The following is a 223034-nucleotide window of genomic DNA, read 5'->3' on the forward strand; positions in this document are numbered from 1 at the left end:
CCGATTTCGACCTGGACTGGTTCGACTGGCTGTTTCCCATGCCCGGTCACGTCCCCAACCCTCGCGGCGTAGACCCGGACGAGGCGTTCCGGGACGAGAACGAGAACAGGAACAAGAACGAAACAGAACAGGTCGAGGTGGGGAATCGGAACGACGCTAAAACCAAACCCTCGCCCCCACCCCTCAAAGAGCGCGTCGTTATCAAACGCATCCCCGCCCGGGTGGACGCACCCTGGGATGACGACGCCTTCCTCGACGCTATAGCAGACGCGGTCGCTTCCGCCGTCCTGGACGAGGCCGTCCGGCTGCGAGAAGAAGCGGAAACGAGGAAGGGAATGGCAAGGGTGGGGAAAGAGAAATAAACCCAGGGCGGGGGTTCCCTTCACTCAGAATTATTCCTGACGAGTGGGTGGGAATAATTCTATGCGCGGGAATTTGTTTGGGTGGGAATACGGGCTCTTTATTTCTCTTTATTTTTGGGTGGGGTTGGGGTCGAGGTGGAAGTCAAGGTCGAGGTCGGGTTGGGTCGGGTCCGGGCGGTCCGGGAAGAACTCGCCTCGCCTAACTTGTCCTAACTTGTATGACTTCATACAGGTTCATACAAGTTTACGCCTGAGACTGAGACCCGCCCGCCCGAGACCGAGACCGGACCGCCGGGACCTAGAAACCCTCACCCGCCCGCCTGAAACCGAGACCGGGACAGCCTGCTCTCTGCTGGGATTTTACTTCCTTCGTAATCATGCGCCTTTTTCTTTTCGTTAGAAAATCTAGGCGCAGGATTTTCCTCGCTTCTTTTTTCTTTCAAAGAGGCTAAGCGTAATAATTCTAACAAAGGGAAAATCTTACAGAGGGAATTATTCACGAGAGGTGAGAAACGATGCCGCTGAGTGACGAAACCCTCGCTGAGATTTTGATGGACTTGAATAAAAAGAAATGCTCAGGGTGCTGGCACCGGTTCTGGCTAGACCTCGCCGCCCTCGCCGTCGTCGCGGGGTTGGCGGTGATGGTGATACTGCTACTCAAATCCTAAGTAGGGGGTGATGCAAATGCCTAAGAGTATCATACGAACCGGGAATGCTTTTATCCTGCAATTCAAGAGCTACCATCTCACCGATTCGGTTAAGGTCTTCCAGCACAATGTGAGGACCAGGGACTCGAAATGGGTCGACCCCACCCGCAGCGACCTCAACCTCTACTGGCAGGTCGAACCGAACCGGAAAGATATCGTCACTCATTTACAAGAGAGCTATCTTGGAAGAGTCGCGGCTTGGATAGGCGGGGGCGAACTCGCCGCTAGCCTGTTCGTCTTCGCTCTTCTCGAAGCCACCATCCGCCATTTGCGCGACCACCTCGTCCCCGCGGACGTTCGCACCTTCGAGGAACGAAAACAGGAACTGGAACGCCTCGCCGACAGCGGGGCTACGGAACTTCCCCCGGACTTCTCTTTCGCACCCTTCGCAAGGAAAGACCGCACGGTGTTTGTCCACGAGTGGGTGGTGAGCGCATCCAGTCCGTTCTTCCACAGCTTGATAGGTCGAGAACTGGTGAAAAGAGAGGATTATGAGGAAATAAGCCGGAACCCTAAACTTTTAGAGTGGGTAGCGGATAACATCCGCTTTTTCGGAAAAATCTACCGTTATTCCACCATAATCGCTACTCTTCACTTGGACGAGAAGGTCCCGCACCTTCACATCATGACCGCCCCGCTTTGGTTCGATAGCGACCGCAGCCGCTTGTATTGGTCCGGTAAAAAGTTTTTGGGGGACAGGTATTCCGCCCGGTACCGGTTCTACGAGATTTTGACGAGTTACGAGGAAGCCGTGGGACAGAAGTACGGTTTAGGCAGAGGTCTTCGACAGGAACTCACCGGGCGAGACAAATACAACGTCCCCATCCAGGTCGTTCGCAAACTCACCTCGGCCATCCTCGCAGAAATCCGCCAGAGACTCGAACAGGGGGAAAAAATCGAAGACATCCTGGGGGATGAGAGGTTGTACGCCGGAATAAACAAGCACATGAACTACACCGCCGAGATTACCGCCCAGAAAAACGAGGAACTGCTCAGAGAGGTTAGGGCTTTGCGGGACGAGAACCGGCGTCTCAAGGAAGCCCTCGAAGAGTTCCTGAACGCCCGGTCCGCAGAGGAACTCGTCACCGTCCAGACCAAGTTCGCTACCGCCCGCGCTAAACAGTCCGAGACGGTCGAGGCTGTCGAGGACGAAAGAGTCGAGGAAACGGAAGCGCAGACCGCGTAAAGGGGGTGATAGGATGACGAGGGAAAAAGAAAAGATGATTTCCGAGAATGACCGCATCCTCTCTTGCGCACAGAATATACAGCTCGCCTGGATGTTCGCAGGACACCTACAGCAATACGGTCACACTATGAGCGATGACGACGCTCAGGTGTGGTTCCAGCGTCTCTTCGACCTCATCCAGGCCGCTAGCGTGGGCGCGGCCTCGCTGAGAGGATACCGCTTGTCCGGGGTCCGGGACTTCTTCGCTGCGCAATTGCGTCAAATCTTCGAGGAAGCGCGGAATCTTTACACCCGCCGGTTCCCTGATTTGCAAGCGCCGACCTTCCGCGAGGTTTGCCCATACCTCGCCTGTCCGTCCTGCTCTTTCCAGGACGACGAAACGGACGCTCAAGGGATGTCTTAGAAAGAGGTGCGGCGCAGTACCGCGCCGCACCCCTTCCATTCCTCACCTCGTATTTGTGCGCCTTTTTCTACCGCCAGGATTTTCTTTCGCGAAGAGTTATTCCTCAAAAGGCGCGGTATTTTACCTCGACAGGATTTTCTCTCGTTAAGAGTTATTCCTGAACCCGACAGTAAAATCCTAGGGTCGGATTTTCCTACCCACTTAAGAATTCCTAATCGAAATCCAGTGACCATTCTGCGGATTTCGTCCGCCGTTCTTTTTTCGAAACGCCCCCGAAACCGAAATCGGGGGTGAGGGATGAGAGACGCGCTTGACGACCTGTTCTCGGTCGTGATAGTACCGGTACCCGGAAGGGGGAAGAAGACCGTGCGTGTCTATCCCAGACCGGCGAGGTGTCCTAAATGTAAGAAGCCATATAAAGAGGACCCTCGCGTCGGGTTCCGGTGTCCTCGCTGTCGTTCGAAGCCTGAACGTCTCTTCGTAAGCCTTAGCTGGCAGGGGAAGCTCGTCCGAGTCTATAGCGACAAGCAGGGGAATCCTCTCACCGACTTCCGCCAGGCGCAGAGGGTGCTGCAGCTGATAGCTCACGAACTTGAGACCGGCGAGTTTGACCCGACCCGGTGGGTGAAGAAGGAAGCGGAAAAGTTCCTCTTCAAAAACCTCGCTCAGGAATACCTTGAAGAGCGAAAGAAAGCCATGACCCCTGCCGGGTTCGCCTCAAAAGAGTCCTGGTTCCGCAAGTGGCTCATCCCCACTCTAGGCGAACTCGATGTCCGAGACCTGAAAGCCTACCACCTCAACGACCTCAAAAAGGCCATGCTCGACGCCGGGCTTTCAAAGAGTTCGGTCAAAAAGGCTTTCGTGGAACTGAGAGCCTTCCTCAACTGGCTCAAGAGGCTTGAGAGAATAGAAAGACTTCCCTATTTCCCGGACAGAGACATTCGCCCGGAAGAACCGCCTATCCGCTGGCTTTCGCCGGAACAGCAAGCGTTGATTTTGTCTTACATCCCGCCGGAACACCGGAACATAATCGAGTTTGGCTTTCTCACCGGGCTTCGGATAGGGGAACTTCGCGCCCTCATGTGGGACGCCGTGGACCTGCGGGAAGGCTACATCCTCGTCTTTCGGACCTTCTCAAACGACCGCTTGCTCGAAACCCCGAAAGAGAAAGCCGCGAAAGTTATCCCTCTCGTGGGACGCATCCGGGAAATCATCCAGGAACAAGCCAGACAAAAACGGTCCATGTTCGTCTTCTCTTACCGGGACCCTCACTATAAAGAGAGATGGACCGCCTACCCCTACAAAAGGTTGCTCGACATCTTCAAACAAGCCGCAAAGAAAGCCGGAATAAACATTTCTCTCTACGCTGCTATTCGGCACAGTTTCGCCATGCAGAGATTGAAAGGTGGGTATTCTTACGAAGAGGTTGGCGCCGCCCTGGGACACAAGTCCCCGCAGACCACGAGAAGGTATGCCAGACTCAGGGCTGAGATGGTGGAATCCATCTTCGCCTCGCCGGTGAAGGTGGTGTCCATCGAGGAAGCCCGGAAGAAACGAAGGAAAAACGGGGGCAAAGATGGATAAGAAAACAGAAGTCGAAAGGATAATCGAGTTCCTCGAAAAAGAAGGGTTCCAACCCGTCACCGAGGAACACAAAAACGAACACTGGTACAAAACCGCCATGGCCCCGGTGGACTGCTTCGAGGAAGAAGAACAACCTGCCCTCACCAAGAAGTCCGGCGCTAACTAACCGGTCGCTTCACCTTAAACCCTCTTCCTTACCGCTTCCTAACCGGGCTTCATTCCGTCGTTTTTAGCCCAAAACAAAATCACCCGTAATCGCCGAAAACCGAGAACAGACCCCCTGATTTAACAGAGATTTAACGCATCGTGCTACCGGAACCGTGTCGAAAAACAAACGAGAAGTCGGGGGGTTATGCGAAACTTTCCCTGGGTTTTCTCTCGCAACTCGTTCTCAATAAGAGGCGTCAAGGGGTGTTTCGTAAGTGGGGAACTTATCGAGAAATTTGGCGCGCCCGGGAGGACTCGAACCTCCAACCTTTGGATTCGTAGTCCAATGCTCTATCCGATTGAGCTACGGGCGCACCACTCCCAATTCTAATCTCCCCGGTTCGCCTTGGCAAGGGGGCCAGTTTCCTGTAATTATGAAGGCAAGATCCGCGGAGGGAGGCCGTCTCTATGCCCATCATGGAAAACTCGCTACCCACCGAAGGCCGTGGCGCTAAAATCATCCTGGGAGAACCCGTGCAGCGGGGCTACTTCTACGGATACGAGGGAATCGTCCTCCACGAGGAAGGAGGCGAGCAGGCCATCCTGGTTATGGAAAACGCCTTCTGGGGGAGGATTCTCTTTATCAACGGCACCGCTCAGTTCACCTCCCGGGACGAGTTCATCTATCACGAAGCCCTGGTCCACATTCCCTTCCAGGCCTTCCCCGAAGGACGGGTCAAAAAGGTCCTTATCTGCGGGGGCGGGGATTACGGAGCGGCCCGGGAGGTCCTCAAGTATCCGGAGGTGGAAAAGGTCCTCATCGCCGATATCGATCCCCGGGTCCCCCGGGTGGTGCGAGAATTCTTTCCGGAACTCCTGCCCTCCAATCCCTCGGATCCCCGCCTAGAGCTCCTCACCGTGGATGCCTTCAAGCTGGTGGAGGATCTGGTAAAGCGCGGGGAGAAGTTCGATCTCGTCATCGTGGATTCCACTGACCCCGATGTGTCGGTGGCAGACTATACCATAGAACTCTCCCATTCCCTTTTCAGCGAGGATTTCCACCGGATGCTCCTTAAGCTGGCTCCTGAAGGAGCTATCGTGCAGCAGGCCGCCACCCCCTTCACCATGAAGGACATCCTGGAAGGCTCCTACACGGTCTTCAGGAAGGTTTACGGGAAGGAGACCCATTGTTACCGGGCCTGCATTCCCTCCTTTGGGGGGGATAATGCCTATCTACTGAGGTTTCCGGGGGATCCCCGGGAGCCCCGGCGCAAGTCCGTTCCCGAGACCCACTACTATACCCACGAGGTCCACCGGGCCTCTTTTGCGCTTCCGAAGTTCTGGCTAACGGAGGTGCTGGAAAAAGATGAGTAAGATCCTGGGAATTCTCGGTTCCCCTCATTCCTACGGAGGGTCGGGGTCTCTTTTGCGATGCGCGTTGCTTGCCGCCCAGGAGCTGGGTTTCGAGACCGAACTGGTGGAACTTTACCGGGAAAGAATCGAACCCTGCCGCGGCTGCGTTCAGGACGAGGAACCCACCTGTAAGTACCCCTGCATTTTCGAGGACTACGGCCGAGAGATCCTGTTCAAACTCAGGGAAGCGGACGGATACATCGTGGCCTCACCGGTTTACTGGTATGCCCCATCGGGGCCTCTCAAGATCCTCATCGACCGCATGACCGCTCTCGAAAACATGGTGGCCTTCGGAGAGCCCAGCTATGTGGAGGGGAAGGCGGTGGGGGTCATCACCGTTGGGGCCGACGCCGGAGCCACCCTGGCCGGGGCTTACCTCCTCACCGTGCTCAACGCCATGGGGGCCATAATCCCCCCCTGGGCTCACGCCTATTCCCACCGGGGAAAGGAGGCCCTTTTCGACGACCGGGCCGTGATGGATGCCATCAATGTGGGACGTCTGGTGGCCGGGCTCCTCCTGCGAGTAAGGGGACAGAACGGACCCCTCACCTACCTCGACGATCCGGATCTGCGGGATCGGATCCGGACCGCCGTGCTCGAGGAAAAAAGACGCTGGGAGGCGCAGTATGGTTCAGAACGGCTCTCCCTTTGCGGAAAATCCGGTGCTTAAGGCCATTTACGGCCGGCGCAGCATTCGCGAATACACCGACGAGATCCCGCCCCGGGAGCTCGTCCTGGAGATCGTCCGGGCCGGAATATGGGCCCCCTCGGGGCTTAACAACCAGCCCTGGCGATTTGCCATTGTGTGGAACCAGGAAGTGCGGGAGAGGCTGGCGGAGCTCACCCGTTACGGAGAGATCATTCGGCGGGCTCCGGTGGTGATCGCCGTCTTTCTGGATCAGAAGGTCATGTATCACCAAATCAAGGACCATCAGTCCGCCGGGGCCTGTCTGGAAAACATGCTCCTTGCGGCACACGCCCTGGGACTGGGCGGAGTGTGGCTGGGTGAAATCCTGAAAAATGGCGATCGGGTGAGGGAGGTGCTGGGGCTCCCTGAGGGGCTGGAACTGGCCGCGGTGGTGGCTCTGGGATACCCCAACGACCGGCGCAAGCGCACCGGTCGCAAACCGCTCGAGAGTTTCATCCTCAAGGAGATCCATTGAGGGGGCTGGCTGCATTTTTTCTGGCGCTCTTTTTCCTCGGGGCCTCGCAGGCCCTGGCCCTCAGGATACGAGACCTTAATGTGGCCCCCTATCGTGATTATCTACTGATATACGCCTATCTGGAGGATCTCCCCTGGGAAGACCTCAAGGAGGCCCTCCGACACGGTCTCGGCCTGACCTTTAACTTCAAAATAGAGGTCTATAGAGTTAGGCGTCTTCTCCGGGACGAAAAGTTCTTTGAGGAGAACATTGCCCGTACGGTTTACTACGATCCGGTCAAAAACATCTACTATGTACAGACCGTAGGCGCGCTGGAGTCCCCTCGCCGGGCCACCTCCCCGCGTCAGGCCCTGATGCTTGCGGCAAACCTCGAGGGAGTTCCCCTTTTCCCTCTCGTGCGACTCAAGCCGGGAGTGCGGTATCGATTGAAAGTCCGGGCCGAGGTCCGGAAAATAACCCGGGTGGGCTGGCCCAAAAAGATAATCCGTTTCCTGCTATTCAAAGGGGATACCCTGGAATCTTCGTGGGCCACTCTTAGTTTTTCGCTATGAGCCTTTCTCGAGAAGAAATACTGAAAATTCGCCGGGAAGTTCTCTTCATTCTTCTGGGGCTGGGTCTTTTCGCCCTGCTCGTTTTCGTGGAATTCCGGGTCTTTCAGATCCTGCCCTGGAGCTTTTCCGGCCAGAATCTGGTCATCTTTGCCCTGATCCAGATCAATCTCATCCTGCTCCTTCTGGTGATCTATCTGGTGTTGCGCAACATTCTCAAGACCATTTTCGAGGCCCGCGCCACTCGCATATCAAGTAGCCTGCGCATAAAACTGGTGCTTTCCTTTCTGCTCCTTACCTTCGTTCCTGCTCTTCTCCTTTTCATGGTCTCCCACCGGTTCATCGAGACCAGCCTGGAATACTGGTTCGGGAGCAATCTCGATCAGCAACTGGAAAAGGCCCTCCTCGAGGCCCGGGCCTACTATCAGGATCGGGAGCGGGAGATCCTCCTTAAGCTACAGGAGTTCGAGAAAGGGTATCTGCGGCGGACGAAACACCTTTCTTCCCGCTCTCTTCGTCACTGGAGACGCCGTCTAGGGCTGGACACCCTGGAGGTTTACGATACCCGGGGAGGGATCCTCAAGCGCTCCTACGCTCGGGGGGTCAAACAGAAGGCTTTGGGTATTCCACCCTCCGTATTGCGCCAGCTAATTTCCTCGAAGGCCCCCGTTTCGGAAAACAGTGAACTAGGAACCAGGGTTCTCCTGCGGGTCTTCCTGTATGCTTCCTATCGCGGTCAACCGGTGGTGGTGGCCGGAGGGAAGTTCCTGGATCCCGGGCTGGAAAAATTGATCAAGGACATCAGTTCCGGTGTGGGGCTTTATCAGCAGCTCAAGTTCCTGCGGGCCCCGCTCAAGACCTCGCTTCTTCTCCTCCTGCTGCTGGTCACCCTTCTTACCATATTCGTGGGGGTCTGGTTCGGGATGCGGTTTGCCCGACGGCTTACCGATCCTCTCCAGGAACTGGCCGAGGCGGCGGATCGAATCGCCGCCCGGGACTTCGAAGTGAGTCTCCCGGAAGAGACCCCGGACGAGGTGGGAGTCCTAGTCAAGGCCTTCCGCCGGATGACCGGCGAGTTGCGGCATTATCGGGAAAGGGTGGAGGAGACCACCCGGGCGCTGGCCGAAGCCAACGAGGAACTCAAGAGACGCACCGCCTATCTCGAGACCGTGCTCTACAACATTACCGCCGGGGTGCTGGCGGTGGATCGGAAGGAGCGCCTCACCCTCACCAACCACCGCGCCCGGGAGCTTCTGGAGATCCCCCGATCGCCGGAGGGACGGCCTCTGGCCGAGGTGGTCTCCGAGGAGCTTCTAGGGGCCTTTCGTGAGCTCATGGAAAGGGCCAGCCGTGATCGGCCGGCCTTCCTCCCGGTAAGGTTGATGCAGGAAAAGGGCCCCCGGGTGCTGGGACTCACCGCCGTGCGCCTACCGGAAGAGGCCTTCCCGGGCTATCTTTTCCTGGTGGAGGATCTAACGGAGAAGGAGCGCATGGAGAGACTCGCCGCCTGGCGGGAGGTGGCCCGCAGAATCGCCCACGAGGTCAAAAATCCCCTGACTCCCATCCAGCTTTCCGCTCAACGCCTGCGGCGCAAACTCTCCGAAAAACTCTCCCCGGAGGACCGGGAGGTTCTGGCCCGCTGCACCACCACCATCGAAAAACAGGTGGAGGAGTTGAAGCGCCTGGTAAACGAGTTTTCGGCCTTTGCCCGTCTGCCCGGACTCCGTCTGGAGGAGAACGACCTGGGGGAGGTCCTGCGCGAGGTGGTGGCCCTCTACCAAGAGGCTCACCGGGAGGTGCGGTTCCGGGTGGAGGCCGAACCCCTCCCCCCCTTCCTTTTCGATCGGGATCAGATAAAAAGAGTTTTCCTGAACCTCTTCGACAACGCCATAGCCGCCATGGAGGAGAGGGGCGAGGTGCGGGTGCGCGTGGTAAGAGAGGCCGACTGGGTAAGGATAGAGGTGGAGGATACCGGTCCGGGGATTCCTCCGGAGATCCTCCCCCGGCTCTTCGAACCGTACGCCTCGGGAAAGGGAGGCACGGGCCTGGGACTGGCCATAGTCAACTCCATCGTTCAGGGGCACGGGGGAGAGATCCGGGCGGAGGAAAACCGGCCTCACGGGGCCCGGTTTGTAATCCGCCTTCCCTTCCGCAGGAGGCCTCATGCCTGAGATCCTGGTGGTGGACGACGAAAGGAGCATCCTCGAGAGTCTGCGGGACATCCTGGAGGACGAGGGCTACAGCGTGAGGTGCGTGGAAAGCGGCGAGGAGGCCCTCCGCCTCGTCGAGGAATCTCCCCCGGATCTGGTACTGCTGGACATATGGTTGCCCGGGCTCGACGGCATGAAGGTGCTCGAGCGGCTTCGCCAGGAGCATCCCACCCTCCCGGTGGTCATGATTTCCGGGCACGGCACCATAGAACTGGCCGTCCGGGCCGTGAAACTGGGGGCCTTCGATTTTCTGGAAAAACCCCTTTCCTACGACCGGGTAATCGTTACCGTGGAGAAGGCCCTAAGGATGCGGGCCCTTTCCGAGGAGAACCTGAGGCTGCGTTCCCGTCTGCGGGAGCCCGGTCTCACCGGGGAGTCCCCGGCCATTCGGGAGGTGCGCGAACTCATCGCCCGGGTGGCTCCCACCGAGGCCACCGTGCTCATCCAGGGAGAGTCCGGTGTGGGCAAGGAGGTGGCCGCCCGGATGATCCACAATCTTTCCCGGCGGGCTCAGGGGCCCTTCGTGGAGGTTAACTGCGCCGCCATTCCCGAAAACCTCATCGAAAGCGAACTTTTCGGACACGAAAAGGGGGCCTTTACCGGGGCCACCCGATCCCGCCGGGGTAAGTTCGATCAGGCCCACCGGGGGACGCTCTTTCTGGACGAGGTGGGGGACATGAGCCTTTCGGCCCAGGCCAAGGTCCTGCGGGTAATCCAGGAAAAGAGGTTTGAACGGGTGGGCGGGGATCGGACCATTGAGGTGGATGTGCGCATCATCGCCGCCACCAACAAGGACCTCCGGGCCGAAATGGAGGCCGGTCGTTTCCGGGAAGACCTCTACTTCCGGCTCAATGTGGTTCCCATCGTGATCCCCCCCCTGCGCGAACGACCGGAGGACATCCCCCTCCTGGTGGAGGAGTTTCTGGACGAACTTTCCCGGCACAGCGGGCTGGGGAGGAAGGTGATCTCTCCGGAGGTCCTGGAGGTGTTGAAGCGCTATCCCTGGCCGGGAAATGTGCGGGAACTGAAGAACCTCATCGAGCGTCTGGTGATCATCTCTCCGGGGGAGGAGATCACCCTGAACGATCTGCCCCGGGAGTTTCTGGATTATGCCGAGCGCGCCCGGGGTGGAGGGGAGATCCCCGAGTGGCTGCGGGTGGCCGACTTCAAGACCGCCCGGGAGATGTTCGAAAGAGAATTTCTGCGTCGGAAACTCGAGGAATACGGTGGGAACATCTCCCGGATGGCGCAGGCCATCGGTCTCAGGCGCAGTTACCTCCATCGCAAACTCAAGGCCCTGGGGCTCTCGAGGGAGTAAGGGTGCCCGCTTTCAGCCGGACTCTTTCCGAAAAGGAATTCGTGATCACCTTTGAGCTGGTGCCCGGACGCAGCACCCGCACCCGGCATTACCGACAGATTATTCGTTTCGCCGAGGCTCTCGCCGGGGAGGGGCTTTTCGACGCCCTTTCCATCACCGATAACGCCGGGGGACATCCGGCTCTGGCCCCGGAGGCTCTGGGACGGGAGCTCCGCCTCATGGGGCACGAACCCATCATTCACTTTTCCTGCAAGGACAAAAATCGCAATCAAATAGAGAGCGATCTCCTGGCCCTGGATCGAGAAAGGTTGCACACCCTTCTGATTCTCACGGGGGACTATCCCCGCTACGGATACCGGGGCCGGGCCAAGCCGGTCTTTGACCTGGATTCGGTATCCCTCCTGCGCCTGGTTTCGGAGATGCGGGAGGGGTTTCACCTCCCTCCCGAGGTGCCCGGCGGGGGGCTTCGTCTTCCCCCCATTCCCTTCTTTCCGGGCTGTGTGGTGAATCCCTTCAAGTGGACCGAGGCCGAGACCGTTCTTCAGTACTTCAAGCTCCTTCGTAAGATACGGGCCGGGGCCTCTTTCGTAATTACGCAGGTGGGGTTTTCGGCCCGCAAGTTCCAGGAGTTGCTGTATTTCCTGGATGAGGAAGGGATCAGGGATCTACCGGTGCTTGCCGGAGTCCTGGTCATGGATCTGCGTCTGGCTCGCCTTCTCCATCGGGGGGTGGTGCCGGGGATAACCGTTTCGGAAAGACTTCTGCGCCGGGTGGAACGGGAATCCCGCGCCCCGGACGGGGGAAAGGAGGCGGCGCTTTCCCGGGCCGCCCGTCTCATAGCCGTCTGCCGGGGGCTGGGTTTCCGGGGAGTGCACATCTGCGGGGCCCCGCTCGATCCCGTGGCGGCGCGAGAACTCCTTCACATGGCCGGGGAGTTTTACCCCCGCTGGCGGGAATTCCTGCCGGAATTCTCCGAACACCCGGAAGGGGCCTTCTTCCTCTACCGGGAGGATCCGGAAACCGGACTCAATGTCCCGCAAAGAGTGCCCCCGGGTCCTCCCCGGTCCGGAGGGATCCTCTACCGGTTTTCCCGCCTGGTTCACCGGATCTTTTTTTCCCCTCGCGGACGCCTCTTACCCGTGTGGAAAAAACTGGCCGAGCGCGTGGCCGGAAGTTCCCTCGAAAAACACTTCACCCGGATGGAATACTGGTTCAAGAAAGCCCTCTTCGACTGTCAGGAGTGCGGGGATTGTGTACTGGCGGAAATGGCCTTCCTCTGCCCCCAGAGTCAGTGCGCGAAGTACCTCCTCAACGGTCCCTGCGGAGGAAGCCAGGAAGGATGGTGCGAGGTGTATCCCGGGAAACGCCGTTGCGTGTATGTACGGATCTACGAACGTCTCCGTCCGGAGGAGCGCCGGAGCAAGCTCCTTTCCGGAGAACTTTCCCCGCGCGACTGGGCCCTCTTCCGGACCTCTTCCTGGCTGAACTTCTATCTGGGACGCTCTAACTCCCCACCGGAAGAGTGAGAAGAGGCGAAAGCCCCTTTCCCTTGGAAGCCTCCAGGGCAAAGAGCTGCTGAAGCAGAACGAAGGTGGCCTTGGTGCTGGGATCGGTATCGGAAAGGTAAAACCATCGTCCCCGGTAATGCACGGCGAGCAGAGCCCCGGAGGGGAAGGTGGAACTTTCGCGAACCCGAAAGAGGTCTCCCAGGACCCGTTTCCAGTCAAAGGGCCGTCCATCCGGAAGCCTGGTGAGGACGACCCGCCCCTCTGCCACATCCCTTTCCGGGACCTCCACTCCCTGGGAGAGGTAGAAAAGCACCCCGATGAGGGAACGGGTCTCCACCCGAATACGATCCGGCCCGGGTTCGGCCTCCGGCCCTACCAGGGGGTAATAGGAGGCCCGGGTCAGGCGGAGGAGACGAAGGACCTCCCGCGTTTCCGCAAGATCCCGGGCCTCGGGAGAGATGAGGAGGGCCGGAAAAGCCCGCCCTTCCCTTTCCAGGAACACGAACCGAAGATAACCGTGTCGGCGCAGGTTTTCCAGGGCACGACTGACCCGCAGAAAGGTCTCAAACCTCGGCGGTTTCGAAGGCGTAGGCCCGGAGGCGGTGGGAGCGTTGGGGACCCCGTTTAACCCCTGCACGCAGAGACGCAGAACCCGATCCACGCGCCATCCGGAGTTGAGCAATAAGACCAGGTGTTCCACCGGTATGGGGGAAAGAAGTCTCCTGGCGAACTCCTCCCCCTGAAGCGGTACGAAGGTAAAGGTGGGTTTTACCGCATAGGAAAACCCCAGGCCGAAGCTATAGGAATCGGGATAGGCCTCGTTCACCCTGGCTCCGGCGGAAAGATCGCCGGAAAATCCGTACTGGGTGGAGATGCTGGTGACCTCCAGGAAGACCGGGGGTTCCCCGTAGCGCAAACGGACCAGGTTGAGGATCATCTGTTCGGCCAGCGAGTGCTGCAGGGCCCGATTGAAGCCCAGGGAGGATTGCTTAAGTTCCGCGCCCGGGTGGAGGGCGCAAGAGGTCAGAAGGAGTGCACCCGCCAGGAAAAACCCTTTAACCCACGAACCGACGGACCAGGTCCTCGAGTTTCCGGCAGACCTCCTGCCAGTCATCCTGCCCCTCCTCGATGCGATCCATAAGGGTTTCCAGTTCCCGGGTAAACTCTTCGGAGACGAGGTGGGGAAAATCCCTCCGTAGCACCTCGTAAACCTCTTTCCCCAGGTGGGTGGGCACCAGGCGGCCTCCCTTTATGGCCTTGACATAGCCCCGGGAAAGCAGGGTGCTAACGATTTCGGCGTAGGTGGAAGGGCGTCCCAGGCCGCGTTTTTTCATTTCCTGAACCAGGGTGCCCTCGGTGAAAAGCGGTTTGGCCGAGACGCTGCGAAGCCGTATCTCTTCCGGCCCCCCCCGGGGCTGAAAGAGGGTAAGGGGTTCCCACAGCCGGTCGTGTCCGGGGCGAAGCATCTCCACCGGAGCCCGATCCTCCCAGGAAAAGTCCGATACGGTAAAACGCAGGCGAGCCACCTTAACCCGGGGATTGCGGCACTGGCTGGCCATGAAACGCCTGAAGATGAGGTCGTAGAGACGCAGGGCATCCCTTTCGTTTTCCAGGGAGAGAAGACCGTGAGCCACCCGCGAGCGCAATTCCCGGAGATCCCAGGGCCGGGTGGGACGGATGGCCTCGTGGGCCCCGCCTTCCCCCCAGGCCCGGGGGAAAAAGAAGTCCGCCCCGAGCGTCTTTTCCAGATAGGGGCGGGCCACCTGAAAGCGTCCGGCCTCGGAGACCCGGGTGGAATCGGTGCGGTGGTAGGTGATGAGCCCGCTTTCGAAGAGGTGCTGAAGCAGGGTCATGGTGTATCGGCTGGTGAAACCCAGGCGGGTGTGGGCTTCCTCAAGCACGGTGTCCGTAGTGAAGGGAGACGGGGCGGGGATCTCCTCCTCCGACTCCTCCAGGACTTCCCACCGCAGGGTACCGAACTCCTCCTTCAGGGATCGGGCCCTGCGACCGTCCTCGAGTTCCAGGGTGAAACGGCGACCTCCCAGGCGGAAACTCAGGAGATAGCGTTTGCGACCGGCCTCCCTGGCCCGCTCGATGACCCAGCCCAGCACCGGGGTCTGAACCCGTCCGGCCGAAAGGCCTCGCCGGGAAAAGACCCGCCAGAGATAACGGGAAAGGGCAAACCCCACCCACCGATCCGCCACCCGGCGGGCCAGCTGGGCTTTTACCCGGGCCGTGTTGAAATCCTGCGGCCGGGCCAGGGCCTCCCGCAGGGCCCGGGGGGTAACCTCGTGAAACTCGAGCCGCCGGATGTTGGCCTGATACGGGCGCAGGGAGATCATGAGATCGTAGGCGATCTTCTCGCCCTCGGCATCGGGGTCCGAACCGATGAGGACCTCGTCGGCGGAAAAGGCCACCCGCGCCAGCGCCGCAAGGATCTCCCCCTTGTCCCAAACCCTCCCCCCAGGACACCTTTCCTTTACTTCCTCCGGATCCACCAGTTCCTCTCCGGTATCCTGACAACGCTTGATGGTATCGAAGAGGGGCCGATAACGGCCGTCTTCGGAAAACACTCCGAACAACCCCCGCCGGCGGGAGAGGTTGAAGACATGGCCCAGGGAGGCCGTAACCATGAGAAGCCGGTCCTCGGTGGGAATCTCGTAAACGACGACCCGTCCCAGGCGTCTATGGGATGGTCTTCCCCAGAAGGAGGCAATGGTTCGGGCCTTGTGGGGGCTTTCCACCACCAGGAGGGTGCTTCGGACCTTCGGAGTGCGTCCTTCGCGGAGCCCCCGACGGGCCTCGGTGAGCCGGCGGGAAACCTCCTCGAGATTTAACTCCGGGAGGGGACGGAAGTCCGGTGGCTCCCCGAGGAAAAAACGAAGTCGATGTTTAAGGCTCGCGAGAGCCCGGCGACTTTCCGCAAGCACCACGGATAGCCCCGGGAGCACCCCCCGGGCCGAAAGTCGGGACACCCTGCCCGAGGCCTGAAGATAGGCCGCGGCGTCTCCTACCACCACGAAAAGCTCCCCCTCCCTCTCCTCCAGAAAGACCTCCTCGGAGGAACGCAGCCTTTCCCGAAAGGCGCTCTCCGAAAGACGCGTCTCAAGGAAGTGCCGGATTTCCCTGAGACGGGCCTCAATCCTGGGATACCGGGGAAGGTCCTCCGCTCTGAGGGTAAGATAGTTGCGGAGATAGCGCAGGTGAGCCGTCGCCTCGGTCTCCTCCTCGCCTTCGAAAACCGGAAGCAGGGCCGAAAGGAGGGCGTAAAGGTTCTGGGGAGAAAGCTCCAGCCGCAGGGAGAACACATGCTTGGGCACCCCCACGAACACGGCGTAGCGCAGAACCTCCGGAAGATCGAGCCCCCTGACCAGAGGATTCCCCAGGTGAGCCAGCCCCACCGCCACCTCGAAGTCCCCTCTTTGCAACCCTTCCACGAGTTTTTCCGGAGAGGCCTCCAGATAGGAGACCGCTCTGATTCCGTTTCGGCGCAAAAATTCGGTAAACCGCGGCACCTCGGCTTTACCCAGATCCTCGGAGAGGAAGATAAGCCCTCCGGCTCCCAGGCGCCGACAGACCTCCACGGCCTCGGAAAAGAGTTTGTCCCGGGGCACCTCAAGATAGGCATCCAGGACATTTCGAAGGGTGGAGGTGGCCCGCTGAATGTCGAAACCGAGGAGCTGCTGGAAAAGGACCACCCGCGAGGTTCGGGGTTTGAGGGTAGCCGAGGAGATAATCAGGCGGGCCCGCCCTCCCCTCTCCCGGATGCCGTTTAGGAGTTCGAAGTCGTGGTCCGTTTTGCGGGGTTTTAGGGCCAGAAGAATCTCCTCTTCGGTGAATCCCAGTACGCGAAAGAGGGTCTCCAGGTGCCTGGAGCGCTTGAGAAAGGCGTCCACATCGTCCACGAAGACCAGCGAAAAGGCGATCCGGGCAAGCTCCGGGCCGTGTTGATACATGAAGGCCGAGGTGGCTACCAGGATCTCGTAGTCGCCCGCGGCGAAGGCCTCCTTGTCCCGCCTGCGCCCCCGATAGGCCAGAATTTTCCGCGAGATCGATAGCCTTTCGGCCAGAGCCTCGAGCCTTCCGTGCAACTGATCACAGAGGAGACGGGTGGGGACCACGATGAGGCTTTTTCCCGGATTTAAGAGGGTGAGAAGTAGCCCGAAGGTGGTCTTTCCCGATCCGGTGGGGGCCACGATGGCGAAGGACTCCCCTAGGAAAAAACGCTTGGCCCAGGTCTCCTGAAGGCTCGAGGGAGCGTGCCCCACGGCCCGTATAAACATCTCCCGGAAGTGGGCCAGTTTTTCTCGGGCCTCACAGAAGGGACGAAGCCCGAGGAGTCTTTCTTCAGGAAGGGCGCAGGGCTCCTCCGGCTCGGGAAGACACCTCTCGCAGGGCCATCCCGCAAGGAGCCGGTCGTCTCCGATCTCGCCGCCGCAGTTCGGACATCCGTGGGCCAGGGAAAAAAGCATTACCGGATCCCTGCCACCTCAAGCCATCTTTCGGTAAATCGTTCCGCACAGAAGACCAGGGACTCCAGATCCAGATATTCCAGGGCCAGACGGTCGTAAAGGACCTTGGCCTCCGGGGGAAGCCCCTCCTCGGGCTCGGGACGCCAGAAGTGGATCCGGAGGGGAACCCGGGGAAGCACATAGACCTCAAAGGATAGATCCGCTTCGGCGGGAATTTCCCGCGTGCGGAACGACGAAAGGGCCTTCCGCAGGGTCGCGAATCGTTCCGAAAGGGCCCGGGCCAGCCTTTCCTCGGCATATCGCCTGAGGGTGGCCACCTTGGAGACCGAATTGGGAAAGGTCTCCAGCCCCACGAATTCTCCGGAAAGAGGGGCCTTTCCCCCGAAACGAACATAGTTGTAAAGAAGGATCTGATCCCGGGGATCCAGTTCCAGGCCGTCGATACGACGGGCGGACCGCGGGGTGAGTTCCACCAGGCCGTCGAGGTAGGGAATGAGGAGCCTCCCCTCCCGCCATTCCACTCCGAGCCCCCCGGCCCGGGCGCGAAGATCCAAGCCGGCCACCTCGGTCTTTACCTCCTCGAGGATGCGCCAGGCCTGATCCAGTTCGGAGGAGGGATTCGGACCTCCGGAAAGGGAAAGCCCTTCGAGATTCGCGTGGGGACAGTCCCGAGGGGTGCGTTTTCCGGAAAGGAGAGCCACCGCAAAGGCCAGACAGGAGAGCTCTCCGCACTCCCCGCAGTTGGTTTTGGGGAGATGCCTGACGATCTCAAGCGGGGTCAAACCCATCGCGGGTATCATAGCATCCTCGCCCCGTTTTTGAAAGAGGCCCGAAACAGGGGTATAATTGTTAAAAATTCACCCTTTAAATCCGGGAAGGGGGTAGGGGAGATGTTCAATATAGGAGATATGGCGGTTTATCCTGCGCACGGCGTGGGGGTCATTGAGGCCGTGGAAAATAAGGTCATAGGGGGGGAGGAAAAAACCTTTTATGTGATGCGTATTCTCGAGACTAACATGACCGTTCTGGTCCCCAAGGACAACGCCCAGAGGGTCGGACTTCGCAGTCTTATTTCCAAGGAGGAAGCGGCCCGGGTTTACGAAATCCTCGGCACCAAAGAGCTTTCCTTTAATCATCAGACCTGGAATCGGCGCTATCGGGAATACATGGAAAAACTCAAAAGCGGTTCCATCTTCGAGGTGGCGGAGGTGTACCGGGATCTTCATCTGGTAAGCCGACAGAAACCCCTTTCCTACGGAGAGCGCAAACTCTTCGATACGGCCCGATGTCTTCTGGTAAAGGAGCTGGCCCTGGCCGAAAATCTCGAAGAGGACGAGGTGGAGAGGAAGATTCGGGAGGCGCTGGCTCAGGCACCCTAAGGAGAGAGACTTTTGAGACGCTACCTGATTCCTTTTCTTCTAGTAGGTACGGCGGCCCTTCTCGGTTTCGGGGTGGTTCGTTACTTTCCCCCCCGTGGTGGTCACCCTCTTTCCCCCTGGGCGGGGCTTGCCGGAGGGGCGGGGGTGGGGCTTCTCGTGCTTTTTGCGGAAAGACTCATCCGCCGTCTGCCCCTGCTTCAGATCGTGGGAGGAGCGGTGGGACTCCTTCTGGGACTGGCCCTGGCCCGATTACTCTCCTCCCTCTTTGCTCCTCTGGGGCAGGGGGTCTGGGCGGCTTTCGTGTATTCCATGCTGGCCCTGGCTCTGGGATACCTGGGGCTGGTGGTGGGAGGGCGCCGTTTTTCGGAAATCCGTCTCCCCGAGGGACTATTTCATCCCCTCTCCTATGTTTCCAAAAAATTTCCCCGTAAAGAATGTCCCAAGGTGGTGGACACCAGCGCCATCATCGACGGACGCCTGGCCGACATCTGTGAGACCGGCTGGCTTGAGGGGCCACTCATCATTCCCAACTTCGTGCTCCGCGAGCTTCAGCATGTGGCCGACAGCCGCGATCACTCCCGTCGGGAGAGGGGCCGCCGGGGGCTCGATGCTCTGAACCGGATTCGGGAGTCCGGTCGGGTAGAGGTGCGCTTCGTGGATCAGGACTATCCCCGTATTCGGGACATCGACGCCAAGCTGGTGAGGCTCTCCCGCGACCTCGGAGCCAAGCTCATCACCACCGACTACAACCTCAACAAGGTAGCCAGGCTCAAGGGAGTAGAGGTGCTCAATGTCAACGAGCTGGCCCTGGCCCTGCGTCCGGTGGTTACCCCGGGGGAGGAACTCAAGATCGAGGTCATAAAGGAGGGCAAGGAGCGGGATCAGGGCGTGGGGTATCTACCCGACGGAACCATGGTGGTGGTGGAGGGAGGACGCCGGCTCATCGGAAAGGAGGTCGAAGTGGTGGTGACCAGTGTGCTCCAGACCCCGGCCGGACGCATCGTGTTCGGTAAACCCCGGAGCGTGGCTCAGGCGGCCTGAAGGTGCCCCGCATCCGGCTGCTTCCCGAGGAAGTCCATTCCAAGATCGCCGCCGGGGAGGTGGTGGAACGCCCGGCCTCGGTGGTTAAGGAACTGGTGGAAAACGCCCTGGACGCCGGGGCCTCGCGGGTGGAGGTGGAGCTTGAGGAGGGAGGGCTCCGTCTCATACGGGTATCCGACGACGGCGAGGGGATGGAACCGGAGGATCTCAGACTTTGCTGGCGCTCGCACGCCACCAGCAAGATCGCCGGTCCCGAGGATCTCCTCCGGGTGGTGACCTACGGGTTCCGGGGGGAGGCCCTTTACAGCATTGCCCGGGTCTCCAGGTTGACCATCCTTTCCCGTCCCCGTCAGGCCGGCGAGGGCTACCTCCTGCGGGTGGCCTTCGGTCGGGAGGAAGCCTTCCGCCCCGCCGCTTCCTCCCCGGGAACCACCGTGACCGTGGAGGCCCTCTTTCGGGATTATCCCGCCCGGAAGGCCTTTCTCAAGAGCCCCAGGGCCGAAGCCGGCCGGGCCCTGGAGAGTTTCCGGTTGCTCGCCCTGGGGCGTCCGGAGGTGCGCTATCGGTTCCGACACGATGGCCGCGAGACCTTCAGGTGGCCCGGAGGGACCCGCCGGGGCCTCCTTTCGCGCCTTCTCCGGGTCCCCGAGGAGGACCTCCTCGAGCGCGTTTACGAAAGGGGAGCCTATCGTCTGGAGCTGATCCTTACCCCGCCGGAGAGGGCCTTCTCCACCTCCCGATATCTCTTCGTGCTGGTTAACGATCGAGTGGTGAGGGACCGATCTCTGATCGCGGCCCTGCTCGAAGGGGTGCGGGCCGCCTTTCCCGGGGGGCGTTTTCCCGCAGGGGCGCTGGCCCTTTATGTGCCCCCCCACCTGGTAGATGTTAATGTGCATCCCGCCAAGGCCGAGGTTCGCTTCCGGGATGAGGGGGAGGTGTTTTCCTTCGTGCGCAGCGCCGCGGAAAGGTTCCTTTCCCGCACCGTAAGGACCCCTTCTCCCCCCTCCTCCGGAGACGACCTCCCCCTCAGCCCCTCTCCTAAAATCTTCTCCGCCCGGGCCGGTGAAGAAAAGCGCTCTCTCAAGGTGGGGGAGGATACCCTTCCCTTCCGGGAACCCGTTTCCCGTAAGGAAGGATTCCGCTTTCTGGGACTCCTTAGGGACACTTACGCCCTCTTCGAGGTGGAAGAGGGGGTGCTTTTTCTGGACTTTCACGCCGCCCACGAGCGTCTCCTTTTCGAGGAATGGCGTGATCGGGGGGGAGAGGCCGAGGAACTTCTCTTCCCGGCGGTGTTCGAGCTTTCCGAGGAAGCCCGCGAGAGGCTCGCCCTTCTCGGGGAGGCCCTGGAGAAGGCGGGCTTTCGGGTGCGCGAGGCGGGTCCCCGGGAGATTGTGGTGGAGGCGGTTCCCCGGGGGGGCGGTTTTCCCGCGGCCGAGGAATTGCGGGGCCTGCTCGAGGAGGGGATCTCCCCCGAGAGTTTCCGGGATAAGTTCGCGGCCCGGCTGGCCTGTCGGCTGGCCCGGAAGGCCGGAGAACGCCCGGAGCCCCGGGAAGCCGAGGAGCTTCTCCGGAAGGTCCGGGAAAAAGGCCTCGAACGCTGCCCCCACGGCCGTCCCCTTTTCTGGCTGGTGAGCTGGCATGAGCTGGAAAGACGCCTCGGACGCAAGGTCTAAAAAGATCCTGGCGGTGGTGGGGCCCACCGGGGTGGGCAAAACCGCTCTGGGAATAGAACTGGCCGAGCGCTTCGGCGGAGAGATCGTAAACTTCGATTCCGTCCAGGTTTACCGGTACCTCGATATCGGAACGGCCAAGCCCACCCCAGAGGAACGGGCCCGGGTGCCGCATCATCTAATCGACATCCTGGAGCCGGACGAACCCTTCAACGCCGCGGCCTTCGTGGAAAGAGCCGATTGCGTCATCGCCGAAATAGTCGCCCGGGGAAAAGTCCCCATCCTGGTGGGGGGGACGGGTCTTTACCTGCGGGCCCTGTTGCACGGGCTTTTCCCGGTGGAGGTTCCGGAGGAGCTCCGGCGGACCCTGAGGGAAAGGCTAAAACGGGAAGGGCTTTCCGTTCTTTATCAGGAACTCAGACGGCGGGACCCCGAGGCCGCCCGGCGTATCCATCCCCACGATCGGGTGCGGGTGCTGAGGGCCCTTGAGGTGTGTCTGGCCACCGGAAAGACCTTTTCCGAAATGGTGCGGACCCACGCCTTCCGCGAGCGTCGCTATAAGGCCCTCAAGATCGGGCTTCACCTTCCCCGGGACGAGCTCTATCGCCGGCTGAACGAACGGGTGGATCGCATGCTCGAGGCCGGCCTCCTCGAGGAGGTGAAAGCCCTTCTTGAAAGGGGATTCTCCCCGGAGCTCAAGCCCCTCCAATCCATAGGCTACCGCCACATGATCGCCTACCTTAAAGGGGAGGTCTCCCTGGAGGAGGCCGTGCGGCTCATGAAAAGGGACACCCGTCGCTACGCTAAACGCCAGCTCACCTGGTTTAGGGCCGATCCCGAGGTAAAATGGTTCCTCCCCACCGAACGGGAAGGGATTTTCGCGGAGGTGGAGAGATTTCTATTGGAGGTTTGAATTTCCAGATAATTGTAATTTTTAGACGCAAGGTTGAAAAAATAGAAAATCCATTGTATTTACCACTCTAAATTTCCCCATAGAGGTGATGAGGATGGAAGAAAGGAAGTTATTCGCTCCCTCTCCCAAGAAGGTGGCGGACAAAACGAAGACTCCCGAGGAGACCATCGTCGAGGTGGAGGAGGCCTTTCGCCGCAGCGGGCTACGGGTCTTCCGGGAACTGCGTCGCATTGACAAGGGGCGATTGGGGATTCCCGTGTACATAAGCATTTACGACCTGGATGGACAGAAGACCACCGGAAATTACAAGCAGATGGGCAAGGGGGCCACGGACGAGCTTTCCCGGGCTAGTGCCCTCATGGAACTGGTGGAGCGTTTCTCTCTTTTTTCCTTCGTAAAGGGACGGGCTCGTGAGCGGCTTTCCACTCTGGCGGAACTCGGGGAAGGAACTCTTTCGGTGGAGGAACTCCTCGAGTCCGTGGACGATCCGGAAAAGGACAGCCGGGTGCACGATCTCCTGAGGAGGGTCCTTCCGGAGGTGCCTTTCCACATGGTTCCGGCCCTGGATGTGGCTGAACGCCGTCCGGTGCAGATTCCCTTTTACTGGTTCTGGATCCTTTACGAATACAACGGTTCAGCCGCCGGAAACACCTACGCCGAAGCCGCGGTTCAGGCCACCTGTGAGCTTATTGAGAGGCATGTCTCCGCTCTTTCCCATCGTCTGCGGGCCCCCATGCCGGAAATCCGCCGGGAATCCATCTCCGGGGAGGGGGATCGCCTGTGCCGGTGTTTCGAGCGACTGGGGATTCGGCTCTGGATTCGGGACATGACCTACGGTATGCCGGTGCCCACCGTAGCCGCCATGGCCATGGATCCCTCCACCTTCCCCGAGCGGAGCGAGATCGTTTACGCCTCGGGGACGGGAACCAGTCCCGAAAGGGCTCTCATTCGGACCCTTACGGAGATAGCCCAGCTGGCCGGTGACTTTGACACCGACGGACGATACCTGGAAAGTGCCCTCCCCAAATTTGCGGACCTGGAGGAAGCCTCCTATGTGACCGATAAGTCCGGGGAGCTGGATCTTTCGGATCTTCCCAACATCTTCGCCTCGGATCACACCGTGGAGTTGGAAACCCTGGCCCGGGAGCTTCGCGAGAGGGGATATCGGCTCTTCATGGTGGATATCGGTCATCCCGACCTGAATCTTCCCGCGGTTTACGCGATAATCCCCGGGGCCCTTTTCCGGGAACGGACCCGCATTTCACCTCTTTATCATCTGGTTCGTACCGTGGCCCTGTATCTTCCGGGGAACAAGGCCCTTCCCATCATCCGGACTCTGCTGGAGGAGGTAAGGGATCGATACTATCTCTGGGGATACTACGGGAAGCTTCTTGCCGAGGAGGGGAACGCGCAGGAGGCCCTTCGGGCCCTGGAGAAGGCTCTTTCCTGCGGGCCGGATCCCGCGGATCGGCCGGCCCTGATGGCTCATCTCGCTGAGGTGAACCTGCGCCTTGAGCGCTACGCCGAGGCTCGAAAGGCCGCGGAGGAGGGACTGGCGATTACGGACATCCCCGAACTCTGGAATCTCCTGGGACGGGCCTGTTTCAAACTCAGGGATTATACGGATGCTCTGGCCGCTTTTCTGCGGGCGGTGGAACTGGAACCCTCTTCCGCGGTGGATTACGCCAACGCGGGTTATTGCCTGCGGGAGCTGGGGGCTCCCTCCGAGGCCCGACGGTTTTTCGAAATGGCCCTTTCTCTGGATCCCACTTTGAAAATGGCCCGGGAGGGGTTAGAGTGGTGTGAGAGCCGTACGAGAGAGGAGGGCTCCCATGTATAAAAGAGGTCTGGTTTTACGGTTTCCGGCCGAGGTGGTGGATCAGCCCATCGTCTGGCGTCTGGTCAAGGATTTCGACCTCTCCTTCAACATTCTGAAGGCCACCATCCTCCCCGGAAAGGAAGGCATCATGGTGATGGAGCTTTCCGGGCACCCCAAAAAGGTGTCGCAGGGGCTCGAGTACCTGCGCGGGCTGGGGGTGGAGGTCAGGCCCATCGGGCAGGAGATCCGGCGCCGGGAGGACCTCTGTATCCACTGCGGCTCCTGTACGGCGGTCTGTCCCACGGGAGCCCTTTCGGTCAACCGTGAAACTATGGAGGTGGTCTTCGATCCCGACCGTTGCAGCGCGTGCGGCATGTGCGTCACCGCCTGCGTGGTGCGGGCCATGGAGGTGCGACTTGAACGCGAAGCCCTATGATCGCGGTGGCCATCTCCGGGGGGGTGGACAGTGCCTTTGCGGCCTGGGCCCTCTCCCGGACCCAAAAGGTCTTCCTCCTTCACGGCCTCTTCGTGCCGGAAGCCTCTGATCCGGAAAGACCCCTCCGCATAGCCGAGTTCCTGGGGCTCCCCCTTCGGGTGGTGGATCTGCGCCGGGAGTTCCGGGAAAGGGTTATCCGTTACTTCCGGGAGGCCTACGCCCGGGGGCTAACCCCCAATCCCTGCGTGATCTGCAATAGAGAAATCAAGTTCGGGCTGCTGCTGGCGAAGGCCCGGGAACTGGGTGCCGAAAGACTGGCCACCGGTCATTACGCCCGGGTGGTCTACGACGCGAACCTTAAGCGCTATCTTCTTCTAAAGGGGCGGGATCCCCGCAAGGACCAGAGCTATTTTTTACATCAGCTCTCCCAGGAGGCCCTCTCCAGGGTGGTCTTTCCCCTGGGGAAGCTCCTCAAGGAGGAGGTCGTCCGCGAGGCCGTCCGCATCGGTCTTTTCAACCTCACGGCTCCGGAGAGCCAGGAGGTCTGTTTCATTCGGGGGGATTACAGGGAACTTTTCGCGGACCTGGACTTCCCCCCCGGGGACATAGTGACCGTGGACGGTAGGGTAGTGGGGCGCCATCGGGGGCTTTATGCCTACACCGTGGGACAGAGACGGGGGCTCGGGCTGAGGCTGGGGCGTCCCTACTATGTGGTGAGGCTGGATGCCCGGAGAAACCGGGTCGTCGTGGGGGAAAAGAAGGATCTTTTCTGCCGGAGTTTTCTCGTGGGCGGGGTGAACTTCATCTATCCCCTGGATCCGGGAAGGCCCTTTCGGGCGGAGGTGCGGATCCGCTACCGTCACCGGGAGGCCCCGGCGGAAGTGCAACCCTTGGCGGACGGCCTTTACCGGGTAATATGGGAAAGACCCCAGAAGGCCGTGACGCCCGGGCAGTTTGCGGTCTTTTACCGGGGGGATCTGGTGCTTGGTGGGGGAGAGATCCTTCCGGAGGAGGACGATGGCCAGGATCAGGTTTCTTCCGTTTGAGGTGGAGGTAGAGGCCGAGGAGGGGGAAAATGTCCTTCATGCGGCCATGCGGGTCGGGGTGCACATCAACGCCTCGTGCGGAGGGGCGGGGGTGTGCAATAAGTGCCGGGTGTTTTTGGAGGAAGGACGCGCACGCGGAGAGGAACTTCCGGACGGGGGCTACAAGGCCTGCACCCTCGTCCCGGATACCGATCTCGTGGTGCGGGTGCCGGTGGAGAGCCATCTGGATCGGCGCGCCCTCCTGCGGGCTCCCAAGCGCCGGGCCACCGCCTGGCTGGCCGCCGCCGAACTGCGAGCCGTCTCCCCGGAGCCGGCCTTCCGGCGCGTCTTCCTCGAGCTTCCGCCCCCGGACCTCTCCGACAACCTCCCCGACCTCCGCCGGCTGAAAAGGGCCCTCCGGGAAAGGACGGGGACGGAGCCGGAGGCGGAATGGAATCTTCTCCGCTCCCTTCCCCATGTGCTGCGGGAGGAGAACTTCCGGGTCACGGTGGGTCTCTACGACCACCCTGAAAGAAACCTCCCGGTGATAAGGCAGGTCTGGCCGGGAGATCGATCCGGCCGGGGACTTGCCGCCGCTGTGGACATAGGCACCACCACCCTGTGCGCGGAACTGGTGGACCTTCGCGAGGGACGGGTGCTGGCGGAGACCTCGGATTACAATCCGCAGATCAGTTACGGCGAGGATGTAATAAGCCGCATCGAATTCGCCCGGCGGGAAAAGGGTCTGGCTCTTCTTTCCGAAAAGGTGCGAGATCGGGTGGGCGGACTCATCAGGGAACTGTGCGAGAAGGCCGGAGTGGCTCCGGAAGACCTCGACCTCGTTTCGCTGGCCGGCAACACGGTGATGACCCATCTCTTTCTGGGACTTGAACCGCGTTTCCTCCGGGAGAGTCCTTATGTGCCGGTGGCGGCCTTTTATCCTCCGGTTCCGGCGCGGGAGCTCGGTCTTCCCGTCGCCGAGGGGGCCATGGCGGAATTCGCCCCCTCGGTGGCCAGTTATGTAGGGGGCGACATCGTGGCCGGGGTGGTGGCCACCGGATTTTTCGAGGAGGAACCCCTCACGCTTTTCATCGACATCGGGACCAACGGGGAGATCGTGGTGGGTAATCGAGACTTTCTGGCCTGCGCGGCCTGTTCGGCGGGGCCGGCGTTCGAGGGTGGAGGGATCCGCCACGGAATGCGGGCCACCTCCGGGGCCATCGAGGCCGTGCACATAAATCCTCATACCCTTGAGCCCATGATCCTCACCATAGGAGGTAAGCGAGCCAAGGGAATCTGCGGTTCGGGGATCATCGCCCTTCTCGCCAACCTCTTTCTCACCGGTCTCGTGGATCGATCCGGAAAGTATCGCCGGGATCTGGATCATCCCCGACTCCGGGAGGGCCGGGACGGGTGGGAGTATGTGGTGGTGTGGGCGGAGGAGTCCGCCACCGGGGAGGACATCGTTTTCACGGAGGCCGACATCGACAATCTGATCCGGGCCAAGGGAGCCATGTTTGCGGGCTATCAGACCCTGCTTGAGTCGGTGGGACTTTCGGTGGAAGCGGTGGAGCGGGTCATTCTGGCGGGAAACTTCGGAAGTTATCTCGACCTGGAACAGGCCATCACCATCGGCTTGCTTCCGGATCTTCCTCGGGATAGATTTTTCTTTGCGGGTAACAGCAGTTTACTGGGGGCGCGGCTCATGGCCCTTTCCCGAAAGTATCGGGAAAAGGCGGTGGAGGTGGCGCGGATGATGACCCACTTCGAGCTCTCCGCTCATCCCGGATACATGGATTACTACATGTCGGCGCTGTTTCTGCCGCACACGAACATAGAATTCTTTCCTTCGGTCAAGGAGAAGCTGGAGGAGTAGGGTGCGGGTGGGCCCGGCCGAGGTTCGGGTGGTCGGAAATTTTTACCCGTCTTCCGGCGGTAGGGGCACCCGACCGGACGAGCCGGCGGAGGTTTCTCGCGGGACGGAGGGGGGAACCTTCCGGCAGAAGAATCCCGCGGTTTCCGACCGGGAGGAAGACTGGCGCGTTCTCATGGAGATAGCCCGTCTGCGGCGCATCGATCAGATGGTTCGGGCCCACGAGCGGGCTCACCTCGTGGCCGGAGGGGACATCGTCAGAAGCGGCCCCCATTATGTTTACCGACGGGGGCCGGACGGAAAACTCTACGCGGTGGGAGGAGATGTGACCATAGACACCTCCCCGGTGCCGGGGGACCCGGAGGCCACCCTGCGCAAGGCGGAAAAGATCGTGCGGGCCGCCCTCGCTCCCCTGGATCCCTCGCCTCAGGACATAAGGGTGGCCATGAGGGCACAGATGATGGCCATGCAGGCCCGTCTCGAACTGGCCCGCGAAAGGATGGAGGTTAAGGGTGAGGAAAATCGCTCCTGAGGCTTTTCCCTTTCTTCTTCCCCTGGCGGGGCTTGCGGGACTTTCGGTCCTGCTGCGGCGCCCCCGGATGGCCCTCGTCGCCGGAGGGCTTTCCGGGGCGGTGAGCTGGTTCTTCCGCGATCCTCACCGGGAACCGGTGCTGGATCGCGAGGCCCTCGTCTCTCCCGCCGACGGGGTGGTGGTTACGGTCCGCTATTTAACGGAACACGAGGATTTCGAGGGGCCGGTTTTTCGGGTGGGAATCTTCATGCGGATCTTTGATGTGCATGTCAACCGGGCCCCGGTTTCCGGACGGGTGCTCAAGGTGGCCGAGGCCCGAGGGGAGAAGCTCCCCGCTCAGCGGGAGGAGGCCTTTCGTCGCAACGAGAAACGCTTTTACTGGTTTGAGCGGGACGACGGGGTGCCGGTGCTCATGGTGCAGGTGGCCGGGCTGCTGGCCCGACGCACGGTGAGCTATGTGCGCCCCGGGGACGAGGTGCTGGTGGGGGATCGGGTGGGGATCATCAAGTTCGGGTCCCGGGTGGAGGTCTTTTTCCCGGCCGAAGGGGCCCGAATCCTGGTGAGGGAGGGACACCGGGTGCGGGCCGGGGAAACCCCCCTGGCCCTGATCCCCTGGAGGAACCCTTGAGGAAGATCGCGCTTCTTCCGCACATCTTCACCACCGGGAACCTCTTTGCCGGGTTTTTCGCCCTGGTCTCGGCCCTTTCGGGAAAGATCACCGTGGCCTCGTGGGCCATCTTCGTGGCCATGATCTGCGATGTTCTGGACGGACGCCTGGCCCGGCTCACCTCCTCGGCCACCCGCTTCGGCATGGAATACGACTCCCTCTGCGACATGGTCTCCTTCGGGGTGGCCCCGGGGCTTCTGGCCTACGAGTTCGCCCTGAAACCTTACGGGAGATACGGATGGCTTGCCGCCTTCATCTATGTGGCCTGTACGGCCCTGCGGCTGGCCCGCTTCAATGTGGAAGAGCCCGGAGTCAAGGCCTACTTCAAGGGTCTTCCCAGTCCGGCCGCGGCGGGATTGGTGGCCGCCACGGTCATCTTTCTCAACCAGGTGGGAGCGGTCTTCCCGGTCAAGCATGTGGCCCTGGTCCTCATGATCTATCTGGTCTCCTTTCTCATGATTTCTCCGTTGCCCTACCCCAGTTTCAAGGTCCTTCGCTTCAGGGAGAGTCAGCTCACCTACTTACTTCCGGCCCTCATCCTGGCCTTTGCGGTGGTGGCCGCGGAACCCCGTATCACCCTTTTTATAGTCTTTGCCCTGTACGCCTCCTGGCCTCCCCTGAAAATCCTGGCTCTGCGCCTTGTCCGCCTTCTTTCCCCGGGATGGAGAAGGTCTTCGGAGGCCGAGCCCCGGTTTGACATCCGTAAAAATGAGGATTAAAAAGAAAGCGCAAACTTGACCAAGGGAGGAAGAGGAAATGAGTTGTAAGTGCCGTTTGCTCAACATCGGTTTTGGTAACTCGGTGGTGGCCGAAAGGGTGATTGCCATCGTGAATCCCAATTCGGCGCCCATGAAGAGGCTTCGGGAGGAGGCCAAGGAATCCAAGCGACTCATCGACGCCACGCAGGGGCGGAGGACCCGTTCCATCATCATTACGGATTCCAATCATGTGATCCTTTCGGCCATTCAGGCGGAGACCATTGCCCAGAGGCTCACCTCGGACCTCCTCAAGATGCACGAGGAGTGCGCCGAGGCCCAGACCGTTTCCGAGGAGGAAAAGGCTTCATCAAGGCGGCGCAAGAAATCCGGCTAAGTCATGGGAAAGAGGGGGCTTTTGCTGGTGGTCTCCGCCCCTTCGGGAGCGGGTAAGACGACTTTATGTCGTCTTCTTCTGGAGAGGTTCCCCTTCCGGTTTTCGGTTTCTCACACCACCCGTCCCCCGCGGCCGGGTGAGGTGCACGGGAGGGACTATTACTTCGTCTCCCGGGAGGAATTCCGGGAAATGATCCGGGAGGGGGCCTTTCTGGAGTGGGCGGAGGTGCACGGGAACCTTTACGGGACCAGTTTTTCCGAGGTGGAGAGGGCCCTTTCCGGGGAGGAGGATCTGCTTCTCGACATAGATGTGCAGGGGGCCTCGCAGGTGCGTGGACGCCTGGGGGCCCGGGCCGTTTTCGTGTTCATCCTGCCGCCCAGTCTTGAGGAACTGGAAAGACGCCTCAGGCGGCGCGGCACGGAGGACGAGGAGACCCTAAGGCGGCGCCTGGCCCGGGCCCGGGAGGAGATTCGATTTGCCCCCTGGTTCGACTATGTGGTGATTAACGACGAGGTGGAACGGGCCTTCGAGGATCTCGCGGCCATCATCCGGGCCGAAAGGTGTCGGCCCGCACGGGCCCTCTCATGAGCCGGGTGGTCTGGGGCCTTAACCCGGTCCTTGAACTCCTCAAAAGTCAGCCCGACAAGGTGGAAGAGATATGGCTGGCCGCGGCGGGGCTGAGAGGGCGTCGCTTTCGCGTTCTGGAACTGGCCCGGTCCCTGGAGATCCCGGTGAGGGTGGTCCGTGATTTCCATCCTCCCAAGGTTCCGGCAGAGGCCCGCACTCAGGGAGTAGTGGCCTATCTCAGGGAATTCGCCTACGCCTCCCTGGACGAGCTCGAGGAGAGGTTGACCCGTTCCCCGGCCCCGCTGGTGGTCTTCCTGGACGAGCTGACCGATCCGCAGAATGTGGGCTCCCTCATCCGCAGCGCGGAGGTGTTCGGGGCTCACGGGGTGGTTATTCCCAAACACCGGGCCGCGGGGGTAACCCCCACCGTGATCAAGGCCTCCGCCGGAGCGGTGTTTCACCTTCCGGTGGTGCGGGTGGTGAACCTCCGGCAGGCCATCCGGCGTCTCCGGGAGGCGGGGCTTGCGGTGTACGGTCTTTCCGCGGACGCCGAACGGGAGATACCGGAGGTGGACCTCACCGGACCGGTGGGGCTGGTGGTGGGAAGCGAGGGTCGGGGATTACGCGAGGGGGTGCGCCGGGAGTGTGACGAACTTATCCGCATACCCATGCGGGGGAAAATCGGGTCCCTTAACGCTGCGGTGGCCGGGGCCGTGGCCCTTTACGAGGTACTGAGACAGCGAGTTCTTAAAGATACTCGTTAAAGCAGGCGCGTCGTGTACGGAATCTACCGACTCCTCAGCGGGCTGGCGGAAAAGACGCTGGCGCGACGCTATCCGGAGAGGTTTTCGGCCGTGGCGGTGGATGCTCCGGCGGAGGTGTGGATGCACGCCGCCTCGGTGGGGGAGTCCCGTGTGGCTGCGGCTATAGTGCGCCGGCTACTGGAATTGAGGTCCCGAACCCGGGTCTTCCTCACCCTCCAGACCGAAACCGGTCTTTCCGAGGCCCGAAAGCTGCTGGCCCATCTCCAGGGGGTCCGGGTAGAATTGGCCCCGTGGGACGGGCCGTGCGTGGTGAGGGACTTCCTCGAGCGCCTGCGCCCCCGGGTGCTCGCCCTCGTCGAGACCGAACTATGGCCCAACCTTATGCGTGAGGCGGTGGGGCGAGGTGTCTCGCTGTTAATCCTGAACGGACGCCTCTCTCCGCGAAGTTTCACCCGGTACCGCTGGCTGATTCCGCTTTTCCGCCCGGTTGTGCGCGGAGTGGCTCTGGCCGGGGTGATTTCCGAGGAGGACGGGGAACGCTTTCGGATCCTCGGGGTCCCGGCGGAAAGAATAGTGGTCGGCGGAAACGCTAAACACGACCTCACCTTTGAGAGAATCGGGGAACTGGACCCCGCTCCTCTCGTAAGGAGGCTGGGCCTCGGCCCGGGCGAGAGGGTGGTGATCTTCGGGAGCATGCGAGTCGGTGAGGAGGATCTGGTACGGGAGACGGTGGCGGCGTTGCTCGGGGAAGAAGGGGTTCGGTTCGTGGTGGTTCCCCGCCATCCGCAACGAGCGCCGGACTTTTATCAAGGCCTTTCGGGGCTGGGGGCCACCGTGGCCTTTTTCCGGAGGGGGGATCCCTCACGGGCCAGGATCGTGGTGGTGGACGAGGTAGGGTCTCTTTTCGGCCTTTACGCCCTGGCGGAGGCGGCGGTGGTGGGGGGAGGCTTCGTGCCCAAAGGGGGACAGAATCCCGTGGAACCCGCCATGCTGGGCAAACCCGTGATCTTCGGACCGCACATGGAAAACTTCCTCCCGGAGGTGCGGACCCTTCTTGCCGGAAAGGGAGCCGTTCAGGTCGGTACCGCCGGGGAACTCTCCTCCGTGCTCCGCCGGTGGCTCAGGGACCCGGCGGGGGCCCGGGAGGTCGGACGCCGGGCCTTTTCCGCGGCCCGGAGACTCCGGGGGGCCTCCCGGCGCTACGCCGAAATGCTCCTCCGCTTCCTCAATGGGCCTCCTCCAGCTTGACCACCGGACAGGTCATGGTGTGCTGGATGGAGGGGATGGCCTGAAGTTTCTTCAGCACCACCTCGGAAAGCGTGTCGTGGTTCTCGGTCTCCACCTCGGCGATGATGTCGTAAGGCCCCATGATTATGTCCAGTTTTTTGACCTCCGGCATTGCCAGTAAACTTCTAGCCACCTCGGCGGTTTTACCTATCTGAGTATTTATGAGAATGTAAGCTCGAAGGGACATAAAGAACCTCCTTTGCGAGGAATTGTTTTGAATTCTACCAGAAAAAATTACCCAACAGAAGGAGAATGGCTAGACCAAGAAGAGGCGAGGCTTTCAGGAGCTGGCGAGGGGTTAAGGGTTCGAGAGGAGGAACTTTCGGGGAAGAAAAACCCCGGGCGTACATAGCCAGGAGTACCTTTTCGGTATCCTCGTAGGCGCGAAGGAAAAGAAGGGCGTAGAGACGGGCCTTAATCTCGTAGGTGCGTCGATTGGTTCCCTCTCGGAACCCTCTGGCCTGCAAGGCCAGAGAGAGGTTGCGGGCCTGGTCAAGCAGAGTGAAAAGATAACGATAGGTAAAGAGAAATAGAATCAAGAGCTTTTCCGGGACTCCCAGGGCCCTTGCAGCCCTTACCGTTTCGAAGAGCGGGGCGGTGGCAACCAAGGCCAGAAAAAAGATGAAACAGGCCAGAATCTTGCATAACACCGTTATCGCTAATGTCAAACCGGGGAGAGCGAGTGGGGCCGAGGTTGGCGTTCTGTTCCCGAAGAGGGCCAGGAAGATGGCCAGGATCAGGGCCAGTCCGGCCGGGGCCCGCAGATGCCACAATACGAAACCAAGAGGGAGCCGGGATAGGAGAAGCAAGGCCACGCTTACCCCCAGGAAAAGAAGCGCCCGGGAGAGATCCCAGGTGAGGTTTACGGCGAGGAGAAAGAGCGCCAGAGCCAGGAGTTTCAGTCGCTCGTCAAGGTTGTGGAGGGGGCTTTCTCCCCGGCCGTAGCGATCAATCTCGGGAAGATGCAAGGCGGTTGAGCCTCCTTCGGGTGTCCCAGGAGAGGATGAAACCGGCCAGTCCAAAAATGAATCCCAGTCCGGCGAGCACTCCGTTTATGGGGAAGGGCTCCCGATGAGATCTGGCGGGTGAAACAGGTGAAGGAGAGGGAGTGGTGGCTGGCGCCTGGGGTCTTGCGGAGGAGAGCCTCACTGTGCGTTCCGCTCGATGGCCTAGTTTACCCATGACCACCACATGAGCCTCCGCACACCGTGGTCGGGGCAAGAGAGCTATTCCTTTCTTATCGGTTACCGTGCTGGCCACCTTCCGGTTTCCGCAGAAAAGGAGAACCTGATCGCCCCGTGCCGGGGTGCCGTCGGGGAAATAGGCTTCCACCCTGAGGCCTGAGGGAATAATGTAGACATCCATGTCAAGGCGATGAGCCTGAGCCGGAGCAACCCAGAGAAGGGCGAGTGTCAGGGCCACCGGAAGGAGTCCGGGACTTATCCGACGAAGGGCAGCCACGGTGAGCGCGGTCACCATCCCTTCCACGGCAGCCACAGGTAGATGGGCCACCAGGGCCAGCCGGGCCACCTGATAAAAGGCTTCTCCGGAGAGGGAGAGTACAAGGGCCAGTAAAATTCCGGAAAAGAGGACAGCTCCTCCTCCCAGAATTCCGGAGAAAAAGGGGCGTATTATTCCGGGATATCTGCGCGAAAGCCAACCTACGAGAAAGGCCGGCCCGCCCATGACCAGGGTGTTCACCCCTAGTGAAAAGAGCCCCCCGAACTGAAAGAGAAGGGCCTGAAGCAGGAGGGCCACAAAGAAGGCCAGGAAGGCCAGAGGTCCAAGAAGGATCCCGGTCAGTCCGTTCAGAACGAGATGCACGCTGGTGGGACCCAGGGGAACATGAATCAAAGAGGCCATAAATACTGCGGCGGTCAGCAGCCCCAGACGGGGGATATCCTCCGGAGGGAGCCTTCTCAAACTAAGACCCAGCCCCGGGATGGTAATTGCCCATCCTCCCGCCGATACCCAGGCCGGAAGCACACCATCGGCAATATGCATGGAATTTCCTCCTTTAATTACCTAAAAGTTCGAGACCGGTGGGGGCCACTGCCTTAGCGGGAAATACATATAGCCACATCCCTGAACGGATTATCAGGGGAAAAGTACGATTGGCATAAGAGGTCCGGCCAGAGGGGAGAGAGGCATTTATGACCCACCATCCCGCCTCAGGAAAACCCACTGCAAAGAAACCGTTTTCGTCCGTAACCACCGTTTGGGTTATGAGGGGATCGTTAATGCGTCCGTAAGCGTCCACCGGAAGCTTTTCCTCCGGTACATAGAACCCGTTGAACTTTTCCACCTCAAGGACGAGTCCGGCCGCCGGTTTTCCGTTGAGAAGTACTTTTCCCCGGAAGACCTGCCCCACCCTGAGTCCGTAGGGCCGGGTAAGGGGGATGATTTCCAGCTTAAAGCCACAGCGGTTGCGCCATCCCCGTTCCACCTGAACATGGAAGGGGGTTTTCATGAAGTCCTTCCAGACCTCTCCCTCCTCCTGGTTGAGATAGGGACGGGCCTCGAGACAGAGGAGATGATCGCCCCTTTCCGTGGGAAGATAATCCACCCGGTACCCGAAACGCTTTTTACCGGAGGCGTAGTCCTTTATCTCAATGCGGGTAAAGGAAACAGTGGCCTTTTCCCCGGAAGGGGTAATTACATATCCTTTCGGAACTTTTAGATCAAACAGAATTCCTTCAAAGGGATGCCCGAAAAGCACCCGGAAGGAAATCTCCTGTCCCCTCAGCCCATAGCCCTGTCCTTTAATAGGCACGGCTATGATAAAGTGCGCCCATGCCAGAGCCGGGAACAAAATCCCTATCAAAACACAACCCAAGATCCCCTTTCGCATCATCCGACCTCCTTCTTTTCTTGTGTGCTACTAAACTACTAAAAATAGCACCAAAAGTCAAGCAAGAGATTTTCGGAATAGTCTGAGTAGTAGGGGAGTTTCAAAATACAGAATCTATTGATCATCTTTCAATCTATGGTTAATAAAAAAACATGCCGCTCGTGGCGCTGGATTGTGAGGGGCCCATCACCCTCAACGACAACGCCTTTGAGTTTGCCGAGGCCCTTATTCCCCGCGGGGGGGACTTCTTCGCCCGGGTTTCCCGTTACGACGACTATCTGGCGGATGTGGAGAGGCGCCCTGGTTATAAGGCCGGAGACACGCTGAGGCTGATCCTGCCTTTCCTCAAGGCCTTCGGGGCCACCAACCGGGGCCTCCGGGAGTTCTCCCGTCGGACCTTAAAGGTCCTCCCCCGGGCGGTGGAGACCCTGCGGGCCCTGAACCGCATGGTTCCCACCTTTATCATAAGCACCAGTTATCGTCCCTATCTCGAGGCCCTGTGCGCGGTTTCGGATTTTCCCCTGGAACGGGTCTTCTGTACGGAGGTGGACTTCCATCTGGTGAAACTCTCCCCGGCCGAGGAGAGGGAGCTCCGGAGGATGGTGGAGGAGATCCTGGCCCTTCCCCTGATAGAGATCCCCTCCGGAGCCCGGACCCTTTCCGACCTTCCTCCGGAGAGCCGGCGCGCCGTGGAGGTCATGGAAAGGATCTTCTGGGAGAGGCTTCCGGAGATGGAGTCCGGTCGGTTTTTGAGGGAGGTCAATCCCGTAGGGGGCCGGGAGAAGGCCCGGGCCCTGGAGGCGGCGCTTACCGAGGCCGGAGGGCCGCCCCTCTATGTGGGGGACAGCATTACCGATGTGGAGGCCCTGGAGCTGGCCCGCGAGAGAGGGGGCGGGGCAGTGGCCTTTAACGCCAACCGCTACGCCCTTAGAGTCGCGGAGTTCTATGTGCTTTCCGAAACCGCCGAGCCGGAAAGGTTGCTCGCCGAGGTCTTTCTCTCCGAGGGGCGGGAAGGGCTCCGTGAGTTCGTTCGCCGCGCAGGGGAGGGTTTTGAGGCGGGTGTGGTGGAGGAGGCCGGGCCGGATCTGATCCCCCGGAGCGAGGCCTTCCGCAAAGGGGTGCGCGGAGAGTCCATAGGGGCGCTGGGATGATCCCGCTCCAGGACATTCTGCCCCGCCGCCGGGTGCCCATAGTTACCTGGGGAATCATCGCCGCCAACACCCTCGTCTTCGTCCTGGAGATCCTCCTTCCGGAGGGAACCAGGGATCTCCTCCTTCACTATCTCGGTCTCGTTCCCGCCCGGATAACCGATCCGACATGGGCCCGCCTGCACGGGTTTCCCCCGGGAGCCTACCTCACCTTCCTGACCCACCTGTTTCTCCACGGGGGCTGGGTGCACTTCCTAGGCAACATGTGGACCCTCTGGATCTTCGGCGACAATGTGGAGGATCGTCTGGGACACTTTCGCTTCCTGATGTTCTACCTCCTGTGCGGAATAGCCGCGGCCCTGGTTCAGGTTTACATGCACCCCCATTCCCCCATCCCCACCATAGGGGCCTCCGGGGCCATTTCCGGGGTGCTGGGGGCCTATCTCGTCATGTTCCCCCTGGCCAGAGTGGTGGTGCTGGTGCCCGTCTTCTTCATTCCTCTTTTTTTCGAGATCCCTGCGGTGCTTTATCTGGGCTACTGGTACCTCCTTCAGGTCTTCTCCGGAACGCTTTCCCTGGCCCTTCCCGAACCGGTGGGAGGGGTGGCCTGGTGGGCGCATGTGGGAGGCTTCCTCGCCGGCGTGATTACCCACCGGCTGTTTCTCCCACGCGAGCGTTACCTGTGGCGCGACGAAGAGTTGCCCTGGGGCAATGTGGTCTCCTATCTGGATCGAATAAATCGCTGAAGAGGGGGTAAACATGAGCGGTTTTGACTTCTTCTGGTTCTTTTTCATGCTGGCGGCCCTGCAGCCCATTATCCGCCAGCGACTGCTCGAGGCCGCCCGCCAGCGCATGATCGCGAGAATTGAAAAGATGCGCGGCTCGAGGGTCATCCTCCTGGTGCATCGACAGGAAACCATGAGTCTTCTGGGGTTTCCGGTCATGCGTTTCATCGACATAAACGACTCGGAACAGGTGATACGGGCCATTCACATGACCGATCCGGAGGTCCCCATCGATCTCATTCTCCACACCCCCGGAGGGCTGGTGCTGGCGGCTCTTCAGATCGCCCGGGCGGTGAAGAAGCACCCGGCGAAGGTCACCGCCTTCGTTCCCCATTACGCCATGAGCGGGGGGACGCTTATTGCGCTTGCCGCCGACGAGATCGTCATGGACGAGCACGCGGTACTGGGGCCGGTGGACCCCCAGCTGGGGCAGTTCCCGGCGGCTTCCATCGTGCGAGCCGCCCGGGAAAAACCTCTGGAACATGTGGAGGATCAGACCCTGATCCTGGCGGACATGGCCGAAAAGGCCCTGCGGCAGATGAGGGAGAACCTGCGGGACCTCCTGTCCGGAAAGTACCCGCCGGAGAAGGTGGACGAGCTCTCGGAGCTCCTCACCCAGGGGCACTGGACCCACGACTACCCCATCACCTTTGAAGAGGCCCGCAAGATGGGGCTTCCGGTGCGCAAGGACATGCCCCACGAGATATATCAACTCATGAGTCTCTTCCCGCAACCGGTGCGTCAGGCCCCTTCCGTGGAGTTTACCCCGGTGCCGCGTCGGGCGCCCGCGGGCTCCCAGAATCAGCACTCCATTTTTTCCCTGCTGCGCCGGTGCCTTTAGATTCGGTTGACCCCGCCGGGCTTCCCGGCTAATTTGGGCGATAAGATCCCTGCCAGGAGGTGCCCATGGCCCGCAAGAAGAAAGACGAGGTCAAGGAACTGAAGGAGAAGCTGGCGCTTTCGCCTAGACCGGTCTGGGATCAGCTTTCCGAAAAGGAGAAAAAGGCCGTCGAGCGGCTTGCGGAAGACTATCGCCGGTTTCTTTCCCTGGCCAAGACCGAGCGGGAATGCGTGGAGGCTATGGTGGCCCTCCTCAGAAAACAGGGATTTACCTCCGAGCCCTCGGCCCGGTGTTATACCGTGTTCCGGGACAAGATGCTGGCGGTGATGGTGGCCGGTCAGAAACCTCCTTACTACGGTCTGCGTCTCATCGCCACCCACATCGACAGCCCCCGTCTGGACCTTAAGCTCCATCCCCTCTACGAGGATCTGGATCTCGCCTTCTTCAAGACCCATTACTACGGGGGAATAAAGAAGTACCACTGGGTGGCCCGGCCGCTGGCCCTCCACGGAGTGGTGGTCAAGCCCGACAGAAGCCGCGTCCGGGTGGTGGTGGGAGAGGACCCCGGGGATCCCGTGCTCACGGTCTGCGACCTCCTTCCTCACCTTTCCCGAAAGATTCAGGGGGACAAGAAGCTCGCCGAGGCCATTCCCGGGGAGAAGCTCAATGTGCTCGTGGGAGGGCTTCCCCTGGTGGGCGGCCCGGAGGACAAGGAGCGGATCAAGCTTTCCATCCTTAAGATCCTGCACGAGAAGTACGGTCTCACGGAGGAGGATTTCGTGAGTGCGGAACTGGAGGTGGTGCCCGCGGGACCGGCGGTGGAGGTGGGGCTCGATCGGGCCTTCATCGGGGGCTACGGTCAGGACGACCGCATCTGCGCCTTCGCGGCGCTGGCCGCGGTCCTGGAGGTAACGGATCCCCCCTATTCCACCCTGGTGGTGTTCATGGACAAGGAGGAAATAGGTTCCGACGGAAACACCGGGGCCAAGAGTCGATTCCTGGAAAAACTGATCTACGAATTCCTGAAGCTCTACGGCGTGACCCCCCAGGGGGACACCGTGCTCGAGACCTTTCTGCGCACCAGGGCCGTCTCCGGGGATGTCACCGCCGGTATGGATCCCCACTACATGGAGGTTCACGAGAAGTTGAACGACGCCCGGATGGGCTACGGGGTGGTGCTGACCAAGTACACCGGACACGGCGGGAAATACATGGCCAACGACGCCCACGCGGAATACATGGCCTGGCTGAGACGAATCTTTGCCGAGGCGAAGGTGGTGTACCAGGCCGCCTCCATGGGGAAGGTGGACGAGGGCGGCGGTGGCACCGTGGCCAAGTACCTTGCGGCCTACGGCATGGACATCGTGGACCTGGGGCCGCCGCTTCTTTCCATGCACTCCCCCTTTGAGGTGGCTCACAAGGGCGACCTTTACATGACTTACCGGGCCTACAAGGCCTTCCTTTCCGCCGGTGACTGATGAGCGAGACCATCCGGGAGGGGGATCCCATCCTGCTGTGTCTTCCCGAGGGGGGGTCCTACCTCCTTCGGGCCGAGGAACGGGTGTTTCACACCCATCGAGATCGCGTTCCCCTTTCCGGGTTCATTGGAAAACCTTACGGTAGCAGGGTGATAGGCCCCAACGGCACCCCTTTTTACGCGCTTCGGCCCACCATCCACGACTACCTCATGAAGGTGCGCCGGGCCACTCAGATCATTTACCCGAAGGACATAGGCCTGATCCTCCTCAAGCTCGATGTGGGGCCGGGGAAGGTCGTACTCGAGTGCGGCACCGGTTCCGGCGCCCTCACCACCGCTCTGGCCCACGCGGTGGGGCCGGAGGGCCGGGTGATCTCCTACGAGCGGGAGGAGCGTTTCCGGGAACTGGCCCGGGAAAACCTGCGTCGGGCCGGGCTGGCCGAAAGGGTGCTCCTCAAGGGCGAGGCCACGGAGGGATTCGAGGAGAAAGAGGCCGTGGATGCGGTCTTTCTGGATGTGCGCGAGCCCTGGGAGTTGCTCCCTGCGGCCTGGCGAGCCCTCAAGGGTGGAGCTCCTCTGGGTGTGCTGGTCCCTACGGTGAATCAGGTCTCGCGCCTGCTTGCGGCCCTTGAGGATCACCCCTTTGTGGGGCTCGAGGTCCAGGAGATCCTTCAGCGTTTCTACAAGGTTAATCCCGAACGACTGCGCCCGGAAGACCGTATGGTGGCCCACACCGGCTACCTCATCTTCGCCCGGAAGGTGCTGGAAAGGTGAGACGCGAAACTTTCCTTTATCGGAAACTCGAGGAGGCCCTAGAGCTTCTGGGGGTCCCGGACAAGACCTTTGATCTGCATCTGGTAAACGACCGAAGGATAGCCGAAATAAACTCTCGATACCTGGGGAGGTCCGGCCCCACCAATGTGATTTCCTTTTCCCTCTGGGAGAGACGGCGTCCCGCCGGGCATCCTCATCTGGGGGAGATCTTCATCTCCGTGGAGACCGCCCGGCGCGAGGCCCGGGAATACGGACTCCCGGTGAGGGACTACCTTCTGGCCCTTGCCCTTCACGGGCTGCTTCACCTCCTAGGCTACGATCACGAACGGGGACTCTACGCCCCGGCCCTTATGGCCCGAAAAGAGGCCTGGCTTCTTGAAAAATTATTGGGGGCGGGGCATAAAGCTATAGTGAACTTCGTGAAAAGGAGGGAATACATGCCGGCCAAACTTGCGGTGAATGTGGATCATGTGGCCACGGTGCGGGAGGCCCGCAAGGTCCACTATCCGGATCCGGTTCACGCGGCGGTGCTTGCCGAACTGGGAGGGGCCCACGGGATCGTGGTGCATCTGAGGGGCGATCGTCGCCACATCCAGGAGCGGGATGTGCGCCTTCTGCGGGAGATAGTCAAGACCAGGCTGATCCTGGAAATGGCCCCCACGGAGGAGATGATGGAGTTTGCCCTTTCGGTCAGGCCTGATCAGGTGACCCTGGTTCCGGAGCGCCGGATGGAGATCACCACCGAGGGGGGTATGGCGGTGAAGGGTCGGGTGAAGAGGGTGCGCACCGCGGTGGAACGGCTAAAGGAGGGGGGGATCCCCAGGGTGAGCATATTCATCAATCCGGATCCGGCGGAACTCAAGTCCGCGGCCAGGACCGGAGCAGATGTGGTAGAGCTCCACACCGGCCACTACGCGGAAGCTACCACTTACGAGGAACGGGAACGGGAGCTTGCCCGCCTTGAGGAGGCCGCCCGGGTGGCCCGGGATCTCGGCTTTGAGGTCCACGCCGGCCACGGACTTTCTTACGAGAATGTGGGGCCGGTGGCCGCTATTCCGGACATAGAGGAATTCAGTATCGGTCACGCCATTGTCGCCCGGGCCATCATGGTGGGGATGAAGGAGGCGGTACGGGAGATGCTCTCCCTTATCGAGAAGGCCCGGGGTTAGGTCTTATTGAGGGCGTTCGGCCTCCGGGAGCTTCGCCGCTTCCAGGCGTTTGAGGGCCTCCTCGAGGCTCATGATACCCTTGGCCACGGCGTAGGCCACATAGGGATAAACCCGGGGATCGTAACCCTCGGGACGGGGGAAAAGCCCCTTGGCCCGAAGCTTGGCCAGTTTCGCTCGCCTCCGGCGCCGTCTCTCGATCTCCCTCTTCCGCTCGATCTTTTTGTGTCTGGCCATGAGTTCGCCTCACCCCTTGATTTTCGTTTTCGGCCCTTTTATATAAAGGCTACCCCTGCTTCCGTCAAGAACTTATATTTAGGGTGAGCGGAGATGCGGTGTGCAAGGTTGAGGACTCTGGCTCGAGATTGGTTTTTGAAGGTGCGGGAGGATGCCCTGGCACCGGCCAGGATGATGGAGTTCATCCATCGTCACATTCGGCAGTGTGCGGTGTGTCAGGATGACCCGGATCTCCCTCAGGAAGTGGAGAAGATCCGGGAGTTCATCCGGGCTCCGGAGGTCGTTCCCACGGTTCGGGAGATCTCCGAAGAGGTCGACGAAGACAACCCTCTTGTCTAAACGGGAAATCGGTTAAAAAATATGAGTTGGATTTAGGCCCCCGTAGCTCAATCGGATAGAGCAGCGGCCTTCTAAGCCGTTGGTTGGGGGTTCGAGTCCTCCCGGGGGCACCAGGTTCTTAACAAGTTAATCCTGCGGGAGTGGCGGAATTGGTAGACGCTGCGGACTTAGGATCCGCTGGGGTTGTACCCCGTGGGGGTTCAAGTCCCCCCTCCCGCACTTTAATCTCCCATCCTGGGTAGTTTGAAAAATAGGGAGTCAAAAGTTGTTTTCGGCGAGGTAGGCCAGAAACTTGTAAACGGTTCGGGCGGCCAGGTATTCGGTGCGGGGGTCGCCGGGAAGGGGTAAAAGCTCCACCAGGTCGAATCCCAGAACCCTGGCGCGGGAGACGCGACGGAGGATTTCCATCAATTCCTCCCAGCGCAGGCCTCCGGGCTCGGGAGTGCCCACGCCGGGGGCCTCGGAGGGATCCAGGCCGTCGAGATCGATGGTCACATAGAGAGGGACCTCGTGGAGACATTCCTCGAGCCGGGAAAGAAAGGACGCAAAGTCTTTCCGGACCTCCCGGGCCCAAAAGACCCGATATCCGCGCCCCCGGCGGATGAATTCGTATTCCTCGCGACTGGCCGTACGCACCCCAACGGCCACGACCTCAAGCCCCAGTTCAAGGGCCCTCCGCATGACGCAGGCATGGCTGAAGGGGCTTCCCTGATATGTGTCCCGCAGATCGGGATGAGCGTCGATCTGAAGGATCCGGAAGGGGAAGTGTCGCTTTCTCAGGGCTCGAAGAGCGGCCAGGGTGACGGTGTGCTCTCCGCCCAGAAGGACCGGAAATTTGCCCTCAGCCAGGGCCTCCTCCACCAGTCCCTCCAGGGCTTCCAGAGCCTTGCCGGGGTCTACCGGAAGCTCCGGCTGAGGGTAAGTGTAAAACCCAAGGGTGCGGTGAGGTTCCCGTTCGGTTTCCTCGTCGAAAAACTCCAGCTGAGGACTGGCCGCAAGGATAGCCGCCGGGCCGAAACGCGTTCCCGGACGCCAGGAGGTGGTCCCATCGTAAGGGGCGGGAATAAGGGCTACCCGGGCCCGGGAACGGTCCTCGGGTAGCCCCAGAAAGGTTGCCCTCATTTAAACGGCCAGCTGATTCCTCTCCGCCCGAATGAAGCGTTCCACCGCCCGGATGGAACGCGGAAACTCGTGCCCCCGATCCAGAAGCCTTATCTCGCTCTTCTTGACCTCAAAGAGGCGGGTGATGTCCTCGATGGCCTTGTCCACATCAAAGGGCTTGCACGAGAAGATGTCCACGCTCAGGTAAAGTTTCTCCGGAAAGGTGTGGATGCTGATATGACTTTCGGCAATGATCACGAACCCGGAGATCCCCCAGTCCTCCGGCACCGGGGCATAGTACTTGAACACATAAGGCGGCATAATCTTGGTCATGTTGATCTGATCCGGATATTCGCTCAGGAAGTTGTAGATAAAGTCGAGATCCATCAACTTGTCGCGATTACAACCGTAGCCGTCCAGGATGAGGTGCTGGCCGAAGCCGTACTCAACCTTTTCCGATTCCGTGAACTTCTTTTCCATGGCCGCCCTCCTTGGTGAAATTCCTCTGCATGGGCGCCACCCCGGCGCCTGAAGCTCGTGAGGCCCCCGGCCTAAAAAATTAAGGGTAGCCACCGGACATGGCCACCCTTGGCGGCCAAAAAGATACTCGTCTTTCAGCTTTTGTCAAGGTGGGTTATACTGGTGAAACAATGAACATCCACCAGGTGCCCTTTGAGGAAATTCTCGCCGAATCCGTAAGGGTACACGGGCACCTGTGCGCCGGACAGGTGCTGGGCGTGCGCCTGGCCCTCCTGGGACTGAGACTCATCGGGATAAAAGATCCCCGGGGGGCGGATCGAAAGAAGTTTCTGGTTTTCGTGGAGATAGATCGCTGCGCCACCGACGCCATCCAGTCGGTAACCGGGGCCAGTCTGGGCAAACGCTCACTCAAGTTCTACGACTACGGCATCATGGCCGCCACCTTCCTGAATCTCGAGACCGGACGGGCCTTCCGGGTAATCGCCAGAGAAGAGGCCCGAGAACTGGCGGATCGCTACTTCCCAGAGATTGAGGATCGCTACCGGAGACAGCTCGAGGCCTACCGGGTCATGCCGGAAGAGGAACTCTTCACCGTGCAGGAGGTGGAGGTGGACCTTTCGGAGTTTGATCTTCCCGGAAGACCACGACGCCGGGTGCGGTGTGAGGTTTGCGGAATACATGTTCAGGACGGACGCGAGGTGGAACTTGAGGGACGCATCCTGTGTCGTCCCTGTGCCGGTGGAGGATATTTCCGGCTCAGGAAGCCGGGGAAGAGTTCTCCGAAAGCTTCAGAATAAGGGTAAGAAGGGTTAATTCGGCGTTGAGGTGTCGTTCCAGGCCCCGGCGCAGGTCTTCTACCACATCCATGAGGGAAAGGGACTTTTCCGCCGGAGCAGGCTCCGGAAAGAGGCGGGGGAACTCCGCGAGTCTGCGCGCCGTAAGATAGGAATACCACAGCCACAGCCGAACCAGGTAAAGGAGGTCGGGGAGATCCTCTTTCCTGGCGGATAGGGTCTCCGCCGCCCGCAGTTTTAGAGCCGGGTCCGGGTGCCTGGCCACCGTCACCAGGCGGTTCAACTCCTCGAGCAATCCTTTCTCGGAGAAGGCCAGTGCCCGCCCCAGGCTGCCCTCGGCAAGGAGGGCGAGAGCCCGGGCTTCCTCCGGCTCCTTTCCGAATCTGTCGCGGAGGATCTCCTCGATGAGTTCGGGGGGCAGCGGCCTGAAGCGCACCACCTGGGAACGGGAGACGATGGTGGGAAGCAGGCTCTCGGCGGAGACCGCGGTGAGGAGGAAGTGGGCGTAGGGAGGAGGTTCCTCCAGGGACTTGAGGAGGGCGTTGGCGGCCTCGGGGGTGAGGCGTTCCGCCTCGGGAATGAGCACCACCCGTACCGGGGCCTCCAGAGGACGAAACCGCAGAAATTCCTCGGCCTCCCGCACCTGGGCAATGCGGATGCTTTCTCCCCGGGGGCGCAACACCAGGAGATCGGGGTGAACTCCCCGTTCCAGTTTTCCGCAGGCCCGACATCCTCCACAGGCCTCCCGGAACTCGCAGAAAAGCTCCCGCACCACCGCCAGGGCGCAGGTTTCCTTGCCCGTGCCCTCGGGGCCCACCAGGAGATAGGTCTGGGCCAGGCGCCCCGTGGCCAACGCTCGCCGGAAGAGCCTAACCGCCGGAGCCTGGCCCGCAAGGTCCGAAAGACGCCGGGCCTTCATAGCGTTTCCTCTCAATCCGGGCTCCCAGGGCCCGGAGCTTCTTCTCCATCCCTTCGTAGCCCCGATCCAGGTGCTCAAGGCCGTAGATGCGGGTTATTCCCTCGGCCGAAAGGGCCGCAAGCACCAGACAGGCACTGGCCCGTAGATCCGTGGCCTCCACCTCGGCCCCCTGAAGCATCACCGGCCCCCGGATCACGGCGGTGCGCTCGTCCACCTCTATATCCGCACCCATCCGGCGCAGCTCAAAGACATGCTGGAACCTCTTTTCGAAGAGGTTTTCGGTAATGAAAGAAAGACCCTGGGCGCGGGTGAGAAGGGCCATGATCTGGGCCTGAAGATCCGTAGGAAATCCGGGGTAAGGAGCGGTGGCCAGGCGCAGGGGACGAAGTCTCCCCCCGGCCCGGGCGTGAATGCGATTCCCCTCCACCTCGATCTCGAGACCGGCCTCCCGGAGCCGGGCGATGGGAGTCTCGAGGTGGGCGGCCTCGGCCCCCACCAGGGTGATCTCCGCGGGAATCAGTCCGGGAAGCATGAGATAGGTGCCGGCCTCGATGCGATCCGGGATAATGGAAAGAGGGGCAGGGGGCGGGGAAAGCTCATTCCTTCCGTGAATGATCAGGTGATCGGTTCCCAGGCCCTCGATCCGGGCCCCCATGGCCCGAAGCATCTCTCCCAGGAAGACCACCTCCGGTTCCCGGGCCGCGTTGTGGATCTCGGTGCGTCCCCGGGCCAGCACCGCGGCCATCATGAGGTTCTCCGTGGCGGTGACCGAAGGAAAGTCGAAGACTATCTCCGCTCCGCGGAGACCTTCGTCGGCCCGGGTCAATATGTAGCCGTGCTCAAGGGTTATCCGGGCGCCCAGTCGTTCCAGACCGCGGAGGTGAAAGTCCACCGGCCGTTTGCCTATGGGGCAGCCTCCGGGCATGGCCACCCGGGCCCTTCCGAAACGGGCCACGAGCGGCCCCAGAACGAGGATGGAGGCCCGCATCCGTCGCACCAGCTCGTAGGGAGCCTCCATCCCCTCCACCGTGGAGGTGTCCACCTCGAGAACTTCCCCGCGCACCTCCACCCTGGCCCCTAGGTGGCCGAGGAGTTCCAGCATGGTGCAGAGGTCCCGGAGACGAGGCCAGTTGGTGAAACGATACCGGCCCGGGGCCAGGAGCGTGGCCGCAAGGGCCGGAAGCACCGCGTTCTTGGCCCCGCTCACCACGATCTCCCCGGAAAGCGAATAGCCTCCCTCGATTTCGAGATACTCCCTCACGGCGTCACCACCGCCACCCGGAATGTTCCGGAAAGATCCGGCACGAAACGCACCGCAAACCCTCTCTCCTCACAGAGTTCCCGTACCCTGTCCTTCTGATTATATCCGATTTCGAGGAAAATCTTTCCCCCCGGCTGAAGGAAAGGCGGTCCCTCGACGAGGGTGCGCCGGATGAAGACGAGCCCCTCCGGCCCTCCCCACAGGGCCTCCCGGGGTTCGTGATCCCGCACCTCGGCGGGGAGCTCCGCCCATTCCTCTTCGGCCACATAGGGAGGGTTCGTCACCAGGGCGGCGAATCGCCGTCGCGGGGCCAGGGGAGAGAGCCAGTCCCCCCGCACGAGGAAGGTCCTTTCCGCAAGGCCCAGGTCCTCGGCGTTCCTGCGGGTCAGCCTAAGGGCAAGCGGGCTAACATCCACCCCCACCCCCCACCGGGAGGAGTCTTCGGCCAGAAGGGTGAGGAGCACCACTCCGGATCCCACCCCTAGCTCCAGGAGCGGCCCCGGGGGGAGGTCCTCGGCGAGTACGGTCTCCACCAGGACCTCCGTCTCCGGACGGGGGATGAGCACTCCGGGCTCCACCCGGAAGACCCTTCCGTAAAACTCCACCTGCCCCAGGATGTAGGCCAGGGGCACGCCCCGCATCCTCTTCGCCAGGGCCTTTCGGAACCTCTCCTCCGGGATCTCTCTCTCAAGAGAAAGATACACATCGAGGGGCCGCACCCCGAGGATGTGCCCCAGGATCATGCGGACCTCCCGGAGGGCCTCCTCGGCAGACCAGCCCGCCGCCTCAAGTAAGGCCCTGCCCTCCCTCAGGGCCTCGGTCACCCGCATTAAAAACCTTTGGGACGCAGACGGTTCAGAACGATCTCAAAGGTCTCGTTTTCCGTGCGAAGACGACGCAGGCTGGTGGCCACCTCGTACTCGTGTTCGGCCCGTTTGAGGAAGGGGACCAGCACCCGGGCCCGTTCCCGGTCGTGGGCCAGGTAGATCTCCCCCCCGGGGAGCAGATACCGCCGGAAGATGTCCAGCAGGGGCTGAAAGAGACGGCCGGCGTAAACCACCTCCGCCCCGACAATGACCTCGAACTCTCCCAGGTCGTGGGGATTGAGCCAGTCCAGGCGGGCCACCCGGACGGAAAGACCGTTGGCCTCGGCGGAACGGCGGGCCAGTTCAAGGGGGGTGTCCTCGTAGTCGGTGAGGGTGACCTCGTGGCCGAAGGCCGCGGCGGTTAGGCCCGGCACCCCCAGACCGGCCCCGATCTCTAGGATCTTCCTGGGAGGCTCGAGGGTGGCCACGAAATCGGCGAGCACTATGGCCGCCTCCCAGAGCTTGGCCCAGAAGGGGAATCGGGATACCTGGGAGGCCTCCCCCTCCAAAAAGGGCTCCAGGCTGGCCGGACGAAAAACCGTAAGTTCCTTCCCCCTGATCTTTAAGGTTTCTTTTTCCAAGGGACAATTCTTCATCCTTCCGGTCTCCTGGTTAATTTCACCTTAATATACCGAATCCGCCCCGATCTCCAAACCTTGAGCCGGAGGACCTCTCCCGGTTCCTTCGAAAGGATCAGGGAAAATAGATCCTCAGGGCTCGAGAGAGAAAGATCGTCTGCGGCAAGGATCAAGTCCCCATCCAGGGGATAGAGAACATTTCCTATAGCTTTTAGTCTTTTCCCGGCTCGCAGTTTCACCGCATCCGCCGGACTTCCGGGATATACCCGAATTACCAGAAGTCCCTTTTCCACCGGGAACCCCGCGGCCCGGGCTACCACCGGGGAAAGGGGAACGGTTTCCACCCCCAGCCAGGGCCATTCCACCCTTCCCTTTTTGAGGAATTGCCGGAAGGCTCGTTCAATTATCCAGGAGGCCTCGGCCAGCTGAAACTCTGTTCCTCCCGCCCCCTTCACATGAAATCCGCACAAACGGCCATCCGGAAGGAAAAGAGGGCCGGAGCGATCCCCGGTAAGGACGGTCTCCAGGAGATCCGCCCGAAGGTATCCCCGCACCCGCCGCAGGGCCGGGGCCCTGATCACCCAGCCCGGATACACGGCCGGTTTAAAGGTCCTCGTGATCAGGAGGACCTGCGTGCCCGGCGAGGGCCAGTCCCTGAGGATGCGCAGGCGCTCCCGTTCTCGAACCTGGGCGGAAAGCTCCAGGAAGGCGAGATCCGTAAAACGATCGTAGGCCTTCAGTCGGGCGGCGAGAGTGGTTCCATCGGGAAGGAGGGCTTCAATAAAAACGGCCTGCTTGACCTCGGGATAGGCCGCCAGCACATAGCGTCCCCCGGGAAGGAGAAGCCCCGTGGTAATTCCCCGTGGTCTTTCCTGGAAGAGCCGCTCCGGGGGGCCCTGCGCGGTGATGAGGGTCACCACCCGGGAGAAGGGAGGAGCCGCAAGGGAAGGGGTGGGCCAGAGAAGAAGGATGAGGGCACCCAGGGCCACCCGGTACACCACGAAGGGGTAAAGGGAACGGGTCCTGAGGAACCGGAGCAGAAAGGAGATGGCCAGCCATCCGGAGAGGAAGGCCGAAAAGGCCCCCAGGAACATAATTTTCGGTGGCAGTCCCTCGGCCAGCGCCTTCACCCCTTCCAGAATCCCGGCCCCGGCGATGATGGGAGCGGAAAGGAGGAAGGAAAACCGGGCTGCTTCGGCGCGGGTGAGTCCCAGGAGAAGCCCGGCGGCGATGGTGATCCCGCTTCGGGAGGTCCCCGGGATGAGGGCCAGGGCCTGGGCGAGACCTACCATAAGCGCTCCGCCGAAGCCCAGAGAACGCCAGTCCTTCTCCCGGCGCCCCAGTATCTCCCCCAGCACCAGAGGTAAACTCATCATCACCAGCACCAGGGCCACCACCCCGGGGCGACGAAAGTAATTCTCTACGGACCCTTCCAGCACCACTCCGGCCACCGCCCCGGGAAGGGTAGCCAGGACGAGCATGAGAAGTAGTCGCCGCCCCTCCCCGGGACGAAAAATTCCCGAAAGGATCTCCCTCCATTCCTTTCGAAAGTAAAGAAGAACGGCCATCAGGGTACCCAGGTGGATAAAGGCGTCAAAGGAAAGCTTTCCTTGAATCTTCAGAAATTTTTCCACCAGAATCAGATGTCCGGAACTGGAAACCGGCAAAAACTCGGTAAGTCCCTGTACCACGCCGAGAAGTACGGCCGACCAGTCCTCCACTTTAAAACAACCTCTTCTTTATGAAGTAAAGGGTAAGCAGGATGGAGACGGCAAAGGAGATGCTCATGATGATCCAGAAGGCGTGGGGATTGTCCTGGAGCGGAAGCCGGATGTTCATCCCGTAGATACTGGAGATCATGGTGGGAAGGGCCAGGACGATGGCCAGGGCGGTGAGGAACTTCATCACGATGTTCAGGTTGTTTCCGATAATGGAGGCGTAGGCGTCCATGGTGCCGCTCAGGATGTCGGAGTAAATTTTGGCCATCTCGATGGCCTGACGGTTTTCGATCTGTATGTCCTCCAGCACCTCCAGATCCTCGTCGGAGAGCCTGACATACCGACCGGACTGGATGCGGGTGAGCACCACATCGTTTCCGCGAAGGGCGGTGTTGAAGTAGACCAGGCTTTTTTCCAGACTCAGGATCTTGAGGAGTTCCCGGTTGCGGAAGGAACGGTGCAGCTCCCTCTCGTAGTCCTCGATGAGGCGATCTATGAGCCGGAGGTAGCGCAGGTAGAGATTGGCCACGCAGTAAAAGACCAGGAAGAGAAAAGAAACGGGATGTTCCAGGTCCACCTTTATGAAACGACCGGATTGGGCCAGGACCTCCTCGAAAAGCAGATTTTCCTTGAGACAGACGGTGACCACCACCTCCTCGGTGATGACGATCCCCAGGGGGACGGTTTCGTATCGAATGATGTCTCCCTCGTGGCGGGGATCGGGTATGTGGAAGATGATGAGGAGCTGTTTGCCCTCCACCTCGATGCGGGGGCGCTCCTCCTCGTCCAGAGGGTACTTCAGGAAATCCGGAAGGATCCCGAACCGGGTTTCCACGAAACGGAGTTCCTCCTCCGAGGGCGCGGTGAGGGAGACCCAGGTTCCGGGCCCGGGACGCTCCGCCGGTACCAAAAATCCGTTTTCCGAGGCATAAAGCTTGAGCATGGCTCCTTTACTTTAGCACTTTTTGCCGGAGAAACCAGCCTATTCCAGGTTCTGCACCTGTTCCCGTAGCTTTTCGATGAGGGCCTTAACCTCAACGGCCAGTCTGGAGATCTCCGCGGAGGCCGCCTTGTTGGAAAGGGTGTTGATCTCCCTGAACATCTCCTGGCAGAGAAAGTCCAGTTTGCGGCCGTGGGGTCCGGGAGACTCCATGACCTCCTCGAAGTGTCTTCGATGGCTGCGCAGGCGATCCAGCTCTTCGGTAAAGTCCAGCCGGTCGGCCAGGATGGCGGCCTCCTGGTGAAGACGCACGGGATCGAGTCCTCTTTCGGCAAGAAGCTTCGAAAGTCTATCCTCCAGGCGGCGCAGGGCCTCGGACAGGTGTCCCTCCTTGAGCGAGGCGATCCGATCCAGAAGCACATCCAGTTCCCTCAGGTGAGCGTAAAGGACCTCCCGGAGGTATTCCCCCTCGCGCCGTCTCATCCGGGAGAGTTGCTCCAGGGCCTCGAAAAACGGCGGTGAAAGTTCGGTCCACAGGGCCTCCACCTCCGGAGTTTCCTCGGCCAGAACGAAGATCTCCTTGAGACGGAGAAGATCCGAAACGGAGAGTTCCCCCGAAAGCCCCCACTCCGCGGAAAGGGAGCGCAGGTGGGCCAGATACTGGGAAAGCAGGCTCCGGTCCACGAAGACCCGGGCCGTGGCCGGCGGCGTGCCCACCAGGCGCACCTGAACCTCGAAACGCCCCCGGTGAAAACGGGCCTGGATCTCCCGCCTCAGGCGTTCCTCCAGCACCTGATAGCGCCGGGGAAGCCGGCATACGATCTCCATGAAACGGTGATTAAGGGACTTGACCTCCACCTGGAGCCCGAAACCCTCCCCCTGAAACTCTCCCCTTCCGAAACCGGTCATGCTCTCCATGGTCCACCTCCGGGCCTTCTATTTACTCCCTAATCGTGTTAAATAAAAGGTCATGCCGTATCTTTCCGGTCTTCGACACCTGCGGGAAACACGTCCGGATCCCACCAGACTCATCGAGGAAAAGATGGTTCTTGCCGAGGACCTTTACCGACTGTGGGGGGAAAGCCTCCTGCGGGATCCGGAGGTTTCCCCTCTTCTCGAGGCTTACCGGGGGGCGGTGGCCCGTTCCAATCGGGCCATGGAGGAGGCCGGTACCTTCCGGGAATGTTATGTCTGCACCGTGGAGGACGGTCAGGGGTGCTGCAAGATCGGCCTTGAGAACGAATGCACGGTGCTCATCCTGCTCCTGAACCGTTTGCTGGGGGTAACCTTTCCCGAGGCGAGGGAGGTGCCCGGGCGCTGCTTTTTCGTGGGACCTCTGGGGTGCAAGATCCTGGCCCGGCCCATGCTGTGCCGGGATTACTTTTGTCGCCGCCATTATTCCAGGATTCCCGAAAAGATCATGGCCGGGGTGACCGCGGTGCTGAACGAGGAGCTGACCCTGCTTTACCGGATTACCTCTCTCCTCCGGGCCCGGCTGGAATTCTGGACCGGAGACTTTCTGCAGGAACTCGACCTTACCGGTTACACTTAAGTTTCGGGAGGGCGATCATGAAGAAGATACTCTTTTTGGGAGTTTTTTTATGGCTTGCGGTTTCCTGTGCCCCCAAGCCCAAGGAGGTGCCGGTGGGGCCGCTTCCCTCTCCGCAGGTCTCGGGGGAGGAAGTCCAGCCTCCGGCCTCCCCTCCCCCGGCAAAGGGAGATGAAAAGCGGACCCGGGCCGTGGCTCCGCCCCCGTCCTTTAAGGAGGAGACTCTGGCCGCCGCGGAGGCCCGGGCCGCCTCCATGCCCCTGGAGGAACGCTGGAAGCTCTACGGACGCAGCACCCCTCCCCTCAAGGCCATCTTCTTCGACTTCGACGACTATCGCATTCGCCGGGACATGCTCCCCCGTCTCCGGGAAGACGCCCGCTTTCTCCTGGAACATCCGGAATACCGGGTGGAACTTCAGGGGAACTGTGACGAACGCGGGGACAGGGACTACAACCTGGCCCTGGGGGAAAAGAGGGCCCTCGAGGTGCGCCGTTTCCTGATCAACCTGGGGGTTTCGCCGGAGCGTCTTTCCACGGTAAGCTTCGGGGAGGAACGCCCCCTGGCCCCGGGGCACGACGAGGCCTCCTGGGCCATCAATCGGCGGGTGGATCTGGTCATCGTAAACAAGAATCCCTGAAAAAAGGAGGTAAGAGGACATGAAAAGGTTTCTAATCGTTGTTTTGGCCTGGACGGTGCTTCTGGCGGGCGCGGCTTTCGCTGAGGCCCCCAGAATCGCGGTGCTGGATCTCCAAAAGGTGGTCCGTTCCTCCAAGGCCGGTCAGGAGGCCATGCAGCAGCTCCAGGCCAAGTTTAAGAAGCTTCAGGCAAAACTCGAGGCCAAGAAGAAGGAGATCGAGGCCTTCCAGCAGGAGCTCCAGAAGAAGGCCCCGCTCCTTTCCGAGGAGGCCCGGGCGGAAAAACAGCGGGAGTATCAGAAAATGGTCCGGGAATTTCGGGCCATGCAGGAAGACGCGCAGTTCGAGATGAAGGAAGCGGAGAAAAAGGCCCTGAAACCCATCTTTCAGGATCTGGAAAAGGTCATCAGGGATATGGCCCGGAAGGAGGGCTACGACCTTATTCTGGAAAAGAACATGCCCGGAGTCTATTGGGCCTCGCCCCGGGTGGACATCACCCAGCATGTGATCCAGCTCTACGACCAGTATCGGGCCAGCGGTAAAGGCCAGGCCAAATGATTCTTGCGGCGGACATAGGGGGGACCCGCTCCCGTCTGGCCCTTTTCAGGGAGGAGGGCCCCCTGCGTCCCCTGAAGCCCCGGATCTTTCCCAGCAGGGACTTCCGGGGGCTCTCCGAGCTACTGCGGAGCTATCTTGAGGAAGTCCGGGAAAGACCTCGCCGGGTGGTGCTGGCCCTGGCCGGGCCGATCCTGGGCTCCCGCGTTCATCTTACCAACCTGGGCTGGACGGTCTCGGTGGCGGGCCTGAAAAGGAACCTGGGTTTTGAGGAGGTCTTCCTCCTGAACGATCTCGAGGCGGCGGCCTACGGGATTCCCGTCCTCTCGGGGGCACGGGTGAGGACCGTCAAGGCCGGAGGGGGACGGGGGCGCGTGGCGGTGGTGGTGGCCCCGGGCACGGGCCTGGGTGAAGCCATTCTGGTGCGAAGCGGGCCCCGCCCTCTGGTCCTCCCCACCGAGGGAGGGCACGCGGAGTATCCTCCGGCAAGCGACGAGGAATGGGCCCTTTATCGGGAGCTGCGCCGCCGATACGGGCATGTGAGCCTCGAAAGGGTGATCTCCGGTCCGGGGCTTACCGAGGTTTACGCCTTTTTTTCCGGAGAGACGGTCTCTCCGGAGGAGATTATCGAGCGGGCCCGGGGCGGGGATCCACCGGCGGACAGGGCCGTTCGCCTGGTGACCAGGGCGCTGGGCCGAGAGGCCGGCACCCTGGCCCTGAAGACTCTGGCCCTCGGGGGAGTGTATCTTTCCGGAGGGCTGGCTCCGGCGCTTTCCCCGTGGTTCGAAAGCGAGTTCCTCCCGGCCTTTCTCGACAAGGGGCGACTCCGGGAGATTCTTCTAAAGATCCCCGTGCGGTTGATCACCCACCCCGCACCGGCCCTACTGGGTGCGGCCTTTTACGCCCGTTCAATGCGGATCTCCCGTTCTTCTTCGGAGAGGTAGGTAAAGTGGATCCTGTAGCGGGGGGACCAGCCCTCCCCGAGCCTTTCCGCCCATTCCACCACCATGACCCCTCTGGAGAGCATTTCGTAAAGTCCCAGCTCCTCCACCTCCTCCGGGCCGAGACGGTAAAGATCCACATGAAAGAGGGGAATCCGGCCCGGATATTCGTTTACCAGGGAGAAGGAGGGACTCACCACATAGACCTCTTCGGGCACCCCCAGTCCCCGGGCCAGCCCCTGAACGAAGGTGGTTTTTCCGCTTCCCAGATCTCCGTAAAGGAGGAGGAGATCGCCGGGGACGAGCTTACGGGCCAGGGCTTCGCCCAGGGCCCGGGTCTCCTCGGGGGAGCGGGTTCTATACACCTCCGGCATAAAACTCGAGTTCCCTGAGAACGCGGGGCAGGTTTTCCGCCACCTCCGAGGCCGTGTATCCGAAGGGTCCGTGCCTCCGGGCGAGGAGGTCGCCGGAGGCGCCGTGGAGGAACACCCCCAGGCAGGCGGCCTCGAAGGGGTCGTAGCCCTGGGCCAGAAAGGCGGCGATGATCCCGGCCAGCACATCACCCATTCCCCCCTGAGCCATCCCGGGATTGCCCGAGGAGTTCACCGCTTCGCGGCCGTCGGGGCCGGCCACCACCGTGGCCGCTCCCTTGAGGACCACCACCTGTCCGCTCCGGCGGGCGGCTTCCCGGGCCGCTTCCAGACGATCGGCCTGGATCTCCGCCTTGGAACGGGAAAGGAGCCGGGCCATTTCCCCAGGATGTGGGGTGAGCACCCGGGGCGCCCGGGCCTCGCGAAGTTGCTCCGGCCTTCCGGAAAGAGCCGTGAGGGCGTCGGCGTCGAGCACCGCCGGCACGGGAAGCTCCAGGGAAAGCCTCACGGAAAGCTCCCGGGCCTCCGGGGAAAGTCCGAACCCCGGTCCCAGCACCGCCGCATGCATCCGTTCACAGGCCGAAAGGATCGCCTCCGCGGAGGCCGGAGTCAGCTCCTGATCCGGCGTTTCCGGAGAGAGCCCCAGGGTAAGGGCTTCGGGAAGGTATCCGGCCATCAGGGGTTGAAGACTGCGGGCGCAGGCCAGGGTCACCAGACCGGCTCCGGCGCGGAGGGATCCCTTTGCGGCGAGCACCGCCGCTCCCGTCTTACCCCTCGAACCCGCAAGCACCAGCACATGGCCGTAGGTGCCCTTGTGGGTGTCCGCCGCCCGGGGCCGGAGGACGCCTGCGGCCCATTCCCGATCCAGGTACTCACGGGGTGGGGCTTTTTCCCGGACGACCCTTTCGGGCATCCCGATGTCCACCACCCGAAGCTCCCCCACATATTCCCTTCCCGGATAGACGACCTGCCCCACCTTGGGAAGGGCCATGGTGGCGGTGAGGGTGGCCCGCACCGCCACCCCCAGCGGACGCCCGGTATCCGCCGAAAGCCCGGAGGGCATGTCCACCGCCACCACCGGGACCCCGGCCTGATTCACGAGCTCCACCGCCAGGGCGAAGCGGCCGGTGAGCTCCCGGGAAAGCCCGGTCCCGAAAAGGGCGTCCACCAGGACTCCGGCGGCCCGCATCTCCCCGGCCAGAGTTCGCACCGCCTCCTCGTCCAGGGCCGGAATCAGGGGGATCTCCGCGTAGCGGGCGATCCTCAGGTTCGTTCCCGCTTCGCCCCGGTACTTCTCCTCCGGGGCCAGCAGGATCACCCGGACCGGAACGCCTCTCCGGTGAAGGTGTCGGGCCACCACCAGGCCGTCTCCGCCGTTGTTCCCCGGCCCGCAGAGGACGATCACTCCCCGGTACACCTCCCGGGGAAAACGCTCGAGAAGGAGGTCCACCACCCCCCGACCGGCGTTCTCCATGAGGACCTCCGCCGGAACTCCCACCTCCTCGATGGTGAACCGATCCAGGGCCTGCATTTCGGCGGCGTAGACCAGACGCATGTTCACTCACCCCTTTCGAGAATCACTACGGCCATAGCCAGGCCGCCCTCGTGAGTGACCGAGACCCACACCCGGTCGGCCCGGGCCTCCACCAGGGCCCGGGCCCGCCCGTAAAGCCGCACGGAAGGCCTCCCCGAGGAGGGATCCCGAACCAGGGCCACCTCCCGGAGAGAGAACCCCGAAAGACCGGTCCCCAGGGCCTTGCCCAGGGCCTCTTTTACCGCAAAGGAGGCCGCCAGGGACTCCGTCATGCGCTCCTTCCCCCGGGCGTAGGACAACTCTTCCGGCGCGAAAACTCGCCTGAGGAACCTCTCCCCGTAACGGGAAAGGAGCCCCTCGATCCTCGCCACCCGCACCAGATCCACTCCCACACCGCAAATCATACCACTCAGAAACCTTCATCAGTGAGGTTCGGCCCAAACGATGCTTCCACATTAAAATATTTCGTGATACTTTTTCAAGTCATCGCTATCTTTGAAAGGCCTTAAGGTTTTCTTGATGGCCTGCTCCTCATTTTTTTGAACCACCCCGGGATGTTAGGATCAATTAGGAACGGTGCCTCGCGAAACCTTCTACCGCCGGCGAAAAAATACCGGAGGAGGTATGACGGGAACGGGGACTCCCAGAGGGCTTATCGGAAATAGAGGATCTTGCGGAGGGCGGTTCCGGATTCCAGCCCGGGATATCGCTCCCCCGGAGAAATCCGGGAGGAGAGGCATACTCACATGTGCACGGCCCGGAAAAACGGCGACGATAAAAATCAGGTTGTTAATTTTTCACCTTGCCGTACGGTCCAATTTTATGAATTTAATAACTTCTCCTGAGCGATTTTAATTACGATTTTTTCTGCAAGTCTTTCCGGTGGCTCAGTGGTCTCAAGGCGAATGAGACTCCCGATGGGGATTTCCTCGGGAGCCTCAAAATGTTTTTTCTGGTGCAGATAGATTTCCCATCGACCGTCCGAGGGCTCACCTTCTTTCCGGGCCCGCATATTCAGCCTTTGCTTTATAATCGTGTCGGGGGTTTCACATAGTACAAAAAGGACGGGTATATCCAATTTTTTGGCAAATTTAAGAACGCCCTCACGATATTTCCGGGAGCGGTAGGTGGCATCCAGGATCACATCCCGGCCGGCCAGGAGTTCGGCCTCGGCCCGGCGGAGAAGCTCCGCATAGGTACGCTCGGTCATCTCCGGAGCGTAAAGTCCCCTCTCGTAGGGCTCGAACCGGTGCTCGGTGGGGGAGAGTCCGGCAAGCTCCTTGCGTACTACATCGGAGTTGTAATGCACGGCAAGGAGTTCGGTGGAGAGGACCCGGGCGAGAGTGCTTTTTCCCGTTCCCGAAAGTCCGAAAATTACGATGAGAAAGGGTTTGCCTCCCGCATAACGGTAGGCCAAATCAAAGTAACGGCGGGCCTTCATCAGGGATTTCTCCCGTTCCATCTCGGGCACTCGGTGATCGGCCCAGGTAAAACATCCGATCTTGCCCCGCACATACGCCCGATAGCACTTATAAAAGTCGAGAATCTCATAAAGGCCACGATCGCTGGAGAGTTCCACATAACGATCGATGAAGAAACGCGAGAGATCGTTGAGTCCGTGGAAGTCGAGATCCATAGCCATAAAGGCCAGATCCTGGGCCACATCTCCGCACCGGAACCGTTCGTTAAATTCGATGCAGTCGAACACATAAACCGCTCGCAGGTCATCGTAACAGACATTGGCGGAGTAGAGATCGCCGTGTCCGTCCCGTACGAACCCCTGCCGGATTCGTTCTTCGAAAAGCCCGCGATTTTCCTCCATGAAGCGTCTTGACCATGAGACGATGTGTTCGTAGCGCAGGCGGTTAAGGGCCTTTCCCACGAACTCCCGGGTCTGCTCGAAGTTTTCCTCCACATTGAAGCGCACGATCTCCGGGGTTCCGTAACGGTTGACCTCCGGACCGGTGGCCGCTTCCCTGAAGAAAGGCACCAGTTTCTGTACCAGAAGCTCCAGATGGGCCTCCTCAAGGCGCCTCTGAGTGATGAGGCGCCCCATCATCCCCTCTTCGGGAAGACGCCGCATTTTAACCGCCCACTCCACCACCTCGCCCTCCTCCTCAAACCGAAGCCCCTCGGGAGTCCTCACCAGCGGTGCCAACCCCAGGTAAATCTCCGGACAGAGACGGCGGTTGAGCTCCACCTCCCTCCGGCAGAAGTGTTCGCGCTTTTCCAGGGTGGTGAAGTCCAGAAAACCGAAGTTGACCGGTTTTTTGATCTTGTAAACCAGGTCCCCGGCTAGAAAGACCCAGGAGATGTGGGTCTGGCGCAATTCTACCCTTTGCGGTCGATGGGGATAGGCCTCGGGACGAAGCAATTCCTCAACTGGAAAGCCCATTTTAAATCCACTCGAAACTCTGGATCACCATAAAAACGGCCTTTCGGGCCTTTTTCGGACTGGTAGGATGAGCCATATGGGTGACGATGACAACCACCATTCCTCGCCGTTTCTTCTAATCCGGTCGAAGTCTCCTCCCGCTAGGGTGCGGACGAGCTTCTCCTGCACAGCAATGCCGTGACGGTTCTTGAGGAAGGGTGCCAGCCACCCGAGCTCACTTCCTCTCCTTTGCTGTTCCCGGGCGAATCTTCCCTGGTCCTCGGAGAGTTTTTTGATCTCCTCCGTTTTCTCCCTGGCCTCCGCCAGTTCGTGAACAACCTGCCATACCCGCCTTAAGTTCTCCTCGGTCTGTTTCCCGAATGGGTTAAGGCATTCCTTCGTCCGCCTCTGCGCCTCGGCCGGGGCCTTTACCTTCCGGCTCGGCCCGGACAGGTTTTCGCTCAGCACATTCAGATTCCGGGAAAGGTTTTCCACCGTCTTGTTCAGGACCTGAAGGTCCTCCCGGATGCCCTGATTCTCCAGACGCTCGGCGTGCCTTTCCACCTTTTCGAGCGCGGCCAGAAGAATCTCCCGGAACCGGAGATCCGCCTCGGTTATCTTACATATCAGGGCCGCGAAAAAGGGCATCCCTTCCCCTCCTTTTACGAAGATATTATAATACCCGAAGAGTACTGCCAAGGGAGGCCTTTATGTACCTGTCTTTTTATTTTCTCGTTCTGCTGGTGATACTTTTTCTTTCCTCGGCCATCCGGATCCTTCGGGAATACGAGCGGGCGGTGGTCTTTCGTCTGGGGCGGTTTCTGGCGGTGAAGGGGCCGGGGCTCATCATCCTCGTCCCGGTCATCGACAAGATGCGCAAGGTGGATCTCCGGGTGGTTACCCTGGATGTGCCTCCGCAGGAGATCATCACCCGGGACAATGTATCCATCAAGGTGAGTGCGGTGGTTTACTTCCGCGTGGTGGAGGCGGACAAGGCGGTCATCCAGGTGGAGGACTACTACTACGCCACCAGCCAGCTGGCCCAGACCACTCTGCGGAGCATATGCGGGCAGGCCGAACTCGACGAGATCCTTTCCGAGCGGGAGAAACTGAACGCCCGGATCCAGAAGATCCTGGACGCCGACACCGAGCCCTGGGGGGTGAAGGTCTCCAAGGTGGAGATCAAGGAGATCGATCTTCCCGAGGAGATGAAGCGGGCCATGGCCAAGCAGGCCGAGGCCGAACGGGAACGCCGGGCCAAGATCATCAACGCCGAAGGTGAACTCCAGGCCTCGAAGACCCTGGCCGAGGCCGCCCGGATCATGACTCAGGAGCCGGCCTCCCTCCAGCTCCGCTTCCTCCAGACCCTGCGGGAGGTGGCCGCGGAGAACAACTCCACCATCGTGTTTCCCCTCCCCATAGACCTCGTCAAACCCTTCCTGGAGAAGCCTGCTGCCCCGGGGGAGCCGGAAAGCCGAAAAGTCTAGGGCAAGAACTCCACCGTTTCCACCGGAACCAGACCCCGCACGGAGTTTCCCAGAAAGAGCCTTCCGGAAAGGAGATCCGCCACCCGGATCTCCCTCTCCGCGCAGCGTCCGCTCTCCAGAAGCTCCTCCCGCAGCACCCCGGGCAAAAGCCCCAGTTCAAGCGGAGGGGTGTAGAGCCGGCCCTCGATCTCCAGGAAGACATTACTGATGGTCCCCTCGAGGAGGCGTCCCTTCTCGTCGAAAAAGACGATCTCGGCCAGGCCCAGTCTCTCCGCCTCCCGCCGGGCCTCATCGTAGTAAGGTCGGTGGGTGGTCTTGTGGAAGAGAAAGGCCTCCGCGGAAAAGTCCCGTCGTTTCAATCCCACCCTTACCGGCCGGGGGAACTCCTGCAGGGGGTGCACCTCCACCCGCACCTCCCCCCATTCCGAAAGGAGAATTCGCACCCGGGCCCCCTGTCGCAAATCAGCCGTCCGTCTTTTAATCTCCTCCCTTATCCTTTCCTCCGGAAAGGGCAGGGTGAAGAACTCCGCCGAACGCCTGAGGCGGGCCAGGTGCCTCTCGAGGCGCACCAGGCCCCTTTCCGGCTCAAAACGCAGGGTCTCCACCAGGTCGAATTCCGGCGGCTCCTCGGTGAGAAAGCGGGCCTTGAGCAGACACTCCCGCCACTCCTCCTCAGGGTCGCTGTCCCACACCACCCCGGAGCCGATGCCGAACTCCCCACGGTTGCCTTCCAGGACCACCGTGCGGATGGCCACATTGAAGACGAAGTCACCGTTGGGCCGGATGAATCCCACGGCTCCGGTGTATATCCCCCGGGGTTCGGCCTCGAGCTCCGCGATGATCTCCATGGTCCTTATCTTCGGGGCCCCGGTCACCGAACCGCAGGGGAAAAGGGCCCTCACGATCTCGCCGAAGGAGGCTCTCTCACGCAGCCTCCCCTCCACGGTTGAGATCATCTGGTGCACCGTGCGGTAGCGTTCAACTTTGAAAAGCTCCGGCACCCACACCGACCCGGGCTCGCACACCCGCCCCAGGTCGTTCCGGATGAGGTCCACGATCATCACATTCTCGGCCCGGTTCTTGGGGTCCGAGGCCAGGCCGCGGGCGACCTCCTCGTCCTCGGCGGGGAAGCGCCCCCGGGGGGCGGTGCCCTTCATGGGTGAGCTGCAGAGCCTGCGCCCCTCCCGCCGCAGGAAGAGCTCGGGCGAGAGACTCACCACCGAAAACTCCGGGGTCTCCAGAAGGGCCGCGTACCGCACCCTCTGTTTTCGCAGCAGGCGGAAAAAGAGGGCCTCCGGCTCTCCCTCGAACTCAAAGTGATACTTCAGGGTGTAGTTCACCTGATAGGTGTCGCCGGAGGCGATGTAGGCCTTGATCCGGGAGATGGCCCGGTAGTAGTCCTCCTCGGTGAGGTTGAGGCGGAGGTTCTTCACTTCGGCCGGAGAGGTCCGCGGACGCGCCTCAAGCCGCACGGCCTCCGGGGCCTCGAAGACCCCGAACCAGGCCAGCGGCACCCCTTCCGGCCTTCGTCCCCTCAAAGGGGCCAGCTTTCCCTCAAGCCAGTATCCGAATTCGTAAGCCAGGAACCCCGCCGCGTAAAATCCCTCCCTTACCGCCTCCTCCAGCTCCAGCAGGAAATGCTCCGGGTCTCCCCCCTGAAAGACCAGCACCCTGCGTGGGGAGGAAAAAAGCCAGCCCTTCCCCTTTATCCCTTCGAGCCAGAGAAACCGCATTCCTTTCTAAGTAAACCCCTTCCTCCCTTCTTACAAGACTTCCCCGTTGGGGGCTTCGCCCCCAAACCCCCGTGGTGCCTGTGGGTGCGGGTTTTCGGTTAACGAAAGCCAGGGTTAATGGCCCGTATCACCGAATTTGCCGTTCTGGAGGCGGAGGTCCGCCGGATATTCGGGTAAAATTAAGGTGTGGGGGTCTGCAGGGTCTGCGGGAAGGAGGCCAGAACCATATCCTCGAGGATCGGGTTCTGCGTCCGCTGCATCAGGGAATACTGGCCGGAGATTGAACCGGAAATAAGAGAACTTCACGCCCGCACCCGCCGGGCTTTCGGTCTTCCCGAAGCTCCTCCCCGGGCCGAGGAAGGCCTTCCCTGCAACCTCTGTTTTCACCGTTGCCGCATCCCGGAGGGGGCCTTCGGTTACTGCGGGGTGTGGCAAAATCGGGAGGGAAGACTCGTCGGGGCAGGTCCAAACGAAGCCCATGTGTCCTGGTATCTCGACCCCCTGCCCACAAATTGCGTGGCCGACTTCGTCTGTGCCGGAGGCACCGGAGCCGGTCATCCCCGCTTCGCCCATCGCCCCGGGCCTGAGTACGGCTACTTCAACCTGGCCGTCTTTTACGAGGCCTGCAACTTCAACTGCCTCTACTGCCAGAACTGGCACTTCCGGCGAAGATCCCTGCGGGACCGGGGACGATCCCCGGAAAGGATGCTTGCGGACCTGCGGCCCGAGGTCTCCTGCATCTGTTACTTCGGCGGAGATCCGGGCCCTCAGGCTCCCCACGCCTTGGCCCTGTCACGCAGGGCCCTGGAGAGGACTCCGGGCCGCATCCTTCGGATCTGCTGGGAGACCAACGGGGCCGAAAACCCCCGGATTCTGCGCCGGATGATGGAACTCTCCCTGGAGACCGGCGGCACCCTCAAGGTGGACCTCAAGGCCTTCAGTCCCCCGGTGCACCGGGCCCTCTGCGGAGTGTCCAACACGGCCACCCTGGAGAACTTCCGGGCCATGGCGGAGCTGGTTTCCGCCAGGGCCGACCCCCCTCCTCTCGTGGCCTCCACCCTGCTCGTGCCGGGCTATGTGGACGAGGAGGAACTGGAAGCCCTGGCCCGCTTTCTGGCCGAACTCAACCCCGAGATTCCTTGGGCCCTCCTTGCCTTTCATCCCGACTTCTACCTGAACGACCTCCCCACCACCTCCCGCCGGCACGCAGAGGCAGCCCTGGCCCTCGCCCGCTCCGCCGGCCTCAAAAGGGTCAGCCTGGGTAATGTGCACCTGCTGGACCCATTTTCTTATTGATCTCGGCGTCTATCTAGGATAAAATTTCTAAAAATTAAAAGGAAAAAAACGACTTAAATATGCAAATAGGGATTTATTTCAAACAAAAACTGTTAGCCGAAGCTCTTGACCATTATTTAAAAACAAATGGGCTTGAATCTCATGTTATTTCTGACGATAATAACCTCAAATGTGATATACTTTTAGTGGATTATACGACCCTTCTTTCCAGTTCTGCAGTGATTCGAAATTCCTCGTCCAGGATTGTATTATTTGATACCGGACTTAGTAATCTTCACAAAAAAATAGCCTTTTTCTTGTTTGGAATTCAAGGAATTATTTGTCCGGATACATCCTGGCCTTTGTTTGTAAAAGCCCTGCAAGAAATCCATAAAGGAGAAATTTGGTTTAAGCGCTCTTTTATGGAAGAAATGCTTAATTTTTATAAGACTACCAATAATATAAGACCTTTCTCTCAAAGAGAAAAAGAAATTCTTTTTTGGATTTGTGTGGGACTCAAGAATGAAGAAATTGCTAAATGCTTAAATATAAGTCTATCTACAGTAAAGATTACTGTTTCAAAATTGCTTAAAAAATTAAATGTAAAAAATAGAACTCAATTGCAAACAACTCTGCTAAGTAGTGCTTTATGGAATCAAATGAGTGAAATAAACTTTTTTGAAAGTCTCAAGTCCTTGTTATGTTTGACAGAAATTTAGAATCCGTGTGAACTCTGAGGCGGACTTTATTCGGGATCCTAGGGGCCGGTGGTGCCCTTATAACCGAATTGAGGGGGCTTTACTTTTATTCGGTCCGGAGCTTAAATCTTTTTGATGCGAGAGAAGGTACTTGTATTTTCTTCTCTCCTGGTTCTATTCTGTGCCGCTGTTTCTTTATGGGCGCTTGATATCAATACCGCCACGGAGAAAGAGCTTGCCGGGCTTCCGGGGATCGGGCCGGTGCTGGCCCGTCGAATAGTGGAGTATCGCCGGAGGCACGGTCCTTTTCGCAGCCCCGAGGATCTCCTGGCTATTAAGGGTATCGGTCCCCACCGATTGGAACGGCTGCGGCCCTACCTAAATTTCGGTCCTGGCGGGGGCGAGGGACCCTCCTCCGCTCCGGTTTCGGAGGGTTCCATCTACCGCTGGGTGGACGAAAAGGGAGTGGTTCACTTCACTCAGTTTCCGGAGGAAATCCCCCGGCGTTATCGTTCCCGGGCCAAAAGGATTCCCTTTCCCGCCGGGAAAGCCCTCGGTGAGGCAAGCCCTTCGGAAAATTCCTCGGGAGGGTTAGGGCAGAGGTTAACCCCCGGTCCGGCGAAACCTGCTACGGACATTCTGGGGCGAGACATCGAATGGTACCGTCGGGAGAAGACCCGGCTTAAAAACGAGATTGCTCGCCTTAAAAAACAGACTCGTGAAAATCGCGAGGTGATGCACCTCCTTCTCAGAAATTCTCCCCGGGCTCGACGGGGAATTCGTACCGAATATGGTCTCCGGATCGGCGAAGGGCGATTTCTTCAACGCTGGGCGGAATACAGGCGCCTGCGGCGCATCAATCAGGAGCTGGAAAAGAAACTCGCCGAACTCGAGTATCGTCTTGAGAAGGGTCTTTACCGGGAGGCCTTGAGAACCCACGCTCCGGAGGAGGTGCTCCGGTTCCTCAGTAACGATCCCTGAAGGCCGGAAGTTCCCGCGCCAGGCCATGAAGAAGCCTTTCGTTTTCCTCCGGGGTTCGCAGGGCGATTCGGAGGTATTCTTCGGAAAGCCCCCGGAAGTTGTGACAGGAACGCACCAGGAGGTGATGTTGCCGGAGGAGGCGGTCGCGGAGAAGGGGGGCGGAAGTCCCCGGGGGAAGCTTGACCAGGAGGAAGTTGGCCCGGGAGGGAAAAGTCCGGAGTCCCAGGCCGGAAAGCCTTTCGGCGAGATGCCTTCTTTCCTCGGAGACGAATCGGCGCACCCGTTCCTCGTGGAATTTCTGCCGGAGCAGATATTCCCCGGCCACCTGGGCCAGACGATTTACCGCCCAGGGAAGCTCCCTTGAAGCCAGTTTTTTCCGTAAAGCGGCCCCGGCCGCGGCAAAGCCCAGCCTGAGTCCGGGCACGCGATAGATCTTGGAGAAGGAAAAGAGAACCACCAGGTTTTCGGGAAAGGGACTCGCGGTAAGGAGGCTTTCCCGGTCTTCGGCGGCGAAGGGGAGGTAGGACTCGTCCACCACGAAGAAGGTCTCCCCGTGTTTCCGGATCAGGGTGAGAAGTGATTCCCTTTCTAGGAAGGCCCCGGTGGGATTATTGGGATTGCAGAGAAAGACCAGATCTCCGGGGGATGCGGCGGCCTCGAGCTCCTGGAGGGGGGGACGGAAGTCTTCCTCCTCACGGGCCGGGAAGAAGAGCGGGACTTTTCCGGCGCGTCGGGCCGCGTCCTCGTAATCCGCGTAGGTGGGCGTAAGGATCAGAATTCGTCGGGCCCCGAGGGCCTCCGGCAGGGCGAAGATCCATTCCGTGGTCCCGGAGGAGGGGAAGAAGGCCTCCGGCGGAGGGCCGAAACGCTCGGAAAGGGCCCTTCGCAGAGCGAAACTGTCCACTTCGGGCAGGTGCTCGATCTCCCGGAGGTGCTCCGACAGGACCCGGTAAAGTCCCTCCGGCGGGGGGAGGGGACTCACATTGCTGCTGAAGTCGAGGATGTCTTCCGGGGCGAGACCCAGTTCCCGGGCCAGGTGATAAATCTCGCCCCCGTGGCCCCGGATCACCTCCACTCTCCGGTTCGGAGGTGTCGTTCGATCCGTCCGGACAGATCCAGGGGACGCCCGGGATTTCTCGGATCGACCTCTCCCTCGGCAAGGGCCTTAAGGGTGTAAACGATGAGGGGAAGCTCGCGCCGCACCCCTTCCTCCCTGATCCGGCGAAAGAGGGGTTCCGCTTCGCCTTCCTCGGAGATGAGGGCAGAGAGTCCCTTCGAAAGAAGTTTCTCCTCGCAGGCTTCCCAGAGAGGGCGAAAGGATTCGTCCCGTACGGAGAAGCGACAGAAGGTTATAGCCGGCCCCTCGTCAAGCACCGGGGTGACCCGATGCATCATGACCCCGGTTTCCGCGGCCCGGGCCGAGATGAGCTGCCAGATGACCTCCTGCCAGGTCCCCTTGGGCCCCCCGGGAAGGGCCGGATGGAGATTGATCATGGGGAGCCTTTCGCACATCTCCTCCGAGACCACCCACATGTACCCGGCCAGCACCACCAGGTCCACCTCTTCGGGGAGCTTCTCCAGCACCGCGCGGTGATAAAGGGTGCGCCAGAGTTCCCGATCCCTCCGGCGGAGTTCGGGCTCGAATTCCCTGGCCGAGAGGTGGATCACGGGCAGGTTCAATTCCCGGCAGAGATCGAGGAAGATATCCGATTCCCGACTCTCCCCGGGCCTGCGGCTGAGAAACACATAGGTGATCTCCGCGGGTAGAAATCCCTCGCGAATGCGGTCGTGGACCGTCTTGAGCAACCATCGCGCCGCTTCGTCTCTTCCGGTGGAAAACCAGCCCAGACGGTACATGCTCCTCCCTCAAATTTCATACCTTCTTTTCCCCGCCGGGGCAAGTTTTAGTGGAGGGTGTTCGGAAAATGGGAAGAGTTTTCCCGTTTGACTTTATTTGCACCCTCCCCCTGACCCCCTCCCGGAGGGAGGGGGGTCAGGTTCCCTCCCCCTCTGGGGGAGGGTAAGGGAGGGGGATAAGGGTTTTCGAACACCCTCAGTTTTAGTGGCGTTCAATGAAGAGGGGGTGAGGTCTGGGGAGGAAGAGCTTTTCGTAGAGATAGAGGGCGTAGCGGTCGGTCATGCCGGCGATGAAGTCGCAGACCATTCTTTCCTTGGGCACTCCCCGGGAATAGCAGGGCATCTCCCTTTCCCACACGGTATCCCTGTGAAGGTAGTATTCGTAAAGTTCGATCAGGATTCTGCGGGCCTTTTCGAACTCCCGGCGCACCTCCGGGGCCCGGTAGACCCGCTCGAAGAGGAAGGAGCGCAGATCGGTAAGGGCCTTCAGGATCCGATCCGAAAGGTGAAGGCGGCCGTCGGCGGCAGCCAGCGTCTCCCGGATCAGGTCGGTCACCATGGTGTTGATGCGGGCCGCGTGTCTCCGCCCCAGGATGCGCAGGAGATCCGGTGGGATGTCCCGTTCCCGGATGACTCCGGCCCGCAGGGCGTCGTCCAGATCGTGATTCACATAAGCGATAAGGTCGGCCAGCCTCACCACTTCGGCCTCAAGAGTCATGGGACGGTCTTTTTCTCCGGTATTCAGTATGGGGCCCAGGCCCTTGGAGTGTTTCAGGATTCCGTCCCTCACCTCGTGGGTAAGGTTGAGGCCGCGGCCTTCCTTTTCCAGGCAATCCACCACCCGCAGGCTCTGCTCGTAGTGCCGGAACCCTCCGGGGACGAGTTCGTTGAGAACTTCCTCTCCGGCGTGTCCGAAGGGGGTGTGCCCCAGGTCGTGTCCCAGGGCGATGGCTTCGGTGAGGTCCTCGTTGAGACGGAGGGCCCGGGAAATGGTGCGGGCGATCTGGGCCACCTCCAGGGTGTGGGTGAGCCGGGTGCGGTAGTGGTCTCCGGTGGGAGCCAGGAAGACCTGAGTCTTGTGTTTGAGGCGCCGGAAGGCCTTGCTGTGGATGATTCTATCCCGATCCCGCTGAAAGCAGGTACGCAGGGGACACTCCGGCTCCCGCACCGGGCGCCCCCGCGAACGACGGGCCCTGGCCGCCCAGGGCGAAAGCCGCTCTTCCTCCTCTCGCTCCAGCCTCTCCCGAATACTACTGCCTTTCTCTAAAATAGGATCGGATCCCATTTTTCGGTCACCCGTACTTTTGGTACTTCTGTTCCTATTCTTAGATGAGAGCGATGCGTTTTCAATGTGTTGCCTCCAAAATAGGATCGGATCCTATTTTTACAGGATGAGCATGGCATCACCGTAAGAAAAGAAACGGTAGCGTAGTTTGACCGCTTCCCGATAGGCTTTGAGAACCGGTTCGCGCCCGGCAAAAGCGGAGACCAGGATTAAGAGACTGGAACCCGGAAGATGAAAATTGGTGATCATGGCCTGAACCACCCGGAAGCGGAACCCGGGATAGATGTAAAGGTCACACCAGCCCTTACGGGGCTCCAGCCTTCCGGAAAGTGCTCCCCACTCCAGGGCCCGGACGGTGGTGGTGCCCACGGCGACGACGCGTCCCCCCCTCCGGTGGGTCTCCTCCACGGCCCTCACGGTCTCCCCGGGAATCTCCACATATTCCCTGTGGAGACGGTGCCTGCGGATGTCCCGGGTCTTCACCGGGGCAAAGGTCCCGTAACCCACATGAAGCGTGAGGAAGGCCAGTTGCACGCCCTTTTCCCGTAGCCGTTCGAGCAGACCCTCCGAAAAGTGAAAGCCCGCGGTGGGGGCGGCTACGGAGCCGTCGCGACGGGCGTAAACGGTCTGGTAACGGGAGAGGTCGCTTTCCCGGGGCTCCCGTTTTATGTAAGGGGGAAGCGGTGCCTTCCCCACCCGTTTTATGGCCGAAAGGAGATCCTCCGGGCCCTCTAGAAGGAGCTCCAGTTTCCCCTCCGGGGTTTTGGCGAGAACCCGGGCCGAGAGTTCCTCGGAGAAGATTACCCGGTAACCCGGAAGGAGTTTTTTCCCCCGGTAAAGGGCCGGAACGGGTTTTCCGGATTCCGGAAGCTCAAGGAGCAGGATCTCCACCCTCCCTCCGGTCTCCTTGCGTCCCGTAAGCCGGGCCGGAAACACCCGGGTGTCGTTTAAGACCAGAAGGTCCCCGGCGCGGAGATATTCCTCTATTTCGGAAAAACGCTTCCGGTGCTCCATCCGACCGCTATCCCGATGTAACACCAGAAGCCGGGATTCCTCCCGCCGCTCCGGGGGATGATAGGCGATGAGTTCCTCCGGAAGTTCGTAGTGGTAGGCCTCCAGTCGAAAGTCCTCAGGAAGATCCTCCGAGAAAGTGGCGTTCGAGGGCTCTGCGATTGTATTCGGTGACGGTTTCATAGCGTTCCCGCAACCCCGGACCCAGCCAGACCTCAAGGGCCGAAAGGTCCTTCAGGGAATAGACGGGATCCTCCTCCTTCGGATCGTAAAGAAGGATAAGCCGTTCTCCCACTTCCCGCAAGAAGTAGTAATTTTGGCGAAGAATTTTTCCCTCCGGGAGGAGTTCCAGCAGTTCGGGCGTGTGCGTTTCGGCGAAGGAGGAATCTCCGGCGAGGGTCTCCAGACGGGCCAGAGCGGCCAGGAACTCGAGATCCGCAAGTGCCCCCCGGCCCACTTTGGGGTTTATGCGTTCTTCGTCCTCCCGGGCCCGTTCCCTTTCCATGTAAAGACGCATTTCAAGGAGTTTCTTCCGGTCTTTCTCCGAAAGACGACGCCCCGAGAGGATTTTCCGGAGCCCTTCCTCCACCCGATGCCCCAGTTCCCGGTCTCCGGCCACGAACCGGAGCCGGGTGGCCGCCACGAGTTCCCAGAGGTCGGCCTCCTCCCGCCAGTAGCGCAAAAGCCCTTCGGCGGTGGTGGTAAGGGGACCCTTGCGTCCCTCGGGACGCAGTCTCGCATCCACGGGATACCCCTCTCCGGCGGGAAGCCCGAGGGATAGGTAGGAAAGGAATCGCTGGGCCAGGCGGGCCGAAAGGAAGGCCATCTCCCCCGGGCCCTCGTAAACGAAGATCAGGTCCAGATCGGAACGATACCCCATCTCCCGGGCCCCCAGTTTGCCCAGGGCCAGCACGGCAAAGGTCCCGGGAAGCCTCCGGGAAAGTTCCTCCTCGAGCTTCCTGCGGGTTATCTCGTAGGTGAGGAGGGTGAAGCCTTCGGCCACCCGGGTAAGCCGCCGGAGAACCACGGAGAGAGCCGTTTTCCCCTGGAGGTGTTCCACCGCGGTCCGCACCAGGGTTTCCTCCTTAACCGTCCGTATCTCCGTCAGGGCCTCGTCGTAGGGGCGGGATAGCAGTCTCCGCAGGTCTTCCCGGGAAGGGAAGGTCCCGGGCTCAAAGAACACCTCGGCCAGCGCGGGATGAGTTTCCAGTTTGCTCCAGAGGTAATCCGAAATGGTGAGCAACTGGAGGAGGTCCTTGAGACGATCCGGTCTCTCCCGGAAGGCGGCGAAGAGGGCGAAGCGGCCTCCCAGCCGTTCGAAGAAGGTGAGCCCCCGGGAGAGGGCCCTGGGAGGGGAGGAGCTTTCCAGCACCGCCTCGAGAAAAGGCGCGAGCAACTCCCGGAGAAAGGCCGCTCTTCTTGCCGCAACCGGGCCTCCGGAGGCCCTTAGCTGGCGATGGAGGTCGCGCAGGAGGTGTTCCGGAAGGGAGGCGCAGGAGGAGAGCCGGGGGAGGTCCTCTCCGGAAAGGAGGGCTTTTTGCAGTTCTTCCACCAGCTCGGAGCGTTCCCGGGGACAGGTGGGGGCCAGGAACTCCGCGAAGGCCCGGGAGACCCGGCGGCGGATTTCGTTAAGGCGCGCCAGAAATTCCTCCGTTTCGGTAAAACCCAGCGCCGCGGCGAGTTCCTCAAGGGCCGCCGGTTCCCTGGGAAGACGGAAGGTCTGCTGAAAGTACCTGGTTTGAAGGCGATGTTCTACGGTTCTAAGAAAGGTGTAAGCCTCGGCGAGGAAGCGACTTTCCTCCTCCGAAAGGATACCCGCCCCGGAAAGACGCTTAAGCGCCAGGGTGATCCGGCGCACCCGGAGTTCCGGGTGTTTCCCCCCGTAGATGCTCTGGAGACCCTGTACCAGAAATTCCACCTCCCGGATACCCCCTTCCCCGATCTTGATGTCGTCTTCCGCGCCTCGACGGAGGGCCTCGCGACGAATGCGCTCCTTCAGCTCCCGTATGTGTTCGAGATAAGCAAAGTCCAGGTAACGGGGATATATTACCGGGCGAAGATCCGCGAGAAACCGATAACCCAGAGCCAGATTTCCGGCCACGGGTCGAGCCCGGATCAGGGCCAGTCTTTCGAAGGGGTGAAGCCGATAAAGATAGTATTCCCGGGCATAGGGGAGCGAAAGGCTGAGTTCGCTCTCCTTTCCTCCGGGCCGCAGACGCAGATCCACCCGCCAGAGGCGGTCTCCCTCCACCAGGGCGTCGAAAAGGCGGGTGAGTTCCTCGAAGAGTTTTATAACTGCGGTTTTGGGAAGCCCGGGGGTGTGGAAGTAGGCGAGATCTATGTCCGAGGCGTAGTTTAGCTCCCGGCCTCCGAACTTTCCGAAGGCCAGCACCAGGAGTTTTTCCTCCGGGATTCCGTGACGCGCACAGAGGTACTCCAGGGCCGCCCGGAGGAGTCCCTCCGCCAGGCGGCTGATCCTCTTCACCGTGCGCTCGAAGGGGGCGCCGCGCAGATCCAGGGCCAGGATCTTCAGGACTTCCCTCTGCTTTTCCAGACGAAGGATCCGGGCCGCTTCCCGGAAGTCCGGTCGGGGGGTCAGCTTTTCGGAAAGACGCCGCCTGAGCCCCGGCCCGGAAAGGGGGCGAAGTCCGTCTTTCTCAAGAAAGGGCCTCAGGACCTCCTCCCGGGTGGAAAGGAGATTCGCGGCGTAGGGAGAAAACCGAACCACTTTCAGAAGAAGGGAGAAATGGGGGGAGGAGAGGACGCGCTCGCGAAGTTCCTCCCCCAGATTTTCCCGCAGGCGTTCTAGATACCTTTCGCCGACCTCGGGGAATCGCAACTTAGGAAGCGCTGGCGTAGCTGTGCAGCCCGGAAAGCCAGAAGTTCACCCCGAAGTAGGTGAAAAGCACGGCGAAGAACCCCACCACCGCCAGCATGGCCATGCGTTTCCCGGTCCAGCCCCGGGTAAGCCGGGCGTGAATGGCCGCAGCGTAAATGAACCAGGTAATGAGCGACCAGGTCTCCTTGGGATCCCAGCTCCAGTAAGAGCCCCAGGCCTGATCCGCCCAGACCGCCCCGGTGATGATCCCCACGGTGAGCCAGAAGAACCCGAAGAGGATGAGTTTGTACATGAGGGTGTCCAGGACTTCCTTTCCGGGCACATGCCGCCAGAGGGACCCGGGGCCCGGAGTTTGGGGACGAAACAGGTAAACCAGACCCAGACCGAAGGCCACGGCAAAGGCTCCGTAGCCCAGGAAGCAGGTGATCACATGCGCGGTGAGCCAGTTGCTCTGAAGGGCCGGGACCAGGGGTTCGATGTCGGTATTGGTTCCGAAGGAGGCGTAGGCCATGATGAGGGAGGCTACCGGGGCCACGAACGCTCCCAGAATCTTGCCCCGGAACTTGAGCTCCAGAAAAAGGTACACGGCCATGGTGGCCCAGGCGAAGAAGATCAGGGATTCGTAGAGGTTGGAGAGCGGGATGTGCCCGTAGCCCAGCTGATGAGACTCCCACCAGCGGAGGACCCAGCCCACCGTGTTGAGAACGAGTCCGGACCAGGCCACCGAGGAGGCCACGCGCCCCATTCCCTCCCAGGAAAAGATCCAGTGGAGGAGGTAGGCCGCCCCCGCGGCCAGATAGATAAAGGTGACCAGGCTCAGGAGATAGGCGTTGGGTACCCAGGGCGTGCCGCGTTTTGCGGCGACAAGGACATAAATGACGACGGAAAGAAGGATTCCTCCCAGGACTTCTCTGATACGCATGTGAAAGACCTCCGCCTCGGTTTAGAAGCATTCTAACAGAGGGTCCCGGATCGCGCAATTTGCACCCGGTTAACCCTGTGTTAAATTAGCGCTACATGGAGGAGAGACGGGTCCTCTGGGCCCCCTGGCGGGCCGAATATGTGGGCGGGAAAAAGGAGCCGGGTTGCATCTTCTGCCCTCCGGAGGGAGACCTTCCCGACGAGGAGAGACTTATCCTTTACCGGGACGAACGGGTCCTGGTGTTGATGAACAAGTTTCCTTACAATACGGGCCACCTCCTGGTTTCCCCCGGACGACATGTGGCCGAGCTTGAGGACCTTACCCGGGAGGAGATAGCCGACCTGATGGAGATGGCCCAGCATTGTCTGCGTATTTTGAGGAAGGTGCTTAAGCCCGACGGCTTCAATGTGGGGTTCAACCTGGGAAAGGTGGCCGGGGCCGGATATCCGGATCACCTTCATCTTCAGATCGTTCCGCGCTGGGAGGGGGACGCCAACTTTATGGCCGTGCTGGCGGACCTTCGGGTGATCCCGGAACATCTTCTGGCCACCTATCGCAAGCTTTTTCCCCACTTCGAGGCCCTGCGTCAGCGATAGACCGGAATTCCTCCCCGGGAATGCGCCCGGGGATGGAGACGGTGTTCCCTGACCGCTCCCTCCGGCAGGATGTGGAGGACCCGGAAACCTTTCAGAAGCAGGGCATCGGCAAGGAACCAGCGATGACAGCGCCAGGGAAACCCCTCGGCGCACATCACCGTGGTGCTTTCCCGGTGGGCGATTTCAAGCAACCTTTCGAGATCCGCCCGGAATTCTACGGTGTGCATGTGATCCGCATAGCCCCGGAACCCCGGGTTTTCGAGACCGGTATTGGGAGAGTCCGATCGAGGGCGTCGCCAGCCTCCCAGACCGGGAAGGTGTAGATAGGTGATTCCGGAGCGGGAAAGCCATTCCCGCAGGGCCTCTTTCTGGAAATGAGGAAACTTGCGGGACCCCGGCCAGCGCCTTACATCCGCCAGCACCCGTATTCCGAACCGTTCTAGGAGTTTGAGGAAGGTTTCCGGATCGTGCCGGGAATGTCCTATGGTGTAGAGGACCTTTTCCATTTGAGGGCTCCGGTATTTTCTGTTTTAATCATAGCCCATCTATGGCGATCGCGGTGCGTGTGGAAGGTCTGATCAAGGACTACGGGAGACTTCGGGCCCTTCACGGGATCTCCTTTGAGATCAGGGAGGGGGAGCTCTTTGCTCTCCTCGGCCCGAACGGGGCCGGAAAGACCACCACCATAAGGATCCTCACGGGTCTCACCCGGCCCACCGCCGGCCGGGCCTATTTTTTTGACCGGGATATCTTTGCGGAGCCGCTTTCGGCCAAGAAAATGGCCGGTCTCGTGCCCCAGGCCACCAACCTGGATCTGGAACTTACCGTGTGGGAGAATCTTCTCATCCACGGTTTCCTTTTCGGACTTAGCCGGGGGACCATCCGGAGCCGGGGACGGGAACTTCTGGAATTTTCCGGGCTCTGGGAGCGGCGTCACGACAAAGTGAAGACCCTTTCCGGGGGGATGCGCCGGCGTCTTCTCATCATCCGGGCGCTCCTTCACGAACCGCGCATTCTCTTCCTGGACGAGCCCACCGTCGGGCTCGATCCGCACATCCGTCGCCGCCTCTGGGGGCTCATCAAACAGATCCAGACCCGGGGCACCACAGTGCTCCTTACCACCCATTACATCGAGGAGGCCGAGTTCCTGGCCGACCGGGTGGCCTTTCTCGATCAGGGACGCATCGTGGCCCTGGATAGCCCCCGGAACCTCATGGCTCACCTGGGAGAGGTGGCCGTGGATGTGGTAACCCCCGAGGGGCTCAAGACCCGCTTTTTCGCGAACCGGGAGGCCGCGGAAAGAGAGGCGGTGAAGCTCTCCCGTTCGGGGGAGACGGTGACCATACGGCGCGTAAATCTGGAGGACGCCTTTCTGCACTTCACCGGGAAAAAGGTATGAAGGGCTTCCTTGCCGTCTACCTTAGGGAACTTCTCATCATCTGGCACCGACTTCCCCGGATGCTTCTTTCCTTTTCCGTATCACCGACCCTTTATCTGGTGGCCTTCGGTTTCGGGCTGGGCAAAAATCTAACCGTGGGGGGAAGGCCCTATCTGGAATTTCTGGTTCCCGGGGTGGTGGCGGCCTCCTCCATGATGCAGGGCTTTGGCATCAATGTGGAGATCAATGTGGCCCGTTTCTATCTACGGATCTTCGAGGAATTTCAGGCCGCACCCATTTCCAACTGGTCCTATGTGCTGGGAGAGATCCTGGGGGGGGTGACCCGGGCCTTCCTTTCCACCTTTGTCATCCTGGCCATCACGGCGCTGGCCGGGATACACCTTCACTTCGGCCCCTGGTTCTTCCTGGGGGTGTTCCTCAACGCCTTCGTGTTCGCCTCTCTGGGGGTGACCTCCGCCATGCTCATCCGCTCTCACGCCGATCAGGCCCTGGTCACCAATTTCATCATCACCCCCATGGTCTTCCTGGGAGGGACCTTTTTCCCGGTGGAGGGACTTCCGGCCTGGGCCCGGTGGCCGCTCAAGGCCCTTCCCCTCACTCATGCCTCGCGGGTGATCCGCTCCGCGGCTTACGGCGAGACCGTTCCCTGGTCTTCCCTGGCTCTTCTGGCGATTCTGGCTCTTCTGGGAGTGATTCTGGCCTACCGCTCCGTGGACCGGGCCCGGGATTAGCGGTTCGAAGTCAACCTCCGTGTGATCCACGGAGGAACGATCGTCTTACGGGAAAAGAAAAAGCGGAACTTCCGAAAAGGCTTGTTAGCCTTTTCGGGCTGAGAGGACAAAAAAGCCGGCCCCCGGGTAAAATCCGGTTTTTACTTCCTGATTTGATACAGGCCTTTCCGTTTGGGGAGGTTCAAAAAGGGTGCTTAATATCTTTCCAATAACGAAACCGGTCTCGGATAGCATTTTCGAAAGCTCTACAAAGGAGTAAAAACGAGCCCTTCTGTAAATGGGATGTCCATTTCTACCTTTTTCTTCATAAAACCTGGCCCAGGGGCTTTCTTTAAGGATGAGGCCGAGGACGAGGCGTCCCCCCGGACGCAAAACTCTTGCCACCTCTCGAAGCACATCCTCCGGACGATCCACAAAACATAGAGTGACCATTAGAAGAACCAGGTCAAAGGTGTGAGTTGAAAAGGGAAGGTCTTCCCCTCTGGCCTGGACGGCGGTTATGCCTCTTTTTAGGGCAATCTTCAGCATACTGTAAGAGGGATCAATGCCGCAGGATATTCCAAGGGGGGCGGCAAAACGTCCTGTTCCTACCCCTATCTCCAACCCCCGGTGAAAGTTTTTCACAAGCTTTTTTAACACATCAAGTTCCAGTGCATACGCTGAGGCCCCAAAGGGTTCTTCATACCACCGGTCATATCTTTCGGCCAGCTGATCAAAAATTTCCCAGGAGGGATTCATTTTTCCTCCGTGCTTCCCGGGTTTCAATTCGGACAGGCATTTTAACATTGAAATAAAAACAGGGCGATAAATGGCCTCTGTGGTAAAATAGAGGGGAGGCTTGTGGTGTCTTCTGTCTCATGACGCTCTGGGAAAAACTCGAGATCCTGGGTGCGGCGGCCAGTTACGATCATTCCTGCACCGGAACCGGACTTGCCCCGGATCTTCCCTTTACCCTGGAGGGCCGCAGGCATCTTCCGGGTATTTATCTGGCGCATACCTCCCTTGGGCGCCGCATTCCGCTCCTCAAGGTGCTTCTCACCAACCGCTGCCGTCTCGACTGCGCCTATTGTGTGAACAGGGCCTCCAACCGGGTACCCCGAACGGCCTTTGAGCCCCGGGAGCTGGCCGAGGTGGCCCGGGAGCTCTTCCGCCGGGGGCTCGTTCAGGGAATTTTCCTGAGTGCCGCCATTCAGGGCTGTCCGGACGATACCATGGAACGCCTGGTGGAGACGGCCCGCATCCTTCGGAGGGACCTTTCCTTTCGGCATTATCTTCACCTGAAGATTCTTCCCGGGGTTTCTCCGGAGCTGGTTAGGGAGGCGGTGCGACTGGCCACCAGGGTAAGCGTGAACCTGGAGTTCGTGAAGCGCCGTTCTCTTCACCGACTAGCCCCGGGCAAGGAAAAAGGGGGATTGATCCGGGCTCTCGCCCAGGCCCGGGAATTCGCCCTGGAGGAGGGACGAATTCCCTCCCTCACCACTCAGGTCATCGTGGGTGCCACCCCGGAGACGGATTACGATCTCCTGCGTACCGCTCAGAATCTTTACCGACAGGGGCTCCTGAAACGAATGTACTTTTCGGCTTACATCCCGGCCAACCGGGACCCTCGCCTTCCCCCTCCAGGGGCTCCCCCTCCCCTTCTCCGGGAACGCCGTCTTTATCAGGCGGATTACCTCCTCCGTCTCTACGGCTTTGATTATCGAGAATTGCTTGAACCGGGGAAGAATTTACCTCTGGATAGGGATCCCAAACTGGTCTGGGCCGAACGGCATCCGGAATTCTTTCCGGTGGACCTCCTGCGTGCCTCCTACGAGGAAATTCTCCGCGTGCCCGGTATAGGTCCCCGGACCGCTCGTCGCATTCTGGAGGCCCGTCGGCGGACCGTCCTTACCCCTGAAGGGCTGCGTCGGGCCGGGGTGCAGCTATCCCGGGCGCTTCCCTTCATCGCTCTGGGAGGCCGCTATCTCCCTCGCCAGCTTTCCCTTTTCTGAGCCCTTTCCCCGGGTAATCTTTTTACCCGGGCATTCCGGATGGAAAGGTCTCCAGTAATTTAGACGGGGAAGAGACCTCAAAGCGAATTTTTACCCTGCGAAAAGGATGTTCTATGGATCAGGGAGAGGTTGTTGTGGCAGGCCCTTAGAGGGAATAAAAGATCCTCCCGTGCTTGAAACTCTCTCAGGGGTGATGATATTTAAGATAGGTGTTAATTTGCCTAAAGGGGGAAGCACATGGAAACGCTCGTGGTGGTCCTGCTGGCAGTGGGGATTCTGGTTCTTCTGGCCCTGGTGATGGTGCTCTGGAAGCTGAAGGAAGTACTCGAGCGGGCCCAGGGTCTGGTTTCCCGTTCGGAGGAGACCGTAGCCACGGCTCGGGAAACTCTTTCCCGGGTGAATCGTTTGAGCGAGGAGTTGATGATTCTTCCCGGGGCAGTAAAGGAGCTCATGGATTCCTTCGGGGAGATCGCCCGGGATCTCTCCGAGGAAATAAAGGGACGACTGGAGCGGCTGGACAGTTTGGTGGAGGCGTTGGAGGCGCGGGTGTCCGGAGAGGTTCCACGGGTGCTCTACCGGGCGGAGCAAACGCTTTCTCAGGCCGAGCGGTTGCTTGCCGGAGCCAACGAGAAACTCTCGGCCCTGGACGATCTGGTGGAGGCCGTTCGGGGACTTTCCCGTTCGGTTAAGGAGGTAAGCACCACCGCCACTCTTGCGGTGGAGACCATCAATCGCGAGGTGCGCAATCTGGTGGTGGAGCTTTCAGCGGCCGTGGCCGGGGTTCGAGAAGGGGTGAAGGTAATCTCGAAGGTCTGGCCTTTTCGTCGCAAACAAATCTAATAGGGGGTGATGGAGATGGCGGAGAAGGGTTTTTCGGTGGGTGGTGTGCTTACGGCCTTTTTTCTCGGTGGGCTAGTGGGAGCGGGGCTGGCGCTTCTTTTTGCACCGGCCAGTGGTGAGGAGATTCGAGAGAGGCTCAGGGCTACCGGTGAGGAGGCCCGGGGGCGGGTGCGGGAAAAGACCCAGGAACTGAAGATCCGGGCTGAGGAGCTCAAGGAGCGGGCCGAGGAGCTCAGGGCCAGGTTGCTTACCGAGGCTGAGGAGCTCAAGAGCAAGAGTCTTGAAACTCTGGAAGAGGCCAAGCGGGTGCTGGAGGAGGCCATTGAGGCCGGGAAGGAGGCCATGCGCCGGGAGAAGGAGAAACTGACCCAGAAACTTAAGGGAGACCAGGCTGCGGCTTCGGTCTAGACCTTGCTTTCCCCCCACCCGAGTTTGTCTCTCAGGATGGCAAAGTAGCTCCGGGTGGGGGAGGTAATCAGGCGAAGGGGTCTTTCGGCTTCCCTAACGGTGAGTTTTCCGCCGGGAGGAAGTTCCCGGTGGAGGCTTCCATCCACCACCAGGTGGACTTCAGGGGAAGGGCTAATCAACTGAATCTCCACAGGGGTTCCTGCGGGAAGTACCAGAGGGCGGGCGCTTAGCATGAAGGGACAGATAGGGGTCAGAACCAGGGCCCGGGCCTGAGGATGGAGTATGGGACCTCCGGCGGAGAGGTTATAGGCGGTGGAACCTGTGGGGGTGGCCACTATGAGTCCGTCTCCGTAGTAAGTGGTAAGGTATTCTTCTCCGGCCCGGACCCTCAGATGGATCATGTGCCCTAAGGGGCCTTTGAGAACAGCCACCTCGTTCAGGGCAAGAAATTCCTCCTCGCCCAAACGCACGCGGAACATCAGTCGCTCCTCTACGGAAAATTTCCCGGCGGCAAGGCGGGTAAGGGCCAGTTCGGCTTCATCGAGCTGCACCTCGGTAAGGAAACCCAGTTTCCCGAAATTTATGCCCAGTATGGGGACATCAAGTTCCCAGGCGAGCGGCGCCGCACGCAGGAAGGTCCCGTCTCCGCCCACCACCAACACCGCTTCGGCCCCTTTCCGGGTATCGGGGGTGAGGATCCGTACCCCTTTCTCCTCCAGCGTTCGTCTAAGAAGGTGTCGGAACTCCGGTGGAAGTTCCAGCCCTTCTTTAACACAAAGCAGTATAGCCCTCATCAGTTGACATTTTAGAAGCCCTGGGCGAAAGGTAAAGTGTGAAAACGGTATCTGCAGTTTTGCTTTTGATAATTCTTTTTTGGCCAGGGACGGGTAAAGCGGCCTGGCGCATCGAGGCCCGCAAACTTATCATATACCACGATCGGAGGGTGGCTCTGGCCGAGGGGCAGGTGGTTATCTCGGGAAAGGACCTCACCATCTTCGCCACAAAAGCCCGCTACGAGATGGAAACCAAGCGTCTCTACCTCTGGGGACCGGTAAAGATTCTCACCCCTCACGGAGACTGGCTGAAGGGGCGCTGGGCTTTTATGGATCTCCGTTCCGGTGAAGGAGAAATAGGCGGAGCTCTGCTCTTTATTCGAAAGGATCGGGTCCGGGTCCGGGCCCGGAGGATGCGCCGTCTGGGTGAGGATCACTATCTCGCCTATCAGGCCATCATCACTACCTGTGAGCTCACCTGTAAAGAGTCACCGCCCTGGAGTTTTCACGCTCGAAAGGTGGAAATTCGGGGAGGACACGCCCGGGCCCGCTGGGTCTCCTTCTGGGTCAAAAAACTTCCGCTTGCAGCAAGTCCTTATGTGAGCGTAGCGGTGAAAACACGGCGTAAAAGCGGCTTTCTATTTCCCAGACTGGTCTCCGGTTCCCGAACCGGGGTGGGAATCGAGGTCCCGTTTTTTCTCGCCCCTCACGACAGTTTTGATTTCACCGTGTATCCTTTGTGGCTTTCCCGCCGGGGCCTTCTCTTTTCCGCCGAGGCACGCTGGCGCCTTTCCGAAACCACCCGGGGCATAATCCGCTATCGCTACCTTCACGATCGTCTCAAGGACGATGATTACAACCGGGACGGGATCGTGCGCGGAAACCGTACCCGCTATTGGGTGGTGGCGAAGATTGATCAGGGAATTTCTCCGCGCACGGATCTCCATCTGGATCTCGATCTGCTCTCCGACCGGGACTTTCTGGAGGAATTTCCCGGCGGTGCCCTGGGTTTTCCGGCAAGTCATCGAAGCTTTTTAGAGTGGTTCGGACGAGGACTGGAAGAGAGAAATCAGCGCTATCGCACCTCAAGGTTATGGCTTTCCCATCGAAGGGAAAATACTTACCTGGAACTCGGGGGGGTCTATCGGGATTGGGTGCTCCCCCGGGGACAGAGCACGGTTCTTTCTCCGCTTGCCTACCTTCATCTCTTCTCTATGACCCGTCCCCTATTCGGTCCCTTCACCTTTTCCGGGAACTTAGAGACTGCCTACTGGTACCGGGAGGAGGGAGCCCGGGGACTTCGGCTTAACCTGGCACCGGAGTTGACACTGAATCTGCCTGTGGGACCCTTTGAAAATCAGGCCACTTATCGTCTTATTCATACCCGCTACGCGGTGGACTGGGATAACGGTACCACCGAGGACCTCACCCGCACCCTCTACGAAATAGAAGCCGAGACGGCTCTGGAATTATACCGGGTGTATTCTTTTAAAAGATGGAAACTTTCAGGACTCAGACACAGCCTGCGTCCCTATATACGCTACTTTTATCGTCCTCCGAAGAATCAGGATGATCTTCCTCTTTTTGTGAGTGAAGATCGTCTTCCTCCGGCCCATTATCTGGAATACGGCCTGCTTCAGTTCCTTACGGTCCGGAAGGACTCTCCCATGGGGCCCCGCTACTGGGATCTTGTACGCTTCAAATTATCTCAACGCTACGACTTTCGAGAGGCCGCACGATCTCCTGCTTCCGCCGGGGAGGAACGGCGTCCCTTCTCCAACCTTTTCGGAGAATTTGAGCTCCGGACGCTATCCCGTTTGAGCCTCCGTTACGACTGGGTATATAACTTCTACGGACTGGGTCTCACCCGTCAGCAATTGAGCTTATCGACCAATAAGGTCCTCTTGGATTCTTTCTCTTTAAGTTACCAGAGGGATCGTTTACGCCGGGTCAAACAGCTCAATCTATCGGTCCGAAAGGGTCTGGGAAATCATCTTGTTCTTTACGGGTCTCTCTCACGCAATCTTCTCCGTTCGGAAACCTCCTCAGCTCGAATGGGAATAATTTTTCACAATTCTTGTTACACGGTGGATATTTCTCTGGGGGTGACCCCGGAGGATACCCGTTTCTCCTTCTGGGTGAATTTGCTGGGTCTTGGGGGATACGGAAGATCCTTTACCCGGGGCCCGTAAGCTTGACCGGCTGCGGGGCGCGTAATAGTCTTTCGGGCATGAGGATTGCCCTTGCCCAGATCAATCCCACCGTCGGTGACCTTTCCGGAAACCTGGAAAGGATCCTCGAATTTTACGAGAAGGCCCGGGAGATCGGGGCCCGGCTGGTACTCTTTCCGGAGCTCTGTCTCTGCGGGTATCCACCGCGAGATCTACTCTACAGGCGTGAATTCCTGCGGGCCGTAAAGGAAACTCTTTCCAGGCTGGTTCGCTCCATCGGGGAACCCGCGGTGGTGGTTGGCTATCCGGAGGAAAACGAGGCCTTAGGCCGGCCGCTCTTCAATACCCTTGTGCTGATCGAACACGGACGCATCCTTTACCGCTACCGTAAAACCCTCATTCCCTACTACGATATTTACGAAGAACCCCGTTACTTCAAGGCCGGAGACCTTCCGGGAATTTTTGAGTTTCGGGGCATACGCCTGGGCTTTACCATCTGCGAGGACATTTGGAACGAACCCGGCTATGTGCCCAAACTTTACGAGGAGGATCCGGTAGAAGCGCTCGCCTCCAAAGCCATTCGGGCGGCGCTCAATATTTCCGCCAGTCCCTTCCATTTGGGCAAGGGATCTTTAAGGGAGAGTTTGCTTGCCACCAAGGCCAGACGGCTCGGAGCCCACCTTTTTTATGTGAATCAGGTGGGAGCGCAGGATCACCTCATTTTCGATGGTCAAAGTCTTGTGGTGTCCCCGGAGGGACGGGTCCTGGCCCGCGCCCGAGATTTCGAGGAGGACCTTGTTTTTTATGATCTCGATACCGGGGAGGGGATTGTGCATCCGGTCTCGGAAAGACGGGCCGAGTCCCTGCTCAAGGCCCTTATCCTCGGAGTGCGTGATTTCTTTCGCAAGGTGGGGGCCCGGGGGGCTATTGTGGGGCTTTCCGGAGGGATTGACTCCTCGGTCACCGCGGTGATTGCCGTCCGGGCCCTTTCGCCGGAAAGGGTCCTGGGAGTGCTTATGCCCTCCCCTTATAACAGTCCGGAAAGCGAGGAGGACGCCAGGGCCCTTGCCAGTAATCTCGGTATTCGCACTCTACGAATTCCTATAAAGGAAATTCTTTCCGTATGCAAGCGTACGCTTTCTACAGCCCTTTCGGAAGAAATCTCCGGACTCGCCGAGGAGAATCTCCAGGCCCGGTTGCGTGGTCTTCTTCTTATGGCTCTTTCCAATAAATTTCCCGGTTATCTCGTCCTAAATACAGGCAATAAGAGCGAGCTGGCTGTGGGGTACTGCACCCTTTACGGTGATACCTGCGGGGCCCTTTCGGTCCTCGGGGATGTAACCAAGGATCTGGTCTACGAGCTGGCTCTTGAGATCAACCGGGAGAGGGTGATCATTCCGGAACGGGTTCTACGCAAACCACCCTCGGCGGAACTGCGCCCGGCTCAGAAGGACGAGGATGACCTTCCTCCTTATTACCTGGTGAACAATGTGGTGCGAGCCTATGTGGAGGAGGGACTTTCTCCTGAGGAGATTGTCTCGCGCGGATTTCCGGAAAAGGTGGTTCGGGAGGTGGTGGGACGGCTGCGGCGAGCGGAGTTCAAACGCTGGCAGCTTCCTCCCGCCCTCCGGGTCACGCCCCAGGCCTTTGGATACGGGTGGCGGTATCCCATTGCCCACCGATTTCCCATGGAGGATCCGCGGTGAAGAAAGATTTTCAGGGCTGCGTACAGGTCTACACCGGAGACGGGAAGGGTAAGACCACCGCGGCTCTGGGCCTTATCGTTCGGGCCCTGGGGGCCGGTTTTCGGGTGGCCCTGGTGCAGTTCTTAAAGAAGGGAGACTACAGTGAAATTCGAACCCTCAGACGTTTCGAGCCACAGCTTTCCATTTATCAGTTTCACTCCGGGGGGTTCGTGAGAGGACACCCTGATGCGACGGTATGTCGGGCCGTGGCGGAGGGATGGCGTTGGGCCCGGGAGATTATAAAAAGCGGTGAGTTCCAGTTGGTGGTACTCGATGAGATAAATGTAGCTTTATCCCTGAAACTCCTTTCCCCTGAGGAGGTCGTTTCGGTCTTAAGGGAGCGACCGTCCGGGGTGGAGGTGGTCCTCACCGGTCGCAATGCCCCCGAGGAGGTAATAGAGTTCGCCGACCTGGTCACCGAGATGCGCAAACTCAAACATTATTACGAACGGGGGATTCCCGCCCGTCTCGGAATCGAAAAGTAAGGGTGTGGAAGGTTGGATTCTTGATTTTGTTATTACCGAGGTTAAAATGGATGAAAGCGGAGGGGTGCCCGAGTGGTCGAAGGGGTGCGGCTGGAAACCGCATGTGCGGGGCATAACCCCGCACCGAGGGTTCGAATCCCTCCCCCTCCGCCAAATTCAGCTTTTCTCGGTGGGGGACACTTTGGGGACAATACCGGGGACGACTTACAGCCTCAAGGGCTCCACATTGAGAGCGTTTCGCAATAAGGACTATTCTTAAACTTTCAATTTCGGTTTTCGGCGATTATTTAAACACAACTTTTACCTCCTGGAATTCCTTAAAGCGAAATTCAGGACCATCGTCCCGCCTTATCTCCTCCGGTGGCCCATAATGCCGGCATAAATCTTTTTAAAGGCTCCCTGGCAACCTCAATGGGAAAAGCTTCTTCCGTTCTCGGGGTCCGCCGCCAGCCTCGCTTCTAGCGAAGACAAAGACTAAGACCAAGCTGAGGAAAATCCGCGGTATTTTTTGCGGAAGCGTCCGGATGGTTTCGCGATACCCTGTATTTTCTTGCGATAGCGGCTACGGAGTTACCCGGAGTGTCGGCCTCGGCCAGGATTCTGATGGATCTGATCGATAGTAAACTTTTTCATGACTCACCTGCATTATTTTGAGTTGTCATTTCTATAAATCCTAACATCCCGGGTGGTTCGAAAAATGGGGAGCAGGTCAAAATACGATGTTCCGTAAAACTATCTAGTACTAATACAAAAGCAACGGTGGTTTTTTGCCTAAGATGCCAAATCTTCGTCTTCCTTCTCGATCTCGTACTTCATCATGTACTCCGGCACCCCCAGTTCCCGCCACTTCTCCTTCGGCTCAACGGCCATAATCAACAGCACTTTTGTCTGGTCCTCCCCGTTCGGAAAATCTCGCTCTAGCCTCTTGAGATCCTCGGACGACACCAAAAGAAGCATCGGCAGTATCCATTGTCTGCGAAGCTCTTCGAAAGTTTGTGGCGACCAGTTCACTTTTAATGTTCTTGCCATGGCTCCTCCTATTTACTTTGTAAATCTCAAATCCCCGTTCTTTTAAAGCCCTCGCCAAATCTTCATCCCAAGTGTTCGTAACTATGAATTTAACTCCTTCCTGCGACTTGGGAAGAACGATGCGATTAAATTTTTCAAGAAAAGTTTTTAACTCCTTGTCTTCGGCAGTAACCTCATACCCTGCTACCTTACGTCCCTGTTCCCGAATGTAATCTGGATCAAAAATCACCAAGTCCCCTGGACGGGCTTCTTTCTGTACAAGCTTCCAGGCATCTCCTCGTCTAATCATAAGGAACTTCTCTCAAGTTTCCATTCCTCATAGGTAGGCTCGAAACAGTATGTCCTCGATATGCAAAGACGAATATGGGAAAGTTTCCATTCCTCATAGGTAGGCTCGAAACCCTTCTTATTTTCCTTTTCTTTTTCTTTTTCATTTTCCCGTTTCCATTCCTCATAGGTAGGCTCGAAACGCCACGGGCCCCACGGGCCCGCACGGGACGATCAAATGTTTCCATTCCTCATAGGTAGGCTCGAAACAAGTCTCGTGCTCCGGAGGCTCAGGAGTTTGTTCGTGGTTTCCATTCCTCATAGGTAGGCTCGAAACGAATTGCTCAAGTCTAATTCTAACATTGTCGTCGATAGTTTCCATTCCTCATAGGTAGGCTCGAAACGAATTGCTCAAGTCTAATTCTAACATTGTCGTCGATAGTTTCCATTCCTCATAGGTAGGCTCGAAACGCTTATTATAAACAAAACGCCCAGGTTGAAAACTACGGTTTCCATTCCTCATAGGTAGGCTCGAAACAGCTTTCCCTCGTGAATACGCAAAGTCCACTTACGCTGTTTCCATTCCTCATAGGTAGGCTCGAAACGGTTTTTTAAAAATGCCTTAAAAGGCATTTTCCTGGGTTTCCATTCCTCATAGGTAGGCTCGAAACATTAACTCTCTCCAGGCAGCAAATGTCCCCGTAAATGTTTCCATTCCTCATAGGTAGGCTCGAAACATCTAGACTTGGAATACTATACTGTATCTGGTGCATAGTTTCCATTCCTCATAGGTAGGCTCGAAACTGGTTTATCCTTGATATCGATTATGGCCATTATGATGGTTTCCATTCCTCATAGGTAGGCTCGAAACCATGCTGACCTAGCTAAAGTTCTTCTTGAAGCTTAGTTTCCATTCCTCATAGGTAGGCTCGAAACGGGTTCCTGAGATAATTAGGGTAGTTTCGTTTGAGAAGTTTCCATTCCTCATAGGTAGGCTCGAAACCAGTAGGAATATTCGAAGAAGACAAAGTCGAATTAAGTTTCCATTCCTCATAGGTAGGCTCGAAACTATTCTGTCTTTATTTTAGTGAGGGGGGGAGCCTAAGTTTCCATTCCTCATAGGTAGGCTCGAAACGGTTTTCCAAGCTTGACGGCGGCGGCATCAAGCCCGGTTTCCATTCCTCATAGGTAGGCTCGAAACATGCGTTAGCACTCTGGGGGCGTGCCTTGGAGCGTCGTTTCCATTCCTCATAGGTAGGCTCGAAACTGTGGACACGGTGGGAAAGCAAAAAACCATTGAGAAGGGTTTCCATTCCTCATAGGTAGGCTCGAAACAAGTACCATCCGAAAGGTAAAAATAGAGACGGCCATGTTTCCATTCCTCATAGGTAGGCTCGAAACAAGTCTCGTGCTCCGGAGGCTCAGGAGTTTGTTCGTGGTTTCCATTCCTCATAGGTAGGCTCGAAACACCGCCCAAATAGACGCAATAGCCCCTACAATTACACGTTTCCATTCCTCATAGGTAGGCTCGAAACAATAGCGTCATGAAAGCAGTATAAAGCAACAATCGAAGTTTCCATTCCTCATAGGTAGGCTCGAAACGACGCTTCCACTCCCGGGCGTCGGCAGGGTAAAAGTTGTTTCCATTCCTCATAGGTAGGCTCGAAACCACCTGGACCCGCATACGATTAAACCGCCAATTCCGCGTTTCCATTCCTCATAGGTAGGCTCGAAACCTCGCCCCCCAGAAAAAATGGGGAAGGCCGAGGATAACGTTTCCATTCCTCATAGGTAGGCTCGAAACTCAGTAAAATTATCAACAGTACGATTCGCAAAATCCGTTTCCATTCCTCATAGGTAGGCTCGAAACAAGCGTGGCGTCCGGCATTGGCATATCTGCTTGTTTCCATTCCTCATAGGTAGGCTCGAAACTTAGGAGTTTTGAGGATTTTTTAAACCGCAGGATTTGTTTCCATTCCTCATAGGTAGGCTCGAAACGCGCATGGGGGTTTCTCGGTCTCAGATGATTAATAATCGTTTCCATTCCTCATAGGTAGGCTCGAAACGGGTCCTTCGGCAAAGAAATACGACCCACATTCTCGCGTTTCCATTCCTCATAGGTAGGCTCGAAACTCGTAAGGTTAAGCGCCATCTTGATTATTTTACTCGAGTTTCCATTCCTCATAGGTAGGCTCGAAACCCACGCTGCTTGAGCAGTGTCTCACGGCCCTGGAGTTGTTTCCATTCCTCATAGGTAGGCTCGAAACTCGGCGTCCATGGGATTCTGGGCGATGTAGGCCTGCCACGTTTCCATTCCTCATAGGTAGGCTCGAAACAAGACGGTGGAGTACCAGGGGAAGAAGAACGAATCTTCCGGGTTTCCATTCCTCATAGGTAGGCTCGAAACGAGCTGGTCAGCCGCCTTTTGCATGGCTTCAAGAGCCTGTTTCCATTCCTCATAGGTAGGCTCGAAACTGATATACGCCCATCTTGCCCCTGACCATCTAAAGCGTTTCCATTCCTCATAGGTAGGCTCGAAACTGATCCGAAGACTTCCTGGGATGACGACGGGGCCCGTGTTTCCATTCCTCATAGGTAGGCTCGAAACCCCTCTAAAACTACTCGGTACATATTTACCATAAAGAATTTGGAAAATAAAGGGTTTGAAGGGGGGCTAAAATAAAGAACGAGGGATTCAAGCGGGAATAAAGGCCGCTAAACCTCCAATAGAGCAAAAAAGTCCTTTCGTCCGGCGGCAAGAAGGCTAGTATTTTTAGAGCTGAATAGTATGACTAAAAATAACATCCTGTTATCGAGAAATTAGCTTTAGGGGGTACCTGAATACATGTATGAAATAGAAAAATACAAAAATGACGAAGATTGGTAGGTATTAATTCATAGAAACCGTTTTTCCGGATCCTGTTTCTTGCGGCCTAGGAGGCGACGCAGAAAATACCGCCGGGTGCGAAAGGTATAAACGATCACCGAGTCCTCCTCGGAGTTCATTACCTCCCTGAGCTCTGCCAGCAACCGCTCAAGCTGGGCCAGACTCAACTCTCCCTCAAAGACCGAAAGCTGAACCCAGTTGAGGTATTTGCGACAGATCTTGTGAAACTTCTGAACCCGCTTAACTCCGGCATCATAGACCAGTATTACAAACATCCCAGAGGCCTCCTGAAAATTTTCTTTAAATTTTTAGGATTTTTGATAAATTGATATTACTATGAGCGGGAAACGAAACAAATCTTCCCTCAAAAAAGAGGATATAAATTTTTTCAAAAAGAAAATCCTTTCCGGAAGGGGTAAACTTCTTATAAAACACATGCGGGGCCGTGGCACAGTCAAGCTTTCTACGGACGAAATTTTGAACCTCACCCGTGGAGAAGATTAATCCCAGATCTACCGCGTCCTCACATAGGGAAAATAGACCTCCTCGCCGAGGAAGTGTTTGTAGAGCTTGTAACACTCAAGACGAATCAGGCGCCGGTAGGAGACTTTGCGTTTGAGGCCCTTGTGCATCACGGTCTCGGAAAGGCGGGCGTCATAGGCCTCAAGAAAGCGTTTCAGGCCTCGTTCCTTAAGATATATACCGCCTAACTCCTCTCGGAAGTCCTCGGCCTTGATTTCACGGCGGTTCACCAGGGCGAAGATCACCCGGTCCACGATGAGGGGTTTAAAGACCTCGGCAAGGTCAAGGTTCAGGGAAAAACTCCGCTCGTTGGTCTCGTGGAGAAACCCTATGCGGGGGTCAAGATGGGTGCGGTAGATCTCAGAGAGGGCCGTTACATAAAGAAGGGAGTTTCCGAAGGAGATGAGGGCGTTTAAGCGGTTTTCCGGAGGCCTTCGGCTGCGGCGCTCGAAACGAAAGTCGGAATTTTCGAGAATGGCGTCAAAGGCGGAGTAATAGATCTCGCGGGCACGGCCTTCTAAAGCCATAAGCTCCGCCGGGCTTTGCGCGGCGTTAAGCCCTGCCATCACTTCTTCTATCCCGGTGATTTGTTCGGATACCGGTTTCCCCCCGCGAGCCGTAGACCCTGAGGTTAAAGAGCATGTTACCCATGGCTCCGTAGACGAAGGCCCGGGCCAGCCCCAGCCGCCACTCGTCATGGAGATAATGTTCGGCCTGGCGCAGGGTCATAAGCCCGGAATTCATGTATTCCCGGGGATAGTAAGTGCCCACATAGTAACCATATCGGTTAAAGAAGTGCACCGGAATGTGCTTTTGCGTTAGGAACTCAAGAAACCGCTTGTTAAGAGTAATTTCAGAAAAGACGAAGATTTCGGATATGGTCTCCACCGGAAGGGCGGTCTTCTTCCCCTCGCGGAGAAAGACCAGGGTGTTGCACTCCCGCTTAATTTCCCCGTCGGTGAAGATGTAGATGGGTCTTTTCACTTCAAAGTTTTTCCTCCAGTTTTCGGATGGTCTCTTTCAGAACGCGTGAGTAAACCTTTTTTATTCGTTCGTAAATTTCTTCGGCTGTTTTTTCTTCATATACATGGGAGGAAAGGTTGCGATCCGAAAGCATGTCCAGAAAAACCTCATCATCTTAAATCAGGCCCATTTTGAAAGCTTCTTTAAGACATTGCCGAGGACTTGTGCAGGAAATCCCCTGATACTCCAGGATAAATTTCAATGTTTTCCAGAAGAGTTCAAAGGTGAACTCAAAACGCTGAATAACCCCATCCCGATCCAGATCGTCTTTCACTCTGGGAAGAGCTTCTTCGAGTCTGCTCGCGGCTTCCTTAAGACGCTCAAGAGCCAGATATACTTCGGTTTTTTTCATACACTATTACTCCTTTGCGAATTATTTGACGGAATTCCGGAGAAACTTCATCCAGAAAAATTAAATCCAGGGAATGAAGGCCCAGGAAGCCTTCCAGTTCCTCTTTTAACTTTCGGCGGGCTCGGAAATCGAGTTTTTGGCCACCTTCAACGGCAAGATCAAAATCCGAGCCCGGCCGGTGGCTGCCTCTCGCCCTGGAACCGAAAAGAATAATACGCTCAGGGTGCAGTTTTTTTACCAAAAAAGAGATAATATTTTTTAATTTTTCTTGGTCTTTGTCCTGCATCAGTTGCAATTTTACCAGATTCACGCCCAGCACACCTCCTCAAAGGAAGAGGATTGCACTATCGGTGTTTAGTCTTCAAAGAAAGCCTCAAATTCTCGGGGAGAGATGATTTTCAGCTCTTCAAAATGAGCAATTTCCAAAAGATCTTTATCTCCGGTCACAAGATAATCTGCTCCGGCGGAAAGAGCACAAGCTAGAATCTGGTTATCATCTTCATCGCGGCAAACTCCCTGAATGGTTCTGGTGGGTTGTATTACCTCAGAGACTTCCAATATCATTTTTAAAGCTTCTTTAATCAGGGCTTGCGGAACTTTTATTTTTTCTGACAAGATCCTTTCAAATTCTTCCAAAATTTTCGGACAAACGAAAAGGTTAAATTCTTTTCGACGGGCACGAGCGAGGAGCACCGAACACAACCCTTCCGTGAGAAAAGCCGCCACCAAAACATTGGTATTGAAGACCACTCTCATGAAATCCGCTCAAAAACATCTTCCTCGGTCATTAAGCCGGCTTTTTTCGCTAGAGGCCTTAGTTCTCTTTTAAGTCGCCTAAAACGGGTTTCCCAGAGATAAAGGCGCAGGGACTCCCGCACGATGTCGCTTTTATTGCGACCGGTTTCTCTGGCAAAAGCATCTAATTCTCTGGCCAATTTTTCGGGAAGGCTTATAGACAAAACCGCTCTCATTTTATTACCTCCACTACAATTTAATACATCACATACGATCCTGGATCAAGCAATTACTGTTTTTTTACGCCCAGCACACCTCCTCAAAGGCACAGGAGCGGCACCAGCGACAGCGTTGGAGGGGTGGGGGTTTGGAGTTGGAGAAAGTTTCTTGCATTTCCTGCAGGAGCTTCCTTATCCGGTTTTCAAGTTCCAGAGTAAGTTTTAGGCGTTCGCTTCGGCGCTCTCTGGGAAAGAGGATTACTCCTTCCATTTCGAGTCCCTTTTCATTTTTGAGATAGTAGAGGTAGAAGGCCAGTTGAAGTCTTGCGGCCTCCTTGTGTCGCTGAGAGCGTTTGATTTCTGCCACCAGCTCTCCACGAAAAAGGTCTATTTTTAGAAGACGATCTACAAAAATTTCTTTGCGGGCCCGAGTGTAAGAGGTTTCGTGCACCAGACGCCCCAGGTCAAGAAGGGGATGTTCCTTATCGGGATTTAGCCGGTGGTAGTAAAACCAGGCCTCCCGCGGACACACCTGATAGGCATAAAAGATGGTTCCGTTGATTCGGGAAGACCACATCACAAAAAACTCCCGGTAAATTCTGGGTCGGAAAGAAGTCCCAATTCCGGGTCATATTTCACTTGGGCAAGCACAGTCCGATTTTTGAAAGGTTCAAGCAAATTGTCTCTTTTGAGCTTATGCCAGAAGCGTTCGGGCACCGGCACGAGTAGCTGAAAGGCTTTTAAGATTTCACCACGGTCAATATATTCTTCAAAAAGAGAACTTTTAGAGACAGGAAGAATTTCGTAAATCCGAAAAAGATCAAAATATTTTTCTTCGTAGCAACCTCGCAGAGGTTTCAGGTCTTCCACGAGTCTTCTGAAGCTCTCTCGGGCTCGGCGGTATGTATCTCTATCTTTAGGCGAAAAACCACTTTCATAGGCCTTTTTAAGCCATAAGGAGGCTTTTTCTGCGTTAAGTTCGCTTCCATTTTCAGGTTTACTCTCAAGAGCTTTTTCCAGATAAAACCGGTCGTAAGGGGTCTTTTCATAAAAGGTAGCAATGTGAACCTCCGCCGGAGCTTCCGATTTACCATACCGATTTACCCGCCCCATGCGTTGAAGCAGATCGTCCACCGGAGCTATTTCCGTAAACATGGCTTCAAAGCTAATATCTAAGGAGACCTCTATCACCTGAGTGGCCACGAGAATTCTAAGAGAGCTTTCCTTTTTCTTTAGAGTTTCAATTAGTTTTCGTTCCTTGCGATTACGATCTTCATAGGTGAACCGACCGTGAAGAAGCCCGATTTCATTTTTCTTCAAATCAAATTTTTCTCTTAAGGTCTGATAAATAGCTTGGGCTTGATCTACCCGGTTGGCTACCACGAGCACTCTGCGGTTTTTACTCATCCCCACAATTTCTTCGAGAAGGTCCTCAAGATGGGTTTCCCTGAAAAATACCCTGTGGCGTGCTTGACAGAGGATTTTCTTTTCAACCGAATCGCAGGGATCGAGATGTAAGTGAATCTGGGGCCCCGGAAGGCTCTTTTTAATTTCGGAAAGGATAAAATCCGGGATGGTAGCGCTCATAAAAAGGAAACGGCCTCCCAGGCCTGAAAGGAAAGACACAATTTCCATAATAAGTGCGGTAGTATGAGGATCATAAGCATGAATTTCATCGAAAATAAAAAGTCCGCCCAGTAATTCCATGAAACCTATTTCAAAACGTTTTATACCGAAAAACCACTTGAGAATTTGATAAGGTGTAAGAACCTTAAGGGGTTTATAAAAAAGAAAATTGATATCTTTTTCCTGTTTGGCTTTGAAATACGTTTCTTCATAATTTTCGCTTTCGTAAAGTTCAAACAGATAATTCAGGGCCCTGGCATGAAGGAAGCCTACATATTTGGGATCAAAATATTTTTCGGCTAAGGTATGATACATGGCATGTATGCTGGCCCGATTGGGGAGAAGATAAAAAATGCGTTCCCCGGCCTTCCGGTTTCGGTTAAGCCAGCGCAAGGCGGCTTCGGTCTTTCCCGCTCCGGTAGGGGCTTCCAGAATAAGATGGCCTTCATGTTCACCGGCCTTAAGCTGGAAAGGCCTGGGGAAAGAAGAACATTTGGGTTTGGGTAAATCTTTTAAAAAGTGCTTTACGCCGAAACTCGTAGCGTGATCTGCAGCCATTAACGCTCCCCGGGCCAGAGTTAATGTTAAGCCCTTTTTCTCAAGAACCTTACATTTATCCGTTTCCTTAAGGAGATATTCATGAAACTTCTTTACCTCTTTAAAATCGGGGGCCTGGCAGTTGAGGTTTAACTCTTTTAGATACTTTCTAAGCCATTCAAGATAAGGTGTTATTTCTTGGGCTACCTGTTTTTGCTTGTTGTTTATTTCCTTGAGGAAATACGCGGCCCGGTTGGCTCCGGTAGAAGCCAAAAGATGCTCATCATCAATGTTTTTATGATGCGTAAGCACTGCGGAAAGAGCATAGAATTTTTGAGGATCAGAAAAGGTTTCCTGACCGAGAAGAGCAAGGCTTAATACCTCGTGCCGGAACCCCCATGGGACCTTGGAAGATAAAAACCTCTGAAATCCCTCGGTGGCTTTACCCAGATCATGTACTTTGGCCGCCCAGAGCATTTCCTCTATAAGTGCGTCCACATCCGGGAGTAGGTCTTTTAACCAGCTCCTATAAGCCTCCAGAAGCTCTCTAAGATACTCGGCCACCTGGCAGGAATGTTCCTCTAAAGTGAGGCCAGTCTCTGGAGGTTTGGCCAAAGGAATTTCAAGAGACATCCCGAGCCAGCAAATCTTCGGCTTTATAGATGGGCACCAAGAAATCTGAAAAGGGGTCTTTATAAAGTAATTCGTTTGGCTGTTTTTCTAGTGGAAAAGTTTTTTCCACTACGCCGACTATTTGCAGATTAAGGATCTTTCGATGAGAAAAATCTTCAAAGGCTACCGGAAGATTATAGATTACGGCAGGAATTCCCCAGGAGAATACATACCTATAAGGCAAAAGTATTCCTTGAAGCTTGCCCTTATCTGCCTGAAAAAGTTCTACATTTTTTATTTCGGCTACATAGGCTACATCCTGCGAACGTCCCAGAAGGAGAGGGAACCGTGGCCGACGGAAATAATCTTCCCACTCGCGTGGTAAATATAAAACCAGCTCGCAATCAAAAAGAAACTCCCGATAAAACACATTTTTGACCAGTTTCCCTTTTTCATAATGGGGGCCTTTTTCTTTATAAGATATGATAGTCTCCAGATCCTCTCCTCGTCCTTTATAGGAAAAGCGGTACCCTATCCAGGGGATATCTTTTTCGGGCAGAACCCAGCGCCCGGCCGCTGCAGAAATCAAACCGAATACCGTTGAAAAGGGAGGAACCCCCAGGGAGAGCTGGCGACCGTGAAAATGGGGAACCCGAAACGAAGCCGTATAACTCTTAAGAACAATCCGGACAGCTTTAAGCATCTCTTTAATCCAGAATGTTATAGATCTTTTCTACATATTCCATAGCTTTAAGAAGAGCTTGTTTGGGAGTCCCACATAGCTCGACTAATTTGTTATTTTCAGCAAACTCTTTAATTTCTTCTTCATTGGCCAGGATCGAAGGCCGCAAACCAATAAAAACCGGGATTCCCTTACCCTCTACCTTAAGTAGATTTTCAGCATAATCGTTTAGCACGGACTCAAACCGCTTAAGGTCCAGAATAACTGTTTCTCCCTCAGGAGTAGAAAAGAGATTCTGGAAAGGGGCATTTCCTCCGTCCAGAAAACCGAGTATTATCACCACAGGAGAGACATCGGTAAGATGACGGGCGAGCTGGGCTCCGTGTCTTAACCTGGCCAGGGCCCCAAGCACATCTTTAACCCGTTTTACCTTTTCTTCCGGTGGTAAAGTATAAATATTCGGAGAAAGCTCCCGAAGTCTCTCTTTATAGGCTTCTACTTTTTCCTCAGGAATATCTTTCATTTCTCCCACTTCAAAACGTCCGACATCGGTAAGCGAAATGGTAAACACTCCCTGAAGAGGGGCTGTATAATGCTGATGCTCAAAGAGAATATAATCCTCCCCTTCTTTGAGATTACGGGAAAAATGCCCGAAATCATCCGTGATTACATTGGGAAGAACGGAAATAAGAAGACTATTTTTAAGTGGCGAGACGCGTCGGAAAGTCCCACTTTGTTCAGAGCTGTTTTTCTTTTTTGAGCGTTTTCGGGCTGCCATATAGCCGAAGATATCATCTTCCGCATAAACGATAGGGTCTCCTTCGGTATAAGCGCTTTTTTGTTCTCTGGTAACGGGACTGGGTTCCCAGCCGAAATCAGCGTAAAGCACCTCTCGCCACCAGCGCCGCCAGGCCTGACCGGAAACATAAGGATAACGGTTGCGCCCTATGCGCAGTTGTTTTACCATAATAACATTACCGGTTCTCCCTCCCTCATCCTGACCGGCCATGTTTAAGGCCGCCCCCAAAGCTTCAATAAGCACTGCTCCAGTAATTACTGGATAGGCCATCTCAAACCTCCTTTTGAGATATTCTTTCCGTGAGACAGGCCATAAGGTAATCACGGTTTAAGTAAAGTCTTTCCGTGTCCTCTATAGGGGCCAGAAAAATGAAATCCTTCCAGCGAAGAGCTCCATGTTCCATCCCCTTCAAATAAACTCCTCTTATACCTTGAGGTTTTCTCACACTCCTTAAATCTCCGAGAAATCTCTCAGGGTTGGGATGATGGTTGAGGATTCCTTCGGTTATAGTCTCGATTCTTCGGTAATACTTGTCTGGATCAGGGAGATTTTCTTCCAGAAGACCAGGCCACGATTTTCCTTCTCGTGCCAGATGCTGGTTTTCGTAAAGAATGGCTAGAAGGATATCCCGAGCCTCAAAAAGAAAGAACTCTTCACCTGGAGGAGAAAGCAGATATAGTTCTTGCGCTTTAAGCCAGCCGTTTTGCACAAAGTCTGAAAATATATGGCCTAATTCGGCATAAGAAGCCGTTTTAAGCCGGGTTAACCACTTCTTTTGATCCGCCGAAGAAAAAATCTTAAGGCCCAGTCTTTCAAGAATTCCTAACTTCCAGGCTGGCATTTTTCGGACCTCCGTTAAATACAATTGATGGGCTTTCCAGCCACCCCGTAAATATTCCTCTGCATCATCCAAGGCATAAGATAAAATGGAGCGTTTTTCTATGATAGCCCGGGCCGCCCTAGAGACGTATTTTCTTCGGGCCTTAAGTTTTTGCCCTTGGAGTCCAGAAGGGATCAGAAGCAATTCTTTGAAAAATCTCTCAAAGGCCTCCTTATCTCTGTAACGAAGCTTACCTAGAAAAATTAAGACTTCGTTGGGGATAATTAAATGTTTTACGAAAGCCGTACGATTATCGTTAGTGAAAAGATAAACTATAACGGGATGAGGGGAATCAAAAATTTCTTTCTCATATTCGGAAAGATCCTTTAATAACTTGTAGAAAAGATTCAACACAGTTCCGGATTCGGTAAGACTTTCCCACTCTCCGTAAAATCCCAAAGAGGAATTTGCGGCTATGAGAGTCTCAAAATGCCTCCAGCCGAAAATTCGGGATACGGCTTTGGCCAACTTTATGTTTTGCGTATGAAAGAACCAGAAATACCCCACCCCTTTGAGAACACTCATAGGGAAAAATTGAATGGCTATAAAACAGAAAGGACAAATTTCCATTCCATCGGAAAGAAAAGGGTAAAAATTGGCTAAACCTCTTAAAAGAGGAAATTTGTCTGCTCTTACCCGCGTCTCTCCTTCTAAGTAGTTTCGTCCACATACCGGACAAAGTTTATCCCCTTCCTGAAAATTCCGAATTTTTTCCATGGTTCTTTCGAGAAGATTCTTGTAAACTTCTTCTGGATTTTTTATATGAGGAGAAGGATTGGCCAGAGGAGAATTGGGAAAAATCTGCCTTAAGGCTCCTCTAGTAAAGCTCTTTTTACCACGTTTACCTAAAGCCTGAGGAGAAAGCAGAATATGTTTCAAATTAGCTAAAGCTTTCTCAAGATCATCTGAAGTAATCGCCTCTGGAGAATCCTTGTCCGTAATAGCCAAGATGGCCGCTAAAGAGGCATCAAGGAAGGGATTACCAGTGTAGTAAAACTTCCTCACAATCAAACTCCCCGGCCCCGAAAAGGCGATAAAGAACTACCAGGCCATTGTCTATCCAAAAATTGCCAGTAGGCCTGGAGAGATCTACAACTACCCTCTCTCCCATGCTTCCTCCACCAACGGCATGGGATAGCGGTCGCGAAGGGTACGGCCGATAGCGATGAGGGCCTGGATCACATTATCCCCCCTTAAAATCAGCTTATAGCAAATCTTGGATGGGGGGTCAAATATGGTAAATTTTAAGTAATCTCGAGGAGGTGGGTATGAGCACGGAAAAGGTCACCATCAGGAAACCCACGCCGGAGGAGCTTGAAAAACTCGGGGTCTTCAGCTGGCCAACCTGGGAGAAGGAGGTAAGTGAGTTCGACTGGTATTACCCGGAGGACGAGACCTTCTATGTGGTGGAGGGCGAGGTGGAGGTGGAGCTTGACGACGGCACCAGGGTGCGCTTCGGGAAAGGGGACCTCGTGACCTTCAGAAAGGGCGTCCGCTGCGTGTGGCGGGTGCTAAAGCCCATTCGCAAACATTACAGGTAAAACCAGAGGCGTACGGCAATCCCCTCGCGCTCAAAGGCCTTCTCGCCCGCATAGATGAGAAGACCGCGGTCGGCTCGAGGGCCGGCCACTCCCATGTAATAGAAAAGATTCCGAAACTGATCCCGGGTTACGGTTTCCGAAAATTTGGCCTCAACCGGCACGAGCTTCATGCCTAAATCCATCACGAAGTCCACCTCGTGGCCGGTCCGATCACGCCAGAAGTAAAGCGGGGGTTCCTCTTCCTGATGGCGTTTGTCAAAAATCGAGGAGGGCCACCATGCCGAAGCCCTGGCTGTTGCGGTCGCCGAGACCGGCGTTATAGGTCGGAGGAGAAGCAGAGCTCCGGTCCGAGGGGGATTTCTGGGAGGAGCCTTGACGGTGGTTTCCTGATTCGGGAAACTAATAAACAAAAGCCAAAGGAGTCGAGTTATGTTTTCCATCCCCAAAAAAGTGGTCTATGACGAAAGTGGGAAACCGGTGGAGGTTATTCTTCCCTGGGAGGTCTTCCAGGAGATTGAAGAAATTCTGGGGCTGGACCTTGATGAGGAGGTCAGGGAAGTCCTCAGGGAAGCCCGGCGAGACCGGGAAGCCGGTAATGCAGAGGCTTACATTCCTCTTGAGGAGATTTAGTGTTCAAGGTTGTAGTTCACAAGCGAGCGGCCTCTTACCTTAAGCGTCTTCCTAAGGATCAAAAAGAACGCCTCAAAAAAGCTCTTCAGGATTTAGGTCATAATCCTTTCCAGTCAGGAGTTAAAGCGATGGTAGGTGAGTGGCGGGGCTACTATCGTTTAAGGATCGGCAGTTTCAGAGTGATCTTCTGGTTAGATCGGAAAGCTCGCACCATTTATGTGGACTACATTGGTCCCAGAGGGGACATTTACAAAAGAGGCTGAAAGTCAAAAATCGAGGAGGGCCACCATGCCGAAGCCCTGGCTGTTGCGGTCGCCGAGACCGGCGTTATAGGCCAGGGAAAAGTATGGTTCGGGGAGGTAAAGCTCAAACACTCCGTCCCAGCCTTTGATGAGGGTGCCTTTTCCGGATGAGTTTTCAGAGGGGGAGCGCGTCTCGGAAAGTTTACGGTAAGGTTTGAACCAGGTAATCACCTCTTTTTTGAGGACCAGCGGTTTTATGTAGGCCTCCTCAAGGACGGAGTTATTCACATCGGCTCCGTAGAAGGCCAGGGCCTTGCGTTGAAGATTGGCAAGGATCAATTCCTCGAACTCCGGCTCCTCGGGATGGTAGTAGCGGGTGTATCTCCCGAAGGTGCGGTGGACCGTAACGGGGGAGAGGGTTCGCACCCTCACCGGCCCGGAAACCTCCGGAGGCATCTCCACCTCAATGGCCGAAAGGTAGCAAGTCCTTTCTCCGAGCCTTATTTCTCCCCGCCTGACTAAATGGGAGGCCAGAGATTCGAGAAGCCTCACCTCCACGGCCCCTATCCAGAGATGGATCGGGGCCTTAAGGGCCAGCTCCTGTCTTTCAGGAAGATATTGCGGCTTTCGGGAAAGAAGGCGGGAAAAGGTAAAGAGTTTGAAACGCCGCTTACCGTAAAGGAAACCCTCCTCGTGAACCTTCTGGGCCAGGGCCTGATCCAGATTCCGGTAAATCATGCCCTGAATCAGGTGGTTGTAGTGGACGGGGAGGATAAGCGTTTTTTCTTTCGGCTCAAGAGAGAGCTTTATACGCATTCCCGAACACCCCGGATCAAGGAGGGATTCCGGACCCGTGGGTCAGGGGAAACGGCCCCTTACGGCGAAGCAGTAAGGCCCCAGATCGAACACCTCTTCGACCTCCAGACCCCCCTCTTTCAGGAAACGCAGCACCTCCTCTTCCGCGTAGACCTCCTCGGGAGGAGGACCTTTATCCCTTTCTTTTTTCTTCCAGTCGATGAGACCCAGAGCCGCCGAGGGCCGGGCTACTCTCCGCAGTTCCCGCAGGAACCGAAGCGGTTCCCGGAGCTCGTGAAAGGTGAAGGCCAGAAAGACGAAGTCCGCCACCCGGTCCGGCAGAGGGATGCGGTTTTCCTCGGAGTGAACGAGCTCCACATTCGTGAGGCCTTTGTCCAGGATCTTCCTTCGGGCCACCTCCAGCATCTTTTCCTGAACATCCACCCCGTACACCCACCCCTCCGGCCCCACCAGGGCGGAAAGATAGGGAAGGTAAAAACCGGTGCCGGTGCCCACATCCAGGGCCACCTGCCCCCGGGCCAGTCCCAGTCTTCGGAGAGTCTCCTCGGGGGCAAACAGCTCGAGACGCGAGGGATCCTCGAGCTTTTCGATGTTGCGGGGATCGAACTTGTGGGCCATGCGAAATCCTCCTCTCAGGCCAGAAGCACGGCCACGATGCCGGTAAGGAAGATGCCGTCGAAGGTGCCGGCGCCGCCGATGGAGGCCACCGGGGTCCTCAACCTCGGGATGTCGCGAAGGTGCAGGAGGTCGGCCCCGATAAGGGTTCCCAGCGTGCCGGATATGTAGGCCACCGCCGGGGCCTTGTGGGGAGCGGCCAGAATCGCAAAGAGAGCGGCCACCAGGGGAGGAATAAGAAAAGGAACGGCGATGCCCACCCCCGGCACGGGCCGGGCCAGACGATAGCACACATAGCTCAAAAGGATCGTGCCCAGCAGAGGGGCCAGGAAGAGCCCGTTTTTCACCCACAGGTAGAGGGAAAGAAGGACCGGAATGAGACCACCGCCCACATTGAGGGCGATCACCGTGTAGGCCTCCTCGGACAAACGCGGAACCACATACGGCACCCCGAAAAACCGAACCAGCGTTTCCTCCAGGGGGTCCGCCTCGCGACGCACCCGGGTTAAAGGAAGGTTGACATGACTTCCCAGGAGAGAGGCCAACAAAAAGAGAAAGACCTGATTCGGAGTAAGACCGATCTTCCCGGCGGCTATGGTTATGAGGCCCACATGGATGAAAACGAAAAGAAACCCCAGGACGAAAAATAGAAGAAGCACGAAAAGAAGGGCAAAGGGACTGAAGATGAGCATTCTACAGCCTCTCCACGGTATATCCCCGGGCGGAATACTCTCTTATGAGCTCTTCCCCGTCGGGAACCCGCTCGAAGAGATCCGGGGGACGCGTTTCCGGAAGGCCGAAATCCCTGAGGGAACGAACGCAGACAAAGGCCCGGCCTCCGTCAAGCACGAACTGCCTGAAATGCGGGAAAAGCCCGGGTTCGCAACGGAGACAGCGGGTCACCCCTCCTCCACGGATCAGGACCGCTAGATCGGATTTATCTCGGGGAAGAGTTTCCACTACCCTGACAAATCTTTCCCAGGATTCCGGATGTTCCAGCACGAAGAGTGTCATTTCCCCTCCGCGAGTTTACGGGCCAGGGTTTCGGGAGACAGGTTTTCCCTGCGCCCGGTGGCCCTTTCCTTCAGTTCCACCTCTCCGGTCTCCCGGAACCGGCGCCCCACGATGATCTGATAGGGGATCCCTATGAGATCGGCGTCCTTGAACTTGACCCCGGGGCGCTCGTCGCGGTCGTCCCAGAGAACCTCCACCCCGGCTCCGGAAAGCTCCCGATAGATCCTCTCCGAGGCCTCCATAAGGTCGGACTCCGGCCCCAGGGTAAGGATTACGGCCTCAAAGGGCGCGATCTCCCGGGGAAAGATGATGCCGGCCTCGTCGTGATTCTGCTCTATAGCCGCAGCCACCGTGCGCCCTATCCCTATTCCGTAGCAACCCATAATGATGGGACGCTCACGCCCCTCCCGATCCAGAAAGGTGGCCCGCATGGCCGAGCTGTACTTGGTGCCGAGCTTGAAGACATGCCCCACCTCAATGCCCCTGGTGATGGAAAGCGGACGCCCGCAGCGGGGACAGGGATCCCCCTCGGTCACCACCCGAAGATCGTGAAATTCGGGCTCGGGGAAATCCCGACCGTAGTTCACATTTACATAATGGGCGTCGGCCTCGTTGGCCCCGGTTACGAAGTTCCGGAGCCCTTTTACGGAAAGATCCGCCAGGATCCTCACCCCGGAAAGGCCCACCGGACCGGCGAATCCCACCGGGGCACCGGTGAGTCTTTCCACCGTTTCGGGATCGGCCATTTCCACCTCCGCCACCCCCAGAAGGTTGCGCAATTTCACCTCGTTCAGCTCGAGATCCCCCCGGATGAGCACCGCCACCACCTGCCCCTCGGCCTTGAAAAGAAGGGTCTTGACCAGCCTGGAGGGAGGCACTCCCAGAAAGGCCGCCACCTCCTCCACGCTCTTTACCCCCGGGGTGGACACCTTCTCCAGGGGGCGTTCCTCCTCGTCGGGGTAGGTAAACCGGGATCGGCCCTCGGCCAGTTCCACATTGGCGGCGTAGCCGCAGGCCTCGCAGATGGCCAGACGATCCTCTCCGGTTTCGGCGAGCACCATGAACTCGTGGGATTCACTGCCGCCGATGGCCCCGGTGTCGGCCAGCACGGCCCGAAACCTCAGCCCGCAGCGGGTGAAGATGCGCTCGTAGGCCTCGTACATCCTGGCATAGCTCCGATCGAGGCCCTCCTCGTCCGCATCGAAGCTGTAGGCGTCCTTCATGATGAATTCCCGGGCCCGCATGATCCCGAAACGGGGGCGAATCTCGTCCCTAAACTTGGGGGCAATCTGATAAAGGATGAGCGGGAGGTCGCGATAGGAGCGCACCTCCCGCCGCACGAGATCGGTGATCACCTCCTCGTGGGTGGGACCCAGGCAGAAGTCGTGTTTCTTGCGATCCCTGAACCTCAGCAATTCCTTTCCGTAGTCCTTCCAGCGCCCGGTCTCCTGCCACAGCTCCGCCGGCTGAACCAGGGGAAGAAGAACCTCCTGGGCCCCGGCCCGGTTCATCTCCTCCCGCACGATGTTTTCCACCTTGCGCAGGGCCCGGAGCCCCAGGGGAAGATAGGAATAGATGCCCGAGGCCAGCTTGCGGATCATCCCGGCCCGCAACATGAGTTTGTGGCTCACCACCTCGGCTTCGGCCGGGTCCTCCCGAAGGGTGGGGAGAAAGTATCGGGAAAGACGCATGGGTCGCCTCCTTGACTCTGGGCAAGGGTTCAGGGGATAGGCTAAACTTATCCCCATGGAGCGTCAAGGTGTGCGGCTGGGGATCACCATGGGTTGCCCGGCCGGGGTGGGGCCCGATGTCATCCTCAAGGCGGAGGAGGCCCTGCGATCCCTCGGGGTGCCGGTGGTGGTCCTGGGGGATGCGAAGGTCCTTTCCGAACGGGCGAAGATTCTCGGTCTCCGTCCCTCCCTCTGGGTCATATCCTCTCCGCGGGAGGCCCGTCCGGGATCCCTGAACCTTCTTCCCCTCTCGGAACTTTCCGTCGCTGCCGGTAGGCCCACCCCCCAGGGCTCCCTGGCCATGGTGCGTTACATAAAGGAGGGGGTCAGACTCTGTCTTTCCGGGAAGCTTTCCGCCCTGGTCACCGCTCCCATATCCAAGGAGGGACTGGCCGCCGCCGGAGAACCCTTTCCCGGCCACACCGAGATGCTCGCCGCCCTCACCGGAGCCCGGGATTACGCCATGGCCTTTTACGGGGAACGCCTCCGGGTGGCCCTCGTGACCACTCATCTCTCTCTGCGGGAGGCCGTGGCCTCCCTTTCGGTAGAAGGTATCCTCCGGGTGGCGCGGCTGGCCTATAATTTCCTTGCCCAAGACCTGGGCCTTGCGCGTCCTCGCCTGGCGCTGGCCGCCTTAAACCCCCATGCCGGAGAAGGAGGGCTTTTCGGACAGGAGGAAAAAGAAATCCTCGAGCCCGCAGTAACCAAAGCCCGTGGTTTGGGGATCCCTCTTGAGGGGCCTTTTCCCGCCGACAGCCTCTTCTTTCGGGCAGCCCGGGGCGAATTCGACCTGGTGGTGGCCCTCTACCACGACCAGGGCCTAATTCCTTTTAAGCTCCTCCACTTCCGGGACGGGGTGAATGTGACCCTGGGGCTTCCCATAATCCGCACCTCCGTGGATCACGGCACGGCCTACGATGTGGCCGGCACCGGAAAGGCCGATCCGGGGAGCCTCATAGCGGCGGTTCACCTGGCCTTACGAATGGCCAGGCACAGGTCTCAGCGGCCTCGAGTTCCAGCCGATCCGGGCTCCCCATGCACACCGAGAGCATGAGGGCCAGGTAGTCCCGTACATGGCGGGTGATAAGGAAGTTCTGGCGCACGAATTCCCGCGCCTTGTGGCCCATTTCCCGGCGCTTGTCCTCGTAGAAGAGGAGGTAACGAATGCGCAGGGCCGCCCCCTCCGGGGTGTTCACCAGAAATCCGGTGTGATGATTCACCACCTGCATCCGGATGCCCCCGGTGGCCCCGCCGATCACGGGTTTGCCCTTCCACATGGCCTCGGTAACGGTGAGACCGAAGCCCTCACGAAGCGACTTCTGTAAGACGATGTCGGCGGCTCGCTGCAGGGCGTTAATGATACGGTGGGCATCCGGAGGGAGCTTGAACACATAGACATCCCTCTTCTCCTTCGCAACCCTGGAAACCTCCTGATATACTCGCTCTCCCTCGGGATCGTCGGCGGCCCCGCCACCGGCCAGCACCAGCTGGAAGGAAATGAACTTGCGGGCCAGTTCCGCGGCCCGGATGACCCCCAGGGGATCTTTGAAAGGATCAAACCGGGAAATCTGTACCACCAGGGGCCTTACCGGATCAAGTCCCAGATTCTTCAGGATCTCAAAGACCTCCTCCGGGGAAAGATCCCGGTTCTTCTCCGTGAAGGGATCAATGCTGGGAGGGATGATGTACTGAGGATGAGGGAGGGGCTGGCTGAATTCCGGCATGGAAAAGATACTCGCATGATAACGCGAAACCACTCTCTCCAGAAAACGCCAGACCGGATAAAAGGGGCGGGAAAGGTCAATGTGGCAGCGCCATATCCAGTATCCCCGCCGACGGGAAATATACTTTATAAGGTAGGCCGGCTGGGGATCGTGGATGATGACGAAGTCGGCCTCCCGGAGTTTGTCCTCCAGTCTCTCGGCCTCGCGACGATTTACCTCCTCGTAGAGGGCAAAATCCTTCTCGCTGAGGGAAACCCTGCGACCCTGAAGGGCGTGATGAAAGCTCTTGGTGATCTCGAAAAACTCCGGGGTACCGTGGATGACCTCCCAGGAGACCTCAAGCCCCAAGGCCCGCATGAGAGGCACCATGGAGTGCAGGATCTCGGCCACTCCGCCCCCGTAGGCGGTGGAATTCACATGAACGACCCGGGCCCCGTGAAGGCGTTCGGCCAGCTGTCGCATCTGGGCCACCGCCTCCGCCCCGGCCACCCGGGCGTAGCATTCAAGGAGATCGGCGTTACTTTTAGGCATACATTTCCCTTATGTCGCGCATTCGGGCACAAAAACTGCGTATGTTCCGCACAAGAAAATCGCGGATTTCATACAGAGAGAGGAAGAAGGGATCCACTCTGGCAATAAGTTCCTCAAGAGGCCTGAAATCCGGCGGAAATTTCCGAATCCAGTCCCGAAAATCATCCAGACCCTGGGGATGCCTTCGGCGAGCATCTATGAAGTGATAGAAAATGGTTCCGGGAGAAAAGGTTTCCAGCACATCGGCGATCTCGTGGGGCCACTGAAGTCGCATGCCGGTATCGAAAATGATCAGCTGACTTTTCACGAAATAGAAGGGATTTTCCGCCTTGCGCCATCCCAGATGTTCGTCCTCGAAAATACGCTCCTGAATTATGAGAATAAGGGCCTCCCGCAAATCCTCTATATTACCGTATTCCTGAGGAGCAATAAGGTTCAGGCGCTCGGCCAGCACCCGATCCCGCAGTTCCATGTGGACCCAGGCGGCAAAGTCGTTGTGAAATTCCGGATGATCGAAGGAGGGACGCAGGTGCCGGGACCAGAAGTGATGGTAAACGCAGGAGGGATCGATCTTTTTGAGTTTTTCGGAAAGTTCGGCCAGAGTGAAGGCCTTTTCCCCGGTGGATACCGAAACCAGGGCACAGTCCTTAACCACAAATGGGCCTGGATGAATCAACTTTTTCTCCGCCACAACTCCTCCAGTAAACGTCTGGCCTCTCGAAAGTTTTCCACTCTATACCGAGCTCTGGTAAGCCCGTATCCGATTTTTACCGTAAAACTCTCCGGAGGCAAAGCCTCAAAAAGATACTCGTCGGTCCAGTCGTCCCCCATGGCCAGGACGAAGTCGTAGGCCCCACTTTCCAGGAAATGTCGAGCCGCCACGCCCTTGTTGATCTCTCTGGGCTTCACCTCAAGGACCTTGTTGCCCTCGAGTACCATAAGCCCCAGGGGATGGACCAGATCCAGCAGGGCCTCCTTCAGTTCATAAGCGCGCATGGACCCCAGCTCGGATTCCGCCAGCCTGTAGTGCCACACCAGACTGCAGCTCTTTTCCTCCACGAAGGAACCGGGGGTACGATCGGTGTAAAGCTCCAGAAGGGGACGAATGACCTCCTTCCAGTCCTGGTCGAATTCTCTTACCGAGTGCCACCGCCCCCCCTCCCGGATGAAGACGCCGTGTTCGGCCACCAGATCCACGGGGAGATCGCCGAACCACCGGTCAAGGGTGTCCGGATCCCTTCCGCTGATAAGGACCACCCGGCTCACCGCCCCCAGGCGGCCGAGCAGGGTCCTCAGTTCTTCGTCAGGGGCTACCTTTTCCGGTCTTCCGGAAAACCCAACCAGGGTCCCGTCGTAGTCCAGAAAAAGAATGGGGGATTCGGCCCGAGCAAAGGCCGCAAGGATCCTCTCCCTCTCCTCCCCGGCCAGACGGGAGGAGGTGTAGGTCTTCTGTGTGTGTCTAACCTCGCGCAGGGTGGAGATGAAGTCCCGGGTCCAGCGGTTGATGTCGTAGCGGCGGAGGCGTTCCTTCATCCGGCGATTGCGGACCCTCTTTTCGTCCCGGGGAAGTCGCAGGGCCTCGTAAAGGGCCGCCACCAGGTCCTCCTGATTGAAGGGGTTTACCAGCAGGGCCTCGGATAGCTCCGCCGCCGCCCCGGCCATCTCCGAAAGGATAAGCACGCCCTTGTCCTCCGGCACGGTGGCCACATACTCCTTGGCGATCAGGTTCATGCCGTCCCGAAGAGGGGTCACCAGAGCCACATCGGAGGAGTAATAAAGGGCCGCCAGCTCCTCAAACCCCAGCCCCCGGGCCAGATAGTGCACCGGAGTCCAGGAGAGCGTCCCAAAACGACCGTTTATGCGCCCCACCAGTTCCTCCACCTCCCGCTTCAACTCCTGGTAGTGCTCCACCTCGGTGCGAGAGGGGACCCCTATGAGGATCAGGACCACCCTTTCCCGAAACTCGGGATGTCTCTCCAGGAAGGCCTCGTAGGCCCGGAGTCTTTCCGGAATCCCCTTGGTGTAGTCCAGACGATCCACCGAAAGAATCAGTCTTCGCCCCCCTACCTCCTCTTCTATCCGGGAAAGGTTCTCGCGCACCCCCGGGTCTTCCGGCGCCGAGGCGAACCTGGCGTAGTCAATGCTGATGGGAAAGACCTCCACCTTAACGGCGCGGTCCTCCGCCAGCACCAGGCCGAACTGGTGCTCGTAACCCATGAGCCTCCGCAGGCAGCTCAGGAAGTGGCGGGCGTAATCGTAGGTGTGAAACCCGATGAGGTCGGCCCCGAGAAGTCCCTCCAGTATTTCCCTGCGCCAGGGCAGCACCCGAAATATCTCGTAGGAGGGAAAGGGAATGTGGAGGAAAAAGCCGATGGTGGCCCGGGGGAGCTTTTTCCGGAGAAGCCCCGGGAGGAGAAAAAGCTGGTAGTCGTGGACCCAGATGGTGGCCTCCTCCTCGGCCAGTTCGGCCACCGCCTCGGCGTACTTCTCGTTCACCCGGCGATAACCCTCCCAGAAGGTCCGGTCAAATACGGCGTACTGCAGAAAGTAATGACAGAGGGGCCAGAGGGTGCGGTTGGAAAATCCGTAGTAAAAGGTGTCCAGTTCTTCCCTGGAGAGACACACGGGATAACAGCCCAGGGGTCTCAGGTTTTCGGCCAGCCATGTCTCGTGCCCCGCAAGCTCCTCGGAGGAAAGCCCGGGCCACCCCACCCAGCAGGCCTCCTCCTTAGGAATGACCGAGGAAAGGGCCGTGGCCAGGCCGCCCACGCTGGGCTTGAGCGTGAACCCTTCACCCTCACGGCGAAGGGTTACCGGAAGCCGGTTGGAGACCACTACGAAACGCGCCACCTACTCCTTCTCCCACCCCGGAAGAAGGTGAAGATCGAGGAGTTGCTCCATGGTGACCTCCGCCGGGGCACCGGTGAGCAGGCACTGGGCCCGCTGGGTCTTGGGAAAGGCGATCACCTCCCGGATGCTCCGGTAGCCGCCCATGAGCATGACCAGCCGGTCGAAGCCGAAGGCAAGCCCCCCGTGCGGGGGGGCACCGTAGTCCAGGGCCTCGAGCAGGAACCCGAACTTCTCCCGGGCCTCCTCCTCGGAGATGGCCAGCAACCGAAAGACCCTCTCCTGAACATCCTTCCGGTGGATACGGATACTCCCGCCCCCGATCTCCACCCCGTTGAGCACCAGATCGTAGGCCCGGGAGCGCACCCGCTCCGGGGCCTCCTCTAAAAGTTCTATATCCTCCTCCCTGGGTGCGGTGAAGGGATGATGCACCGCCACGAAACGCCCCTCCTCCTCGTCCCATTCTACCAGAGGAAAGTCCACGATCCAGCAGAAGCGGAACTGTCCCTCCGGAATCAGTCCCAGACGCCGGGCCAGCTCTCCTCGCAGCTCCGCCAGGGCCTCGTTCACCACCTCGGCCCTGTCTGCCACGAAAAACAGGGTGGATCCCGGCTCGGGACGGAAGACTTCTTTCAATTTCCGGAGCGTCTCTTCGGAAAAAAACTTCACGATAGGCGACTGGAATCCATCCTCCCGGACCCTGATCCAGGCCAGACCCCTGGCCCCGAACTGGCCCACGAAGGCGGTAAGCTCGTCGAGTTCTTTGCGGGAGAAGTCCGCCGGGGCCGCCAGGCCCTTGATGATCCCCCCTTTTTCGAGAACCTGAGCGAAGACCTTGAATGAGGTTCCCCGGAATACCTCCGAGACCTCGCGGAGTTCCATTCCGAAACGGAGGTCCGGGCGGTCGGTCCCGAAGCGGGAGAGGGCCTCGGCGTAGGTGAGACGGGGAAAGGGGCGCGGAAGCTCCACCCCCAGGGCTTCCCCGAAGATGTGTGCCACCAGACCCTCCACCAGCTCCATCACATCGTCTTCGTCCACGAAGGACATCTCGAGGTCGAGCTGGGTGAACTCGGGCTGACGGTCGGCCCGCAGGTCTTCGTCCCGAAAACAACGCACGATCTGGTAATAGCGTTCCACCCCGGCCACCATGAGGATCTGTTTGAAGAGCTGGGGCGACTGCGGCAGGGCGTAGAACTTTCCGGGATAGAGACGGGAGGGCACCAGGTAGTCCCGTGCGCCCTCCGGGGTGCTCTTGGTAAGGAAGGGGGTCTCTATCTCCAGGAATCCCTGCCGATTCAGGAACTCCCGGGCCGCCTGGGCCACCCGGTGTCTCAGAAGGAAGGGCTCCAGTCCCCCGGGTCGCCGCAGATCCAGATAACGATAACGGAGTCGCAGGGCCTCCGAGACCGGGACCTCCTCGTCCAGGGGAAAGGGCGGAGTCCTCGAGGCATTGAGGATCTCCAGCTCCCGGGCCTCCACCTCTACCTCCCCGGTGGGGATCTTGGGATTTTCCATGCCCTCCGGACGCCGACGCACCCGACCCCGCACGGCCAGCACATACTCCGGTTTGAGCCGGTGAGCCACCTCGTGGGCCTCCGGAGCCGTGGTGGGTTCAAAGACCACCTGGACGATCCCGGAACGGTCCCGGAGATCGATAAAGATCACCCCGCCGTGATCCCTACGACGAAGAACCCATCCGGAAAGCACCACTTCCTCTCCCACATGTTCGGGACGAAGACTTCCGCACCAGTGCGTGCGCTTCATCATGGAAAGACCTCCTTGCGTACGCCTACCAAATAAAACCGCAAGCCCCCTTTAAAGTCAACACGCAAAAGAGCTTGACAGGGGACCACAGAAAATTCTAAGGTTTTTAGTAAGAGTGTTCCACGGGGGCCCGGCTCTTGAAATTCTTCTACGGCTTCCATCTGTATCCGTCTTATGTCCCGAGCAGAGAAACACCGGGACCCCTTTCACACTCGAGAGGATCGCAGCGAGGAGGAGGAAATGGAAAAATACTACGATGTGGTTATCGTGGGTTGTGGGCCGGCGGGGTTGCAGGCGGCCATCCATGCCGCCCGGAGAAAGCTCCGCACCCTGATCTTCGGTAAACCCGAGGCCAGCGCGCTCTTTCGGGCGCACATGGAGAATTACTTTGGCTTTGCGGAAAAGGTTTCCGGGGAGGAGCTCCTCCGCAACGGCCTTTCCCAGGCCCTGAGGTTCGGAGCCGAACACCGGGCCGAGGATGTGGTGAGTCTGGAGGCCCTAGGAGAGGAGGGTTTCCGGGTTATCCCGGAGTCGGAAGAGGAAATCCTGGCCGGGGCCCTCATTCTGGCCCTAGGGGTAAGTCGTCGCAAGAAAAAGATCAAGGGCGAGGCGGAGCTCACGGGCAAAGGGGTGTCCTACTGCGTGGACTGCGACGGATTTTTCTTCCGGGGAGAACCTGTAGCGGTGGTGGGAGAGGAAAGTGCCGCGGTGCACGGGGCCCTTACTCTTTCCAAAATTGCCGAAAGGGTCTATCTGGTGGCGGAGGAGCTCCGGGTCTCCGAGGCCCTGCGAAAGGAACTCCTCTCCTCACCGGTGGAATGGGTGCGGGCCCGGGCCGAGGAGGTTCTGGGAACCGAGGCCGTGGAGGGTTTGAGGCTTTCCGACGGCACGGTCCTTTCGATAAAGGGGGTCTTCTTTGAGGAAGGGGCCAAGGGGGTGCTGGAGCTGGCCACGGCCCTGGGAGTGGCTCTTGATCCGGAAAACATGCGCTACATTCAGGTGGACCGCCGACAGGCCACCAGCGTCCCGGGAGTGTTCGCCGCCGGGGATGTAACCGGCCCTCCCTTCCAGGTGGCCAAGGCCGTGGGGGAGGGGTGCGTGGCCGCCCTTTCCGCTGCGGACTACCTTTCCGAGAAGAGAAGAACCGGCCGGAGTGAGGGATAGGGCCTTTCTGGTCAGCTTTTCCGGGGAGATCGGGACCAAAAGTCCGGGCACGCGGAAGGATCTTGAGGAACTCACCCTGAAGAACCTCCTTTCCCGGGCCCGGGCCGCGGGATGCCCCGTGGAGGTCCGTCCTCTGGCCGGACGCCTCCTCGTCCGGGGACCGGAGGACCTGAAAAGGCTTCTCCTTTCCCACTTCGGATTCGAGAAAGTGGCGGATTGCCACGAGGGCTCTCCCTCCCGGTTTCTCTCTCCCACCTTTCTGGAAGAAGTTCTTCCTTCCCGCCCTTTTACCTATGTGGTCTATGTGGAAAGGAAACGGGCCGGGGAACACTTTCCGGAATTGCTTGAGTTCAAGAGGAGGCTTCTCGGGGTCCTGGAGGAGATTTCCCGCGCCAGGAGACTTGAGGCCTGGGATAACCGTCCTCCCGAGCGGGTGGAGATCCAGCTTGAACCCGGGCTCTCGGGCGTGCGTCTCCTCGTGAACCCGATTCCCGGGCTCTCGGGACTTCCGGTGGGCTCCGGTGGGCGGGTGCTGGTGCTCTTTTCCGGAGGGCCGGACTCCATGCTGGCCACACTCCTTCTCGCCCGCCGGGGACAGGAGGTGGATCTCCTTCTCTTTGACGACGGGGAAGAGGGGCGCCTGGAATCGGTGCGGGAGAAGGCCCGGGCCCTGGCCTATTTCTTTCCGGAAATGCGCCTCTTTCTTCACCGTTTTCCCTTCCGGGAAGTCCTGGAATTCCTGTCCCACCGGGTTCCCCGGAGGGAACGCTGCTTCTTTTGTAAGGGCACCATGCTGCGGCTAGGCACGGACCTGGCAAGGAGGGAGGGCCTTTCCGCGGTGGCCACCGGGGAGATACTGGGGGAGCAGGCCAGCCAGACCCTTCCGGCTCTGCTTTTTACCGCCCGGGCGGCCGGTACTCCGGTGTTAAGACCCCTCTTGGGTTTCAATAAAAGGGAGGTCTTCCGGATCCTTGAAGAAATGGGACTGGGGGAGGTGTCCCGAAAGGGGCCTCCTCCCTGTCCCTTCGCCCCGGATCATCCCCACACCCGACCGGAAACGGCTCCGGATCGTCTCCTTAACCTCTGGCCGGAGATCAAAAAACGGGTTAAAGAAACCTTAAAGGAGGAAATTCGCGGGGGAGGGTTTCATGGATAAGACCTTTCCGGAGGTGGAAACCCTGGTGGTGGGACCGCTGGCGGTGTGCTGTTACCTGGTTTACGATCCGGAGACCCGCGATGGGGTGATCATCGATCCAGGGGGAGACGCCGGGAAAATCCTTTCCCGGATAGAAGCTCTGGGTCTGCGAATAGGACGGATCCTCGCCACTCACGGTCACGCCGATCATGTGGTCGCCGCGGAGGAGCTCCGCAAGGCCCTCTCCGCCCCCTTCGCCTTACATAAGGCCGATGACGAGTTTTTCCGGGGCGAGGGGGCCTCGGTCTTCCTTTCCTGGGGGTTCCCTCCCAACCCTCCGGCGGACGAGACCTTTGAGGAGGGAGCCGAGTTTGCCTTCGGCAGGTTCGTCCTGCGTGTCCTTCACACCCCCGGGCACTCCCCCGGATCCGTCTGTTTTTACGACGGAAAGCGCCTTCTCTTTACGGGAGACACCCTCTTCGTGGGAGCGGTGGGAAGGGGGGATCTCCCTGGCGGGGACTACTTCCAGATGATGCGCTCCATTCGGGAAAAGCTCCTGGCACTTCCCGAGGACACCATCGTCTTTCCCGGTCACGATTATGGCGACCGCCCCACCTCCACCATAGGTCGGGAGAAACGGGAGAACCCCTTTATCCAGGAGGGTCTTTAACTTCGTCCCACTCCGGTGTAACGGAATCCCAGGGCCTTAACGGTTTCGGGTTCGTAGATGTTGCGCATGTCCACCAGATTGGGTTCGGCCATGATCTTTTTGATCTCCTGGAGGTCCAGGAACCGGAATTCGTTCCATTCGGTAAGGATGATGAGGGCGTGGGCTCCGCGAGCGGCCTCAAGGGGGTTTTTTACATAATCCACCCGGAGTTCCGGGAGCCAGCGCTGAAACTCCTCCATGGCCACCGGATCGTAAACGCGCACCCGGGCTCCCCGTTTTACCAGTTCCGGCACCACGGTGAGCGCCGGGGATTCCCGCACATCACTGGTGTTGGGCTTGAAGGAAAGCCCCAGGACCGCCACCGTCTTCCCGGAAAGATCGCCGCAGAGGGCCTCCGCCTTCTCCACCGCTCGCCTCTTTTGTCTTTCGTTGACCTCTAACACGGCCTCGAGGATACGCATGGGGGAGCCCGCCTCGCGCCCCTGGTGCACCAGGGCCTTCACATCCTTCGGGAAACAGGATCCGCCGAAGCCCGGCCCGGGGTTCAGAAACTTCCGCCCGATCCGGGGGTCAAACCCCATGGCCCGGGCCACCACGGTCACATCCGCGCCCACCTTCTCACACAGATTGGCGATTTCGTTTATAAAACTCACCTTGGTGGCCAGGAAGGCGTTCGAGGCGTACTTGATCATCTCCGCGGTCTCGAGATCGGTGATGATGAAGGGGGTCTCGGCCAGATAGAGGGGCCGGTAGATGTCCTTAACGATGGCGATGGCGTAGGCGCTCTCTCCCCCAATGACCACCCGATCCGGGTGCATGAAGTCCTCCACCGCCGAACCCTCCCGCAAAAATTCCGGATTGGAGATGATGTCCACGGCCACATTGTTTTTCTTGTGTTTGTCGATAAGGCTCTTGATCCAACGATTGGTGCCCACCGGCACGGTGCTCTTGGTGACCACCACCTTGTAATCGTCCAGGGCCTCGGCCAGGGCCAGGGCCACTTCCCGGATCTGAGATAGATCGGCGGAACCATCCGGGGCCGGCGGAGTCCCGACGCAGATAAAGACGGCCAGGGCCTGTCTTACGGCCTTCCGCAGGTCGGTGGTGAAGGAGAGACGGCCGGCCTCCTTGTTTCTGTGCACCAGTTCCTCAAGCCCCGGCTCGTAAAAGGGAATTCGGCCCTTCTCGAGTTGTTTGATCTTGTCCCGATCCTTGTCCACGCAGATGACCTTCATGCCGAAGTCGGCCATTCCGGCCCCGGAAACCAGCCCCACATAACCCGTCCCGATCACCGCGATGTGCACCCGCGTCCTCCTCTTCGGTTTTTTCCGGAAAGTTTAACTCACCCCGCATGATCGAAAAGAGTAAATTTGAGAGGAAGAGGAAGGACGGGTATATTGAAAGGGATGAGATACCGTCTCTCGGAATTGGGGGAAAAGATCGGAGCGGAGCTACGAGGAAGGGATTTCGAGGTTGAGGGAATTTCCTCCCTCGAACTGGCCGGCGAGAGGGAGCTAAGCTTCGTGGAATCCCGGGCCTGGGTTGCCGCTGCGAGAAGGAGCAAGGCGGGAGCACTTATGGTCCCTCCGGAACTGGCCGGAGAGTTCCCCGGAAGGAGTCTTTTGATATGTCCGAATGTTCGGGTGGCCCTGGCCAGGGTGGCCCGACTTTTTTTTAAACCCGCACATCCCGCCCCGGGTATAAGCCCTCTTGCCGTAATCGAGGAGGGGGCCGATCTGGAAGAAGGGGTCTCGGTGGGCCCCTGGGTCTTCGTGGGGGCCGGGGCCCGCATCGGGGAGGGAAGTGTGCTTTACCCCGGGGTCTTTGTGGGAGCCGGGGCCAGGGTGGGGAGGCGGTGCGTACTCTACCCCTATGTGGTGCTTTATCCCGGTGTGCGTCTTGCGGATGAGGTGGTGGTCCACGCGGGAACGGTCATCGGGGCCGACGGTTTCGGATACGCTCAGGAAATAAGGCGGGATGGGCTCCGGCACCTCAAGATTCCCCATTTCGGCACGGTGGAGATCGGTCCGGAGGTTGAGATCGGGGCCAATTCCTGTGTGGATCGTGCCACCTTTGGGGTCACCCGGGTGGGAGCCGGCTCCAAAATCGACAATCTTACCCAGATCGGACACAATGTAGAGATCGGGGAGGGCTGTATCATCGTGGCTCAGTGCGGGCTCGGGGGCCACGCACGCCTGGGGCGCTATGTAATGCTGGGCGGACAGGTGGGAATTGCTCCCGGAGCGGAAATCGGTGATGGGGCCCGGGTGGCGGCCAAGTCCGGCATCTCCGGAAAGATTTCCCCCGGCGAAGAAGTGGCCGGGATACCGGCCATACCGGCCCGTATCTGGCGCAGGGCCGCGGTGGCTTTCGCAAAACTCCCCGATATGGTAAAGGATTGGCGAAGATTGCGGACCCTTCTTTCAGGCCCCGAACCGGATGGAGGTTCGAAGTGAGCACACATGAACTCTCACCCCGAGAGATACTGGATCTCCTTCCCCACCGTTTCCCCTTCCTCATGGTGGATCGGGTGGAGGAGGTGGATTGCGAGAGGCAATACATCCGGGCCATAAAAAATGTCACTCACAACGAACCCTTTTTCCAGGGCCACTTTCCGGAAAACCCCCTCATGCCCGGGGTGATGCTGGTGGAGGCCATGGCTCAGGTTGGGGCCCTCTTCATGAAGGCGTGTGTTCCGGAGTTTCGGGAAAAACTATTCGTACTGGCCGGGCTCGATCGGGTGCGTTTCCGGCAACCGGTCCTCCCCGGAGATACGCTGGTCATTGAGGCTCGGGGCTTCAAACAGAAGGGACACATCCTTAAAACCTCGGTGCGAATCCTGGTAAAGGGAAAAGTTGCGGCGGAAGCCGAAATCACGGCGGCCATGAGGTGAACCATGCGCAGAATACATCCCACCGCGGTCATTGATCCCAGTGCGGAAATCGAGGACGGTGTGGAGATAGGCCCTTACGCCATAATCGGTCCGCGGGTTTTTGTCGGGGAGGGAACCCGCATAGGAGCCCATGTGGTAATCGAGCGAGATACCCGTATCGGGAAAGGCAACCTGATCAACCACCACGCGGTTATCGGGGCCGATCCACAACATCTGGCCTATCGGGGCGAGGAGTCCCGGGTGGAAATTGGCGACGAAAATATTATTCGAGAATTCGTGACCATTCATCGCGGCACCGCTCTGGATCAACGGCTTACGCGGATAGGAAACCGGTGTTTGCTCATGGCCTATGTACATATTGCCCATGACTGTTTCCTGGGTGATGAGGTGATCATGGCCAACGGTGCCACTCTGGGAGGGCATGTCCGCGTGGGGGACCGGGTGGTCTTTGGAGGGCTTTCGGCGGTGCACCAGTTCTGCCGGATAGGCTCCTATGCCTTTGTGAGTGCCATGAGCGGGGTTGATAAGGATGTGCCCCCATTCGTGAAGGTCTTCGGCGTCCCGGCCAAGATCCAGGGACTTAACCTGGTGGGATTGCGCCGGGCCGGTTTTGATCGGGACAGTATCCGGAGGATCTCTCAGGCCCTGGGAATCTTCCTGGACGGTCCGGCCCGCCTATCGGAGACCATCGAGGAACTTCGGGACGCTTTCCCCGGGGATCCGCATGTGGGAGAATTTATCCGTTTTATCGAAAACCCTTCCCGGCAGGGAATTATGCGCCGCAAACCCTTCGAGGGAGAAGAAGCCTTTTAGACCGATGCCTCCGGGAAAACCCCTTGGGCTCGTGGCCGGGGAGGGACATGCCCCGATCTATTTCGTGGAAAGGCTTACCGGAGAAGGTGTACCTCTGGTGGTGGTTACCTTTTCGGATGACCAGGCCCAAAGACTTTCGGCAGCGGGAGCCCGGGTGTTCCGGATCCGTATGGGTCAGTTCGGCAGACTCCTGAAGATTTTGAGGGAACACGATGTGCAGGAGGTTACCTTTCTGGGAAAGATCGAGAAACCCAGGGCCCTGCGGGAAGCCCTTCCGGATCTTCGGGCCCTTATTCTATGGAAGCGACTCGCAAGCCGCAACGATGATGCCATTCTGAGGGCCGTATGTCAGGAGTTCGAAAAGGAAGGGTTTCGCGTGGTCTCACCGGCGGAACAACTTCCGGAACTTCTCACCCCGGAGGGGGTACTCACCCGACGGGCTCCCTCTCGGGAGGAGTGGAAGGATATCCGCTGGGGGCTTTCCGTAGCCCGGCGTATAGGAGAGCTCGACATCGGACAGTGTGTGGTGGTTAAGGAACGCATGGTGGTGGCGGTGGAGGCCATGGAGGGGACGGATGAGACCATCCGCCGGGCCGGGCGGTATCGTCGGGGAGCCGTGGTGATCAAGATCCTCAAGCCCACACAGGATCCCAGACTGGATCTTCCCTCCGCCGGAGCGGAGACGATTCGCGTGATGCGCGAGGCCGGAGCACGGGTCCTGGCCCTGGAGGCCGGAAAAAGTCTCTTTTTCGAGCAAGATGAAGCCATACGCGAGGCCGATCGGGCCGGAATAAGTATAGTGGGGGTGCGATGAGAAGAGTTCGGGTGGGAGTCATCGGAGTAGGACACCTGGGTCGATTCCACGCCGAAAAGTTCGCCCGTCTTCCGGGAGTTGAGCTCGCGGGAGTAGCCGACATAGTGGAGGAGCGAGCCCGACGGATCGGAGAGGTTCACCGGGTCTTCTGGACCACCGATTACCGAAACCTCCTTCCCCGTGTAGAAGCCCTTTCCATCGTCACGCCCACCGTTACCCACTATGAGATCGCCAGAGACTGTCTTTCCGCCGGCAAACACCTATTCGTGGAAAAACCCCTTACCGAACATCCCGAGACCGCCGCCGAGCTGGTAGAACTGGCCGAAAAGAAGGGTCTCGTTCTCCAGGTAGGACACATTGAGCGTTTCCAGCCCTCGATAAAGCGTCTTCTTTCCCGCGTGCGCCGTCCTCTTTTCGTGGAGGCTCACAGGCTTTCGGGATTCTCCCCCCGGGCCCTCGATGTGGATGTAATTCTTGATCTCATGATCCACGACCTGGATCTCCTTTTAGCCCTGAACCCGGAGGGCGGTGTGCAAAGTATGCTTGTCGCGGGGGCCCCGGTACTCTCTCCGCGGATCGACATCGCCAGCGTGCGCATCCTTTTCGACAACGGACTCTCGGCCAATCTCACCGCCAGCCGCATCTCTCTCACCCCTCAGAGACGGTTCCGGGTCTTTGAACCGGGAGGTTATTTTTCCGCCGATACCCTGAAACGACGCTACTTCGAAGTCCGTCTGGGAGAGAAGGGACAACTCACCCCCCTGGAGGAATCCTTTCCCGAGGCCGATCCCCTGCAGGAGGAACTTGCGGAATTTGTTAGATCGGTTGCAGAGGGACGGGACCCTCCGGTATCCGGAAGGGAGGCCCTGAGGGCCCTGGAACTGGCTCACCGCATCAAGGAGGAAATCCAGGATTATCTGCGCCTTTGCGGGGAGGAGCTCCGCTTTGAAAGCCTCAAGTTCTAAGGTTTTGATCGTGGCCGGGGAGGAATCCGGAGACCTTTACGGGGCGGAACTCCTGCGTCGGGTGCGGGAAATTCAGCCGGGATTTACCTTTTACGGTATCGGGGGCCGAAGGATGCGGGCCGCGGGGCTGGAGTGTCTGTATCCGGCGGAACCGCTGGCCGTGGTGGGACTACCGGGGCTCTCCGAGCTACGACTCCTGCGTGAAGCCTGGCACAGACTCGCGAAATTCCTGCGGGAGGGATGCCCCCGGGCGGCGGTCCTCATCGACTTTCCCGGATTCAATTTACGCCTGGCCAAACTGTGTCGCAAACTCGGGATACCGGTCTTCTATTACATCGCCCCTCAGGTGTGGGCCTGGCATCGAAGCCGTCTTCGCATTCTCCGCAAAACCGTGGATCTTCTGGCGGTGGTGCTCCCCTTTGAAAAAGAGTTCTTCGAACAGGAGGGAATCCGAGCCGTTTTCGTAGGACATCCTCTGGTGGATCTGGTGCGTCCGGCCCTCTCCCGGGAAACTTTTTTTGAGATCGCCGGTCTGAACCCCCATCATCCCCTCCTGGGCATCTTTCCCGGTAGTCGCCGGAGTGAGGTGGAACGCCTGCTTCCGGTGTTTGCAAAGACCTATGAGATACTCAAAAGGGACCATCCCCGGCTCCAGGCCGTGGTGGTCAAGGCTCCGGGGCTACCGAAAACCCTCCTCTGGGAGGATCTCGAGCGCCGGATCAAGGTGTTGGAGGGCTACCAGCACGAGGTGCTCCAACACGCTGAGGCGGCCCTCCTTGCCTCGGGGACCATCACCCTGGAGGCGGCTCTGCTCGAAACTCCCATGGTAGCGGCCTATCGGCTTCCCGCCCTGGCCTACCTTCTGGCCAGGATCCTGGTGAAGGTTCCTTACATCACCCTTCCCAATCTCATCCTCGGGGAAGGGGTGGTTCCGGAATTCATCCAGGGCGGGGTACAACCCGAGGCCCTGGCCGGCGCCCTGCGCCCCTACCTCTTCGAGACCCACATACGGAAAGAGACCCGCCGAAAACTCGCCCGCGTTAAAGAACTTCTCGGAGGCAAGGGAGCCTCCTGGCGGGTGGCGGAACTTCTGGTGGATTTCCTGCGCTCTATTTCACCACCAGAACCTCTACCGTCTTCGGCTTCCGCAACACATTGACCACCACATCCCTCTCGTAGCGCCGGAACTCAAGATCCACGGTATGCTCTCCCACCCGGAGCCCTGTAAGCCTTACCCAGGAAAGGAATTCCGGAAGACGCGGACGAATAAAGGCCAAGCCCTTGCCGGTGAATTTGAGCCCCAGGGAGGCGGAAAGAAGCATGAAAACCGACCCCGAGGCCCAGGCCTGGGGACTGCAGGCCACGGGATAGGATACCGGGCCCTCTCCGGCCCGACGGTTGAAACCACAGAAGAGCTCGGGAAGACGGTGGTGAGGGAAGTAATGGCTGGCCTCGAAAAGTCCCCGAAAGATGCGCTCAAGGGGTACCTTGAGTTCATAGGAAGCCAGGCCCTGAGCAATGAGGGCATTATCATGCGGCCATACCGAACCGTTGTGATAGGAAACTGGATTATAAAAAACCTCCTTTCTGGAAAGAGTGCGTACCCCCCATCCTGAGAAAAGATCCGGTTCAAAGAGCCTGCCGGCTAGATCCCGGGCCTCTTCCTCGGAAAGGACCTCGGCAAAGAGAAGATGCCCGGGGTTAGAAGTCTTAACCAGACACGGTCTTTTCCGACCATCCAGAGCCAGGGCGGGAAAATCAGCCCCCGGAGGGAAAAAAAGTCGCCGGAGTTTCTCACGAACCCCCTCAGCCCGGGAAAGGAAGGAGAGCACCAGGTCATGCTTGGCCAGTGCCCGAGCCATACGAGCCATCTCCAGATAGGCCCGGTAAAGATAGCCCTGAATCTCCACCAGGGCCACCGGAGGCTCAGGAAAGGTACCATCCCGGTGAAATACACTGTCGTGGGAGTCCTTCCAGCCCTTGTTAACCAAACCCTCCTCGGAGGGACGATACTCGATAAGACCGTCCCCATCGAGGTCTCCGTAATGTTCCATCCACTCCAGGGCCAGCTCCAGGTGCACCCAGAGCCTTTTTAAAAATTCGAGATCCTGGGTCCTTTCGAAATAGGTTCCGGCCAGAATGATGAAGAGCGGGGTAGCGTCCACCGAACCGTAATAACGACCAAAAGGGATCTCTCCGGTGGAGGCCATCTCCCCGAACCGCATTTCATGGACGATCTTACCCGGCTCGGCATCGCGGGAGGGATCGTGTTCCGTAGCCTGAGTCCGGGCCAGCACCTCCAGTACGCCCCGGGCGATATCCGGATTAAACCAGAGCGTCTGCAACCCCACTATGAGACCGTCTCGTCCGAAGACAGTATTGAACCAGGGGATGCCCGCATAAGGATAGAGCCCGTAAGGAGTACGAGTCAGCATCATGAAGAGATCGTATTCCGAACGTTCCAGCCAGCGGTTAAAGTACTCATTGGAGCTCTCCACCCGGACACTCGAGCGGGTAAATTCCTTGCGTTCCCGTCGTCTCAGGAAAAGAGCGGAACGAAAATTCCCGGATCGCTCTTCCCTTCCCTCGACACACCGCACCGCAAGTCCCAGATTGATTCTCTCCTTCGGGGCTAGATGCAGCAGGAAACGGGCCTCCGTGGGGGATATCCTCTCGGGTTTTTCGGAAAATGTGATCTCCACCGTACGAACCACTCCGTCCAATCCGTGATACCTTATTCTCACCACATCCTCCTCCACCTCGGGGGGCAGGGTATGTCCCCTTCTGCGGCGTGGAGTGCCCCGCACCTCGAAGATATCCACAAAGTCCGCCCCGAAGGCCAGGGTCACCGGGAGCTCCAGTTCGCGGAAGGCGTAATTGGTAAAGACGATTTCCTCATAGTAGTCCCCCTCATAAAGCAGCTTGGTCCGCCGGAGGTGAATAGCACCCCGCGGAAGAAATACCTCTCCGAAAAAGAGATCCGGATTGGTGAGGTTTACCTGAATGAGAATCCCGTCAGGGGAAAGAGCGGAACCGAGGAGGAAAGGCCTGGTCTCGCAGCAGAAAAGTTCGAGGCGCGAAAGGAATCTGGTCCCCCGGTGATAAAGGCCCAGTTCTCCGAGCCCCCCCGGACGGATATCTCCCTCGGCATTAAAGAGGGCAAAGGTATCCCCGTGTTTGAAGGTGAGGTTGCGCGGGGAAAGCCCCGGGCTCTGGGCCAGGATGTAAAACTTCAGGCCGCCTTCCGCCAAAGGGGCACCTCCTCGACACGAAGGCTTTCGTAGAGTTTAAGATAATCCCGCGCCATCCTCTCCGCGGTGAAGCGTTCCTCAAAGACCCGACGGCATTCCCGCCGGGAGATTCGAGAAAGTTCCTCCACCGCCTTTTCGGCCTCCTCCATACTCTCCACAATGTATCCGTTGCGGCCGGGCTCAATGATCTCCGGAACGGAACCGCATCTCCAGGCAATCACCGGAGTACCGCAGGCATTGGCCTCAATCATAACGATGCCGAAGGGTTCGGGCCAGTCAATAAGCATAAGGAGAGCCAGCGCTCCGGCCAGAAACTCCTGTTTCTCCGCCTCCGAAATTTCCCCCACAAACTCCACCCAGGGACTGGACAGACGGGGTTTTATGACCTCCTCGAAATAATCCTGATCCGCTCGATCCACCTTGGCGGCCATGAGAAGAGGTACACCCACCCTCTCGGCCAGGTCTATAGCACGATCGGGACGCTTTTCCGGAGAAATCCTTCCCAGAAAGGCCAGGTATTTACCCGGTCCGTAAGAAGGACGATAAAGATCCCGCGGCAACCCGTGATGCACCGTACCCACCCAGTTGATAAAGGGCAGGGGTCTTCTCTGGGCGTCGGAAATGGAGACAAAAGGGGCATCCCTGAATTCTTTGTAAAAGGGATAAATCTCCGGAAGATCCAGACGCCCGTGCAGGGTGGTGAGGTAGGGTACCCGGATCCTGCGCATAAGCGGGAGATGCAGGTAGTCTATGTGGAAGTGCACCACATCGAACTCGTGAGCCATCTGAAGAACCCGCTCCACCATAAGCACATGAAGGGCAAGAGGGTCCTTTACCCCCGCAAGCCTCAGGGCCTGCGGAGCACACGGAATCAGCCGGGCCGAGGTCTCGGAGTCCCCGCTCGCAAAAAGGGTTACCTCATGGCCCTGGCGCACCAGTTCCTCGGTGAGCCAGGAGACCACCCGCTCAGTTCCTCCGTAAAGTCTGGGGGGCACGGATTCAAAAAGTGGTGCCACCTGTGCAATCCTCATCGGGTTCACCTCCCTTGAGCGTTCTCTGTCAGGGCTCCCGCCCTGAAGCCGGCGATCATGTCCGAACGGAAACAGGACCCCATCCAAAAGTTAAGACCTGTTCCCACTTTAGGAACCCCCGGGGATTACAGTAGAGCACCCCTGCGTCCCAGCGACAGGGGGGACTCATCAGGGAATGGCAGGGGCACGAGGGAGAGGGATTATTCTCCTTGGGGGAGGCGCTGTCTTAACCAGGCCAGCAAATCCCCGGGCAGACGCACCAGAAGGGAAAGGGCCAGCACCGGAAGCCCCGAGTCCGAAGCAGGTATCCTTACCAGGTCCTTTTCCGTAGTGATCAGGGCCTCGGCCCGGCAACGCAGGGCCCGTCGGGTTAGGGCCTCAAGCTCTGCGGGACCATAGAAGTGGTGGTCAGGAAAGGCCTCAAATCCACACACTTCCATTCCCCGTTCCTCGAGAAGGCGAAGAAACCCCCGCGGTTCCCCTATTCCGCAGAAGGCAAACACCCGGCGAGGACGCCTTTCCGACAGGGGACGCAGGCTCCCCCCCAGCAATCGGATCAGGGGCCCTGCCTCAAAGGGAACGGTGAAGACCGGAAGCCCCAGAGCGGCAAATTTTCGGGCCAGTTCGTGAGCCCTCTCGGGAAAGAGGTTGGCACGGGAGATCAGTACCGCCGAGGCCCGTCGCGCCACACTCACGGGTTCGCGCAGTCTTCCCGCGGGAAAAAGCCTTTCCCGGAAGGGATCCCTTCCTGCCGAGACCACCAGCAGATATAGGTCCGCTCTCAGGGCCAGATGCTGAAAGGCGTCATCGAAGAGAATCACACCGGGAGAAAAGCGTTTGCGGGCAAGATCTGCCGCCTGCAGGCGATCCCGTCCCACCACCACCGGAACCCCGCAAAGACGCAGAGCGCAGAGCCAGGCCTCATCCCCCGAAACCCCGGGAGCCACCAGAGGTCCGCGCCCCTCCGAGACCACGAGAGGACCCCGGGCCCTTCCCCCGTAGCCCCGCAGAATAACCACCGGGCGCAACCCCAGGGCGTGAAGGAATTCGGCCAGCGCAAGAGTAATCGGGGTTTTGCCCTCGCCCCCCAGGGATAGATTACCCACCACCACAGAAAAGATTCCGGGATGTCTACGACTCCTTAAACCCTTCTCATAGGCCCGGCGCCGGAGGCGCATTCCCAGGGCATAACCCCAGGAAAGGGGAAGGTAAAGGGGTTGCGTCTTTTCCCAGAAAGTGACCAGCACACGCGAAATCATCGGAAGGAAGGACCGAGTATCGGCGCCAGAATCTCCCGGGCCCAGCGAATAGCCGAAGAGGACAGCTTCCGGGCCTCCTCCGGAGAGACCCCCTCCGCGAAACTCCGCGCAGCCTCACGAAAAAATCGGACCGCCTCCGCCTCGGCGGCCCGTTCGAGTTCGGCAAGAAGTCTTTCTCCCTCCGGTTTCTCCCTGGGAGCCTCTATCTGAGCCAGGGCCCAAATGGCCTTGGCCGCAAGCCAGAAGGCCTCCTCAAAGTGCCCCCGTCGAAACTCCTCCTCGGCATACCTCAAATAGGTGCGGGCCCTTATAAAATAAGGCATCTACGAGGATTCCGCGGAGCCCTCTTCCCGAAGACGACGATAAAAGTGTTCGGTCATTATCTCATCGGCCTTTTCACAGATCTCCCATAAGAGATCTATCATCTCCAGCATCTCCGCCTGTCCGTCCGGAGGACGCATCTCAAAGTCCTCCAGAAAGGCTCCGGATTCCAGATATTCCTTAAACTCCCGAAGGCGTTTAAGCGTAAGCATCAGCTAACCCTCTCCACATACTCCCCGGTGCGGGTATCCACCCTGATCACATCCCCCTCGTTTATAAAAAGCGGCACCTGCACCACCGCCCCGGTCTCAAGCCTGGCCGGCTTGGACCCCCCGGACACGGTATCACCCCGCACGCCCGGCTCGGTTTCTTCCACCCTGAGCTCCACCGTGTTCGGAAGTTCCACCCCGATGGGCTTGCCTCTATAGTAAAGGACTCTCACGGTAATATTTTCCTGGAGAAACTTCCAGGCCTCCCCCAACTGATCCCTGTCCAGATAGATCTGGTCGTAAACCTCCAGATCCATAAAGACATAACGATCCCCTTCCCTATAGAGGTACTGCATCTCCTTTTCCTCAAGATCCGGCCGGTCGAAGGTATCCCCGGAACGAAAATTCACCTCGAGTACCCTTCCGGTGGCAAGATCCCGGAGTCTGGTCCGTACGGTGGCCTGCCCCTTGGCCACCTTGGAGTGTTGATATTCCAGGACCTCGTAGGGTTTCCCCTCCCACTCGATCTTGAGACCGCGCCGGAAATCCGAGGTGGAAATACTCATCCCCTACCTCCTCTCAAAGATAATAAGTCTTTCATTCTTCCGGACATATCCGTATTTTTTGCGGGCTATCTCCTCGTAGAGAGCCGGATCTCTCTTAAGGGCTTCTATTTTTCTGGAAAGTCTTGCATTTTCAATCATAAGCCGGGCCATTTCTCTCTCAGCGGTCCGGTAACGCCAGTCAAAGAAAAGTCCCAGAACAAGGCCCAGCAAAATAGCCCCTGTTACCAGTACTCTCCACCGCCCGGTATGCCCCGGAGAACATCTCCCCTCACGGGATCCCGCTCGCCCCGGCCGATAGACCCGGGGACTTACCGCATCCTTCATCGGAAAAAGCTTAAAACAAACCCCTCCCGCATTCAAGTGCCAATTACTGAGGGGAGGAAGCGCAAAATACAAAAAAAAGGGGGCCATAAGGCCCCCCTTCCTGTCCACCGCTTCAGCGGATTTAGAAGGTGTAGGTCACCCCCAGCGAGACCCGATACATGTCGTCGGCGCTGCTGTCCACCTTTCCATTGAGATTCTTATCGGCCCAGGCGTCCAGGGCATCCCCGGCCCAGAGGTAACCCGCCGCCAGGTTGACGGTGAAGTTCTTGTAAAGCTCGTACTTGGCGTACACATCGAGCTCCCAGCCGATGTCGTCATCGCTCTTGTGATTGCCCGCCTCGGTCACCCACTTGGCATCCTCATCGAACTTCATGTAGTTCACCGCCGCGGCCAGCGAGAGCTTCGGGGTGGCCTTGTAGTCCACCCGCAGACGATACATCTGGAACCCGAGCTGATTGAGATACGGCGCGGTGGAAACGGCGTATCCGTCGTCAAAAGCTCCGTCCTCGAAGAGAACCACGCTTCCCTCGGTGTGGGTGTCCACGGCCATGTAATTGTCGAGATCGCCCTTGGTGGAATTGTCGTCTCCGCTAGCCAGCCACCAGAGGAAAGATACACGAAGCTGGTCGTTCACCTGATAGCCGAGATCCGCATAATAGAACCACCCATCAAAGTCCTCCGTGGAACCGTCATTGTCCACATCCCAGGCATCACCACCCATGTGAATCACACCCAGATCCACATCCACACCGGAGACGGCAAACTGCGCATCTCCCCCGAGGTACCAGGGCTGCACATCGTGCCAGAGGTTTCCACCCACATTATAAGGAACGGATACATTATCCTGTCCGTTCATGGGGATGAAATAGACCTTGGCCATGGCCTTGTCCACATTCAGGACCTTGGCCAGGTTGAACATGAATACGCCGGCAAAGGCATCAAAGTCATTGTTATTCCTGTCATCCGGCCAGGTATTATCGAACCCGCGCACCCACACGAAGACGAACTTGGTGGGAACGGGCCCCAGGTCAAATCCACCGGAAATGTCGATACCCGGAGCCGTCTCGTTCCAGAGGAAGCGATTCACGAAGTAAGGATTGAGACCGACCCGCATCCTGAGCCCCAGACTCTGACCAAAGGGCAGCGCAAAGTCCAGGGTCATCTGGCGCACCTCCACATCCGTGCTCTCATTGCGGGGCACCAGCTCCCGATTGCTATTCACTGAGGTCTCACCGAAGCGGACCGAACCCACCTCCATGGCCCAGATACCCTTCACCTTGCCATCGTCGCTCGAGGCCACCGCCCAGAGCCTGAACTGGAGCGAGGCCCAGGTGTCGTCAAGCTCGGTTTTAGCCTGCCCCACGGGCTTGACCTCGTCCGTGGTAACCCCTTCTCCGCCCGCCCCATTCCGGGCGTCCAGTTTATACCAAGTTGTATAAGCCCCCATCAAACCGTTCACCAGATTGGGCGTGGTCCCCTTCTCGAACATTCCCCAGGCATTACTGGTCTGTAACTTCGCCCCGAATTCCCCGTGCAGCTCCACACTCGCCGCCTGCGCAAGACCCACCAGACCCAAACTCAAAAACAGAACCAAAACCAAATCCCTCACCTTCCTCATGACACGCCTCCTTGCTTTTTTAAGGTTTTTTACATTCTCTTAATCTCCTCTAAACAACCCATACCAAAAAAGCAGGGCGACCCCCTTCCCCAGGAGCCGCCCCCCCTATTTTATCCCGCAAGCCTCCTACACACAACCCGTGGGCTTCGGAAGACCGGCCATCTTACAGGCCCCCTTACCCGGACCGGAAGGAAAGAGCTCGTAAATCTTCTTGAGAGGATACCCCGTGACCTTCGAAAGGATCCGAACCATGGGGGCCACACCGTTCTTCTTGAAATAATCCTGCAATACCTTGATCACCTTCCAGTGCTCCTCCGTAAGCTCCTGAATCCCCTCCTGCTCCTTCACATACTCCACCCACTCCATACACCATGCATCCAAACCACCCTGCAGGAATCCATCCTCATCAACCTCAAAAGTCTTCCCTTTGTACTCGACCGTGGGCATGATCTACCTCCTCCTTTCCAAGATTCTTAACTGGCAACTTATTACTATCTACCCGAAGAGTTGTCAAGAAGGATTATACCCAATAATTTCCAATGAGTCTGATCTATTTTAAAAATTCCGGCCTTTTTAACCTCAAAAAGAGCTTTTTGCCATTCCCTAATCCAAAGGGGGCGATCCAGGGGGGGGTAATGGTGAGCCTCCCCCTCGGGATGATAGTGCCCCATAAGATTTACCGTTACCTCTTTAGATACCTCTTTGACCAGAAAGCGCATGATTTCGTAAGTTCCGGCAAGCCCCCCGGGCAGAATCAGGTGTCGCACCAGGAGTCCCCTCCTGGCCACCCCCCTCTCGTCGCACACCAGGTTCCCCACCTGGCGATACATCTCTCTTATGGCCTCCCGGGCCCTTTCGGGGTAGTCCCGGGCCCCCAGGATCCTTTCCGCCACCTCCGGATCCCAGACCTTGAAGTCCGGAAGGTAAATGTCCACCACTCCGGCAAGCTCCCGGAGCACCTCCACCCTCTCGTAACCCCCGGTGTTGTAAACCACCGGAAGGCTAAAACCCTTTTCCAGCGCGAGCACCAGAGCCTCAAGGATCGCCGGGATCTGGGGGGTGGGGGTGATAAGATTCAGGTTCTCGCACCCCTGCTCCTGAAGCTCGAGGAAAATCCCCGCGAGCTCCGCCGCGCCGATCTCCCTTCCCCTGCCCTCCCGGCTGATCTCCCAGGTCTGACAGAACACGCAGAAGAGGTTGCAGCCGGTGAAAAACACCGCCCCGGAGCCCCCCTTCCCCACCAGACAGGCCTCCTCGCCGAAGTGGGGTTCGTAGCCGGACACCACCGGCCCGGCGGGAAGCCCGCAGCGCCCCCGCTCCCCGGCCGCCCGATCCACCCCGCACTCCCAGGGACAGAGCCGGCAGCGCGAAAGGTGCTCCCGGAGAACGGAAAGGGCCCTTCTGGCGGCGGAAAGTTTATCCCTCACGGCCGGAGTCCACCTCGTAGATGAGGGCCACCTCGTCACAGTCCGGGAACTTGGGACACCGGACGCAATCGGCCCAGACCTTGTGGGGAAGCTCACCCTTTTCTATCCCCCGGAACCCCAGTTTCTCGAAAAACTCCGGCACCACCGTGAGCACGAAAACCCGGGAGAGCCCCAGTTCGCGAGCCTCGGCAAGACAGGCCCGGACCAGATCCGCTCCGATGCCCTCCCGCTGGTACTCCTCGCTCACCACCAGGGAGCGGATCTCCCCGAGATCCTCCCAGACGATGTGGAGTCCGCAGGCCCCGGCGATGAGATCCTTACCCGGCACCTCGTAAACATAAAACTCCCGCACGCACTCGTAGAGCTCCCCCAGGGGACGGGGGATGACCTGTCCGATCTTGGCGAAATGCGCAATGAGCCGGTGAATGTCCCTTATGTCCCGGAGACGGGCCTTGCGAATCACGGCTGAATCTTCTTGATGTAGGCCTTTTTAACCAGTTTCTCGCTCCGGAGCCTCCGGTAGGCCTTCTCGGCCTCGTCCCGACTCGCAAAACGCCCCACATAGACCCGATACCAGATCCCCTTGCCGGGAATGTTCACCCGGGTCACCTGAGCGGCGTAGCCCCGATCCCGGAAGATCCGGACATAACGCTCGGCCTCAGCGGGATCCCGGAAGGAGGCCACCTGGAGGGTGAAGTAGGGCTCGCGGGGCTTCACCGGGGCCTTCGGAGATGGAGCCGGCTTCGACGGAGCCTCCACCGACGGTGCGGGGGCCTTTTCGGAAGGCACGGAGGTCTCCGGAGTGCTGGCGGAGGGGGCTCCACCGGGGGCAGGCGACTTCTCCGTGGGCGGAGGGGAGAGCCTTCCGGGGGCGAGCACTCCGGGGGGCGGGCTCACCTCCTCGGCGGGGACCTCCTCGGGGACCTTTTCCTTGCGGAGGGTCTTTTCCGCCACCGGAGAGGGCCCCTTGCCCACCATGCGCTCCCCGAACCACACCCCCAGAATGAACATCCAGAGAAAAAGACAGACGAGCAACAAAAACACGAAGACCAGTCCCAGAAACCCGAGTTCGATGCGAAACCTCTTGGCCATGGTTCACATCCTTTCCGGGGCCGAGACCCCCAGGAGATTAAGTCCCGTGGCCAGCACCTGTTTCACCGCCCGGGCCAGGGCCAACCGGGCCCGGGAAAGCTCCCCGTCCTCGGAGATAAAGCGATGTTTGGTGTAGTAGTCGTGAAGAGCCGTGGCCAGATCCAGAAGAAAGTAAGTCAAACGGTGCGGCTCGAGGTTCTCGGCGGCTTCCTCGATCACCACCGGGAAGGCGTCCAGGAGCTTCAGAAGCCGGAAGTCCTCGGTGGTGTCAAGCCGGTGAGCGGGTACCCCCTCAGGAGAGGGCAGAGAAAGCCCCACCTCCTCGGCCTTCCGGAAGACACTCGCCAGCCTGGCGTGGGCGTACTGCACATAATAGACCGGATTCTCGCTGCTCTGGCTCTTCACCAGTTCCACATCGAAGTCAAGGGGGGCGTCACACTTGCGGGTGAGGAAGGTGAACCGTACCGCATCCCGGCCCACCTCGTCCACGAGCTCCCGCAGGGTCACGAACTCCCCGGCCCGGGTGGACATGCTCTTTAACTCACCCCCCTCGATCAGGTTGACCATCTGAATGAGCAGCACCCGCAGTCTTCCCGGATCTATCCCCAGGGCCGAGAGCACGGCCCTGAGCCGGGGCACATAACCGTGATGATCTGCCCCCCACACATCCACCACCACATCAAAACCCCTTTTCAAAAACTTCTCCCGGTGATATGCGATGTCGGAGGCGAAATAGGTAGGCTCACCGCTGGCCCGGCGCACCACCCGATCCTTCTCGTCCCCGAAGGCCGAGGCCCGGAACCAGAGGGCTCCGTCCTTCTCGTAGAGGTGACCCGCCGCGGAAAGGGCGGAGAGGGCCTCCTCCACCTCGCCCTTCTCGTAAAGTTTCCTCTCGGAGTACCACACATCGTAGGTGACCCCGAAGTCCTCAAGATCCCGCTTTATCTCGTCGAGGATCTCCCTGAGGGCGAATTCCCGGCAAAGGGCCAGGGCCTCCTCCTCGGGCCGATCCAGCAGATCCGGCTCCCGTTCGAGGAGCCGCCGGGCCAGGTCCTTTATGTATTCCCCCCGGTAGTGATCCTCGGGGAAGGCGACTTTCTCCCCGGAGAGTTCCCGCGCCCGGAGCCACACCGAGCGCCCCAGGATGTCCATCTGACGGCCCCGGTCGTTTATGTAGTATTCCCTTACCACCTCGAACCCGGCAAAGGAGAGGAGGCGGGCGAGTGTATCCCCCACCGCGGCTCCGCGGCCGTGACCTATGTGAAGAGGCCCGGTGGGGTTGGCGGAAACGAACTCCACCTGGACCCGGCGACCGGCCCCCAGGTCGCTCCGCCCGTAATCTTTTCCCTCCGAAAGGACGCGGGCCACCACCGACTGCCAGTAAGCCGGGGCCACCCAGAAGTTTACGAATCCCGGACCCGCCACCTCCACCCGGGAAAAGAGGTCGGTCCTCGCGGAGAGCCTTTCCGCAAGCTCCTGCGCCACCTCCCGCGGAGGCCTGCCCAGCCGTCCGGAAGCCACCAGAGCCGCGTTGGTGGCGTAATCCCCGAGCTCCTCCCGCGGCGGAGCCTCCACCTTAAAGGATACACCCTCCGGGAGATACCTACTCAGTTCCGCCCTGATCCTCTTTACGATCATCGTCCTCCTCGCGCCTGAGCGTCACATCGGGACTGAAGTCCGGACACTTTACGGGTTGGGTGTTGTCGAAGGAGAAGCGCTTGGTGCAGTGCTCCCTCCAGGCGCACCGGGAACAGAGGACCGGCTCGTTCTCCATCCCCCTCATGATTCCTCCTCCACTACCACCACATGCTTCATGAAGTCTATCTCTTTAAGGCGGCCGCGAATCCTCCTGGGCTCCTCGAAAAAGGCCCTGAGCACCACTCCGTCCGGCTGGACCTCAAGGCCCACCACATCGCGCATGACCTCTTCTTCCTCCTCCCCGCGCCTCACGATCACCCGGGCCTGACACATGATCTCCTCTCCTCCCGAAAAATTACTCCTTAAAACACTAAATCCTATTCCCCCTCCTGTCCACGCCCTCCCGAAAAAAGATTCTATTGGGAAGGGGGCAACAGGAAGGGACGGAGTTCGCCGGGGTCCATCTTAAGGGAGGGGAAGTAGTCGGGGAGGGGGGCGTGTAGAAAGAGGGGGGTTCTTCTTACGGGATGGAGGAGACCCAGGGCCAGGGCGTGCAGCAGAATGGCCCGGCCCCCGGCCACCCGTTTTGCGGAACCGTAACGCCGGTCCCCCCGGACCGGATGTCCCTCGTGGGCCAGTTGCGCGCGGAGTTGATGCTTGCGTCCGGTCTCGGGGAAAAGAAGAAGGGCGGTCCAGTCCGGCCCCCGCTCAAGCACCCGGAAACCGGTAAGGGCCTCCCGGAAGCCCGGGGCCGGTCTCCCGGAGACCAGCGTTCGTCCCCGGGTTTCGTCCCAGCGCAGGTAATGCCGGAGCACCCCGGCCTCAAGAGGGAAACTCCCCTCCACCACGGCGAGATAGGCCTTGCGGATCTCTCCCTCCCGGAAGGCCCGGGCCAGACGGGCCGCGGCCTTGGAGGTGCGGGCAAGAAGTACCACCCCTGAAGTGACCCGATCCAGCCGGTGCACCAGGCCCAGGTAAACCCGCCCGGGCCTGGCGTAGCGTCGGCGCAGGTATTCCCGGGCCCGGGAAAGCAGGGTCTCGTCCCCGGTGCGATCTCCCTGCACCAGAAGCCCCCCGGGCTTGCAAACCGCAAGCAGGTGATTGTCCTCGTGGAGGACGAAAAGGCCATCCTTGACACTCCCGGGGGGCTGCACCATACTTTTAGCCATGGAATTTTACCTCATTTTAGCCGCCCTCCTCGGGGTCCTCATCGCGGCCTTCGCCATCCAGAACGCGGCCCCGGTGGCGGTTAAGTTCCTGGTCTGGCAGTTCGAAAGCTCCCTCGCGGTGGTGGTCATCCTCTCGCTTCTTTCGGGGATGATCCTGATCTTTCTCATCTCCCTTCCCGGAAGACTCAAGCGCCGCAAGGAGCTTTACGACCGTGATCGGCGCATACAGGAACTCGAAAGGAGACTCGCCGAGCTGGAAAAGATCCATTCCTCCGGAGAAAACGCCCCCGCATGAGTGCGGCCTTTGTCCCCGTAAAACCCGATTACGCCTATCCGGAAAAGAGGGAACTCCTCGAGGCCCTCTACGACTTCGTGGAGGAGGAGGCGGCCCGGTTCGAATTCGTGTGCCGCAGGGGTTGTTCGCACTGCTGCACCACCCATCTCTGGCTCACCTCGCTAGAGGCCCGCTATCTGCGCGAGACCCTCGCCCCGGAGCTTGAGGAGCGTCTCCTCAGCCTTTCCCCTTATCCCCGTCCCGGTAGCACCCCTAACACCATGGCCCTCTTCCTGATGCGGGGAAAAGATCCGCCTCCGGATTACCCCGCGGAGGTAAAACCCTGTCCTCTTCTCACCGACGAGGGCCTTTGCGCCGTCTATCCCCGGCGCCCCCTCACCTGCCGTCTGATGTTCTCCCTCAGACCCTGTGCGGAGAACGGAGAGGCGGAGGTGCCCCCGGATTTTCTGGGACTCTCGAGCCTCCTCTTTCAGCTCGTGGAGGAGGTGGATGTGGGCGGGGTGTACGGGCACCTGAGTGATCAGGTCCGTTTTCTCCGGGATCTCGAGGCCGGAACGGAGGAGGTGCCGGAATGGCTTCTGGGCAATCGCGAGGCCCCGGATCTGGCCTATTCCCCGGAGGAGGAATATCTGCGCGGCGCCCTCTCCCGGCTCTATCGCCGAAAACTCCCCTCGGGGAAGACCTTCAAGGAGCTTCTCGACGAAATCAAGGAGGGTTTCGGCCCTCGCGAGGCCCTTTCCTTTCTCGATGAAATCCTCTGAGCCCCTCTATCTTCTCCTCCTGCGCCACGAGGAAACCGTAAACCCCCGGGGGGTGCTTTACGGCCAGGAGGATGTACCCCTTTCCGAGTCGGGACGCACCCGGACCCGGGCCCTGGTTGAACGCCTGGCCCGTCTTCCCGTGCGGGCGGTGTACGGAAGCGATCTTTCCCGCTGCGCCTACGGAGCCCGGCTGCTCAGCGAAAGAACCGGGGCTCCCCTTATCCTGAATGCCCTCTTCCGGGAAATCCACTTCGGACGGTGGACGGGCAAGACCTTTGCGGAGCTTCTGGAAATACCGGAGTTCCGCCGACGCCTCGCCGACCCCGAAACCATAAGTCCCCCGGGAGGGGAAAGCCTCCGGGATCTATCCCTTCGCGCCGGAAAGGCCCTGGATCTCATCCTCCGCCGGCATCCCGGAGGGCTGGTGGTGGTCTTTGCCCACGGTGGATTCAACCGGGCCCTGGTGTGCCGGGTCTTCGACATACCCCTGCGGCGCTTCTTCTCCCTGGAACAGCGCCCGGGGGCCCTCAACCTGCTGGTCTTCTTCCCGGAGGGCGAGCCGGTGCTGGCCCTATTTAACGCCCCTTCCGAGGTGGATCTCCCCGCCCTCCTGGAGTATTATGGAAGCGGTGCGGGACCTCATCGCCAACCTTAAAGAAGCCGCCGCCCTCGTTCAGGGAGAAAACCTCGTCCTGGTAAACCAGTCCTTCCGAAGGCTTTTCGGGCTCAAGGGGTCCCTTCCCCCGGCCTCGGAACTAATGGCCCCCTTTCCCGAGGAGAGCGGCCGGTTCGAATCCAGAAGACTGGTCCCCCTGGAACCCCCCCTGTGGGTGACCGGCGTGAGAATACCCCTTAGCCCCGAAAGACACCTCCTGGTGCTCTGGGAAAAGGACCCCCCGGACGCAGACCGGGACAAGATCGAACTAATGGGGCGGCTCGCCGCCGAGATCGCCCACGAACTCAACAATCCCCTGGGAGGCATCCTTCTTTACGCCAACCTCCTCAAGGAGGACCTCCCCCCGGACAGTCCCCTGCGGGACCATGTGGAAAAGATCGTAAAGCTCGCCACCCGGGGCCGAATCATCGCCAAGACCGTCCTCAGCCTGGCCCATCCGGAAGAGGGTCCCCGGGAGGTGGTGGATCTGAACCACCTCCTCCGGGAGATGTACGACCTGGTCTCGGACTATCGGGTCCTGCGGCAGGTGGAGCCGGTGTGGGAGCTTGCGCCGGAACCGATACGGACGAGGGGTGTGCGTTCCCAGCTGGAGCGGGTGATCTTGAACCTTCTCATCAACGCCGGAGAGGCCATGGAGGGCCGGGGGCGACTCTTTCTGCGCACCGGACGCAGGGGGCGGGAGGTCTTCTTCGAGATCCGGGACACCGGGCCGGGCATCCCCGAGGAGATCAAGGAGAGGATCTTCGAACCCTTTTTCACCACCAAGCGGCACGGCAAGGGCACCGGTCTTGGCCTTTCCATCTGCCACAGTATAGTTAATCGACACGGAGGACGCATCGAGGTGGAAAACCTAACTCCCTGCGGAGCCCTTTTCCGGATCTGGCTTCCGGGGGCGGAGGAATGAAAACCAGGGGACGGGTACTCCTCATAGACGACGACCCGGGTATTCGGGACGCGGGGTTTCAGGTGCTCTCCCGGGAGGGCTACGAGGTGGAGCTGGCCGGCACCGCGGAGGAGGCCCGGCGCCTGATCTCGGACTACGAGTTCGATGTGATTCTTCTGGACCTAAAGCTTCCCGGGGCCGAGGGGCTGGAACTTCTCCGGGAGATCCGGGAGGAGGACCCCCAGAGCCAGGTGGTGGTGATCACCGCCTACGGCACGGTGGAGGTGGCCGTTTCGGCCATGAAGCTCGGGGCGGCGGACTTTCTTCAGAAACCCTTCAGCCCCCAGGAATTGCGTCTTGCCGTGGCCAAGGCCCTGGAAAAAAAGCGCCTCACCCTGGAAAACCTTTACCTGCGGCAGACCCTTGAGGAACGGGTGGGACGGACGGAATTCATCGGAAGGAGTCCCGCCATAAAACGGGTGCTCGAGAGGGCCGAGCTGGCCGCTCAGACCGACTCCACGGTGCTCCTTACCGGAGAGTCCGGCACCGGCAAGGGGCTGCTCGCCCGCAAGATCCACGAGATGAGCCCCCGGCGGGAAGGTCCCTTCGTGGCCGTGGACTGCGGCACCCTGGTACCCACCCTCTTTGAGTCCGAACTCTTCGGCCATGTCAAGGGAGCCTTCACCGGGGCCACCTCCCACAAGGTGGGAAAGTTCGAACTGGCCCACGGAGGCACCATCTTTTTCGACGAGATCGGAAACATCTCCCCGGACATCCAGGCCAAACTGCTCAAGGCCGTGGAGGAAAAGGAAATCTCCCCGGTGGGAAGCCACCGGATCGTCCGGGTGGATGTGCGCATCATCGCCGCCACCAACAAGGATCTGCGGGAGGAGGTGCGGGCCGGCCGCTTCCGGGAGGACCTCTACTTTCGTCTCAATGTGATCTCCATTCACCTCCCCCCCTTACGGGAACGCAGGGAGGACATTCCCCTGCTTGCCGAGTACTTCCTCAAACGCTACGCCGAAAAGCACGGCAAACCCGTGCACGGAATCTCCCCGGAGGTGATCGAGGCCTTTCTCCGGTATTCCTGGCCGGGAAATGTGCGGGAGCTGGAGAACACCATCGAGAGGCTGGTGGTCTTTGCCCGGCGTCCGGTCATCGGACCGGAGGACCTTTACTTCGCCGGATTCGAATCCGAGGGAGCGGAACCGGAGCCGGAGGAGGACCTCTCCCTGGAGGAGGTGGAAAAACGCCACATCCTGCGGGTGCTTCGGGCCTGTCAGGGGAACAAGACTCTGGCGGCACAGAAGCTGGGCATCGACCGCAAGACCCTCCGGGAGAAGCTCAAACGCTGGGGCCTAGCCGGATAAACCACAGCAGACGGAGTCCGGTGCCGGAAGCGGTCCGGTAGATCCCCACGAGTCCGTCCAGGATCTCCAGGGCCCGTCCGCGGGGGGTGCGCCGGTAGGAAAGCAGGAAGGCCAGTTCCTGAACGCTCTCCCCGGCCCCGGTCTCGTAACGGTAAAGCCCCCACAGGAGCCGCACATAGCGTCGCCCGTCGGCGAACCGGTACACCTCGAAGAGCCGCAGGAGGGGCCCCAGGTTGCGCTCAAGCCCCTCGTCGTAAAAGGGAAGCAGAGCCGGGAAGTAAAAGAGACTCTCCCCGGAGACGGTCCGCCGCCAGTGTACGAAAAGGGGCCAGACGCGCAGGAATCTCTCCCGTTCCCTTCCGTGACGCACGATCCGGCGATAGCTCGACAGAAGGAGAAACCGCCCTCCAACCTCCTCTTCCGGGCCGCGACGGAGCTCTTCCCCGAAAAAGAGGGGCCAGAGCACGAAGTTTGACCGATGATCCGGGGCCTCGCGGAAACCGAAAAGGGGCCAGAGACGAAACCCCCGGCGATCCTCTCCCCGCTGAATCTGGACGAAGGGCCAGGGAAAGTCCCACTGCTCGAAGTCCCCGTCTCTGCCCCGCACATGCTGAAAGAAGGGCCATAGGTAGATCCGCCGCCGGTAGGTGGGAGTCTCCTCCCGCACATAAAGGGGCCAGACCATGCGTTTCTCAAGCGTCGGCCGTCCCTCCGCGTAGCGGGTCTCCCAAATAAAGACGGGCCAGAGGAAAAAGCTCCGCCGGTACTCTCCCCTCTTCTCCCGGAAGCCCCAGAGGGGCCAGATCTTAAACCCCGAAAGGGTGGGGCCCCGGCTGTAGTTGAAGATGGGCCACAGGATGTTGGTGGATCGATCCCCGTCCACCGTGGCTCGGGAGTAAAGGGGCCAGAGCACGAAGCGTATCTCGTCGTATCCGAAGCGATCCCTCATGGTCCCGTAGATGGGGAATACCCCCCAGTAGCCCTCTCCCTCGGCGGTGCGCCCCCAGAAGACGGGAAAATAGGTGTGGCTTGAGGCCGGGGTGCCCTCTTTTTCCTCGGTCTCCCAGTCGTAGGAGAAAAGGGGCACGAGGCGAAGGTGCCGCCAGGTGCCCTCGGCATGATAGTGTCCCAGAGGGGAAAGAAAGTAGAGGTCCCGCTCGCCGGAATCCCTGCGGTTCACCCAGGAGACCAGGGGCCGCAGGGAGACCGAGGACTCCCTGCCGTTACGGTAGCGGTAGAAGAGAGGCCCCAGGGCCTCCAGGCGTTCCACCCCGGGGCTTCGGGCGTAAAAGAAGAGGGGCCAGAGGTTGACCCGGCTCTCGCCGGCGAGAGCCACCCCCGTCCACAGAAGGAGCCAGACCAGGGCTACGCGTCGCATCAGTGCATGGCCGCGCCGGCGATGGTCCCCAGCACCGATATGGGCACCTGTTCCTGAATACCGGTGGTGGCCCGGTTAACATTCTGGAGGGCCCGCTTGGCCTCTATGTAGAGGGAGTCGTCGTTTACCAGTTTGCCCAGGGTGCCCTCGCCGCGGTCGATCTTCTTAGCTATGTGTTCCAGCGAGGCCGCGGCCTGATTCAGATGCTCGTAAAGCTCGTCGTCGGTGAGGAGCTTGCCCAGGGTGCCCTGCCCTTTGTTGATCTTTTCGGCCACCTCCGCGATGGCCAGCGACCCCTTCTCCACGCTCTTCATGGCCGCCTGGAAGGAACGATAAAGCTCCTCGTCGGTGAGAAGCTTGCCCAGGGTCCCCTCGCCCCGGGCCATTTTATCCGAAACCCGGCGCAGGTTGGCCATGGTGACCTGAAAGTCCGTGAAACTGCGGTTGATCTTCCGGTAAAGCTCCTCGTCGGTGAGAAGCTTGCCCAGGGTGCCCTCGCCGCGGGCCAGACGCTCTCCCACGGTCTTAAAGGCGGCACTGGCGTCCCGGAGGTTGACGATCAACTCCCGGAGGTTGTTCTTTCCCTCCTCGGTGGCCAGGAGATCGGCCAGACCGGCGGTGACCTTTTCCAGGTTCTTCAGGGCCGGCCCGGCCTCGGCGATAAGTTCACTCAGATCCATGGGGCTTTCCGTGCGGGTAATCACCGCCTTCGGGGGGAGCTTCTCCGGGGCCTTCCCCTGGCGAATCTCCACGAACCGGTCCCCCAGAACCCCGGCGGTGCGGATGCGGGCCAGCGCGTCCCGCGACAGCCTCACCTCTTTATAGATGAGAAGCTCCACCCGGGCTTTCCCCTCGGGAAGAAGGGTTATGCGCCCCACCTTGCCGATCTCCACCCCGGCCATCTCCACCCTGGCCCCGCGTACCAGTCCGGACACATCGTCAAACACCGCGTACACCGGATAGGTGCCCTTCGGAGAAAAGGTCTCCTCCGCCAGCTTCACCGTGAGGTAGCCCAGGGCCAGAAGGGCCACCAGCACAAAAATCCCCACCTTTATCTCAGTGCTTTTCCTGTACATTTTGGACCTCCTCGGGATGACATCCCTCAAAGGCACTTTTCAAAAAGGCCCTGACAAAGGGATGTTCGCTGCGTCGGATCTCCTCCGGCGGTCCCTCGGCCACCACGCGCCCCTCGTGCAGGATGGCGATGAAGTCCGCGGCCTGCATGGCAATGGGCACATCGTGACTGACCACCACCCCGGTAAGCCCGTAGCGACGCTGGGTGTCCCGTATGAGTTTCATGATGGAGACCTGGAGAATGGGGTCGAGCCCGGTGGTGGGCTCGTCAAAGAGGATGATCTCCGGCTCGAGGGCGAGGGCCCGGGCCAGGGCCGCCCTCTTTCTCATTCCTCCGGAAAGCTCCGAGGGATACTTGTCCCGGGCCTCAAGGAGCCCCACCACCGCGAGCTTCTCCTCCACCCTCCTTTCGATCTCCCTCCGGGAAAGCCGGGTGTGCTCCATAAGGGGGAAGGCCACATTTTCGGCCACGGTCATGGAGTCAAAAAGGGCCCCCTCCTGAAAGAGGAATCCGAAACGCCGGCGAAGTTCCTGCCACTGGCGATCCGAAAAGGAGGTCACCTCCCGGCCGTCGATGAGGATGCGCCCCCGGTCCGGGCGCAGGAGACCAATGATGTGTTTCAAAAGCACGCTTTTTCCGGTGCCGCTTCGCCCCATGATGAAGGTGAGCTTTCCCGCGGGGATCTTAAGATTAACCCCCCGGAGGACCTCCTGTTCCCCGAATCTCTTATGTAAATCGATGAGCTCCACCATGGTCAAAACAGTAGCGAGGTCATTATGTAATCACCCACCAGAATGCTCACCGAGGCCATCACCACGGCTTCGGTGGTGGCCCGCCCCACGCCCTCGGCTCCCCCGGCGGCGTTGTAGCCCTTGTAACAGCCTATTATGGAAAGAAGCCCGCCGAAAACGAAGGCCTTGTAAAGGCCGCTGGCGATGTCCATCCACTCCACCATCTCCTGCATCTTCTTGACGAAGATCCCGGCGTCCACCTTGAGAAGGATCACCCCCACGAGATATCCCCCGGCAATCCCCACCACATCGGCGATCACCGTAAGGAGCGGAAGCATGAGCACCGCGGCCCAGAACCGGGGCACCACCAGGTAGTGCACGGGATTTACCGCCATCACCTCCAGGGCGTCGATCTGTTCGGTAACCCGCATGGTGCCCAGTTCCGCGGCCATGGCCGAGCCGGCCCGGGCCGTGACCATGAGACTGGTGAGCACCGGCCCCAGCTCCCGCACCAGGGAAAGGGCCACTAGACCACCCAGCAAACTCTCCCCCCCGAACTTGGAAAGGGCCCGATAGCTCTGAAAGGCGATCACCATTCCGGAAAAAAGCGCGGTGAGCACCACCACCAGAAGGGAATTCACCCCCACGAACTCCATCTGCTTAAAGAAGAGCCGCACCCGATAGGGAGGCCTGAAGGTGTAAGCCAGCACGGAAAGAAAAAGAAGAAACATCCCGCCGGCCTGGGAAACGAATCCCAATCCCACCCTCCCGAGATACTGAAGCAGACCCGTCATCACCCACCTCGCCGATCATACTTCTTATACTCCATCAATTGTTGACCAGCAACCTCGAGATTTCCCGAAAAGAGGGCACTCCGGCCAGCCCCGGCCGACTAACCTTGATGGCGGCCATCTCCACGGCCTTCTCCAGGGCAAAAACGGGATCTCTTTTCCGGAAAAGCAGACCGAAAAAGGCCCCGGCCAGGACATCCCCGGCTCCGGTGGGGTCCGTTGCGGGAACGCGGCGAGCGGGGAAAAAACGCTCCCGGTGCCCCTCGAAAAGACTGGCCCCCTCCGCTCCCCGGGTAAGGACCAGGAGATCCGTCCTCTCGCGAAGGGCTCCGAGAAGCCCCGGGAGGTCCGCGGCCAGGTCCTCCTCGCTCACCACCACCGCGGCAAACCGCGGCATTCCGGAAAGGTCGGGAATCGCCGGCCGCACGGTGCCGTCCGGGGCCACCCTCCGGAACCATCCCTGGGGATTGGCCACGATAAACCCCCAGCGGAAGGCCCGCTCGTAGATCTCCGCCGAGGGAGGAATCTCGTCGAGCACCGGGGCGAGGTGCAGGACCTCCGTCTCAAGCGGTCTTTCAAAAAGGGACTCCGGCGCCAGCGGACGGGCCCTGGCCAGAACCCGCTGGCGCCGGCCCTCCGGTGTCTCCAGGTTCTCGAAAACGGTGGTTTCCGGGGAGTCCTGATGGAGAAAAGAGATCTCCGGGAAGAGGGCCTCGAGCCGCTCCCGGCCCTCGGCGGAGGCGGTGAACACCCGCACGGCAAAACCCAGACGGCGCACGGTGAGTCCGGCGTAAAGAACCGCCCCGCCGAACCGGAAACCTCCTCCCGGAAGCACATCCAGGGTAAGGTGTCCCACCAGCAGGTAACGGCCCATCAATCCTCGAGCACGGCTCCTCTGGCCCCCGAACTGACCAGGCGGGCGTAACGGGCCAGCACCCCGGACACCCTTTTTTTCCTAGGGCGCCACCTGCGCCGCCTTTCCTCCAGCTCCTCCTCCGGGATCAGAAGATCCAGTCTTCGGGCGGGTATGTCTATGCGGATCCGATCCCCCTCCCGCACCAGGGCGATGGGGCCGCCCTCGGCGGCCTCCGGGGACACATGCCCGATGCAGGCCCCCTGAGTGCCCCCGCTGAAACGCCCGTCGGTGATGAGCGCCACCGAGGACCCCAGCCCCATTCCGATCAGGGCCGAGGTGGGGGAAAGCATCTCCCGCATACCCGGGCCGCCCCGGGGGCCCTCGTAACGGATCACCACCACATCCCCCGGACGGATCTTCCCCCCCAGGATGGCCCGGTAGGCCTCTTCCTCGGAGTCGAAGACCCGGGCCGGACCCTCGTGGCGCATCATCTCGGGCACCACCGCGCTGGTCTTGACCACCGCTCCCTCCGGAGCCAGCGTCCCCCACAGGATGGCAATGCCTCCCTCCTCACGATAAGCCCTCTCCACCGGCCGGATCACCTCGGGATCCCTTATCGCCGCGGACTCGAGCACCTCCGAGAGCCTCCTTCCGGTCCCGGTGAGAACCCCGGTATCGACAACCCCCACCCGGGTGAGTTCTCTGAGCACCGCCGGGATCCCCCCGGCCTCGTGGAGGTCCGGAACGCTGTGGGGTCCGGCGGGAATCAAACTGGCCAGGACCGGAGTCCGGCGCGAGATCTCGTCAAAGATCGTAAGGGGCAGATCTATCCCGGCCTCCCGGGCGATGGCCGGAACATGGAGCACCGTGTTGGTGGAACATCCCAGGGCCATGTCCACGGCGATGGCGTTACGGAAGGCCGCCTCGGTGGCGATCTTCCGAGGGGTGATCCTCCTGCGCAGGAGTTCCACCACCTTCATTCCGGTCCGCTTGGCCAGACGCAGGCGTTCGGCGGTCACCGCAGGGGCGGTGCCGTTTCCGGGAAGGGCCAGGCCCAGGGCCTCGGAGAGACAGTTCATGGAATTGGCGGTGAACATACCCGCGCAGGAACCGCAGGTGGGGCAGGCACAGGCCTCGAGTTCCGCCAGTTCCTCCTCGCTCATTTCCCCCTTGCGCACCCGGCCGACGCCCTCGAAGACCGAAATGAGATTGACCTCCCGCCCGCGGAAACGACCGGTGAGCATGGGCCCGCCGGAGACGAGAAGCGCCGGAATATTCAGACGCAGGGCGGCCATGAGCATGCCCGGCGTAATCTTGTCGCAGCTCGAGACCAAGACCAGGGCGTCAAAGGCGTGCGCCCGGGCCATGATCTCTATGGAATCGGCGATGACCTCCCGGGACACCAGGGAATAACGCATACCCTCGTGGTTCATGGCAATACCGTCACAGACCCCTATGACCCCGAATTCCAGGGGTACCCCGCCGGCCATCCGCACCCCGGCCTTTACCGCCTCGGTGATCTGCCGGAGATGCATGTGCCCGGGCACGATCTCGTTGAAGGAATTGACCACCCCCACCAGAGGCCGACGCAGTTCCTCGTCGGTAAGCCCCAGGGCCCGGAGAAGGGACCGATGCGGGGCTCGCTCAAGCCCCTTTTTTATGCGATCGCTGCGCATGGCCACTCCCTCCTTTTTTCCACTCTTTATAGCACCACTTCCCGCCTTTAAAAACGGCAAAATCTCCCTCCCCACTTTAAGCTGAAGCACATCCATCCCGTTAACCGGGAATGAGGGGGCGGGAAAACTTTTCTTTACGGAAATGCCGGAGTATATTCTGACTTATGGACCATTCCCAGCGGAGAAGAGCGGCCGAACTTTTTACGGAATTCTTCAAGATTGTACTTGCGGGAGTGGTTATAGGCGGTCTCTGGAAAGGTAGAGCGGATGTGATTCTTGCCGGATGTGTCGGATGTTTTGCTGCCGGTTGGTTGGCTATTATTCTGAGCAAGGAGGTAGAGGAGTGAATGTTTTCATATATTTAACTGTTTTCGTAGTGATTTTCGGGTTATCGGTACTCGTTTATGATAGGCTTACCTCGCGAAAACCGGCAAATTGACCCTGCTATGCCCGTTAAAGACCCTTTCGTGGGGGTGCCTCCTGAGGGAGCACCCATTGCGTTGTTATCAGAGGTATAACCCGGAGGTACCCCTCCATCCCGTTAACCGGGAATCAGGGCTGCCTTGCCTTTTCGGGAAAAGCGATTAATTTTAGCTCAAATCCGGAAAGGGGGTTTTGTCATGCGGGAAGCGGTGGAAGCGGCGCTGGCCAAGGTAAGGCCCATGCTCCAGGCCGACGGGGGAGATGTCGAGCTGGTGGAGATCACCGAGGACGGGGTGGTAAAGGTACGCCTGCGCGGGGCCTGCGGGGCCTGTCCCATGTCCCAGATGACCCTCAAGATGGGCATCGAGCGTTTCCTCAAGAAGGAAGTCCCCGAAGTGAAGGCCGTTGAGGCCGTGATGTAAGGAGGAGGGCTATGGCCCGGGTCACCGTTGAGGATTGTCTGGAGAAGGTTCCCAATCGTTTCAAACTCATTCATCTCACCGTGGAAAGGGTGAAACAGCTTCGCAAAGGGGCGAGACCCCTGGTGGAATGCGACAACAAAGAGATCGTTACCGCCCTTCGGGAGATCGCGGCGGGAAAGGTGACCTTCGAAAACATAAAAGATCTGGCCAGGGAGGCCGAGGAGTTTTCCATATCCGATCTCCTCGAGGGCAAGGCCTCCGGTGAGGAGTCGTGAAAAAGGACTACTATGCCATCCTGGGAGTTCCCCGCAACGCCACTCAGGAGGAGATCAAAAAGGCCTATCGCCGTCTGGCCCTGAAGTATCATCCTGATCGCAATCCCGGCGATCGGGAGGCCGAGGAGAGGTTCAAGGAGATCTCCGAGGCCTACGAGGTCCTTTCCGATCCGGAAAAACGGGCCATATACGACTCTCAGGGAATGGCCGGGCTTCACCGGACCGGTTTTCGCGGTTTCGAGGATGTGGAGGACATCTTTTCGGCCTTCTCGGACCTCTTTGAGGAGTTCTTCGGTTTCGGCTTTAGGGAGAGACCGGGGCGCAGACCCCGCCCGGGGGCGGACCTCTCCTACGAGCTGACCCTCACCCTGGAGGAGGTTTACTCCGGCAAGGAGGCCGAGGTTACCCTGGAGAAGTACGAACGCTGCGAGACCTGCGGGGGCTCGGGGGTCGCTCCCGGGGCCCAGCCCAGATACTGTCCGGTCTGCAAGGGTCGGGGGCACATCGTTCATTCCGAGGGATTTTTCCGGGTGAGCACCACCTGCCCTAACTGTCGCGGGGTGGGCACCTATGTTTCCGACCCCTGTCCCCGCTGCCGGGGTGAGGGCAGAGTCTGGCGGCGCAAGAGGTTGAAGGTAAAGATTCCCCCGGGAGTGGATGAGGGCAGCGTGGTGCGGGTGCCCGGAGAGGGGGAGGCGGGGCTCTACGGTGGTCCGGCCGGGGACCTCTACCTCCGCATCCGTACCAAGCCGCACGACTACTTCCGCCGCGAGGGCAAAAACCTGCACCTGGATCTGATCATCGGAGTGGTGGACGCCATCCTGGGGGCCGAGACCGAGGTGCGTCACCTCTCCGGCGAGAAGATCAGGATCGAGATCCCCCGGGGGAGCCAGCCCGGCGATCGCCTCCTCATAAAGGGAAAAGGGCTACCGGATCCCCGGGGAGGAGAGCCCGGGGATCTCATTGTGCACCTGGAGGTGCGGCTTCCCGGCCGGGTGAACCGCGAACAGGAGGAACTCCTCCGGCGATTCGCCGAACTGGAAAAATCCCGGGGGCCTGAGGTGAAGGGACGCCGAAAAAAGAGCTTCTGGGAAAGGCTCTTCAGGGAGACGGAGAAGTGAGCTTCACGCACCTTGCCCCTGACGGAAGCGCCCGCATGGTGGATGTGTCGGAAAAGGCCCCCACGGTGCGGGAGGCCGTGGCCCGGGGACGGGTTCTACTGGGCGAGAAGGTCTTTCCCCTGGTGAGGGATCGGAACCTCCCCAAGGGGGATCTCTTCGGGGCGGCCCGCATAGCCGGGATCCTCGCGGCAAAAAGGACCTGGGAACTCATCCCCCTGTGTCATCCCCTTCCCCTCACCAGGATCGAGATCAACTTCGCCCTGAACGAAGAGTCCCGGAGCCTGGAGATCGAGGCCCGGGTGCGCACCGTGGCCCAGACCGGGGTGGAGATGGAGGCCCTTACCGCCGTGTCCGTGGCGGCCCTCACCGTGTACGACATGTGCAAGGGGATTGACAAAGCCGTCCGGATTACGGATATTCGGCTGATAAGAAAGACCGGGGGCAAAAGCGGGGAGGTGATCCTCGAGGAAGGAGGACTTTATGGATCCCAGGAAGCTTGAGCACTTCAAAAATCTCCTCATCGAGAAGAAAAAGAAACTCCTTGCCGAGGCGGATCGCACCTTTCACGCCCTGGAGGGGGGCGCGGAACACCTGGCGGATCCCACCGACATCGCCACCATGGAAAGTGATCTCGGCTTTGAGCTGCGCCTGCGGGATCGGGAGCGCAAACTCATAAAAAAGATCGACAGGGCCCTGCAAAAGATCGAGGAGGGGTCTTACGGAATATGTGAGGCCTGCGGGGAGGAGATCGAGGAGAAGCGTCTCGAGGCCCGTCCGGAGGCCACCCTCTGCATCCGGTGCAAGCGCGAGCAGGAGAGAATGGAGAGGTTGCGCGGGGAATAGACCTTGCCGGAAATTCGTGAGGATCCGGTAAGCGGGAGACTGGCCCTGGTAGCGCCGGAAAGGGGCCGGCGTCCCACCGACTTCCGGGTTCCGGAGGAAAAGACCGAGACCTTCCGCTGTCCCTTCTGTCCGGGGAACGAGGAACTCACTCCTCCGGAGATACTGCGCCTGCCCCCGGAGGGGAACTCCTGGAAGGTCCGGGTGGTGCCCAACCGCTACCCGGCCCTCCACCCCGAAACCGCCTACGCGGAAAGCCACTCTCCCTTTTACCGGAGAAGTCCCGGAGCGGGGCACCACGAGGTCGTCATCGAGACCCCCGATCACGGAAAACCCCTTCACGAGTTTACCCCGGAGGAGGCGGACCTCCTTTTTCAGGCCTTTTTTCTCCGGGCTCGGGAATTTGCGGCCGAGGGGCGCTGGCGCTATGTCCTCCTTTTCAAGAATAGGGGACGTCGGGCCGGAGCCTCGCTCAGTCACAGTCACAGTCAGATCCTGGCCCTGCCCTTCGTGCCGGGCCTGGTGGAACGGGAAATGGTCCGGGCCGAGGCCTTTCTCAGGGAAACCGGCGAGTGTCTCTTCTGCCGGCTCGTGCGGGAGGAGGCCTCCGGACCGCGAATTCTTGCGGTGGACGAACACTTCGTGGCCTTTCAGGCCTTTGCTCCCCGCCAGCCCCTGGAGACCTGGATCGTCTCCAGGATCCACGGCCAGACCTTCTGGGAGATGACTTCGGATCTGCGCCTCGAGTTCGTCGCCCTTCTTCTCCGGATCCTCCGGGCTCTGGAGGCGACCCTCCCCGGACTCCCCTACAACTTCTTTCTCCACACCGAACCCCTGGGATCCCCTGCCCTTCCCTTTTTTCACTGGCACCTCGAGCTGGTGCCGGCCCTCACCCGGGTGGCCGGCTTCGAGTGGGGGGCCGAGGCCTACATAGTGCCCGTCCGTCCGGAAGAGGCCGCGGCCTTTCTGCGTCCGCTTATAAAATGACCCCGGAGAGGTTCCGGCGGGAGGTGCGGAGGATCGTCCCCGGGGCCACGGAGGAGGCCGTGGAAAGGCTCCTCGCCTTCGCCCGTCTCTTAGCGGAGTTCGCCCATCCCCTGGGTCTCGTCGGCGAGAGGCGGGCAAAACGCCTCCTTTCCGAGCACCTCCTGGACGCGGTGTTTCTGGTGCCCCACCTCACCGGAGGACCGGTGGCGGACCTGGGAAGCGGTGCCGGGCTTCCCGGGATGGTGCTGGCGATAATGCGGCCGGAACTGGAGGTGTGGCTGGTGGAGCCCCGCCGCAGGGCGGTCTCCTTTCTGGAATATGCCCGGGCTACCCTCGACCTTCCCGGGGTCCGGGTGGTGCGGGCCCGGGCCGAGGACACGGAGGTGCCGCGAAACTACTTCGCCGCGGTGACGGCGAGGGCCGTGGCCGATCTCGCCAAACTGTGGAGACTTTCCGAACCGCTCCTGAGGACCAACGGGATCCTCCTGGCCCCCAAGGGGCCGCGGGGTGAAGCCGAAATCCGGGAACTCCTGCGGCGAAGACCCGACCTGGGGATCGAAAAACACCCCTACCGCACCACCGGCCCCAAGACCCTGCTACTGATAAAGGTGTTCAAAGGGTCTCCCAGTTGAGGCAATTGGGGCAGACCCAGGTAATGGCGTTGCAGGAAAAACGCTTCTGATCCTGGGAAAGGCAGACCTGACACACCGAAAAACCGCAGCGCCGGCACCTCCAGAGAAGAGGACGCGGCTCGCCGCAGAAGTCGCACACTCCGGCCCCGTATTTGGGATTTCCCGACCTAAGCCCCGCCTCTGGCCTTGAGTTTCGCATCGTGCGCCGCTATCCTCCGGATCTTCTTTTCTATCTTTTTAATCACCCCCGGGCTCTGAATCCAGGGATGGAATCGGGCGTAGGCGGAAAGGAAGTCCCTTTCGAAGTCCGGGGAAACGGGCCCCAGGACCGTTCTGGCCGAGTAAAAAAGCTCGGCGAGATCCTTGACGATCCATCGTATTCTGGGCCTTTCGGACCGGCGCACCCTCTGGAGGTCGATGAGGACGAGCCGCCCTCCGTCCCAGAAGAGGTGACAGAGGTAGAAGTCCTGGTGAGAAAAACCCTCTCCGTGGAAACGGACCGCGGTCTCCACCAGAACCGGAAGGATCTCCCGGTAGGCCTCGGGACTTCGGCGCAGGAGGTCCTCGAGACGCTCCCCGGGGGCTCCGACGAAGAGGCTCAGGGCGCGGCGGGGGCGCCAGTTCCTCTCCAGACCGAAGGCCACCGGCTCCGGCACCCCGAACCCCCGGCGGGCCAGCTCCCGTGCCGCCCACCACTCCCTCTCTGCACCGGTGCGAAATTCCCGCCACCCGAAACGAAAGTAACGCTTGAGGTAAAGGGGACGACCCGCAAGCTCGAACCTGAGTATCTCCCGATCGGTCTTGCGCTTGAGAGGGGGAAAAGAGGTCTCCCACAGGGCCTCAAAGGAGGCCAGCCCCACCGCCTCAAGGACCTCCCGCCAGTTCGGTTCAATCTCGAAAATTCTCATGCCCCGAGAGCCCGCACATAGACCTTTAGTTCTTCTATAGCCTCCCAGTCCGGATCGGGAAAGGCCGGAAACAGGGAATTGTTATGAAAAAGGGGGTCCTCGGAAAGGGGATAGCGGGAACGAGTTTCGGCCTCCTCAAAAAGGGGCGTTCCGGGCACCGGGGAATACTCGGCCAGGATGGGGCGGGCCCCCACCGAGGCCACATACTCCGCGGCCTCTCGCACCTCGAAAAGACTCTGCCCCGGAAGGCCGAAGAGCAGATAAACCCCTATTTCCTCCCGGCGATAGCCGGCCTCCCGGAGGGCCGCCACCGCCGCCTCGAATTCCTCACGGCTTACCTTCCGGTCGTAGCGGCGATCCAGGGTCTCTAACCCCAGACGCACGGTTACGAAACCGGCCCGACGCAGCAAACGGGCCACCTCCGCGGAAAGAAATCGGGCGTGAAGGGCGTTGGGGGCGTGAAAACGCACCGCAAGCCCCCGCGAAAGGACCCTCTCCAGAACAACCCCCAGGTGCCCCTCGAAGTCCACCAGCAGGGCGTCGTCGTAAAAGGCAAAGTCCCTCACTCCGTATCGTTCGTGCCAGAAGAGAATTTCCCGAAAGACCTCCTCCGGGGGGCGTCTTTCAAACTCCGGGAAAAGTATTCCCGAGGCGCAGTAGGCGCAACGAAAGGGACATCCCCTTCCGGTGAGAATCACCGCGTAGGGAAGTCTTCGCTGCAGGTCGAAAACCGGATAATCCCGGGGAGACGGTTCTCCCCCGGGTTCAATCAGGTTCCGGATGCGGGAGAGGATGGCCTCTTCCCGGTGTTCGGCAACGACTTCCGCGTCGGGGAAACTCCGCTGGGCGTGATCCGGACAGAGCCGGGCGTAGATTCCCCCCAGAAGGATAGGGGTCTTCGGAAAATGCTTCCGGAGGAGGCGATAGGCCGCAAGGGCCCCGGGGTACCAGTAGGTCTGGAGGCAGGTGAGGAGGATGAGCCGGGGCGGGGCCAGGCTCCGCAGCTCCTCTTCGGCCAGCGCCGGGGGGATACCGTAACGGGCGAAGGTGCGGGGGACCTCTCCCAGGTGCGCGGGCCGCGGGATCACCTCCCGGTAAAAATGGCCGGTGCCGAAGGCTTTTCTCCGGGGACGACGGGGCAGCTCCGGATGGAAGGGATCCAGGAGATCCAGAAGGGCCACCCGGTAGCCCCGGGTCCGCAGGAGCCCGCCCAGGCGCAGGAGTCCGTAAGGCCTGAGCCACAGGTCATAGGCGGCAAAATCGTAAATCCAGGGATTGACCAGGAGAACATCCACTTTCCGTTTAACACCCCCGGCAGGGATTGGACTCTACCTCCAGATTGTATTAGCATAAGGCGGGAAACGACCATGTCGATACTGCGCCCGGACTTCAGACTCGAGCCCTCCTCGTGTTATGTGGATGCGCGGTGTCCGCGCTACAGGGTGGTGGTGCCGGCGGAGGAGGACCTCGCTCCGCTCATGCCCTACCTTAACGCCGCCGCCCGGGTGGTCTATTACGATCCCGGGGAACCGGTGCTGATCTTCCGGCTGGGACGCTACAAGGTGGCGGTACGGCGCGATCATGTGCAGGTGGCGCCGGTGTCTGACCTTGAGGAGGGGCGCCGGGCCAGGGACGAGGCGGAGGCCTTCCTTGAGGAAATCCTCCGGCGGCGGGGAGAAATTCAGCCCCGGTTCGAACCCCGCCGCCTTCCCCCGGCCCTGACCATATACCGCTATCTCCCCCGGACCAATTGCGGTCGCTGCGGGGAACCCTCCTGTCTGGCCTTCGCCGCCAAACTTTCCTCCGGTGAGGCGGAACTCAAAGACTGCCCTCCCCTTCAGGAGGCCCCGCACTCCCGGGATCGCCGGAAACTGGAAGAACTCCTGGGTGAGGGCTAACTCACCTCCACCTTCACGGGCTCGCTAATCCAGGTCCCGTGAAGATTACAGTTCTCCACCGCCTCCAGAACGGCGCTTTCTTTCAGTCTAATCCTGAAGGTGGCCACAGAGGCGAGAGGACCTCCCTCGGGAAACCTGACCTCCGCTATCTTCCGACCATTGCATAAAAGGGCTATCCAGGTGATCCAGTGCGTTGGAGTGGAGGGATGCTCCACAAGGTAACCCACCCGAACCCTAACCTCAAACCACTCCCCGGCCTTCACCCGCAGAGGAACCTCCACCCCGGGAACATGCTTCTTTTCAAGCAGGGAAGGATTGCGGGGATTGCGCAGACGCAGATAATTCTTCTCCCCGGCCCGGGCGGGAGGGGCCACCCCCACCAGGACCAGACCCGCCAAACCCTTAACGAAAGCTCGTCTCTTCATCTGATCCCCCAAAAGCTTTTTTAAATTATATCTCTTCCAATTTCGAGGATAGCCTTTTTCCGTTCCTTGTCAATTCACTAGATTTTGTTAGGTTTTGAAGGAAAAAAGCGGGGGTAGGAATGTGTCCGAGATAGATCGAATAAGAAAACAGGTATTAAGGACCCTGAAGCTCGGTCCCAAATCTTTCTGGGAACTTATCAACTATCAGGATGGCCACATCGCCGTCTTCTTTGAGGTCGTAAACCGGCTCCTGGAAGAGGGGCTGATAGGTTACAGGGACTACAGATTTCACCTTCGAAAGGAGGTCCCCTACCGGCCCTTTGCGGATACCGTGTGTCGCACCTGCGGTCTGGGGGTGGAACTCAGGGGTTTCTGGGAGGACCTTTACCGGCGGTTCATGGAGGTTACCCGGGATCGCCCCCTTCCCACCAGCGATTACGACCAGGGTTTCGTGCGCCCGGTGGACACCGTGCGCCGGGTGGCCTACATCTACCAGCGCGGCGACCTGGAGGAGGCCGAGATCTTCATCCTGGGCGACGACGACCTCCTCTCCGTGGCCATGGGACTCACCGGGATGCCCCGTCGCATCGTGGTGGTGGAGATAGACCGGCGCATCAACCGCTTCATTCAGGACTTCGCCCGCCGGGAAAACCTCCCCTGGATCGAGGTTTACGACTACAATGTGATTGAGGCCCTTCCCGAAGGCCTGAAACGGGCCTTTGATGTCTTCGTAACGGACCCGGTGGAGACGAAAAAGGGGCTCAAGCTCTTCGTGGGGAGGTGTCTGGAGGCCCTCAAGGGACCCGGGGCGGTGGGCTACATGGGCTTCACCCACCGGGAGGCCTCCCTGCGCAAGTGGTTCGAGTTCGAAAAGTTCATCCTTTCCGCCGGGCTGGTGATAACCGACATCCTGCGGGACTTCGCCATCTATCCGGAAAGGGAGAATCAGTGGGAGCACTTTTACGATACCTACGAGATCATGAAAAAGCTGGAGCTACCCCTTCCGGAGGTGGACTGGTACAAGAGTTCCTTCGTGCGGTTTGAGGTGGTGGAGGGGCCGCGGGTGCCGGAATTCGAGCCCCCAAAGGACCTGCGGGAGCTTTACTTCGACGAAGAATCCTGGGCCACCCCGCTTCCCTCCTACCTCAAGGAGAATTCCTGAGGCGTACGCGCACGGCCTCGGCGTGAGCGGAAAGGCCCTCGGTCTCGGCAAGCGTGAGCACCGCGGGGCCCTCGCGTCTCAGGGCCGCGGCCTCGTAGGAAAGCAGACCGGTCTTCTTTAGAAAGACCGAGACCGAGAGGGCGGAGGTGAACCGGGCCGCCCCCAGGGTGGGAAGCACATGGTTGGGGCCGGCCACATAATCGCCCAGGGCCTCCGGGGTGTGGTGCCCCAGGAAGACCGCCCCGGCGTTCCTTATCCGGGGAAGCAGGGCGAAGGGATCGGCCACGGCCAGCTCCAGATGCTCCGGGGCCACGCGATTGGCCAGATCGATGGCCGATTCCAGGCTCCGGGTCACCACCAGCCCGCCCCGTTTTCTGAGGGAGGCCTCGGCCACCTCGCGTCGGGGAAGGCGGGGAAGGGCCCCGGCGAGGGCCTCCCTCACCCGGCGAGCCAGTCGCCACGAAGGGGTTAAAAGCACCGCCGTAGCCAGGGGGTCGTGCTCGGCCTGGGCCAGCAGATCCCAGGCCAGGTGTTCCGGAGGGGCCGACTCGTCGGCCACGATGAGGACCTCGCTGGGACCGGCCACCAGATCCACCCCCACCTCCCCGTAAAGGAGTTTCTTGGCCACGGTGACATATATGTTGCCCGGGCCGGCAATGACCGAAACCGGAGCGATGGTCTCCGTACCGTAGGCCAGCGCCCCTATGGCCCAGGCGCTTCCCACCCGGTAGATCTCCGTGACCCCGCATTCGGCCGCGGCCACCAGCAGGGCCGGATGCAGTCTCCCCTCCCGATCGGGGGGGGAGACCATCACGATACGCTCCACCCCGGCCACCCGCGCCGGCACCGCGGTCATGACCACCGTGGAGACCAGAGGGGTCTGGCCACCGGCCCCTCCGGGCACATAGAGCCCCGCCGAGGCCACCGGGCGCACCATCTGTCCCAGAAAGACCCCCTCCCGGGTGAAGAACCAGGATTCCTCCCGCTGTCTTTCGTGAAAGGCCCGCACATTCTCAATGGCCAGCCGCAGGGCGGAGAGAAGTTCCGGAGAGACCTCCCGATAGGCGTTCCGGATCTCCTCCTCGGATACCCGGAGTCGATCCGCGGTAAAGTCCGGACAGTCAAAACGCCGGGTGAAGTCCACCAGGGCCTCGTCCCCCCGGCGCCGCACCTCGGAGAGGATCTTCCTCACCGAGCGCTCGACGCGCAGAGGGATCCTCTCACCCCGATGGATCAACCTTTCCAGAAACCGCCTCCCGGCCCGGGATTCCTCCCTGAAAATCCTCATGAATACCTCCACACCTTGACCGATCTTTCGGAATCTCATACCATGCTCTCCAACCGGAGGGAAGGATGGAGATTTTCCTGCGCAACCTGATCCTGGCCCTCTTTCTTTTGACCTCGGTGCCGGCTTTCGGGACGGTGGCCATCCTCATAGCCCTGGTGGAAAAACGCAAGGTTCTGGCCCATCGGGTGGCCTGGCTCTGGTGCCGGATCGTGCTCCGGATCTCCGGGGTGAGGATCGAGGTGGAGGGACTGGAGCGTCTGGATCCGGAAAAACGGTATGTATTCTTCGCCAACCACCGGAGCCAGATGGACATCCCCGTGCTGGAGGAGGTCCTGCGCCCCTTCGAAATCCGCTTCCTGGCCAAAAGGAACCTCTTTCGAATCCCCTTTTTCGGCTGGGGGCTTTCGGCCCTGGGCTACATCCCCGTGGAGAGGGAGGATCCCCGGGAGGGTCTCAGGAGCCTCATCGCCTGTGCGGAGAGGGTCAGGGCCGGCTACTCCGTGGTGGTCTTTCCGGAGGGGACCCGCAGTGCGGACGGGCGACTGCTACCCTTCAAGACCGCGGGGTTCCTCATCCCCATTCGGGCCGGAGTGCCGGCGGTGCCGGTGGCCATCCTGGGCACGGAGAAGATCCTGCCCAAAGGAAAACTTATCGTGCGCCCCGGAAGGGTGCGGGTGATAATAGGGGAGCCCATCCCCACCCAGGGGCTGAGCAGCCGGGATAAGGAGAAACTCGCCCGTAAGGTGCGAAACTTCGTGGAAGGGTTCATTCCCCCCGCAGGGCCATGAGAAGGAGTCTCTCCACCAGCTCCTCGAAGGAGAGACCCGCCACCCCTGCGGCAAGGGGCAGCAGACTGGTCTCGGTCATGCCGGGAATGGTATTGGTCTCGAGTAGATAAATCTCTCCCTCCATCGCGATCATGTCCGTGCGGCTGTAGTGCCTGAGCCTGAGGGCCCGATGGGCCCTCAGGGCGTATTCCCGGGCCCTCGCGGCAATGTCCTCCGGCAGGTCGGCCGGACAGATCTCCCGGGCCGCTCCGGGGGTGTACTTTGTCTCGTAATCAAAGTACTCGCATCTTTCCGGAATGATCTCCACCACCGGGAGGGCCTCCTCTCCCAGGACCCCCACGGTGAGCTCCCGCCCCCTGAGGAAACGCTCCACCACCACCTCGTCGTCCAGGGCAAAGGCCTCCGCAAGGGCCCGGGGGAGATCCTCCGGGCCCTTAACCACCGATAGTCCCAGGCTCGAACCCTGGGTGGCCGGTTTCACCACCACCGGAAAACCGAGACTCTCGCAGAAGGGCGGGATCTCGTCCTGTCCTTCCCGGGAAAAACACCTTCCGGGCGGCACCGGAAGCCCCGCGGTCTGATAAAGGAGACGGGAAAGCCCCTTGTGCACGGCCAGGGCCGAACCCAGCACGCCGGCCCCCTGGTAGGGAAGGCCCAGGGAATCCAGGAAACCCTGGATGGTTCCGTCCTCCCCCCCGGGTCCGTGAAGCACCAGGAAGGCGGCGTCGAACTCCCGGGCCCTTGCGGCAAGTTCGGGAAGATCCCCCGGGGGGTCGAAACGCACCACCTCGTGCCCCAGAGCGCGCAGGGCCCGCTCCACCGCGGCCCCGCCCTTTAAAGAGACCTCTCTTTCCGGGGAGATTCCCCCGGCGAGTAAAGCCACGCGGTAAGGCATCCTCGCACATCCTCCACCCGATTTAAACGCAGAACTTCTTCCGGACCGAAGGGAAGAAACCGGAAGATCCGCCGCTCGAGGAGCCTGGTGAGTTCCTCCAGGCGCCAGATGCGCACCCAGGAGGAGGGCCTCCTTCCGTAGCGTTCCCTGAGGTCCACGAAGCGTTCCTTCAGGGTGACGATCTCCTCGTGCCGAACCCGTTTGTCCGCATAGTACACCAGTTCGTCGGCCCTGATGGGGGTCCCCGGAGGCCCGGGTTTCAGAAAGATGTGGTTCCCCACCACCTCGGCTACCTCGGGGAACCCCAGAGCGCGAAGCCTCCGCCGGGCGCTTTCGGCGTGATTCTCCCCGGTCCGCAGGGAATGGTGCTTGGTGAGATCGTGAAGCAATCCTCCGGCCGCAACCAGAAAGACATCCAGGGGCTGACCCGCCCGAACCAGCTCCCGGGCCAGGAAGACCCCTACCTGCGCCACCCGCTCACAGTGACGCACGATGTGCCGGGGAACCCCCTCCCGCGCAAGCAATTCGTAGCACTCCTCCAGGGTCGGAATCCTCCCCATGTCCTCTTTCCTAACAGAATTAAGGCCTTCGGGGAAGCCCCCGCCTAACCCCCGAAGCCTCCGCCACAAAATCTCGAGGGCAAAATCAGACGAAATAGGCCGAAAACGGAAGGAAGCTTTCCCCTCCTGAAAGTGCAGAACCTCATTTGTGATTAACAAATGTCTTATAACCCGGTCTAAATTTTAGAAGGCAGATTGGACGATGTAGCCTGTATTTCAAAACAACGCAACTTAACCGTCGATGTAATCGGTAAAAAAAGTCCCCTCGCCGTTGAGGGTTAATTTCCCCTATCCGGTCTTTTCGGTTTTTGCCTTTCCTCCCCCCTCGGGTTAATAAGTTAGGGACCGTTTCGCACGGCTTCGGAGGGAGTTATGGCAGGATTGTGGCCAAAAATAAAAGATATTCTCAGGGAAAAACTCCCCGAACCCGCCTTTCGGGTCTGGATCGAGCCCCTTTCCGCGGAGATAAAGGAAAACACCCTGGTGGTTCTGGTGCCCAACGATTTCACCCGGGAGTGGGTGGAGGAGAACTACCTGGATCTCCTGCGGGAGGCCGCCCGTGAACAGGGGCTGTCCCGGGTGACCTTCCGGGTGGAGGAGGTCTCTCCTCCCACCCAACTCACCCTCCCCTACGAGCCGGCCCGGGTGCTGGGCCGCCGGCTCTCCCGGAGGTTCACCTTCGAGGAGTTCGTGGTGGGAGACTGCAATCGGCTGGCCTACAGGGTCTGCCGAAGGGTCACCGAGGACCCCCGGGGCCAGATCGTTTACCTCACCGCCGAAAGCGGTCTGGGGAAAAGCCACCTCTCGCAGGCCGTGGGAAACGCCCTCCTTTCCGAAAAGAAGGAGGTCAGGGTCTGCTACCTCACCGCCCGGGACTTCACCGCCGGTCTGATCCGGGCCCTGAAGGGCGGCCAGATGGACGACTTCAAGGACCGGCTCTGGAGGGCCTGCGACGTCCTGGTCCTGGAGGAGGTGCACCAGCTTCCACCCCGGGACTTCACTCAGGGGGAACTAGCCCTGGCCCTGGATCACCTCTACGAGGAGGAGAAGGCGGTGGTCTTCACCTCGGTGAAGAAACCCCACGAGCTCTCCCATCTGGACTCGGCCCTGCGCTCGCGGTTTTCGGCGGGGATGGTGGTGCGCATCAATCCGCCGGACTACGAGACCCGGCGCAACATCATTCGCCGCAAGGCTCGCCGCCAGGGGCACGAGTTCCCCGAGGAGGTGGTGGAGTTCCTGGCCCGGCACCTCCGGGGCGACATCCGGCAGATCGAGAGCGCCGTGGTGGGGCTCATCGCCCGGGCCAGCATCCTCCGGGAACCGGTGAACCTGACTCTGGCCCGGGAGCTGGTGGCCGAAATTCTCCCTCCCCAGGGGACCGATCCGTTCTCGTTGGTGATCGAGCTGGTGTGCCGCAACTTCCGCGTCTCCCCGGAGGAACTCCTGTCCCGATCCCGGAAAAAACGCGTGAGCGAGCCCCGGCAGGTGGCCATGTTTCTCCTGCGCAAGTACACCGACCAGAGCCTTTCGGCCATCGGGCATCGTTTCAACCGGGATCACGCCACGGTGCTCTACGCCATCCAGACCGTGGAAAAAAAGATGGCCTCTTCGGATCGCTTCCGGTATCAGATAGAATACCTGGAAAAGGAGCTTGAGGAGCGTTTCGGCTTTGAAGAGGAGGCTCAGCAGGGCCGCCCGCAGAGCCCTGCGAAGGCTGCTTAGGGATCGCTTTCTCGAGGAAGAAGCCGCGTGCCTGGCCTACGCCTACGACGCTTCGGGGCTGATTCGGGTGCCCGAGGCGGTGGCCCTCCCGGAAAACACCGAGGAGGTCTCCCGGATCCTGACCCTGTCCTACGAGGAGGAGTTCCCGGTGACGCCCCGGGGGGCCGGCACCGCCACCACCGGAGCCCCTCTGGCCCCGGAGGGGGGGTTGGTCCTCTGCCTTTCCCGCATGAACCGGATCCTGGAGATCAACCCCGAGGACCTGGTGGCGGTGGTGGAACCCGGAGTGGTGAACGCCCGCCTCAAAGAAGCCCTGGCCCGGAGGGGACTCTTCTATCCGCCGGATCCGGCCAGTTTCCGCTTCTCCACCATCGGGGGCAATGTGGCCACCTGCGCCGGAGGGCCCCGGGGTCTCAAGTACGGGGTCACGCGGGACTATGTGTTGGGGCTCGAGGCGGTGCTTCCGGGGGGTGAGGTTCTCTCCCTGGGCGTGAGGACCCTCAAGGGAGTGGTGGGTTACGACCTCACCCGGCTCCTCGTGGGCTCAGAGGGGACGCTGGCGGTCTTCACCCGGATTACTCTCAAGGTGCTCCCGCTTCCTCCGTCCCGGGGGACCCTCGCCGCGGGATTCACCGACGAGGAGTCGGCGCTTTCGGCCATGCAGGAGGTGCTTTCCCGCGGCGTGCTTCCCGCCGCCGCCGAATTCATGGATCGCGTCACCCTCTCGGCCACCGGTTTCCCCGAAAGGGAGGTGCACGGACTGCTTCTTTTTGAGTTCGACGGCCCGGAGGCCGCCGTAAAAGAGGATCTCGAACGCACCCGGCACCTCCTCGCCGGGAAGACCCGTTTCCTGAAGGAGGCCCGCGGAGCCGAGGCCGAAGGACTGTGGGAGATACGCCGGGGAATTTCTCCGGCCCTAAGGAAACTGGGGGCCCGGCGCTTCGCCGACGATGTGGTGCTCCCCCGATCCAGGCTCTCGTTCTTCCTGAAGGAGGTGCGACGGCTCTCCGCGGAGACCGGTCTCACCGTGGCCTGTTTCGGCCACGCCGGCGACGGGAACCTCCATGTGAACATCCTCTTCGAGCCGGAGGCGGAACCCCGGGCCCGAACCCTGCGGGAAAAAATCCTCTCCCTGGTGCTCGAACTCTCGGGAACCCTCTCCGGCGAACACGGCGTGGGCCTCACCAAGAAGGCCTATCTCCCCGCCGAAGTCCCCCCCGCAGGACTCTCCCTCATGCGAGAGCTGAAACGACTCTTCGACCCTAAAGGCCTCCTCAATCCGGAAAAAGTCCTCTAGTTTTTGTCACTTTTCCCTTTTTTCGCCCATAATTTAGGTATGGCCCAAACACAGGAGGATTTTCCGGGGGAGAGAAGGCCCCTTCTTCCGCACCCTGCGGATACCGGCGGTGTCAGGCCTGCTGCGAGGGGCATCCCTTTTCCCTGATTTTGGGTCTCAGGAGGGGACCACCGGTTGCGGGGTGGAGCGGGCCGAGAACCTCGACCTCTAGGCCGAAAAGCTTTTCCCTGTGCGAAAATGGGCTGAAACGCCCCAATGGCCAAGTAGCGTGGACTGATCCGGAGCCCGGTAGGATAGCCCCCGTCAGTTTTCCCGAAAAAGCGAGCTATAAATCTCAGATTTCTAGTAATTTACGGACAACAAAATTGCTTGAGGATACCAAAATTTCGGGTTTTATCTTGACAACCCACGGTAATGTGGATATAGGTTTGGCGGAGGTTCGGGACGTAGCGCAGCCTGGCAGCGCACCCGCTTGGGGTGTGGGGGGTCGGCGGTTCAAATCCGCCCGTCCCGACCATTTTTATTTGTAAAAACTCACAAAACCAGGCCCTGGCCTGGGGGGAGGTGTGCGATGAGGGCGACCCCGGTGTGCCAGATTGACCGGCTGGATGTCATTCCCGCCCAGGGGGGCAGGAAAGAGAGTAGTTTTCCGGTAACCACGCATCTTCTGGTGGAGATGTGGCAGGCGCCCTTTCAGGTGCTGGCCCGGGCCGACGAGGTGGAAAGGGCCCTGCGCTTTTCCGGAAACGGACGCGGAGAAAGGGGCGACATCGTTTCCTACCAGTTTCAGCCCTACGGGGTCTCGGCCAAGGCCACCTTCGGGGATGCCCACATCTTTATCCACACCTGGCCGGAAAACGGCTACGCCGCGGTGGACATCTTCGCCGCCACGGAGGAAGGGGCTTACGCCATCCTGGATCGCATGCAGAAGGCCTTCCGCCCCAGTTATGTCCATGTGGTAGAGGTCAAGAGGGGCAATCTCTTTTCCGAGGGGGAGACTTGACTCGCTACTGGTGGCGCGAATCCCTGGGCCGGGATTACGGCCACGCCTATCGGGTGGGCCTGATTTACGAGGAACGCACCCCGGCCGGCCAGCACCTCCAGGTCTTCCACAATCCCTTCTGGGGGCGATTCGTCGTCCTGGACGGGATCGTGCAATTCACCGAGCGGGACGAGTTCGTTTATCACGAGACCATCGTTTACACGCCGGCCGCCGCCCTCGCCGGGGCTCCGGAAACGATCCTGATCGTCGGAGGGGGGGACGGCGGGGTTCTGCGTGAGGTTCAGAAACTCGAGGGAGTGAAGCGCATCCTCCAGGCCGAGCTGGATCTTTCCGTGTTCGAGGTGTGTCAGAAGTACCTCCGGGATCTCTCCGGGGATTACGAGGATCCCCGGGTGGAATTCATGGTGCGGGACGGGCTAGCCGCGGTTTCCGAACTCCCCGGGGAGAGTTTCGATCTGGTCATCGTGGATTGCACCGATCCGGTGGGCCCGGCTCGGACCCTTTACACCGAGGAATTCTACCGGGGGGTGCTGCGGATCCTCAAGCCCGAGGGGCTTTTCATTCAGCAGGCCAGTCTTCCGGGCTTCTTTCCGGACATTCTCCGCCGGGCCTGGCGGCTTGCCTCCGGGGTCTTTCCGCGCCTTGCGGTGCTGCGGGCCATGGTGCCCTGCTACGGTGACGAGATCGCTTTTCTGATGGGGGGACGCTCCCCGGAACTCGACTTCGAACCCAAACGCCGCTTCGTGGGGCGTCACTACAGTCCGGAGATGCACCGGGCCTCCTTTGCCCTTCCCGAGTGGTGGCGCCGGGAGATCCTGTATCTCTAAATCCTCACCCGGATCGTGCTCCCCTCCTTGCCCGGGATCACCTCCAGCACCGCCGGAAGGCGTTCCTTCAGTTCCCGCACATGGGAGATGATCCCCACCAGGCGCCCTCCGGCCCTGAGCCCGGAAAGAAGCGAAAGGGCCATTTCCAGGGCTTCGGGATCCAGATTGCCGAAGCCTTCGTCAATGAAAAGACACTCCAGGGGTCTTCCCCCGGCCATCTCCTGAACCACCTCCGAAAGGGAGAGGGATAACGCGAGGGCCGCCAGAAAGGACTCCCCTCCGGAAAGGGTGGAGACCGGGCGTACCCCTCCGCTCCAGGAGTCGAATACGGCGAGATCGAGCCCCCCTATCCGTCTTCGATCCCGGATCTCGGCCTCCCGCAGGAGGTGGTAACGCCCCGCGGTAAGCTCCCCCAGCCTGTCCGAGGCCCGCTCGAGCACCCTCTCAAAAAAGGCGGCCACCACGAAACGGTGAAAGGAAAGCCGTTTGTCGTTGTCTCCGCTCATCCGGCGGGCAAGCGCACTTACCACCCGGAGGCGTTTTTCCGCCCCGGCCAGCTCCTCCTCCACCGCCTCCAGATCCCGGAGCAACCCCTTCAGGTATTCCACTCTCTCCGAGAGCCTTCCCTCCTCCCGGTGCAGGCGCTCCTCGGCTTCGCGCAGGGCCAGGTGTTTCTCCCGAAGGGTCTCCAGGTCCGGCGGGCTCTTTCCGGTCAGTTCCCGCTCCAGATCCCGGAGACGCTTCCTCAGGGCCTCTCTTTCCGTCTCAAAGGCCCGCAGGACGGCCTCCAGTTCCCCCCGCCGGGCTCTCTTTTCCAGGAGCCCCTCGAACTCCTTTCGGTCAAGCCCCGTGGCCCGCAGGCCGGCCCGAAATTCCTCCTCGGCCCGCGTCCTCTTTTCCTCCGTTTCGGAGAGTTCCTCCGCCAGCCTTTTCAGCACCGCCTCAAGGGCCGCCCGCCGGGATCGTAAGGTCTCCACCTTCTCCCCGAGGAGGCGTTTTTCCTCCTGCCAGGCGGAAAGACGCCTTTCCCCCTCCCGCAGTTGTCTCGCCAGCGACGCGGAGTCCACCGGCGAGGGGATTCCCCTTCGCAGGGCCTCGAGTCGGGCGGCAATCCTTTCCACCCGGGAGGCCCTCTGCCGGAGCGCTTCCTCCAGCCGCTCGCGTTCCTCCTCCAGGCGAAGCCTCTCGGCCCGCAGAGTCTCCAGGCTCCGCGAAAGCTCGCCGGCCTCCCTGCGAGCCCTCCGGCAGACCTCAAGGTCCTTCCGCAGCCGAAGCAGTTCCGCCCGGAGCTCGTCCGCCGGGGCCCTTTCGGAAAGACGATCCAGGAGAGCCGCCATCTCCCGCTCCAGGCCCTCCCTTCTTCCCTTAAGGAGGGCCCGGGTCTTCTCCTTTTCCGCAAGTTTCTCCCTCAACTCCTTCACCTCCCGCTCGAGCTCCCGCAGATCCCCTTCCCGCGGAACCTCCCCGGGGGGCTCCGCCGGAAAGGGATGTTCCGTGGAACCGCAGACCGGGCAGGGTTTTCCCGGTTCGAGCTCCCGGGCTATCTCCCAGATTCTGTGCCGGGAAAGAACTTCCCGCATCTCCTCAAGCTTTTCCTCTTTAAGGGCAAGAAGCTCCGTAAGGCGAGCCATTTCCTCCTCGAGCCGGCCCTCCTCCCCTTCCAGCCGGTTTTTCTCCCCGGCCAGGACCTCAAGGCGGGCCATTCTTTCCAGGGTCTCCTCCAGCTGACGCACCCTCGCGAGGCAATCGGGCTCCTGCGCGGAAAGGGAGAGTCGGCGGGAAAGCTCGTCCTCCATCCCGCGTATGCGCTCCTGAAGCCCCCGGAGCCTCCCGAGGCAGGTCTCCAGGGCCCCGGAGACCTCCCGCAACTCTCTCTCCGCTCCGGCTCTCTCCTTTTCCAGCGTTTCCAGCTCCTGCACCACCTCCAGAAGGTCCCTCAGCCGGTGCAGTTCCTCCCGCAGGGCCTCGATCTCGTCCTCCCGGCCGGTCACCTCCTCGAGCCGGCGGGCCGCCCTTTCGAGCTCCTCCTCCAGGCGCCTCAGCTCCAGGGAGAGACGCTCTCTCTCCCTACTTTTCCGACGCCATTCCTCCTCGAGCTCGTTCACCCTGCGGTAAAGGGGCAGGAGCTTCTCCACCTCGTTCAGGGCCTCGATCTCCTTTTTCAGGGCCTCCATTTCCGGTGTCCGTCTTTCGAGTTCCCGGAGCCTGAGGGCGATCTCCCGCCTCTCCTCGAAGATCCTGGCCACCCGCTGGGCCTCCTCGAGAGTCCTCTCCAGGGCCTCCCGACGCCTCCGGGTCTCCCGGAGTTCCCTCCGGACACGCTCCAGGGTTTCGGTTTCGGTCCGGAGGTGCTCGCGGAGGGCCTCTCTTTCCTCGAACCCCGAGGAGGTCAGAAGGGCCTTCCGGCGTTCCTCCAGGTTTGACCATCTCTGTCGGGCTTCGGCCTCCATGGTCTTGAGGATCTCCTCCAGGGCGGCAAAACGCTCGGTCTGGAACACGGTCCGGAGGAGTCTTTCCCGTTCCTCGCCCCGGGCCAGCAGCAACTCCCGGAATTTCCCCTGCGGTATGAGGAGAACGCGTCGGAACTCCCGGGCCGAAAACCCGAGAAGCTCCCGCACCCGGGCGGTGACCTCGCTGGTCTTCTGGGTGGAAAGCCGTCCCTCCTCCCAGAGGGCGGCCTCTTTCTGAAGGCCCCGGGGGGTTTCCCGGAAGACTCTCACCACCCGGTGTCGTCTCCCCCGCACGCCGAATTCGAACTCCACCGTGGTCGGAAGGGATCGGGGGGCCCGGATGTTGCGGAGATCCCGATCCCGTTTTTCCTCCAGGCTGGCCTCGCCGTACAGGGCAAAGGTGATGGCGTCAAACAGGGTGCTTTTCCCGGCCCCGGTGGGTCCGGAGATGAGAAAGAGCCCGAATCTATCAAAGACCCGGAAGTCCACCTCGACGGGGTTCAGGTAGGGACCGAAGGCCTGCAGGCGAAGTCGCAGGGGGCGCATCGCCCCTTCATGATAAACCCCCGGAGACCCCGAGGGAAGCCTCCGGGGGTGACGGGGCCCAGGCTCTTACTTAACCTTGCCCAGGATGGGTTTCGGGGTCCGGTCGGTGCTCGGCGGAAGGATGGGCAGGGTGATTTCGGGCTGCTTTCCGGTGAGACTCCTCAGAAAAGCGGTGATCTTCTTCACCTCCGCGGGGGAGAGCTCCGCGCCGAGCTGGGCCGTGCCCATTATGGCCACGGCGTCCTCAAGGCGCCACACCTTTCCGGAGTGAAAGTAGGGGTAGGTAAGGGCCACATTACGCAGGGAGGGCACCTTGAAGACATACTCGTCCGAGGCGGTCTTGGTCACCGCGAAGCGGCCCTTGTCTCCCGGGGGAAGGATGTCCGCTCCGGGACGCTCCACCACCCCGAAGGGGGCGTACATGCCACCGCCCACATTCACCCCGTTGTGACAGTTGGCGCAGCCCTTTTCCATGAAAAGACGCAGGCCTTCTTTTTCCTCCGGGTTGAGGGCGGAGAGGTCCCCCTTAAGAAACCGGTCGAAGGGGGCATCGGGGGTGAGAAGGGTGGCCTCGAAGGCCTCGATGGCCTTGGCCACATTGTCGAAGGTCACGGGGTCCTTCTCACCGGGGAAGGCCCGGCGAAACATCTCCACATACTCGGGGATGGACTTGAGGGTGGCCACCACCCGTTCCGGGGTGTTGCTCATCTCCACCGAGGCCTGCACCGGCCCCTTGGCCTGTTCCTCGAGATCCCTGGCCCGTCCGTCCCAGAACTGGGCGGTGTTGAAGACGGCGTTCAGTACCGTGGGGGCGTTTCGGGGACCCCGCTGCCACATGTGTCCGGTGGAGGTCTCCTGGATGTCCACCCCAGCCAGGGAGAGATTGTGGCAGGTGTTGCAGCTTATGAGGTGCGAGGCGGAAAGGCGGGGATCGAAGTAGAGCATCTTCCCGAGCTCGATCTTGGCGGGGGTAAGGGGATTGTTCCGCAAAGCCGGGGGTTTGTCCGGAAGAGGCTTGAAGTACTGCCGGGCCTCCGCGAGAAGCTCCTGATCCCCGGCCCGCGCTCCCGAAAACCCCAGTCCCAATACCACCAGTAAAAGTCCAATTACACTTAGAAACCTGTACATCTTCCCCATAACCATCCTCCTTCTTAGATTTTAAAGGAAGGGGGCCTTCGGCCCCCGGGGTTTTAATCCACCAGTTCGGCCTTCCAGGTCTCGTAAACCTTCCCGGCCAGCTCCGCTCCGGGCTTGAGGGTGGGCTTTCCGGGCTCCCAGTGAGCCGGACAGACCTCGGCCCCGCCGGTCTCCCGCACATGCTGGAAGGCGCGAATGCGCCGGATGAGCTCGTCCACATTCCGCCCCACCGGAGCGTTGAGGATGTCCATGAACTGGATCACGCCGTCGGGATCGATGAGGAAGGTGCCCCGCAGGTTGAGCCCCTGCTTCTCGTCGTAAACCCCGTAGAGCTGCCCGATCTTTCCGGCGGGATCGGAAACCAGCGGGAAGGGCACCCCGCCCTCCACCATCTTGGAGAGTTCGGTTTCCTGCCAGACCTTGTGTACAAAAGGCGTGTCGATGCTAATCCCCAGCACCTCCACGCCCATGTCCTGAAGGTCTTTGTACTTCTTGGCGATGGCCACCAGCTCCGTGGGACACACGAAGGTGAAGTCCGCCGGATAGAAGACCAGCAGGACCCACTTGCCCTTGCAATCCGAAAGCTTAAGGGTTTTGATGGTTCCGTCCGCATAGGCCTGAGCCTCAAAATCCGGCGCCATCAGTCCCGGTCTAATGCACATAATTACACCTCCTTTTATAGATTTGTTTGCTTTTTTACTTAGAACAATTTTTAGAAAAAGTCAAGTCTAGAATACCCACCTCCATCTCCTGTTATTCGAGAAGATAAGCACGGCCCGCGTCATCGGTAACCCCTCGGGAAAATGGGATCCGATCCTATTTTTAGAAGTTGACCCCGGAGTAAAGGGGGGGTTAAATGAAAAGATACAAGCTTGATCGATGGGGGTTTTACATGGATGGTCTTACCGTGGGACCGGATAGATTGGTAACCCTGGTTTATCACCTTGAGATCGAAGGGGAGGAGGCCCCGGAATGGTTCAGAAGGCCCATGGAGGCCTCTTTCATTTACGGGCGTGAGCCGGTGCTGCCCCTTCTCGAGCGGGCCATCGAGGGGGCCCGGGAAAACGACGAAATCGTAATTACCATCCCTCCGGAGCAGGCTTACGGGCCGCATCGGGCGCATCTGGTGAAGGAAATCCCCCTCTCCCGTCTAAAACATCCCGAACGGGTTAAGCCCGGAGCCTATTACGAAGAGGTGGGGCCCTTCGGACAGAAGACCTTTTTCAAGGTCCTTGAGGTAAACGGCGATCGGGTCAAGGCCGACTTCAACCATCCCGCGGCCGGAAAAAATGTGCTCATGAGGGTGCGCATCGAGGCCGTGCGGGAGGCCACGGCTCAGGAGATCCTGGCCGCGGAGATCCGGCGCTGCGGCGGAGGCTGAGCCTAACCCGTGGAGGGGGTCCCCCTCCTACACATCCGGAATCTGTCGCTGGGCCTGGGGGAAAAAGGTCCCCTGCTGGTGGACGGCGTGGACATCTCCGTCCACCGGGGGGAGGTGTTCGGTCTGGTGGGGGAAAGCGGCTGCGGGAAGACCCTGACCGGCCTTGCCTGTCTGGCGCTCTTTCCCCCTCAGGTAAGACCCCGAAGGGGGGAGGTTCTCCTGGCCGGAAACGACCTCCTCAGCGTCTCCGAGGAGGAACGAAGACGCGTGCGGGGGCGTCGGGTGGCCCTCATCTTCCAGGAACCCCTCACCGCCCTCAACCCCGTCTTCACCGTGGGCTACCAGGTGGAGGAAGTCCTGCGTCTCCACCGTGGACTTACGGGAAGGGAGGCCCGCCGGGAGGCCGCCCAGCTCTTTGCCGAAGTGGGGCTCCCCGATCCGGAGACCCGCCTCAGGAACTACCCCCACGAACTTTCCGGGGGAATGCGTCAGCGGGTCATGATTGCCATGGCGCTGGCCGGCAATCCCGACCTCCTGGTGGCTGACGAACCCACCACGGCCCTGGATGTGACCGTGCAGGCCCAGATCCTGGACCTTTTCCTGGAATTGAGGGAACGCCGGAACCTGGCCCTTCTCTTCATCTCCCACGACCTTGCGGTCATCCGGGAGGTGGCCGACCGGGTGGCGGTCATGTACGCCGGAGAGGTGGTGGAGGTAGCCCCGCGGGAGGATCTTTTCGCGGAGCCCCTGCATCCCTACACGCGGGCCCTCCTTGAGGCCTTTCCGCGTCTGGGGATACGCCGACTAAAAGGACTCCCCGGACAGGTACCCCCGCCGGGGAGGTGGCCCCCGGGATGTCGTTTCGCTCCGCGCTGCCCCGAACGCCTCCCCGACTGTGCCGGGATTCATCCCGAACTCAAAGAGTCTTCCCCCAACCGGTGGGTGAGATGTCTGAAACGGTGAAGGTGCTCGAGCTTCGGGAGGTCCATCGAAGCTATCGGCTCCGGCGACTCTGGGGCCGGGGGCCGAGGGTGGAGGTGCTCCGGGGGATCGACCTGACCCTTTACGAGAACGAGACCCTGGGACTGGTGGGGGAGAGCGGTTGCGGGAAAAGCACGCTGGCCCGGGTGGCCCTGGCCTTAGAGCCCCCTGATCGGGGAGAGGTGTATTTTCTGGACGCCCCTTTCTGGCGGGTGTCCTCGTCACGCCGTAAGGCCCTGCGTCCGAAACTGCAGGCCGTCTTCCAGGATCCGGCGGCTTCCCTCAATCCCCGCCTGCGCGTGGTGGACCTCGTTACCGAGCCCCTGAGGTTGCAAGGAGTCGGCCACCGCGAGGCCCGGGAGAAAGCCCTCCGGCTCCTGGAACTGACCGGACTCTCCTCCGAACTCCTCTCCCGTTTTCCTCACCAGCTTTCCGGCGGGCAGCGCCAGCGCGTGGCCCTCGCCAGGGCGCTCGCCTCAAACCCCCGGGTCATCGTCCTGGACGAACCCACCTCGGCCCTGGATGTCTCCGTGCAGGCCCAGATCCTAGAACTTCTCGAGGAACTCAGGCACCGTTTCGGGATGAGTTATCTCTTCATCTCCCACGACCTTCCGGTGGTACTTTATCTGAGCCATAGGGTAGCGGTCATGTACCTGGGGGAGATCGTGGAGCTGGGCCCCCGGGAGGTCTTCTTCGGGGACCTGCTCCATCCCTACACCCAGATTCTGCTTGCGGCGGTCCCGGGAGGGGATCGGCCCCGGAGGAAACCCCTCGGCGAACCCCCCAGCCTCCTTCATCGGCCGCGGGGTTGCGTCTTTCATCCCCGCTGCCCGGAGGCCGGGGACCTCTGCCGCCGCAAGGCCCCGACCCTCAAGGAGGTGGAGCCCGGGCACCTGATAGCCTGTCACCGGAGGTGAACGGGTGCTCGTTCTCGACGGATCCTACGGAGAAGGCGGGGGACAGATCCTCCGGACCGCCCTCACCCTATCTCTTCTCACCGGGCGTCCTTTTCGCCTGATCAACATCCGGGCCGGGCGTCCCCGCCCGGGATTGAGGCCTCAGCATCTCGCCTGCGTCAGGGGAGCCGCCCGCCTGGCCGGGGCCGAGGTGGAGGGGGACGGCCGGGGATCCCTGGAGATCACCTTCCGCCCCGGACGCCCGCGCCCCGGCGCCTACACCCTGGACATAGGCACCGCCGGGGCCACCGGTCTGCTCTTCCAGACCCTCTACCTGCCCCTTTCCGCGGCGGGCGGAGGGCGTCTTATCCTGCGCGGAGGTACCCATGTGCCCCACAGCCCCTGCTTCCACTATCTCTCCGAGGTCTTCTGGCCGGTGGCCGAAGCCATGGGCCTCTCCGGAACCCTGAGGATCCGACGCTACGGCTTCTATCCCGCCGGAGGTGGAGAAATCCTCGCGGAACTGGAGCCCGTAAAGGCCCTGGTCGGGGTCACCCTGGCCCCTCCTTTCCGGCCCCGGCTGACCCGTGTCCTTTCCGTGACCAGCCGGGACCTCCCCGCCCACATTCGACGGCGTCAGGCCCGCCGCGCGGAAAAACTTCTCGAAGAAGCCGGAATTCGCGGTGAGGTCATGATTGAGGCGGTGGAAAGCCCCTCCCCCGGAACTTTTGTGGGAGTCTGGGGTCTGGAGGAGACGAAGAGACTGGGGCACTTCGCCCTGGGAGCCCGCGGCAAGCCCGCCGAGAGGGTGGCCGAGGAGGCGGTGGAGCCTTATCTTGAAGACATGGAGAGGGAGGCGTCCGTGGACGAACACCTGGCGGATCAGATCCTTCTTCCGGCGGCGCTGGCCACCGGAAAGACCCGCTTCCGAACTCCTCGCGTGACCGGGCATCTCCTGACCAACGCCTGGGTCATCAGCCGGTTCCTGCCGGAGGCCGGGATCGAAATCCACGGAGAGGAGGGACATCCGGGAGAGGTGGAGGTCTTCGGTGTCGGATTCTTCTGAGACCGCTCTGGAGCGCCTGAAGGGCGTTTACTTCCGCAACGAGCAGATGAGGCGGTTGCCTCTCGAGGCGTGGGAGAGGGCCCTTCAGGCCGGAAAACTGCGCGCCCTCGCTGGAACCAAACATCCGCTTTTCCGGCTCCGCCGCGACTTCAGGGGATTTGCCGCCGGAACGGTCTTCGGGCCGGGGATCACCCTGCCCGGATTCCCACACATTCCGCGCCTCTTCCGTCTCTCCACCGGGGTGCCGCGCTACTTCCGGAAACCCTTCTTTGCCGAAGAAAAGATCGAGGGCTACAATGTCCGGCTTTTTCGCATCGGAGGAGAGATCCTGGCCCTGACCCGGAGGGGATTCATCTGCCCCTTTGCCACCGATCGTTTCCCCGACTTTCTGCCCGATCTTCCCCGTTTCCTTGACGACCATCCTGACCTCTGCGTCTGTGCCGAGGTGGCGGGGCCGGGAAACCCCTTCGTGGGGGAATGGCCTCCCTACATAAGGGAGGATGTGCGTTTTTTCGTGTTCGACCTCATGAAGGTGCCGGAGGGGCGCCTCCTGCCTCCGGAGGAAAAGTATGCCCTGCTCGAGGCCTACGGTTTCCCTCGTCCCGAGATTCACGGCCCCTTTGAGCCCGGGGCCCCCGAACCGCTCCTGGATCTTCTGCGTCGTTACGAAGCGGAGGGCCGGGAGGGGGTGGTACTCAAGGAATCCGGCGGGGGGACCTACCTCAAGTACGCCACGCCGGCCTCCCACCTGGAGGACCTGCGGGTGGTTTTCCCCTATCTGGGGGATGTGCCTCCGGAGTATCTAACGCATCGGCTGGTGCGGTATGTGCTGAGCCGGTGGGAGCTCGCCGGATCCCTCTCCGGTGAGGAATGGAGCGAGGTGGGCCGACGCCTGCTCGCTCCCCTCTCCGAGCTTCTCCGCAGGGTGGACGAGGGAGAGCCGGTCACCGAGGCCTTCCGGCTCCGTTTCCGGACCGAACGGGCCCTGAGAGCCCTGCTGGCCCACTTCAGACACGCCCGGGTAAAGGTGGAGGTGCGGAAAGTGGAGGAGAAAGAGGGGTACCTGGTGGTGGAGCTGATCAAGATCTATCCGCGGGCCACCGCTTTCTGGAAACAGAAGCTGGAAGGGTTTGCCGTGGTGGATTAGCTTATTCCCTTTCGTGAGAAGAGTCTTTTCCACAGGAGTTCCCGCAGGAAAAACACGCCCAGAACGCCGGCGGAGAGCACGGATACCGGCCCCGGTCCCTCCTCCAGAGCGCCCTTTCCCGGGGGGACGAATCCTCCCACCAGGCGGTCGAAGATCCACCCCGAGACAAAAGCGGCCAGGATGAGGCTAACCAGGTAGAGGATCGTTATCCGTTTTCCGAACACCCTCACCAGCACCGTGAGGGAGGTCACATTGGTGGCCGGTCCGGCCATGAGGAAGATGAGCACGCTTCCGGGGCTGAATCCCTTGGTCAGGAGGGCGTAGCCCAGGGGTATGGAGGCGGTGGCGCATAGATAGAGGGGGAGCCCCAGGAGGAGCATGGCCGGATAGGTGAGCCCGTGAGCGGAGAGTACGCGGGCCAGATCCGGGGGAAGCAGGACGGAGACCAGCGCCGCCAGGAGAAATCCCACGAGGAGGGGACGGGCTATCTCGGCGAAGAGTTCCTCCACGGAGTGACGCAGGGAGGCGACCAGTTTTTCGGAAAAGGTGTGAGTATGAGGATTCTGCTCGGAGCAACAGGCACAGGAGAGGAGGGGGGTGGTGGTTTCCCGGTGTCGCCGCCCGGTACCGAAGGTAATGGCGAGGGCCACCAGGAGAGCCGCACCGAGGGCTGAAAGAGGATAGGCCACCGCAAAGACTCCGCCCAGGAGTCCGTAGGCCAGGGCGATGGCGTCCACGCTGGTCTGAGGGGTGGCCACCAGAAAGGCGAAGGTGGCCGGGAGCCCTGCGCCCTGACGATAGAGCCCCACCGCCGCCGGAAGCACCCCGCAACTGCAAAGAGGAAGCGGTAGCCCCAGAAGGGCCGCCTTGAAAGCTCCGAGAAGGGAATGACCTCCCAGGTGGCGGATGAGAAACTCCTCCGGGAGAAACACCCTGAGAAGTCCGGCGATGAAAAGCCCGGCCAGAAGATACGGAGCGCTTTCCAGGAAGAGGTGCGTGAGACTCGTAAAATAGGCTCCCACCATGTCTCCATTTTACCGGTCCTTCCCCATCCCCGCACCACCCTCCCAAAAAATAAGAACCGATCCTATTTATCGGGGTGGGGAAGGGGCCGGTCAGGGTATATAATAGGAACATGGTAAGGGTTTTCGTGGTGGGGGGCACGGGGTTTATCGGGCGAGCCCTCCTATCCAGGCTGGTAAAGGCCGGCTACGAGGTATGGGCCCTGGTGCGGAGCAAGGCCCGGATTGCGGTTTTGCCGGAGGGAGTTCGTCCGGTGCCGGGGGACCCCCTGCAGCCCGGGCCCTGGCAGGAGGAGGCCGCCCGCTGCGCGGTAGGGTTCAACCTGGCCGGGGCCAGCATTTTCCGCCGCTGGAGCAAAGAATACAAGCAACTACTGCGGGATTCCCGAATACTCTCCACCCGGCTTCTGGGAGAAGCCCTTTCCCGGGGCGAGGGGCGCGTTCTCGTAAACGCCTCCGCGGTGGGCTACTACGGTGACACCGGGGAGATCACGGTGGAGGAGGATCATCCGCCGGGTAAGGATTTTCTGGCCCGGCTGTGTGTGGACTGGGAAAAAGCGGCCCTTTCCTTTGAAAAACAGGGACTCCGGGTGGCGGTGGCCCGATTCGGAATCGTCCTGGGACCCGACGGAGGGGCACTGCTTTCCATGCTTCCGGTCTTTCGTCTGGGGCTCGGGGGGCCCATAGGCTCGGGAAGACAGTGGTTTCCCTGGATACACCGGGCCGATGTAGCGGCGGCCCTGGTCTTTCTCGCGGAGACCCCCGGGGCCAGAGGACCCTTCAATTTGGTGGCTCCGGAACCAGTGCGGCAGAGGGAGTTCGCCCGGGAACTCGCACGGGTGCTCCGGCGTCCGGCCTTCCTCCCCGCCCCTCTCTGGGGTCTCCGGCTCGTCTTCGGCGAGGTGGCCGGGGTACTTGCGGAAAGCTGCCGGGCCGTGCCCCGGAGGCTCCTCTCACTGGGTTTTCGTTTCTCCTTTCCGAAACTCCGCCCCGCCCTGGAGAACATACTGCACAAAAAAGGAGGACAACCATGAAACCCACCTGTTCCCTTTTCGACTTTCTGGAGGAGATCCCTGACGACATCAACACTGCGATAGAAGTTCTCGGTCCGGCCCGCATCGAAAACCCCCTGGATCTTCCCAGGGGCTGTTTCGTCACCGACGAAATGCGGGTGGTCCTGCGGGTCTCGGAGAACTACCTGCGCGAGGCCGTCGAAAAGGACCGGAGCATTCCCTCGGCGGAGCTGGCCGGTCCAAGACCCTACATCTATTTCGATCCGGCCAAGACCAGGGCCGCGGTGGTGACCTGCGGAGGCCTCTGTCCGGGCATAAACGATGTGATCCGATCCATCGTGCTCACCCTCTATCACTCCTACGGCGTGCGCCACATTTACGGTATCCGCTACGGATTGCAGGGGTTCATTCCCGGCTACGGCCACGATGTGGTGGAGCTTACTCCGGAGGTGGTGGCGAGCATTCACGAGCTGGGAGGCACCTTCCTGGGCACCTCCCGGGGACACCAACCCATTGATCAAATCGTGGACGCTCTGGAGCGCATGAATGTAAACATCCTTTTCATGATCGGCGGGGACGGCACCTTTCGGGCGGCTAACAAAATCCGAGAGGAAATTGACCGGCGGGGTCTCAAGATCGCGGTGGTGGGAATTCCCAAGACCATTGACAACGACATCTGGCTGGTATCCCGCACCTTCGGATTCGTGACCGCGGTGGAGGAGGCCTGCAAGGCCATTCGGTGTGCCCATACCGAGGCCATTGGGGCCCCCAACGGTATCGGACTGGTCAAGGTGATGGGACGCCACTCGGGTTTCATCGCCGCGGCAGCCACGCTGGCCACCAAGGAGGTCAACTTCTGCCTGATACCCGAGGAGGACTTCGATCTCGATGGCCCCCGGGGGTTGCTTGCGGCCCTGGAAAGACGCCTGGCGGAGCGCAAACACGCGGTGATCGTGGTGGCCGAGGGCGCCGGGCAGAAGTATGTGCAGGGTGAAAAACCGGAATACGACCCCTCGGGCAATCTGAAACTCGGGGACATCGGGGCCTTCCTGCGGGATCGCATCAAGGCCTATTTCAAGGCGAAAAACATCGAAGTCTATGTGCGTTATATCGACCCCAGTTACATCATCCGGAGTGTGCCAGCCTGCGTGGACGACCGGATCTACTGCGGTTTCCTGGGGCAGTACGCCGTGCACGCCGCCATGGCCGGAAAGACCGGTCTTATGATCAGTTACCTAAATCACCACTATGTGCACCTTCCCCTTTCCGAAGCCGTAAAGCGCCGCAAGCAGGTGAACACCCAGAGCCGATTCTGGCTCTCGGTGCTGGAGTCCACCGGCCAGGGGAGGCTTAAAAACGAATGACCCTCCGAACCAGCTCCAGGGTGTCGATGACCCGGAGGGCCCGGAAGATACGCTCGAAGGTCTCGGCCAGGGTCTCCATGATGGGAATCTTCACCTTTTCGGGAAGATCCCACCATTCCTTTTTAAAAATACCGAAGGCCTTCTTGCGGGTCTTGTAGAGAAACTGCGCCTCGGTCCAGCCCTCCTTCCATTCCTTCCGCAGGTTTTCCCTGAGATAAGCGTACACTCTTTCTTTGAATTCCGCGGGGAGAGCCGGATGATCGAATACGATGTTCTGGAACCCGGTGGCCAGATGGATCTCCGCACATCCCACATCGGGAAAAAGGTGGAAGTAGTCCTCGGGAAGCGTGGAGGCCCCGTGCTGAACCGCCCCGGCCAGCCCGTATTCCCTGCGGGCGATGTCGGAGAGCACCCGCAGGGTGTCAAAGTCTATCTGGACCCGGGCCACGGACCCATCCGGAAGCACCACCCCTCCGTGGCTCGAGCCGGTCTGCACGCTGATCTTGGAAAGCCCCACCTCACCGGAAAACGACCGGCCAAAACCCTCCATAAAGGCCCGGAGTTCCTCCGGGGTGCTGTTGTGCCCTCCGATCTCCCCGATTTCTCCGCCCAGGTTTACCGTGATCCCCTCGGGTTCCAAGGAGCGCACATACGCGGCCAGTTCCGCGGTGAGCTCGTAATTGGGGCGCTGTTGCTCCTCAAGAGTCTCCTTGGATAGATCCACCAGGGTAGAGGCGTCTATGTCGATGTTATAGAAACCGGCCTCAATGGCCTCCCGGATAAGGGCCCTGAGGGCCTCCTTTTCCGCCTGAGGGTTGGCCAGAAAAGCCCTGCGGTTGGCCTGAAAATGATCGCCCTGAAGAAACACGGGACCGGGGAACTCCTCCCGGGCCGCCGCGGCCAGCACCACCGTGGCATACTCAAGGGGTCTCTGCCGGGTATACCCCATCTCCGAGCGGGCGATCTCCACCAGAACCGCCCCCACGGAAAGCCGCCGGGCCACCCGAAAGAGGGTTCGGGCCACATCGTAGGTAAGCCCCCGAATGTTTACGGCCGGCACGGTGAAACCCGGAAACTCACGGGCCATCTCCCGATAGAGGGGATATATGGAGGCCGGACGCACCCCCATCTCAAGCACCCGCTCCCTCAGGGCCCGCAAACGCCTCTCCTTTTCTCCCCCCTCCGCAAAGACCGCCCGATAAACCTCACCATCAAATTCTTTTTTCTCGTCCACCATACCAGAACTCCTTCTTTTTATATTTGATTTCTGGACAAACAGACCTTCCTTCCTTACATTAAGTCTATCCTAACACGACAAAGAGGAGGCCTCCATGCGAGATCGGGTGGTAATAATCCTGCTCGTTTTCCTGGGAGTTCTTCCTGTGGGGCTGGCGTTCTGGGCCCCGAGGGCGCCCTGGAACTATGCGTTGGCCGGAGCGGGTGTTCTGGCCGTTGCAGGCCTTTTCTGGCGTCTCCTCCGGGGTACGGAGGGAAGAAAAACATTACTATCGATCCTTGATGAGTATATACATCTGGAATTTCGTCGTGCTCCTGCTACGGAAAGAACCGGCGAGGAAGAAAAGGTGGTACAAAAGTACGCCAACTTTGCGGCGCTGGTAGCGGCGCACCTCGAAATGATCCAGCGTCAGGCCCGGGTGCTGGCCGAGATAAGGGACTTCATGGGGGAAGTCTCGGACAAGCTGGTAAATTACTACGAGAAAACCGACTACCTATCCCTGGAACTTTACAGCTCTTCTCAGAGGGCGGCCCAGGATGTGGAGGTGCTCTCCCGGGCCCTCACCGACCTCAACACCGCCGCGGGGGAAATCGCCTCGAGTATCTCCAACACCGCCCAGAAGACCTCCCAGGCCCGGGAGATGGCCATGCAGGCCAAGAGCACCATAGAGAAACTCCTGGAAAGCACGGAGCGCATCGGCTCCGTGGCCCAGGTCATAAACGAGATCGCTGACCAGACCAATCTTCTGGCCTTAAACGCCACCATTGAGGCGGCCCGGGCCGGGGAGGCCGGAAAGGGATTCGCCGTGGTGGCGGGCGAGGTCAAGGAACTCGCCCGGCAGACCGCCGAGGCCACCAAGGAGATCGCCCGCATAATCGAGGAGATTCAGAACGAAACGCGCAACGCTGTGGCCGCGGTGGAGAGCATCACCAGCGGGGTGCTGGAGATAGACGACCTCGCCACCACCATCGCCTCGGCCAGCGAGGAGCAGACCGCCACCATCTCCGACATCACCCACAATATCGAAAATGTCCAGGCCGTGGTGCAGAAGACCTTCGAGGCCTCCCAGACCCTCATGGAACACACCAAGGAGTTCTCCCAGGTGCGCACCTTCATGGAGTCCTTCCGCACCTCTATGGAAACCGTCACCATGGAAAACAATGTCCTGCTCCACGCCCTTACGGTGGACGAGGCCTTCTACCGGGAGGTCAGGGACTGTCTAGAGGAATACACCCGCATAGAACTGGTGCTCCTCAAGCACTACGAGTGGATGAACGAGGTGCTTAACGGTCTTATCCTGGGCAAGCCGCCGGAGGTTCAGGTGGACCCGGAACGCTGCGCCCTGGGGATCTTCCTGGGCGACTATGTCGCCGACGAGCGCACCGAACCCATCCTGCGCGAGTTGCGCCCGGTGCACGAGGAGTTTCACCGCACCGCGGAGGAGATCCAGCACCGCCTCTCCCGGGGGGACCAGGCCGGGGCCCTGGAGATCTTCCGCCGGGAGACCCTCCCCCGATTTTTCAGGATGACCGAACTCTTCGGCCGGTGGCTTTCCACGGTGAGCGACCGGGAGGTCACCACCCTTTCCGCCGGGGAGATCCGGGAGGCCGAGGAGGAGTTCATCACCTTCGGGCCGGAGCTCGAGACCGGAATCCAGGAGATAGACCAGCAGCATCGCAAACTGGTAGCTATGGTTAATCGACTCCACCGGGCCATAAAGAGCGGAGAGGGGCAGGCTGCACTGGGAGAGATCCTGAACGAACTGGTGGACTACACCGACTATCACTTCAAGACCGAGGAGTACTACTTCGACAAGTTCGGTTACCCCGAGGGTGAGCTCCACAAGGAGATCCACCGCAAGCTCACCGCCAAGGTACTGGAGTTCAAGGAGAAGTTCGAAAAGGGCGAGGCCACCCTCTCCTACGACCTCCTGAACTTCCTCAAGGACTGGCTGGTCAATCACATCGGAAAGACCGACAAGAAGTACGCCCCCTTCCTCAGGGAGAAGGGGCTTCGTTAAGGCGCTGCAGGGCCTCCTCGAAGAGTTTTTCCTCCTCGGAGGAGGGGGCTCTTCCGGCCACCTCCCGCACGAAGGCCGCAAAGAGAGCCCGGGGATCGGTCCTTCCCACCTCCGACCCCGCGAGGGTTCCTCCTGAAACCCCTCTAAGATACGGGGTCTCCAGCACCAGAAGCCCCGGGAAGCGGCGTTTGAGCCTTTCAAAGGCCTGGGGCACGGGGGTCTCGTCCTCGAGCACGATCTTTACATAGGCCTGGGTGGGAGGATGAGCGAGGAGGTCGGAAAAGCTCCCCCGAAGGACCCTCATCTCCCGGGGAGGGGCGAGGGGGACAAACTCCGCGGAGAAGCTCCCCCGGTGGGGATCGACCTCGAAAACGAGCACTCCCTTTGGGGTTTCGGTATCCGCAAAGGAGAGGGGATAGGGAGAGCCGGCGTAGTAGAGGCCCGGAGCGGGCTGCTGATGCCGGTGAAGATGCCCCAGAAGCACCAGGTGGAAACGGTGGAAGAGACTCGCGGGAAGGGCCTCCTCTCCCCCCACCCACAGATCGGTTTCGGAATCCCCCCGCTGTCCGCCCTCCACGAAGAGGTGTCCCACGAAAACGCGGAAGGTTCCCTCCGGGGCCCCGGCCTCGGCCAGGGCCATGGACCAGAGGTCCCCCGGTTCGGAAAAAAGGATATCCCCCGAGAGGGAACGCCGCCTGAGGAGCTCTTTCAGATGCAGGGGGGTAAGATGAGGGGCCAGGGTGAGCGACACCCGCCCCATACGAAGGGGATCGAAGAGGTATTCCGCTTCCTCGGCCACATGGATGCGCAGCCGGGCGAAAAGCTCCCGGGCGAAGGCCAGGCGTTCCCGATGGTCGTGATTTCCCGGTATGAGGAGGATACGGGCCCCGGTTTCGTGCAGGCGGGCCAGGATCTCCCCGAAAAGGCCCACAGCCTCGGCGGAGGGTACCGGTCGGTCGAACACATCCCCGGCCACCACCACCAGATCAGGCCGAAGGTCTCTGGTCAGGGGCAGGAATTCGGTCTCAAAGAAGCGAATCTGATCCCCGGTAAGGTGAACCCCGTAGAAAAGTTTGCCCAGGTGCCAGTCCGCGGTATGAAGGATCCTCACCGGTCTTCCTCAAGGGCCTGTCTGGCCCTTTTCAGGGCCTCGCGCACCCGTTCCGGAGCCGTACCCCCAAAGGTCCGCCGGCGAGCCACCGATCCCTCCACCGTGAGCCATTCGTAAACATCCTCTTCAATGAGCTCGGAGAAACGCCGGAAATCCGAAAGCGGGATTTCCCAGAGTTTGAGGCCCTTTTCCTCGGCGTAAGCCACGATGCGTCCCGCCACATGATGGGACTCGCGAAAGGGAAGTCCCTTCATCACAAGATAATCCGCCAGGTCAGTGGCGGTGGTGTACCCCTCTTCGGCGGCGGTCCGCATCCGGTCGACCCGGGGATGCAATCCCTCCACCATCAGTACACTCAGTTCCAGACAGGACTTCAGCGTGTCCACGGTGTCGAAGACCGGCTCCTTATCCTCCTGAAGATCCCGGTTGTAAGCCAGAGGGAGTCCCTTCATCACCGTGAGGAGTGCCACGAGGTTTCCATAGACCCGGCCGGTCTTTCCTCGAATGAGTTCGGCCACATCGGGATTCTTTTTCTGGGGCATAATGGAGGATCCGGTGCATAGGGCATCCGGAAGGTCGATAAAACCGAACTCCGGGCTCATCCATAGGATCAATTCCTCGGAAAGCCGCGAGAGGTGCATCATGGTGAGGGCAGCGTTAAAGAGGAATTCCAGGGCGAAGTCCCGATCCGAGACCGCATCCAGACTGTTCGGCGCGGGGCGCTCGAAGCCAAGAAGCCGGGCCGTGAGCTCCCGGTCCAGGGGATAGGGTGTGCCTGCGAGGGCGGCCGAACCCAGAGGACAGACCGCAAGGCGCTTCAACGATTCCCGAAAGCGTTCGGCATCCCGGGAAAACATCTCATAATAGGCCAGGAGGTGATGGGAGAAAAGGACCGGCTGAGCGTGCTGGAGGTGGGTGAAGCCGGGAAGGATTATCCCGAATACCTCCTCGGCCTTGTCCACCAGCGCCCGTCGAAGGTCCCGGAGAAGCTCCAGGATCGACCGGACCTCCTCCGTGAGGTAGAGCCGGAAGTCCGTGGCCACCTGATCATTGCGACTGCGACCGGTATGAAGTTTTCCCGCAAGTGGTCCGATTCTCTCCGTTAAGGCGGCCTCGATGTTCATGTGGACATCCTCCAGTTCCCGCCGGAAAACGAACCGCCCCTCGCGGATCTCCTCCTCGATCTCCCGCAACCCGCGAGAGAGTGTTTCGGCCTCCTCAGGGGTCAGCACCCCCGCCTCCCGCAAGGCCTCTATATGGGCCAGGTTCTGACGGATGTCCTGAAGGGCAAGGCGGCGATCAAAGGAGACCGACTCGGTGAACTTCTCCACCAGGGCGTGGGTGGACTCCCTAAAGCGTCCGCCCCAAAGCTTATCTATATTCGCCATACTATTCGTCCTCCCACCACGGTGAGCACCGCGCGGCCCCGCATCTCCCATCCCAGGAAGGGGCTATTCTTGCTTTTGGAGTACAGGGTTTCCCCGGTCACCACCCACACCGCCTCCGGGTCTATGAGGGTGAGATCCGCCGGAGAGCCCGGTTTGAGGGTCCCCCCCGGCACTTTCAGGATGCGGGCCGGGTTGGTGGAAAGGAGCTCCACCATGCGCAGAGGGGAAATCAGACCCTCCCGCACCAGCCGGAGGGTGAGGGGCAGGGCGGTCTCGAGGCCGATGAGACCGAAGGCCGCCGCCGGGAATTCCACCTCCTTTTCCAGGGGACTGTGCGGAGCGTGATCCGTGGCCACGGTGTCTATCACCCCCTCGGCCAGGGCCCGGCGCACGGCCTCCCGGTCCCTTTCGGTGCGGAGAGGAGGATTGACCTTGGCGTTGGTGTCATAGTCCAGCACGGCCTCCTCGGTGAGGGTGAAGTAGTGGGGAGCGGTCTCCGCGGTGACGGGAAGCCCCTCCTCCTTGGCCCGGCGTATGATCTCCACCGCCCCGGCGGTGGAGACATGGGCAATGTGTACCGGATGTCCGGTAAGTTTGGCCAGGGCTATGTCCCGGAAGACGGCCACCTCCTCGGCCTCGGCGGGAATCCCCTTGAGTCCCAGCCGGGCCGAAACGATCCCTTCGTTCACCTGCCCGCCTGCGGAAAGCCCGGGATCCTCGGCGTGGGAGATGACGGGAAGATCGAAACTGCGGGCGTACTCCAGGGCCAGACGCATGAGCCCCGCATCGGCCACGGGCCGGCCGTCGTCGGATACCGCCACCGCTCCGGCCTCACGCAACTCCCCGAAGGGAGCAAGCTCCCGTCCCTCCTGCCCCCGGGAGATACAGGCCACGGGATATACCCGCACCAGGTCCACCTCCCGGGCCCGATCCAGTATGTAACGGGTGGTCTCTGGGGAATCGTTGGGCGGACGCGTGTTGGGCATACAGGCCACAGCGGTGAACCCTCCGGCTGCCGCGGCCCGGGACCCGCTCTCTATGTCCTCTTTCCATTCCTCACCGGGCTCCCGCAGGTGCACATGCATATCAATGAGCCCGGGTACCAGCCACTTCCCCCGGGCCTCAATGATCTCCGTTTGCGGATCGGCGGGAATCTCCCCCTCCAAGGCCGCGATGCGCCCTTCTTCAACCAGGAGATCCCCCTCCCGGTCGAGCCCCTGCGATGGATCCAGGATCCTAGCCCCGCGGATGAGAAGCTTCACGAGTGTACCCGAGATTTGCGTCTTTCCAGCCAATCCAGAAAGAGAACCAGCAACCCGGCTCCTATAGCCAGGCCTCCTAAAATGAGAGTACTAATTTCTGGTTTCATGGCTTGCGTTCCCCCTTTTCCAGAAGTAGTCCCCCGGCTAAAAGTGATCCGATTACTAGTATAACAAGAACCACGAATACCTCATAAGAAAGCCTTCGTCCCGAAACCAGAGGGCTTACGATTCCGGCAACGATCAGGGCCAGCGCCAGGTTGAGAAGCCACTTTCCGAACTCGAGAAGGGTTCGTGGCCTCATGCGGAACCTTCGCTGCTTTTGAGGAGCAACAGCAGGAGGGCCATCCTCACCGCCACGCCGTTTTCCACCTGTTCCAGGATCACCTGTCCGGGGAAGTCGGCGAGTTCGGGGGCCAGCTCTATTCCCCAGTTGATGGGACCCGGATGCATGAGAAGGGCCCCCTCGGCCGCCCGGGAAAGGATCTCGCGGCTCAACCCGAAGTAACGGGCGTATTCATGAAAGCTGGGAAAAAGCGGACGCCCGTGCCGTTCCTTCTGCACGCGCAGAGCAATAACCACATCGGCCCCTTCCACGGCCTCCTCCGGTCTGAAACACACCCTGGCTCCCAGGGCCTCTCGTTCAGGGGGAAGGAGGGTTCCGGGGCCGGAGACACAGACCTCGGCCCCCATCTTCCTGAAGGCCAGGATGTCCGAATGCGCCACCCGGCTGTGGCGGATGTCCCCGATAATGGCCACCTTGAGTCCCGAAAGGGTTCCCTTTTTTTCCCACACGGTAAGGAGATCAAGCAGGGCCTGGGTGGGATGCTCGTGAAAGCCGTCCCCGGCGTTGATGACCGGGACATCGATGTGCCGGGCCACGAAATGGGGGGCTCCGGAGGCGGGATGACGGATCACGAAGAGATCCGGCCCCATGGCTTTCAGATTTTTCACCGTGTCCAGGAGGTTTTCCCCTTTCTCAAGGCTGCTTCCCCGGGCGGAAAAGTTTAACACCTCCGCGGAAAGCACCTTAGCCGCCCGCTCAAAGGAGAGTTTGGTGCGGGTGCTGGGCTCAAAAAAGAGGTTGGCCACCACCTTTCCTCTGAGGGTGGGGACCTTGGGAATGGGGCGCCGGAGGACCTCCTTGAGGTTACGAGCGGTCTCCAAAACGATCCGGATATCCTCCCGACTGAGGGGACCTATTTCCAGGAGGTGTCGATGGGGAAACTCAATACCCATGGGTTCTTAACCTATTTAGCCGAAACCCCACCCCCGGGTCAACCCCTCCCCGAAAAATAGGATTCGATCCTGTTTTTACGGGGGTGGCCGGTGGCGGAGGGGGGTATAAAATTAGGAGCGAAACCACGAAGTTCCCCCGGAGGTGGTCTCCATGGCCGAATTTGTGCACCTGCACCTACACACCGAATGGAGCCTGCTCGACGGAGCCCTGCGGGTGGAGGATGTGGCCAAAAAGGCCGTGGAGTACCGCATGCCCGCCGTGGCCATCACCGATCACGGCAATCTCTTCGGCGTCATCCACTTTTACGAAAAGATGCGGGAGGCCGGAATCAAACCCCTCATCGGCTGCGAGTTCTATGTGGCCCCGGGCTCCCGTTTCGATAAGAAGGCCAAAAGCGCTCACGAGGCCGGTTATCACCTGGTTTTGCTCGCGGAAAACGAAACCGGTTATCGGAACCTCTGCAAGTTGGCCACCAAAGCCCACTTCGAGGGCTTCTACTGGAAGCCCCGCATAGACAAGGAACTCCTCCGGGAACACAACGAGGGGCTCATCGCCCTTACCGCCTGTCTGCATGGAGAGATTCCCGCGGCCATTCTCGCCGGGGACAAAGACCGGGCCCTCGAACTCATAAAGATATACAGAGACCTCTTCCCCGGCCGGTTTTACCTGGAGGTGCAGGAAAACGGTCTTCCCGAACAGACGAAGGTGAACCAGACGCTCCTCGAGATGGCCGAACACCTGGGGCTTCCGGTGGTGGCCACCAACGACTGTCACTTTCTCTCCCCGGAGGACGCCTTCGTCCACGAGGTGCTCCTCTGCATCCAGACCGGAAAGACCCTGAACGATCCCAACCGCTTCCGCTTTGAGACCGATCGGGTCTACCTGGCCTCACCCGAGGACATGGCCGCCCGCTTCCGGGATTATCCGGAGGAGGTGCTCACGAACACCCTGGAGATCGCCGAACGCGTCAACCTGGAGTTGAAGCTCGGGGAGCCCCGGTTTCCCGTATATCCCATCCCGCCGGGCAAGACCTACGAGGAGGTCTTCGAGGAAAAGGCCCGCCGGGGCTTTGAAGAGAGGCTTACGGAACTGAAGAACGGGCCGGGGCTGGCCGCACCGGAGTCCGAGTATCGCGAGCGTCTGGACTACGAAATCGAGGTCATCAAGAAGAAGGGGTTTGCCAGTTACTTTCTGATCGTGGCCGACTTCATCGGCTGGGCCCGGAGCCGGGGCATCCCCGTGGGCCCGGGGCGGGGTTCGGCCGCCGGCTCGCTGGTGGCCTACGCCATGCGCATCACCAACCTGGATCCCCTGCGCTACGGACTGCTCTTCGAACGGTTTCTCAATGTGGAACGCACCAGCCTTCCGGACATAGATGTGGACTTCTGCATGCAGCGTCGGGACGAGGTGATCGAGTATGTGCGGGAAAAGTACGGAGGGCAGGAGTATGTGGCCCAGATAGCCACCTTCGGACAGCTCAAGGCCCGGGCCGTGGTGCGGGATGTGGGGCGGGCTCTGGGTTTCAAGCCCAAGGAAATCGATCCCATCGCCAAGCTCATCCCCGAGGGTCCCAATGTGACCCTGGCCGAGGCCCTTTCGGCCGAGCCTCGCCTGAGGGAGCTGGCCGAGAAGGACGAGCGCGTGGGTAAACTCTTTGCCATCGCCCGGGCCCTCGAGGGCCTCCCCCGGCACTCCTCCACCCACGCCGCCGGGGTGGTCATCGCCGACCGTCCCCTCACCGATTACCTCCCGCTGATGAAGGGCGACAAGGGGGAAATCATCACCCAGTTTGACATGAAGGCCGTGGAAAAGATCGGCCTCATCAAGTTCGACTTCCTGGGGCTCAAGACCCTCACCATCATCGATCACACCCTGAAACTGATCCGGAAATACTACGGGAAGGACATCGACCCGGATCGTCTTCCTCTTGACGACGAAAAGACCTTCGAGCTTTTGCGCCGGGGGGAGACCGACGGGGTGTTCCAGCTGGAATCCTCGGGGATGAAGGACCTCCTGCGGCGGCTCAAACCCACGGACTTCAACGACCTCATCGCGGTGCTGGCCCTTTACCGTCCCGGGCCCCTCGAGTCCGGCATGGTGGAGCAGTACATCGAGGTCAAGCACGGTCGGCGCAAACCGGACTACCTCCACCCGCGTCTCGAGCCCATCCTGCGAGAGACCTACGGGGTGATCCTCTACCAGGAGCAGGTCATGAAGATTGCGCAGGAGCTCGCGGGCTACAGTCTGGGGGAGGCGGACATCCTGCGCAAGGCCATGGGGAAGAAGATCCCGGAGGTCATGGCCGAGCAGCGCGAGCGTTTCGTCTCCGGGGCGGTGGAACGGGGTGTGTCCCAGGAACTTGCCGAACGCATCTTCGATCTCATGGAGAAGTTCGCCGGATACGGGTTCAACAAGAGTCATTCCGCGGCTTACGCCCTGGTGGCCTATCAGACCGCCTATCTCAAGGCCCACTACCCCCTCTGCTACATGGCCGCCCTTCTCTCCTACGAAATGGGAAAGGCCGAGGAGGTCATGAAGTATGTGGCGGTGTGTCGCCGGATGGGTATCGAGGTGCTTCCGCCGGATGTGAACGCCAGCGGAGTGAGTTTCACCATAGAGGGGGAGGGGATAAGGTACGGCCTTGCGGCCATAAAGAATGTGGGGCAGGGTGCGGTGGAGGAGATCGTGGCCGAGCGGGAACGGGGCGGGCCCTTCCATTCCTTCGAGGACTTCTGTCTCCGGGTGGATCCCGGGAAGGTGAACCGCCGGGTGCTCGAGGCCCTGATCAAGGCCGGGGCCTTCGATCGTCTGGAACCCAATCGGGCCAGGCTCTTCCACAACCTGGAGGCCGTAATGGACTGGGCCCACCGGGAACGGGAGGCCCGCAGCCGGGGCCAGTTTTCCATCTTTGATCTCTCCGGTGGGGAAAGGGGCTCCTCGGCGGCACCGGAACTCTCCGAGGTGCCGGACTGGGGGCCCGAGGAGAAACTTCTTCGGGAACGCGAGGCCCTGGGTTTCTACCTCACGGGGCATCCCCTTGAGGCCTTTCGGGAATGGCTTGCGGCCATTACTCCCTACACCGTATCGGGGCTCTCCCGGGTGCCGGAGGGGCGAAAGATCTACCTGGGTGCGGCCCTGGGAGCCATCAGGACCAAGAACACCCGCCGCGGCGAGAAGATGGCCTTCGTGCAGCTTGAGGACGGCGAGGCGGTGGTGGAGGCCATCGTCTTCCCCGAGGCCTATGCCCGCTCGGTGGAGTTTCTGGAGGAAGGCCGCCTGGTGCTGGTGCGGGGCACCGTGGAGAAGGAGGAGGGAGGGCCGCGTCTCCTGGTGGAGGATCTGAAACCCCTTTCCCGGGCCCCGGAGAGCCTTTCCGGACGGGTGGTGCTGAGACTTGCGGCGGAGGGAATCTCCGCCCGGGAGCTTGAGGCCCTGCGGGAGGTCCTCTCCTCAAGCCGGGGCCCCTCGGAGGTCAATCTCGAACTGGTCTTCCCGGAGGGCACGGTGCGGGTGGACCTCAACGGGGCCTTCCGCATTACCCTCCGGCCGGAACTCCTCTCCGAGATCCGCCGTTTCCTGGGAGACCGCCTCCTCTCGGTAAACCTGGAGGGTTAGGGGATCAGATTCCCGGCTAAGTCCGGCTCCCGCGCTGGAGGCTTTGCCCCCAACGCACTTAACCGGAATTCCGGGTATACTCGGAAAGATCCAGTTCGGAGAGGTCCGCCACCCGGAGAAACAGCCCCGCGATCTCCTGGAGGAGGCCCAGACGGTTGCGGCGAAGATCCTCCTCCTTCACCATCACGAAGACCTCGTCGAAAAAGCGGTCGATGGGTTCCTTGAGCCGGGTGAGGCACCTCAGGGTCTCCTCGTAGCGGCCCCCGGAAAGCAGGGGCTCGGTCTCCCTGCGAACCGCGGAGAAGGCCTCCCACAGGGTCTTCTCCGCGGGTTCCTTGAGAAGCTCCTGCCGCACCGGGTAACGCTCCTCGAGTTTTTTCGTCATGTTCATGACCCGTTTGAAGGCCACGGCCAGGGCCGCGAATTCCGGGCCGGAGCGAACCCGATGGAGGGCGGAAAGCCTCCGGCGGACCTCCACCGGATCGTCAAACCCCACCCGGAGCACGGCCCGCACCTCGTCCAGCGGAAAACCCGCGGCGACAAGTTCCCCCTCGAGCCTCTTTTCCATGAAAGGAAGGAGGTCGTCCAGGATCTCTCCCTGCGGCCGTTTCAGAAATCCCTGCCGCTCGAGGACCCACAGAGCAAAGGTGAAGAGTTCCCGCAGGGAAAGGGAAAGACCGTGGTGAAGCACGGTGCGGAGAAGGCCGTAAGCGGCCCGGCGCAGGCCGTAGGGATCCGAGGCCCCGGTGGGCCTCTCCCCCACGGCGAAAAAGGCCGAAAGGATGTCGGTCTTGTCCGCGAGCGATAGCACTATTCCCGTCGGGCTCTCGGCCACCCGATCCTCTGCTCCGCGGGGAAGATACTGTTCTAGAAGGGCCTCGGCCACCTCGGGATCCTCACCATCCTTGAGAGCGTATATGCGTCCCATCTCCCCCTGGAGGGAGGGAAACTCTCCCACCACCTCGGTTACGAGATCGGCCTTGGAAAGCTCGGCGGCGCGCAGGGCCAGCGCCTTCTTCTCCGGAAACCAGAGCCCCGCAAGATACCCGGCCAGGGCCTTGAGTCTTTCGGTCTTTTCGGCGAGCGTCCCCAGGAGGGCGTGGTAAACCACCCCGGAAAGTTCCCCGACCCTTTCGGAAAGAGGCACCGAGAGATCCCGTCGCCAGTAGAAACGGGCGTCCTCGAGCCGGGCCCGGAGGACCCGCTCATGGCCGCGCCGGAGGACCTCCGGATCGCGCGGGCGATTGTTGTTCACCGAGACGAAGGCCGGAAGGAGTTTACCCTCCCCGGTGCGCACGGCGAAGTAGCGCTGGTGTTCCCGCATGGCGGTGATGATGAGAGGCTCGGGCAGCTCCAGGTATTCCTCGGGAAAGGTACCCGCCAGGGCGAAGGGATATTCCACCAGGTGGGCGTTTTCGGAAAGAAGTTCGGGGTCCTCCTGCGGGACTCCTCCGGCCTCCCGGGCCGCCCGGAGGACCTCCTCCCGGGTGCGGGAGAGTCTCTCGGCCGGGTCCGCCAGCACGAAGGCCTTCCGCAGGCCCGAAAGGTACTCCTCAAGGCCCGAGACCGGAAAGCCCTCCGGTGCGAGAAAACGGTGTCCGTAAGTCTTCCGGTCGGCGCGTACGCCGGCCACCTCAAAAGGCACCACCTCTCCCCCGTATAGGGCCAGCAGCCAGCGTATGGGACGGGCAAAACGAAAGTCGTACTCCCCCCAGCGCATGGTCCGGGGGAAACGGATTCGGGAGATGAGCTCCCGCAGGAATTCCGGGAGGAGTTCCGGAGTGGTTCGTCCGGGGACGCGCTTTTCGACGAAGAGGTATTCTCCTCTGGGGGTCTCTTTTACTTTGATTTCGGAAAGCTCCACCCCCTGTTTACGGGCGAATCCCAGGGCCGCGGGAGTGGGGTTTCCGGCCTCATCGAAGGCCACCCGGCGGGGTGGGCCCATGACTTCCTCCACGCGATCGGGTTGCCTTTCGGAAAGTTCGGCCACGAAGAGGGTGAGGCGTCTGGGGGTACCCAGCGTGCGAATCTCCCCGAAGGAAAGACCCCTTTCCGAAAGAAGCCTTTCGGCTTCCTCGGCCATGGATTCGAGGGCCGGTTCGACGAACCGGGCCGGGAGTTCCTCACATCCCACCTCAAAGAGGAGATCCTTAGCCATGACTGGGCCTCCTAAGCCAGGCCTCGGCGCTGCGCTTGGCCAGAGCCCGCACCCGGGCGATGTAAGCCGTGCGCTCGGCCACGGAAATGGCCCCCCGGGCGTCGAGAAGGTTGAAGATGTGCGAACACTTTATGGTGCAGTCGTAGCCCGGAAGGGCGAGCCCCAGGTCAAGCAGCCTCAACCCCTCCTTTTCGTAGCGCTCGAAGAGTTCCCGGAGCATTTCGGTGTCGGCTTCCTCGAAGTTGTATATGGAATACTCCACCTCGGCCCGACGGAAGAGATCCCCGTAGGTGAGGCGTTCGTTCCAGCGCAGATCGAAGACATTTTCCACCTCCTGGAGGAACATGGCCAGGCGCTCGAGACCGTAGGTGATCTCCACCGTGACCGGACGGCACTCGAACCCTCCCACCTGCTGAAAGTAGGTGAACTGGGTGATCTCCATGCCGTCGAGCCAGACCTCCCAGCCCAGGCCCCAGGCCCCCAGGGTGGGGCTTTCCCAGTCGTCCTCCACGAAGCGCACATCATGGTCCCGGGGATCGATCCCCAGGGCCGAAAGGCTTTTGAGATAAACTTCCTGGATGTCGTCCGGCGAGGGTTTAATGACCACCTGATACTGGAAGTAGTGCTGGAGACGGTTGGGATTTTCTCCGTAGCGTCCGTCGGTGGGGCGGCGGCAGGGTTCGGGATAGGCCGCGGCCCAGGGCTCCGGCCCCAGGGCCCGAAGGAAGGTGGCCCAGTGGAAGGTGCCGGCCCCCACCTCCATGTCGTAGGGCTGAAGGATCACGCAACCTCTCTCGGCCCAGAAACGATTGAGTCGGGCGACGAGTTCCTGAAAGTACATCTTCCCCTCCGCACGGCTTTCCGTCCCCTGTGTATACCACAGGAGAGGGAGTTTGCGGAGGGGATCCTAGCGACGAATTTCGAGAAGAAGGCGGACCTCTCCTTTCGGTCCGGGGAGACGCAGGACTACCCGGGACGGGATCGGCTCCAGGCGGTGCCCGCCGTGCACCTTGCGCACCCGAATGGTCTCAGTTAGGGGCCACTTTCCGGAAAATTCTTCGCCTTTTACGAGGAGAGCACCGTCTTTGATATACAGTCGATATCGGCGGTTCTCTCCCTTCCGGGAAAGAACCAGCGTCCAGGCGTCTTCTCCCTGCGGGAGGAGGCGCCAGGTCAGCCCCCTTTCACCGAAAAGGGAAAGCACTCTCAGGGAAGGTCTCCACTCAGCACGGACCACGGCACCCTTTAGTCCGCCGGTGAGAAGATACGCGGAGGCTAGAAGGATCGTCACCATCCGGCGCATCGCTTAACCCCCTGGTAACATGTTTTTAAATTTTAACTAAAGTTAATCTACTTTTAAGTATATTCGGAAGGGATCGATCCTCCAAGTCCTTTTAGAACACGATCCGATGCTATTTTTCGGGGCGGGGATGTTCGAGGGCCCAGAGGAGCTGTTTGCAAAAACCCTGAATGACCCGAACCTCCTGTGCGGTAAGATCCAGGCGGGACAAAAATCTTCGAATGGTCGTCATCCAGAGGGTTTCGTTGTCGTGGGGGACATAGTCGATGCGTTTGAGCGTTTGGCGAATGATCTCGTACATGACCTCGAGCTCCCGCACGGTGGCCAGACGCGGTTTGGGGAGTTCCACCTCCGCCGAGGCGCAGAACATCTCGTAGAGCACGATGACCACCGCCTGGGAAACATTGAGGCTAGCCTTCTCCGTGGTGGGAATGGTGATCACCGTGTGACAGTGGTATAGATCCTCGTTGGTAAGCCCCCACTTCTCGTTTCCGAAAAGAAAGGCTATGCGATTGTTCTGCGAAAGATCCACGATCCTGGGCACGATTTCCCTGACGGTTTCGTGCACCTTGCGCTGTTTGCCCAGACGGGCGGTGGTTCCCACCACATAATTGAACTCCGCCAGGGCCTCCACCAGATCCCGGTAAACGCGCATCCGCTCCAGCACGGGGAGTCCGCTCCGCGTGGCCATGGCCCGCATCTTTTCCGGATTGAGATCCCGGGGCCGAACCAGAACGAGACGAGACACCCCGAAGTTGGCACAGGCCCGGGCCGCAGCCCCGATGTTTTCGGGATAAAGGGTATCGACCATGACCACCGCAAGATTTTCCAGACGAGCCCGGATCTCCCTGGTCTTAATGCGTACCTGCATCAGAATCCGATCCTATCTTTTTCGAAGCACCGCCAGGGCCTCGAGGTGATAGGTCTGAGGAAACATGTCAAAGCCGATCACCCGCTCCACCTCGTAGCCCGCCTGAAGGAGAAGCCTGAGATCCCGGGCGAGAGTCGGAGGGTCGCAGGAGATGTAGAGGATGCGCCGGGTGGCCACCTCGGGGAGGTAGCGCATGAGCTCGCGACATCCGCCCCGGGGAGGATCCAGCACCACCAGAGGATAGGTCTCCGCGGCCTTCCAGGTCTCGATGAGGGCCTCGGTGGCTGTGGTCCTTTCGAGGCGCACCCGATCCGCCAGCCCGAGTCTCTCCGCGGTGTAGCGGCCGTCCTCTATGGCCCCGGGATCGGTGTCCACCCCCAGGGCCTCGCGCACCAGCGCGGCCAGGGGAAAGAGGAAGTTACCCATTCCGGAATGGAGATCCAGCACCCGATCCACCTCCCGGGCGTAGGGACGCAGGACCTCCATGATCCGGAGGTTTATCTCCCAGTTGGCCTGGGTGAAGACCCCCGGACGGACATAATAAAGGGGGGAATCGGCCTCCGGGAAGATGGTTTCGGGCACGGGGAAGAGCCTCCGGCCTCCGTGCGGAGCGTCTTTAGGGAAGGGGCCCCGGGGTCGCGGCCCGCGCACCCAGTAGAAGACGCTCTTTACCCCCGGAAGCTCCCGGGAAAGGGCCTCCACATCCCCGGCCGGGGGCTCCACGGTGATCCAGAAGAGGATCGTTACCAGCCCTTCGGCCGGAGAGAGTTCCAGCTTCACCCGTTTGGCGAAGGCCTGAAGGCGGCGCCAGGCGTCGCTTTCGACGAAGGCCGAAAGCACCCGGCTCAGGGCTTCGTCCCCGAGGAGACATTCTCTGGTCAGGACCAGATCGTGACTCTTCCTCCGCACGAAACCGAGCCCCCCGGTTCCGGGCTCCACATGAAAGCGCAGGCGGTTGCGATAGCGAAATTCCCGCGGCGAAGGGACCACGGTCTCCACCAGGTCCCCGGAAAGACCCCCCTGGCGTCTGAGGATCTCCCTGAGCATTTCCTCCTTGATCCGGATCTGGGCCTCGTAACGGAGGTGCTGCAGCTGACACCCTCCGCAGGTTCCGTAACGGGGGCAGACCGGTTCCACCCGATCCGGCGAGGGGGAAAGGATACGCACGGGCTCGGCCTCCACATAATCACGATGCTCCCGGAGTACGCGGACCTCCACCTCCTCCCCCGGGGCCACCCAGGGCACAAAGGCCACCCGGCCGTCCGGCAGCCGGGCCAGCCCCTCCCCACCGTACACGATCCTCTCTATCTCTACCCGCATCCCGGAAATTGTCTTTCTTTCGGATTTGTGGTAGGAGCCTAGTATAAAACGAGTGGAGGCAATCGGCCATGGCCGAAAAGAGGCTGGGCACGGTCAACCAGATCGCCAAACTCACCTGCGAGGCGGTCAAGGAGGTGCTCGAGGCGGCCACGGGCTCCCGAATTCGCTACGCCCCCACCGTTCAGCGGGTGCCCATGGTAAGCCTCAAGCCGGATCTGGGGTGTTTCATCGAATTCACCGGGGACTACAACGGCCTCTTCTGCATGAACTTCTCCGGCGCCGCCGCCCTGGAACTCTACCGCAGGGCCATGACCTTCATGGGGATGCCGGAAGAGGAGTTGGCCCGGGATTACACCTCCGACGAGGTGGTGAACTTCATCGGGGAAATGGTCAACCAGGTGATCGGGGCGGTGCGGCGCAAGATCGAACAGCAGTTCGGACTCACCGCCCGGAACAGTCAGCCCCGGGCCATCGCCATAAACCAGACCATAACCCTGCTTTTGAACACCATGATCGACCGGCCCCAGTGCCGCCGTCTCTCCTTCCGCACCGAGGACAGCGCTCCCTTCTATGTGGAGCTTGGTCTCGAGCAGACCGAGTTCATCCCCCTGGAGGCCCCTCAGGAGGTGGATGTGGACGAGATCCTGGCGCAATTTGGATAAAAAGGAGGCTAGCAAATGGCCAAACTCTGCATTATAGGAGCCGGAGCCGTGGGCACCGCCGCGGCCCACTGGGCGGCGGTTAAAGCCGTGGCCGAGGAGATAGTCCTCATCGACATCGTGCCGGATCTGGCCAGGGGCAAGGCCCTGGACATCGCCCAGAGCGCCCCGGTCTACGGGTTCTCCTGCCGGGTTTGGGGCACGGAGGATTTCGGGGCCCTCAAGGGCTCCGATGTGGTGATCCTCACCGCGGGCCGGCCCCGCAAACCCGGCATGAGCCGGGAGGACCTCCTGCGCACCAACCTGGAGGTCGTCCGTTCCTGCGCCGAGGCGGTTCGGGACCTGGCCCCGGAAAGCATCCTCATCGTGGTGACCAATCCCATCGATGCCATGGTCTATGCCGCCTTTCGTACCACGGGGTTCCCTCGAAACCGGGTCCTGGGCATGGCCGGGGTACTGGATTCGGCCCGTTATCGCTACTTCATCGCCGAGGCCCTGGGGGTCTCCCCCCGGGATGTGCAGGCCCTGGTGATGGGCATCCACGGGGACCACATGCTCCCCCTCACGAGGCTCGCCAATGTGGCCGGCATCCCCGTCACCGACCTCCTTCCCCCGGAGAAGATCTCCGAGATCGTGGAGCGGACCCGCAAGGGAGGCGGAGAGATCGTGAGCTACCTCAAGACCGGAAGCGCCTTCACCTGTCCGGGGCTTGCGGCGGTGGAGATGGCCGGGGCCGTGCTCCGGGACGAGAAGCGGGTGTTCACCTGCTCGGTGTGGCTTGAGGGGGAGTTCGGTTTTTCGGAGGTTTTTATCGGGGTGCCGGTGGTTCTCGGGGCCGGGGGACTGGAACGGGTTCTCACCTTTGAACTGACCGAGGAGGAACGGAAGGCCCTTAAGGCCTCGGTGGAGTCCGTCAGGAAACAGATGGCCCTCACCGGGCTCTAAGAACTTGCCAGAAGTTGGTCGTTTTGCTATGAGAGAGCAAATTCCGGCAGGAGGAGGTGCAAGGTGAGAAAGGGGTTGGTTTTTCTGATCCTTTTAGGGTTGCTCGTGGTGCCCCCGGGGCTGGCCCGGGGGTCTTCCGGGGATGAGGACCTGCGGGCCCTGGTGCAGGAGCTCCTCAGGGAGGTAAAGGAACTCAAGAAGGAGAACGCGGAGCTGCGCAGCGAGCTCGAGAAGCTCAAGGCTCAGCGGGCGCCGGCTCCGGCCCGGGCCCTGATCACGGCCCCGAGCAAGGGGAAACACAGCTTCTTCAGCAAGGGAGCCTACGGCTCCAAACCCAGCGGGGTGGATTTTTACGGCTTCTTTAAGATCGACGCCGTGTGGCAGGATGCTAACGCCGTGGGTGATGAGTATGTCCTGTGGGTGCTCCCCGAACACAATCTCCGCGGCGGACACAAGTACGGATCGGATTCCACCTTCACCATCAACTTCCGGCATAGCCGTTTCGGCTTTAACCTCTGGAAATACTATGGAAACTGGAAGCTCTTCGGAAAGTTCGAAATGGATTTCTATACGCAGAGCCACGGGGAGGACACCCTTCCCTGGAACCCCAACCATTCTCCCCTTCGGGCCAGGCGCGTCTTCCTCGGAGTGGAGAAGGGTACCTGGCAGTTGCTTGCCGGGCTTGACTGGATGACCATCTCCCAGCTCTATCCTCATCTCTCGAACTTTCCCTCCGGGACCTTCATGGGGAACATCGGTTACCGGATGCCCCAGATCCGGGTATCCAAGTGGTTCGATCTTTCCGGCGGACGGCTGAAGTTTGAGGCCGCCCTGGAAAAGCCTTACGGATTCCCGCGCATGGAGGGCATCATCTGGGATGAGGATCCTTCCGACCGGGCCGGATATCCGGGTTTCGAGGGACGTATCTCCTATACCACCAAAATATGGGGACAGCCGGCCCTCATCGCCGTCTGGGGACATTACTCCGAGGAGGAGTACGACACGGTGGACGGCGTGGAGGACGCCGACAGTTACTCCCTAGGCCTGGAGGCCAAGTTCCCCATCCCCCTTTCCTTCGCCCGCAGGGCCTTCATCCTGGGCGAAATCTGGACCGGCACCAACCTGGACGGATACTACACGGGGGGCGTCAATCAGGGAACGCGTTTTAAACTGGATAACGGTCTATATGTAACCGATCTGAGAAGTAAATTTACCGGGGGCGGAAAGATCGTAGATGTCGATGAAATCGACGCTGTGGGCGGGTATGTGGAGCTTGAGATCTTCTGGACACCCGAGCTGGTCACCCACTTCGGCTGGGGAATCGACAACCCCGACGACGGCGATCTCAAGTATGTAAAGGGCGCCCGCCTTCAGCAGCAGATGTATTACGCCAACTTCATCTACCGGTTCACCAGGGAGTTCGCCGTGGGCGGGGAATACATGTACATCGATTGCGATTACCGCAAGTCCGACGGTGACGACGGCAAACTGAATCGCTTCATGGCGAGCTTTTACTATTTCTTCTAGGAATCGACACATCCGAGAGGCCGGAGGGAAGGCCCCTCCGGCCTTTTCTCTAGTAATGCCCAAATAACTTCTGCGGCCATTTTTTCGGCATTGAGGAAATCCTGCCTTGAGGGTAGAATTTTTAAAATACATGGATGCTTTTTTCGAAAGTTCGGAAGGGAGTTTGAACGCCGGAAGGGAATTAAGATAAAAATGTCCTGTTAAAGTTAAGTCCATGAAAGTCGGTTTTATAGGCGGGGGAAAGATGGCCGAAGCCATCCTGAAAGGAGGGCTTCGGGCGGGGATTTTTCGATCGGAAAAGGTCCTGGTCTCCACCCCGGGAGAGGAAAGAAGGGCGTATCTCGAGCGGACCTACGGGGTGCGGGTCCTGTTTGACAATCCCGAGGCGGTACGCCGCTCGGAGGTAATTATTCTTGCGGTGAAACCGGCGGTTCTTCCGGGAGTCCTCGAGGAGATCCGGGAGGCGGTAAGGGATGCCAATCCCCTCCTGATCTCGGTGGCGGCGGGAGTCCCTCTTGCGCGCATGACGGATATTCTGGGGGAGGAGACCCGCCTGGTGCGGGTCATGCCCAACACGCCGGCCCTGGTACTTTCCGGGGTGAGCGTTCTGTGTAAGGGAGGTGGGGCCTCGGAGGAGGACCTCGAAATGGCCGAAAGGATCTTTTCCGCCCTTGGAGAAACCTTCCGTCTCCCGGAGGAACTTTTCGACGCGGTAACGGGGCTTTCTGGAAGCGGTCCGGCCTATGTGTTCGCTTTTGTCGAGGCCCTGGTGGACGGAGGGGTGCTCGTCGGGCTTCCCCGGGAAATAGCCGAACGCCTTGTCGTGAGTACCGTTCTCGGGGCGGCCCGGCTCATGAAGGAAACCGGTGAGGATACCTACCGTCTGAAGGCCATGGTGACCTCTCCGGGAGGAACCACCATAGCCGGGCTTAAGGCGCTGGCCGAACGCGGCTTTCACGGAGCGGTTATGGAGGCGGTGGCCAGGGCCACCACTCGTTCCAGGGAACTTTCCCGTGGTTAGAAAGAAAAAGAACCCCTGGGCCGATCATTACTCCCGCAGGGCCAGAGAGGAGGGTTTTCCGGCCCGCTCGGTTTACAAACTCAAGGAGGCGCAGCAGAAGTATCGTCTCATTTCTTCAGGGGATGTGGTTCTGGATCTGGGATGTGCCCCGGGGGCCTGGAGTAAATACGCCCTGAAGGTAGTGGGCCCGGCGGGACTGGTGGTGGGAGTAGACCTGAGCCCGGTAAAGATTTCGGCCCCGAATTTCGTCTTCATCCGGGAAGATGTCTTCGAGATCGTCCCGGATAAGCTTCGCGAAATTTCTCCGAAGGGATCTTACGATGTGATCCTGAGCGATCTGGCCCCCAAAACCACCGGAGATCGCTCCGGGGACCACTTTCGGTCCCTCCACCTGGCCCGCCGGGCCCTCGCGTTGGCCCGGGAGCTTCTCGCCCCCGGAGGGAATTTCATGGTCAAAATATTCGAGGGGGAACGCACCCCCGGGTTTAGAGAGGAGGTAAAAAGGTGTTTCCAGCGTATAAAAGTCTTTCGCCCCACAAGTACCCGCTCCGGTAGCCGGGAAGTTTTTATTATCGGATTTTCTGTAACTCATGGCAAATCCTTATAAAATACGGATTTGACTTTGAGGAAATCATCTGAAAAGAATTAGAACGGAGGCCCGAAAAATGAAATCTGCGAAAGCCTGTAAAGATCGGCTCGGTAAAAAATTATGGGAGCTTCTGGAGCCCCTGTTGAGATTGAGTCTTTTCTGGAAAATGGGAGTGGTAATAGGAGCCTGTGTGGTGGTCAATTCAATTATGGCTATATACCTTTATTACCAGCTAAAGCGAACCTACTTTCACCTGATAGATTCCCCAGGATACATCTATGAAAGTATGGCCCGAGAAGGGCTTCTTTATCTCGAAAATTTGAAACATCTGAACCCTTCCTCCCCGGATTTCGTCTATAACCTTTCGGTTCTGGAAATCATGCTGAGACACGCCGTAAAGGGAGGAGTGTATAGGGTGAGCTCTCAGAACAACGGGGACATTATTTTTGAGTTTCCCTCCAAAGTCAAACAGTTAAGTATATATCCCTTGCTCGAAGATGCCTATCAGCGTGTGGAAAAGTTATTAACCGATCGTTCTCTATCACCGAAAACTGTGGCCAATGAATTTGAAGCTATCGAGAAGGACTTCAATCAGATTCTCTCCTGGGGATTTCATACTCAATATTCTTTTCGTAAACATCTTGAAAAACTATTTGTTCAGACTGCACGCTTGAAGTGGGTCATAGGAGGAGTTCTCGCTTTCTTCATGATATGGGGAGCGGTGGCTTTTATAGCCATGGTAGTCATCCCCTTACGGAGGGTGGCAGAACGAATTCGAGGATTAACCCGTGGGGAACTTGCTTATAGATGTCTAGACGATCCGGAATCCTGTCATTTGAGTTACTACGCCAACGACGAAATAGGTAATTTGACCAACGCGGTCAATGAATTGATCGGAAAATACAGTGCCCTTTCCACCTTCAAACATCTAATAGAAGAAGACGAAGAGGTGGACGAAATTTACGGACGCCTGGCCCATGTATTCAAGGAGCTGGGGCTTGAGACCTTCGTCATCTTTTCGGTCTCTAATTCACAGAATACCATGCAGGTAATCTATTCCTCCCCCGAAGACCTGGAGGTTAATGCGGAAAAACTGATAAACGCCAATCTCTGCCGGGCCAAGAGGACCGGGCATATAGTAAGTTCCCTTGAGGCCCCGCGGATCTGCAAGATGTTCCTCTGGTCCGACGAGGCGGACCACTTCTGTATCCCCATGATGTACGGGGGACAGTGCGTGGGAGTGGTCCAGTTTCTTCTCCCTCCGGAAAGTTCCGTAAGAAAACGCAAGAGCATTCAGGAGAAGTTACGACTGGCTCAGGAATACATAGAAGAAACGGTTCCGGTCCTGGAGGCCAAGAGATACGCAGCCACCCTTAAAGAACAATCCATGAAGGATGCCCTGACCGACCTCTACAACCGCCGCTTCCTCGAGGCCACCCTGGACACGCTTGTGGCCGGAATATTGCGCCGCAAGACCACCATGGGCATCCTTATGGCCGATCTGGATTACTTCAAGTCCGTCAACGATAAGTACGGACACGATGTGGGAGACCTGATCCTCAAGGAGACCGCGAGGATACTCAAATCCAATGTGCGTCAATCCGACCTGGTAATTCGTTTCGGAGGGGAGGAATTTTTAATCCTCCTGATTGATTGTCGTGATGGAGAATCGGTAAGAATTGCCGAAAAATTGCGGGCAGCGGTGGAGGCGCACAAGTTCGAGGTGCCCGGGGGAACGATTCAACGCACCATCTCCATAGGGGTGAGCGAGTTTCCCACCGACGCCCAGGGGATCTGGGAAGCCATAAAGTACGCGGATGTGGCCCTCTACAAGGCCAAGGAGATGGGGCGCAACCGGGTGGTGCGCTTCACCCCGGACATGTGGCCTCTTGAGGAATACTAAACCCCGGTCCTCCTTGTCATTTCGGCCCTCTCCGGGTTAAGTAAGGGAAGGCTACTACTCGAGGAGGGTGCGTTCTATGGACTGGAAGGAGACCCTGAATCTCCCGCGAACCGACTTTCCCATGAAAGGGAAACTTCCCCAGAGGGAACCGGAGTTTCTGCATTTCTGGGAGGAGATCCGCCTTTATGAAAAACTGAACCGTCGGGAAGGCCCTCTTTTCGTCCTTCACGACGGGCCACCCTACGCCAACGGGCACATTCACATGGGCACGGCCCTGAACAAGGTCCTCAAGGATATCATCCTCAAGAGCCGCCGGATGATGGGCTACCGGGCTCCGTATGTGCCGGGCTGGGACTGCCACGGACTGCCCATCGAGCTCAATGTGGAAAGGGAACTCGGCGTGCGTCGGGGAGAACTTCCCAAAAACGAAATCCGGAAACACTGTCGGGCCTATGCCCGGCGCTTCGTTGACATCCAGCGGGAGGAATTCCGGCGCCTGGGGGTGCTCGGAGACTGGAAAAATCCCTACCTCACCATGAGCCCGGACTACGAGGCCACCATAGCCCGGGAATTCGTGCGTTTTCTCGTCTCCGGACGGGTTTACCGGCGCAAGAAACCGGTCTTCTGGTGTACCCACTGCGTAACCGCGCTGGCCGAGGCGGAGGTGGAATACCACGATCACCGTTCCCCCTCCATCTATGTGAAGTTCCCTCTGGCCGAAGACGCCCTGAGGGCCCTGAACCTCCCGGAAACCTCCGCGGTGCTCATCTGGACCACCACTCCCTGGACCCTTCCGGCCAATCTGGCCGTGGCCCTCAATCCGGAGTTCGATTATGTGGCCGTGCGCTGGAACGAGGAGGTGCTGATCCTGGCCGAAGGACGCCTCTCCGCCCTCTGCGCCGAGCTGGATCGAGACCTCCCGGAGGTAATAAGGCGGGTGGATCCACGCGAGCTGGAGGGCAAGCATGTCCGCCACCCCTTTTACGATCGGGAAAGCCTCCTGATCCTCGCCGACTATGTGACCCTCGAGGCCGGAACCGGATGCGTGCACATCGCCCCCGGCCACGGTGAGGAGGACTACGAGAGCGGTCTCCGTTACGGGCTTGAGGTTTACTCCCCCGTGGACGATACCGGGCACTTCGAAAAGGAGCTTCCCATCTTCGGGGGTCGGAACATTTTTAAGGCCAACCCGGAAATCATCGCCCTCCTCAGGGAAAAGGGACACCTGCTTCACGCCGAGGAGGTAACGCACAGCTATCCCCACTGCTGGCGCTGCAAGAGACCGGTGATCTTCCGGGCCACCGAACAGTGGTTCATCTCCATGGATGAGGGGGGCTTGAGGGAGAAGGCGCTTTCCGCCATCGAGAGGGTGCGCTGGATCCCCCGCTGGGGAAGGGAACGCATCCGCGGCATGGTGGAAAAGAGGCCGGACTGGTGTCTTTCCCGACAGCGAGCCTGGGGGGTACCCATTACGGTCTTTATCTGTCGGGCCTGCGGCGAAATCCTCCGGGAGGAGAGGTATTACGAAAAGGTCCTGGCCCTCTTCGAAAGGGAAGGCACGGACCCGTGGTTCGAACTTCCGGCGGAGGCGTTGCTACCGGAGGGCACCCGCTGTCCCCGTTGCGGCTCCGGAGAATTTCGCAAGGAAGAAGACATCCTGGATGTGTGGTTCGACTCCGGGGTGTCCTTTGCCGCGGTTCTGGAAAGGCGCCCGGAGCTGGCCTTCCCCGCGGACCTCTACCTGGAAGGCTCGGATCAACACCGGGGCTGGTTCCAGAGTTCGCTCCTCTGCGCCGTGGGCACCCGGGGTGAGCCGCCCTACCGGGCCGTCCTCACCCACGGCTTCGTGGTGGACGGCCAGGGACGCAAGATGTCCAAGAGCCTGGGCAATGTCATTCACCCCCAGGACATCATCGAGAAGTACGGCGCGGAGATCCTTCGTCTCTGGGTGGCTTCGGAGGATTACCGGGAGGACATCCGGCTGTCCGAGGAGATCCTGCGGCATCTGGTGGAGGCCTACCGCAAGATCCGCAACACGGGTCGCTACCTCCTGGGGGTGCTTCACGACTTTGACCCCGAAAGACACCTGGTCTCCTGGGAGGAACTCCCCGAGCTGGAACGCTATCTCCTCCTCCGGCTGGGTGAGCTCATCCGGCGGGTGCGGAGGGCCTACGAGGATTACGAATTTCACCTGGTGGTGCACGAGCTCCATCGGTTCTGCGTGGTGGAGCTTTCCTCACTCTTCATCGACATAAACCGGGATCGGCTTTACTGCGATCATCCCGAGGATCCCCGGCGTCGGGCCACGCAGACCGTCCTGTATCACGCCCTTTCGGCGCTGGTGCGTCTCATGGCCCCGGTGCTCTCCTTTACCGCCGAGGACCTTTATCAACACTTCCCCTTCCGGCGTGAGGCCGAAAGCGTCCACCTCCTTTCCTTCCCCGAGGTCTCCTGGCCGGAGCCCGACCGGGGGTTTCGGGAACGCTGGCGGAGGCTGCTTACCCTCCGCGGGGAGGTGACCAGGGCCCTGGAGGTGGCCCGCAAGGAGACCGAGCTCATAGGGAGCTCCCTCGAGGCCCAGGTGCTGGTGCGTCCCCCGGAAGGCGAACGGGAACTCTTTTCCGACCCCGACTGGTGGGCCTACTTCGTCATCGTTTCCTCCTTTGAGGTGAGGGAGGAGCTTCCCGCGGCCGGTCCGAGGGAGGTGCTCCTCGAGGGCGAGGAAGTCCCGGATTTCCGGGTGCTGGTGCGCCGGGCCCCGGGACGCAAGTGCGAAAGGTGCTGGCAGTGGCGCCCGGAGGTGGGGGAAGACCGGGAATTCCCCGGACTCTGCGCCCGATGCACCCGGGTGGTGCGCCGGCTGGCGGAGGAGGGAAGGCTGAGCGGGGGTTAAGGTGATCTACGGTCTGGCCCTGGGGATCCTGATTCTGGATCTCCTCACCAAGTTTCTCCTGGAAAGATGGCTTCCGCCGGCGGGTCTCTCCCTGGTCCCGGGTCTGCTGAACCTGGTTCGGGTACGCAACCCCGGCGTGGCCTTCGGTCTTTTTCGGGACTGGGGGTGGATGGGACTATGGGTGTGGTCGCTTCTCGGCCTTGCGGCGGGGGGGCTCATCCTTTACCTGGGAAGAACCGAAAAGGATAGAGGGAGGAGGGTGGCCCTGGGAATGATCTCCGGAGGGGCTCTGGGCAACGCCGTGGATCGGATCCTTCACGGAGCGGTTTTCGACTTCGTGGACCTCCACTGGGGAGCTTATCACTGGCCGGCCTTCAACCTGGCCGACGCGGCCATAACCCTGGGAGTGGGGGTCTACCTCCTGAGGTTGAGGTCTTGAGCGAAAAACTGCGTCTTTTCTTCCACGAAAGGCTGACTTCTTTCCTTTTCCCGGGGAGGGAAAACGACTTTCGGGCCCTGGTTCTGCGTACCCTTTCCGGGGCTCTTCCCCGGGAAGGGGAAAGTTTTCTCTTTACCCCGGATCGCCTTTCGGAGCTGGAAAAGGCCCTTTCGTCGCTGCGCAGGCTTTTCGAAAGTCAACTGGCCGAGGCCCCTTTCCCCTTTACCTTCTTCCCGGAGGGAAATCCCCCCCGCTGGACAAGGCCCGGGAGAATCTATTTCCATTCGAAGCTCCAGAAAGAGGTGGAGGAGGCCGCCAAAAGGGCGGAAATCGTGGTGGGGACGGAGAGGCAGGGCGATCTTCTTGAGGTAAGATTACCCTCCACCACCCCTCCGGACACCCTTTTTTCGGTGCGCGATCTCCTCTGGGTGGGGGAGCATGCCCCCTGTTTCTACTGCGGTCTGCCCTGGCATTCCACCGCGAGCTGCCCCGGAATAAGGGAGATAATCCCCGGAAAGGCCCTCCGAGGCTATCTCAAGATCCCTCTTCGGGATCTCGGTCCCAGGCTCGCCGGGGAAATACTATCCGGGAAACTGGACTCGGAGAACCTCTTAGGGCTCTATGCCCGCCACTTCTATCTCCTTCCGGCTTTTCTTCGGGTCCTTTTTTACAGGGCCCCGGAGGGAGCCCGCTTTGCCAACCTTTCGCTGGGCCAGGAAATACCCGGGAAAGGGGGCAATCTGCAGATCGGTCTCGAGTGTCTTATAAACGGCGAAGTGGGCGAGGCGGAAAAGCGCTTTCTCGCCGAAGCGGATAACCCTCAGGGACTCCTGGGTATGGTTCAGGTGGGAGTGCTCCAGGGAGATCCGGAAAAGGCCCTCTACTACCTGGAGGAATTGCCCCTTGACGGACTTCCCCCTCTGGTGCAGGCCGCGGCTCTGGTATGGAAGGGTCGAGTCTTTGAGTGGCAGAGGGACTATACCTCCGCCGAACGCTCCTACGCCGAGGCCCTGCGCCGGGACTCATCCTTCCATCCGGCGGCCTATCTCCGCCTTCGCATGAGCTTTCTTCTCGGAGGGACGGCACGCCGGATAGAGCCCCTCCGGGCCTATCTGGGACACCCGATCATTTACGGTCTGGCCTTCCTGGAACCCTTCTTTCTGCCCCTGGCCCGGACTCTGGAGAAGGAACTTTTGAGCCGGGAGGAGGAGAAGCAGGCCCAGGCCCTTTCGGCCATTCGCGAGGCCGAGGACGAACTTCATCGCCTGAAGGGTCTTCTTTCCGAGGAGGAACGCGCGGACCTCGAGGACAGAATACGGCGTTTGCGGGAAGAGATCTATCAGGGGTCTTTCTACGACCTGGAAAGGGTGGCCCTCCGGGCCTCGGAACTGGCCCTGGAGATGAAGGGCTACACCTATCGCAAGATTCGGGAACTGAGGGAGGGACTTTCGGACCAGTACCGGCGTTACATGGAGCTGAAGCGCTACTGGCAGCGTTATCCCTATAAGACCGAGGCCCGATCCTGGGGACGGAAACTCCAGGAGCTCGGCGAAAGGCTCACCCGGACGGAACACCGTCTGGGAAAGGACGCGGTCCGGGAATTTCCCGGACTTTTAAGGGAATACGAGCACATAAAGCGCCTTTTCGAGGAGCTGGAAGAGGGAAAGAGGGAGCTGGAGGCCAGACTCGTTTTCCGTAAACAGCTCCACACCTTCCTCACGGTCTTTCTTCTGGGGGAGACTCTGCTCTTCGTTCTGTTTTTCACCATCCCTCCTCTCGTTTCGGCCCTTTTCCCGGAGGCGCTTGCCTACCTGCCCCTGGGTCTTTCCTCCTTCCTGTGGGCTTCCCTGGGAGTTCTGGTGCTCTCCCTACTTCTGGCCCTCTCTCGCCGCTGACCCCCCTTGCGCGCCTTCCCCCAGTGATTATATTAGCAGCCGAACTAAGTGAGTGCTAACAAAAATTTTGATTGAAGGAGGGGGTTGCTATGAAGATCAAGCCGCTTCACGATCGTATCCTGGTTCAGCGTCTGGAAGAGGAGGAGAAGACCGAGTCCGGAATCATCATCCCCGACACGGCCAAGGAGAAGCCGGTGATGGGCAAGGTGATCGCGGTGGGTGAGGGTCGGATTCTGGAAAACGGTCAGAAGCAGCCCCTCACGGTGAAGGAGGGGGACAAGATCCTCTTCGGCAAGTACGCCGGAACCGAGGTCAAGATCAAGGGCGAGGAATACCTCATTATGCGCGAGGACGATGTGCTCGCCATCATTGAGGAATAAAAATTCAAAATTTTCGATAGGGAGGTGAGGATATGGCGGCGAAGGAGATCATTTACGATGTACAGGCCCGGGAAAAGCTTCTCATCGGTGTGGACAAGCTGGCCAATGCCGTGAAGGTCACCCTGGGTCCGAAGGGGCGCAATGTCATCATCGAGAAGACCTTCGGGTCTCCCACCATCACCAAGGACGGCGTGACGGTAGCCAAGGAGATCGAGCTTGAGGACAAGTTCGAGAACATGGGGGCCCAGATGGTCAAGGAGGTGGCCTCCAAGACCAGCGATGTGGCCGGAGACGGGACCACCACGGCCACGGTGCTGGCCCAGTGCATCTTCCGCGAGGGTTCCAAGCTGGTGGCCGCGGGGGTGAACCCCATGGCCCTCAAGAGGGGCATCGACAAGGCCGTGGATGTGGTGGTTAAGGAGCTGGAGAAGCTCTCCAAGCCCTGCAAGGACCGTCAGGAGATCGCTCAGGTGGCCACCATTTCGGCCAACAACGATGTGACCATCGGTAACATCATCGCCGACGCCATGGACAAGGTCGGCAAGGAGGGGGTCATCACCGTCGAGGAGTCTAAGAGCCTCGAGACCTATCTCGATGTAGTGGAGGGAATGCAGTTTGACCGTGGCTACATCTCTCCCTACTTCGTGACCGATCCGGACAAGATGGAGTGCGTGCTCGAGGAGCCTTACATTCTGATCCACGACAAGAAGATCAGTGCCATGAAGGACCTCCTTCCGGTGCTGGAGCAGGTGGTGCGGGCCGGAAAACCGCTCCTGGTGATTGCCGAAGATGTGGAGGGCGAGGCGCTGGCCACGCTGGTGGTGAACAAGCTGCGGGGGGTGCTCAACTGCTGTGCGGTGAAGGCGCCGGGATTCGGTGAGCGCCGGAAGGCCATGCTTCAGGACATCGCCATTCTCACCGGCGGGACCCTGATCTCCGAGGAGCTGGGGCTCAAACTGGAGAACGCCCAGCTCAAGGATCTCGGTCGGGCGCGCCGGGTGGTGATCACCAAGGAGCACACCACCATCATTGACGGTGCCGGTAAGAAGGAGGACATCGAGGCGCGGGTGAAGCAGATCCGGGCCCAGATCGAGGAGACCACCTCGGACTACGACCGCGAGAAGCTTCAGGAGCGGCTGGCCAAGCTGGTGGGTGGCGTGGCGGTGATCTATGTGGGGGCGGCCACCGAGACCGAGATGAAGGAGAAGAAGGCCCGGGTGGAGGACGCCCTCAACGCCACCCGTGCGGCCGTGGAGGAGGGTATCGTCCCCGGAGGCGGCACGGCCTACATCCGCTGTCTCCCGGCCCTGGAGAAGCTCCTTAACGAGCTCGAGGACTCCGACGAACGGCACGGGGTGCGGATCATCATGCGGGCACTGGAGGAGCCGCTGCGTCAGATCGCCGAAAACGCGGGCTTTGAGGGCTCCATCATCGTGGAGAAGGTGAAGGCCGAAAACGGAAACCGCGGTTTCAACGCGGCCAAGGGCGAGTTTGAGGACCTCATGGAGGCCGGGGTGATCGATCCGAAGAAGGTGAGCCGTTCGGCCCTTCAGAACGCGGCCTCCATCGCCGGGCTGCTGCTCACCACCGAGGCCATGGTGGCCGAAAAGCCCAAGAAGGAGGAGAAAGGCGGCGGAAACACCCCGCCTGAGTTCTAAGACCTCCTTCGTGCGGAACACCGGAAAACCCGGGGCGGGCGCAGACCCGCCCCTTTTCGTTTTTATCGGGACCTTGTGGATGGAGGGGGGAATGTTAGAATGAGTCCGTGAGGAAGTTCTTTCTTCTGTTTTTTTCCCTTAGCCTGCTTCTTCCCCGGCCCCCGGTCCTGGCCATTCTTTCCCCGGAGGAAGAGGCCAAACTGGGGCGCAAAATCCTGACCCAGATCCGGGCGAAAGCCGAACTGGTTCAGGATCCGGAGGTCATCGAATATCTAAACCGAATAGGCAAGCGTCTGCTAGCGGTAGCCGGTCCTCGTTATTTCCCGTTTAAATTTTATGTACTTAAAGACTCGTCCCTAAACGCCTTCGCCCTCCCCGGAGGGTACATCTTTTTCACCTCCGGTCTCATCGAGGAGGTGGACCGGGAGGACGAACTGGCCGCGGTAATGGCCCACGAGATCGCCCATGTTCAGGCCCGGCATGTGGCCCGACGGCTGGAGGCGTTGAAGCGGTTGCAGATCGCCGTCGGAGCGGTGACGCTGGCGGGATTGCTACTGGGCGGGGGCAAGGCCGGAAACGCCATAGCCGTGACCTCCACCTCGCTGGCCATCACCAGGGCCCTCGCCTACAGCCGGGCCGAAGAGGAAGAGGCCGACCGGATGGGATTCGAGTACCTGGTCAGAGCCGGCTACGATCCCTCGGCCTTCCTCTCCATCCTGAACAAGATCGCTCGTCATCGGTGGCTCCTTACCGAAACCGGTCCCAACTATCTCCTCACCCATCCGGCTCCGCCGGAGCGAATCACCTATCTGGAGACGCTCGCGTCCAGGTATCGCCCCCGCCGACGCGTGCCGGAAGATCCCCTTTACCTGCGCCGGCTCCAGGTGCGTCTCAAGGTGGAGACCCACGATCCCGGCACCCTGGTAGTGCGCTATCGCGAGGCTCTTAAGATGACCCCGGAGGATCCGCTTCTTCATTACGGACTGGGGATGGCTCTGGCCCGGGCCCGATTTTTCCGGGAGGCCATCGAGGAACTGGGAAAAGTGGTGCGGGCCTACCCGAAAAGGGATTACTTTCGGCTGGATCTGGCCGAGGTCTACTTTTCGGCCGGTTATTACCGGGAGGCCCGGGGGCTTCTTGAGGACTATCTCCGCCGTCATCCCGAGGCCGTACGGGCCCGGTGGTTGCTCGCCCGCACCTACCAGGAACTCCGGCTGAACACAAAGGCCCTCGTTCTTTTCTCCGGTCTCGCCAAAAAACTCGATGACCTCCCCGACTTTCATTATTACTACGGCCGACTTCTTTCGGACCTGGGCCGGGAGGGAAGATCCCATTACCAGTTCGCCCGATACTTTTTCCTCAAGGGAGACCTCAAGGTGGCCAACTACCACTATCGTAAGGCCCTCAAATATCTGCCTCCCGACGATCCCCTGCGAAAGGAGATTCGGGATAAGCTTTCCTCGTCTTCCCCGGAAAGGTCCTGATCCCCGTCTTTCTGCTTAAACGAGCTTTCCGGCAATCCGGGCATGGACGACGAGACCTCGTGCTGGAAACGAACCAACTGAAAATCAGGATTACTGGATTGACCGGTAAAAGCTAAAGGGGATCAGTGAGCAGGGCGCTTTTCTTTCCTGGAAGCGATTTTGAGGGCTATCCAGGCCCCTACCACCATAGCAATAATAGCAGCTATGTATCCAGAGGCTTCAATCATTTTCTTTTCTCCGCAAAAGTAAAGCTCCTAAACTTAAAGCTATAACATAAGCCGTAGATCCGCAAGCTAAAAGCCAGGGAGAAAACTTATTGGTCACTATAGGTTGAAGTATCACCGTGCCAAGAATAACCAGGGCGGCGTTAAAGAAGTGCTCTCCTAACTTACGACGGATCATAATCATCCTTCCCCCGGTATTTTATCAGATAACTCGTTTTTCCGGCAATCCGGGCATGGACGACGAGACCTCGTGCTGGAAACGAACCAACTGAACAATTAAGCCTTACTGATCCCGCGGGGCCCTGATTTCCGGTTAACCGGAAATTTTGGCCCCGTGGGTTGTGAACCGGGGAAGAAATGGGTAAGCTTTTAGACTCGAAAGCCCAGGGGGTAGCCATGTATGAAAAAGGCAGGTCTTTTGTGGATATTTTTCTTTTTGTGCTTGGGAACTTTAGGTAACACGGTCATGGCTGCGGAAAAGCGATCCGGGGATATACGGCGGGAAACATTGAAAAACGGGCTCGTGGCCATCGTGGAGGAGAATCACCGGGCCCCGGTGGTGGCGGTCCAGGTCTGGGTGAAGGTGGGCAGCACCTACGAGGACGAAAAGATAGCGGGAATTACGCACCTTATCGAACACATGATCTTCAAGGGCACGGAGAGGAGAGGCCCCGGCGAGATTGCCGAGACCATCGAGGCCCAAGGAGGTTACATCAACGCCTTCACCTCCTACGATTACACCTGTTATTACATCGTGGGGCCCAGGGACATCCTGGAGACCGCCCTGGACATCCTCTCCGATGCGGTCTTCCATCCCGCTTTCGATCCCGGGGAACTGGAGCGGGAGAAAGAGGTGGTTCTCGAAGAGATGCGGATGCGCGAGGACCGTCCCATGATTTTACTTTCGGAGAGGGTGCTGGAGGCGGCTTATGTAAAGTATCCCTATCGGCGTCCCATCATAGGCTACGAAAAAACGGTCAGGGCCCTTTCCCGAAAGGATCTTCTGGATTACATGCACCGCTATTATGTCCCCTCCAACATGGCGGTGGTGGTGGTGGGGGATGTGGATGCCTCTCAAACTCTGGCGCTGGTGGAGAGGTATTTCGGAGGGGTTCCCGCGCGCAAACCCCCGGAGGTCAAATTTCCGGAGGAAACCTATGTGAAGGAACCCCGGGCGGTTACCGTGCACAAGGGCGTGGAGGAGAACTACTTTGAGATAGTTCTTCCCGCTCCCCGGCTTACCGATCCGGAGGCCCCGGTGATGGATGTGATGGCGGCCCTTCTCGGGGAGGGACACTCCTCGAGGCTCTATTTGAAGTTGCGCCGGCGCCTGGGGCTGGTGCACAGCATTGAGGCCGCGGCCTTCACCCCGGCCGGACCGGGACTTTTCGAGGTCTACGGCACCGCCTCTCCCGAGAACCTGAAGGCGGCCCTTAAGGAGGCCCTGGTGGAGGTCTTCCGGCTCAAGTACGAGCCCGTGTCCGAGGAGGAGCTTCGCCGGGCCAGGATCCAGGTACTTTCGGACTTCGTGTACAGCCGGGAGACCATGGAGGGCGAGGCCCGGAAGCTCGGCACCTTTGAGATGGTGGCCGGGGACCCCGCGGCAGCGGATCGTTACATGGAGGCCGTGCGCCGGGTGAAACCTCAAGACCTCATGGCCGCGGCCCAGAAGTACTTCGATCCCGCCAGGGTGGTGGCCGGAATCCTCACCAGCCAGGGGGAACTCTCCCCGGGGGAATTGAAACGCCTGGTGGAAGAGGCCGAACTCGAGGCCCAGGGGATAACCCCCACCGAAGCCGGTCCGGTGATCCCCCCGGTCTATCGCAAGCTGTCCAACGGTCTGCGGGTGGTTATTTTACCCCTGCGGGATGTGCCCTCCGTAGCCATGGCCCTGGTCTTCCCGGGGGGATTGCGTTACGAGACCCCGGAGACCAACGGGCTCTTCCGGGCTCTGGTGACCGTCTGGCCCCGGGGAACCCGCAAACACTCCGCCGAGGAGATTTCCCGCCTGGTGGAATCCCTCGGGGGAAAGATCAAGGGATTTTCCGGTCGCAACACCTTCGGGCTTGAGGCCACCTTCCTTTCCGACGGTTTCCGGGAAGGGCTGGATCTCTTCCTGGAGGTCCTGCGGGAGCCGGCCTTCACCGAGACCGAGGTGGATCGTGCCCGACCGGAGCTCATCTCCGCCCTCATGCGGCAGGACGATCAGCCCGTACAGGTGGCTCTAAAAGAGTTCTACCGGGTTATGTTTTCCCCCCACCCCTACGGCCTTAATGTGCTCGGATCCCGGGACTTCTTCGAGAAGGTCACCGCGGAGACCCTGCGGCGGGCCTATGCCCGCTATGTGCGTCCGGATTCCGGGGTGCTGGCCATCGTGGGCGATGTGGATCCCGAGGAGGTCCTGAGGGAACTTTCCCGGAAACTCGTGGACTGGAAGGCCCCTCCGGAGCCTCTTCCCCGGGACGAGAAACCCCCGGCCCTTTCCGGTCCACGAATAACCACCGTTACCAAGGAGGCGGAGCAGACCCACATTCTCCTGGGATTCAGAGCGGTGGGGCTGAGAGATCGGGATCGTTATGCCCTGGAGGTGTTAAACGCCGTCCTGGCCGGACAGGGAGGACGCCTCTTTCGCACCCTTCGCGACGAAAAGGCCCTGGCCTACACGGTGACCTCCTTTCTAACCCTGGGGGTGAACACGGGTTCACTGGCCCTTTACATAGCCTGCGCCCCGGACAAAAAAGACGAGGCCCTTTCCGGGCTGTGGAACGAAATCGCCCGGATCAAGGAAAGGGGTATCACCGACGAGGAACTCGCCCGGGCCAAAAACTGGCTCGTGGGCAGCTACGAAACCGAGCTCCAAACCAATCTTTCTCAGGCCATGGATCGGGCCCTGAACGAGGCCCTGGGCCTGGGATTCAACTACTTTTATCGTTACATTGAGGGAATAAAAAGGGTTACCCGGGAGGAGGTGCAGGAGGCGGCCCAAAAATATCTCCGGAATGACGCTTATGTACTGGTAATCCTTGAGCCCGCCGGGGGTCAATAGGGATAAAAGTAATGGCGCAGCGATTCCCCGAAGGACATGATCACCGCGGCCCAGAGGGCTATTTTAAAAAAGTTCTCCCACACGAGCTCCTTTTTGAAAAACTGCCGGATGGCCCACTTACAGAGAAAGGCAACCCCCAGACCGTAGAGAATCACCGCCACCAGAAACTTTCCCGTGGCGAGCAGCGTGCGTTGCGGATACCCGGGATAGTAGCGAATACTGAAGAAAAGAAGAAGGATCCCTCCGAAGAGATACTCTCGAAAATTCTTCATGGCTTCTAAAATAGCATGAAAGGAACCGAAAAGGTAAGGGTCAAGGTTTGCGGCATTACCAGACCGGAGGACGCGCTCCTTGCGGTATCCCTGGGGGCCTCGGCCCTGGGGTTCATCTTTTATCCGGGGAGCCCCCGTTACCTTCCTCCGGAAAAGGCTCGGGAGATCGTGCAAGGGCTACCTCCCTTCGTGACCACGGTGGGGGTCTTCGTAAACGAGGAACCGGAACGGATAGAGGAAGTGGTCCTCGGAGTCGGGCTGGACCTGATTCAGCTCCACGGGCAGGAACCCCCGGAACTCTGTGCCCGATTTTTCCCCCGGGTGATCAAGGCCCTGAGATTAAAGGGGCCGGAGGATCTTGAGACGATCAGGGCCTACCGGGGAGTGGTTAGGGCGATTCTCCTCGAGCCCTATGTGGAGGGAGTGCCCGGGGGAACGGGGCGAACTCTGGACTGGGACCTTGCCGCCCGGGCCGGCACCCTGGGGGTGCCGATTATCCTGGCCGGTGGACTGGGTCCCGGAAATGTAAGAGAAGCCGTCCGGAAGGTTCGCCCCTTTGCCGTGGATGTGAACTCCGGAGTGGAAAAGAGACCGGGCGAAAAGGACCCGGAGAAACTCCGGGCCCTTTTCGCCGCGCTGGAAGGTTTTTGATTTTACCGGTGCCAGCAATTGGGACATCCGGGAGCCGACGCTTCACCCGACCGCATCCTCTGACAGAAACGTTCCTCGTGGTGTTTCTCACAGTAGTCCTTCATATCCTTCCAGACCTTTTCCCGCAATTCCCGCATCTTCTCCCAGTGGCCGCGCATGTAGTTCATCATTTCCCGGCAGGCCGAACTATCCGGATTGACTCCCCGGCAGTATCTCCAGAGAGAAGTGGCCGCGGGTGGGCCCGAATCCGAACGGACGGCCTTTTGGGGCGGGGAGGGGGAGGGCCCGGATTCGGAAAATCCCATCCCCGCGGCCAGAAGTAAAACCATCATCGCACCCAGAATCCATGTCTTTCTTCCCTGCATAACGCACCTCCTTGGATTAATAGTAGTTTCCGGTCTTGCTTCCCTCACAGACCTCCTCGATCCGGTCCGTGACGAGCTGTCCGTTGCGCCACACCCGTTTGTGGACTTTGTGGCAGTAGGTCTTCTGGTTGTAGTCCAGCGGTGTGGCCTCCACCACCGCGTTCCCCTGCCGATAGACCACCGGTCGTCCGTTGGCTACGGCCCGGGCACTGGCCCTCGAGCTGATGGCACTAAGGCCTCCGCCCAGGGTGGCTCCGATCGCCCCGCCGATCACCGCTCCGCGCCAGGGGTTGTGGTGATCGAGGAGAGCCCCCGAAAGCGCCCCCACCGCCGCCCCCAGACCGGCCCCCTGATAGGGAGCACTGCCCTGAGTGGTGGTACAGGCGGAGGCGGAAAGGAGAATTCCCGCCACCAGAAGAACCAGAGGCTTCATAGCGTTTCTCACGGGCTCACCTCCTTTCTGTTGCGAGTCTGCCGGAGGTATAAACAAGGATCGTGCCAGAAGCCGGAAAGCGCGATCCTCCAACGGTTCCGTGAAAAAGGCCTCCCGGGTACCCGAGGTGGTGGTTCGACAATGTCTTCCGGTCCTTTCGACGATTTTGTCGAAGGGGGTCTACGGGACCGAGAAATCTTAAAGCCTGGTGGAGGGCACGGATCCTGCATAAAATTAAAGAGATGATAGTGCGTCTGAGCTTTCTGATTTTGGTCTTGATCTTCGCAAACGGAAATGTTCCCCTGAGGGGGGCGGAGAGGGGGTGTTGCTGGCGGAAGAAGGTTCTGGTGGTGGGACGCGTGGTGGAGTGGCGTCCGCCCCTTCTGACGCTCCGCACCTCTTCGGGGAAGATGCTTTATATCCGGATGGGGCCTTACCGCTTCTGGCACCGGTTGCGGCTGGAATTGAATCCCGGAGAGAAGGTGCTAGTGAAGGGATGGCGATGCGGGGAGGTGCTTATTCCCGAAACCCTGGAATCGCCAGCGGGGCGCCTGCGGCTGCGGGATGAGCGGGGATGGCCGCTCTGGAGAAGAGGGAGTTCGGAAGAGGAATGGTAACCCTGCGTTTCCGTTTTTTTCTCACCGGGGCGCTTCTCCTGGTGGGAACCTTCTTTCTGCAACTCTTCATCATTCGCCACACCCTCTCCCTCCATCAGCGTTTTGAGGCCGAAAGGGCCCTGGGCCTTATAGAGGGACGTCTTTCCGGATACCTGGAGCTCCTGAGGGTGCTTCCAGATCCTCCGGCCTTCCTCCGGAATCTGGCCTGGCTTACCGACGAGCTCCAGAGTGATCCCGGGCTGGTGGGTGTCCGGGTCTCCGAAAAAGGGCGTCCCCTGCTGGACACCTTTCCCGAGGGGGTCGGAGCGCCACCCTGGCCTATCTGTGTGCAGGGTTATCAAAGAGACGGGCTCTTTTTTCTGTGTCGCGAAAGCGAGCTCGTGCCCGGACGCTACTTTCGGATCACCGCGGCTTTCGAAAATACCTTTAAGATCAGACTCTTCCGCGAGGCCCTTGAATACGGAGGCCTGGTGCTGATCGGAGGACTCCTGCTGCTTCTTTTCGCCTATCTTTACACCAGGAGACTCGAAAGGGAAAGGGAAAACCTGGAGCGACGACTCTCGGCGTCGGAAAAACTTGCCGCAATGGGCAGGCTCTCGGCGATGATCGCCCATGAAATCCGAAATCCCCTGCATACCCTTTCCATGGGAATGCAATACATCTTTGAGGATCCGGAGTCGGCCCGGGAGTATAGACCCCTTCTCGAAAAGGAGATTCGCCGGTTAAGTGAACTTACAGGGGAGCTTCTCCGCCTTTCCCGGGGGTTCGAGATCCATCCCGAACCAGTGGAGGTGGAGGATCTTCTTTCGGAGCTCACAGCCCGTTTTCGTCCGAGGGCGGAGGCCCGAAAAATCCGTTTCCGGATCAAAAACGAGGGAGTACGGGAGTGCCGGGCTGATCGCCGCTGGCTCTACCGGGCACTTTCGAGCCTTCTGGAAAATGCCCTCGCGGCCCCCGAAGGGCACGAGGTGGAGCTACGGATCTTTCCCCGGGGGAATGAAATATGTTTTTCGGTCCGCAATACCGGCACCACGGTTCCCGAGGAACTACGATCCCGGATTTTTGAGCCCTTTTTCACCACCAAAAGAGACGGTTTCGGACTGGGACTTTACATAGTGAAACAGGTGGCCGAGGCCCACGGAGGACGGGTGGATCTCCGGGAGGGAGGGAAATGGGTATGCTTCGAGATGAGGCTCCCGCGGTCCTCCTAGTGGAGGACGAGGAGGCCCAGCGGCAAATCCTGGGGAAGTACCTTGAGCGCAAGGGTTTTCGGGTCCGGGAGGCCCCAACCGGGGCCGAGGCCCTCCGAATCGTGGCGGAGCATCGACCCGAGCTGGTAATCCTGGACTGGCGTCTTCCGGATACGGACGGATTGCAACTTATTCCGAAAATAAGAGAGAGGAGTCCTTTCACCGCTATAGTAATGCTTACGGCCTTTGCCACGGTGGAACGCGCCGTGGAGGCCATGAAACTGGGAGCCTATCACTACCTAACCAAGCCGGTAAACCTGGAAGAACTGACCCTGGTTCTGGAAAAGGCCCTTTCGGAACTCCGTCTGCGGCGGGAGGTAAGAAGACTCAGGGAGAAGTTGAGTGAACTCGGGATCCCGGAGGCGAAGGATGTGGTGGCCGAGAGTCCGGCCATGAAGGAGATCCTGCGGCTCATCGCCCGGGTGGCCCCCACCGAAGCCACCGTGCTTCTCACCGGAGAGTCCGGCACCGGGAAAGAGGTCCTGGCCGGTCTGATCCACCGTTTGAGCCCCAGACGCAACTCTCCCTTTCTTAAGATAAACTGTGCAGCCATTCCGGAGGGACTCCTGGAATCTGAACTTTTCGGTCACGAGAAAGGCGCCTTCACCGGGGCTGATCGGGCCAGAGCGGGACTCTTTGAGGAGGCCGGAGAGGGAACCATTTTTCTGGACGAAATAGGAGAATTGCCCCTTTCGCTTCAGGCCAAGCTACTTCGGGTGCTTCAGGACGGAACCTTCCGGAGGGTGGGAGGCCGGAAGGAACTCCGCTCCAGGGCCCGGGTGATCGCCGCCACCAATCGGGACCTATCGGAGATGGTCCGGAAAGGGACCTTCCGGGAGGATCTTTTCTGGCGCCTGGCGGTCATCACCATCCATATTCCTCCCCTCCGGGAGAGGCGGGAGGACATCCTGCCCCTGGCCCGGTTCTTTTTAAAAAAGTACGCCCGCCGTTACGGAAAACCCGTGGAGGATTTCTCCAAGGAGGCTCTGGAGCTCCTCTGGAGCTATGATTTCCCCGGAAATGTGCGGGAACTTCAGAATGCCGTGGAACGGGCGGTCATCCTGACCGAAGGGCCTTTAATAACCGCCGGCGATCTGTTATTTTCCCCTCCCGGAACCGAAGACCTCCTGGCGGAACTCTTTCGTCGCCCCCTTCCGGAGGCAGTGGAACTCCTCGAAAGGAAGCGTATCGAAGAAGCTCTCAAAAAGAGCGGCGGAATCAAGACCCGGGCCGCCGAAATGTTAGGGCTCTCCGAAAGAGTCCTGCGCTACAAGATTGAAAAATACGGTCTATCTTGAAAGAAGTTTGCGTCGATACCGATCCCAGAGGAGTCGAAAGGTAGGAGTAAAATCCTCGGGACTTTGAGTTAACCAGTGTTCAAGCTCCTCCGGAGAAACAAAGCGTCCCTCCTCGATTTCCATGGGGTTGGGACGGGGTACCTTCCTGGTAGTGCCCTTAAAAAGCACCACGAACTCGTATCCCGTCTCCGGGGAGGCCTCAAGACGGCCTATCTCCTTAAGACCGCAGAGTAGCCCCAGTTCCTCCTTCAGTTCCCGCCGGGCGGCCACCGGATAGGGCTCCCCGGGAGAAACATGGCCGGAGGCCGAGGAGTCCCACTTGCCCGGATTTTCATCCTTGAGACGGGAGCGTTTTTGCAGATAAAGCTCCCCCTTGGGATTAAAGATCATAACATGTACGGCCTTGTGAAAGAGCTTCTGTTCGTGAATCTGCCCACGGGGAAGGAGTCCCATGGTATTCCCCTGGTGATCCACCACTTCGAGCATCTCAAGAAGCATCCCCTCCGGGCTGTCTTTGCGCTTACGTCCCCGTTTGGCCATGGTTCTCTCCCATTAGTTTTTTTTTATACACATTTGGTTAATTATACTTGCAAAATAGGCCGCTCCGACACCGTTGTCAATATTTACCACCGCCACCCCCGGCGCGCAGGAGTTGAGCATGGCCAGAAGCGGAGCCAGTCCACCGAAATGGGCTCCGTATCCCACACTGGTGGGCACGGCAATCACCGGACGATCCACCAGTCCGGCCACCACGGAGGGCAAGGCTCCCTCCATCCCGGCCACCACTATAAGGGCATTGGCCTTTTCCAGTTCCTCGGCCACAGAAAGGAGGCGATGGACTCCGGCCACTCCCACATCGTAGAAGGTTTGCACCCGGTTGCCGAAATATTCGGCGGCTATCCTGGCCTCCTCGGCCACGGGGAGATCCGCAGTTCCTCCGGAAAGGATGGCTATCTGACCCACCCGCGGACCCCTCCGGGGTTTCCCAAGGATCCGGGCCCGGGAATGATATTCGAGCTCCGGGAATCTCTCCCGAATTTCCCGGGCCGTCTCCGAAGATACCCGGGTGATGAGGAGAGGAAGATCCCTTTCGAGAAAACTCTTCACTATGCGAAGAAGCTCTTCCACCGTCTTCCCCGGACCGTAAATGATCTCCGGAAAGTGCTTCCGGATCCCCCGGTGATGGTCCAGCTTGACGCCACCGAGCTCCTCATAGGGAAAATAACGAAGACGATCTTCAGCCTCAGAAACGGTGATGCGCCCGGCGGAAAGGGCCTCAAGGATATCCCTGAGCCTCTCACGGGTCATGTTCCCAGAGCCTTTTCGAAGATACCCTTCAGGTAATCAAGCTGACGCTGATATTGAGGGTCGAGCTGATCCCGTAGCTTTCGCCACTCCTCCTGAAACTGGGGTTGCATCTCCACATCCACCTTTACCTTGACGCCCATCTGATCACTGAGGGTCTTTTCCACCTCGGAGAGCTGGGCCTCAAATTGCTGTTTGAGCTGCTGATAGAGGGCCTCCCGGTGATTGAGGTACTGACTGAGGAGCCGATCGATCTCCCGGGTGAGGTTTTTGACCTCCGGGAAGGCGGAAAAGACCACCTCAAGACCGGAAAGGGCCCGGCGCACCTCTTTAAGGGCATACTCGTCCCGGGGGAGCACCAGGTTGCGGACCAGGACCTCCACCAGGCCCCGAAGGACCGGGATCTTCTCCTCCGGGGAAAGCCGAGCGATCTCGCCGGCAAGATCAAAGTCCGCCTCGTTAAGAAACCGGGCCGCAAGCCTCTGACCCTTTTCCCTACACTCCTGGGCCCGGAGCTCCTCCCTCGAAGCCTTGCCTATTTTCTCGGCCTTTTCCAGAGCGATCTCCAGCGCACTGCGAATCTCCCCCATAGCGAAGCCTCCCGGATTACAAGATTAGAAATTCCTTATAAAATTTAAATCACCTTGAAGTACTCGAACACCCCTTCCCCCACAAAATCAGATCTCGCTTGCGTGTCCCTGGCCCTCGGGAGACTTGGAAAAGATGGGTTTACCTGTTAAAAACATCTACGATGAAGAAGTGGGTTTCTATTGAGGACATACTGACAGAGCTTTCTAAGAAGGGGAAACGCCTCTCCAGACGGACCTTTCTTTACTATGTGCAACTGGGACTCCTGCCCAAAGGCCGCCGGAAGGGACAACCCTCCGGAGGGGTGCGTTTCTTTTATCCATCTTCCACACTGGAGCGTCTGGAAAAGATACTGGAACTAAAGGAAAGAGGATTGCGTCTCCGGGAGATTCGAGAGTTGCTCCTGATGGAAGAGGAAGAAAAACCCTCCCCCGAGGCGGAAATCTTTCCCGAGATTGATCTCCTCAAACGATGTACTCTCTGCGGGATTTGTGGGGGTATTTGCCCGGTATATGAGGAAATGGACGGCTCTCCCTGGAGGGTTATCCAGATCTATCTGGAGGACCCAGGCGGTGTTGATGAAATTAACACTCCCTGGATCTGCATCGGCTGTTATCTATGTGAAGAACGCTGTCCCGAAGGAATCCCCCTGGTATCCTTCTTTGAATTTCTGTGCCGCAGGGAGAGCCAGAGGGGAAAGACCAGGATATATCCTCAGGAAGAATGGAGCCGTCTCTTCTGGACGCTCCTCATGGAAAGGGGGCGAAGCTTTGATTTTGGAGCGGTTCACGCGTATCAGGTGCGGCTCCGACGCGACGGTGGTGAGAGAAAAATTCACCTCCGGATCCCGCAGGCAGAGGGCCAGAAGGAGATCCCTCCCCCTTCCCCGGTCAAAAACCCCCGTCTTTTCCGGAAAATGCTGGCTCTTTCCGGAGGACCCTCCCGGTGAGGATATTCTACTATCCCGGATGTGCCTCTCAGCATCTTGCCCGGGAACTTCATCGTGCGGTGGAAGCCCTTTTTATGGCCCTTGAGCTGGAGATAAGTATTCTTGAGGACTGGAATTGCTGCGGAGCCCGGGAAATTGCGAGATTTCCACCCACAGTGGGCTGGTTTCTTGCAACCCGGAATCTCGCCCTGGCCGAAGAGGGGATTCTTATTACCACTTGCAGCCTCTGTTACCACAATCTAAAAAGGACCTCCCGCGCACTGCAAAAATATCCTGAAGCCCTCCAACACATAAACGACATACTCCGGGAAGAAGGACTCCGTTATCGTCCGGAACGGCTGCAGATTCTCCATCTTCTGGAATTTCTCTGTAAAAAGGAAAATCTTGCCCGGCTGGTTTCCGAGGTGAAAGGCCGGGGGGAAAAAATACCCGTGGTTTCCTTTTATGGCTGTTTCCTATCCCGACCCTTTCCTTTAGAAAGCGGACTCATGGAAAAACTCCTCGACATTTCCGGGTTCGAAGTTAAACCCTACTCCCTTGCTCATTACTGCTGCGGTGGACATCTTCCTCGCACGGACTCCCCGGTGATCAGGGAGCTCTGCACCCGGTTACTCCTGGCCGCCGAGCGGACCGGAGCCCGGTTTATGGGTGTATGTTGCCCCGTATGCAAGACCAATCTTGAGATCTACGGGCCCCGGAAGGACCTCAAAGTGGTCTATTTACCCCAGCTTCTGGGAATGAGGTTGGGACTTCCCCCGGCCATTACCGGACTTGAGGGAGGCCTGATTTGAAGCTCGCAAAAATTTTTGTGTGCGAGTGCGGGGGAAACATCTCCGAGATTGTTGATTTATCGTATCTGGAAAGGACCTTCCGGGAAGAGGGTCTTCCGGTGCTGCGACATCCCTTTCTCTGTTCCCCGGAAGGCCAGTCCCTTTTGAGGCAGGAGGCCCGAAATTGCCCGGCAATTTTGGTGGGGGCATGCAGTCCGGATCTGCACGGAGAGACCTTTCAAAGGATCCTCCGGGAGATCGGTGTGAAGCGTTTTCATATAGTGGCCCTGCGGGAGGAGGTGGCCTGGAGCACCATCGGGAATCCCACCGAGAAGGCCCTGAAGCTCCTCCGGGCCGGGTGGAGAGTTCTCCGGGAAATGGAGGAGATCCCGAGATACATCCTCAAACCCGTTCCGGTCCTTTTGATTATCGGAGGAGGAGCCGCAGGGATCACCTCGGCCCTTAAGGCCTCCGAAGCCGGTCTTGAGGTGGTTCTTGTGGAAAGAGAACCCTTTCTGGGAGGGAAAACCCTCTATGTGGATCGACTCTATCCCCGGCTGGAATGCGCTTCCTGTGTCTTTTCCCCCCTCCTTTCGGCTATCGCTCGGGCCAGGGGAGTGAAGATCTACACCCAGGCCCGCATACTCAATCTTTCCGGCTTTGCGGGAAACTTTGAGGTGGATCTGGAGATACGTCCCCGGTATGTACAGATGGATCGTTGTAACGGTTGCGGAAAGTGTATAGAAGCCTGTCCGCTGGATCCTCCGGCTATTAACTGGCCGGTACCCCACCCGGTCCCCAGGGTTCCGGTGATCAATCCCTTTCGGTGTTTGCGCTTCAAAAACCATCACTGTCGGCGATGCGAAAGGACATGTGCTAGCAAAGCGGTTAATTTCGAGGAAGGATGGTCTCGCAGAACTGTTAGAGCGGGTGGAATAATCGTAGCCACGGGATTTCGTCCCTACCCGGTGGAAAGAATCGCCCATTATGGCTACAAAAGACTTGACGGCGTATTCACTCTCTTTGATCTGGAAAAAAAATTCTGCGTGGGAGAGTCTCCCCTCCCTACCGGGAGCAAACCCCCCCGGCGTGCGGCCTTTGTCCATTGTGCCGGAAGCAGGGATCGATATCATCTGCCTTACTGTTCGGAGATCTGTTGCGGTCTGGCTCTTAAACTCTCTCTTCGATTGAAGGAGATATTTCCCGGACTAGAGATCTGGCACTTCTATCAGGATCTGCGTCTCAAGGGTCCGGAGGGTGAGAGTTTATGGCGAGAGGCACTGTCCAGGGGGATCCGGTTTGTACGGGGGAGGGTGGCCGATATCTCGGAGGTACCCTGGCATCCGGATCAGAAAGGAGGATTAACCATTGAGGTAGAGGACACGCTGGCCCTTAAAAAACTCCGGCTGGACATGGATATAGTGGTACTGGTACCGGGATTTATGCCGGAGCTCGGAGCCGGCGAACTGGCCGCTCTTCTGGGATTGTGTATGGGGGAAAGCGGTTTCTTTGAGGCCCGGGAACCCAAGACCCATCCCGCGGAGACGGTGCGTCAGGGCATATGGCTGGCCGGAGCCTGTGCCGGCCCCAGAGATCTCTCCGAAACCATAGCCTCCGCGGAGGCCGCGGCTCTTGAAGCGATAAGATTCCTTACACAGCCCGAAATCAGCCTGACCCCTTTCCGCCTAAAAGTAGAGGAAAGTCTCTGCGGTGGATGTTACCTGTGTCTGGAAAGCTGCCCCTTCAAGGCACTGGCCCCCGGACCACAGGGGCTGCGGATTCTCCATCAACTCTGCACCGGATGCGGAATCTGTGTTAGCGCATGCCCCTCGGGAGCCCTGCACCTGTCCGGGATCCCGAGAATGTCGTCGGTCATGGAGGTGCTCCTTACATGAAACCGGTTCTGGTAGGATTTCTGTGCCAATGGTGTGCCGCTAAGGCCCTGGAAAATCTGGCCCATAGGCGATTGAAATTACCCGAAGGTTTCCTCCCGGTGCGAATAAATTGCACCGGTGCATTAGAACTCGCCTGGATCACCGAAGCCCTTTACCGGGGCGCGACCGGAGTTCTGATAGGGGGATGCCCCAGAGGCCAGTGCCATTTTCGTGAAGGGAACACCCGGGCTTCTCTCAGGATAACGGCTTACCGCAAACTACTTGCCGCTATGGAAATTTCTCGCGACCGGGTACGCACGATATGGGTGGGTTCCGGGGAGGGGGAAAGGCTTTACCGGGAAATCTGGCGTCTATGGAGGGAACTTACCGGTGAAGGTAGCTCTTTATAATGCCCTGTCCTGCGGTGGGTGTGATCTCCGTTTCTTTCTGGAGGATCTCCCGGAATGGCTACTCCATCAACTTGAGGTGGTTTACTGGCCGGAGCTCGGGGTGACGGAAGCTCCGGAAAGGACAATTCACATCGATATAGCCCTGGTTTGCGGAGCAATAAGAACCCCGGAACAGGAAAGGACGGTGAGAACCCTGCGCAGACGGGCTAGATCTTTAGTAGCGGTGGGAGCCTGCGCCCTTTACGGAGGAATTCCCGGTCTCCTCTGGGAAAAAGAGGAGGGCCCCCGACCGGTATCCCGGGTGGTCCCCTGCGATAGATTTATCCCCGGATGCCCTCCGGAGGCCCATACCCTGCGCAAGCATCTCGAGGATTTACGGCAGGGAAAAGAGAGAGAGGACCCACCGGTCTCCCTCTGCAAGGAGTGCCCCCGGGAAAGGCAGGCCTTTCGAATCAAAGGCGCATTAAGAATCACGGGAGGAACCTCGCGGAAGGAATGTTTTCTGGCCCTGGGGATAATCTGCTCGGGGCCGGTTACCCGGGGAGGTTGCGGGGCCGTGTGTATACGGGCGGGAGAACCCTGTCGGGGGTGTTACGGCCCCCTGGATCCCTTTTCAGGGGAACGCTTTCTCTCCGCCCTGGCCTCCGCTGTACCTTCGGCCGAAGGGGAGGAATTCTTGAGGGCGCTTGTGGATCCGGTGGGGATCCTCTTCCGCTTTTTTCTGGCCGAAAGTCCCATTCTTCGGATCAAAAAGGAAGACATCGATGGGGAAAAAAATCAGCATAAGACCCCTTAAACGCATAGAGGGTGAGGCGGGGCTGGAAATAGTCCTTGATGAACGACACAGGGTAAGCCGGATCAAGTTTACCAGTGAAGCGTTCCGGGGATTCGAGCATTTCTGCGTGGGGCGTCGGGTGGAGGAGATGCCCTTTCTGGCCAGCCGGATCTGCGGCATCTGCGCCGAGGCCCATTACCTGGCCTCCCTCAAGGCCCTGGATCAGATTTTTAGGAGCCCTCCTCCCCCCCAGGTGCAGCGCATACGGCGAATCTTCTTTCTGGCCGGCTTCATACGGGACCATCTCACGGTACTCTCTCTGTTTGCTCTTCCGGAAACCTCCTCGGAAAAAAAGGATTCCCTATGTTTCCTTAAAGAAAAAGGAATCCTTCCGGAGTTTCTCGCAGCCCGAAAGGGCCTGGCCACCATTCTTGAGACCATAGGAGGAAGGAAACTTCACGGCGGAAGTGGACTGCCCGGGAGCTGGGGAACCCCGCTTGATTCCTCCCGAATTAAATTCCTCGGAGAGGTCACACGGAAGGTCCAAAAAAAAATTTTCTCTTTAGGCCGGATTTTCTGGGAGGTCTTCTCCCGGGATGCCTTGCTCCGGGAGAAAATCTTTCTTCCTCTGCGAAAAGAAAGAGGCCTTGTGGCCCTTGGATCGGATTTCACGGAGGGAAGTCTCCTGGTCTTCCGGAAAACCATCCAGGCAGTAGAGGATTATCGAAAAGTTCTTGTGGAATCCCCGGGAGGGGAAGAAACCTCCCTTAAAGGAAAAACCTACATGGTGGGCCCATGGGCGCGTTTTCGTCTCTGGTCCCCTCCGCGGGACTCCGTTCTCGCGGAGCTTCGCGAAAAACTATTTAACTGTTTAAAACAGTTAAAAGGACTCTCCCCCGCGCTCTTACATCTCTTTAGGGTCTATGAGCTCATGCTGGCCGCGGAAAAACTTCTCCAGGAAGTGGAAACTCTGGAGGAGTTTTTCCCCGAAGAAAAAACGGACCTCGGGCCGGGCAATCCCGAAGGGGTGGGCCTGGTGGAGGCCCCCCGGGGACTTCTCATCCACCATTATCGCATAGATGGGCTGGGACGCATAACATGGCTGCGCATTCTGACCCCAACCGCCCAGAACCTGAAGGCCCTGAAAGAAGACCTAGAAAATTCTCTAAAAAAGACCACTAAAATTTCTGAAAATGTCCTTTTCTTCCTTGAAGAGATTATAAGAGCCTATGATCCATGCGTACCATGCATGATACATCTCCTTTTCCCCGAGAAAAAGCAACATTATAAGGCTGCTATTTTACGATAAAGTAAAATTTTGTCAATTTTTATTCTAAAAAATTTTACAAATTTCTCTTTTCGTCTCTAAAAGTCGAAAAGACCTGTAAATTAGAATTGACTAAAGAGAAGATCTTCCGTACAATTTGAATGTTAAAAACATAAGGAGGGGAAGATGGCCAGGATTCCTTCCCTAGCGGCAGGGGGGCTTTCCCGTCGGGACTTTCTCAAGATCTGCACCATAGCCACCGCCACCATGGGATTGCCCGTGGAGATGGTGGACCGGGTGGCCGCCGCGGTAAGGTCTCCGGAACGACCGCCGGTGATCTGGCTCCATTTCATGGAATGTACCGGATGCACGGAGAGTCTCCTGCGCTCCTCGCATCCCCCGCTGGGTCGCCTTATCCTGGAGCTCATCTCCCTTGAGTATCACGAGACTCTCATGGCCGGGGCCGGTGAGCAGGCCGAGGAGGCCCTCAAGGCCGCCCTCAAGAGGTACGAGGGGCGCTACATCTGCGTGGTGGAGGGCGGTATCTCCACCAAAGACGGCGGGATATACTGTCAGATCGGAGGGCGCACGGCCCTCGAGATAGCCCGGGAGGTGGGAGAGAAGGCCGGGGCGGTGATCGCCATAGGGACCTGTGCGGCCTTCGGAGGGATTCAGGCCGCGGCCCCCAATCCCACCGGGGCGGTGGGTCTCGGCAAAGTGCTGAGAAGGCCGGTGATCAACATCCCGGGGTGCCCGCCCAATCCCTACAACTTCCTCTCCACCGTGCTCTACATTCTCACCTTCGGCCATCCACCGGAACTGGACGAGCTTTCCCGTCCCAAGTTTGCCTATGGTCGAAGGATACACGATCACTGTCCCCGACGCCCCCACTTCGACGAAGGGCGTTTCGTGGAATCCTTCGGGGATCCCGCCCATCAGAAGGGTTACTGTCTTTACAAGGTGGGGTGCAAGGGGCCGGTTACCTATTCCAACTGCCCGGTTCTGCGCTTCTGCGATGTGGGAGCCTGGCCGATAGGATCCGGCCATCCGTGCATAGGGTGCACCGAGCCGGAATTCTGGGATCGAATGAGTCCCTTCTACGAGCATCTTCCCAAGATCTACATTCCTGTGGGCGGAGGAGTCAGGGCCGAGGCCGAAAAGGTGGGCAAGGTGGCGGTGGGGGCCGCGGCGGCAGTGGTAGCGGCTCATGCCGCTGCCGGTGTGCTCAAAAAAGCGGTCAAAAGCGTGGTCGGCCCTAAAACCGTCGATAAAGATTCCCATGAAGAATAAAGGGGGCGAACTATGGCGCGTAAGAAGATCACCATAGATCCCGTTACCCGAATCGAGGGGCACCTGCGCATCGATGTGGAGGTGGAGGGAGGCCGGGTGCGGGAGGCCTGGGCCTCGGCCCAGATGTGGCGGGGCATCGAGGTTATCCTTAGGGGGAGGGATCCTAGAGATGCCTGGGCCTTCACCCAGCGGTTCTGCGGGGTCTGCACCACCGTGCACGCCATCGCCTCGGTGCGGGCC

The 223034-nt window shown here is 59.7% G+C and carries 223 protein-coding genes, 5 tRNA genes, 3 pseudogenes and 1 CRISPR repeat array (2 of these 232 only partly in view); of the genes and pseudogenes, 123 read left to right on the forward strand and 108 right to left on the reverse strand.

Annotated elements, in window-relative coordinates; translation table 11 throughout:
* From K3767_RS09480 to K3767_RS09505, 6 genes are all read left to right on the forward strand, one after another.
* On the forward strand, nt 1-362 hold the 3' portion of the coding sequence (locus tag K3767_RS09480) for a hypothetical protein (protein ID WP_221173340.1). 40 nt of this gene lie to the left of the window's left edge; only the last 362 of its 402 coding nucleotides appear in the window; the start codon falls outside the window, past its left edge; it ends in the stop codon at nt 360-362.
* Nucleotides 363-877: 515 nt separating this feature from the next.
* Nucleotides 878-1030, forward strand: coding sequence for a hypothetical protein (locus K3767_RS09485; RefSeq protein WP_221173341.1), 153 nt, complete (start codon nt 878-880; stop codon nt 1028-1030).
* Nucleotides 1031-1046: 16 nt separating this feature from the next.
* Nucleotides 1047-2255 carry a plasmid recombination protein gene (locus K3767_RS09490; protein ID WP_221173342.1) on the forward strand — a complete coding sequence of 403 codons (1209 nt, stop codon included), beginning with the start codon at nt 1047-1049 and terminating at the stop codon, nt 2253-2255.
* Nucleotides 2256-2268: 13 nt separating this feature from the next.
* Entirely contained in the window at nt 2269-2658 is a 390-nt protein-coding gene (locus K3767_RS09495; protein ID WP_221173343.1) for a hypothetical protein, read from the forward strand.
* 297 nt (nt 2659-2955) lie between these two features.
* Nucleotides 2956-4242, forward strand: coding sequence for a site-specific integrase (locus tag K3767_RS09500; RefSeq protein WP_221173344.1), 1287 nt, complete (start codon nt 2956-2958; stop codon nt 4240-4242).
* Entirely contained in the window at nt 4235-4408 is a 174-nt protein-coding gene (locus K3767_RS09505) for a hypothetical protein (RefSeq protein WP_221173345.1), read from the forward strand. The genes K3767_RS09500 and K3767_RS09505 overlap by 8 nt, the downstream gene beginning before the upstream one ends.
* Before the next feature lie 278 nt (nt 4409-4686).
* On the opposite strand, the gene K3767_RS09510 is transcribed toward K3767_RS09505, so the two are convergent.
* Nucleotides 4687-4763: transfer RNA gene (locus K3767_RS09510), tRNA-Arg, on the reverse strand.
* A gap of 94 nt (nt 4764-4857) precedes the next feature.
* On the opposite strand from K3767_RS09510, the gene K3767_RS09515 reads away from it, so the two are divergent.
* The 7 genes from K3767_RS09515 to K3767_RS09545 are packed head-to-tail and all read left to right on the forward strand — an operon-like array spanning nt 4858 to nt 12567.
* A complete protein-coding gene (locus tag K3767_RS09515; RefSeq protein ID WP_221173346.1) occupies nt 4858-5763 on the forward strand; it encodes a spermine synthase in 906 nt (301 codons plus the stop codon).
* Complete coding sequence (locus K3767_RS09520) at nt 5756-6472, forward strand: flavodoxin family protein (RefSeq protein WP_221173347.1); 717 nt, start codon at nt 5756-5758, stop codon at nt 6470-6472. The genes K3767_RS09515 and K3767_RS09520 overlap by 8 nt, the downstream gene beginning before the upstream one ends.
* Complete coding sequence (locus tag K3767_RS09525; RefSeq protein ID WP_221173348.1) at nt 6429-6965, forward strand: nitroreductase; 537 nt, start codon at nt 6429-6431, stop codon at nt 6963-6965. The genes K3767_RS09520 and K3767_RS09525 overlap by 44 nt, the downstream gene beginning before the upstream one ends.
* Entirely contained in the window at nt 6962-7516 is a 555-nt protein-coding gene (locus K3767_RS09530; RefSeq protein ID WP_221173349.1) for a DUF4390 domain-containing protein, read from the forward strand. Before K3767_RS09525 ends, K3767_RS09530 begins: the two co-directional genes overlap by 4 nt.
* Nucleotides 7513-9684, forward strand: a complete 2172-nt coding sequence (locus tag K3767_RS09535) for a PAS domain-containing sensor histidine kinase (RefSeq protein WP_221173350.1) — start codon at nt 7513-7515, stop codon at nt 9682-9684. The genes K3767_RS09530 and K3767_RS09535 overlap by 4 nt, the downstream gene beginning before the upstream one ends.
* Nucleotides 9677-11041: a sigma-54 dependent transcriptional regulator gene (locus K3767_RS09540; protein ID WP_221173351.1), complete on the forward strand. Its 1365-nt coding sequence runs from the start codon at nt 9677-9679 to the stop codon at nt 11039-11041. The genes K3767_RS09535 and K3767_RS09540 overlap by 8 nt, the downstream gene beginning before the upstream one ends.
* Before the next feature lie 2 nt (nt 11042-11043).
* Nucleotides 11044-12567 (forward strand): methylenetetrahydrofolate reductase C-terminal domain-containing protein, encoded by a 1524-nt coding sequence (locus tag K3767_RS09545; RefSeq protein ID WP_221173352.1) that lies wholly within the window; start codon nt 11044-11046, stop codon nt 12565-12567.
* Here K3767_RS09545 and K3767_RS09550 read toward each other — a convergent pair.
* The 3 genes from K3767_RS09550 to K3767_RS09560 are packed head-to-tail and all read right to left on the reverse strand — an operon-like array spanning nt 12545 to nt 17821.
* Entirely contained in the window at nt 12545-13663 is a 1119-nt protein-coding gene (locus K3767_RS09550; RefSeq protein WP_221173353.1) for a hypothetical protein, read from the reverse strand. The two genes, K3767_RS09545 and K3767_RS09550, sit on opposite strands and share 23 nt — an antisense overlap.
* Nucleotides 13605-17021 carry a reverse gyrase gene (gene rgy, locus K3767_RS09555; protein ID WP_221173354.1) on the reverse strand — a complete coding sequence of 1139 codons (3417 nt, stop codon included), beginning with the start codon at nt 17019-17021 and terminating at the stop codon, nt 13605-13607. The genes K3767_RS09550 and rgy overlap by 59 nt, the downstream gene beginning before the upstream one ends.
* Nucleotides 17021-17821, reverse strand: a complete 801-nt coding sequence (locus K3767_RS09560) for a DUF3786 domain-containing protein (RefSeq protein ID WP_221173355.1) — start codon at nt 17819-17821, stop codon at nt 17021-17023. The genes rgy and K3767_RS09560 overlap by 1 nt, the downstream gene beginning before the upstream one ends.
* A 90-nt stretch (nt 17822-17911) precedes the next feature.
* Here K3767_RS09560 and K3767_RS09565 point away from each other — a divergent pair, with 90 nt between their 5' ends.
* From K3767_RS09565 to K3767_RS09635, 15 genes are all read left to right on the forward strand, one after another.
* Nucleotides 17912-18400, forward strand: a complete 489-nt coding sequence (locus K3767_RS09565; protein WP_221173356.1) for a CarD family transcriptional regulator — start codon at nt 17912-17914, stop codon at nt 18398-18400.
* A 12-nt stretch (nt 18401-18412) separates the two neighbouring features.
* Entirely contained in the window at nt 18413-19441 is a 1029-nt protein-coding gene (locus tag K3767_RS09570) for a PIN/TRAM domain-containing protein (protein ID WP_221173357.1), read from the forward strand.
* A 2-nt stretch (nt 19442-19443) separates the two neighbouring features.
* A complete protein-coding gene (gene mutL, locus K3767_RS09575; RefSeq protein WP_221173358.1) occupies nt 19444-21114 on the forward strand; it encodes a DNA mismatch repair endonuclease MutL in 1671 nt (556 codons plus the stop codon).
* On the forward strand, nt 21080-22024 hold the full coding sequence (gene miaA / locus K3767_RS09580) for a tRNA (adenosine(37)-N6)-dimethylallyltransferase MiaA (protein WP_221173359.1): 945 nt from the start codon (nt 21080-21082) through the stop codon (nt 22022-22024). The genes mutL and miaA overlap by 35 nt, the downstream gene beginning before the upstream one ends.
* 94 nt (nt 22025-22118) lie before the next feature.
* Nucleotides 22119-23864 (forward strand): YcaO-like family protein, encoded by a 1746-nt coding sequence (locus tag K3767_RS09585; RefSeq protein ID WP_221173360.1) that lies wholly within the window; start codon nt 22119-22121, stop codon nt 23862-23864.
* Nucleotides 23857-24279, forward strand: coding sequence for an NIL domain-containing protein (locus K3767_RS09590; protein WP_221173361.1), 423 nt, complete (start codon nt 23857-23859; stop codon nt 24277-24279). Before K3767_RS09585 ends, K3767_RS09590 begins: the two co-directional genes overlap by 8 nt.
* Nucleotides 24276-25325: a tRNA 2-thiouridine(34) synthase MnmA gene (mnmA, locus tag K3767_RS09595; protein WP_221173362.1), complete on the forward strand. Its 1050-nt coding sequence runs from the start codon at nt 24276-24278 to the stop codon at nt 25323-25325. Before K3767_RS09590 ends, mnmA begins: the two co-directional genes overlap by 4 nt.
* On the forward strand, nt 25297-27180 hold the full coding sequence (locus K3767_RS09600; protein WP_221173363.1) for an ASKHA domain-containing protein: 1884 nt from the start codon (nt 25297-25299) through the stop codon (nt 27178-27180). The genes mnmA and K3767_RS09600 overlap by 29 nt, the downstream gene beginning before the upstream one ends.
* A 1-nt stretch (nt 27181) precedes the next feature.
* A complete protein-coding gene (locus K3767_RS09605) occupies nt 27182-27709 on the forward strand; it encodes a putative metalloprotease CJM1_0395 family protein (protein WP_221173364.1) in 528 nt (175 codons plus the stop codon).
* Nucleotides 27690-28337, forward strand: coding sequence for a phosphatidylserine decarboxylase (locus K3767_RS09610; RefSeq protein ID WP_221173365.1), 648 nt, complete (start codon nt 27690-27692; stop codon nt 28335-28337). Before K3767_RS09605 ends, K3767_RS09610 begins: the two co-directional genes overlap by 20 nt.
* Entirely contained in the window at nt 28334-29095 is a 762-nt protein-coding gene (gene pssA, locus K3767_RS09615; protein ID WP_255592384.1) for a CDP-diacylglycerol--serine O-phosphatidyltransferase, read from the forward strand. The genes K3767_RS09610 and pssA overlap by 4 nt, the downstream gene beginning before the upstream one ends.
* Before the next feature lie 37 nt (nt 29096-29132).
* Nucleotides 29133-29468, forward strand: coding sequence for a DUF370 domain-containing protein (locus tag K3767_RS09620; RefSeq protein ID WP_221173366.1), 336 nt, complete (start codon nt 29133-29135; stop codon nt 29466-29468).
* 3 nt (nt 29469-29471) lie between these two features.
* A complete protein-coding gene (gene gmk, locus K3767_RS09625; protein WP_221173367.1) occupies nt 29472-30056 on the forward strand; it encodes a guanylate kinase in 585 nt (194 codons plus the stop codon).
* Nucleotides 30053-30799 (forward strand): 23S rRNA (guanosine(2251)-2'-O)-methyltransferase RlmB, encoded by a 747-nt coding sequence (rlmB, locus tag K3767_RS09630; protein WP_221173368.1) that lies wholly within the window; start codon nt 30053-30055, stop codon nt 30797-30799. Before gmk ends, rlmB begins: the two co-directional genes overlap by 4 nt.
* A gap of 12 nt (nt 30800-30811) precedes the next feature.
* Nucleotides 30812-32047: a 3-deoxy-D-manno-octulosonic acid transferase gene (locus K3767_RS09635; protein ID WP_221173369.1), complete on the forward strand. Its 1236-nt coding sequence runs from the start codon at nt 30812-30814 to the stop codon at nt 32045-32047.
* Here K3767_RS09635 and K3767_RS09640 read toward each other — a convergent pair.
* From K3767_RS09640 to K3767_RS09655, 4 genes are read right to left on the reverse strand one after another with little or no spacing between them, the layout of a single operon-like run.
* Entirely contained in the window at nt 32025-32273 is a 249-nt protein-coding gene (locus tag K3767_RS09640; protein ID WP_221173370.1) for an Lrp/AsnC family transcriptional regulator, read from the reverse strand. The genes K3767_RS09635 and K3767_RS09640 overlap by 23 nt on opposite strands.
* Nucleotides 32274-32307: 34 nt before the next feature.
* Nucleotides 32308-33054 (reverse strand): energy-coupling factor transporter transmembrane protein EcfT, encoded by a 747-nt coding sequence (locus tag K3767_RS09645; RefSeq protein WP_221173371.1) that lies wholly within the window; start codon nt 33052-33054, stop codon nt 32308-32310.
* Complete coding sequence (cbiM, locus tag K3767_RS09650) at nt 33035-34090, reverse strand: cobalt transporter CbiM (protein WP_221173372.1); 1056 nt, start codon at nt 34088-34090, stop codon at nt 33035-33037. Before cbiM ends, K3767_RS09645 begins: the two co-directional genes overlap by 20 nt.
* A 13-nt stretch (nt 34091-34103) precedes the next feature.
* Nucleotides 34104-34937, reverse strand: coding sequence for a DUF4198 domain-containing protein (locus K3767_RS09655; protein WP_221173373.1), 834 nt, complete (start codon nt 34935-34937; stop codon nt 34104-34106).
* Between the two features lie 152 nt (nt 34938-35089).
* Between K3767_RS09655 and K3767_RS09660 the strand changes: the two genes are divergently transcribed.
* The 6 genes from K3767_RS09660 (at nt 35090) to K3767_RS09685 (ending at nt 41131) form a co-directional block, all read left to right on the forward strand.
* The gene (locus K3767_RS09660) at nt 35090-36088 is read left to right on the forward strand and encodes a hypothetical protein (RefSeq protein WP_221173374.1); all 999 of its coding nucleotides are present in this window, start codon (nt 35090-35092) and stop codon (nt 36086-36088) included.
* A complete protein-coding gene (locus K3767_RS09665) occupies nt 36085-36831 on the forward strand; it encodes a rhomboid family intramembrane serine protease (RefSeq protein ID WP_221173375.1) in 747 nt (248 codons plus the stop codon). Before K3767_RS09660 ends, K3767_RS09665 begins: the two co-directional genes overlap by 4 nt.
* 13 nt (nt 36832-36844) lie before the next feature.
* On the forward strand, nt 36845-37711 hold the full coding sequence (locus K3767_RS09670; protein ID WP_221173376.1) for an ATP-dependent Clp protease proteolytic subunit: 867 nt from the start codon (nt 36845-36847) through the stop codon (nt 37709-37711).
* A gap of 65 nt (nt 37712-37776) precedes the next feature.
* Nucleotides 37777-39189 (forward strand): aminopeptidase, encoded by a 1413-nt coding sequence (locus K3767_RS09675; RefSeq protein ID WP_221173377.1) that lies wholly within the window; start codon nt 37777-37779, stop codon nt 39187-39189.
* The gene (locus K3767_RS09680; protein WP_221173378.1) at nt 39189-39962 is read left to right on the forward strand and encodes a tRNA (adenine-N1)-methyltransferase; all 774 of its coding nucleotides are present in this window, start codon (nt 39189-39191) and stop codon (nt 39960-39962) included. The genes K3767_RS09675 and K3767_RS09680 overlap by 1 nt, the downstream gene beginning before the upstream one ends.
* Complete coding sequence (locus tag K3767_RS09685) at nt 39959-41131, forward strand: pyridoxine 5'-phosphate synthase (RefSeq protein ID WP_221173379.1); 1173 nt, start codon at nt 39959-39961, stop codon at nt 41129-41131. The genes K3767_RS09680 and K3767_RS09685 overlap by 4 nt, the downstream gene beginning before the upstream one ends.
* Before the next feature lie 3 nt (nt 41132-41134).
* Here the strand turns inward: K3767_RS09685 and K3767_RS09690 are convergent, their stop codons facing one another.
* On the reverse strand, nt 41135-41365 hold the full coding sequence (locus K3767_RS09690; RefSeq protein WP_221173380.1) for a hypothetical protein: 231 nt from the start codon (nt 41363-41365) through the stop codon (nt 41135-41137).
* Between the two features lie 93 nt (nt 41366-41458).
* Between K3767_RS09690 and K3767_RS09695 the strand changes: the two genes are divergently transcribed.
* From K3767_RS09695 to K3767_RS09705, 3 genes are all read left to right on the forward strand, one after another.
* Nucleotides 41459-41704 carry a hypothetical protein gene (locus tag K3767_RS09695; protein ID WP_221173381.1) on the forward strand — a complete coding sequence of 82 codons (246 nt, stop codon included), beginning with the start codon at nt 41459-41461 and terminating at the stop codon, nt 41702-41704.
* Between the two features lie 36 nt (nt 41705-41740).
* Nucleotides 41741-41817, forward strand: a tRNA-Arg gene (locus K3767_RS09700).
* A gap of 21 nt (nt 41818-41838) precedes the next feature.
* Nucleotides 41839-41923: transfer RNA gene (locus K3767_RS09705), tRNA-Leu, on the forward strand.
* Between the two features lie 39 nt (nt 41924-41962).
* Here the strand turns inward: K3767_RS09705 and speB are convergent.
* Both speB and speD (K3767_RS09715) read right to left on the reverse strand, forming a co-directional pair.
* The gene (speB, locus tag K3767_RS09710; RefSeq protein ID WP_221173382.1) at nt 41963-42826 is read right to left on the reverse strand and encodes an agmatinase; all 864 of its coding nucleotides are present in this window, start codon (nt 42824-42826) and stop codon (nt 41963-41965) included.
* Entirely contained in the window at nt 42827-43285 is a 459-nt protein-coding gene (gene speD / locus K3767_RS09715) for an adenosylmethionine decarboxylase (protein ID WP_221173383.1), read from the reverse strand.
* Between the two features lie 170 nt (nt 43286-43455).
* Between speD (K3767_RS09715) and K3767_RS09720 the strand changes: the two genes are divergently transcribed.
* On the forward strand, nt 43456-44082 hold the full coding sequence (locus K3767_RS09720; protein WP_221173384.1) for an FmdE family protein: 627 nt from the start codon (nt 43456-43458) through the stop codon (nt 44080-44082).
* Here the strand turns inward: K3767_RS09720 and holB are convergent.
* Genes holB through K3767_RS09755 form a run of 7 tightly spaced genes read right to left on the reverse strand, consistent with a single transcriptional unit; the run spans nt 44042 to nt 51279 of the window.
* Nucleotides 44042-44998 carry a DNA polymerase III subunit delta' gene (holB, locus tag K3767_RS09725; protein ID WP_221173385.1) on the reverse strand — a complete coding sequence of 319 codons (957 nt, stop codon included), beginning with the start codon at nt 44996-44998 and terminating at the stop codon, nt 44042-44044. The two genes, K3767_RS09720 and holB, sit on opposite strands and share 41 nt — an antisense overlap.
* Nucleotides 44949-46259, reverse strand: a complete 1311-nt coding sequence (gene murA, locus K3767_RS09730; protein ID WP_221173386.1) for a UDP-N-acetylglucosamine 1-carboxyvinyltransferase — start codon at nt 46257-46259, stop codon at nt 44949-44951. Before murA ends, holB begins: the two co-directional genes overlap by 50 nt.
* Entirely contained in the window at nt 46256-47089 is an 834-nt protein-coding gene (gene prmC / locus K3767_RS09735) for a peptide chain release factor N(5)-glutamine methyltransferase (RefSeq protein WP_221173387.1), read from the reverse strand. Before prmC ends, murA begins: the two co-directional genes overlap by 4 nt.
* Nucleotides 47089-47721, reverse strand: coding sequence for a methyltransferase (locus K3767_RS09740; RefSeq protein WP_221173388.1), 633 nt, complete (start codon nt 47719-47721; stop codon nt 47089-47091). The genes prmC and K3767_RS09740 overlap by 1 nt, the downstream gene beginning before the upstream one ends.
* A complete protein-coding gene (locus K3767_RS09745; RefSeq protein ID WP_221173389.1) occupies nt 47718-49424 on the reverse strand; it encodes an undecaprenyl-diphosphate phosphatase in 1707 nt (568 codons plus the stop codon). The genes K3767_RS09740 and K3767_RS09745 overlap by 4 nt, the downstream gene beginning before the upstream one ends.
* A gap of 1 nt (nt 49425) precedes the next feature.
* On the reverse strand, nt 49426-50364 hold the full coding sequence (locus K3767_RS09750) for a magnesium transporter CorA family protein (protein WP_221173390.1): 939 nt from the start codon (nt 50362-50364) through the stop codon (nt 49426-49428).
* Between the two features lie 39 nt (nt 50365-50403).
* Nucleotides 50404-51279 (reverse strand): YicC/YloC family endoribonuclease, encoded by an 876-nt coding sequence (locus tag K3767_RS09755; protein ID WP_221173391.1) that lies wholly within the window; start codon nt 51277-51279, stop codon nt 50404-50406.
* Between the two features lie 52 nt (nt 51280-51331).
* On the opposite strand from K3767_RS09755, the gene K3767_RS09760 reads away from it, so the two are divergent.
* Genes K3767_RS09760 through glk form a run of 4 tightly spaced genes read left to right on the forward strand, consistent with a single transcriptional unit; the run spans nt 51332 to nt 54045 of the window.
* The gene (locus tag K3767_RS09760) at nt 51332-51913 is read left to right on the forward strand and encodes a hypothetical protein (protein WP_221173392.1); all 582 of its coding nucleotides are present in this window, start codon (nt 51332-51334) and stop codon (nt 51911-51913) included.
* 17 nt (nt 51914-51930) lie between these two features.
* Complete coding sequence (locus K3767_RS09765; protein ID WP_221173393.1) at nt 51931-52548, forward strand: OmpA family protein; 618 nt, start codon at nt 51931-51933, stop codon at nt 52546-52548.
* A 19-nt stretch (nt 52549-52567) separates the two neighbouring features.
* Complete coding sequence (locus K3767_RS09770; RefSeq protein ID WP_221173394.1) at nt 52568-53104, forward strand: OmpH family outer membrane protein; 537 nt, start codon at nt 52568-52570, stop codon at nt 53102-53104.
* A complete protein-coding gene (gene glk, locus K3767_RS09775) occupies nt 53101-54045 on the forward strand; it encodes a glucokinase (RefSeq protein ID WP_221173395.1) in 945 nt (314 codons plus the stop codon). The genes K3767_RS09770 and glk overlap by 4 nt, the downstream gene beginning before the upstream one ends.
* Here the strand turns inward: glk and tsaE are convergent.
* From tsaE to K3767_RS09800, 5 genes are all read right to left on the reverse strand, one after another.
* Nucleotides 54000-54416 (reverse strand): tRNA (adenosine(37)-N6)-threonylcarbamoyltransferase complex ATPase subunit type 1 TsaE, encoded by a 417-nt coding sequence (gene tsaE, locus K3767_RS09780; RefSeq protein WP_221173396.1) that lies wholly within the window; start codon nt 54414-54416, stop codon nt 54000-54002. The two genes, glk and tsaE, sit on opposite strands and share 46 nt — an antisense overlap.
* Entirely contained in the window at nt 54400-55968 is a 1569-nt protein-coding gene (locus K3767_RS09785) for an NAD(P)H-hydrate dehydratase (RefSeq protein ID WP_221173397.1), read from the reverse strand. The genes tsaE and K3767_RS09785 overlap by 17 nt, the downstream gene beginning before the upstream one ends.
* Nucleotides 55969-55970: 2 nt before the next feature.
* Nucleotides 55971-56351, reverse strand: a complete 381-nt coding sequence (acpS, locus tag K3767_RS09790) for a holo-ACP synthase (protein ID WP_221173398.1) — start codon at nt 56349-56351, stop codon at nt 55971-55973.
* Between the two features lie 416 nt (nt 56352-56767).
* Entirely contained in the window at nt 56768-58342 is a 1575-nt protein-coding gene (locus K3767_RS09795) for a bifunctional aminoglycoside phosphotransferase/ATP-binding protein (protein ID WP_221173399.1), read from the reverse strand.
* A gap of 24 nt (nt 58343-58366) precedes the next feature.
* Nucleotides 58367-58969, reverse strand: a complete 603-nt coding sequence (locus K3767_RS09800; protein WP_221173400.1) for a hypothetical protein — start codon at nt 58967-58969, stop codon at nt 58367-58369.
* A 62-nt stretch (nt 58970-59031) separates the two neighbouring features.
* On the opposite strand from K3767_RS09800, the gene K3767_RS09805 reads away from it, so the two are divergent.
* The gene (locus tag K3767_RS09805) at nt 59032-59808 is read left to right on the forward strand and encodes a slipin family protein (protein ID WP_221173401.1); all 777 of its coding nucleotides are present in this window, start codon (nt 59032-59034) and stop codon (nt 59806-59808) included.
* On the opposite strand, the gene pabB is transcribed toward K3767_RS09805, so the two are convergent.
* Complete coding sequence (gene pabB / locus K3767_RS09810; protein ID WP_221173402.1) at nt 59805-61541, reverse strand: aminodeoxychorismate synthase component I; 1737 nt, start codon at nt 61539-61541, stop codon at nt 59805-59807. The two genes, K3767_RS09805 and pabB, sit on opposite strands and share 4 nt — an antisense overlap.
* 186 nt (nt 61542-61727) lie before the next feature.
* On the opposite strand from pabB, the gene K3767_RS09815 reads away from it, so the two are divergent.
* From K3767_RS09815 to K3767_RS09825, 3 genes are all read left to right on the forward strand, one after another.
* Entirely contained in the window at nt 61728-62837 is a 1110-nt protein-coding gene (locus tag K3767_RS09815; RefSeq protein WP_221173403.1) for a radical SAM protein, read from the forward strand.
* Nucleotides 62838-62896: 59 nt separating this feature from the next.
* A complete protein-coding gene (locus K3767_RS09820; RefSeq protein WP_221173404.1) occupies nt 62897-63535 on the forward strand; it encodes a LuxR C-terminal-related transcriptional regulator in 639 nt (212 codons plus the stop codon).
* A 114-nt stretch (nt 63536-63649) separates the two neighbouring features.
* Entirely contained in the window at nt 63650-64495 is an 846-nt protein-coding gene (locus tag K3767_RS09825) for a helix-hairpin-helix domain-containing protein (protein WP_221173405.1), read from the forward strand.
* Here K3767_RS09825 and K3767_RS09830 read toward each other — a convergent pair.
* The 6 genes from K3767_RS09830 to ccsB all read right to left on the reverse strand — a co-directional run bounded on the left by K3767_RS09830 (nt 64479) and on the right by ccsB (nt 72409).
* The gene (locus K3767_RS09830; protein ID WP_221173406.1) at nt 64479-65564 is read right to left on the reverse strand and encodes a histidinol-phosphate transaminase; all 1086 of its coding nucleotides are present in this window, start codon (nt 65562-65564) and stop codon (nt 64479-64481) included. The genes K3767_RS09825 and K3767_RS09830 overlap by 17 nt on opposite strands.
* Nucleotides 65561-66352 (reverse strand): phosphoribosylglycinamide formyltransferase, encoded by a 792-nt coding sequence (locus K3767_RS09835; protein WP_221173407.1) that lies wholly within the window; start codon nt 66350-66352, stop codon nt 65561-65563. The genes K3767_RS09830 and K3767_RS09835 overlap by 4 nt, the downstream gene beginning before the upstream one ends.
* 202 nt (nt 66353-66554) lie before the next feature.
* Complete coding sequence (locus K3767_RS09840; protein ID WP_221173408.1) at nt 66555-67637, reverse strand: deoxyguanosinetriphosphate triphosphohydrolase; 1083 nt, start codon at nt 67635-67637, stop codon at nt 66555-66557.
* Nucleotides 67638-67736: 99 nt separating this feature from the next.
* The gene (gene queA, locus K3767_RS09845) at nt 67737-68831 is read right to left on the reverse strand and encodes a tRNA preQ1(34) S-adenosylmethionine ribosyltransferase-isomerase QueA (RefSeq protein WP_221173409.1); all 1095 of its coding nucleotides are present in this window, start codon (nt 68829-68831) and stop codon (nt 67737-67739) included.
* On the reverse strand, nt 68767-71487 hold the full coding sequence (locus tag K3767_RS09850; RefSeq protein ID WP_221173410.1) for a hypothetical protein: 2721 nt from the start codon (nt 71485-71487) through the stop codon (nt 68767-68769). The genes queA and K3767_RS09850 overlap by 65 nt, the downstream gene beginning before the upstream one ends.
* Nucleotide 71488: 1 nt before the next feature.
* Nucleotides 71489-72409, reverse strand: a complete 921-nt coding sequence (gene ccsB, locus K3767_RS09855) for a c-type cytochrome biogenesis protein CcsB (protein ID WP_221173411.1) — start codon at nt 72407-72409, stop codon at nt 71489-71491.
* A gap of 95 nt (nt 72410-72504) precedes the next feature.
* On the opposite strand from ccsB, the gene K3767_RS09860 reads away from it, so the two are divergent.
* Nucleotides 72505-73005, forward strand: coding sequence for an HIT domain-containing protein (locus K3767_RS09860; protein ID WP_221173412.1), 501 nt, complete (start codon nt 72505-72507; stop codon nt 73003-73005).
* On the opposite strand, the gene K3767_RS09865 is transcribed toward K3767_RS09860, so the two are convergent.
* Complete coding sequence (locus tag K3767_RS09865; RefSeq protein ID WP_221173413.1) at nt 72996-73511, reverse strand: DUF488 family protein; 516 nt, start codon at nt 73509-73511, stop codon at nt 72996-72998. The two genes, K3767_RS09860 and K3767_RS09865, sit on opposite strands and share 10 nt — an antisense overlap.
* A 41-nt stretch (nt 73512-73552) precedes the next feature.
* Here K3767_RS09865 and K3767_RS09870 point away from each other — a divergent pair, with 41 nt between their 5' ends.
* Nucleotides 73553-74404, forward strand: coding sequence for an ABC transporter ATP-binding protein (locus tag K3767_RS09870; RefSeq protein WP_221173414.1), 852 nt, complete (start codon nt 73553-73555; stop codon nt 74402-74404).
* Complete coding sequence (locus tag K3767_RS09875; RefSeq protein WP_221173415.1) at nt 74401-75135, forward strand: ABC transporter permease; 735 nt, start codon at nt 74401-74403, stop codon at nt 75133-75135. Before K3767_RS09870 ends, K3767_RS09875 begins: the two co-directional genes overlap by 4 nt.
* 84 nt (nt 75136-75219) lie before the next feature.
* Here the strand turns inward: K3767_RS09875 and K3767_RS09880 are convergent, their stop codons facing one another.
* Complete coding sequence (locus K3767_RS09880; protein ID WP_221173416.1) at nt 75220-75873, reverse strand: class I SAM-dependent methyltransferase; 654 nt, start codon at nt 75871-75873, stop codon at nt 75220-75222.
* 119 nt (nt 75874-75992) lie between these two features.
* On the opposite strand from K3767_RS09880, the gene K3767_RS09885 reads away from it, so the two are divergent.
* The 3 genes from K3767_RS09885 to K3767_RS09895 all read left to right on the forward strand — a co-directional run bounded on the left by K3767_RS09885 (nt 75993) and on the right by K3767_RS09895 (nt 78374).
* Complete coding sequence (locus K3767_RS09885; protein ID WP_221173417.1) at nt 75993-77126, forward strand: putative DNA modification/repair radical SAM protein; 1134 nt, start codon at nt 75993-75995, stop codon at nt 77124-77126.
* A 237-nt stretch (nt 77127-77363) separates the two neighbouring features.
* Nucleotides 77364-77966 carry a hypothetical protein gene (locus K3767_RS09890; RefSeq protein ID WP_221173418.1) on the forward strand — a complete coding sequence of 201 codons (603 nt, stop codon included), beginning with the start codon at nt 77364-77366 and terminating at the stop codon, nt 77964-77966.
* A 15-nt stretch (nt 77967-77981) separates the two neighbouring features.
* Nucleotides 77982-78374: a YtxH domain-containing protein gene (locus tag K3767_RS09895; RefSeq protein ID WP_221173419.1), complete on the forward strand. Its 393-nt coding sequence runs from the start codon at nt 77982-77984 to the stop codon at nt 78372-78374.
* On the opposite strand, the gene K3767_RS09900 is transcribed toward K3767_RS09895, so the two are convergent.
* Nucleotides 78371-79168 (reverse strand): NAD(+)/NADH kinase, encoded by a 798-nt coding sequence (locus K3767_RS09900; protein WP_221173420.1) that lies wholly within the window; start codon nt 79166-79168, stop codon nt 78371-78373. The two genes, K3767_RS09895 and K3767_RS09900, sit on opposite strands and share 4 nt — an antisense overlap.
* Before the next feature lie 38 nt (nt 79169-79206).
* Here K3767_RS09900 and K3767_RS09905 point away from each other — a divergent pair, with 38 nt between their 5' ends.
* The 4 genes from K3767_RS09905 to K3767_RS09920 all read left to right on the forward strand — a co-directional run bounded on the left by K3767_RS09905 (nt 79207) and on the right by K3767_RS09920 (nt 83701).
* Nucleotides 79207-81339 (forward strand): LPS-assembly protein LptD, encoded by a 2133-nt coding sequence (locus K3767_RS09905; RefSeq protein ID WP_221173421.1) that lies wholly within the window; start codon nt 79207-79209, stop codon nt 81337-81339.
* 38 nt (nt 81340-81377) lie between these two features.
* A complete protein-coding gene (locus K3767_RS09910; RefSeq protein WP_221173422.1) occupies nt 81378-83024 on the forward strand; it encodes an NAD+ synthase in 1647 nt (548 codons plus the stop codon).
* Nucleotides 83021-83548, forward strand: a complete 528-nt coding sequence (cobO, locus tag K3767_RS09915; RefSeq protein WP_221173423.1) for a cob(I)yrinic acid a,c-diamide adenosyltransferase — start codon at nt 83021-83023, stop codon at nt 83546-83548. The genes K3767_RS09910 and cobO overlap by 4 nt, the downstream gene beginning before the upstream one ends.
* Nucleotides 83549-83606: 58 nt before the next feature.
* Nucleotides 83607-83701, forward strand: a tRNA-Ser gene (locus K3767_RS09920).
* Nucleotides 83702-84407: 706 nt separating this feature from the next.
* Here the strand turns inward: K3767_RS09920 and K3767_RS09925 are convergent.
* From K3767_RS09925 to cas8a1, 12 genes and pseudogenes are all read right to left on the reverse strand, one after another.
* Complete coding sequence (locus K3767_RS09925) at nt 84408-84866, reverse strand: hypothetical protein (RefSeq protein WP_221173424.1); 459 nt, start codon at nt 84864-84866, stop codon at nt 84408-84410.
* Nucleotides 84867-84882: 16 nt separating this feature from the next.
* Nucleotides 84883-87452: direct repeats of the CRISPR family, unit length 30 nt; unit sequence GTTTCCATTCCTCATAGGTAGGCTCGAAAC.
* A 287-nt stretch (nt 87453-87739) separates the two neighbouring features.
* A complete protein-coding gene (gene cas2, locus K3767_RS09930; RefSeq protein ID WP_221173425.1) occupies nt 87740-88006 on the reverse strand; it encodes a CRISPR-associated endonuclease Cas2 in 267 nt (88 codons plus the stop codon).
* A gap of 237 nt (nt 88007-88243) precedes the next feature.
* A pseudogene (cas1b, locus tag K3767_RS12300) lies at nt 88244-89237 on the reverse strand (type I-B CRISPR-associated endonuclease Cas1b).
* Nucleotide 89238: 1 nt separating this feature from the next.
* A pseudogene (locus K3767_RS12140) lies at nt 89239-89628 on the reverse strand (nucleotidyltransferase substrate binding protein).
* The gene (locus tag K3767_RS09955; protein ID WP_221173430.1) at nt 89597-89947 is read right to left on the reverse strand and encodes a nucleotidyltransferase family protein; all 351 of its coding nucleotides are present in this window, start codon (nt 89945-89947) and stop codon (nt 89597-89599) included. Before K3767_RS09955 ends, K3767_RS12140 begins: the two are co-directional and overlap by 32 nt.
* A 35-nt stretch (nt 89948-89982) precedes the next feature.
* Nucleotides 89983-90384 carry a putative toxin-antitoxin system toxin component, PIN family gene (locus tag K3767_RS09960; RefSeq protein ID WP_221173431.1) on the reverse strand — a complete coding sequence of 134 codons (402 nt, stop codon included), beginning with the start codon at nt 90382-90384 and terminating at the stop codon, nt 89983-89985.
* Nucleotides 90381-90599 (reverse strand): CopG family ribbon-helix-helix protein, encoded by a 219-nt coding sequence (locus tag K3767_RS09965; RefSeq protein WP_221173432.1) that lies wholly within the window; start codon nt 90597-90599, stop codon nt 90381-90383. Before K3767_RS09965 ends, K3767_RS09960 begins: the two co-directional genes overlap by 4 nt.
* 64 nt (nt 90600-90663) lie before the next feature.
* Nucleotides 90664-91158 carry a CRISPR-associated protein Cas4 gene (gene cas4 / locus K3767_RS09970; protein ID WP_255592405.1) on the reverse strand — a complete coding sequence of 165 codons (495 nt, stop codon included), beginning with the start codon at nt 91156-91158 and terminating at the stop codon, nt 90664-90666.
* Complete coding sequence (gene cas3, locus K3767_RS09975; RefSeq protein ID WP_221173434.1) at nt 91158-93377, reverse strand: CRISPR-associated helicase Cas3'; 2220 nt, start codon at nt 93375-93377, stop codon at nt 91158-91160. The genes cas4 and cas3 overlap by 1 nt, the downstream gene beginning before the upstream one ends.
* Nucleotides 93367-94059 (reverse strand): type I-B CRISPR-associated protein Cas5b, encoded by a 693-nt coding sequence (cas5b, locus tag K3767_RS09980; protein WP_221173435.1) that lies wholly within the window; start codon nt 94057-94059, stop codon nt 93367-93369. Before cas5b ends, cas3 begins: the two co-directional genes overlap by 11 nt.
* Before the next feature lie 4 nt (nt 94060-94063).
* Nucleotides 94064-95107 carry a type I-B CRISPR-associated protein Cas7/Cst2/DevR gene (gene cas7i, locus K3767_RS09985; protein WP_221173436.1) on the reverse strand — a complete coding sequence of 348 codons (1044 nt, stop codon included), beginning with the start codon at nt 95105-95107 and terminating at the stop codon, nt 94064-94066.
* Between the two features lies 1 nt (nt 95108).
* On the reverse strand, nt 95109-96722 hold the full coding sequence (gene cas8a1 / locus K3767_RS09990; RefSeq protein ID WP_221173437.1) for a type I-B CRISPR-associated protein Cas8b1/Cst1: 1614 nt from the start codon (nt 96720-96722) through the stop codon (nt 95109-95111).
* Between the two features lie 263 nt (nt 96723-96985).
* Here cas8a1 and K3767_RS09995 point away from each other — a divergent pair, with 263 nt between their 5' ends.
* Nucleotides 96986-97258, forward strand: a complete 273-nt coding sequence (locus tag K3767_RS09995) for a cupin domain-containing protein (protein ID WP_221173438.1) — start codon at nt 96986-96988, stop codon at nt 97256-97258.
* Here the strand turns inward: K3767_RS09995 and K3767_RS12305 are convergent.
* Nucleotides 97249-97521 carry a DUF4143 domain-containing protein gene (locus K3767_RS12305; RefSeq protein ID WP_370630460.1) on the reverse strand — a complete coding sequence of 91 codons (273 nt, stop codon included), beginning with the start codon at nt 97519-97521 and terminating at the stop codon, nt 97249-97251. The genes K3767_RS09995 and K3767_RS12305 overlap by 10 nt on opposite strands.
* Nucleotides 97514-97558 (reverse strand): annotated as a pseudogene (locus K3767_RS12310) (hypothetical protein); the annotation flags it as partial. The gene K3767_RS12305 and the pseudogene K3767_RS12310, both read right to left, overlap by 8 nt.
* A gap of 129 nt (nt 97559-97687) precedes the next feature.
* Between K3767_RS12310 and K3767_RS10005 the strand changes: the two are divergent.
* Together K3767_RS10005 and K3767_RS10010 are read left to right on the forward strand one after the other, a co-directional pair.
* Nucleotides 97688-97888, forward strand: a complete 201-nt coding sequence (locus K3767_RS10005; RefSeq protein ID WP_221173440.1) for a hypothetical protein — start codon at nt 97688-97690, stop codon at nt 97886-97888.
* Nucleotides 97888-98151, forward strand: coding sequence for a type II toxin-antitoxin system RelE/ParE family toxin (locus tag K3767_RS10010; protein ID WP_221173441.1), 264 nt, complete (start codon nt 97888-97890; stop codon nt 98149-98151). Before K3767_RS10005 ends, K3767_RS10010 begins: the two co-directional genes overlap by 1 nt.
* Before the next feature lie 3 nt (nt 98152-98154).
* On the opposite strand, the gene cas6 is transcribed toward K3767_RS10010, so the two are convergent.
* Genes cas6 through K3767_RS10035 form a run of 5 tightly spaced genes read right to left on the reverse strand, consistent with a single transcriptional unit; the run spans nt 98155 to nt 102266 of the window.
* The gene (gene cas6, locus K3767_RS10015) at nt 98155-98946 is read right to left on the reverse strand and encodes a CRISPR-associated endoribonuclease Cas6 (protein WP_221173442.1); all 792 of its coding nucleotides are present in this window, start codon (nt 98944-98946) and stop codon (nt 98155-98157) included.
* A 42-nt stretch (nt 98947-98988) separates the two neighbouring features.
* On the reverse strand, nt 98989-99564 hold the full coding sequence (locus K3767_RS10020) for a class I SAM-dependent methyltransferase (protein WP_221173443.1): 576 nt from the start codon (nt 99562-99564) through the stop codon (nt 98989-98991).
* Nucleotides 99565-99578: 14 nt separating this feature from the next.
* Nucleotides 99579-100253, reverse strand: a complete 675-nt coding sequence (locus K3767_RS10025) for a DUF1614 domain-containing protein (RefSeq protein ID WP_221173444.1) — start codon at nt 100251-100253, stop codon at nt 99579-99581.
* A 1-nt stretch (nt 100254) separates the two neighbouring features.
* Complete coding sequence (locus K3767_RS10030; RefSeq protein ID WP_221173445.1) at nt 100255-100575, reverse strand: DsrE family protein; 321 nt, start codon at nt 100573-100575, stop codon at nt 100255-100257.
* Nucleotides 100572-102266 (reverse strand): proline--tRNA ligase, encoded by a 1695-nt coding sequence (locus K3767_RS10035; RefSeq protein ID WP_221173446.1) that lies wholly within the window; start codon nt 102264-102266, stop codon nt 100572-100574. The genes K3767_RS10030 and K3767_RS10035 overlap by 4 nt, the downstream gene beginning before the upstream one ends.
* 55 nt (nt 102267-102321) lie before the next feature.
* On the opposite strand from K3767_RS10035, the gene pdxA reads away from it, so the two are divergent.
* Nucleotides 102322-103359, forward strand: a complete 1038-nt coding sequence (gene pdxA / locus K3767_RS10040; RefSeq protein ID WP_221173447.1) for a 4-hydroxythreonine-4-phosphate dehydrogenase PdxA — start codon at nt 102322-102324, stop codon at nt 103357-103359.
* Here the strand turns inward: pdxA and K3767_RS10045 are convergent.
* The 4 genes from K3767_RS10045 to aspS are packed head-to-tail and all read right to left on the reverse strand — an operon-like array spanning nt 103259 to nt 109174.
* The gene (locus K3767_RS10045; RefSeq protein WP_221173448.1) at nt 103259-104560 is read right to left on the reverse strand and encodes a glycosyltransferase; all 1302 of its coding nucleotides are present in this window, start codon (nt 104558-104560) and stop codon (nt 103259-103261) included. The two genes, pdxA and K3767_RS10045, sit on opposite strands and share 101 nt — an antisense overlap.
* A complete protein-coding gene (locus K3767_RS10050) occupies nt 104553-105251 on the reverse strand; it encodes a DUF5752 family protein (RefSeq protein ID WP_255592389.1) in 699 nt (232 codons plus the stop codon). Before K3767_RS10050 ends, K3767_RS10045 begins: the two co-directional genes overlap by 8 nt.
* Entirely contained in the window at nt 105233-107410 is a 2178-nt protein-coding gene (locus tag K3767_RS10055) for a bifunctional alpha,alpha-trehalose-phosphate synthase (UDP-forming)/trehalose-phosphatase (protein WP_221173449.1), read from the reverse strand. The genes K3767_RS10050 and K3767_RS10055 overlap by 19 nt, the downstream gene beginning before the upstream one ends.
* Nucleotides 107411-109174, reverse strand: a complete 1764-nt coding sequence (gene aspS, locus K3767_RS10060; protein WP_221173450.1) for an aspartate--tRNA ligase — start codon at nt 109172-109174, stop codon at nt 107411-107413.
* Nucleotides 109175-109411: 237 nt separating this feature from the next.
* Between aspS and K3767_RS10065 the strand changes: the two genes are divergently transcribed.
* The 3 genes from K3767_RS10065 to K3767_RS10075 are packed head-to-tail and all read left to right on the forward strand — an operon-like array spanning nt 109412 to nt 112140.
* On the forward strand, nt 109412-110335 hold the full coding sequence (locus K3767_RS10065; protein ID WP_221173451.1) for an NAD(P)/FAD-dependent oxidoreductase: 924 nt from the start codon (nt 109412-109414) through the stop codon (nt 110333-110335).
* Nucleotides 110325-111491, forward strand: coding sequence for a hypothetical protein (locus K3767_RS10070; RefSeq protein WP_221173452.1), 1167 nt, complete (start codon nt 110325-110327; stop codon nt 111489-111491). Before K3767_RS10065 ends, K3767_RS10070 begins: the two co-directional genes overlap by 11 nt.
* Complete coding sequence (locus K3767_RS10075; protein WP_221173453.1) at nt 111484-112140, forward strand: MBL fold metallo-hydrolase; 657 nt, start codon at nt 111484-111486, stop codon at nt 112138-112140. The genes K3767_RS10070 and K3767_RS10075 overlap by 8 nt, the downstream gene beginning before the upstream one ends.
* Here the strand turns inward: K3767_RS10075 and K3767_RS10080 are convergent.
* Nucleotides 112137-113444 carry a UDP-glucose/GDP-mannose dehydrogenase family protein gene (locus K3767_RS10080; RefSeq protein WP_221173454.1) on the reverse strand — a complete coding sequence of 436 codons (1308 nt, stop codon included), beginning with the start codon at nt 113442-113444 and terminating at the stop codon, nt 112137-112139. The genes K3767_RS10075 and K3767_RS10080 overlap by 4 nt on opposite strands.
* A 102-nt stretch (nt 113445-113546) precedes the next feature.
* On the opposite strand from K3767_RS10080, the gene lpxD reads away from it, so the two are divergent.
* Genes lpxD through lpxB form a run of 6 tightly spaced genes read left to right on the forward strand, consistent with a single transcriptional unit; the run spans nt 113547 to nt 118784 of the window.
* Nucleotides 113547-114596, forward strand: coding sequence for a UDP-3-O-(3-hydroxymyristoyl)glucosamine N-acyltransferase (lpxD, locus tag K3767_RS10085; RefSeq protein WP_221173455.1), 1050 nt, complete (start codon nt 113547-113549; stop codon nt 114594-114596).
* On the forward strand, nt 114593-115033 hold the full coding sequence (fabZ, locus tag K3767_RS10090; protein ID WP_221173456.1) for a 3-hydroxyacyl-ACP dehydratase FabZ: 441 nt from the start codon (nt 114593-114595) through the stop codon (nt 115031-115033). Before lpxD ends, fabZ begins: the two co-directional genes overlap by 4 nt.
* Nucleotides 115034-115036: 3 nt before the next feature.
* Nucleotides 115037-115846, forward strand: a complete 810-nt coding sequence (gene lpxA, locus K3767_RS10095; RefSeq protein WP_221173457.1) for an acyl-ACP--UDP-N-acetylglucosamine O-acyltransferase — start codon at nt 115037-115039, stop codon at nt 115844-115846.
* Between the two features lie 4 nt (nt 115847-115850).
* Complete coding sequence (locus K3767_RS10100) at nt 115851-116660, forward strand: LpxI family protein (protein WP_221173458.1); 810 nt, start codon at nt 115851-115853, stop codon at nt 116658-116660.
* Nucleotides 116657-117625, forward strand: a complete 969-nt coding sequence (locus K3767_RS10105) for a Gfo/Idh/MocA family protein (protein WP_221173459.1) — start codon at nt 116657-116659, stop codon at nt 117623-117625. The genes K3767_RS10100 and K3767_RS10105 overlap by 4 nt, the downstream gene beginning before the upstream one ends.
* Nucleotides 117606-118784, forward strand: coding sequence for a lipid-A-disaccharide synthase (lpxB, locus tag K3767_RS10110; RefSeq protein ID WP_221173460.1), 1179 nt, complete (start codon nt 117606-117608; stop codon nt 118782-118784). The genes K3767_RS10105 and lpxB overlap by 20 nt, the downstream gene beginning before the upstream one ends.
* Here the strand turns inward: lpxB and K3767_RS10115 are convergent.
* The 16 genes from K3767_RS10115 to K3767_RS10190 all read right to left on the reverse strand — a co-directional run bounded on the left by K3767_RS10115 (nt 118735) and on the right by K3767_RS10190 (nt 131530).
* The gene (locus tag K3767_RS10115) at nt 118735-120876 is read right to left on the reverse strand and encodes an amylo-alpha-1,6-glucosidase (RefSeq protein WP_221173461.1); all 2142 of its coding nucleotides are present in this window, start codon (nt 120874-120876) and stop codon (nt 118735-118737) included. The two genes, lpxB and K3767_RS10115, sit on opposite strands and share 50 nt — an antisense overlap.
* Entirely contained in the window at nt 120858-121907 is a 1050-nt protein-coding gene (locus K3767_RS10120; protein WP_221173462.1) for a glycosyltransferase family 4 protein, read from the reverse strand. The genes K3767_RS10115 and K3767_RS10120 overlap by 19 nt, the downstream gene beginning before the upstream one ends.
* Before the next feature lie 200 nt (nt 121908-122107).
* Complete coding sequence (gene lpxK, locus K3767_RS10125) at nt 122108-123154, reverse strand: tetraacyldisaccharide 4'-kinase (RefSeq protein ID WP_221173463.1); 1047 nt, start codon at nt 123152-123154, stop codon at nt 122108-122110.
* 8 nt (nt 123155-123162) lie between these two features.
* Nucleotides 123163-123489 (reverse strand): hypothetical protein, encoded by a 327-nt coding sequence (locus K3767_RS10130; protein WP_221173464.1) that lies wholly within the window; start codon nt 123487-123489, stop codon nt 123163-123165.
* The gene (locus K3767_RS10135) at nt 123490-123699 is read right to left on the reverse strand and encodes a hypothetical protein (protein WP_221173465.1); all 210 of its coding nucleotides are present in this window, start codon (nt 123697-123699) and stop codon (nt 123490-123492) included.
* Nucleotides 123699-124262, reverse strand: coding sequence for an elongation factor P (efp, locus tag K3767_RS10140; protein WP_221173466.1), 564 nt, complete (start codon nt 124260-124262; stop codon nt 123699-123701). Before efp ends, K3767_RS10135 begins: the two co-directional genes overlap by 1 nt.
* Before the next feature lie 3 nt (nt 124263-124265).
* Complete coding sequence (locus K3767_RS12145; protein ID WP_370630456.1) at nt 124266-124673, reverse strand: septum formation initiator family protein; 408 nt, start codon at nt 124671-124673, stop codon at nt 124266-124268.
* A 34-nt stretch (nt 124674-124707) separates the two neighbouring features.
* On the reverse strand, nt 124708-126204 hold the full coding sequence (locus K3767_RS10150) for a hypothetical protein (RefSeq protein ID WP_221173468.1): 1497 nt from the start codon (nt 126202-126204) through the stop codon (nt 124708-124710).
* Nucleotides 126205-126330: 126 nt separating this feature from the next.
* On the reverse strand, nt 126331-126651 hold the full coding sequence (locus K3767_RS10155) for a TusE/DsrC/DsvC family sulfur relay protein (RefSeq protein ID WP_221173469.1): 321 nt from the start codon (nt 126649-126651) through the stop codon (nt 126331-126333).
* Between the two features lie 44 nt (nt 126652-126695).
* Complete coding sequence (locus tag K3767_RS10160; protein WP_221173470.1) at nt 126696-127631, reverse strand: radical SAM protein; 936 nt, start codon at nt 127629-127631, stop codon at nt 126696-126698.
* Nucleotides 127621-128094: an N-acetyltransferase gene (locus K3767_RS10165; RefSeq protein WP_221173471.1), complete on the reverse strand. Its 474-nt coding sequence runs from the start codon at nt 128092-128094 to the stop codon at nt 127621-127623. The genes K3767_RS10160 and K3767_RS10165 overlap by 11 nt, the downstream gene beginning before the upstream one ends.
* Nucleotides 128091-128723: an SPOR domain-containing protein gene (locus K3767_RS10170; RefSeq protein ID WP_221173472.1), complete on the reverse strand. Its 633-nt coding sequence runs from the start codon at nt 128721-128723 to the stop codon at nt 128091-128093. The genes K3767_RS10165 and K3767_RS10170 overlap by 4 nt, the downstream gene beginning before the upstream one ends.
* 3 nt (nt 128724-128726) lie before the next feature.
* A complete protein-coding gene (gene argS / locus K3767_RS10175) occupies nt 128727-130361 on the reverse strand; it encodes an arginine--tRNA ligase (RefSeq protein ID WP_221173473.1) in 1635 nt (544 codons plus the stop codon).
* Nucleotides 130327-130506 (reverse strand): hypothetical protein, encoded by a 180-nt coding sequence (locus K3767_RS10180; RefSeq protein WP_221173474.1) that lies wholly within the window; start codon nt 130504-130506, stop codon nt 130327-130329. Before K3767_RS10180 ends, argS begins: the two co-directional genes overlap by 35 nt.
* Entirely contained in the window at nt 130503-130694 is a 192-nt protein-coding gene (locus tag K3767_RS10185) for a CooT family nickel-binding protein (RefSeq protein WP_221173475.1), read from the reverse strand. The genes K3767_RS10180 and K3767_RS10185 overlap by 4 nt, the downstream gene beginning before the upstream one ends.
* Before the next feature lie 83 nt (nt 130695-130777).
* On the reverse strand, nt 130778-131530 hold the full coding sequence (locus K3767_RS10190; RefSeq protein ID WP_221173476.1) for an RluA family pseudouridine synthase: 753 nt from the start codon (nt 131528-131530) through the stop codon (nt 130778-130780).
* On the opposite strand from K3767_RS10190, the gene K3767_RS10195 reads away from it, so the two are divergent.
* Genes K3767_RS10195 through K3767_RS10215 form a run of 5 tightly spaced genes read left to right on the forward strand, consistent with a single transcriptional unit; the run spans nt 131529 to nt 135515 of the window.
* Nucleotides 131529-131825 carry a lipopolysaccharide assembly LapA domain-containing protein gene (locus tag K3767_RS10195; RefSeq protein WP_221173477.1) on the forward strand — a complete coding sequence of 99 codons (297 nt, stop codon included), beginning with the start codon at nt 131529-131531 and terminating at the stop codon, nt 131823-131825. The genes K3767_RS10190 and K3767_RS10195 overlap by 2 nt on opposite strands.
* Nucleotides 131822-132586 carry a YkgJ family cysteine cluster protein gene (locus K3767_RS10200; RefSeq protein WP_221173478.1) on the forward strand — a complete coding sequence of 255 codons (765 nt, stop codon included), beginning with the start codon at nt 131822-131824 and terminating at the stop codon, nt 132584-132586. Before K3767_RS10195 ends, K3767_RS10200 begins: the two co-directional genes overlap by 4 nt.
* On the forward strand, nt 132573-133241 hold the full coding sequence (locus K3767_RS10205; RefSeq protein ID WP_221173479.1) for a histidine phosphatase family protein: 669 nt from the start codon (nt 132573-132575) through the stop codon (nt 133239-133241). The genes K3767_RS10200 and K3767_RS10205 overlap by 14 nt, the downstream gene beginning before the upstream one ends.
* Nucleotides 133207-134166 carry a sensor histidine kinase gene (locus K3767_RS10210; RefSeq protein ID WP_221173480.1) on the forward strand — a complete coding sequence of 320 codons (960 nt, stop codon included), beginning with the start codon at nt 133207-133209 and terminating at the stop codon, nt 134164-134166. Before K3767_RS10205 ends, K3767_RS10210 begins: the two co-directional genes overlap by 35 nt.
* Entirely contained in the window at nt 134163-135515 is a 1353-nt protein-coding gene (locus tag K3767_RS10215) for a sigma-54 dependent transcriptional regulator (RefSeq protein WP_221173481.1), read from the forward strand. The genes K3767_RS10210 and K3767_RS10215 overlap by 4 nt, the downstream gene beginning before the upstream one ends.
* Here K3767_RS10215 and K3767_RS10220 read toward each other — a convergent pair.
* Genes K3767_RS10220 through ilvD form a run of 6 tightly spaced genes read right to left on the reverse strand, consistent with a single transcriptional unit; the run spans nt 135490 to nt 142022 of the window.
* A complete protein-coding gene (locus K3767_RS10220; RefSeq protein WP_221173482.1) occupies nt 135490-136893 on the reverse strand; it encodes a hypothetical protein in 1404 nt (467 codons plus the stop codon). The two genes, K3767_RS10215 and K3767_RS10220, sit on opposite strands and share 26 nt — an antisense overlap.
* Nucleotides 136893-137969 (reverse strand): MlaD family protein, encoded by a 1077-nt coding sequence (locus tag K3767_RS10225; RefSeq protein WP_221173483.1) that lies wholly within the window; start codon nt 137967-137969, stop codon nt 136893-136895. Before K3767_RS10225 ends, K3767_RS10220 begins: the two co-directional genes overlap by 1 nt.
* Nucleotides 137950-138720: an ABC transporter ATP-binding protein gene (locus K3767_RS10230; protein ID WP_221173629.1), complete on the reverse strand. Its 771-nt coding sequence runs from the start codon at nt 138718-138720 to the stop codon at nt 137950-137952. The genes K3767_RS10225 and K3767_RS10230 overlap by 20 nt, the downstream gene beginning before the upstream one ends.
* Nucleotides 138721-138722: 2 nt before the next feature.
* A complete protein-coding gene (locus K3767_RS10235) occupies nt 138723-139493 on the reverse strand; it encodes an ABC transporter permease (RefSeq protein ID WP_221173484.1) in 771 nt (256 codons plus the stop codon).
* A gap of 34 nt (nt 139494-139527) precedes the next feature.
* The gene (locus K3767_RS10240) at nt 139528-140364 is read right to left on the reverse strand and encodes a PfkB family carbohydrate kinase (RefSeq protein ID WP_221173485.1); all 837 of its coding nucleotides are present in this window, start codon (nt 140362-140364) and stop codon (nt 139528-139530) included.
* A complete protein-coding gene (gene ilvD / locus K3767_RS10245; protein WP_221173486.1) occupies nt 140364-142022 on the reverse strand; it encodes a dihydroxy-acid dehydratase in 1659 nt (552 codons plus the stop codon). The genes K3767_RS10240 and ilvD overlap by 1 nt, the downstream gene beginning before the upstream one ends.
* A gap of 620 nt (nt 142023-142642) precedes the next feature.
* On the opposite strand from ilvD, the gene K3767_RS10250 reads away from it, so the two are divergent.
* Genes K3767_RS10250 through rsmG form a run of 7 tightly spaced genes read left to right on the forward strand, consistent with a single transcriptional unit; the run spans nt 142643 to nt 146722 of the window.
* Entirely contained in the window at nt 142643-142867 is a 225-nt protein-coding gene (locus K3767_RS10250) for a NifU family protein (RefSeq protein ID WP_221173487.1), read from the forward strand.
* Between the two features lie 11 nt (nt 142868-142878).
* Nucleotides 142879-143142, forward strand: coding sequence for a DNA-directed RNA polymerase subunit omega (gene rpoZ, locus K3767_RS10255; protein ID WP_221173488.1), 264 nt, complete (start codon nt 142879-142881; stop codon nt 143140-143142).
* Complete coding sequence (gene dnaJ / locus K3767_RS10260) at nt 143139-144263, forward strand: molecular chaperone DnaJ (RefSeq protein ID WP_221173489.1); 1125 nt, start codon at nt 143139-143141, stop codon at nt 144261-144263. The genes rpoZ and dnaJ overlap by 4 nt, the downstream gene beginning before the upstream one ends.
* On the forward strand, nt 144260-144763 hold the full coding sequence (gene moaC, locus K3767_RS10265) for a cyclic pyranopterin monophosphate synthase MoaC (RefSeq protein ID WP_255592391.1): 504 nt from the start codon (nt 144260-144262) through the stop codon (nt 144761-144763). Before dnaJ ends, moaC begins: the two co-directional genes overlap by 4 nt.
* Nucleotides 144744-145106 (forward strand): RNA polymerase-binding protein DksA, encoded by a 363-nt coding sequence (gene dksA / locus K3767_RS10270; protein ID WP_221173490.1) that lies wholly within the window; start codon nt 144744-144746, stop codon nt 145104-145106. Before moaC ends, dksA begins: the two co-directional genes overlap by 20 nt.
* Nucleotides 145107-145109: 3 nt before the next feature.
* Nucleotides 145110-146090: a DUF4931 domain-containing protein gene (locus K3767_RS10275; RefSeq protein WP_221173491.1), complete on the forward strand. Its 981-nt coding sequence runs from the start codon at nt 145110-145112 to the stop codon at nt 146088-146090.
* A gap of 23 nt (nt 146091-146113) precedes the next feature.
* Nucleotides 146114-146722 (forward strand): 16S rRNA (guanine(527)-N(7))-methyltransferase RsmG, encoded by a 609-nt coding sequence (gene rsmG, locus K3767_RS10280; protein ID WP_221173492.1) that lies wholly within the window; start codon nt 146114-146116, stop codon nt 146720-146722.
* Here rsmG and K3767_RS10285 read toward each other — a convergent pair.
* Genes K3767_RS10285 through K3767_RS10295 form a run of 3 tightly spaced genes read right to left on the reverse strand, consistent with a single transcriptional unit; the run spans nt 146703 to nt 148925 of the window.
* Nucleotides 146703-146921 carry a hypothetical protein gene (locus tag K3767_RS10285; RefSeq protein WP_221173493.1) on the reverse strand — a complete coding sequence of 73 codons (219 nt, stop codon included), beginning with the start codon at nt 146919-146921 and terminating at the stop codon, nt 146703-146705. The genes rsmG and K3767_RS10285 overlap by 20 nt on opposite strands.
* Nucleotides 146890-147630, reverse strand: coding sequence for a lipopolysaccharide kinase InaA family protein (locus tag K3767_RS10290; protein WP_221173494.1), 741 nt, complete (start codon nt 147628-147630; stop codon nt 146890-146892). Before K3767_RS10290 ends, K3767_RS10285 begins: the two co-directional genes overlap by 32 nt.
* Nucleotides 147627-148925: a radical SAM protein gene (locus K3767_RS10295; protein WP_221173495.1), complete on the reverse strand. Its 1299-nt coding sequence runs from the start codon at nt 148923-148925 to the stop codon at nt 147627-147629. The genes K3767_RS10290 and K3767_RS10295 overlap by 4 nt, the downstream gene beginning before the upstream one ends.
* Before the next feature lie 72 nt (nt 148926-148997).
* Between K3767_RS10295 and K3767_RS10300 the strand changes: the two genes are divergently transcribed.
* Nucleotides 148998-149528: a (Fe-S)-binding protein gene (locus tag K3767_RS10300; RefSeq protein WP_221173496.1), complete on the forward strand. Its 531-nt coding sequence runs from the start codon at nt 148998-149000 to the stop codon at nt 149526-149528.
* Here K3767_RS10300 and K3767_RS10305 read toward each other — a convergent pair.
* Entirely contained in the window at nt 149525-149953 is a 429-nt protein-coding gene (locus K3767_RS10305; RefSeq protein ID WP_221173497.1) for a desulfoferrodoxin family protein, read from the reverse strand. The genes K3767_RS10300 and K3767_RS10305 overlap by 4 nt on opposite strands.
* A gap of 121 nt (nt 149954-150074) precedes the next feature.
* Here K3767_RS10305 and K3767_RS10310 point away from each other — a divergent pair, with 121 nt between their 5' ends.
* The gene (locus K3767_RS10310) at nt 150075-151115 is read left to right on the forward strand and encodes a bis-aminopropyl spermidine synthase family protein (protein ID WP_221173498.1); all 1041 of its coding nucleotides are present in this window, start codon (nt 150075-150077) and stop codon (nt 151113-151115) included.
* Here the strand turns inward: K3767_RS10310 and hisD are convergent.
* Nucleotides 151099-152403 carry a histidinol dehydrogenase gene (hisD, locus tag K3767_RS10315; RefSeq protein WP_221173499.1) on the reverse strand — a complete coding sequence of 435 codons (1305 nt, stop codon included), beginning with the start codon at nt 152401-152403 and terminating at the stop codon, nt 151099-151101. The genes K3767_RS10310 and hisD overlap by 17 nt on opposite strands.
* A 65-nt stretch (nt 152404-152468) precedes the next feature.
* On the opposite strand from hisD, the gene K3767_RS10320 reads away from it, so the two are divergent.
* The gene (locus tag K3767_RS10320) at nt 152469-153191 is read left to right on the forward strand and encodes a 1-acyl-sn-glycerol-3-phosphate acyltransferase (protein WP_221173500.1); all 723 of its coding nucleotides are present in this window, start codon (nt 152469-152471) and stop codon (nt 153189-153191) included.
* On the opposite strand, the gene K3767_RS10325 is transcribed toward K3767_RS10320, so the two are convergent.
* Both K3767_RS10325 and K3767_RS10330 read right to left on the reverse strand, forming a co-directional pair.
* Nucleotides 153169-154086, reverse strand: a complete 918-nt coding sequence (locus tag K3767_RS10325) for a D-alanine--D-alanine ligase (RefSeq protein ID WP_221173501.1) — start codon at nt 154084-154086, stop codon at nt 153169-153171. The two genes, K3767_RS10320 and K3767_RS10325, sit on opposite strands and share 23 nt — an antisense overlap.
* Nucleotides 154026-154646, reverse strand: a complete 621-nt coding sequence (locus K3767_RS10330; RefSeq protein ID WP_221173502.1) for an HD domain-containing protein — start codon at nt 154644-154646, stop codon at nt 154026-154028. Before K3767_RS10330 ends, K3767_RS10325 begins: the two co-directional genes overlap by 61 nt.
* Before the next feature lie 372 nt (nt 154647-155018).
* On the opposite strand from K3767_RS10330, the gene dnaA reads away from it, so the two are divergent.
* The 5 genes from dnaA (at nt 155019) to K3767_RS10355 (ending at nt 159495) form a co-directional block, all read left to right on the forward strand.
* A complete protein-coding gene (gene dnaA / locus K3767_RS10335; protein ID WP_221173503.1) occupies nt 155019-156368 on the forward strand; it encodes a chromosomal replication initiator protein DnaA in 1350 nt (449 codons plus the stop codon).
* Nucleotides 156316-157665 carry an FAD-binding oxidoreductase gene (locus K3767_RS10340; protein WP_221173504.1) on the forward strand — a complete coding sequence of 450 codons (1350 nt, stop codon included), beginning with the start codon at nt 156316-156318 and terminating at the stop codon, nt 157663-157665. The genes dnaA and K3767_RS10340 overlap by 53 nt, the downstream gene beginning before the upstream one ends.
* A gap of 440 nt (nt 157666-158105) precedes the next feature.
* Nucleotides 158106-158182, forward strand: a tRNA-Pro gene (locus tag K3767_RS10345).
* A 54-nt stretch (nt 158183-158236) separates the two neighbouring features.
* Nucleotides 158237-158668 carry an S-adenosylmethionine decarboxylase gene (gene speD / locus K3767_RS10350; RefSeq protein ID WP_221173505.1) on the forward strand — a complete coding sequence of 144 codons (432 nt, stop codon included), beginning with the start codon at nt 158237-158239 and terminating at the stop codon, nt 158666-158668.
* Nucleotides 158665-159495 carry a spermine synthase gene (locus tag K3767_RS10355; RefSeq protein ID WP_221173506.1) on the forward strand — a complete coding sequence of 277 codons (831 nt, stop codon included), beginning with the start codon at nt 158665-158667 and terminating at the stop codon, nt 159493-159495. The genes speD (K3767_RS10350) and K3767_RS10355 overlap by 4 nt, the downstream gene beginning before the upstream one ends.
* Here K3767_RS10355 and K3767_RS10360 read toward each other — a convergent pair.
* The 3 genes from K3767_RS10360 to prxU all read right to left on the reverse strand — a co-directional run bounded on the left by K3767_RS10360 (nt 159492) and on the right by prxU (nt 164338).
* Entirely contained in the window at nt 159492-162491 is a 3000-nt protein-coding gene (locus K3767_RS10360; protein ID WP_221173507.1) for an SbcC/MukB-like Walker B domain-containing protein, read from the reverse strand. The two genes, K3767_RS10355 and K3767_RS10360, sit on opposite strands and share 4 nt — an antisense overlap.
* Nucleotides 162492-162557: 66 nt before the next feature.
* On the reverse strand, nt 162558-163619 hold the full coding sequence (locus K3767_RS10365; RefSeq protein ID WP_221173631.1) for a cytochrome-c peroxidase: 1062 nt from the start codon (nt 163617-163619) through the stop codon (nt 162558-162560).
* A gap of 62 nt (nt 163620-163681) precedes the next feature.
* Complete coding sequence (gene prxU, locus K3767_RS10370; protein ID WP_255592406.1) at nt 163682-164338, reverse strand: thioredoxin-dependent peroxiredoxin; 657 nt, start codon at nt 164336-164338, stop codon at nt 163682-163684.
* 146 nt (nt 164339-164484) lie between these two features.
* On the opposite strand from prxU, the gene K3767_RS10375 reads away from it, so the two are divergent.
* The 5 genes from K3767_RS10375 to K3767_RS10395 are packed head-to-tail and all read left to right on the forward strand — an operon-like array spanning nt 164485 to nt 169099.
* Entirely contained in the window at nt 164485-165009 is a 525-nt protein-coding gene (locus K3767_RS10375) for a peptidylprolyl isomerase (protein ID WP_221173509.1), read from the forward strand.
* 9 nt (nt 165010-165018) lie between these two features.
* The gene (locus K3767_RS10380) at nt 165019-165972 is read left to right on the forward strand and encodes an ABC transporter ATP-binding protein (protein ID WP_255592392.1); all 954 of its coding nucleotides are present in this window, start codon (nt 165019-165021) and stop codon (nt 165970-165972) included.
* Nucleotides 165957-166907, forward strand: a complete 951-nt coding sequence (locus K3767_RS10385) for an ABC transporter ATP-binding protein (RefSeq protein ID WP_221173510.1) — start codon at nt 165957-165959, stop codon at nt 166905-166907. Before K3767_RS10380 ends, K3767_RS10385 begins: the two co-directional genes overlap by 16 nt.
* Before the next feature lie 4 nt (nt 166908-166911).
* Nucleotides 166912-167952 (forward strand): RNA 3'-terminal phosphate cyclase, encoded by a 1041-nt coding sequence (rtcA, locus tag K3767_RS10390; protein ID WP_221173511.1) that lies wholly within the window; start codon nt 166912-166914, stop codon nt 167950-167952.
* A complete protein-coding gene (locus K3767_RS10395; RefSeq protein ID WP_221173512.1) occupies nt 167936-169099 on the forward strand; it encodes an RNA ligase in 1164 nt (387 codons plus the stop codon). The genes rtcA and K3767_RS10395 overlap by 17 nt, the downstream gene beginning before the upstream one ends.
* On the opposite strand, the gene K3767_RS10400 is transcribed toward K3767_RS10395, so the two are convergent.
* Nucleotides 169096-170124, reverse strand: coding sequence for a permease (locus K3767_RS10400; protein ID WP_221173513.1), 1029 nt, complete (start codon nt 170122-170124; stop codon nt 169096-169098). The genes K3767_RS10395 and K3767_RS10400 overlap by 4 nt on opposite strands.
* A 110-nt stretch (nt 170125-170234) precedes the next feature.
* On the opposite strand from K3767_RS10400, the gene K3767_RS10405 reads away from it, so the two are divergent.
* Nucleotides 170235-171155 (forward strand): TIGR01777 family oxidoreductase, encoded by a 921-nt coding sequence (locus K3767_RS10405; protein ID WP_221173514.1) that lies wholly within the window; start codon nt 170235-170237, stop codon nt 171153-171155.
* Nucleotides 171152-172498, forward strand: a complete 1347-nt coding sequence (locus K3767_RS10410) for an ATP-dependent 6-phosphofructokinase (protein WP_221173515.1) — start codon at nt 171152-171154, stop codon at nt 172496-172498. Before K3767_RS10405 ends, K3767_RS10410 begins: the two co-directional genes overlap by 4 nt.
* On the opposite strand, the gene K3767_RS10415 is transcribed toward K3767_RS10410, so the two are convergent.
* Nucleotides 172485-173735 (reverse strand): class II fructose-bisphosphate aldolase, encoded by a 1251-nt coding sequence (locus K3767_RS10415; protein WP_221173516.1) that lies wholly within the window; start codon nt 173733-173735, stop codon nt 172485-172487. The two genes, K3767_RS10410 and K3767_RS10415, sit on opposite strands and share 14 nt — an antisense overlap.
* 94 nt (nt 173736-173829) lie before the next feature.
* Here K3767_RS10415 and K3767_RS12205 point away from each other — a divergent pair, with 94 nt between their 5' ends.
* Nucleotides 173830-175755: a bacteriohemerythrin gene (locus K3767_RS12205; RefSeq protein ID WP_221173517.1), complete on the forward strand. Its 1926-nt coding sequence runs from the start codon at nt 173830-173832 to the stop codon at nt 175753-175755.
* On the opposite strand, the gene K3767_RS10425 is transcribed toward K3767_RS12205, so the two are convergent.
* From K3767_RS10425 to K3767_RS10445, 5 genes are all read right to left on the reverse strand, one after another.
* Complete coding sequence (locus tag K3767_RS10425; protein WP_221173518.1) at nt 175733-176866, reverse strand: exonuclease SbcCD subunit D; 1134 nt, start codon at nt 176864-176866, stop codon at nt 175733-175735. The two genes, K3767_RS12205 and K3767_RS10425, sit on opposite strands and share 23 nt — an antisense overlap.
* Complete coding sequence (gene argH / locus K3767_RS10430; protein ID WP_221173519.1) at nt 176863-178254, reverse strand: argininosuccinate lyase; 1392 nt, start codon at nt 178252-178254, stop codon at nt 176863-176865. The genes K3767_RS10425 and argH overlap by 4 nt, the downstream gene beginning before the upstream one ends.
* Nucleotides 178242-179516, reverse strand: a complete 1275-nt coding sequence (locus K3767_RS10435; RefSeq protein ID WP_221173520.1) for a dihydroorotase — start codon at nt 179514-179516, stop codon at nt 178242-178244. The genes argH and K3767_RS10435 overlap by 13 nt, the downstream gene beginning before the upstream one ends.
* Nucleotides 179517-179619: 103 nt before the next feature.
* Nucleotides 179620-179817 carry a hypothetical protein gene (locus K3767_RS10440; protein ID WP_221173521.1) on the reverse strand — a complete coding sequence of 66 codons (198 nt, stop codon included), beginning with the start codon at nt 179815-179817 and terminating at the stop codon, nt 179620-179622.
* Nucleotides 179814-180752, reverse strand: a complete 939-nt coding sequence (locus K3767_RS10445) for an aspartate carbamoyltransferase catalytic subunit (RefSeq protein ID WP_221173522.1) — start codon at nt 180750-180752, stop codon at nt 179814-179816. Before K3767_RS10445 ends, K3767_RS10440 begins: the two co-directional genes overlap by 4 nt.
* Before the next feature lie 151 nt (nt 180753-180903).
* On the opposite strand from K3767_RS10445, the gene dnaE reads away from it, so the two are divergent.
* A complete protein-coding gene (dnaE, locus tag K3767_RS10450; protein ID WP_221173523.1) occupies nt 180904-184368 on the forward strand; it encodes a DNA polymerase III subunit alpha in 3465 nt (1154 codons plus the stop codon).
* Between the two features lie 58 nt (nt 184369-184426).
* Here dnaE and glyS read toward each other — a convergent pair whose 3' ends face one another.
* From glyS to K3767_RS10475, 5 genes are all read right to left on the reverse strand, one after another.
* The gene (gene glyS / locus K3767_RS10455; protein WP_221173524.1) at nt 184427-186526 is read right to left on the reverse strand and encodes a glycine--tRNA ligase subunit beta; all 2100 of its coding nucleotides are present in this window, start codon (nt 186524-186526) and stop codon (nt 184427-184429) included.
* The gene (locus tag K3767_RS10460; RefSeq protein ID WP_221173525.1) at nt 186519-187367 is read right to left on the reverse strand and encodes a glycine--tRNA ligase subunit alpha; all 849 of its coding nucleotides are present in this window, start codon (nt 187365-187367) and stop codon (nt 186519-186521) included. The genes glyS and K3767_RS10460 overlap by 8 nt, the downstream gene beginning before the upstream one ends.
* Before the next feature lie 66 nt (nt 187368-187433).
* Entirely contained in the window at nt 187434-187829 is a 396-nt protein-coding gene (locus K3767_RS10465) for a hypothetical protein (RefSeq protein WP_221173526.1), read from the reverse strand.
* 109 nt (nt 187830-187938) lie between these two features.
* Nucleotides 187939-188697: an RNA methyltransferase gene (locus K3767_RS10470; protein WP_221173527.1), complete on the reverse strand. Its 759-nt coding sequence runs from the start codon at nt 188695-188697 to the stop codon at nt 187939-187941.
* A 12-nt stretch (nt 188698-188709) separates the two neighbouring features.
* Entirely contained in the window at nt 188710-190017 is a 1308-nt protein-coding gene (locus K3767_RS10475; protein ID WP_221173528.1) for a class I SAM-dependent RNA methyltransferase, read from the reverse strand.
* Between the two features lie 68 nt (nt 190018-190085).
* Here K3767_RS10475 and K3767_RS10480 point away from each other — a divergent pair, with 68 nt between their 5' ends.
* From K3767_RS10480 to K3767_RS10535, 12 genes are all read left to right on the forward strand, one after another.
* Nucleotides 190086-190679, forward strand: a complete 594-nt coding sequence (locus K3767_RS10480) for a DUF3334 family protein (RefSeq protein ID WP_221173529.1) — start codon at nt 190086-190088, stop codon at nt 190677-190679.
* 15 nt (nt 190680-190694) lie between these two features.
* Nucleotides 190695-191621, forward strand: coding sequence for a malate dehydrogenase (gene mdh, locus K3767_RS10485; protein ID WP_221173530.1), 927 nt, complete (start codon nt 190695-190697; stop codon nt 191619-191621).
* A gap of 63 nt (nt 191622-191684) precedes the next feature.
* Nucleotides 191685-193148, forward strand: a complete 1464-nt coding sequence (locus tag K3767_RS10490) for a bZIP transcription factor (protein ID WP_221173531.1) — start codon at nt 191685-191687, stop codon at nt 193146-193148.
* A gap of 214 nt (nt 193149-193362) precedes the next feature.
* The gene (proC, locus tag K3767_RS10495; RefSeq protein WP_221173532.1) at nt 193363-194169 is read left to right on the forward strand and encodes a pyrroline-5-carboxylate reductase; all 807 of its coding nucleotides are present in this window, start codon (nt 193363-193365) and stop codon (nt 194167-194169) included.
* Entirely contained in the window at nt 194162-194776 is a 615-nt protein-coding gene (locus tag K3767_RS10500; RefSeq protein ID WP_221173533.1) for an RlmE family RNA methyltransferase, read from the forward strand. The genes proC and K3767_RS10500 overlap by 8 nt, the downstream gene beginning before the upstream one ends.
* A 58-nt stretch (nt 194777-194834) precedes the next feature.
* Entirely contained in the window at nt 194835-196661 is a 1827-nt protein-coding gene (locus K3767_RS10505) for a GGDEF domain-containing protein (protein ID WP_221173534.1), read from the forward strand.
* Between the two features lie 76 nt (nt 196662-196737).
* Entirely contained in the window at nt 196738-199554 is a 2817-nt protein-coding gene (gene ileS, locus K3767_RS10510) for an isoleucine--tRNA ligase (protein ID WP_221173535.1), read from the forward strand.
* 1 nt (nt 199555) lies between these two features.
* Entirely contained in the window at nt 199556-199993 is a 438-nt protein-coding gene (lspA, locus tag K3767_RS10515; protein WP_221173536.1) for a signal peptidase II, read from the forward strand.
* Nucleotides 199990-201888, forward strand: coding sequence for a hypothetical protein (locus K3767_RS10520; RefSeq protein WP_221173537.1), 1899 nt, complete (start codon nt 199990-199992; stop codon nt 201886-201888). The genes lspA and K3767_RS10520 overlap by 4 nt, the downstream gene beginning before the upstream one ends.
* Before the next feature lie 89 nt (nt 201889-201977).
* Nucleotides 201978-202268, forward strand: coding sequence for a co-chaperone GroES (gene groES, locus K3767_RS10525; RefSeq protein ID WP_221173538.1), 291 nt, complete (start codon nt 201978-201980; stop codon nt 202266-202268).
* Nucleotides 202269-202300: 32 nt separating this feature from the next.
* The gene (gene groL / locus K3767_RS10530) at nt 202301-203926 is read left to right on the forward strand and encodes a chaperonin GroEL (RefSeq protein WP_221173539.1); all 1626 of its coding nucleotides are present in this window, start codon (nt 202301-202303) and stop codon (nt 203924-203926) included.
* 107 nt (nt 203927-204033) lie between these two features.
* Nucleotides 204034-205410, forward strand: a complete 1377-nt coding sequence (locus K3767_RS10535; protein ID WP_221173540.1) for a M48 family metallopeptidase — start codon at nt 204034-204036, stop codon at nt 205408-205410.
* Nucleotides 205411-205629: 219 nt separating this feature from the next.
* Here K3767_RS10535 and K3767_RS10540 read toward each other — a convergent pair whose 3' ends face one another.
* The gene (locus K3767_RS10540; RefSeq protein WP_221173541.1) at nt 205630-205812 is read right to left on the reverse strand and encodes a hypothetical protein; all 183 of its coding nucleotides are present in this window, start codon (nt 205810-205812) and stop codon (nt 205630-205632) included.
* Between the two features lie 288 nt (nt 205813-206100).
* On the opposite strand from K3767_RS10540, the gene K3767_RS10545 reads away from it, so the two are divergent.
* Nucleotides 206101-208680, forward strand: a complete 2580-nt coding sequence (locus K3767_RS10545) for a pitrilysin family protein (RefSeq protein WP_221173542.1) — start codon at nt 206101-206103, stop codon at nt 208678-208680.
* On the opposite strand, the gene K3767_RS10550 is transcribed toward K3767_RS10545, so the two are convergent.
* The gene (locus K3767_RS10550) at nt 208674-208952 is read right to left on the reverse strand and encodes a hypothetical protein (protein WP_221173543.1); all 279 of its coding nucleotides are present in this window, start codon (nt 208950-208952) and stop codon (nt 208674-208676) included. The genes K3767_RS10545 and K3767_RS10550 overlap by 7 nt on opposite strands.
* Before the next feature lie 15 nt (nt 208953-208967).
* Between K3767_RS10550 and K3767_RS10555 the strand changes: the two genes are divergently transcribed.
* A complete protein-coding gene (locus tag K3767_RS10555; RefSeq protein ID WP_221173544.1) occupies nt 208968-209603 on the forward strand; it encodes a phosphoribosylanthranilate isomerase in 636 nt (211 codons plus the stop codon).
* A gap of 2 nt (nt 209604-209605) precedes the next feature.
* Here the strand turns inward: K3767_RS10555 and K3767_RS10560 are convergent, their stop codons facing one another.
* Nucleotides 209606-209968: a hypothetical protein gene (locus K3767_RS10560; protein ID WP_221173545.1), complete on the reverse strand. Its 363-nt coding sequence runs from the start codon at nt 209966-209968 to the stop codon at nt 209606-209608.
* Between the two features lie 16 nt (nt 209969-209984).
* On the reverse strand, nt 209985-210413 hold the full coding sequence (locus tag K3767_RS10565) for a YMGG-like glycine zipper-containing protein (protein ID WP_221173546.1): 429 nt from the start codon (nt 210411-210413) through the stop codon (nt 209985-209987).
* Between the two features lie 230 nt (nt 210414-210643).
* On the opposite strand from K3767_RS10565, the gene K3767_RS10570 reads away from it, so the two are divergent.
* Genes K3767_RS10570 through K3767_RS10580 form a run of 3 tightly spaced genes read left to right on the forward strand, consistent with a single transcriptional unit; the run spans nt 210644 to nt 213566 of the window.
* Nucleotides 210644-211018 (forward strand): hypothetical protein, encoded by a 375-nt coding sequence (locus K3767_RS10570; protein WP_221173547.1) that lies wholly within the window; start codon nt 210644-210646, stop codon nt 211016-211018.
* Complete coding sequence (locus tag K3767_RS10575) at nt 210976-212229, forward strand: HAMP domain-containing sensor histidine kinase (protein ID WP_221173548.1); 1254 nt, start codon at nt 210976-210978, stop codon at nt 212227-212229. The genes K3767_RS10570 and K3767_RS10575 overlap by 43 nt, the downstream gene beginning before the upstream one ends.
* The gene (locus K3767_RS10580) at nt 212190-213566 is read left to right on the forward strand and encodes a sigma-54 dependent transcriptional regulator (protein ID WP_255592395.1); all 1377 of its coding nucleotides are present in this window, start codon (nt 212190-212192) and stop codon (nt 213564-213566) included. Before K3767_RS10575 ends, K3767_RS10580 begins: the two co-directional genes overlap by 40 nt.
* Here the strand turns inward: K3767_RS10580 and K3767_RS10585 are convergent.
* Genes K3767_RS10585 through K3767_RS10595 form a run of 3 tightly spaced genes read right to left on the reverse strand, consistent with a single transcriptional unit; the run spans nt 213558 to nt 215461 of the window.
* The gene (locus tag K3767_RS10585; RefSeq protein ID WP_221173549.1) at nt 213558-214106 is read right to left on the reverse strand and encodes an NUDIX domain-containing protein; all 549 of its coding nucleotides are present in this window, start codon (nt 214104-214106) and stop codon (nt 213558-213560) included. The genes K3767_RS10580 and K3767_RS10585 overlap by 9 nt on opposite strands.
* A 12-nt stretch (nt 214107-214118) precedes the next feature.
* Nucleotides 214119-214874, reverse strand: coding sequence for a nickel pincer cofactor biosynthesis protein LarB (larB, locus tag K3767_RS10590; protein ID WP_221173550.1), 756 nt, complete (start codon nt 214872-214874; stop codon nt 214119-214121).
* Complete coding sequence (locus K3767_RS10595) at nt 214871-215461, reverse strand: DUF6657 family protein (protein ID WP_221173551.1); 591 nt, start codon at nt 215459-215461, stop codon at nt 214871-214873. The genes larB and K3767_RS10595 overlap by 4 nt, the downstream gene beginning before the upstream one ends.
* A 161-nt stretch (nt 215462-215622) precedes the next feature.
* Here K3767_RS10595 and K3767_RS10600 point away from each other — a divergent pair, with 161 nt between their 5' ends.
* From K3767_RS10600 to K3767_RS10635, 8 genes are all read left to right on the forward strand, one after another.
* Nucleotides 215623-216408, forward strand: a complete 786-nt coding sequence (locus K3767_RS10600; protein WP_221173552.1) for a 4Fe-4S dicluster domain-containing protein — start codon at nt 215623-215625, stop codon at nt 216406-216408.
* On the forward strand, nt 216405-217199 hold the full coding sequence (locus tag K3767_RS10605) for a heterodisulfide reductase-related iron-sulfur binding cluster (RefSeq protein WP_221173553.1): 795 nt from the start codon (nt 216405-216407) through the stop codon (nt 217197-217199). Before K3767_RS10600 ends, K3767_RS10605 begins: the two co-directional genes overlap by 4 nt.
* On the forward strand, nt 217196-219073 hold the full coding sequence (locus K3767_RS10610) for a CoB--CoM heterodisulfide reductase iron-sulfur subunit A family protein (RefSeq protein WP_221173554.1): 1878 nt from the start codon (nt 217196-217198) through the stop codon (nt 219071-219073). Before K3767_RS10605 ends, K3767_RS10610 begins: the two co-directional genes overlap by 4 nt.
* Nucleotides 219070-219462 (forward strand): hydrogenase iron-sulfur subunit, encoded by a 393-nt coding sequence (locus K3767_RS10615; RefSeq protein ID WP_221173555.1) that lies wholly within the window; start codon nt 219070-219072, stop codon nt 219460-219462. Before K3767_RS10610 ends, K3767_RS10615 begins: the two co-directional genes overlap by 4 nt.
* Entirely contained in the window at nt 219443-220258 is an 816-nt protein-coding gene (locus K3767_RS10620; RefSeq protein WP_221173556.1) for a hypothetical protein, read from the forward strand. Before K3767_RS10615 ends, K3767_RS10620 begins: the two co-directional genes overlap by 20 nt.
* Nucleotides 220227-221546, forward strand: coding sequence for a nickel-dependent hydrogenase large subunit (locus K3767_RS10625; RefSeq protein ID WP_221173557.1), 1320 nt, complete (start codon nt 220227-220229; stop codon nt 221544-221546). The genes K3767_RS10620 and K3767_RS10625 overlap by 32 nt, the downstream gene beginning before the upstream one ends.
* Before the next feature lie 144 nt (nt 221547-221690).
* Nucleotides 221691-222794, forward strand: coding sequence for a hydrogenase small subunit (locus K3767_RS10630; RefSeq protein WP_221173558.1), 1104 nt, complete (start codon nt 221691-221693; stop codon nt 222792-222794).
* A 12-nt stretch (nt 222795-222806) separates the two neighbouring features.
* Nucleotides 222807-223034, forward strand: the 5' end (the start) of a protein-coding gene (locus K3767_RS10635; protein WP_221173559.1) for a nickel-dependent hydrogenase large subunit. Its footprint extends 1485 nt past the window's final position; only the first 228 of its 1713 coding nucleotides appear in the window; the start codon lies at nt 222807-222809; the stop codon falls past the right edge of the window.

Source organism: Thermosulfurimonas sp. F29 (genome assembly GCF_019688735.1).
Classification (GTDB): domain Bacteria; phylum Desulfobacterota; class Thermodesulfobacteria; order Thermodesulfobacteriales; family Thermodesulfobacteriaceae; genus Thermosulfurimonas_A.

What these genes read in the sequence shown, in the direction of transcription:
- K3767_RS10300 (WP_221173496.1), top strand. Translation starts at nt 148,998, where the DNA reads ATGTCGATACTGCGCCCGGACTTCAGACTCGAGCCCTCCTCGTGTTAT.
- K3767_RS10505 (WP_221173534.1), top strand. Translation starts at nt 194,835, where the DNA reads ATGAAATCTGCGAAAGCCTGTAAAGATCGGCTCGGTAAAAAATTATGG.
- cas2 (WP_221173425.1), bottom strand. Translation starts at nt 88,006, where the DNA reads ATGTTTGTAATACTGGTCTATGATGCCGGAGTTAAGCGGGTTCAGAAG.
- K3767_RS10185 (WP_221173475.1), bottom strand. Translation starts at nt 130,694, where the DNA reads ATGTGTCAGGCCCGGGTGATCGTGAGGCGCGGGGAGGAGGAAGAAGAG.
- groES (WP_221173538.1), top strand. Translation starts at nt 201,978, where the DNA reads ATGAAGATCAAGCCGCTTCACGATCGTATCCTGGTTCAGCGTCTGGAA.
- groL (WP_221173539.1), top strand. Translation starts at nt 202,301, where the DNA reads ATGGCGGCGAAGGAGATCATTTACGATGTACAGGCCCGGGAAAAGCTT.
- K3767_RS09675 (WP_221173377.1), top strand. Translation starts at nt 37,777, where the DNA reads ATGGCCCGCAAGAAGAAAGACGAGGTCAAGGAACTGAAGGAGAAGCTG.
- K3767_RS10615 (WP_221173555.1), top strand. Translation starts at nt 219,070, where the DNA reads ATGAAACCGGTTCTGGTAGGATTTCTGTGCCAATGGTGTGCCGCTAAG.
- K3767_RS10445 (WP_221173522.1), bottom strand. Translation starts at nt 180,752, where the DNA reads ATGGGTATTGAGTTTCCCCATCGACACCTCCTGGAAATAGGTCCCCTC.
- K3767_RS09760 (WP_221173392.1), top strand. Translation starts at nt 51,332, where the DNA reads ATGCCGTATCTTTCCGGTCTTCGACACCTGCGGGAAACACGTCCGGAT.
- K3767_RS10045 (WP_221173448.1), bottom strand. Translation starts at nt 104,560, where the DNA reads ATGCCTAAAAGTAACGCCGATCTCCTTGAATGCTACGCCCGGGTGGCC.
- K3767_RS10475 (WP_221173528.1), bottom strand. Translation starts at nt 190,017, where the DNA reads ATGCGGGTAGAGATAGAGAGGATCGTGTACGGTGGGGAGGGGCTGGCC.
- K3767_RS10240 (WP_221173485.1), bottom strand. Translation starts at nt 140,364, where the DNA reads ATGGGCCGTTACCTGCTGGTGGGACACCTTACCCTGGATGTGCTTCCG.
- K3767_RS09960 (WP_221173431.1), bottom strand. Translation starts at nt 90,384, where the DNA reads ATGAGAGTGGTCTTCAATACCAATGTTTTGGTGGCGGCTTTTCTCACG.
- K3767_RS09910 (WP_221173422.1), top strand. Translation starts at nt 81,378, where the DNA reads ATGAGGATTGCCCTTGCCCAGATCAATCCCACCGTCGGTGACCTTTCC.
- K3767_RS09795 (WP_221173399.1), bottom strand. Translation starts at nt 58,342, where the DNA reads ATGGGCTTTCCAGTTGAGGAATTGCTTCGTCCCGAGGCCTATCCCCAT.
- K3767_RS10550 (WP_221173543.1), bottom strand. Translation starts at nt 208,952, where the DNA reads ATGAAGAATTTTCGAGAGTATCTCTTCGGAGGGATCCTTCTTCTTTTC.
- K3767_RS09540 (WP_221173351.1), top strand. Translation starts at nt 9,677, where the DNA reads ATGCCTGAGATCCTGGTGGTGGACGACGAAAGGAGCATCCTCGAGAGT.
- K3767_RS10305 (WP_221173497.1), bottom strand. Translation starts at nt 149,953, where the DNA reads ATGAAGAGACGAGCTTTCGTTAAGGGTTTGGCGGGTCTGGTCCTGGTG.
- K3767_RS10585 (WP_221173549.1), bottom strand. Translation starts at nt 214,106, where the DNA reads ATGGCCAAACGGGGACGTAAGCGCAAAGACAGCCCGGAGGGGATGCTT.
- mnmA (WP_221173362.1), top strand. Translation starts at nt 24,276, where the DNA reads ATGATCGCGGTGGCCATCTCCGGGGGGGTGGACAGTGCCTTTGCGGCC.
- K3767_RS10205 (WP_221173479.1), top strand. Translation starts at nt 132,573, where the DNA reads ATGAAATCCTCTGAGCCCCTCTATCTTCTCCTCCTGCGCCACGAGGAA.
- K3767_RS10480 (WP_221173529.1), top strand. Translation starts at nt 190,086, where the DNA reads ATGGCCGAAAAGAGGCTGGGCACGGTCAACCAGATCGCCAAACTCACC.
- K3767_RS09860 (WP_221173412.1), top strand. Translation starts at nt 72,505, where the DNA reads ATGGAGGAGAGACGGGTCCTCTGGGCCCCCTGGCGGGCCGAATATGTG.
- K3767_RS10210 (WP_221173480.1), top strand. Translation starts at nt 133,207, where the DNA reads ATGGAAGCGGTGCGGGACCTCATCGCCAACCTTAAAGAAGCCGCCGCC.
- K3767_RS10410 (WP_221173515.1), top strand. Translation starts at nt 171,152, where the DNA reads ATGAAACCCACCTGTTCCCTTTTCGACTTTCTGGAGGAGATCCCTGAC.
- K3767_RS09820 (WP_221173404.1), top strand. Translation starts at nt 62,897, where the DNA reads ATGCAAATAGGGATTTATTTCAAACAAAAACTGTTAGCCGAAGCTCTT.
- speB (WP_221173382.1), bottom strand. Translation starts at nt 42,826, where the DNA reads ATGAGGGCAACCTTTCTGGGGCTACCCGAGGACCGTTCCCGGGCCCGG.
- pabB (WP_221173402.1), bottom strand. Translation starts at nt 61,541, where the DNA reads ATGCGGTTTCTCTGGCTCGAAGGGATAAAGGGGAAGGGCTGGCTTTTT.
- K3767_RS09765 (WP_221173393.1), top strand. Translation starts at nt 51,931, where the DNA reads ATGAAGAAGATACTCTTTTTGGGAGTTTTTTTATGGCTTGCGGTTTCC.
- cas6 (WP_221173442.1), bottom strand. Translation starts at nt 98,946, where the DNA reads ATGCGTATAAAGCTCTCTCTTGAGCCGAAAGAAAAAACGCTTATCCTC.
- K3767_RS10105 (WP_221173459.1), top strand. Translation starts at nt 116,657, where the DNA reads ATGAGAAGAGTTCGGGTGGGAGTCATCGGAGTAGGACACCTGGGTCGA.
- K3767_RS09865 (WP_221173413.1), bottom strand. Translation starts at nt 73,511, where the DNA reads ATGGAAAAGGTCCTCTACACCATAGGACATTCCCGGCACGATCCGGAA.
- K3767_RS09520 (WP_221173347.1), top strand. Translation starts at nt 5,756, where the DNA reads ATGAGTAAGATCCTGGGAATTCTCGGTTCCCCTCATTCCTACGGAGGG.
- prmC (WP_221173387.1), bottom strand. Translation starts at nt 47,089, where the DNA reads ATGCGGGTGACCGAGGCCCTGAGGGAGGGCAGGGCCTTACTTGAGGCG.
- miaA (WP_221173359.1), top strand. Translation starts at nt 21,080, where the DNA reads ATGAGCTGGAAAGACGCCTCGGACGCAAGGTCTAAAAAGATCCTGGCG.
- cas5b (WP_221173435.1), bottom strand. Translation starts at nt 94,059, where the DNA reads ATGCTTAAAGCTGTCCGGATTGTTCTTAAGAGTTATACGGCTTCGTTT.
- K3767_RS09995 (WP_221173438.1), top strand. Translation starts at nt 96,986, where the DNA reads ATGAGCACGGAAAAGGTCACCATCAGGAAACCCACGCCGGAGGAGCTT.
- K3767_RS09560 (WP_221173355.1), bottom strand. Translation starts at nt 17,821, where the DNA reads ATGATACCCGCGATGGGTTTGACCCCGCTTGAGATCGTCAGGCATCTC.
- dnaA (WP_221173503.1), top strand. Translation starts at nt 155,019, where the DNA reads ATGGCAGGATTGTGGCCAAAAATAAAAGATATTCTCAGGGAAAAACTC.
- K3767_RS09965 (WP_221173432.1), bottom strand. Translation starts at nt 90,599, where the DNA reads ATGAGAGCGGTTTTGTCTATAAGCCTTCCCGAAAAATTGGCCAGAGAA.
- aspS (WP_221173450.1), bottom strand. Translation starts at nt 109,174, where the DNA reads ATGATGAAGCGCACGCACTGGTGCGGAAGTCTTCGTCCCGAACATGTG.
- acpS (WP_221173398.1), bottom strand. Translation starts at nt 56,351, where the DNA reads ATGATTTGCGGTGTGGGAGTGGATCTGGTGCGGGTGGCGAGGATCGAG.
- ileS (WP_221173535.1), top strand. Translation starts at nt 196,738, where the DNA reads ATGGACTGGAAGGAGACCCTGAATCTCCCGCGAACCGACTTTCCCATG.
- K3767_RS10195 (WP_221173477.1), top strand. Translation starts at nt 131,529, where the DNA reads ATGGAATTTTACCTCATTTTAGCCGCCCTCCTCGGGGTCCTCATCGCG.
- K3767_RS12145 (WP_370630456.1), bottom strand. Translation starts at nt 124,673, where the DNA reads ATGGCCCCCTTTTTTTTGTATTTTGCGCTTCCTCCCCTCAGTAATTGG.
- K3767_RS10225 (WP_221173483.1), bottom strand. Translation starts at nt 137,969, where the DNA reads ATGTACAGGAAAAGCACTGAGATAAAGGTGGGGATTTTTGTGCTGGTG.
- K3767_RS09885 (WP_221173417.1), top strand. Translation starts at nt 75,993, where the DNA reads ATGACGCTCTGGGAAAAACTCGAGATCCTGGGTGCGGCGGCCAGTTAC.
- K3767_RS10570 (WP_221173547.1), top strand. Translation starts at nt 210,644, where the DNA reads ATGATAGTGCGTCTGAGCTTTCTGATTTTGGTCTTGATCTTCGCAAAC.
- cas7i (WP_221173436.1), bottom strand. Translation starts at nt 95,107, where the DNA reads ATGGCCTATCCAGTAATTACTGGAGCAGTGCTTATTGAAGCTTTGGGG.
- K3767_RS09640 (WP_221173370.1), bottom strand. Translation starts at nt 32,273, where the DNA reads ATGTCCCTTCGAGCTTACATTCTCATAAATACTCAGATAGGTAAAACC.
- K3767_RS09890 (WP_221173418.1), top strand. Translation starts at nt 77,364, where the DNA reads ATGGAAACGCTCGTGGTGGTCCTGCTGGCAGTGGGGATTCTGGTTCTT.
- K3767_RS09565 (WP_221173356.1), top strand. Translation starts at nt 17,912, where the DNA reads ATGTTCAATATAGGAGATATGGCGGTTTATCCTGCGCACGGCGTGGGG.
- K3767_RS10200 (WP_221173478.1), top strand. Translation starts at nt 131,822, where the DNA reads ATGAGTGCGGCCTTTGTCCCCGTAAAACCCGATTACGCCTATCCGGAA.
- tsaE (WP_221173396.1), bottom strand. Translation starts at nt 54,416, where the DNA reads ATGCCGGAGGTGTATAGAACCCGCTCCCCCGAGGAGACCCGGGCCCTG.
- K3767_RS10065 (WP_221173451.1), top strand. Translation starts at nt 109,412, where the DNA reads ATGGAAAAATACTACGATGTGGTTATCGTGGGTTGTGGGCCGGCGGGG.
- K3767_RS10150 (WP_221173468.1), bottom strand. Translation starts at nt 126,204, where the DNA reads ATGAGGAAGGTGAGGGATTTGGTTTTGGTTCTGTTTTTGAGTTTGGGT.
- gmk (WP_221173367.1), top strand. Translation starts at nt 29,472, where the DNA reads ATGGGAAAGAGGGGGCTTTTGCTGGTGGTCTCCGCCCCTTCGGGAGCG.
- argH (WP_221173519.1), bottom strand. Translation starts at nt 178,254, where the DNA reads ATGGCGAATATAGATAAGCTTTGGGGCGGACGCTTTAGGGAGTCCACC.
- K3767_RS10250 (WP_221173487.1), top strand. Translation starts at nt 142,643, where the DNA reads ATGCGGGAAGCGGTGGAAGCGGCGCTGGCCAAGGTAAGGCCCATGCTC.
- K3767_RS09495 (WP_221173343.1), top strand. Translation starts at nt 2,269, where the DNA reads ATGACGAGGGAAAAAGAAAAGATGATTTCCGAGAATGACCGCATCCTC.
- K3767_RS10325 (WP_221173501.1), bottom strand. Translation starts at nt 154,086, where the DNA reads ATGCCTTACCGCGTGGCTTTACTCGCCGGGGGAATCTCCCCGGAAAGA.
- K3767_RS10360 (WP_221173507.1), bottom strand. Translation starts at nt 162,491, where the DNA reads ATGCGCCCCCTGCGACTTCGCCTGCAGGCCTTCGGTCCCTACCTGAAC.
- holB (WP_221173385.1), bottom strand. Translation starts at nt 44,998, where the DNA reads ATGAAGGCCCGGCGTCTTTCGGACCTTGCGGGCCAGGCTCCGGCGGTT.
- K3767_RS09925 (WP_221173424.1), bottom strand. Translation starts at nt 84,866, where the DNA reads ATGATTAGACGAGGAGATGCCTGGAAGCTTGTACAGAAAGAAGCCCGT.
- K3767_RS09620 (WP_221173366.1), top strand. Translation starts at nt 29,133, where the DNA reads ATGAGTTGTAAGTGCCGTTTGCTCAACATCGGTTTTGGTAACTCGGTG.
- K3767_RS10580 (WP_255592395.1), top strand. Translation starts at nt 212,190, where the DNA reads ATGGGTATGCTTCGAGATGAGGCTCCCGCGGTCCTCCTAGTGGAGGAC.
- cas4 (WP_255592405.1), bottom strand. Translation starts at nt 91,158, where the DNA reads ATGTGGTCTTCCCGAATCAACGGAACCATCTTTTATGCCTATCAGGTG.
- K3767_RS10330 (WP_221173502.1), bottom strand. Translation starts at nt 154,646, where the DNA reads ATGGGGAGGATTCCGACCCTGGAGGAGTGCTACGAATTGCTTGCGCGG.
- K3767_RS10385 (WP_221173510.1), top strand. Translation starts at nt 165,957, where the DNA reads ATGTCTGAAACGGTGAAGGTGCTCGAGCTTCGGGAGGTCCATCGAAGC.
- rgy (WP_221173354.1), bottom strand. Translation starts at nt 17,021, where the DNA reads ATGCTTTTTTCCCTGGCCCACGGATGTCCGAACTGCGGCGGCGAGATC.
- K3767_RS12205 (WP_221173517.1), top strand. Translation starts at nt 173,830, where the DNA reads ATGCGAGATCGGGTGGTAATAATCCTGCTCGTTTTCCTGGGAGTTCTT.
- K3767_RS10120 (WP_221173462.1), bottom strand. Translation starts at nt 121,907, where the DNA reads ATGAGGATTGCACAGGTGGCACCACTTTTTGAATCCGTGCCCCCCAGA.
- rlmB (WP_221173368.1), top strand. Translation starts at nt 30,053, where the DNA reads ATGAGCCGGGTGGTCTGGGGCCTTAACCCGGTCCTTGAACTCCTCAAA.
- K3767_RS09535 (WP_221173350.1), top strand. Translation starts at nt 7,513, where the DNA reads ATGAGCCTTTCTCGAGAAGAAATACTGAAAATTCGCCGGGAAGTTCTC.
- K3767_RS09680 (WP_221173378.1), top strand. Translation starts at nt 39,189, where the DNA reads ATGAGCGAGACCATCCGGGAGGGGGATCCCATCCTGCTGTGTCTTCCC.
- K3767_RS09550 (WP_221173353.1), bottom strand. Translation starts at nt 13,663, where the DNA reads ATGACTGGCAGGAGGTCTGCCGGAAACTCGAGGACCTGGTCCGTCGGT.
- dksA (WP_221173490.1), top strand. Translation starts at nt 144,744, where the DNA reads ATGGATCCCAGGAAGCTTGAGCACTTCAAAAATCTCCTCATCGAGAAG.
- K3767_RS10135 (WP_221173465.1), bottom strand. Translation starts at nt 123,699, where the DNA reads ATGCTTACGCTTAAACGCCTTCGGGAGTTTAAGGAATATCTGGAATCC.
- K3767_RS10560 (WP_221173545.1), bottom strand. Translation starts at nt 209,968, where the DNA reads ATGCAGGGAAGAAAGACATGGATTCTGGGTGCGATGATGGTTTTACTT.
- K3767_RS09505 (WP_221173345.1), top strand. Translation starts at nt 4,235, where the DNA reads ATGGATAAGAAAACAGAAGTCGAAAGGATAATCGAGTTCCTCGAAAAA.
- K3767_RS10470 (WP_221173527.1), bottom strand. Translation starts at nt 188,697, where the DNA reads ATGCAGGTACGCATTAAGACCAGGGAGATCCGGGCTCGTCTGGAAAAT.
- K3767_RS10595 (WP_221173551.1), bottom strand. Translation starts at nt 215,461, where the DNA reads ATGGGGGAGATTCGCAGTGCGCTGGAGATCGCTCTGGAAAAGGCCGAG.
- K3767_RS09875 (WP_221173415.1), top strand. Translation starts at nt 74,401, where the DNA reads ATGAAGGGCTTCCTTGCCGTCTACCTTAGGGAACTTCTCATCATCTGG.
- K3767_RS10235 (WP_221173484.1), bottom strand. Translation starts at nt 139,493, where the DNA reads ATGACGGGTCTGCTTCAGTATCTCGGGAGGGTGGGATTGGGATTCGTT.
- K3767_RS10075 (WP_221173453.1), top strand. Translation starts at nt 111,484, where the DNA reads ATGGATAAGACCTTTCCGGAGGTGGAAACCCTGGTGGTGGGACCGCTG.
- cbiM (WP_221173372.1), bottom strand. Translation starts at nt 34,090, where the DNA reads ATGCATATTGCCGATGGTGTGCTTCCGGCCTGGGTATCGGCGGGAGGA.
- K3767_RS10545 (WP_221173542.1), top strand. Translation starts at nt 206,101, where the DNA reads ATGGCTGCGGAAAAGCGATCCGGGGATATACGGCGGGAAACATTGAAA.
- K3767_RS09500 (WP_221173344.1), top strand. Translation starts at nt 2,956, where the DNA reads ATGAGAGACGCGCTTGACGACCTGTTCTCGGTCGTGATAGTACCGGTA.
- glyS (WP_221173524.1), bottom strand. Translation starts at nt 186,526, where the DNA reads ATGGCTAAGGATCTCCTCTTTGAGGTGGGATGTGAGGAACTCCCGGCC.
- K3767_RS10155 (WP_221173469.1), bottom strand. Translation starts at nt 126,651, where the DNA reads ATGCCCACGGTCGAGTACAAAGGGAAGACTTTTGAGGTTGATGAGGAT.
- K3767_RS09785 (WP_221173397.1), bottom strand. Translation starts at nt 55,968, where the DNA reads ATGCGTCTGGTCTACGCCGCCGAAATGCAGGCCCTGGATCGGTTCACC.
- hisD (WP_221173499.1), bottom strand. Translation starts at nt 152,403, where the DNA reads ATGAGGATTTTCAGGGAGGAATCCCGGGCCGGGAGGCGGTTTCTGGAA.
- K3767_RS09720 (WP_221173384.1), top strand. Translation starts at nt 43,456, where the DNA reads ATGAACATCCACCAGGTGCCCTTTGAGGAAATTCTCGCCGAATCCGTA.
- mdh (WP_221173530.1), top strand. Translation starts at nt 190,695, where the DNA reads ATGGCCAAACTCTGCATTATAGGAGCCGGAGCCGTGGGCACCGCCGCG.
- K3767_RS10190 (WP_221173476.1), bottom strand. Translation starts at nt 131,530, where the DNA reads ATGGCTAAAAGTATGGTGCAGCCCCCCGGGAGTGTCAAGGATGGCCTT.
- K3767_RS09750 (WP_221173390.1), bottom strand. Translation starts at nt 50,364, where the DNA reads ATGCTCAAGCTTTATGCCTCGGAAAACGGATTTTTGGTACCGGCGGAG.
- K3767_RS10005 (WP_221173440.1), top strand. Translation starts at nt 97,688, where the DNA reads ATGTTTTCCATCCCCAAAAAAGTGGTCTATGACGAAAGTGGGAAACCG.
- K3767_RS09590 (WP_221173361.1), top strand. Translation starts at nt 23,857, where the DNA reads ATGTATAAAAGAGGTCTGGTTTTACGGTTTCCGGCCGAGGTGGTGGAT.
- K3767_RS10215 (WP_221173481.1), top strand. Translation starts at nt 134,163, where the DNA reads ATGAAAACCAGGGGACGGGTACTCCTCATAGACGACGACCCGGGTATT.
- K3767_RS10100 (WP_221173458.1), top strand. Translation starts at nt 115,851, where the DNA reads ATGCCTCCGGGAAAACCCCTTGGGCTCGTGGCCGGGGAGGGACATGCC.
- K3767_RS10375 (WP_221173509.1), top strand. Translation starts at nt 164,485, where the DNA reads ATGAAAAGATACAAGCTTGATCGATGGGGGTTTTACATGGATGGTCTT.
- K3767_RS09690 (WP_221173380.1), bottom strand. Translation starts at nt 41,365, where the DNA reads ATGGCCAGACACAAAAAGATCGAGCGGAAGAGGGAGATCGAGAGACGG.
- rpoZ (WP_221173488.1), top strand. Translation starts at nt 142,879, where the DNA reads ATGGCCCGGGTCACCGTTGAGGATTGTCTGGAGAAGGTTCCCAATCGT.
- glk (WP_221173395.1), top strand. Translation starts at nt 53,101, where the DNA reads ATGATTCTTGCGGCGGACATAGGGGGGACCCGCTCCCGTCTGGCCCTT.
- K3767_RS10130 (WP_221173464.1), bottom strand. Translation starts at nt 123,489, where the DNA reads ATGCCTTATTTTATAAGGGCCCGCACCTATTTGAGGTATGCCGAGGAG.
- K3767_RS10460 (WP_221173525.1), bottom strand. Translation starts at nt 187,367, where the DNA reads ATGTACTTTCAGGAACTCGTCGCCCGACTCAATCGTTTCTGGGCCGAG.
- K3767_RS09695 (WP_221173381.1), top strand. Translation starts at nt 41,459, where the DNA reads ATGCGGTGTGCAAGGTTGAGGACTCTGGCTCGAGATTGGTTTTTGAAG.
- K3767_RS10625 (WP_221173557.1), top strand. Translation starts at nt 220,227, where the DNA reads ATGGGGAAAAAAATCAGCATAAGACCCCTTAAACGCATAGAGGGTGAG.
- K3767_RS10170 (WP_221173472.1), bottom strand. Translation starts at nt 128,723, where the DNA reads ATGGCCAAGAGGTTTCGCATCGAACTCGGGTTTCTGGGACTGGTCTTC.
- K3767_RS10285 (WP_221173493.1), bottom strand. Translation starts at nt 146,921, where the DNA reads ATGCGAAACTCAAGGCCAGAGGCGGGGCTTAGGTCGGGAAATCCCAAA.
- efp (WP_221173466.1), bottom strand. Translation starts at nt 124,262, where the DNA reads ATGAGTATTTCCACCTCGGATTTCCGGCGCGGTCTCAAGATCGAGTGG.
- K3767_RS09900 (WP_221173420.1), bottom strand. Translation starts at nt 79,168, where the DNA reads ATGAGGGCTATACTGCTTTGTGTTAAAGAAGGGCTGGAACTTCCACCG.
- K3767_RS10030 (WP_221173445.1), bottom strand. Translation starts at nt 100,575, where the DNA reads ATGACACTCTTCGTGCTGGAACATCCGGAATCCTGGGAAAGATTTGTC.
- K3767_RS09655 (WP_221173373.1), bottom strand. Translation starts at nt 34,937, where the DNA reads ATGCGAAAGGGGATCTTGGGTTGTGTTTTGATAGGGATTTTGTTCCCG.
- K3767_RS09665 (WP_221173375.1), top strand. Translation starts at nt 36,085, where the DNA reads ATGATCCCGCTCCAGGACATTCTGCCCCGCCGCCGGGTGCCCATAGTT.
- K3767_RS10540 (WP_221173541.1), bottom strand. Translation starts at nt 205,812, where the DNA reads ATGATCCGTCGTAAGTTAGGAGAGCACTTCTTTAACGCCGCCCTGGTT.
- K3767_RS10320 (WP_221173500.1), top strand. Translation starts at nt 152,469, where the DNA reads ATGGAGATTTTCCTGCGCAACCTGATCCTGGCCCTCTTTCTTTTGACC.
- K3767_RS09835 (WP_221173407.1), bottom strand. Translation starts at nt 66,352, where the DNA reads ATGTACCGTCTGGGCTGGTTTTCCACCGGAAGAGACGAAGCGGCGCGA.
- K3767_RS10555 (WP_221173544.1), top strand. Translation starts at nt 208,968, where the DNA reads ATGAAAGGAACCGAAAAGGTAAGGGTCAAGGTTTGCGGCATTACCAGA.
- K3767_RS09515 (WP_221173346.1), top strand. Translation starts at nt 4,858, where the DNA reads ATGCCCATCATGGAAAACTCGCTACCCACCGAAGGCCGTGGCGCTAAA.
- ilvD (WP_221173486.1), bottom strand. Translation starts at nt 142,022, where the DNA reads ATGCGCAGCGATCGCATAAAAAAGGGGCTTGAGCGAGCCCCGCATCGG.
- K3767_RS09825 (WP_221173405.1), top strand. Translation starts at nt 63,650, where the DNA reads ATGCGAGAGAAGGTACTTGTATTTTCTTCTCTCCTGGTTCTATTCTGT.
- K3767_RS09660 (WP_221173374.1), top strand. Translation starts at nt 35,090, where the DNA reads ATGCCGCTCGTGGCGCTGGATTGTGAGGGGCCCATCACCCTCAACGAC.
- K3767_RS09525 (WP_221173348.1), top strand. Translation starts at nt 6,429, where the DNA reads ATGGTTCAGAACGGCTCTCCCTTTGCGGAAAATCCGGTGCTTAAGGCC.
- K3767_RS09600 (WP_221173363.1), top strand. Translation starts at nt 25,297, where the DNA reads ATGGCCAGGATCAGGTTTCTTCCGTTTGAGGTGGAGGTAGAGGCCGAG.
- K3767_RS10220 (WP_221173482.1), bottom strand. Translation starts at nt 136,893, where the DNA reads ATGCGACGCGTAGCCCTGGTCTGGCTCCTTCTGTGGACGGGGGTGGCT.
- cas3 (WP_221173434.1), bottom strand. Translation starts at nt 93,377, where the DNA reads ATGTCTCTTGAAATTCCTTTGGCCAAACCTCCAGAGACTGGCCTCACT.
- lpxA (WP_221173457.1), top strand. Translation starts at nt 115,037, where the DNA reads ATGCGCAGAATACATCCCACCGCGGTCATTGATCCCAGTGCGGAAATC.
- K3767_RS10575 (WP_221173548.1), top strand. Translation starts at nt 210,976, where the DNA reads ATGGCCGCTCTGGAGAAGAGGGAGTTCGGAAGAGGAATGGTAACCCTG.
- speD (WP_221173505.1), top strand. Translation starts at nt 158,237, where the DNA reads ATGAGGGCGACCCCGGTGTGCCAGATTGACCGGCTGGATGTCATTCCC.
- K3767_RS10400 (WP_221173513.1), bottom strand. Translation starts at nt 170,124, where the DNA reads ATGGTGGGAGCCTATTTTACGAGTCTCACGCACCTCTTCCTGGAAAGC.
- K3767_RS09800 (WP_221173400.1), bottom strand. Translation starts at nt 58,969, where the DNA reads ATGCCCTTTTTCGCGGCCCTGATATGTAAGATAACCGAGGCGGATCTC.
- K3767_RS10020 (WP_221173443.1), bottom strand. Translation starts at nt 99,564, where the DNA reads ATGGCCCACAAGTTCGATCCCCGCAACATCGAAAAGCTCGAGGATCCC.
- argS (WP_221173473.1), bottom strand. Translation starts at nt 130,361, where the DNA reads ATGATCGTAAAGAGGATCAGGGCGGAACTGAGTAGGTATCTCCCGGAG.
- K3767_RS10035 (WP_221173446.1), bottom strand. Translation starts at nt 102,266, where the DNA reads ATGCGTCTTTCCCGATACTTTCTCCCCACCCTTCGGGAGGACCCGGCC.
- K3767_RS09895 (WP_221173419.1), top strand. Translation starts at nt 77,982, where the DNA reads ATGGCGGAGAAGGGTTTTTCGGTGGGTGGTGTGCTTACGGCCTTTTTT.
- K3767_RS09805 (WP_221173401.1), top strand. Translation starts at nt 59,032, where the DNA reads ATGTACCTGTCTTTTTATTTTCTCGTTCTGCTGGTGATACTTTTTCTT.
- queA (WP_221173409.1), bottom strand. Translation starts at nt 68,831, where the DNA reads ATGAAACCGTCACCGAATACAATCGCAGAGCCCTCGAACGCCACTTTC.
- larB (WP_221173550.1), bottom strand. Translation starts at nt 214,874, where the DNA reads ATGACCCGTGAGAGGCTCAGGGATATCCTTGAGGCCCTTTCCGCCGGG.
- K3767_RS10415 (WP_221173516.1), bottom strand. Translation starts at nt 173,735, where the DNA reads ATGGTGGACGAGAAAAAAGAATTTGATGGTGAGGTTTATCGGGCGGTC.
- K3767_RS10180 (WP_221173474.1), bottom strand. Translation starts at nt 130,506, where the DNA reads ATGAGGGGGATGGAGAACGAGCCGGTCCTCTGTTCCCGGTGCGCCTGG.
- K3767_RS09840 (WP_221173408.1), bottom strand. Translation starts at nt 67,637, where the DNA reads ATGGGATCCGATCCTATTTTAGAGAAAGGCAGTAGTATTCGGGAGAGG.
- K3767_RS10465 (WP_221173526.1), bottom strand. Translation starts at nt 187,829, where the DNA reads ATGCGCCGGATGGTGACGATCCTTCTAGCCTCCGCGTATCTTCTCACC.
- K3767_RS10025 (WP_221173444.1), bottom strand. Translation starts at nt 100,253, where the DNA reads ATGCTCATCTTCAGTCCCTTTGCCCTTCTTTTCGTGCTTCTTCTATTT.
- K3767_RS10230 (WP_221173629.1), bottom strand. Translation starts at nt 138,720, where the DNA reads ATGGTGGAGCTCATCGATTTACATAAGAGATTCGGGGAACAGGAGGTC.
- K3767_RS10600 (WP_221173552.1), top strand. Translation starts at nt 215,623, where the DNA reads ATGAAGAAGTGGGTTTCTATTGAGGACATACTGACAGAGCTTTCTAAG.
- K3767_RS09585 (WP_221173360.1), top strand. Translation starts at nt 22,119, where the DNA reads ATGGAAGAAAGGAAGTTATTCGCTCCCTCTCCCAAGAAGGTGGCGGAC.
- K3767_RS09880 (WP_221173416.1), bottom strand. Translation starts at nt 75,873, where the DNA reads ATGAATCCCTCCTGGGAAATTTTTGATCAGCTGGCCGAAAGATATGAC.
- K3767_RS09770 (WP_221173394.1), top strand. Translation starts at nt 52,568, where the DNA reads ATGAAAAGGTTTCTAATCGTTGTTTTGGCCTGGACGGTGCTTCTGGCG.
- K3767_RS09740 (WP_221173388.1), bottom strand. Translation starts at nt 47,721, where the DNA reads ATGAAGAATTGTCCCTTGGAAAAAGAAACCTTAAAGATCAGGGGGAAG.
- K3767_RS09490 (WP_221173342.1), top strand. Translation starts at nt 1,047, where the DNA reads ATGCCTAAGAGTATCATACGAACCGGGAATGCTTTTATCCTGCAATTC.
- K3767_RS09755 (WP_221173391.1), bottom strand. Translation starts at nt 51,279, where the DNA reads ATGGAGAGCATGACCGGTTTCGGAAGGGGAGAGTTTCAGGGGGAGGGT.
- dnaE (WP_221173523.1), top strand. Translation starts at nt 180,904, where the DNA reads ATGGCCGAATTTGTGCACCTGCACCTACACACCGAATGGAGCCTGCTC.
- K3767_RS10630 (WP_221173558.1), top strand. Translation starts at nt 221,691, where the DNA reads ATGGCCAGGATTCCTTCCCTAGCGGCAGGGGGGCTTTCCCGTCGGGAC.
- K3767_RS10290 (WP_221173494.1), bottom strand. Translation starts at nt 147,630, where the DNA reads ATGAGAATTTTCGAGATTGAACCGAACTGGCGGGAGGTCCTTGAGGCG.
- K3767_RS10365 (WP_221173631.1), bottom strand. Translation starts at nt 163,619, where the DNA reads ATGTACAGGTTTCTAAGTGTAATTGGACTTTTACTGGTGGTATTGGGA.
- K3767_RS10405 (WP_221173514.1), top strand. Translation starts at nt 170,235, where the DNA reads ATGGTAAGGGTTTTCGTGGTGGGGGGCACGGGGTTTATCGGGCGAGCC.
- K3767_RS09670 (WP_221173376.1), top strand. Translation starts at nt 36,845, where the DNA reads ATGAGCGGTTTTGACTTCTTCTGGTTCTTTTTCATGCTGGCGGCCCTG.
- K3767_RS09870 (WP_221173414.1), top strand. Translation starts at nt 73,553, where the DNA reads ATGGCGATCGCGGTGCGTGTGGAAGGTCTGATCAAGGACTACGGGAGA.
- lpxD (WP_221173455.1), top strand. Translation starts at nt 113,547, where the DNA reads ATGAGATACCGTCTCTCGGAATTGGGGGAAAAGATCGGAGCGGAGCTA.
- K3767_RS10440 (WP_221173521.1), bottom strand. Translation starts at nt 179,817, where the DNA reads ATGAGGCCACGAACCCTTCTCGAGTTCGGAAAGTGGCTTCTCAACCTG.
- pdxA (WP_221173447.1), top strand. Translation starts at nt 102,322, where the DNA reads ATGGAGCGTCAAGGTGTGCGGCTGGGGATCACCATGGGTTGCCCGGCC.
- speD (WP_221173383.1), bottom strand. Translation starts at nt 43,285, where the DNA reads ATGGAAAAGAAGTTCACGGAATCGGAAAAGGTTGAGTACGGCTTCGGC.
- K3767_RS09485 (WP_221173341.1), top strand. Translation starts at nt 878, where the DNA reads ATGCCGCTGAGTGACGAAACCCTCGCTGAGATTTTGATGGACTTGAAT.
- proC (WP_221173532.1), top strand. Translation starts at nt 193,363, where the DNA reads ATGAAAGTCGGTTTTATAGGCGGGGGAAAGATGGCCGAAGCCATCCTG.
- ccsB (WP_221173411.1), bottom strand. Translation starts at nt 72,409, where the DNA reads ATGCGTATCAGAGAAGTCCTGGGAGGAATCCTTCTTTCCGTCGTCATT.